This is a genomic window from Pseudomonas artemisiae, assembly GCF_057128685.1.
In genome coordinates this window covers 1-229,055 of sequence record NZ_JBSKHS010000001.1, presented here as the reverse complement: position 1 = coordinate 229,055, position 229,055 = coordinate 1, and the positions used below count along the sequence as shown (strand labels likewise).

The 229,055-nt window shown below is 59.6% G+C and carries 205 protein-coding genes, 1 tRNA gene, 1 other RNA gene and 5 pseudogenes (1 of these 212 running past the window's edge); 133 read left to right on the top strand and 79 right to left on the bottom strand.

Annotated features, from left to right (window positions below):
* Both ACWKV4_RS01060 and ACWKV4_RS01055 read left to right on the top strand, forming a co-directional pair.
* Positions 1–913 carry the 3' portion of a peptide chain release factor 3 gene (locus ACWKV4_RS01060; protein ID WP_483830278.1) on the top strand. It extends 671 nt beyond the left edge of the window, so only the last 913 of its 1,584 coding nucleotides appear in the window; its start codon lies off the left edge, out of view; its stop codon occupies positions 911–913.
* An 87-nt stretch (positions 914–1,000) separates the two neighbouring features.
* Positions 1,001–1,324, top strand: coding sequence for an EthD family reductase (locus ACWKV4_RS01055; protein ID WP_483830277.1), 324 nt, complete (start codon positions 1,001–1,003; stop codon positions 1,322–1,324).
* Positions 1,325–1,517: 193 nt separating this feature from the next.
* Here the strand turns inward: ACWKV4_RS01055 and ACWKV4_RS01050 are convergent, their stop codons facing one another.
* A complete protein-coding gene (locus ACWKV4_RS01050) occupies positions 1,518–2,519 on the bottom strand; it encodes an SDR family NAD(P)-dependent oxidoreductase (protein ID WP_483830276.1) in 1,002 nt (333 codons plus the stop codon).
* Between the two features lie 331 nt (positions 2,520–2,850).
* Between ACWKV4_RS01050 and ACWKV4_RS01045 the strand changes: the two genes are divergently transcribed.
* Complete coding sequence (locus tag ACWKV4_RS01045) at positions 2,851–3,795, top strand: hypothetical protein (RefSeq protein WP_483830275.1); 945 nt, start codon at positions 2,851–2,853, stop codon at positions 3,793–3,795.
* Positions 3,796–3,972: 177 nt separating this feature from the next.
* On the opposite strand, the gene ACWKV4_RS01040 is transcribed toward ACWKV4_RS01045, so the two are convergent.
* The 9 genes from ACWKV4_RS01040 to ACWKV4_RS01000 all read right to left on the bottom strand — a co-directional run bounded on the left by ACWKV4_RS01040 (position 3,973) and on the right by ACWKV4_RS01000 (position 14,975).
* Positions 3,973–4,797, bottom strand: coding sequence for an MBL fold metallo-hydrolase (locus tag ACWKV4_RS01040; protein ID WP_483830274.1), 825 nt, complete (start codon positions 4,795–4,797; stop codon positions 3,973–3,975).
* 173 nt (positions 4,798–4,970) lie between these two features.
* Positions 4,971–5,942 carry a peptide ABC transporter ATP-binding protein gene (locus tag ACWKV4_RS01035; RefSeq protein ID WP_483830273.1) on the bottom strand — a complete coding sequence of 324 codons (972 nt, stop codon included), beginning with the start codon at positions 5,940–5,942 and terminating at the stop codon, positions 4,971–4,973.
* Entirely contained in the window at positions 5,942–6,910 is a 969-nt protein-coding gene (locus ACWKV4_RS01030; protein WP_483830272.1) for an ABC transporter ATP-binding protein, read from the bottom strand. Before ACWKV4_RS01030 ends, ACWKV4_RS01035 begins: the two co-directional genes overlap by 1 nt.
* Positions 6,911–6,920: 10 nt before the next feature.
* Positions 6,921–7,832 (bottom strand): ABC transporter permease subunit, encoded by a 912-nt coding sequence (locus tag ACWKV4_RS01025; RefSeq protein ID WP_483830271.1) that lies wholly within the window; start codon positions 7,830–7,832, stop codon positions 6,921–6,923.
* 9 nt (positions 7,833–7,841) lie between these two features.
* On the bottom strand, positions 7,842–8,852 hold the full coding sequence (locus ACWKV4_RS01020; RefSeq protein ID WP_483830270.1) for an ABC transporter permease subunit: 1,011 nt from the start codon (positions 8,850–8,852) through the stop codon (positions 7,842–7,844).
* Between the two features lie 108 nt (positions 8,853–8,960).
* The gene (locus ACWKV4_RS01015) at positions 8,961–10,556 is read right to left on the bottom strand and encodes an ABC transporter substrate-binding protein (RefSeq protein ID WP_483830269.1); all 1,596 of its coding nucleotides are present in this window, start codon (positions 10,554–10,556) and stop codon (positions 8,961–8,963) included.
* Positions 10,557–10,627: 71 nt separating this feature from the next.
* Positions 10,628–12,046, bottom strand: coding sequence for an OprD family porin (locus ACWKV4_RS01010; RefSeq protein WP_483830268.1), 1,419 nt, complete (start codon positions 12,044–12,046; stop codon positions 10,628–10,630).
* 272 nt (positions 12,047–12,318) lie between these two features.
* A complete protein-coding gene (locus tag ACWKV4_RS01005; RefSeq protein ID WP_483830267.1) occupies positions 12,319–13,920 on the bottom strand; it encodes an ABC transporter substrate-binding protein in 1,602 nt (533 codons plus the stop codon).
* Between the two features lie 359 nt (positions 13,921–14,279).
* On the bottom strand, positions 14,280–14,975 hold the full coding sequence (locus tag ACWKV4_RS01000) for an SIMPL domain-containing protein (RefSeq protein ID WP_483830266.1): 696 nt from the start codon (positions 14,973–14,975) through the stop codon (positions 14,280–14,282).
* A gap of 153 nt (positions 14,976–15,128) precedes the next feature.
* On the opposite strand from ACWKV4_RS01000, the pseudogene ACWKV4_RS00995 reads away from it, so the two are divergent.
* Positions 15,129–15,893 (top strand): annotated as a pseudogene (locus tag ACWKV4_RS00995) (ActS/PrrB/RegB family redox-sensitive histidine kinase); the annotation flags it as partial.
* On the opposite strand, the gene ACWKV4_RS00990 reads toward ACWKV4_RS00995, so the two are convergent.
* Positions 15,861–16,079: a hypothetical protein gene (locus tag ACWKV4_RS00990; RefSeq protein WP_483830564.1), complete on the bottom strand. Its 219-nt coding sequence runs from the start codon at positions 16,077–16,079 to the stop codon at positions 15,861–15,863. The pseudogene ACWKV4_RS00995 and the gene ACWKV4_RS00990 sit on opposite strands and share 33 nt — an antisense overlap.
* On the opposite strand from ACWKV4_RS00990, the gene ACWKV4_RS00985 reads away from it, so the two are divergent.
* From ACWKV4_RS00985 to ACWKV4_RS00960, 6 genes are all read left to right on the top strand, one after another.
* A complete protein-coding gene (locus ACWKV4_RS00985; RefSeq protein WP_483830563.1) occupies positions 15,996–16,391 on the top strand; it encodes an ATP-binding protein in 396 nt (131 codons plus the stop codon). The genes ACWKV4_RS00990 and ACWKV4_RS00985 overlap by 84 nt on opposite strands.
* Entirely contained in the window at positions 16,384–16,947 is a 564-nt protein-coding gene (locus ACWKV4_RS00980) for a response regulator transcription factor (protein ID WP_483830265.1), read from the top strand. Before ACWKV4_RS00985 ends, ACWKV4_RS00980 begins: the two co-directional genes overlap by 8 nt.
* Positions 16,948–17,038: 91 nt before the next feature.
* Positions 17,039–18,778, top strand: a complete 1,740-nt coding sequence (locus tag ACWKV4_RS00975) for an ABC transporter ATP-binding protein/permease (protein WP_483830264.1) — start codon at positions 17,039–17,041, stop codon at positions 18,776–18,778.
* Positions 18,779–18,841: 63 nt separating this feature from the next.
* Positions 18,842–19,591 carry a FadR/GntR family transcriptional regulator gene (locus ACWKV4_RS00970; RefSeq protein ID WP_483830263.1) on the top strand — a complete coding sequence of 250 codons (750 nt, stop codon included), beginning with the start codon at positions 18,842–18,844 and terminating at the stop codon, positions 19,589–19,591.
* A 260-nt stretch (positions 19,592–19,851) separates the two neighbouring features.
* Positions 19,852–20,763: a 5-dehydro-4-deoxyglucarate dehydratase gene (gene kdgD / locus ACWKV4_RS00965; RefSeq protein ID WP_483830262.1), complete on the top strand. Its 912-nt coding sequence runs from the start codon at positions 19,852–19,854 to the stop codon at positions 20,761–20,763.
* A gap of 98 nt (positions 20,764–20,861) precedes the next feature.
* Positions 20,862–21,803 carry an AEC family transporter gene (locus tag ACWKV4_RS00960; protein ID WP_483830261.1) on the top strand — a complete coding sequence of 314 codons (942 nt, stop codon included), beginning with the start codon at positions 20,862–20,864 and terminating at the stop codon, positions 21,801–21,803.
* Here ACWKV4_RS00960 and ACWKV4_RS00955 read toward each other — a convergent pair.
* From ACWKV4_RS00955 to gatC, 4 genes are all read right to left on the bottom strand, one after another.
* The gene (locus ACWKV4_RS00955; protein ID WP_483830562.1) at positions 21,800–22,843 is read right to left on the bottom strand and encodes a calcium/sodium antiporter; all 1,044 of its coding nucleotides are present in this window, start codon (positions 22,841–22,843) and stop codon (positions 21,800–21,802) included. The genes ACWKV4_RS00960 and ACWKV4_RS00955 overlap by 4 nt on opposite strands.
* Positions 22,844–22,963: 120 nt before the next feature.
* Positions 22,964–24,409 carry an Asp-tRNA(Asn)/Glu-tRNA(Gln) amidotransferase subunit GatB gene (gatB, locus tag ACWKV4_RS00950; RefSeq protein ID WP_483830260.1) on the bottom strand — a complete coding sequence of 482 codons (1,446 nt, stop codon included), beginning with the start codon at positions 24,407–24,409 and terminating at the stop codon, positions 22,964–22,966.
* Positions 24,410–24,422: 13 nt separating this feature from the next.
* A complete protein-coding gene (gatA, locus tag ACWKV4_RS00945; RefSeq protein ID WP_483830259.1) occupies positions 24,423–25,874 on the bottom strand; it encodes an Asp-tRNA(Asn)/Glu-tRNA(Gln) amidotransferase subunit GatA in 1,452 nt (483 codons plus the stop codon).
* 16 nt (positions 25,875–25,890) lie between these two features.
* Positions 25,891–26,178, bottom strand: a complete 288-nt coding sequence (gene gatC, locus ACWKV4_RS00940) for an Asp-tRNA(Asn)/Glu-tRNA(Gln) amidotransferase subunit GatC (protein WP_483830258.1) — start codon at positions 26,176–26,178, stop codon at positions 25,891–25,893.
* A gap of 203 nt (positions 26,179–26,381) precedes the next feature.
* Between gatC and mreB the strand changes: the two genes are divergently transcribed.
* The 7 genes from mreB (at position 26,382) to tldD (ending at position 36,835) form a co-directional block, all read left to right on the top strand.
* A complete protein-coding gene (mreB, locus tag ACWKV4_RS00935; RefSeq protein WP_168083969.1) occupies positions 26,382–27,419 on the top strand; it encodes a rod shape-determining protein MreB in 1,038 nt (345 codons plus the stop codon).
* A gap of 171 nt (positions 27,420–27,590) precedes the next feature.
* Positions 27,591–28,673 carry a rod shape-determining protein MreC gene (gene mreC / locus ACWKV4_RS00930; RefSeq protein WP_483830257.1) on the top strand — a complete coding sequence of 361 codons (1,083 nt, stop codon included), beginning with the start codon at positions 27,591–27,593 and terminating at the stop codon, positions 28,671–28,673.
* On the top strand, positions 28,673–29,161 hold the full coding sequence (mreD, locus tag ACWKV4_RS00925) for a rod shape-determining protein MreD (protein ID WP_483830256.1): 489 nt from the start codon (positions 28,673–28,675) through the stop codon (positions 29,159–29,161). The genes mreC and mreD overlap by 1 nt, the downstream gene beginning before the upstream one ends.
* A gap of 33 nt (positions 29,162–29,194) precedes the next feature.
* Complete coding sequence (locus ACWKV4_RS00920) at positions 29,195–29,785, top strand: Maf family protein (protein WP_483830255.1); 591 nt, start codon at positions 29,195–29,197, stop codon at positions 29,783–29,785.
* A 70-nt stretch (positions 29,786–29,855) separates the two neighbouring features.
* Positions 29,856–31,313 carry a ribonuclease G gene (gene rng / locus ACWKV4_RS00915; protein ID WP_483830254.1) on the top strand — a complete coding sequence of 486 codons (1,458 nt, stop codon included), beginning with the start codon at positions 29,856–29,858 and terminating at the stop codon, positions 31,311–31,313.
* Between the two features lie 31 nt (positions 31,314–31,344).
* Entirely contained in the window at positions 31,345–35,190 is a 3,846-nt protein-coding gene (locus ACWKV4_RS00910; RefSeq protein ID WP_483830253.1) for a YhdP family protein, read from the top strand.
* A gap of 202 nt (positions 35,191–35,392) precedes the next feature.
* Positions 35,393–36,835 carry a metalloprotease TldD gene (tldD, locus tag ACWKV4_RS00905; protein WP_483830252.1) on the top strand — a complete coding sequence of 481 codons (1,443 nt, stop codon included), beginning with the start codon at positions 35,393–35,395 and terminating at the stop codon, positions 36,833–36,835.
* Positions 36,836–36,856: 21 nt separating this feature from the next.
* Here the strand turns inward: tldD and yjgA are convergent, their stop codons facing one another.
* Positions 36,857–37,378: a ribosome biogenesis factor YjgA gene (yjgA, locus tag ACWKV4_RS00900; RefSeq protein ID WP_483830251.1), complete on the bottom strand. Its 522-nt coding sequence runs from the start codon at positions 37,376–37,378 to the stop codon at positions 36,857–36,859.
* Positions 37,379–37,488: 110 nt separating this feature from the next.
* Between yjgA and pmbA the strand changes: the two genes are divergently transcribed.
* The 3 genes from pmbA (at position 37,489) to ACWKV4_RS00885 (ending at position 40,019) form a co-directional block, all read left to right on the top strand.
* Positions 37,489–38,835, top strand: coding sequence for a metalloprotease PmbA (gene pmbA, locus ACWKV4_RS00895; RefSeq protein ID WP_483830250.1), 1,347 nt, complete (start codon positions 37,489–37,491; stop codon positions 38,833–38,835).
* A 121-nt stretch (positions 38,836–38,956) separates the two neighbouring features.
* Positions 38,957–39,400 carry a DUF2753 family protein gene (locus ACWKV4_RS00890; RefSeq protein ID WP_483830249.1) on the top strand — a complete coding sequence of 148 codons (444 nt, stop codon included), beginning with the start codon at positions 38,957–38,959 and terminating at the stop codon, positions 39,398–39,400.
* Between the two features lies 1 nt (position 39,401).
* Complete coding sequence (locus ACWKV4_RS00885; protein ID WP_483830248.1) at positions 39,402–40,019, top strand: superoxide dismutase; 618 nt, start codon at positions 39,402–39,404, stop codon at positions 40,017–40,019.
* A 214-nt stretch (positions 40,020–40,233) separates the two neighbouring features.
* On the opposite strand, the gene ACWKV4_RS00880 is transcribed toward ACWKV4_RS00885, so the two are convergent.
* The 10 genes from ACWKV4_RS00880 to ACWKV4_RS00835 all read right to left on the bottom strand — a co-directional run bounded on the left by ACWKV4_RS00880 (position 40,234) and on the right by ACWKV4_RS00835 (position 47,260).
* The gene (locus tag ACWKV4_RS00880) at positions 40,234–40,506 is read right to left on the bottom strand and encodes an HPr family phosphocarrier protein (RefSeq protein ID WP_483830247.1); all 273 of its coding nucleotides are present in this window, start codon (positions 40,504–40,506) and stop codon (positions 40,234–40,236) included.
* A gap of 20 nt (positions 40,507–40,526) precedes the next feature.
* Entirely contained in the window at positions 40,527–41,384 is an 858-nt protein-coding gene (rapZ, locus tag ACWKV4_RS00875; RefSeq protein ID WP_483830246.1) for an RNase adapter RapZ, read from the bottom strand.
* Positions 41,385–41,386: 2 nt separating this feature from the next.
* Positions 41,387–41,851 carry a PTS IIA-like nitrogen regulatory protein PtsN gene (ptsN, locus tag ACWKV4_RS00870; RefSeq protein WP_483830245.1) on the bottom strand — a complete coding sequence of 155 codons (465 nt, stop codon included), beginning with the start codon at positions 41,849–41,851 and terminating at the stop codon, positions 41,387–41,389.
* A gap of 7 nt (positions 41,852–41,858) precedes the next feature.
* Positions 41,859–42,167 carry a ribosome hibernation-promoting factor, HPF/YfiA family gene (gene hpf / locus ACWKV4_RS00865; RefSeq protein ID WP_483830244.1) on the bottom strand — a complete coding sequence of 103 codons (309 nt, stop codon included), beginning with the start codon at positions 42,165–42,167 and terminating at the stop codon, positions 41,859–41,861.
* 120 nt (positions 42,168–42,287) lie between these two features.
* Positions 42,288–43,799 (bottom strand): RNA polymerase factor sigma-54, encoded by a 1,512-nt coding sequence (locus tag ACWKV4_RS00860; RefSeq protein ID WP_483830243.1) that lies wholly within the window; start codon positions 43,797–43,799, stop codon positions 42,288–42,290.
* Positions 43,800–43,923: 124 nt separating this feature from the next.
* Entirely contained in the window at positions 43,924–44,649 is a 726-nt protein-coding gene (gene lptB, locus ACWKV4_RS00855) for an LPS export ABC transporter ATP-binding protein (RefSeq protein WP_483830242.1), read from the bottom strand.
* A complete protein-coding gene (lptA, locus tag ACWKV4_RS00850) occupies positions 44,649–45,194 on the bottom strand; it encodes a lipopolysaccharide transport periplasmic protein LptA (protein ID WP_483830241.1) in 546 nt (181 codons plus the stop codon). The genes lptB and lptA overlap by 1 nt, the downstream gene beginning before the upstream one ends.
* A complete protein-coding gene (lptC, locus tag ACWKV4_RS00845) occupies positions 45,181–45,753 on the bottom strand; it encodes an LPS export ABC transporter periplasmic protein LptC (protein ID WP_483830240.1) in 573 nt (190 codons plus the stop codon). Before lptC ends, lptA begins: the two co-directional genes overlap by 14 nt.
* Before the next feature lie 8 nt (positions 45,754–45,761).
* A complete protein-coding gene (locus ACWKV4_RS00840) occupies positions 45,762–46,286 on the bottom strand; it encodes a KdsC family phosphatase (RefSeq protein ID WP_483830239.1) in 525 nt (174 codons plus the stop codon).
* Positions 46,286–47,260, bottom strand: a complete 975-nt coding sequence (locus ACWKV4_RS00835) for a KpsF/GutQ family sugar-phosphate isomerase (protein ID WP_483830238.1) — start codon at positions 47,258–47,260, stop codon at positions 46,286–46,288. The genes ACWKV4_RS00840 and ACWKV4_RS00835 overlap by 1 nt, the downstream gene beginning before the upstream one ends.
* A 218-nt stretch (positions 47,261–47,478) precedes the next feature.
* On the opposite strand from ACWKV4_RS00835, the gene ACWKV4_RS00830 reads away from it, so the two are divergent.
* The 10 genes from ACWKV4_RS00830 to hisC all read left to right on the top strand — a co-directional run bounded on the left by ACWKV4_RS00830 (position 47,479) and on the right by hisC (position 55,320).
* Positions 47,479–48,288, top strand: a complete 810-nt coding sequence (locus ACWKV4_RS00830) for an ABC transporter ATP-binding protein (RefSeq protein WP_483830237.1) — start codon at positions 47,479–47,481, stop codon at positions 48,286–48,288.
* Positions 48,288–49,085 carry a lipid asymmetry maintenance ABC transporter permease subunit MlaE gene (gene mlaE / locus ACWKV4_RS00825; protein WP_483830236.1) on the top strand — a complete coding sequence of 266 codons (798 nt, stop codon included), beginning with the start codon at positions 48,288–48,290 and terminating at the stop codon, positions 49,083–49,085. The genes ACWKV4_RS00830 and mlaE overlap by 1 nt, the downstream gene beginning before the upstream one ends.
* Positions 49,085–49,552, top strand: a complete 468-nt coding sequence (gene mlaD / locus ACWKV4_RS00820; protein WP_483830235.1) for an outer membrane lipid asymmetry maintenance protein MlaD — start codon at positions 49,085–49,087, stop codon at positions 49,550–49,552. The genes mlaE and mlaD overlap by 1 nt, the downstream gene beginning before the upstream one ends.
* Positions 49,553–49,561: 9 nt before the next feature.
* Positions 49,562–50,206: an MlaC/ttg2D family ABC transporter substrate-binding protein gene (locus tag ACWKV4_RS00815; protein ID WP_483830234.1), complete on the top strand. Its 645-nt coding sequence runs from the start codon at positions 49,562–49,564 to the stop codon at positions 50,204–50,206.
* Complete coding sequence (locus ACWKV4_RS00810; RefSeq protein ID WP_483830233.1) at positions 50,203–50,505, top strand: STAS domain-containing protein; 303 nt, start codon at positions 50,203–50,205, stop codon at positions 50,503–50,505. The genes ACWKV4_RS00815 and ACWKV4_RS00810 overlap by 4 nt, the downstream gene beginning before the upstream one ends.
* 102 nt (positions 50,506–50,607) lie before the next feature.
* The gene (locus ACWKV4_RS00805; RefSeq protein WP_483830232.1) at positions 50,608–50,847 is read left to right on the top strand and encodes a BolA family protein; all 240 of its coding nucleotides are present in this window, start codon (positions 50,608–50,610) and stop codon (positions 50,845–50,847) included.
* Positions 50,848–50,868: 21 nt separating this feature from the next.
* Positions 50,869–52,134 carry a UDP-N-acetylglucosamine 1-carboxyvinyltransferase gene (gene murA / locus ACWKV4_RS00800; RefSeq protein WP_483830231.1) on the top strand — a complete coding sequence of 422 codons (1,266 nt, stop codon included), beginning with the start codon at positions 50,869–50,871 and terminating at the stop codon, positions 52,132–52,134.
* A gap of 56 nt (positions 52,135–52,190) precedes the next feature.
* The gene (gene hisG / locus ACWKV4_RS00795) at positions 52,191–52,826 is read left to right on the top strand and encodes an ATP phosphoribosyltransferase (RefSeq protein ID WP_483830230.1); all 636 of its coding nucleotides are present in this window, start codon (positions 52,191–52,193) and stop codon (positions 52,824–52,826) included.
* A 131-nt stretch (positions 52,827–52,957) separates the two neighbouring features.
* Complete coding sequence (gene hisD / locus ACWKV4_RS00790; protein ID WP_483830229.1) at positions 52,958–54,274, top strand: histidinol dehydrogenase; 1,317 nt, start codon at positions 52,958–52,960, stop codon at positions 54,272–54,274.
* A gap of 2 nt (positions 54,275–54,276) precedes the next feature.
* The gene (gene hisC, locus ACWKV4_RS00785; protein ID WP_483830228.1) at positions 54,277–55,320 is read left to right on the top strand and encodes a histidinol-phosphate transaminase; all 1,044 of its coding nucleotides are present in this window, start codon (positions 54,277–54,279) and stop codon (positions 55,318–55,320) included.
* A 143-nt stretch (positions 55,321–55,463) separates the two neighbouring features.
* On the opposite strand, the gene algW is transcribed toward hisC, so the two are convergent.
* Positions 55,464–56,624 (bottom strand): Do family serine endopeptidase AlgW, encoded by a 1,161-nt coding sequence (gene algW / locus ACWKV4_RS00780; protein WP_483830227.1) that lies wholly within the window; start codon positions 56,622–56,624, stop codon positions 55,464–55,466.
* Positions 56,625–56,736: 112 nt separating this feature from the next.
* Between algW and ACWKV4_RS00775 the strand changes: the two genes are divergently transcribed.
* From ACWKV4_RS00775 to cysN, 3 genes are all read left to right on the top strand, one after another.
* Complete coding sequence (locus ACWKV4_RS00775; protein ID WP_483830226.1) at positions 56,737–57,495, top strand: Nif3-like dinuclear metal center hexameric protein; 759 nt, start codon at positions 56,737–56,739, stop codon at positions 57,493–57,495.
* Positions 57,496–57,629: 134 nt separating this feature from the next.
* Positions 57,630–58,547 carry a sulfate adenylyltransferase subunit CysD gene (cysD, locus tag ACWKV4_RS00770; protein WP_483830225.1) on the top strand — a complete coding sequence of 306 codons (918 nt, stop codon included), beginning with the start codon at positions 57,630–57,632 and terminating at the stop codon, positions 58,545–58,547.
* 177 nt (positions 58,548–58,724) lie between these two features.
* Positions 58,725–60,626 (top strand): sulfate adenylyltransferase subunit CysN, encoded by a 1,902-nt coding sequence (gene cysN / locus ACWKV4_RS00765; protein ID WP_483830224.1) that lies wholly within the window; start codon positions 58,725–58,727, stop codon positions 60,624–60,626.
* Positions 60,627–60,741: 115 nt separating this feature from the next.
* Here cysN and ACWKV4_RS00760 read toward each other — a convergent pair whose 3' ends face one another.
* Positions 60,742–61,179: a Z-ring associated ZapG family protein gene (locus ACWKV4_RS00760; RefSeq protein WP_483830223.1), complete on the bottom strand. Its 438-nt coding sequence runs from the start codon at positions 61,177–61,179 to the stop codon at positions 60,742–60,744.
* Positions 61,180–61,373: 194 nt separating this feature from the next.
* On the opposite strand from ACWKV4_RS00760, the gene ACWKV4_RS00755 reads away from it, so the two are divergent.
* The 5 genes from ACWKV4_RS00755 to rpsI all read left to right on the top strand — a co-directional run bounded on the left by ACWKV4_RS00755 (position 61,374) and on the right by rpsI (position 65,659).
* A complete protein-coding gene (locus ACWKV4_RS00755) occupies positions 61,374–61,985 on the top strand; it encodes an alpha/beta hydrolase (RefSeq protein ID WP_483830561.1) in 612 nt (203 codons plus the stop codon).
* Positions 61,986–62,009: 24 nt separating this feature from the next.
* Positions 62,010–63,356, top strand: coding sequence for a tryptophan--tRNA ligase (locus tag ACWKV4_RS00750; RefSeq protein ID WP_483830222.1), 1,347 nt, complete (start codon positions 62,010–62,012; stop codon positions 63,354–63,356).
* A 95-nt stretch (positions 63,357–63,451) separates the two neighbouring features.
* Positions 63,452–64,546 (top strand): cell division protein ZapE, encoded by a 1,095-nt coding sequence (gene zapE, locus ACWKV4_RS00745; RefSeq protein WP_483830221.1) that lies wholly within the window; start codon positions 63,452–63,454, stop codon positions 64,544–64,546.
* Positions 64,547–64,823: 277 nt separating this feature from the next.
* A complete protein-coding gene (gene rplM, locus ACWKV4_RS00740; protein WP_483830220.1) occupies positions 64,824–65,252 on the top strand; it encodes a 50S ribosomal protein L13 in 429 nt (142 codons plus the stop codon).
* Between the two features lie 14 nt (positions 65,253–65,266).
* Positions 65,267–65,659: a 30S ribosomal protein S9 gene (gene rpsI, locus ACWKV4_RS00735; RefSeq protein WP_263260446.1), complete on the top strand. Its 393-nt coding sequence runs from the start codon at positions 65,267–65,269 to the stop codon at positions 65,657–65,659.
* 14 nt (positions 65,660–65,673) lie between these two features.
* Here rpsI and ACWKV4_RS00730 read toward each other — a convergent pair whose 3' ends face one another.
* The gene (locus tag ACWKV4_RS00730; protein WP_483830219.1) at positions 65,674–65,853 is read right to left on the bottom strand and encodes a hypothetical protein; all 180 of its coding nucleotides are present in this window, start codon (positions 65,851–65,853) and stop codon (positions 65,674–65,676) included.
* Here ACWKV4_RS00730 and ACWKV4_RS00725 point away from each other — a divergent pair.
* Positions 65,852–66,469, top strand: coding sequence for a glutathione S-transferase N-terminal domain-containing protein (locus ACWKV4_RS00725; RefSeq protein ID WP_483830218.1), 618 nt, complete (start codon positions 65,852–65,854; stop codon positions 66,467–66,469). The genes ACWKV4_RS00730 and ACWKV4_RS00725 overlap by 2 nt on opposite strands.
* A gap of 17 nt (positions 66,470–66,486) precedes the next feature.
* Positions 66,487–66,918, top strand: coding sequence for a ClpXP protease specificity-enhancing factor (locus ACWKV4_RS00720; RefSeq protein ID WP_483830217.1), 432 nt, complete (start codon positions 66,487–66,489; stop codon positions 66,916–66,918).
* Between the two features lie 149 nt (positions 66,919–67,067).
* Here ACWKV4_RS00720 and ACWKV4_RS00715 read toward each other — a convergent pair whose 3' ends face one another.
* The 4 genes from ACWKV4_RS00715 to ACWKV4_RS00700 all read right to left on the bottom strand — a co-directional run bounded on the left by ACWKV4_RS00715 (position 67,068) and on the right by ACWKV4_RS00700 (position 70,479).
* The gene (locus tag ACWKV4_RS00715; protein WP_483830216.1) at positions 67,068–67,646 is read right to left on the bottom strand and encodes a BON domain-containing protein; all 579 of its coding nucleotides are present in this window, start codon (positions 67,644–67,646) and stop codon (positions 67,068–67,070) included.
* The gene (locus ACWKV4_RS00710; RefSeq protein WP_483830215.1) at positions 67,643–68,236 is read right to left on the bottom strand and encodes a phosphoheptose isomerase; all 594 of its coding nucleotides are present in this window, start codon (positions 68,234–68,236) and stop codon (positions 67,643–67,645) included. Before ACWKV4_RS00710 ends, ACWKV4_RS00715 begins: the two co-directional genes overlap by 4 nt.
* Positions 68,237–68,308: 72 nt before the next feature.
* Complete coding sequence (locus tag ACWKV4_RS00705; RefSeq protein WP_483830214.1) at positions 68,309–68,683, bottom strand: YraN family protein; 375 nt, start codon at positions 68,681–68,683, stop codon at positions 68,309–68,311.
* Positions 68,680–70,479, bottom strand: coding sequence for a penicillin-binding protein activator (locus ACWKV4_RS00700; RefSeq protein ID WP_483830213.1), 1,800 nt, complete (start codon positions 70,477–70,479; stop codon positions 68,680–68,682). The genes ACWKV4_RS00705 and ACWKV4_RS00700 overlap by 4 nt, the downstream gene beginning before the upstream one ends.
* A gap of 180 nt (positions 70,480–70,659) precedes the next feature.
* On the opposite strand from ACWKV4_RS00700, the gene rsmI reads away from it, so the two are divergent.
* The 18 genes from rsmI to lpxC all read left to right on the top strand — a co-directional run bounded on the left by rsmI (position 70,660) and on the right by lpxC (position 90,090).
* Positions 70,660–71,526: a 16S rRNA (cytidine(1402)-2'-O)-methyltransferase gene (gene rsmI / locus ACWKV4_RS00695; RefSeq protein WP_483830212.1), complete on the top strand. Its 867-nt coding sequence runs from the start codon at positions 70,660–70,662 to the stop codon at positions 71,524–71,526.
* A 91-nt stretch (positions 71,527–71,617) separates the two neighbouring features.
* An RNA gene (gene rnpB / locus ACWKV4_RS00690) (RNase P RNA component class A) lies at positions 71,618–71,975 on the top strand.
* Positions 71,976–72,310: 335 nt separating this feature from the next.
* Complete coding sequence (gene mraZ, locus ACWKV4_RS00685; RefSeq protein ID WP_483830211.1) at positions 72,311–72,766, top strand: division/cell wall cluster transcriptional repressor MraZ; 456 nt, start codon at positions 72,311–72,313, stop codon at positions 72,764–72,766.
* A complete protein-coding gene (rsmH, locus tag ACWKV4_RS00680) occupies positions 72,763–73,710 on the top strand; it encodes a 16S rRNA (cytosine(1402)-N(4))-methyltransferase RsmH (protein ID WP_483830210.1) in 948 nt (315 codons plus the stop codon). Before mraZ ends, rsmH begins: the two co-directional genes overlap by 4 nt.
* Positions 73,707–74,000, top strand: coding sequence for a cell division protein FtsL (gene ftsL / locus ACWKV4_RS00675; RefSeq protein WP_483830209.1), 294 nt, complete (start codon positions 73,707–73,709; stop codon positions 73,998–74,000). Before rsmH ends, ftsL begins: the two co-directional genes overlap by 4 nt.
* Positions 74,000–75,748: a peptidoglycan D,D-transpeptidase FtsI family protein gene (locus ACWKV4_RS00670; RefSeq protein WP_483830560.1), complete on the top strand. Its 1,749-nt coding sequence runs from the start codon at positions 74,000–74,002 to the stop codon at positions 75,746–75,748. The genes ftsL and ACWKV4_RS00670 overlap by 1 nt, the downstream gene beginning before the upstream one ends.
* Complete coding sequence (locus tag ACWKV4_RS00665; RefSeq protein ID WP_483830208.1) at positions 75,748–77,211, top strand: UDP-N-acetylmuramoyl-L-alanyl-D-glutamate--2,6-diaminopimelate ligase; 1,464 nt, start codon at positions 75,748–75,750, stop codon at positions 77,209–77,211. Before ACWKV4_RS00670 ends, ACWKV4_RS00665 begins: the two co-directional genes overlap by 1 nt.
* Entirely contained in the window at positions 77,204–78,568 is a 1,365-nt protein-coding gene (locus tag ACWKV4_RS00660; RefSeq protein ID WP_483830207.1) for a UDP-N-acetylmuramoyl-tripeptide--D-alanyl-D-alanine ligase, read from the top strand. The genes ACWKV4_RS00665 and ACWKV4_RS00660 overlap by 8 nt, the downstream gene beginning before the upstream one ends.
* A complete protein-coding gene (mraY, locus tag ACWKV4_RS00655) occupies positions 78,568–79,650 on the top strand; it encodes a phospho-N-acetylmuramoyl-pentapeptide-transferase (RefSeq protein WP_483830206.1) in 1,083 nt (360 codons plus the stop codon). The genes ACWKV4_RS00660 and mraY overlap by 1 nt, the downstream gene beginning before the upstream one ends.
* A gap of 4 nt (positions 79,651–79,654) precedes the next feature.
* Positions 79,655–81,001, top strand: coding sequence for a UDP-N-acetylmuramoyl-L-alanine--D-glutamate ligase (gene murD, locus ACWKV4_RS00650; protein WP_483830205.1), 1,347 nt, complete (start codon positions 79,655–79,657; stop codon positions 80,999–81,001).
* Complete coding sequence (gene ftsW / locus ACWKV4_RS00645; RefSeq protein WP_483830204.1) at positions 80,998–82,212, top strand: putative lipid II flippase FtsW; 1,215 nt, start codon at positions 80,998–81,000, stop codon at positions 82,210–82,212. The genes murD and ftsW overlap by 4 nt, the downstream gene beginning before the upstream one ends.
* On the top strand, positions 82,202–83,272 hold the full coding sequence (murG, locus tag ACWKV4_RS00640; RefSeq protein ID WP_483830203.1) for an undecaprenyldiphospho-muramoylpentapeptide beta-N-acetylglucosaminyltransferase: 1,071 nt from the start codon (positions 82,202–82,204) through the stop codon (positions 83,270–83,272). The genes ftsW and murG overlap by 11 nt, the downstream gene beginning before the upstream one ends.
* Positions 83,265–84,719, top strand: a complete 1,455-nt coding sequence (murC, locus tag ACWKV4_RS00635; RefSeq protein ID WP_483830202.1) for a UDP-N-acetylmuramate--L-alanine ligase — start codon at positions 83,265–83,267, stop codon at positions 84,717–84,719. Before murG ends, murC begins: the two co-directional genes overlap by 8 nt.
* Entirely contained in the window at positions 84,716–85,675 is a 960-nt protein-coding gene (locus ACWKV4_RS00630) for a D-alanine--D-alanine ligase (protein WP_483830201.1), read from the top strand. Before murC ends, ACWKV4_RS00630 begins: the two co-directional genes overlap by 4 nt.
* A 3-nt stretch (positions 85,676–85,678) precedes the next feature.
* A complete protein-coding gene (locus ACWKV4_RS00625; protein WP_483830200.1) occupies positions 85,679–86,545 on the top strand; it encodes a cell division protein FtsQ/DivIB in 867 nt (288 codons plus the stop codon).
* Positions 86,546–86,558: 13 nt separating this feature from the next.
* Positions 86,559–87,818, top strand: coding sequence for a cell division protein FtsA (gene ftsA / locus ACWKV4_RS00620; RefSeq protein WP_483830199.1), 1,260 nt, complete (start codon positions 86,559–86,561; stop codon positions 87,816–87,818).
* A 46-nt stretch (positions 87,819–87,864) separates the two neighbouring features.
* Entirely contained in the window at positions 87,865–89,067 is a 1,203-nt protein-coding gene (gene ftsZ, locus ACWKV4_RS00615; RefSeq protein WP_483830198.1) for a cell division protein FtsZ, read from the top strand.
* Positions 89,068–89,178: 111 nt separating this feature from the next.
* Positions 89,179–90,090: a UDP-3-O-acyl-N-acetylglucosamine deacetylase gene (gene lpxC / locus ACWKV4_RS00610; RefSeq protein WP_483830197.1), complete on the top strand. Its 912-nt coding sequence runs from the start codon at positions 89,179–89,181 to the stop codon at positions 90,088–90,090.
* Positions 90,091–90,236: 146 nt separating this feature from the next.
* On the opposite strand, the gene ACWKV4_RS00605 is transcribed toward lpxC, so the two are convergent.
* Complete coding sequence (locus ACWKV4_RS00605; protein ID WP_483830196.1) at positions 90,237–90,686, bottom strand: DUF721 domain-containing protein; 450 nt, start codon at positions 90,684–90,686, stop codon at positions 90,237–90,239.
* A 274-nt stretch (positions 90,687–90,960) separates the two neighbouring features.
* Between ACWKV4_RS00605 and secA the strand changes: the two genes are divergently transcribed.
* The 3 genes from secA to ACWKV4_RS00590 all read left to right on the top strand — a co-directional run bounded on the left by secA (position 90,961) and on the right by ACWKV4_RS00590 (position 96,054).
* Positions 90,961–93,702 (top strand): preprotein translocase subunit SecA, encoded by a 2,742-nt coding sequence (gene secA / locus ACWKV4_RS00600; RefSeq protein WP_483830195.1) that lies wholly within the window; start codon positions 90,961–90,963, stop codon positions 93,700–93,702.
* Positions 93,703–93,818: 116 nt separating this feature from the next.
* Complete coding sequence (gene argJ, locus ACWKV4_RS00595; protein ID WP_483830194.1) at positions 93,819–95,036, top strand: bifunctional glutamate N-acetyltransferase/amino-acid acetyltransferase ArgJ; 1,218 nt, start codon at positions 93,819–93,821, stop codon at positions 95,034–95,036.
* Positions 95,037–95,085: 49 nt separating this feature from the next.
* Positions 95,086–96,054 carry a Nudix family hydrolase gene (locus ACWKV4_RS00590; protein WP_483830193.1) on the top strand — a complete coding sequence of 323 codons (969 nt, stop codon included), beginning with the start codon at positions 95,086–95,088 and terminating at the stop codon, positions 96,052–96,054.
* A gap of 60 nt (positions 96,055–96,114) precedes the next feature.
* Here the strand turns inward: ACWKV4_RS00590 and ACWKV4_RS00585 are convergent, their stop codons facing one another.
* Genes ACWKV4_RS00585 through ACWKV4_RS00570 form a run of 4 tightly spaced genes read right to left on the bottom strand, consistent with a single transcriptional unit; the run spans position 96,115 to position 100,635 of the window.
* Positions 96,115–96,678: a cob(I)yrinic acid a,c-diamide adenosyltransferase gene (locus ACWKV4_RS00585; protein WP_483830192.1), complete on the bottom strand. Its 564-nt coding sequence runs from the start codon at positions 96,676–96,678 to the stop codon at positions 96,115–96,117.
* A 1-nt stretch (position 96,679) separates the two neighbouring features.
* Positions 96,680–98,710, bottom strand: coding sequence for a sensor histidine kinase (locus ACWKV4_RS00580; RefSeq protein ID WP_483830191.1), 2,031 nt, complete (start codon positions 98,708–98,710; stop codon positions 96,680–96,682).
* Between the two features lie 48 nt (positions 98,711–98,758).
* Positions 98,759–99,679 (bottom strand): putative 2-dehydropantoate 2-reductase, encoded by a 921-nt coding sequence (locus tag ACWKV4_RS00575; protein WP_483830190.1) that lies wholly within the window; start codon positions 99,677–99,679, stop codon positions 98,759–98,761.
* A 5-nt stretch (positions 99,680–99,684) separates the two neighbouring features.
* Positions 99,685–100,635 carry a GGDEF domain-containing protein gene (locus tag ACWKV4_RS00570; RefSeq protein WP_483830189.1) on the bottom strand — a complete coding sequence of 317 codons (951 nt, stop codon included), beginning with the start codon at positions 100,633–100,635 and terminating at the stop codon, positions 99,685–99,687.
* 212 nt (positions 100,636–100,847) lie between these two features.
* On the opposite strand from ACWKV4_RS00570, the gene ACWKV4_RS00565 reads away from it, so the two are divergent.
* Positions 100,848–101,333 carry a YajQ family cyclic di-GMP-binding protein gene (locus ACWKV4_RS00565; RefSeq protein WP_483830188.1) on the top strand — a complete coding sequence of 162 codons (486 nt, stop codon included), beginning with the start codon at positions 100,848–100,850 and terminating at the stop codon, positions 101,331–101,333.
* A 93-nt stretch (positions 101,334–101,426) separates the two neighbouring features.
* A complete protein-coding gene (locus tag ACWKV4_RS00560) occupies positions 101,427–102,311 on the top strand; it encodes a mechanosensitive ion channel family protein (RefSeq protein ID WP_483830187.1) in 885 nt (294 codons plus the stop codon).
* A gap of 130 nt (positions 102,312–102,441) precedes the next feature.
* Here ACWKV4_RS00560 and ACWKV4_RS00555 read toward each other — a convergent pair whose 3' ends face one another.
* Positions 102,442–103,968, bottom strand: coding sequence for an AmpG family muropeptide MFS transporter (locus ACWKV4_RS00555; protein ID WP_483830186.1), 1,527 nt, complete (start codon positions 103,966–103,968; stop codon positions 102,442–102,444).
* 43 nt (positions 103,969–104,011) lie between these two features.
* Positions 104,012–104,383: an MGMT family protein gene (locus ACWKV4_RS00550; RefSeq protein WP_483830185.1), complete on the bottom strand. Its 372-nt coding sequence runs from the start codon at positions 104,381–104,383 to the stop codon at positions 104,012–104,014.
* Between the two features lie 75 nt (positions 104,384–104,458).
* On the opposite strand from ACWKV4_RS00550, the gene ACWKV4_RS00545 reads away from it, so the two are divergent.
* The 9 genes from ACWKV4_RS00545 (at position 104,459) to ACWKV4_RS00505 (ending at position 112,328) form a co-directional block, all read left to right on the top strand.
* The gene (locus ACWKV4_RS00545; protein ID WP_483830184.1) at positions 104,459–105,469 is read left to right on the top strand and encodes a DUF481 domain-containing protein; all 1,011 of its coding nucleotides are present in this window, start codon (positions 104,459–104,461) and stop codon (positions 105,467–105,469) included.
* Between the two features lie 144 nt (positions 105,470–105,613).
* A complete protein-coding gene (locus ACWKV4_RS00540; RefSeq protein WP_483830183.1) occupies positions 105,614–106,105 on the top strand; it encodes an FxsA family protein in 492 nt (163 codons plus the stop codon).
* A gap of 248 nt (positions 106,106–106,353) precedes the next feature.
* A complete protein-coding gene (locus tag ACWKV4_RS00535; protein ID WP_040261854.1) occupies positions 106,354–106,647 on the top strand; it encodes a co-chaperone GroES in 294 nt (97 codons plus the stop codon).
* Between the two features lie 76 nt (positions 106,648–106,723).
* A complete protein-coding gene (groL, locus tag ACWKV4_RS00530) occupies positions 106,724–108,373 on the top strand; it encodes a chaperonin GroEL (RefSeq protein ID WP_483830182.1) in 1,650 nt (549 codons plus the stop codon).
* Positions 108,374–108,589: 216 nt separating this feature from the next.
* Positions 108,590–109,273 (top strand): two-component system response regulator ColR, encoded by a 684-nt coding sequence (gene colR / locus ACWKV4_RS00525; RefSeq protein WP_483830181.1) that lies wholly within the window; start codon positions 108,590–108,592, stop codon positions 109,271–109,273.
* Positions 109,263–110,552 (top strand): sensor histidine kinase, encoded by a 1,290-nt coding sequence (locus ACWKV4_RS00520; RefSeq protein WP_483830180.1) that lies wholly within the window; start codon positions 109,263–109,265, stop codon positions 110,550–110,552. The genes colR and ACWKV4_RS00520 overlap by 11 nt, the downstream gene beginning before the upstream one ends.
* Before the next feature lie 137 nt (positions 110,553–110,689).
* On the top strand, positions 110,690–111,370 hold the full coding sequence (locus tag ACWKV4_RS00515; protein WP_483830179.1) for a class I SAM-dependent methyltransferase: 681 nt from the start codon (positions 110,690–110,692) through the stop codon (positions 111,368–111,370).
* A 5-nt stretch (positions 111,371–111,375) separates the two neighbouring features.
* Positions 111,376–112,098, top strand: a complete 723-nt coding sequence (locus tag ACWKV4_RS00510; RefSeq protein ID WP_483830178.1) for a lipopolysaccharide kinase InaA family protein — start codon at positions 111,376–111,378, stop codon at positions 112,096–112,098.
* A complete protein-coding gene (locus ACWKV4_RS00505; protein ID WP_483830177.1) occupies positions 112,095–112,328 on the top strand; it encodes a hypothetical protein in 234 nt (77 codons plus the stop codon). Before ACWKV4_RS00510 ends, ACWKV4_RS00505 begins: the two co-directional genes overlap by 4 nt.
* 6 nt (positions 112,329–112,334) lie before the next feature.
* On the opposite strand, the gene ACWKV4_RS00500 is transcribed toward ACWKV4_RS00505, so the two are convergent.
* The 7 genes from ACWKV4_RS00500 to ACWKV4_RS00470 all read right to left on the bottom strand — a co-directional run bounded on the left by ACWKV4_RS00500 (position 112,335) and on the right by ACWKV4_RS00470 (position 121,405).
* Positions 112,335–113,456 carry a DUF1513 domain-containing protein gene (locus tag ACWKV4_RS00500; RefSeq protein ID WP_483830176.1) on the bottom strand — a complete coding sequence of 374 codons (1,122 nt, stop codon included), beginning with the start codon at positions 113,454–113,456 and terminating at the stop codon, positions 112,335–112,337.
* A gap of 1 nt (position 113,457) precedes the next feature.
* Entirely contained in the window at positions 113,458–114,522 is a 1,065-nt protein-coding gene (locus ACWKV4_RS00495; protein ID WP_483830175.1) for an imelysin family protein, read from the bottom strand.
* 30 nt (positions 114,523–114,552) lie between these two features.
* Positions 114,553–115,983, bottom strand: coding sequence for a di-heme oxidoreductase family protein (locus ACWKV4_RS00490; protein ID WP_483830174.1), 1,431 nt, complete (start codon positions 115,981–115,983; stop codon positions 114,553–114,555).
* 182 nt (positions 115,984–116,165) lie between these two features.
* Entirely contained in the window at positions 116,166–117,497 is a 1,332-nt protein-coding gene (locus tag ACWKV4_RS00485; RefSeq protein WP_483830173.1) for an imelysin family protein, read from the bottom strand.
* A 116-nt stretch (positions 117,498–117,613) separates the two neighbouring features.
* On the bottom strand, positions 117,614–119,671 hold the full coding sequence (locus ACWKV4_RS00480; RefSeq protein WP_483830172.1) for a putative bifunctional diguanylate cyclase/phosphodiesterase: 2,058 nt from the start codon (positions 119,669–119,671) through the stop codon (positions 117,614–117,616).
* Positions 119,672–120,039: 368 nt separating this feature from the next.
* Complete coding sequence (locus tag ACWKV4_RS00475) at positions 120,040–120,636, bottom strand: superoxide dismutase (protein ID WP_483830171.1); 597 nt, start codon at positions 120,634–120,636, stop codon at positions 120,040–120,042.
* Positions 120,637–120,808: 172 nt separating this feature from the next.
* Positions 120,809–121,405 carry a LysE/ArgO family amino acid transporter gene (locus ACWKV4_RS00470; RefSeq protein WP_483830170.1) on the bottom strand — a complete coding sequence of 199 codons (597 nt, stop codon included), beginning with the start codon at positions 121,403–121,405 and terminating at the stop codon, positions 120,809–120,811.
* An 87-nt stretch (positions 121,406–121,492) separates the two neighbouring features.
* Between ACWKV4_RS00470 and ACWKV4_RS00465 the strand changes: the two genes are divergently transcribed.
* The 3 genes from ACWKV4_RS00465 to ACWKV4_RS00455 all read left to right on the top strand — a co-directional run bounded on the left by ACWKV4_RS00465 (position 121,493) and on the right by ACWKV4_RS00455 (position 124,356).
* On the top strand, positions 121,493–122,416 hold the full coding sequence (locus tag ACWKV4_RS00465) for a LysR family transcriptional regulator ArgP (RefSeq protein WP_483830169.1): 924 nt from the start codon (positions 121,493–121,495) through the stop codon (positions 122,414–122,416).
* A 7-nt stretch (positions 122,417–122,423) separates the two neighbouring features.
* A complete protein-coding gene (locus tag ACWKV4_RS00460; protein WP_483830168.1) occupies positions 122,424–123,428 on the top strand; it encodes an NAD-dependent epimerase/dehydratase family protein in 1,005 nt (334 codons plus the stop codon).
* A gap of 82 nt (positions 123,429–123,510) precedes the next feature.
* Positions 123,511–124,356: an ATPase gene (locus ACWKV4_RS00455; RefSeq protein ID WP_483830167.1), complete on the top strand. Its 846-nt coding sequence runs from the start codon at positions 123,511–123,513 to the stop codon at positions 124,354–124,356.
* Between the two features lie 39 nt (positions 124,357–124,395).
* Here the strand turns inward: ACWKV4_RS00455 and ACWKV4_RS00450 are convergent, their stop codons facing one another.
* Genes ACWKV4_RS00450 through ACWKV4_RS00440 form a run of 3 tightly spaced genes read right to left on the bottom strand, consistent with a single transcriptional unit; the run spans position 124,396 to position 126,948 of the window.
* Positions 124,396–125,448 (bottom strand): alkene reductase, encoded by a 1,053-nt coding sequence (locus ACWKV4_RS00450; protein ID WP_483830166.1) that lies wholly within the window; start codon positions 125,446–125,448, stop codon positions 124,396–124,398.
* 17 nt (positions 125,449–125,465) lie between these two features.
* A complete protein-coding gene (locus tag ACWKV4_RS00445; protein WP_483830165.1) occupies positions 125,466–126,629 on the bottom strand; it encodes an MFS transporter in 1,164 nt (387 codons plus the stop codon).
* 16 nt (positions 126,630–126,645) lie between these two features.
* A complete protein-coding gene (locus tag ACWKV4_RS00440; protein WP_483830164.1) occupies positions 126,646–126,948 on the bottom strand; it encodes an ArsR/SmtB family transcription factor in 303 nt (100 codons plus the stop codon).
* A 282-nt stretch (positions 126,949–127,230) separates the two neighbouring features.
* On the opposite strand from ACWKV4_RS00440, the gene ACWKV4_RS00435 reads away from it, so the two are divergent.
* The 20 genes from ACWKV4_RS00435 (at position 127,231) to ACWKV4_RS00340 (ending at position 159,257) form a co-directional block, all read left to right on the top strand.
* Entirely contained in the window at positions 127,231–128,289 is a 1,059-nt protein-coding gene (locus ACWKV4_RS00435) for an LPS O-antigen chain length determinant protein WzzB (protein ID WP_483830163.1), read from the top strand.
* Between the two features lie 409 nt (positions 128,290–128,698).
* Positions 128,699–129,592 carry a glucose-1-phosphate thymidylyltransferase RfbA gene (gene rfbA, locus ACWKV4_RS00430; protein ID WP_483830162.1) on the top strand — a complete coding sequence of 298 codons (894 nt, stop codon included), beginning with the start codon at positions 128,699–128,701 and terminating at the stop codon, positions 129,590–129,592.
* A complete protein-coding gene (locus ACWKV4_RS00425; RefSeq protein ID WP_483830161.1) occupies positions 129,589–129,768 on the top strand; it encodes a hypothetical protein in 180 nt (59 codons plus the stop codon). Before rfbA ends, ACWKV4_RS00425 begins: the two co-directional genes overlap by 4 nt.
* On the top strand, positions 129,765–130,169 hold the full coding sequence (locus ACWKV4_RS00420) for a sugar 3,4-ketoisomerase (protein WP_483830160.1): 405 nt from the start codon (positions 129,765–129,767) through the stop codon (positions 130,167–130,169). Before ACWKV4_RS00425 ends, ACWKV4_RS00420 begins: the two co-directional genes overlap by 4 nt.
* Complete coding sequence (locus ACWKV4_RS00415; protein WP_483830159.1) at positions 130,162–130,626, top strand: acyltransferase; 465 nt, start codon at positions 130,162–130,164, stop codon at positions 130,624–130,626. The genes ACWKV4_RS00420 and ACWKV4_RS00415 overlap by 8 nt, the downstream gene beginning before the upstream one ends.
* Positions 130,623–131,750 carry a DegT/DnrJ/EryC1/StrS family aminotransferase gene (locus ACWKV4_RS00410; RefSeq protein ID WP_483830158.1) on the top strand — a complete coding sequence of 376 codons (1,128 nt, stop codon included), beginning with the start codon at positions 130,623–130,625 and terminating at the stop codon, positions 131,748–131,750. The genes ACWKV4_RS00415 and ACWKV4_RS00410 overlap by 4 nt, the downstream gene beginning before the upstream one ends.
* Positions 131,747–133,024, top strand: coding sequence for an O-antigen translocase (locus ACWKV4_RS00405; protein ID WP_483830157.1), 1,278 nt, complete (start codon positions 131,747–131,749; stop codon positions 133,022–133,024). The genes ACWKV4_RS00410 and ACWKV4_RS00405 overlap by 4 nt, the downstream gene beginning before the upstream one ends.
* Complete coding sequence (locus tag ACWKV4_RS00400) at positions 133,021–134,478, top strand: hypothetical protein (RefSeq protein ID WP_483830156.1); 1,458 nt, start codon at positions 133,021–133,023, stop codon at positions 134,476–134,478. Before ACWKV4_RS00405 ends, ACWKV4_RS00400 begins: the two co-directional genes overlap by 4 nt.
* A gap of 23 nt (positions 134,479–134,501) precedes the next feature.
* Positions 134,502–135,635, top strand: coding sequence for a hypothetical protein (locus tag ACWKV4_RS00395; RefSeq protein WP_483830155.1), 1,134 nt, complete (start codon positions 134,502–134,504; stop codon positions 135,633–135,635).
* Positions 135,632–136,537, top strand: a complete 906-nt coding sequence (locus ACWKV4_RS00390) for a glycosyltransferase family 2 protein (protein WP_483830154.1) — start codon at positions 135,632–135,634, stop codon at positions 136,535–136,537. Before ACWKV4_RS00395 ends, ACWKV4_RS00390 begins: the two co-directional genes overlap by 4 nt.
* Positions 136,538–136,584: 47 nt before the next feature.
* Positions 136,585–137,496, top strand: a complete 912-nt coding sequence (locus tag ACWKV4_RS00385) for a glycosyltransferase (RefSeq protein WP_483830153.1) — start codon at positions 136,585–136,587, stop codon at positions 137,494–137,496.
* Positions 137,493–138,461 carry a UDP-glucose 4-epimerase family protein gene (locus tag ACWKV4_RS00380; protein WP_483830559.1) on the top strand — a complete coding sequence of 323 codons (969 nt, stop codon included), beginning with the start codon at positions 137,493–137,495 and terminating at the stop codon, positions 138,459–138,461. The genes ACWKV4_RS00385 and ACWKV4_RS00380 overlap by 4 nt, the downstream gene beginning before the upstream one ends.
* Positions 138,458–139,477 (top strand): MraY family glycosyltransferase, encoded by a 1,020-nt coding sequence (locus ACWKV4_RS00375; RefSeq protein WP_483830152.1) that lies wholly within the window; start codon positions 138,458–138,460, stop codon positions 139,475–139,477. The genes ACWKV4_RS00380 and ACWKV4_RS00375 overlap by 4 nt, the downstream gene beginning before the upstream one ends.
* Positions 139,478–139,553: 76 nt before the next feature.
* The gene (locus ACWKV4_RS00370; protein ID WP_483830151.1) at positions 139,554–141,548 is read left to right on the top strand and encodes a polysaccharide biosynthesis protein; all 1,995 of its coding nucleotides are present in this window, start codon (positions 139,554–139,556) and stop codon (positions 141,546–141,548) included.
* 102 nt (positions 141,549–141,650) lie between these two features.
* Complete coding sequence (locus ACWKV4_RS00365) at positions 141,651–142,241, top strand: acyl carrier protein phosphodiesterase (protein WP_483830150.1); 591 nt, start codon at positions 141,651–141,653, stop codon at positions 142,239–142,241.
* A gap of 243 nt (positions 142,242–142,484) precedes the next feature.
* On the top strand, positions 142,485–143,642 hold the full coding sequence (locus tag ACWKV4_RS00360) for a phospholipase D-like domain-containing protein (protein ID WP_483830149.1): 1,158 nt from the start codon (positions 142,485–142,487) through the stop codon (positions 143,640–143,642).
* Positions 143,643–143,774: 132 nt separating this feature from the next.
* A complete protein-coding gene (locus ACWKV4_RS00355) occupies positions 143,775–145,475 on the top strand; it encodes a ShlB/FhaC/HecB family hemolysin secretion/activation protein (RefSeq protein ID WP_483830148.1) in 1,701 nt (566 codons plus the stop codon).
* A gap of 20 nt (positions 145,476–145,495) precedes the next feature.
* Complete coding sequence (locus ACWKV4_RS00350) at positions 145,496–157,702, top strand: two-partner secretion domain-containing protein (RefSeq protein ID WP_483839539.1); 12,207 nt, start codon at positions 145,496–145,498, stop codon at positions 157,700–157,702.
* The gene (locus ACWKV4_RS00345) at positions 157,699–158,175 is read left to right on the top strand and encodes an Imm42 family immunity protein (RefSeq protein ID WP_483830146.1); all 477 of its coding nucleotides are present in this window, start codon (positions 157,699–157,701) and stop codon (positions 158,173–158,175) included. The genes ACWKV4_RS00350 and ACWKV4_RS00345 overlap by 4 nt, the downstream gene beginning before the upstream one ends.
* 386 nt (positions 158,176–158,561) lie before the next feature.
* Positions 158,562–159,257 carry a hypothetical protein gene (locus ACWKV4_RS00340; protein WP_483830145.1) on the top strand — a complete coding sequence of 232 codons (696 nt, stop codon included), beginning with the start codon at positions 158,562–158,564 and terminating at the stop codon, positions 159,255–159,257.
* 79 nt (positions 159,258–159,336) lie between these two features.
* On the opposite strand, the gene ACWKV4_RS00335 is transcribed toward ACWKV4_RS00340, so the two are convergent.
* Positions 159,337–159,627, bottom strand: coding sequence for a DUF1484 family protein (locus tag ACWKV4_RS00335; RefSeq protein ID WP_483830144.1), 291 nt, complete (start codon positions 159,625–159,627; stop codon positions 159,337–159,339).
* Positions 159,628–160,072: 445 nt separating this feature from the next.
* Here ACWKV4_RS00335 and ACWKV4_RS00330 point away from each other — a divergent pair.
* From ACWKV4_RS00330 to ACWKV4_RS00315, 4 genes and pseudogenes are all read left to right on the top strand, one after another.
* Positions 160,073–162,740: pseudogene (locus ACWKV4_RS00330) on the top strand (DUF637 domain-containing protein); the annotation flags it as partial.
* Entirely contained in the window at positions 162,735–163,457 is a 723-nt protein-coding gene (locus ACWKV4_RS00325) for a polymorphic toxin type 50 domain-containing protein (RefSeq protein WP_483830558.1), read from the top strand. The pseudogene ACWKV4_RS00330 and the gene ACWKV4_RS00325, both read left to right, overlap by 6 nt.
* Before the next feature lies 1 nt (position 163,458).
* Entirely contained in the window at positions 163,459–163,779 is a 321-nt protein-coding gene (locus ACWKV4_RS00320) for a MafI2 family immunity protein (protein ID WP_483830143.1), read from the top strand.
* Between the two features lie 258 nt (positions 163,780–164,037).
* Positions 164,038–164,238, top strand: coding sequence for a hypothetical protein (locus tag ACWKV4_RS00315; RefSeq protein ID WP_483830142.1), 201 nt, complete (start codon positions 164,038–164,040; stop codon positions 164,236–164,238).
* Positions 164,239–164,349: 111 nt separating this feature from the next.
* On the opposite strand, the gene ACWKV4_RS00310 is transcribed toward ACWKV4_RS00315, so the two are convergent.
* Entirely contained in the window at positions 164,350–164,640 is a 291-nt protein-coding gene (locus tag ACWKV4_RS00310) for a hypothetical protein (RefSeq protein ID WP_483830141.1), read from the bottom strand.
* A 419-nt stretch (positions 164,641–165,059) separates the two neighbouring features.
* Between ACWKV4_RS00310 and ACWKV4_RS00305 the strand changes: the two are divergent.
* The 6 genes and pseudogenes from ACWKV4_RS00305 to ACWKV4_RS00280 form a co-directional block, all read left to right on the top strand.
* Positions 165,060–168,803: pseudogene (locus tag ACWKV4_RS00305) on the top strand (RNase A-like domain-containing protein); the annotation flags it as partial.
* A 2-nt stretch (positions 168,804–168,805) separates the two neighbouring features.
* On the top strand, positions 168,806–169,096 hold the full coding sequence (locus ACWKV4_RS00300) for a contact-dependent growth inhibition system immunity protein (protein ID WP_483833746.1): 291 nt from the start codon (positions 168,806–168,808) through the stop codon (positions 169,094–169,096).
* A gap of 147 nt (positions 169,097–169,243) precedes the next feature.
* A complete protein-coding gene (locus tag ACWKV4_RS00295) occupies positions 169,244–169,621 on the top strand; it encodes a hypothetical protein (protein ID WP_483833747.1) in 378 nt (125 codons plus the stop codon).
* Positions 169,622–169,623: 2 nt separating this feature from the next.
* Positions 169,624–170,013, top strand: a complete 390-nt coding sequence (locus ACWKV4_RS00290; RefSeq protein WP_483833748.1) for a hypothetical protein — start codon at positions 169,624–169,626, stop codon at positions 170,011–170,013.
* A gap of 152 nt (positions 170,014–170,165) precedes the next feature.
* Positions 170,166–170,543, top strand: a complete 378-nt coding sequence (locus ACWKV4_RS00285; protein ID WP_483833749.1) for a hypothetical protein — start codon at positions 170,166–170,168, stop codon at positions 170,541–170,543.
* Between the two features lie 929 nt (positions 170,544–171,472).
* Entirely contained in the window at positions 171,473–171,886 is a 414-nt protein-coding gene (locus ACWKV4_RS00280; protein WP_483833751.1) for a hypothetical protein, read from the top strand.
* 48 nt (positions 171,887–171,934) lie between these two features.
* Here ACWKV4_RS00280 and ACWKV4_RS00275 read toward each other — a convergent pair whose 3' ends face one another.
* From ACWKV4_RS00275 to ACWKV4_RS00265, 3 genes are all read right to left on the bottom strand, one after another.
* Positions 171,935–172,594: a hypothetical protein gene (locus ACWKV4_RS00275; RefSeq protein ID WP_483833752.1), complete on the bottom strand. Its 660-nt coding sequence runs from the start codon at positions 172,592–172,594 to the stop codon at positions 171,935–171,937.
* Positions 172,595–172,774: 180 nt separating this feature from the next.
* Positions 172,775–173,263, bottom strand: a complete 489-nt coding sequence (locus ACWKV4_RS00270; protein WP_483833753.1) for a CesT family type III secretion system chaperone — start codon at positions 173,261–173,263, stop codon at positions 172,775–172,777.
* A gap of 230 nt (positions 173,264–173,493) precedes the next feature.
* Positions 173,494–175,017 carry a fumarate hydratase gene (locus tag ACWKV4_RS00265; RefSeq protein WP_483833754.1) on the bottom strand — a complete coding sequence of 508 codons (1,524 nt, stop codon included), beginning with the start codon at positions 175,015–175,017 and terminating at the stop codon, positions 173,494–173,496.
* A 330-nt stretch (positions 175,018–175,347) separates the two neighbouring features.
* Here ACWKV4_RS00265 and ACWKV4_RS00260 point away from each other — a divergent pair, with 330 nt between their 5' ends.
* Both ACWKV4_RS00260 and ACWKV4_RS00255 read left to right on the top strand, forming a co-directional pair.
* Positions 175,348–176,454, top strand: coding sequence for a GGDEF domain-containing protein (locus ACWKV4_RS00260; protein ID WP_483833755.1), 1,107 nt, complete (start codon positions 175,348–175,350; stop codon positions 176,452–176,454).
* Entirely contained in the window at positions 176,447–177,382 is a 936-nt protein-coding gene (locus tag ACWKV4_RS00255) for an iron-sulfur-binding ferredoxin reductase (protein ID WP_483833756.1), read from the top strand. The genes ACWKV4_RS00260 and ACWKV4_RS00255 overlap by 8 nt, the downstream gene beginning before the upstream one ends.
* A 25-nt stretch (positions 177,383–177,407) precedes the next feature.
* On the opposite strand, the gene ACWKV4_RS00250 is transcribed toward ACWKV4_RS00255, so the two are convergent.
* The 3 genes from ACWKV4_RS00250 to ACWKV4_RS00240 form a co-directional block, all read right to left on the bottom strand.
* The gene (locus ACWKV4_RS00250; protein WP_483833757.1) at positions 177,408–178,235 is read right to left on the bottom strand and encodes an HDOD domain-containing protein; all 828 of its coding nucleotides are present in this window, start codon (positions 178,233–178,235) and stop codon (positions 177,408–177,410) included.
* Between the two features lie 88 nt (positions 178,236–178,323).
* On the bottom strand, positions 178,324–178,635 hold the full coding sequence (locus ACWKV4_RS00245) for an AzlD domain-containing protein (RefSeq protein WP_483833758.1): 312 nt from the start codon (positions 178,633–178,635) through the stop codon (positions 178,324–178,326).
* Entirely contained in the window at positions 178,632–179,330 is a 699-nt protein-coding gene (locus ACWKV4_RS00240; protein WP_483833759.1) for an AzlC family ABC transporter permease, read from the bottom strand. The genes ACWKV4_RS00245 and ACWKV4_RS00240 overlap by 4 nt, the downstream gene beginning before the upstream one ends.
* A gap of 180 nt (positions 179,331–179,510) precedes the next feature.
* On the opposite strand from ACWKV4_RS00240, the gene ACWKV4_RS00235 reads away from it, so the two are divergent.
* Together ACWKV4_RS00235 and ACWKV4_RS00230 are read left to right on the top strand one after the other, a co-directional pair.
* Positions 179,511–181,211, top strand: a complete 1,701-nt coding sequence (locus ACWKV4_RS00235; RefSeq protein ID WP_483833760.1) for a copper resistance system multicopper oxidase — start codon at positions 179,511–179,513, stop codon at positions 181,209–181,211.
* The gene (locus tag ACWKV4_RS00230; RefSeq protein ID WP_483833761.1) at positions 181,204–182,094 is read left to right on the top strand and encodes a copper resistance protein B; all 891 of its coding nucleotides are present in this window, start codon (positions 181,204–181,206) and stop codon (positions 182,092–182,094) included. The genes ACWKV4_RS00235 and ACWKV4_RS00230 overlap by 8 nt, the downstream gene beginning before the upstream one ends.
* Positions 182,095–182,283: 189 nt before the next feature.
* Here ACWKV4_RS00230 and ACWKV4_RS00225 read toward each other — a convergent pair whose 3' ends face one another.
* The 3 genes from ACWKV4_RS00225 to ACWKV4_RS00215 all read right to left on the bottom strand — a co-directional run bounded on the left by ACWKV4_RS00225 (position 182,284) and on the right by ACWKV4_RS00215 (position 185,374).
* Complete coding sequence (locus ACWKV4_RS00225; protein WP_483833762.1) at positions 182,284–182,937, bottom strand: polysaccharide lyase family 7 protein; 654 nt, start codon at positions 182,935–182,937, stop codon at positions 182,284–182,286.
* A gap of 298 nt (positions 182,938–183,235) precedes the next feature.
* Positions 183,236–184,948, bottom strand: a complete 1,713-nt coding sequence (locus ACWKV4_RS00220; protein ID WP_483833763.1) for a right-handed parallel beta-helix repeat-containing protein — start codon at positions 184,946–184,948, stop codon at positions 183,236–183,238.
* Positions 184,949–184,993: 45 nt separating this feature from the next.
* A complete protein-coding gene (locus tag ACWKV4_RS00215; RefSeq protein ID WP_483833764.1) occupies positions 184,994–185,374 on the bottom strand; it encodes a winged helix-turn-helix transcriptional regulator in 381 nt (126 codons plus the stop codon).
* Positions 185,375–185,459: 85 nt separating this feature from the next.
* Between ACWKV4_RS00215 and ACWKV4_RS00210 the strand changes: the two genes are divergently transcribed.
* The 4 genes from ACWKV4_RS00210 to ACWKV4_RS00195 all read left to right on the top strand — a co-directional run bounded on the left by ACWKV4_RS00210 (position 185,460) and on the right by ACWKV4_RS00195 (position 188,662).
* Complete coding sequence (locus ACWKV4_RS00210; RefSeq protein WP_483833765.1) at positions 185,460–186,521, top strand: SDR family oxidoreductase; 1,062 nt, start codon at positions 185,460–185,462, stop codon at positions 186,519–186,521.
* Between the two features lie 111 nt (positions 186,522–186,632).
* Positions 186,633–187,076 (top strand): hemerythrin domain-containing protein, encoded by a 444-nt coding sequence (locus ACWKV4_RS00205; protein WP_483833766.1) that lies wholly within the window; start codon positions 186,633–186,635, stop codon positions 187,074–187,076.
* A gap of 22 nt (positions 187,077–187,098) precedes the next feature.
* Positions 187,099–188,067, top strand: coding sequence for an alpha/beta hydrolase (locus ACWKV4_RS00200; protein ID WP_483833767.1), 969 nt, complete (start codon positions 187,099–187,101; stop codon positions 188,065–188,067).
* Positions 188,068–188,197: 130 nt separating this feature from the next.
* The gene (locus ACWKV4_RS00195; protein WP_483833803.1) at positions 188,198–188,662 is read left to right on the top strand and encodes a hypothetical protein; all 465 of its coding nucleotides are present in this window, start codon (positions 188,198–188,200) and stop codon (positions 188,660–188,662) included.
* A 21-nt stretch (positions 188,663–188,683) separates the two neighbouring features.
* On the opposite strand, the gene ACWKV4_RS00190 is transcribed toward ACWKV4_RS00195, so the two are convergent.
* Positions 188,684–189,832, bottom strand: coding sequence for a glycerate kinase (locus ACWKV4_RS00190; RefSeq protein ID WP_483833768.1), 1,149 nt, complete (start codon positions 189,830–189,832; stop codon positions 188,684–188,686).
* Between the two features lie 163 nt (positions 189,833–189,995).
* Here ACWKV4_RS00190 and ACWKV4_RS00185 point away from each other — a divergent pair, with 163 nt between their 5' ends.
* Positions 189,996–191,306: an MFS transporter gene (locus ACWKV4_RS00185; protein WP_483833769.1), complete on the top strand. Its 1,311-nt coding sequence runs from the start codon at positions 189,996–189,998 to the stop codon at positions 191,304–191,306.
* A 29-nt stretch (positions 191,307–191,335) separates the two neighbouring features.
* Here ACWKV4_RS00185 and ACWKV4_RS00180 read toward each other — a convergent pair.
* A pseudogene (locus tag ACWKV4_RS00180) lies at positions 191,336–191,437 on the bottom strand (hypothetical protein); the annotation flags it as partial.
* Between the two features lie 89 nt (positions 191,438–191,526).
* Positions 191,527–192,024, bottom strand: coding sequence for a GNAT family N-acetyltransferase (locus tag ACWKV4_RS00175; RefSeq protein WP_483833770.1), 498 nt, complete (start codon positions 192,022–192,024; stop codon positions 191,527–191,529).
* A gap of 321 nt (positions 192,025–192,345) precedes the next feature.
* Here ACWKV4_RS00175 and ACWKV4_RS00170 point away from each other — a divergent pair, with 321 nt between their 5' ends.
* The 5 genes from ACWKV4_RS00170 to ACWKV4_RS00150 all read left to right on the top strand — a co-directional run bounded on the left by ACWKV4_RS00170 (position 192,346) and on the right by ACWKV4_RS00150 (position 197,593).
* Complete coding sequence (locus tag ACWKV4_RS00170) at positions 192,346–194,508, top strand: PA5441 family protein (RefSeq protein ID WP_483833771.1); 2,163 nt, start codon at positions 192,346–192,348, stop codon at positions 194,506–194,508.
* Positions 194,505–195,230, top strand: a complete 726-nt coding sequence (locus ACWKV4_RS00165; protein WP_483833772.1) for a DUF3142 domain-containing protein — start codon at positions 194,505–194,507, stop codon at positions 195,228–195,230. The genes ACWKV4_RS00170 and ACWKV4_RS00165 overlap by 4 nt, the downstream gene beginning before the upstream one ends.
* A 79-nt stretch (positions 195,231–195,309) precedes the next feature.
* Positions 195,310–195,522 carry a ParD-like family protein gene (locus tag ACWKV4_RS00160; protein ID WP_483833773.1) on the top strand — a complete coding sequence of 71 codons (213 nt, stop codon included), beginning with the start codon at positions 195,310–195,312 and terminating at the stop codon, positions 195,520–195,522.
* Positions 195,519–196,313, top strand: coding sequence for a type I methionyl aminopeptidase (gene map / locus ACWKV4_RS00155; RefSeq protein WP_483833774.1), 795 nt, complete (start codon positions 195,519–195,521; stop codon positions 196,311–196,313). Before ACWKV4_RS00160 ends, map begins: the two co-directional genes overlap by 4 nt.
* A 482-nt stretch (positions 196,314–196,795) precedes the next feature.
* Positions 196,796–197,593 carry a hypothetical protein gene (locus tag ACWKV4_RS00150; protein ID WP_483833775.1) on the top strand — a complete coding sequence of 266 codons (798 nt, stop codon included), beginning with the start codon at positions 196,796–196,798 and terminating at the stop codon, positions 197,591–197,593.
* A gap of 1 nt (position 197,594) precedes the next feature.
* Here the strand turns inward: ACWKV4_RS00150 and ACWKV4_RS00145 are convergent, their stop codons facing one another.
* The 3 genes from ACWKV4_RS00145 to ACWKV4_RS00135 all read right to left on the bottom strand — a co-directional run bounded on the left by ACWKV4_RS00145 (position 197,595) and on the right by ACWKV4_RS00135 (position 201,045).
* On the bottom strand, positions 197,595–199,688 hold the full coding sequence (locus ACWKV4_RS00145) for an ATP-binding protein (protein ID WP_483833776.1): 2,094 nt from the start codon (positions 199,686–199,688) through the stop codon (positions 197,595–197,597).
* Between the two features lie 194 nt (positions 199,689–199,882).
* Positions 199,883–200,128 carry a hypothetical protein gene (locus ACWKV4_RS00140; RefSeq protein WP_483833777.1) on the bottom strand — a complete coding sequence of 82 codons (246 nt, stop codon included), beginning with the start codon at positions 200,126–200,128 and terminating at the stop codon, positions 199,883–199,885.
* Positions 200,125–201,045: an NmrA family NAD(P)-binding protein gene (locus ACWKV4_RS00135; protein ID WP_483833778.1), complete on the bottom strand. Its 921-nt coding sequence runs from the start codon at positions 201,043–201,045 to the stop codon at positions 200,125–200,127. The genes ACWKV4_RS00140 and ACWKV4_RS00135 overlap by 4 nt, the downstream gene beginning before the upstream one ends.
* A gap of 199 nt (positions 201,046–201,244) precedes the next feature.
* On the opposite strand from ACWKV4_RS00135, the gene ACWKV4_RS00130 reads away from it, so the two are divergent.
* From ACWKV4_RS00130 to ACWKV4_RS00115, 4 genes are all read left to right on the top strand, one after another.
* Positions 201,245–201,493 (top strand): hypothetical protein, encoded by a 249-nt coding sequence (locus ACWKV4_RS00130; RefSeq protein WP_483833779.1) that lies wholly within the window; start codon positions 201,245–201,247, stop codon positions 201,491–201,493.
* Between the two features lie 106 nt (positions 201,494–201,599).
* Positions 201,600–202,202: a TetR/AcrR family transcriptional regulator gene (locus tag ACWKV4_RS00125; protein ID WP_483833780.1), complete on the top strand. Its 603-nt coding sequence runs from the start codon at positions 201,600–201,602 to the stop codon at positions 202,200–202,202.
* Positions 202,203–202,328: 126 nt separating this feature from the next.
* Positions 202,329–203,483, top strand: a complete 1,155-nt coding sequence (locus ACWKV4_RS00120; RefSeq protein ID WP_483833781.1) for an alkene reductase — start codon at positions 202,329–202,331, stop codon at positions 203,481–203,483.
* Positions 203,480–204,220, top strand: coding sequence for an SDR family oxidoreductase (locus ACWKV4_RS00115; RefSeq protein ID WP_483833782.1), 741 nt, complete (start codon positions 203,480–203,482; stop codon positions 204,218–204,220). Before ACWKV4_RS00120 ends, ACWKV4_RS00115 begins: the two co-directional genes overlap by 4 nt.
* Before the next feature lie 134 nt (positions 204,221–204,354).
* Here the strand turns inward: ACWKV4_RS00115 and ACWKV4_RS00110 are convergent, their stop codons facing one another.
* The 4 genes from ACWKV4_RS00110 to ACWKV4_RS00095 form a co-directional block, all read right to left on the bottom strand.
* Entirely contained in the window at positions 204,355–205,440 is a 1,086-nt protein-coding gene (locus ACWKV4_RS00110; protein ID WP_483833783.1) for a lipocalin-like domain-containing protein, read from the bottom strand.
* Positions 205,430–207,910, bottom strand: coding sequence for an ABC transporter permease (locus ACWKV4_RS00105; protein ID WP_483833784.1), 2,481 nt, complete (start codon positions 207,908–207,910; stop codon positions 205,430–205,432). The genes ACWKV4_RS00110 and ACWKV4_RS00105 overlap by 11 nt, the downstream gene beginning before the upstream one ends.
* The gene (locus ACWKV4_RS00100; protein ID WP_483833785.1) at positions 207,910–208,578 is read right to left on the bottom strand and encodes an ABC transporter ATP-binding protein; all 669 of its coding nucleotides are present in this window, start codon (positions 208,576–208,578) and stop codon (positions 207,910–207,912) included. The genes ACWKV4_RS00105 and ACWKV4_RS00100 overlap by 1 nt, the downstream gene beginning before the upstream one ends.
* A gap of 126 nt (positions 208,579–208,704) precedes the next feature.
* On the bottom strand, positions 208,705–209,163 hold the full coding sequence (locus ACWKV4_RS00095; protein WP_483833786.1) for a GNAT family N-acetyltransferase: 459 nt from the start codon (positions 209,161–209,163) through the stop codon (positions 208,705–208,707).
* A gap of 117 nt (positions 209,164–209,280) precedes the next feature.
* Here ACWKV4_RS00095 and ACWKV4_RS00090 point away from each other — a divergent pair, with 117 nt between their 5' ends.
* The 4 genes and pseudogenes from ACWKV4_RS00090 to ACWKV4_RS00075 all read left to right on the top strand — a co-directional run bounded on the left by ACWKV4_RS00090 (position 209,281) and on the right by ACWKV4_RS00075 (position 215,417).
* Positions 209,281–210,363 carry a DUF1615 domain-containing protein gene (locus tag ACWKV4_RS00090; protein WP_483833787.1) on the top strand — a complete coding sequence of 361 codons (1,083 nt, stop codon included), beginning with the start codon at positions 209,281–209,283 and terminating at the stop codon, positions 210,361–210,363.
* Positions 210,364–210,442: 79 nt separating this feature from the next.
* A complete protein-coding gene (locus tag ACWKV4_RS00085) occupies positions 210,443–213,418 on the top strand; it encodes a hypothetical protein (protein ID WP_483833788.1) in 2,976 nt (991 codons plus the stop codon).
* Positions 213,419–213,695: 277 nt separating this feature from the next.
* Positions 213,696–214,286: pseudogene (locus ACWKV4_RS00080) on the top strand (MCP four helix bundle domain-containing protein); the annotation flags it as partial.
* A gap of 72 nt (positions 214,287–214,358) precedes the next feature.
* Complete coding sequence (locus tag ACWKV4_RS00075; RefSeq protein WP_483839540.1) at positions 214,359–215,417, top strand: methyl-accepting chemotaxis protein; 1,059 nt, start codon at positions 214,359–214,361, stop codon at positions 215,415–215,417.
* Positions 215,418–215,441: 24 nt separating this feature from the next.
* Here ACWKV4_RS00075 and ACWKV4_RS00070 read toward each other — a convergent pair whose 3' ends face one another.
* From ACWKV4_RS00070 to ACWKV4_RS00035, 8 genes are all read right to left on the bottom strand, one after another.
* Positions 215,442–216,137: a tRNA (adenine(22)-N(1))-methyltransferase gene (locus ACWKV4_RS00070; RefSeq protein WP_483833789.1), complete on the bottom strand. Its 696-nt coding sequence runs from the start codon at positions 216,135–216,137 to the stop codon at positions 215,442–215,444.
* Positions 216,138–216,150: 13 nt separating this feature from the next.
* Positions 216,151–217,890, bottom strand: a complete 1,740-nt coding sequence (locus ACWKV4_RS00065; RefSeq protein WP_483833790.1) for a dipeptidase — start codon at positions 217,888–217,890, stop codon at positions 216,151–216,153.
* 590 nt (positions 217,891–218,480) lie between these two features.
* On the bottom strand, positions 218,481–218,915 hold the full coding sequence (locus tag ACWKV4_RS00060; protein WP_483833791.1) for a GNAT family N-acetyltransferase: 435 nt from the start codon (positions 218,913–218,915) through the stop codon (positions 218,481–218,483).
* 91 nt (positions 218,916–219,006) lie between these two features.
* Positions 219,007–219,519 (bottom strand): P-loop nucleotide/nucleoside kinase family protein, encoded by a 513-nt coding sequence (locus ACWKV4_RS00055; RefSeq protein ID WP_483833792.1) that lies wholly within the window; start codon positions 219,517–219,519, stop codon positions 219,007–219,009.
* A gap of 218 nt (positions 219,520–219,737) precedes the next feature.
* Positions 219,738–220,061 (bottom strand): DUF3077 domain-containing protein, encoded by a 324-nt coding sequence (locus ACWKV4_RS00050; RefSeq protein WP_483833793.1) that lies wholly within the window; start codon positions 220,059–220,061, stop codon positions 219,738–219,740.
* Positions 220,062–220,370: 309 nt separating this feature from the next.
* Positions 220,371–220,637: a retron Se72 family effector protein gene (locus tag ACWKV4_RS00045; protein ID WP_483833794.1), complete on the bottom strand. Its 267-nt coding sequence runs from the start codon at positions 220,635–220,637 to the stop codon at positions 220,371–220,373.
* A 1-nt stretch (position 220,638) separates the two neighbouring features.
* On the bottom strand, positions 220,639–221,820 hold the full coding sequence (locus ACWKV4_RS00040) for a reverse transcriptase family protein (protein WP_483833795.1): 1,182 nt from the start codon (positions 221,818–221,820) through the stop codon (positions 220,639–220,641).
* Positions 221,821–222,647: 827 nt separating this feature from the next.
* Positions 222,648–222,732: transfer RNA gene (locus ACWKV4_RS00035), tRNA-Leu, on the bottom strand.
* A 111-nt stretch (positions 222,733–222,843) separates the two neighbouring features.
* On the opposite strand from ACWKV4_RS00035, the gene queA reads away from it, so the two are divergent.
* The 6 genes from queA (at position 222,844) to ACWKV4_RS00005 (ending at position 228,930) form a co-directional block, all read left to right on the top strand.
* Positions 222,844–223,908, top strand: coding sequence for a tRNA preQ1(34) S-adenosylmethionine ribosyltransferase-isomerase QueA (queA, locus tag ACWKV4_RS00030; protein ID WP_483833796.1), 1,065 nt, complete (start codon positions 222,844–222,846; stop codon positions 223,906–223,908).
* 14 nt (positions 223,909–223,922) lie between these two features.
* Positions 223,923–225,044, top strand: coding sequence for a tRNA guanosine(34) transglycosylase Tgt (tgt, locus tag ACWKV4_RS00025; RefSeq protein ID WP_483833802.1), 1,122 nt, complete (start codon positions 223,923–223,925; stop codon positions 225,042–225,044).
* Between the two features lie 32 nt (positions 225,045–225,076).
* Positions 225,077–225,406, top strand: coding sequence for a preprotein translocase subunit YajC (gene yajC, locus ACWKV4_RS00020; protein ID WP_483833797.1), 330 nt, complete (start codon positions 225,077–225,079; stop codon positions 225,404–225,406).
* A 59-nt stretch (positions 225,407–225,465) separates the two neighbouring features.
* On the top strand, positions 225,466–227,334 hold the full coding sequence (secD, locus tag ACWKV4_RS00015; RefSeq protein WP_483833798.1) for a protein translocase subunit SecD: 1,869 nt from the start codon (positions 225,466–225,468) through the stop codon (positions 227,332–227,334).
* 10 nt (positions 227,335–227,344) lie between these two features.
* Positions 227,345–228,256 carry a protein translocase subunit SecF gene (gene secF, locus ACWKV4_RS00010; RefSeq protein WP_483833799.1) on the top strand — a complete coding sequence of 304 codons (912 nt, stop codon included), beginning with the start codon at positions 227,345–227,347 and terminating at the stop codon, positions 228,254–228,256.
* 125 nt (positions 228,257–228,381) lie between these two features.
* On the top strand, positions 228,382–228,930 hold the full coding sequence (locus tag ACWKV4_RS00005; RefSeq protein WP_483833800.1) for a glycine zipper 2TM domain-containing protein: 549 nt from the start codon (positions 228,382–228,384) through the stop codon (positions 228,928–228,930).
* Positions 228,931–229,055 lie beyond the last annotated feature (125 nt).

Genomic DNA, 229,055 nt, shown 5'->3' with positions numbered 1-229,055 from the left:
TGTGGAACAGCTGGAGTTGGTCCAGGGTGCCTGCCACACCTTTGACCGCGATGAGTTCATCAATGGCCAGTTGACCCCGGTGTTCTTCGGCACGGCCCTGGGCAACTTCGGCGTGGACCACGTGTTGGACGCAGTCGTGAACTGGGCGCCGCTGCCCCTGCCACGGGTAGCGCACGAGCGTACCGTCGAGCCCATTGAAGAGAAGTTCTCCGGCTTCGTGTTCAAGATCCAGGCGAACATGGACCCTAAACACCGGGACCGTATCGCCTTTATGCGTATTTGCTCGGGCAAGTACGACCAAGGCATGAAGCTGCGCCATGTGCGTACTGGTAAGGACTTGCGCGTAGGCGATGCACTGACCTTCTTCTCGTCCGAGCGCGAGCAACTGGTCGAGGCCTTCGCCGGGGACATCATCGGCTTGCACAACCACGGCACCATCCAGATCGGCGACACCTTTACCGAAGGCGAAAGCCTGGGCTTCACCGGTATTCCGCACTTCGCGCCGGAATTGTTCCGCCGCGTACGGCTGAAAGACCCGCTCAAGTCCAAGCAGCTGCGTCAGGGTTTGCAGCAGCTGGCCGAGGAGGGCGCGACTCAGGTGTTCTTCCCGCTGCGCAGCAACGACATCATCCTCGGCGCCGTGGGTGTGCTGCAGTTTGACGTGGTCGCCAGCCGGCTCAAGGAAGAATACAAGGTGGAATGTGCCTACGAGCCGATCACGGTGTGGTCTGCGCGCTGGATCGCCTGTGGCGATAAGAAGAAGCTCGAAGAATTCGAAACCAAGGCGGTGGAAAACCTGGCTATGGACGGCGGTGGTCACCTGACCTACCTGGCGCCCACGCGGGTCAACCTCTCGGTGATGCAGGAGCGCTGGCCGGATGTGACCTTCCGCGCTACCCGCGAGCATCACTAGGCACGGCACTGTTTCATCTTAGGCCACTCCCCAGGGCGCTGCGGGTGGCCTATGCTGGGGCCCTTATTCCACTGTAAGGGCTTTCCCATGATCAAAGTGTCCGTGCTTTATCCCTATACCGAAGGCGCCACGTTCGACTACAAGTACTACCTTGAGAACCACATGGGGCTGGTCAAGGAACGGCTGGGCCCTAGCCTGTTGTCCTACTCGGTAGAGAAAGGCGTTAGTGGTAACGATGAAGGTGGTAACCCTCGCTATATCACCCAGTGCAACCTGTATTTCGCGTCCCTCGCCTCGCTGGCCACCGCCATGGGGCCTCATGGCAATGAGCTAAGCGCCGACGTGCCCAACTTCACCACCATTACGCCGGTACAGCAGGTAAGTGAAGTGCTGGTCGATACCCGCGGGTAATACCCCTTGCCCTTGTAGGAGCTGGCGCCAGCCAGCGAATTGGCGACAACGCAAGCCTATCTCTTGTAGGCGCGAGCGCCAGTTCGCGAAGAGACAGCGTAGGCAGCCAAAAGCCGCTGTTCGCCAGCTTTGCTGGCTCCTACAGTGAAACATTACTACGTTATAACCAGCGAAAATTGGCTAGGAGCCTGCATCAAATCCGATCGGCCTGCTCCTGGCGAAGGCGCTCCCTGATACCACCGTCCATGCGCTGGCCTGCCTCCACTGGCGTGTGGAAACTTCCAGAGGTGTCTGGCATAGCAGGGTTCATTTCTACTTCGGCCTTTTTGATGGCCAGGCCTGAAAGCCGCTCGTTAAGCCTCGGCGTTACACGGTGGCTGTAGTAGGCCAGCTTGGCCTTGTAGCCCACCGCGATTTCTTTGCGGGGGGTGAGTAACGTTTGGATAATCGCATCCACCACGTTCTGTGGGTCATCCATGGTAGGCATGCGCGCGGCATGGCCCGTGTAATTGGCAACGTGGTCCCACAGCGGCGTATCCAGTGCCCACGGCATTACGGTGGAGACGTGCACGTCTGGCTCGCGCTTGAGCCGTAGTTCTTCATTCAGCACCCGGCCCAGCATCAGTACGCCGGCTTTGGAAGCAGAGTAAGACGCCTGATAGGCATGGGGGATTTCGCTGTCCACTGAGCCGACGTTAACCAAAGTGCCATAGCCCTGGGCGCGGAACTGCCCCATGGCCAGGTAACTGCCGGTTACCACGCCTTTCAGGTTTACATCCAGCAAGCGCAAGTGGTCTTCCAAGGGCACGTCTTCAAAAAGGCCGATGGAAGCAATGCCAGCATTGTTCACCCAGCCATCGATTACGCCAAACCGCTCAAGGGTTTGCTCAATCAGGGCCTGCATCTGGGCAGCATCGCTAACGTCCGTGGTAACCACTAAAGGTAGGCCGCCCAACTCACGCATCTCTTGCGCCAGGTCTTCCAAGGCATCGGTGCGGCGTGCGGCAATAGCCACGTTAGCGCCAGCGCTGGCCAGTGCCAGGGCGGTACCTCGACCCACGCCGCTGGAGGCGCCGGTCACTACAAAGGTTTTGCCTGCCAGTGTGGCGCGCTGAGCCGTGCTAACCGGGCGAGTGTTGCGGGACAGCAATAAGGCTGCGGCGGGAACGAGCAGTAATAAGGGCCAGGCACGCATGAATAAGTCACTCTTCTATGAAAGGGGCTTTAAAGCTGACTGACCCCACGGGAGCGAGTTGTAGTGTGCTACCCGGCGCTGCGACCGGCGGCAAAAACGGTGCGCATAGTTAGCGTATGAGTTCCGAAATGTGTGAACTGGATCACGATTAGGGTATTGCATAAAACCATGGCCTTGATGAGGAGATCTGGCATTTTGCATGATGGCTTTTTTAACATGGCTTTGTAACCTGTTGTTTCATAAGGACCTACGCTTTTTTAGATAGAGTTGGCACGCCCACTGCAATACCCCCCGTGATGGACTAATTGCTAACTAAAAAAGGCCTCGCTAAATGATTACTTCTGCCGATTACTCATCCGCCGCCGCGGACGGCCCAAATCGCTCAGGTGTGTCCTGGGCTGCCATCTTCGCTGGTGCCGCCGCAGCCGCGGCCCTGACGTTGATACTCGTAGTGCTGGGGGCGGGGCTAGGTTTTGCCGCGTCTTCACCTTGGGCAAACGAAGGCGCGAGCGCGAAAGCGATCGGCGTCTCTAGCATCGTCTACCTGCTGGTCACCGCTATTCTTGCTTCCGGCTTGGGTGGCTACATTGCAGGCCGCCTGCGTGTACGTTGGGCCAACCTGCATGGCGATGAAGTGTATTTCCGTGACACCGCCCATGGCTTCCTGAGCTGGGCCGTAGCTACCTTGGTAACCACCGCGCTGATCGTAGGTACCGCGGGTAATGTCGCCGGTGCTGGCGCGCAAGCAGGTGCCAGCGTTGTCTCCGGTGCTGCGCAGGTGGCCGGTAGTGCTGCTGGCAGTGCTGCCGCCAACAGCGGTAAAGGCGGCGACCCAATGGGTTACTTCGTCGACAGCCTGTTCCGTAGCGAAGGCCCTGCCTCGGTTAGCGACGATGCCGTCAATGGCGTTGCCAACCGCATCTTCACCAAGGCCCTGGCCGGTGACGGCAAACTGAACGCCGATGACCGCGCATACCTGGCACAGATGGTCGCTCAGCGTACTCGCCTGACCCAGGCAGAAGCGGAAGCCCGTGTAGACCAAGTGTACGCCCAAGTGCTTAAAACCACTGAAGACGCCAAGGTAGCCGCCAAGCAAGCCGCGGACGCTGCCGCTAAAGCCGCTGCCTGGGCTTCGCTGTGGACCTTTATCGCCCTGCTGTGTGGTGCCTTCGCTGCTAGCTTCGCCGCTCTTGCAGGTGGCCGTCAGCGTGATAGCGCTCGCTGGTTGGACACTGACCGTCACGTGACCCAAACCACTACCGTACCGGTTCGCTGAGACCGTCTACGCCTACGATTGAACAAGGAGAAACATTATGCGTTCCTTACTGCTGTGGTTCCTGGGTATCCCAATCCCGATCATCATCCTGATCGCGCTGTTCATGCACTAAACAGCCGCTGATACCAAAACGCCGCGATCTGATCGCGGCGTTTTGCATTCAAGCGCTGACCCTCGCTAAACCATCCGCTCTAATTCCACGGCGTCATGGCTGCAGAACATACGAACGCCCGTGCCCTTGGCCAGGGACAGTGCCCTTAAGCGATTTTGGTTGGTCACCCGTTGGTCGTGGTCAAAGTCCATCATCCGTTGATAGAAGCGCAGCCCAGGCGGGCAATGGCGCTCAGGCTGACCCACCTCCCCACGGTAGAAATACGCATCCCCCGCGTGCAGCAGCCAGCCTTCCGAGGTACGCAATGCAACCCCTGCATGACCTGGGGTATGCCCTGCCAGGGGCACCAGCAAGATTTCTTCCTGAGCGTCCCCTAGCAGGGCCCGTACTGCTTCGAAACCATTCCAGCGGTCACCCTCCGGGTTGTAGAACGCCCACTCCTTTACCCCTTTCCATTGCTGAGCACGGAAGCGCCGTGTATCGCGCAAACCGGCCGCATGGCTGGCGGCAGTCATCTCGCTTTGCATCACATGCACCTTGGCGTTAGGGAAGTCCTCCAGGCCACCGGCATGGTCGAAGTCCAGGTGGGTCAGCACGATATGGCGCACATCGGCAGCGGAGAAGCCTAGCTGTTGAATCTGGGTCAGCGCGGTATAGCGGTGTTCAAGCTGGATATTGTTGAAGTACCGAAAGAATTGGCTCAGGCGCCGCTTGGGGTGGTTCACATCCTGGCTACCGAAGCCGGTATCCACCAGAACCAAGCCCTGGGTAGCGGTTTCGATCAACAGGCAATGGCACACCAGCCGCGCCGTTAGGCCATGGCTGTGACCGTCGAACAGTGCGCCGCCCACCGGGCACATGCAACCGCAATTAAGGTGATGAACACGCATGGTAGCCTCCGCTGATAGTCATACAACAGCGACTACCTGGCAGTGCGCGCCGATCCCTTGGGGCGATCGGCGGGAGGCAGGCGGCTGGCACTACCTTGTAGGAGCCGGCACAGCCGGCGCATCGCGTGACTCCCAGGCTTAGCCCGGCCCTACAAGGTAATCGCGCCCTTGAGTTACTTCAGGAACTGCTCGGCGTAGTGGCAAGCCACTTGGCGCGTGCCGACCGGGCGGAAGGCAGGCACATCGGTGACGCACTTCTCGGTGGCATAAGGGCAGCGCTTATGGAAAGGGCAGCCCGAGGGGGGATTGAGCGGGTTAGGCAATTCGCCGGCGATCTTGATCCTTGGCTTGTCCGGGTCGGGCTTGATGGTTGGGGTAGCCGATAGCAGCGCCTGGGTGTAGGGGTGCAGCGGGTTGTGGTAAAGGTCTTCCTTAGGCCCCATTTCCGCGGGCCGGCCCAGGTACATTACTAGCACGTCATCGGCCACATGGCGAACCACGGCCAGGTTGTGGGAGATGAACACATAGGCGGTGTGGTACTGCTGCTGCAAGTCCATGAACAGGTTCAGCACCTGGGCCTGGATAGACACGTCCAGCGCCGAGGTAGGCTCATCGGCCACCAGCACCTTAGGTTGCAGCATCATGGCTCGGGCCAGGGCAATACGCTGGCGCTGACCACCGGAGAACATATGCGGGTAGCGCTGGTAGTGCTCCGGTCGCAAACCCACTTGCTGCATCATCGCTTGTACTTTTTCCCGACGCTCAGCTTTGGACAAGTTGGTATTGATCAGCAAGGGTTCGCCCAGCTGGTCACCAATCTTCTGTCGAGGGTTAAGCGAGGCATAGGGGCTTTGGAACACCATCTGCACATCACGGCGCAGCTGTTTGCGTTCTTCCTTGCTGGCACCGGCCACTTCCTGGCCAGCGATTTTCAGCGAACCGGAGCTGGGCTCTTCGATCAGTGTGAGCTGCCGCGCCAGGGTGGACTTGCCACAGCCGGACTCACCCACCACGGCCAAGGTTTTGCCGGCTTCGAGTTCGAAGGACACACCATTGAGCGCCTGCACCGTAGCGTGGGGCTTGAACACACCCTGGGACACATCGTAATGGCGAGTCAGCTCGCGAGCGGTAAGTACGACGCTCATCACGCCACCTCCTGGTTACGCGGGAAGAAGCAGCGGGCCAGGCTCTGGGTTTTTGGGTCCAGGGCAGGGCGCTGCTGACGGCATTTTTCTTGTACATAGGGGCAGCGTGGCGATAGCAGGCAGCCATGAGGGCGGTCGTAGCGGCCTGGAACGATGCCCGGTAGCGTAGACAGCCGCTCGGCGCCTTCACTGTGTTCGGGAATCGCTGCCAACAACGCTTCACTGTAGGGGTGCGCCGGAGCATCGAACAGCTGCGGCACATGGCCCACTTCCACGGCCTGGCCGGCGTACATCACGCACACCCGCTGGGCGGTTTCAGCGACCACGGCCAGGTCGTGGGTAATCAGGATCAGGCCCATGTCCTGGTCCTTTTGCAGGGCCAGCAGAAGCTCCATGATCTGTGCCTGAATGGTCACGTCCAGCGCAGTGGTAGGTTCGTCGGCGATCAGCAGCTTAGGCTCGGCGGCGATGGCCATGGCAATGGCCACCCGTTGGCTCATGCCACCGGAAAGCTGGTGCGGGTAAGCATCCAGGCGGCTGGCGGCAGCCGGGATTTCCACTTTCTGCAAAAGCTCCAGGGCGCGGGCACGGGCGGCACGGCCAGAGAGGCCCAAGTGCGCGCGCAGCACTTCTTCGATCTGGAAACCCACGGTGTAGCTGGGGTTCAGGGCGGTCATTGGGTCCTGGAAGATCATCGCCAGGTCTTTACCGACTACCTGTCGACGCTGGCGCTTGCTCAGGGTGAGCATATCCTGGCCATCGAAGCGCAGGGCATCGGCGCTAACGATGCCAGGGGCTTCCACCAGGCCCATCAGGGCCATCATGGTCACGGATTTACCGGAGCCGGACTCACCCACGATGGCCAATACTTGGCCGCGATCCACGGTGAGGTCCAGGCCGTCTACCACTGGCACGGCATTGGCGTCGCCGAAGCGCACGCTTAGGTTTTTGATTTCGAGCAATGACATGGTGGCCTCCTCAGATCGCATTCTTGAGTTTCGGGTCCAGCGCATCGCGCAGGCCGTCGCCCATCAGGTTGATCGCCAGCACACTGAGCAGGATGGTCAGCCCAGGCAGGCTCACGACCCACCAGGCACGCTCAATGTAGTCGCGCGCCGAGGCCAGCATGGTGCCCCATTCCGGGGTGGGCGGCTGTACGCCCAGGCCCAGGAAGCCCAGGGCTGCGGCGTCGAGGATGGCGGAGGAGAAACTCAGGGTCGCCTGCACGATCAACGGTGCCAGGCAGTTGGGCAATACCGTGATGAACATCAACCGCGGCAGGGTCGCGCCCGCCAGCTTGGCGGCGGTGACGTAGTCACGGTTGAGCTCGCCCATCACTGCGGCACGGGTCAGGCGAACGTAGGACGGTAGCGAAACCACGGCAATGGCGATCACGGTGTTGATCAGGCCCGCGCCGAGAATGGCCACGATGGCCACGGCCAGCAGCAGCGACGGCAAGGCGAGCATGATGTCCATCAGGCGCATGATCGAGGGGCCAAGCACGCGGGGGAAGAACCCAGCCACCAGCCCCATCAGGATGCCAGGAATCAACGACATCACCACGGACGACAGGCCGATCAGCAGCGACAGGCGCGCGCCATGGATCAACCGCGAGAGCAGGTCACGGCCCAGTTCGTCAGTGCCCAGCAGGTATTGCAGCTGGCCACCTTCGGCCCAGGAGGGCGGGGTAAGCAAGGCGTCGCGGAACTGCTCGCTGGGGTCGAAAGGGGCGACCCAGGGCGCGAACAGGGCACAGAACACCACCAGGATCATGAATAGCAGGCCAGCCACCGCGCCTTTGTTACGGGCGAAGGCGGTCCAGAACTCCTTGTAAGGGGAGGGGTACAGCAGGCTTTGATCGGCTGCCGTGGTTTGAGCTTGGGTAGTCATGGCGGGATCTCAGCGCTGGTGACGAATACGTGGGTTGGCCAAGCCGTAGAGGATATCCACCACGAAGTTGACCATGATGATCAGGCAGGCAATCAACAGAATGCCGTTCTGTACCACGGGATAGTCACGGGCGCCGATGGCCTCGATCAGCCATTTACCCACGCCCGGCCAGGAGAAGATGGTCTCGGTCAAAACCGCACCGGCCAACAACGTGCCTACTTGCAGGCCAAATACGGTCAGTACCGGAATCAGCGCGTTGCGCAAGCCGTGTACGAACACTACGCGGGTAGGGGAGAGGCCCTTGGCGCGCGCGGTACGGATGTAGTCTTCACGCAGCACTTCAAGCATCGAAGACCGAGTCATGCGGGCGATGACTGCCAGCGGAATGGTGCCCAGCACGATGGCCGGCAGGATCAGGTGCCGCAGGGCATCGACCCAGGCGCCTTCGTCTTCGCTGAACAAGGTGTCGATCAGCATAAAGCCGGTTTTGGGCTGAATGTCATAGAGCAGGTCGATCCGCCCGGACACCGGGGTCCAGCCCAAGGTGACCGAGAAGAACATGATGAGGATCAGCCCCCACCAGAAAATCGGCATTGAATAACCCGCCAGGGAGATGCCCATCACCCCGTGGTCGAACAGTGAGCCTCGTCGCAAGGCCGCTATCACGCCCGCGAGCAGCCCGAGGATGCCGGCGAAGATCAGCGCGGCGATGGACAGCTCCATGGTGGCGGGGAACAGGGAGGTAAATTCGCTCCACACGCTTTCCCGGGTGCGCAGCGACTGGCCCAGGTCACCGTGGGCCAATTGCGCGATGTAGTTGCCGTATTGAACGTACAAGGGCTTGTTCAGGCCAAGGCGCTCCATGGCCTCGGCGTGCATTTGGGGATCGACCCGCCGCTCTCCCATCATCACTTCCACCGGGTCTCCGGGGATCAGGCGTATGAGCGCGAACGTCAGCAAGGTGATGCCGAAGAAGGTGGGAATCAACAGTCCCACTCGGCGGGCAATAAAGCTCAGCATTTTAAGGTCATACCTCATCGGCCAGTACGGCCGAGGCGGGGGACGGTTAAACCGGCCCCCGCCTCGGAGCCCGCCGCTGGCCCGGGTAGGGCCGCGGCAGGTCGGTTATTACTTCACCTGGGTTGTGGCGAAGTTGTTATAGGTCATGGGGCTTATATAGAAGCCCTCGACGTTTTTACGGGTTGCGACGAACAGCTTGGGGTAGGCCAGGCTGATCCAGGGTTGCTCCTTTTGGAAAATCGCTTGGGCCTGTTTGTACAGCTCAGCCCGCTTGGCCGTGTCCGTTTCGGCCCGTGCCTGCGCCAGCAGGCTGTCGTACGCCGGGTTACACCAGCGCGCGGCGTTCTCCCCGCTCTTGGCCGCGTCGCAGCTTAGGTTGGGGCTTACGAAGTTGTCCGGGTCGCCGTTGTCGCCGGCCCAGCCGTAGAACACCAGGTCGTGCTCGCCCATTTTGGCACGCTTGACCATTTCGCCCCATTCCATGATGCGGATATCCGCCTTCAGGCCTACCTTGGCCATGTCCGCCTGCAGCAACTGGGCGGCCAGCGGTGGGTTGGGGTTGGTCACGCCACCGCCGTTGCGGGTGAACACGGTAAAGCTTTGCCCCTCCGGTACCCCAGCCTCTTTGAGCAGGGCTCGGGCCTTCTCCGGATCATGGGGAAGGTCGGCAAGTGTAGAGTCGAAACCCAGCAACGTCGATGGGTAAGGGCCGGTACCTACGGTGGCGTTGCCAGCACCGAACAAGGTGTTGACCAGGTTTGGCTTGTCCAGCGCCATGGCGATGGCCTGACGCACCCGCACATCGCTGAGGTATTTGTGGGACGTGTTCATGGCCACATAGCTCACCACCAGCGCTTCGAGCTCATCCACGCGCAGGTTGGGGTCAGCCTTGAGGGACTTGATATCGTCCGGCTTCGGGTACAGCGCTACCTGGCATTCATTGGCCTTGAGCTTCTGCAAACGCACGTTGTTGTCCACGGTGATGGCGAACACCAAAGGGTCTGCGGGCGGCTTGCCTTTGAAATACTCAGGGTTGGCCTTATACCGGATTTGCGCGTCTTTGTTGTAGCGCGTCAGGATAAACGGTCCGGTGCCGATGGGCTTGGTGTTCATATCGCCGGTTTTGCCCGCCTTGAGCAGTTGGTCGGCGTACTCGGCGGAGTAGATCGACGCAAAGCCCATGGCCATGTCCCGCAGGAAGGGCGACTCTGGATGGTTCAGCTCGAACACCACGGTATAGTCATCGGTTTTGCTCACGTTCTTGAGCAAATCCTTAAAGCCCATGGCCTCGAAATACGGGAAGCCCATGGGGGACTTATCGTGCCAAGGGTGCTTAGGGTCCAGTTGGCGCTGGAAGGTCCACACCACGTCATCGGCAGTGAATTCGCGGGTGGGTTTGAAGTAATCGGTGGTGTGGAACTTCACACCTTTACGCAGGTGGAACGTATAGGTTTTGCCATCCTCGGAAATGTCCCAGCGCTCGGCGAGCTGAGGTTCGATGTCGGTGCCGCCGGGCGTGAAGTCCACCAAGCGGTTGAACACCGTTTGTGAGGACGCGTCCGCGGTGGTGGCCGCGGTGTACTGGACGATGTCGAAGCCTTCGGGGCTGGCCTCGGTGCACACGACCAGCGGCTTGGCCGCCGCCAGTGCGCTAAGGCTGAACAATGCCGCGCCTACAGCAGCGCGCAAGGAATGGCTTGTCATGGGAGTCTCTCGTTTTCAGAACCAACAGGCCGTGGCGACGGTTTTATCCACCCGCCACCACGACGGTGCGCTTACAGGATGTTGAATGGAACCGTGGTAACGATCCGCAGTTCATTTTCGCTGCCATCTGGCTGCGCATGAACGATGCCTTGAGCATCTTTGTCCTTGCTACCACGGTGAGTGGTGTAGGTCGCACGGATGGTGGTGGCTTTAAGCGGGCCGCTCTGTACGGCATAGGAGGTACCTACACCGTATTCCTGGTGGTGTTCGCCATCCAGGGTTTTTACGTCATAACCTTTGTTACGTACGTTATCGTAGTGGGTACCGTCGATATCCCAGCCACGCGCGCTGTAAATGCTGAACTTCAGGCCAGGCACGCCGAACTTGCTCATATCCAGGCCGTAAGCGATCTGGAAGGACTTCTCGTTAGGGGCGTTGAAGTCCGAGAGCAAGGAGTTGGCCAGGAAGATGCCGTTGGTTTCGTGTAGGTAGTCGAAGTACTCGTTACCGTCCACTTGCTGCCAGGCCAGGGTCAGGCTGTGAGCGCCATGGGTACCGGTGAGGCTAAAGCTGTAGGTGTTGTTGTCGATGCTGCCCAGTTTTTTGCTGCCTTCATCCTTGGTCTTGTAGTAGTTCAAGGAGGAGGTCAGTGCAAAGACGTCAGCATCACCCAGTTCGTGGGTCAAACCGAAGTAGTACTGGTTCCAGAGGTCTTCAGCCTGGGTGGCGTAGAAGCTGGTTTCCAGGCTCTTGAGTGGCTTATACACCAAGCCTGCGGTATGCACGTGATCGGCAGTCGCGCCGTTACCGTATTCTGTGGTGAAACGGGTCAAGCTTTGCTCGGTCCGTGGCGAAACACGGTCGAAGGTGCCGAGGTCGAAGGTCAGGTTATCGAATTCGGCGCTGTGCAAGGCGACCCCTTCGAAGCTCGAAGGCAAGGCGCGGTTACCGATGCTGGCGACCATCGGCGTGTTCAGGGTCTGACGGCCAGCGGTCAGGATGGTGTTGGAGTAGCGCAATTTGAGGTTTCCCAAACCCAACTTGCTCCACTGGTCTACAGCGTCGCCATCGCTGTCCGCCAATGTACGGTTGCTACCGCCCACGATACGACCGTTGCCACGTTCCAAGGCCACTTCGTTATAGAGAGCGCCTTCAACGGCCACCCCTATGGTGCCCTGGGTGAAGCCCGAGGTGTAGTTGAGGATGGTGCCTTGGGTCCAGGTTGTACGATCGTTGGTTCTTTCAGAAACGCCGTTCGTTTTGGGAACCTTAAAGCGGCCGCCGTCGGTGTTTTTGAATTTCTCCTTGGCGAAGAAGTTACGCGTGGTCCCCGACAACGATTGCCCTTCGATAAAACCCGTGGCTTCGTCCTGAGCGCTGGTGCTTTTCACGGTCAGCGGCACGAAGTCCTGGCTGGCAGGTTCAGCCAGGGCGAAGGTGCTGAAGCTGCCGACGGCAAGGGCCAGCAAGGTGCGTTGGGTGGTTCTCATGGGTGGTAGCTCCTGATGTCTTTTTTTTTGCCAACGCCTTTTTCTGGCGCCGATCTCTTCTTGGCCTTTCCCTAGGGAAAAGGGTCGCCCTTCTGTTTTGCGCGAACAGAGGGGCCAGCGGCCGACTTTAAGCCGTGCCACCAAAGCGTTGCATCCGTGATTTCTTTGAAGCTTGTGCGAAATTTCAGCGCGCTGCCTGAGCATCAGGCAGCAACCGCCGCTCCCGGGCCTTCCCTGGCCACGGTGAGCGAACGGTTACGCTGGTAAGGAGATCAGTCCTTGATGCCAACCCCGTAGAAGGAGTTGAGGCCAAACGGGCTGATACGGAAATCAGTTACGTTGGCACGCATCGGTTGGTACACCGTGGAGTGCGCGATGGGGGTCATCGCCACTTGTTGTTTAAGCAGTTGTTGCGCCTGCTTGTACAGCTCGGTGCGCTTGTCTTGATCCGGAATGGCCTTGGCGGCCTGGATCAGTTTTTCGTAGTCCTGGTTGCAGAACTTGCCAAAGTTGTTGCCGTTGAACGCGGCGCAGCTGAACAGGGTGCCCAGCCAGTTGTCCGGGTCACCGTTATCACCGCTCCAGCCAATAAGCATGGCACCGGTTTCGCCATTCTTGGCGCGCTTGATGTATTCGCCCCATTCGTAGCTGATGATTTTGGCCTTGATACCCACTTGAGCCCAGTCGTTCTGGAGCATCTCAGCCATTTGCTTGGCGTTGGGGTTGTAAGGGCGCTGGACGGGCATGGCCCATAGCTCGATCTCGGTGCCTTCAGGTACGCCCGCTTCTTTGAGCAGTTCCCGAGCTTTTTTCGGGTCGTAAGGGGCATCCTTGATGCTGGTGTCATACGACCACTGGGTAGGGGGCATGGCGTTCACGGCCAACTGCCCGGCACCTTGATAAACAGCGTTGAGGATTTCCGGCTTGTTGACTGCCATGTCCAGCGCCTGGCGAACCTTCAGATCCTTCAGCCAGGGTTTGGTAACGTTGTAAGAGATGTAGCCCAGGTTGAAGCCAGCCTGGTGAGGCATTTGCAGGTTTTTGTCTGCTTCCAGCGGCTTGAGGTCTGCCGGGCGAGGGTAAGCGGTGACCTGGCACTCGTTTTTCTTGAGCTTCTGCATGCGCACCGAGGCATCGGTGGTGATGGCGAAGATCAGGTTGTCCACCTTCACGTCGTCAGGCTTCCAGTAGTCCTTGTTGCCCTTGAAACGGATCTGGGCGTCTTTCTGGTAGCGGCTGAACACGAAAGGCCCAGTGCCGATAGGCTGCTGGTTGATGTTCTGTGGCTTGCCTTCCTTGAGCAGCTTGTCGGCGTACTCGGCGGATTGGACCGAAGCGAAGCTCATGGCCAGGTTCTGGATGAACGCTGCGTCTACTGTTTTGAGGGTAAAGCGTACCGTGGCGTCATCGAGCTTCTCGAGCTTGATGATGTTCTCGTTCATACCCATGTCGGTGAAGTACGGGAACTCGGTAGGGTAGGCCTTACGGAACGGCATGTCTTTGTCGATCATGCGGTTGAAGGTGAAGAGCACGTCATCGGCGTTGAAGTCACGGGTAGGCTTGAAATAGTCCGTGGTATGGAATTTCACGCCAGAGCGCAGGTGGAACGTGTAGGTCAGGTGGTCATCGGAGATGTCCCAACTGGTGGCGAGCCCTGGCTCGACCTGAGTACCGCCGCGCTGGAACTGTACCAAGCGGTTAAAAACGGTTTCAGCGGAAGCGTCGAAATCCGTGCCGGTGGTGTACTGACCGGGGTCGAAGCCAGCCGGGCTCCCTTCCGAACAGAACACCAGGTTGGCCGCGGCTTGGCTCAGCGGAGTAACAGCGAGCAGGCCGGCACCGACCAGGAACGGAATGACTGCGTGTTTGAGCATGGTGGCCTCATTGTTGGCTTTTGTTCGAAAAGAGGAAGGCCTTATGGGCCTCCCTGCCGATACTTATGCAGGGCTCATACCGAATGCAATGCAAAAGGCTCGGAAGGTTCCGAAAATGCAGTACGGACGTACTGGAATGTCGCATAAATATAAATTTAATGCGATTTAAACGTTTGCGTGGCCGTTTCGCTGGGTATTTCGGCGTTACGCAAGGCGCCTTGGGCGGGGTATGCACCTTTTTGGTGCTAAGGCCTGTGAATACTGGGCCAAATGGGTAAACAGGGGGAAATCAGCCCAGTATGTGGCTCAATCCTGCGCAAGACGTTATGTGACATCTACAGGGTAATTGTGTAGATCCTCTACATCTGCAATTCGATGGTGCCGTCGGCGCTGACGGTGACTTCCGTAGTGCCCGCTTCTACATCCGGGGCTATTGCTTCGGCCCTGGCGGCCTTGAGCATGGGCATACGCAGGTAAGGCTGGGGCACACCGCTGCTATTGATGGTCAGGTTGACCACCTTGTAGGTCTGGTTACCCATGGCTTGGGCGGCGATGTGGGCGCGGGCCTTGAACGCCTCGATAGCATCCTTGATCAGCGCGTCTTCGTTTTGTTGTCGAGTAGCAGTGGCAATGCTGAAATCCATGCCACCGAGCTTGAGGCTTTGTTGCAGTTGGCCGGTGAGGCTGGCCAGGGCAGCAAAGTCCTGGCTTTCCAGGCGCAGCTCGCCACGCTCGCGCCAGGCTGTGATGTTCTGGCCCTTGTCGTCGTAGACCGGGTTGCTGTTCCGGCTGCCTTGGCGCACCGTTACGCCCTTGGCCTGACGGGCCTTGCCCAAGGCTTCATTGAGGCTTTTGGTTACGGTTTCGGCCAGGCGAGCTGGGTCGGTGTCCTGGGCTTCGCTATACAGCGTTACGCTCATCAGGTCGCGCGCCACTTCGCGGCTGGCTTCGGCATGCAGGGTGATCTGGTTGTAACGCGGCTCGTCGGCCAGGGCAGGTAGCGCGGCGGTGGCCAGGCAGGCGGCGAGGGCCGATGCAGCTAGTTTGTAAGGCATGGGGGCTTCCTTGAGTAACATTCAAAACCTGGGACTTTGCCACCCTGTGGGCGGTTCCTAAAGCTATGGCGCTTTGATGTAGCGCTGCCAAGCATAGGGGTTAGGCCGTTATACTCCCGTGGCCCATTTCAGTGCACCCTTACGGGAGAGAAGATGCTCGCCGCCGCGCCGCCACTATCGGCCACCCGCCAAAACCTCTGGCACCTCACAGGGGTGCGTATCCTGGTGCTGGCAGCCCAGGCAGGCTCCGTGGGCTTTGCTTACCTTACTCACCTGCTGCCCCTCCCCTGGTGGCAGCTGAGCATTACCTTGTGTTGCTCGGCCGTGCTCTGCGCCCTGACCGCGCTACGCTTGCACACCAGCCTGCCGGTGACCGAGCAGGAAAACGCCGTACAACTGGCCTGCGATTTATTGATCCACAGTGCGTTGCTGTATTACTCCGGCGGTAGTACCAACCCCTTCGTGTCTTATTACCTGGTGCCGTTGACCATCGCCGCGGTCACACTGCCTTGGGTGTATTCCCTGATTCTGTCGGGTTTGGCCCTGGCCAGTTATACCTTGCTGCTGGTGCAGTTCTATCCGCTGGAAACCGGCGTGGTGGCTCGGGAAAACCTGCAAATCTACGGTATGTGGCTAAGCTTTGCCCTGGCCGCCGCGGTGATCACCTTCTTCGCCGCGCGCATGGCCGAAGAATTGCGCCGCCAGCACGAATGGCGTGCCCAGCGCCGGGAGGAAGGCCTGCGAGATCAGCAACTGCTGGCCGTTGCCACCCAGGCCGCCGGTGCTGCCCATGAATTGGGCACGCCCCTGGCCACTATGAGCGTGCTACTCAAAGAGATGCGCCAGGACCATGCCGACCCTGCGCTACAGGACGACCTTCAGGTGCTACAAGACCAGGTCCAGCTGTGCAAACAAACCCTTCAGCAACTGGTACGGGCAGCCGAGGCGAACCGGCGCCAGGATGTCAGCGAGCAGGAGGTTACCGCCTGGCTGGGCGAAGCCTTGGACCGTTGGCACCTGATGCGGCCAGAAGCAAGCTATAAGCTGCATCGCCTGGCCCAGAGCGTTGCGCCAAAACTGTCGCCGCCAGCCGACCTCACGCAGGCGTTGCTGAACCTGCTCAACAATGCCGCCGACGCCTGCCCGGATAACCTCGAAGTGCGCCTGGACTGGGACGATGAAAACATCTTCATCAGTATTCGCGACCATGGGCCGGGTGTACCCCTGGCCATTGCCGAGCAAATCGGTAAACCTTTCTTCACCACCAAGGGCAAGGGCTTCGGCCTTGGCCTGTTTTTGAGCAAAGCCAGCGTGACGCGCGCCGGCGGCTCGGTAAAACTCTATAGTCACGAGGATGGGGGCACGCTCACCGAGCTTCGCCTGCCCCGTAACGCCTCAGGAGAACCACATGACTGACGAAACCCAGGCGCCAGACGGCGAAGAACTGCCCCATTTGCTGCTGGTGGACGACGACGCAACCTTTACCCGGGTGATGGCGCGGGCCATGGGCCGCCGGGGCTTTCGCGTAAGTACCGCGGGCTCCGCCGAGAATGGCCTGGAACTGGCCCAACACGACCTTCCCGATTACGCGGTGCTGGATCTGAAAATGGAAGGCGACTCCGGTTTGGTGTTGCTGCCCAAGCTGTTGGAACTGGACCCGGAAATGCGGGTGGTGATCCTCACGGGCTATTCGAGCATTGCCACCGCGGTGGAAGCGATCAAGCGCGGCGCCTGCAACTACCTGTGCAAGCCCGCCGACGCCGATGACGTACTGGCGGCCTTGCTCTCCGAGCACGCAGACTTGGATACCCTGGTGCCGGATAACCCTATGTCGGTTGACCGCTTGCAGTGGGAGCATATCCAGCGGGTATTGGCCGAGCACGAAGGCAATATCTCCGCCACGGCCCGTGCCCTGGGCATGCATCGGCGTACCTTGCAGCGCAAGTTGCAGAAGCGGCCGGTGCGGCGCTAAGCGTCGTTCGTGATACGCCGATATTTTCGTTCCCTGCCCGCCACCGGCCCCGTTGTCGGCCAGGTGGGCGTCTGGATGCTTTGAGCAAACTATGAATGATAACGCTGAATACTCCGCGGTGAACGATGCCGTACGCGGGCAGTTCTTGCGCCGCGTGTGGGAAATGACCACGCCGTACTGGCGTAGCGAGGAGAAGGGCAAGGCCTGGTTGCTCCTTCTAGCCGTGATTGGACTTTCTCTCTTCAGTGTGGGGATCTCTGTGATCCTCAACAAATGGAACCGTGACTTCTATAACTCGCTGCAGGATAAAAACCTCGAAGCCTTCACTCACCTGATTCTGTATTTCTGCCCTATTGCGGTGATTGCCATCCTGAGCGCCGTCTACCGTCTTTATCTGACACAGATGCTAACTATTCAATGGCGGCGTTGGCTTACTGAGCAGCACCTAAGCCGCTGGCTGGGTAGCAAAAACTACTATCACCTTGAAGCTGGCGCCTATACGGACAACCCTGACCAGCGCATCAGCGAAGACATCAACAGCTTTACCAGCACTACCTTGAGCCTCGGCATGGGGTTGCTGCGTACAGTGGTCAGCCTCGTGTCCTTTTCCATCATCCTCTGGGGGGTTTCTGGAAGTATCGAGGTGTTCGGAGTGACTATCCCAGGCTACATGTTCTGGGTTGCGCTCTTGTACGCCGTAATAGGCAGTTGGCTTACCCACTTGATCGGGCGCCGCTTGATCCCGTTGAATAACCGCCAGCAGCGCTATGAGGCGGACATGCGCTTCTCTATGATCAGGGTGCGTGAAAACGCCGAGAGCATCGCGTTGTATAACGGCGAAACAAATGAGCGCTCGCGTCTGGGCGACCGCCTGGGTCGTGTAGTTAGTAACTTCTGGTCGCTCATGCAAGTGCAGAAACGTCTTACCTTTTTCACCAACGGCTACGCGCAGATCGCGGTCATCTTCCCATTCGTAGTGGCAGCGCCTAGATACTTCTCTGGCAAGATCCAGCTCGGCGAGCTGATGCAGATCAACTCTGCCTTCGGCAACGTGCAAGAGAACCTCAGCTGGTTCATCGAAGCCTACGCCTCCCTGGCCGAATGGCGCGCCACCTGTGACCGTCTGCTCAGTTTCCGGCAGGCCATGGATGAAAACGAAGCCCGTGGGCAGCCCATTAATGTGCAGCCTCAGGGCCATAGCCTGAATGTAACCGGGCTTGAGTTGGGCCTGGCCGACGGCCGCGCACTGCTGTCGAAGGCCAGCCTGGAGGTAGCACCGGGTGAGCGGGTAATGCTTAGCGGGCGTTCGGGCAGCGGCAAAAGTACGCTGTTGCGCGCACTGGGCGGGTTGTGGCCACGGGGTGAAGGCAAGATTGACCTGCCCACCGAGCGCACGCTATTCCTTCCGCAAAAGCCCTACTTGCCTATCGGCAGCCTGAGGGAGGCGCTGAGCTATCCGCTGGCGGGGGATGCCTACGCCACCGAGGCCTATCAGCAGGCGCTAGAGCAGTGCCGCTTGGGCCACCTGGTGGGCCGGCTGGACGAAAGCAATCACTGGCAGCGCTTGCTCTCGCCGGGTGAGCAGCAGCGCTTGTCATTCGCCCGCGCCCTGCTGTACCGCCCACAGTGGCTGTTCCTCGACGAGGCCACCTCAGCCATGGACGAAGAGGACGAAGCCGCGCTGTACGACGGCCTGATCAAGCAGTTGCCTGGCTTGAGCATTCTCAGCGTGGGCCATCGTAGTAGCCTGCGGCGTTTCCACCCTCGTCAGGTACGTATTGAAGGCGGCCAACTGCGCGCCGAGCAGGTGAATACATCGGGCGCGGTCTGAGGTGATGGCGCACAGCGCTTTTGCGCTATGATGGGCCGTGATCAATCCGAGACCGCGTTACCTATGGACAATCAGAGCGTCGCGCTACGCGCCCGCAAGAAACCCCGCAGCCTCGCTCAGGAATTGGTAGCAATACTGAGCGAGCGCATTCGTAACGGTGACCTCAAGCGTGGTGACAAGCTGCCCACTGAATCGGCCATCATGGAAGAGCAGGGCGTTAGCCGCACCGTGGTGCGCGAGGCGATCTCTCGGTTACAAGCCGCCGGCCAGGTGGAAACCCGCCACGGCATTGGCACCTTCGTGCTGGATACGCCAAGCCCCAGCGGTTTTCGCATCGACCCGGCCACCATCGTTACCCTGCGTGACGTGCTGGCCGTGTTGGAGTTGCGTATCAGCCTGGAGGTTGAATCCGCGGGCCTTGCCGCTCATCGCCGCTCGGATGAGCAACTGCTGGCCATGCGCGCGGCCCTGGATGCGCTGAACGAAAGCGCCGCCCATGCCACGGACGCGGTGGCCTCGGACTTCCAGTTTCACCTGAGCATTGCCCTGGCTACAGGCAACCGCTATTTCACCGATATCATGACTCACCTGGGCACCAGCATCATCCCCCGCACGCGTTTGAATTCAGCGCGGTTGGCCCATGACGATCAGCAGCATTATATGACCCGCCTAAGCCGCGAACACGAAGAGATCTTCGACGCCATCGCCCGCCAAGACGCCGACGCCGCTCGCGCGGCCATGCGCCTGCACCTTACCAACAGCCGCGAGCGCCTGCGCCAGGCCCACGAAGAAGCCGCCGCCAACCCGGCTTAAGGTAGCCCGGCGCGGCCCTTTCTGTAGCAGCTAGCGAATTGGCGGCTGCGGTCTTCACCTCCGTCTTGCCACCGTGTTGAACCGGTCGCAGGCCAAGGCCTGCTGCTACGGGCATTACTTTCCTCCGGTAGCAGCCTGGCTTGCTAGCGATCAGCCATGCCACGCATCGCGCTTGTATCTCCCTCAATGTAGTTGTACGATGACTTACAACACTGGCACTTGCCGGTTTTCGTTCTCAGCGCACCAGGGTGTTCACAACAATGACTCCACAAGAACTTAAGTCCATCCTTTCCGCCGGCCTGCTGTCTTTCCCGGTGACCGACTTCGACGCCAAGGGCGACTTCAATCGCGCCGGTTATATCAAGCGCCTGGAATGGCTCGCCCCCTATGGCGCCAGCGCGCTCTTCGCTGCCGGCGGCACCGGTGAGTTCTTCTCCCTGGCCGCTAGCGAATACTCAGAAGTCATCAAAACAGCAGTGGATACCTGTGCCACCAGCGTCCCAATTCTCGCGGGCGTAGGCGGCTCCACCCGCCAGGCTATCGAATATGCGCAAGAAGCCGAGCGCCTGGGCGCCAAAGGCCTGCTGTTGCTGCCGCACTACCTGACCGAGGCCTCTCAGGACGGCGTGGCCCTTCACGTGGAAGCGGTGTGCAAGGCTGTAAACATTGGCGTGATCGTTTACAACCGTAACGTCTGCCGCCTCAATGCCGTGCAGTTGGAGCAGTTGGCCGAGCGTTGCCCTAACCTGATCGGTTACAAGGATGGCCTGGGCGACATCGAACTGATGGTGAGCATTCGCCGTCGCTTGGGCGACCGCTTCAGCTATCTGGGTGGCCTGCCCACCGCCGAGGTGTACGCGGCGGCCTACAAGGCCCTGGGTGTGCCGGTCTATTCGTCGGCAGTATTCAACTTTGTGCCGAAGTTGGCCATGGACTTCTACCACGCTATCGCTGCCGACGACCACGTTGCCGTGGGCAAGATGATTGATGACTTCTTCCTGCCTTACCTGGACATCCGTAATCGCAAGGCCGGTTACGCCGTGAGTATCGTCAAGGCGGGCGCCAAGATCGCCGGCTACGATGCAGGCCCGGTCCGCACCCCGCTGACCGACCTCACCCGCGAAGAGTACGAAATGCTCGCCGCCCTGATGGACAAGCTTGGCCCGCAGTAACGCCTAGATTGAGCATTCAAGCGCGCCTTCGGGCGCGCTTTTTCGTTAGGCTGACTTATCATGCAAAGACCGATAACGGATAACGGACCGTCGCGCCCATGTTAGGGACTTTCCTGGAAACGCTGAACATCACCGCACCGGTGTTCGCGATGCTGTTCATGGGCCTGTTGCTCAAGCGGGTACGCTGGATCGACGACGGTTTTATCAAGGTGGCGTCGGAGTTGGTGTTCAACGTTACCATGCCCTGCCTGCTGTTTTTAGGGATCATCCACGCCAACCTCAACGAGGCCCTGCAACTGGGGGTGATGCTGTACTTCGGCGTGGCGACGGTGGTGAGCTTTGGTTTGATCTGGCAGTGGGCGCGCTGGCATTGCCCGGAGGCGGACCGGGGCGTCTACGTGCAGGGGTGCTTTCGCGGTAATAACGGCATTATTGGCTTAGCCCTTGCAGCCAGCATGTACGGGGATTACGGCATTGCCGTGGGGTCGATCCTGGCGGCGGTGATGATTGTGCTGTACAACAGTTTGTCGTCCGTGGTGCTGGCCTATTACAGCCCAACGATGAAATCGGACCCAGTCAGCCTGGCCTTGGGGGTATTGCGCAACCCGTTGATTCTTGGGGTGCTGGCGGCGGTGCCTTTTGTCATCTGGCAACTGCCCTTGCCGGGCTGGATTGACGCCTCTGCCCAGTACCTTGCCAACATGACGCTCCCCCTGGCGCTAATCTGCATTGGCGGCACGCTGTCGTTGTCGGCATTAAGGGCAGGTAGCCGCCTGGCCCTGAGCGCCAGCATGGTCAAGATGGTGGCCTTGCCCTTGGTCTCTACGCTAGGCGCGTGGCTATGCGGCTTTAGAGGGGCCGACTTAGGGATTCTTTTCTTGTATTTCGGGGCCCCTACGGCGTCGGTCAGCTATGTGATGGCCAGGGCCGCCAATGGTAATTACCGGCTGGCAGCGACCATCGTGGTGGTGACCACGCTCACAGCCATCGTTACCACTAACGTGGGTATCTTTCTATTGCATTGGGCCGGCTGGATCTAACGCCCAAGGGCGCTACGGTATTGGCGCCAGGCGGCGAGGCTCACCAGTACCGCCAACGTGGGCAGTACGTACTTTTCAAGCCAACGTTCCATGCGCACCGCCAACAGCATATCCGTACTGAAGGCGATCAGGTGCACGCCAAAGAGCGCATACAAGGCCAGCAGCAATAGCCCTTCCAGGCGGCTGAGGCGATAACCCAACCGGAACAGCACCCACGCCAGCACCGCTGCGCCTAGCAGCACGGGCAGTTCGAACACCAGGCTATTGGGGGATACCGATAGCCCGGCAGGGCTGGCTAATACCGTGATGGCCAGCACCACGGTAAGGTTGCACAGGCTGCTGCCGATCACGTTGCCCACCGCCAGCTCCCGCTCGCCGCGCCAGGTGGCCAACAGCGACAGCAATAACGCAGGCAAGGAGGCGCACACGGCCATTATCGTTAGCCCCATCACGCGCTCCGATAGCCCTAGCTCATTGGCGAAGACCACGGTGGCGCTGACCAGGCACTGCCCACCCAGAGCGAGCAGGGCTATACCCGCCACCACCCGCAGGGTGGCAGCCAGGGGCGAGCGCTGCCTACTGGGGCCAGAGGGCGCCGGGCGGCCTTTGCGGCGGAATTGCCAGGCCAGTATGCCCAGGTACAGCGCCCAGCTCGCCAGTAGCAAGGTTGCTTCCAGTGGGCTCAAGTGCTGGTCCAAGGTCAGCAGGTAGAGCAGGGCGGCTGCCCCTATCACCAGCGGAAGGTCCAGGCGCACTACCGGCAACGATACCCGTAAGGGCACGATCAGTGCGCATAACCCTAGAATGACCAACAGGTTGAACAGGCTGCCGCCGACCAGGCTTCCCACGGCTACATCCGGTGCCCCCGCGTTCACTGCCCCCAACCCGACCACCAGCTGTGGCGCGCTGCTGCCCAGGGCCATCAGTGATAAACCCGCCACCAATGGCCGCACCCTGGCGCGTTCGGCCAAGCGCAGCGCGTTACGCACCGTAAGTTCGGCGCCTAGCACCAGCAAAAGTAGGCCCAGTGCAAATTGCAGCAGGCTTAAGGGAGGTAATGAAGCAAGCTCGGCGATAGCGATACCCTTTCTGAATGCCGTTGAGCGTTGATTCGCCAGCTGTGCTGGCGCCTACGGGGGGAGCCAGCGGGTGAAGGTCGGTCAGCCTTCGAGCTTGCGCTTGAGTACTTCGTTCACCTGTTGCGGGTTGGCTTTGCCCTTGGAGGCTTTCATCGCCTGGCCCACGAAGAACCCGAACATCTTGCCGCGCTTGGCTTCGTCGGCGGCGCGGTATTGCTCCACCTGTTCGGCATTAGCCGCCAGCACGTCGTCGAGCACTTTTTCGATGGCGCCAGAGTCGGTGACCTGCTTCAGGCCGCGGGCTTCGATGATCTGGTCCGCGGTGCCTTCGCCATTGGCCATGGCTTCGAACACCACCTTTGCGATTTTCCCGGAAATGGTGTTATCGCGGATGCGCACCAGCATGCCGCCCAACTGCTCGGCGGTGACCGGGGCCTGGTCGATGTCTATGCCCAGCTTGTTGAGCAGGCTGCCCAATTCCACCATTACCCAGTTGGCCGCCAGTTTGGCGTCGCCGCCCAAGGCTGCGACCTGCTCGAAGTAATCGGCCTGTTCACGGCTGGACGCCAGCACCGTGGCGTCATAGGCAGAGAGCCCATACTGGCTCTGGAAACGCTCGCGCTTTTGCGGCGGCAACTCAGGCAAGGAAGCGCGCACCTGTTCAAGGAAGGCGCTTTCGATTACCACTGGCAGCAGGTCTGGGTCTGGGAAGTAACGGTAGTCGTTCGCCTCTTCCTTGCTGCGCATGGAGCGGGTTTCGTCTTTGTTGGGGTCGTACAGGCGGGTTTCCTGCACCACCTTGCCACCGTCTTCGATCAGCTCGATCTGGCGCTGGATCTCGGTATTGATGGCACGCTCGATAAAGCGGAACGAGTTGACGTTCTTGATCTCGCAGCGGGTGCCGAACTCAGCCTGGCCCTTGGGGCGAATGGACACGTTGCAATCGCAGCGCAACGAGCCTTCGGCCATGTTGCCATCGCAGATGCCCAGGTAGCGCACCAGGGCGTGAATGGCCTTGACGTAGGCTACCGCCTCCTTGGCACTGCGCATGTCCGGTTCCGAGACGATCTCCAGTAGCGGGGTACCCGCGCGGTTCAGGTCGATTCCCGAGGCGCCCTGGAAGTCTTCATGCAGGCTTTTGCCGGCGTCTTCCTCCAAGTGCGCGCGAGTCACGCCGATACGCTTGGTGGTGCCGTCTTCCAGGGTGATGTCCAGGTAGCCCTTGCCCACGATCGGGTGGTCCATCTGGCTGATCTGGTAGCCCTTGGGTAGATCGGGGTAGAAGTAGTTCTTGCGCGCGAACACGTTCTGCTGGCCGATTTCGGCGTCGATGGCCAGGCCGAACATCACTGCCATGCGTACCGCTTCCTCGTTGAGCACCGGCAGCACGCCAGGCATGCCCAGGTCGACGAGGCTGGCCTGGGTGTTGGGCTCGGAGCCGAATGTGGTGGCGCTGCCGGAGAAAATCTTCGATTGGGTGGCGAGCTGGGTATGAATCTCCAGCCCGATCACAACGTCCCATTGCATGCTGTATGTCTCCTCAGAACCCTTCCGGCGACTGGGTATGCCAATCGGTGACTTGCTGGTAGCGGTGCGCGATGTTCAGCAGCCGCCCTTCCTGGAAGTAGGGCGCGAGCAGTTGCGCGCCCACTGGCAGGCCGTCGGCAAAGCCTACCGGCATGGACAGCCCCGGCACACCGGCCAGGTTGGCGGTGATGGTGTACACGTCTTCCAGGTACGCGGCCACCGGGTCGTGGCCCTTGGCGCCAAGCTTCCAGGCCGGGTTAGGCGTGGTAGGGCCCAGAATCACGTCTACCTCCTGGAAAGCAGCCATGAAGTCGTTCTTGATCAGCCGGCGGATGCGCTGGGCCTTGAGGTAGTAGGCATCGTAGTAACCCGCTGACAAGGCATAGGCCCCGACCATGATGCGCCGTTGCACTTCGGGCCCGAAACCTTCGCCACGGGAGCGTTTGTACAGGTCGGTGAGGTCCACTGGGTTTTCGCAGCGGTAGCCGAAGCGCACGCCATCGAAGCGCGACAGGTTGGAGGAGGCCTCGGCTGGCGCGATCACGTAATACGCGGGGATCGCATGCTGCATGTTGGGCAGGCTGATGGGCTTGATTACCGCGCCGAGCTTTTCCAGTTCCCGCAGGCTGGCTTCCACTCGCTCGGCGATGCGTGGGTCCAGCCCCGCCCCGAAGTATTCCTTGGGTACGCCAATGCGCAGGCCTTCCAGGGAATCGTTCAGGGTGGCGCTGTAGTCAGGCACCGGCTCGTCGATGCTGGTGGAATCCTTCGGGTCGAAGCCGGCCATGCCTTGCAGCAGCAACGCGCAGTCTTCGGCGCTGCGGGCCATGGGGCCGGCTTGGTCGAGGCTGGAGGCGTAGGCGATCATGCCCCAGCGCGATACCCGGCCATAGGTAGGCTTGAGCCCGGTCAGATTGGTGAATGCAGCGGGCTGGCGAATGGAACCGCCGGTATCGGTGCCAGTGGTCACGGGCAACAGCCGCGCGGCCACGGCAGCGGCGGAACCGCCCGACGAGCCGCCAGGCACGTGTTCCAGCTGCCAGGGGTTTTTCACCGGCCCGTAGTAGCTGCTTTCGTTGGCCGAGCCCATGGCGAACTCGTCCATGTTGGTTTTGCCCAGTGTCACGGTCCCGGCGACGGCGAGCTTCTCTACCACGGTGGCATTGTAGGGGGCCTGGAAGTTATCCAGCATGCGCGAACCACAACTGGTGCGCACGCCTTGGGTGCAGAACAGGTCTTTATGGGCCAACGGGGCGCCAAGCAGTGGGTGGTTTTCACCCGCGGCACGACGGGCATCGGCGGCGCGCGCCTGCTCGAGGGCCAGGGTTTCGGTCACGGTGATGAAGGCATTGAGATGCGGATCGAGCGCCTGGATGCGGGCGAGCAGGGCGCGGGTAAGCTCTTCGCAAGAGAAGTGCTTGGCGGCGAGGGCGCGGGCGATCTCGGCCAGGGTCAAATGATGCATGGCAGGCTGTTTTCCCTTACTCGATGACTTTCGGTACCAGGTACAGGCCGCTCTCGACGGCCGGTGCGATGGCCTGGTAGGCGTCACGCTGGTTATGTTCGGTGACCTGATCGGGCCGCAAGCGTTGGTGGGCTTCCAGGGGGTGGGCCAGGGGCGAGACCGCTTGGGTGTCCACCGCCTGCATCTGGTCGGCCAGGCTCAAGATGCTATTGAGAGCCTCTAGGGTGTGGGGTAGATCGGCCTCGTTCAGCCCAAGGCGGGCCAAGTGGGCGATCTTTTCCACGTCGGAGCGTTCGAGCGCCATGGGGGATCTCCAGGAGAAAGCGGGCGGAAACGGTCCGCCCAGCGGGGCACTTGACCGCGAAAATACGACCACGACGCCGTGATCGTGTGGCGGTGTGCCCGGAAAAACAGCCAATTTAACATATTGGCGCCTTGCCCAAAATCCCTGCCGTTGTTAGAGTTTGCCGCACTTTTTTACCCACGCGTTGCCAGGGTCTCTTTTCCATGTTCAAGAAACTGCGTGGCATGTTTTCCAGCGATCTGTCCATCGACCTGGGAACAGCCAACACCCTTATTTACGTGCGTGAGCGCGGTATCGTCCTGAATGAGCCCTCTGTGGTTGCTATACGCACACACGGCAACCAGAAGAGCGTTGTGGCTGTCGGCACCGAGGCCAAACGCATGCTCGGCCGTACTCCGGGTAATATTGCAGCCATTCGTCCGATGAAAGACGGCGTGATCGCCGATTTCAGCGTGTGCGAAAAAATGCTCCAGTACTTCATCAACAAGGTCCACGAAAACAGCTTTCTGCAGCCCAGCCCTCGGGTGCTGATCTGCGTACCCTGCAAGTCCACCCAGGTAGAACGTCGCGCCATTCGTGAATCGGCCCTCGGTGCCGGTGCCCGCGAAGTATTCCTGATCGAGGAGCCCATGGCGGCCGCTATCGGCGCCGGCTTGCCGGTAGAGGAAGCACGCGGTTCGATGGTTGTGGATATCGGCGGTGGTACTACTGAAATCGCCCTGATTTCCCTCAACGGTGTGGTGTATGCCGAATCCGTTCGGGTCGGTGGCGATCGCTTCGATGAGGCCATCGTGACCTATGTGCGCCGCAACTACGGCAGCCTGATCGGTGAATCCACCGCCGAGCGCATCAAGCAAGAGATCGGTACCGCCTATCCAGGTGGTGAAGTGCGCGAAGTCGATGTGCGCGGCCGCAACCTGGCCGAGGGCGTACCTCGTGCCTTCACGCTTAATTCCAGCGAAGTGCTCGAAGCGCTACAGGAATCCTTGGCGACTATCGTGCAAGCGGTCAAGAGCGCGCTGGAGCAGTCCCCGCCAGAACTCGCTTCGGACATCGCCGAGCGCGGTCTGGTACTCACGGGCGGCGGCGCGCTGCTGCGTGACCTGGACAAACTTCTGGCTCAGGAAACCGGCTTGCCGGTGATCGTGGCCGAGGACCCGCTCACCTGTGTTGCCCGTGGCGGTGGCCGCGCGCTGGAAATGATGGACAAGCACACCATGGATTTGCTCTCCAGCGAATGATCCAGGGTGCCGCCCGGTCGGTTACAGTAGCGCCTCCCGGTGCTGATGTAGTGGCCGGGCGCTTGCGTTTTCCGTTATTGCCGCGGCGTCGATCCATGACTGACCTTCCGTTCCCCTTCCCAGGAGGAACAGCCCATTAAACCGCTGTTCGCCAAGGGCCCCTCACTGGGTGTGCACCTGTTGGTGTTGGCCGTGCTATCGGTCGCCCTGATGGTGGTCGACGCCCGTTTCACGTTGCTCAAGCCTGTGCGCAGCCAGATGTCGCTGGTACTGATGCAGTCTTACTGGATCACCGACCTGCCGCAACGTATGTGGCAGGGCGTAGCGAGCCAGTTTGGCAGCCGCACCGAGTTGATCGCCGAGAACGAAAAGCTCAAGACCGAGGCCCTGCTGCTGCAAGGCCGCCTGCAAAAACTGGCAGCCCTGACCGAGCAGAACGTGCGGCTGCGCGAGTTGCTCAACTCCTCCACCTTGGTGAACGAAAAGGTTGAGGTAGCCGAATTGATCGGCATGGACCCTAACCCCTTTACCCATCGCATCCTGATTAACAAGGGCGAGCGCGACGGGGTATTTTTGGGCCAGCCGGTGCTCGACGCGCGAGGTTTGATGGGCCAGGTGGTGGAGCTGATGCCCTATGCCGCCCGAGTGTTGCTGCTCACCGACAGCACCCATAGCATCCCGGTACAGGTAAACCGCAATGGCCTGCGCGCGATTGCCAGTGGCACTGGCAACCCCGAACGGCTCGAATTACGCCATGTGGCCGATACCGCTGACATCAAAGAAGGCGACCTGCTGGTCAGCTCCGGGCTGGGCCAACGGTTCCCGGCGGGTTACCCGGTAGCCACGGTCAAGGAGGTGATTCACGATTCCGGCCAGCCCTTCGCTATCGTAAGGGCGGTACCCACTGCGGCGCTTAACCGTAGCCGCTATGTTCTGTTGGTGTTCTCGGACAGCCGCACCCCTGAACAACGCACCTCCGATGCCCAGGCTGAAGAAGGCGCTACCCCGGCTACAACCCCTGGCGCCCCCGCGGGCAGTGCACCGGCCGCTACCTCCAGCCATGCGCCTGAAGCGGCGGCGGTACCGGGCGCGGCCTCCACGGCCCATCCCGCCACTCCGGCCACCGGGGCGCACTCCACCGCGCCTGCCAGTGCGCCGGCAGCTACCCCCGCGCCACAGGCCGCGCCCACTAAAACGCCAGCGGCCAGCCACCCGGCGCGTAGCGCACCGGCTAGCCCAGCAGGAGCGCATTGATGGTCAATACCCGGCGCAACCACGGCTGGATCATCTGGCTGACCTTCGCTATCGGCCTGCTACTGAGCGTATCGCCCCTACCGCAGTTCATGGAGGTGCTACGGCCTTTGTGGCTCGGCCTGCTGCTGGCGTTCTGGAGCCTGAACGTACCGAGCAAGGTAGGCATCACCACTGCGTGGGTGTTGGGGCTGGCCGAGGATGTACTCTATGGCACCTTGCTGGGCCAGAACGCGCTGATCCTCAGCCTGACCACCTTCCTGATTCTGTCCTTGCAGCAACGCATGCGGATGTTCCCCATGTGGCAGCAGAGCCTGGTGATCTTCGTGGTACTCGGGGTTACTCAGTTGGCGCAGCTGTGGCTCAGCGCGCTGACTGGTAACCGCCAGCCCACGTTGGCGCTGCTGCTGCCGGCCGTGGTCAGCGCGCTGCTATGGCCGTGGGTCAGCTACGGGCTGCGAGGCCTGCGCCGGCGTTTCAATATCAATTAGCGCGTTCTTGGCTGAGACAAAAGGAATTGCCCCATGAGGAGCCTCTACCTGGCTTCCGCTTCACCCCGGCGCCGTGAGCTGCTGACGCAGATTGGCATGGCCTTCACCCAAGTGGCCGCCAGCATCGACGAAACCCCACTGCCCGGGGAAGCGCCCGAAGCCTATGTACGGCGCCTGGCTGTGGGCAAAGCTGCCGCTGGGTTGCTAGCCAGCCCAGCTGGCGCAGTGGTGCTGGGTGCTGACACAGCCGTAATCCTGGATGAGCAGATCCTCGGCAAACCAACGGGCGCCAACGACGCCCGGCGCATGCTAACCGCCCTCGGCGGCCGCCAGCACCGCGTGCTCACCGCGGTGGCGGTATGCGCTACGGATGCGGTGGAGCAGTGTTGCGTCAGTAGCCAGGTACGCTTCAGGGCCATTTCTTCCGAGGAGATCGACGCCTACTGGGCCAGCGGCGAGCCTGCGGACAAAGCCGGGGCCTATGCCATTCAGGGCCTGGGCGCGGTGTTCGTGGAGGCCATCGAGGGCAGCTATTCTGCCGTGGTGGGCCTGCCCTTGTGCGAAACCGCCGCGTTGCTGGCCCGCTTCGGTATTGCCTGCTGGCAACCCGGCAATTGCTCATGAGGCTACGCTGGCGTCGCGCCGCGGCGCCAGTGCGGGCATCATGGGGCAACCATCCTGACGAGAGCCTGTCATGAGCGAAGAAATCCTCATCAACATCACGCCGATGGAATCCCGTGTAGCGGTGGTGGAAAACGGTGTATTGCAGGAAGTGCACGTGGAGCGCACTCAGCGCCGTGGCATCGTTGGGAATATCTACAAGGGCAAGGTGGTGCGGGTGTTGCCCGGCATGCAGGCCGCCTTTATCGACATCGGCCTGGAGCGCGCGGCCTTTATCCACGCCTCGGAGATCTCCCTGCGCGAAGGCTCGGCGGTGGAAACCATCAGCGCGCTGGTGCATGAAGGCCAGAGCCTGGTGGTGCAGGTGACCAAAGACCCTATTGGCTCCAAGGGCGCGCGGCTGACCACCCAGCTCTCGATCCCGTCCCGTTACCTGGTGTATATGCCCCGCACCAGCCATGTGGGCATTTCCTTGAAAATCGAGGAAGAGGCCGAGCGCGAACGCCTCAAACAGGTGGTGAGCGATTGTGTGGCCAAAGAGGCGATACAGGAGACTGGCGGGTTTATCTTGCGCACCGCCGCCGAGGGGGCCAGGGCCGAAGAAATCCTGATGGATATTCGCTACCTGCGAAGGCTTTGGGACCAGATTGCCGCGCAGATCAAAACCGTTGGCGCGCCCACGGTGATCTACGAAGACCTGGGCCTGGCCCTGCGCACCCTGCGCGACCTGGTGAACCCGAAAATCGAGAAAATCCGCATCGACTCCCGGGAAACCTTCCAGAAAACCACCCAGTTCGTGGGCGAGCTGATGCCGGAAATCGCCGACCGCCTGGAGCATTACCCTGGCGAGCGGCCCATCTTCGACCTGTACGCGGTGGAGGATGAAATCCAGCGGGCCCTGGAGCGCAAGGTGCCGCTTAAATCCGGCGGTTACCTGGTGGTGGACCTGGCCGAGGCCATGACCACCATCGACGTGAATACCGGCGCCTTCGTGGGCCATCGCAACCTTGAGGAAACCATCTTCAAGACTAACCTGGAAGCAGCCACCGCCATCGCTCGCCAGCTGCGGCTGCGCAATATCGGCGGCATCATCATTATCGACTTCATCGACATGGAAGACGAAGAGCACCAGCGCCAGGTATTACGTACCCTGGAAAAACAGCTGGAGCGAGATCACGCCAAGACCAACATCATCGGCATTACCGAGCTGGGGCTGGTGCAGATGACCCGCAAGCGTACCCGGGAAAGCCTGGAGCAGGTGCTGTGCGAGCCCTGCGCCTGCTGCCAGGGCCGAGGCAAGCTGAAAACCCCGGAAACCGTGTGCTATGAGATTTTCCGGGAAATCCTTCGCGAGGCGCGTGCTTACCAGGCAGAAGGGTATCGGGTGCTGGCTAACCAAAAAGTGGTCGACCGGCTGCTGGACGAAGAGTCAGGCAACGTAGCCGAGCTGGAAACCTTCATTGGCCGCACCATTCGCTTCCAGGTAGAGAGCATGTACTCCCAGGAACAATACGACGTGGTGCTGCTCTGAGTCAGTTGCGTAACGGTACAAGGGCCTGGGCATGGCGCGTTTGACACAGGTTGTAGGCGCGCTCGTTCGCTGGGGCCTTGGCGCCTGCGCGCTGTGCCTGGTTTTGCTCGCACTGTATGTCAGCCTGGGCCGGCAGCTGTTGCCCATGGTTAGCGAATACCGCCTGGCCCTGGCTACCAAGGCCAGCGAGGCGCTGGGCCTGCCGGTGGAAGTCGGCCGGCTCGAAGGGGCCTGGGCTGGGCTGGCGCCAGTATTGACCGTACGCGACGTTACCCTGGGAAGCGGGCAGGGCGCGGTTCACCTGGATCAAGTGCGGGTGGTGCCTGGCCTGTGGCGCAGCCTGGTCACCCTTACACCGCATATCGCCACCTTGCAGGTCGAAGGCTTGCAGCTGACCCTGGAACAAGCCAGCGACGGCCAATGGGCCTTGCAGGGCCTACCTCGGCATGAAGACAACAGCCCTCCAGACCCCGCCCAGGCGCTGCAGCGCCTGCGTCAGTTGGGTGAGCTGACCTTGCTGGACAGCCAGCTCACCCTCAAGCCCTGGCAGCAAGACCCTCTCGCCTTTACCTATTTGGGGCTGAGCCTACGGTCAGTGCTGGGTGAGGAACGCCTGGACCTGCGCCTGCATTTGCCCGACGGCAAGCCAGTAGCCGCGCAACTGCGCGCGCGTATCCCAGGCACGGACTGGCAGGCCGCCTCCGTACAGGGCTACCTGAGCGTGCCGCAAAGTGACTGGGCCAAGTGGTTACCCCCAAAGTTGACCGGCCAATGGCGCTTCGAAGCCCTGCAGGCCGGTGGCGAGTTGTGGGTGGACTGGAACGCCTGGCAGCTGAGCAGTGCTACCTTGCGGCTAAATGCGCCGCAGGTGCGTGGCAGTGTGACAGGCCGCCCAACCGCCAGCCTCGACGACCTGGCCTTAAGCGCCTGGGTACGCCGCGAAGGCGAGGGCTATACCCTCATGGCCCAGCCCTTGGCCATGACCCTTGGCAAACAGCGCTGGGCAAGTCGGCTCAACGCCACACAAACCGGGGATGACTGGCAGGTGCAGGCCGACCGTGTGGAGCTGGCGCCGCTCTTGCCGCTGCTCGACGCGTTTGCCCCCTGGCCGGACAAAGCCGCGCTGGCCGTGGACAGCCTCAAGCCTAGCGGCTCGCTGCGCAACCTGCAGCTCACACTTCGCCCCAAGGCCCAAGGCGACAGCCGCCTGGCCTTTGCCGCCAATCTGGATAATGTCGCCTTCCAGCCTTACCACAATGCCCCAGGCGCGGCCAACGTCAGTGGCAGCATCAGTGGCGACCTGGGCCAGGGTGAGCTGCTACTGGCCAGCGAACGATTCATGCTCCATCTATGGCCTATTTTCAAGCAGCCCTGGCATTACCAGGACGCCCACGCTCGCGTGGGCTGGCGGCTGAACAGCGACGGCTTCAGCCTGGTGGCGCCGGTGATCCAAGTGCGCGGCGAGGAAGGGCAGATAGCGGCGGACTTTATGATCCGCCTGCCCTTCGGCGAGGGGTTGGAGCCCTATATGGACCTGCGCGTGGGGCTGCATGATGGCGATGGCCGCTTTACCCCCAAATACCTGCCCGAGGTACTAAGCCCGCAAGTGGCAGACTGGCTGCGCACCGCCGTACAGCAGGGTAAGGTCAACGAAGGGTATTTCCAGTACCAAGGTAGCCTGGCCCATGGCGCGCCCGATCACGCGCGCAGTATTTCGCTGTACTTCGACGTGAGCGACGCCACCCTTGCATTCCAGCCGGGCTGGCCACTGCTGACCGGAGTAGAAGGCAAGGTGGCGATGCAGGATGGTGACGTGCGCATCGATGCCAACCGGGGCCGTTTGTTGGAAACCGCCCTGAGCGAGGTGCAGGTTCGCGTTCCGCCTGCGTCTGAGGGGCAGGCGGCTCACCTGAGCGTTCAAGGCGCCTTCGATGGCCCATTGGGTGATGGCATTAAACTGCTGCAAACGGCGCCTATCGGCACTGGTGAGATGTTCGCCGGCTGGCAAGGGGAAGGTCCGTTAAAAGGGCGGGTAGACCTGGACATCCCCTTGGCCCATGGTCAACTTCCCAAGGTAGGGGTGGACTTCAACACCAGCGGCGCGCGTTTGAAAATCGCCGAGCCTGCCTTGGAGCTGAGCCAACTCAAGGGTGCGTTCCGCTTCGATCTGGATAAAGGCTTGGCTGGCCAGGGCGTGAGCGGGCAAGCCCTGGGCAAGGCATTTACCGCCACCTTGGAAGCCAAAGGTAACGCCGACGCGCCGTTGACCGAAATCAATGTCAACAGCCGGGTCGAGGTAGCCACCTTGAGTGACTGGCTGGGTTACAAGCAGCCGGTGCCTGCCAGTGGCGAGTTCCCCTACCAACTCAAATTGAGTCTGGGGCAACACAGCCAGCTGAACATCGATTCAAACCTCAATGGCGTAACGGTGGACCTGCCGGCGCCTTATGGCAAAGCCCCGTCGGACGCGCGCCCCACCCACGTAACCCTGGACTTGCAAGGGCAGGCTCGGCAGTTGAAAGTGGATTACGCAAAGCTTGCCAGCTTCCTCTATCAACCCGCCAATGGCCAATTTTCCAGCCCTTTGGCAGCCGGTCGTGGTGAAGTGCTGTTAGGCGATAGCGCCGCGCAGTTGCCAGAGCGCACCGGCCTGCGCTTGCGTGGGACCCTGGACACCCTGGACTTCAAAGCCTGGCAAGGCGTGCGCGAGCGTTACTTGCCCAGCGCGCCCTTGGCAGCCACGGGCCCCTCGACGCCTGTAACGGGGGCGGCCAACCCAATGAACGCCGTGGACCTGACCATTGCCAACCTCAATGCCTTTGGCCAGTTGCTCACGCAAACTCGTCTACGCCTGGATCGTGCCGCCGCGGCCTGGCTGGTGCGGGTGGAGAGCGCGCAGCTTACCGGCCAAGCCACGCTCCCGGACAACCCCGCGCAGATCCTGAACATCGACCTTCAGGACGTGCGCCTGCCCGCGCCGGTCGAGAGCGTGCTCAGCGGCGAAGAGCCGCCCGAGGCGCCAGACCCCTTGGCCGATGTGGACCCTCGCGGCTTACCCGCGGTGAATGTGAAGGTCGCGCGCCTATGGCAAGGCAATGACTTGGTTGGCGCCTGGTCCCTGAAACTACGGCCCAACGCCCGTGGTTTGGCCCTCAACGACCTTGATTTGGGCCTCAAGGGCATGCAACTACAGGGCAATGGCAGTTGGGAAGGGGCGCCGGGCAGCACCAGCAGTTGGTTCAAAGGCAGCGTGAAGGGCGGCAACCTGGCCGATGTGCTTAAGGCCTGGCGTTTCGCGCCATCCGTGACCAGCAAGGATTTCGCCCTGGAGGTAGACGGGCGCTGGCCAGGTTCGCCGGCCTGGGCATCGCCCAAGCGCTATTCCGGTAGCCTGGAAGCAACCCTCAATCGCGGGCAGTTTGTGGAGGTAGAAGGCGGTGCACAGGCCTTGCGCGTGTTTGGACTACTGAACTTCAATGCGATTGGCCGTCGCTTGCGCCTGGACTTCTCCGACTTGCTGGGTCGTGGCCTGAGCTACGACAAGGTAACTGGCAAGTTGGCCGCCAGTGAGGGCGTGTATGTGACCCGCACCCCTATTACCATGACCGGCCCCTCCAGTAACCTTGAGCTGGACGGTACCCTGGACATGGCCGCCGACCGCGTTGACGCCCGCTTACGAGTCACGCTGCCGGTCAGTACCAACCTGCCCATGGCCGCGCTGATCGTGGGTGCGCCTGCCGTGGGTGGCGCGCTGTTCTTGGTCGACAAACTGCTAGGGGATCGCGTCTCCCGGTTGATCAGCGTGAAATACCGCGTGGAAGGGCCGCTCAAGGAGCCTAAACTGACCTTTGATCGGCCTTTCGATAAGGCCCATTGATCGGAGCGATAGGTGGCTCCATTACAGGGAGGTGGAGTAGGTTAGCGGTAAGCCGCGCCGCGCCTCTTAGCAGCACATCAATTGAGTCAAGCCCATGAAGCGCCGCCAACCGAGTGGCACTGCGTGGGCCTAGGCCGATGCAGACGCATCGGCGGTTTTCCTTGCAGGGCGCCACGCGGCCTGCCTCTTTCGCGGAGTGAACATGAGCGAGATGTTATCGACGGTCAGCGCACAGCTGTTGACCCCCGGCGAGTTGACCCTCGACAGCCTCAGCGGCGTGCTGGGTGAACTGGCAGGCCCAGGTATCGATGCGGCGGATTTGTATTTCCAGGCGCAGATTTCTGAGTCCTGGGCGCTGGAAGACGGGATCGTCAAAGAAGGCAGTTTCAACTTCGACCAAGGCGTGGGCGTACGGGCTCAGGCCGGCGAGAAAACCGGTTTCGCCTACAGCAATACCATTACTCGTGAAGCCTTGACCCTCGCCGCGCAGGCTGCCCGCTCCATCTCTCGCGCCGGCCAGCAAGGGCAGGTGCAGGCCTTCAAGGCGCCTGCGCTGGAGCCCCTTTATGCTGCGGACAATCCCCTGGACGTCATGTCCCGGGCGGAGAAAGTCGAACTGCTCAAGCGCATCGACGCCTATACCCGCACCCTGGACCCGCGAATTCAGCAGGTCACCGTAAGCATGGCGGGGGTATGGGAGCGCGTATTGGTCGCCGCGCTCGACGGTAGCCTGGCGGCGGACATTCGCCCGCTGGTGCGTTTCAACGTTAGCGTGATCGTAGAGCAGAACGGCCGTCGCGAGCGTGGTGGGCATGGCGGTGGGGCACGTACCGACTACCGTTATTTCGTCGATGAAGAGCGCGCCATGGGCTATGCCCGTGAAGCCCTGCGCCAGGCGCTGGTCAACCTGGAAGCCAAGCCGGCGCCCGCGGGTACCCTGCCGGTGGTATTAGGCTCGGGCTGGTCGGGCGTGTTGCTGCACGAAGCCGTGGGCCACGGCCTGGAAGGAGACTTCAACCGCAAGGGCAGTTCGGCTTATAGCGGCCGGATGGGCGAGCAGGTGGCCTCCACGTTATGCACTATCGTCGATGACGGTACCCTACAAGGCCGCAGGGGCTCGCTGAGCGTGGATGACGAAGGCACTCGCACCCAATGCACCACGTTGATCGAGAACGGCATCCTCACCGGCTATATGCAAGATAAGCTCAATGCTCGCCTGATGGGCGCTGCCGCCACCGGCAATGGCCGGCGTGAATCCTACGCGCACCTGCCGATGCCGCGCATGACCAACACGTACATGCTCGCCGGCGAACAACACCCTGAAGAGATCATCGCGTCGGTGAAAAAGGGCTTGTACTGCGCCAACCTTGGTGGCGGCCAGGTAGACATCACCAGCGGCAAGTTCGTGTTCTCCACCAGCGAGGCGTATTTGATCGAAGACGGCAAGATCACCACCCCGGTCAAAGGCGCTACCTTGATTGGTAACGGCCCTGAATGCATGGGCCGAGTGAGCATGGTCGGGAATGACCTGTCGCTGGACAGCGGCGTGGGCACTTGCGGCAAGGATGGTCAATCGGTACCGGTAGGCGTGGGTCAGCCCACGCTGAAGATCGACGCCATCACCGTGGGCGGCACAGGCGCGTGAGCCGGCCGCGCCACGAGTGGGCTATTTCAGGCCACGTTGAAGCTCGTCCAGCTCGCGTATGTATTTAAAAATCTTGCGGCTGGCGGTCGGTGGGCGGTTATGCGTGGCTTCATGCTGCGCATGGCGAACCAGCGAGCGTAATTGCTGGCGATCGGTGTCCGGGTACTGGGTGACGAAGCTGTCCAGCACGCTGTCGTCCCCTGCGATCAACCGGTCGCGCCAGCGCTCCAGGTTATGGAAGCGCTCGTTGTACTGGCGCGTGGAGGCATCCACTTGATCCAGCAGTTGCAAGATCGCATCGGTGTCTTGGTCACGCATCAGCTTGCCGATGAACTGCCGGTGCCGCTTGAGGGCGGCGTTGGCCGTGTGCTTGGGTGCTTCTTCCAAGGCGCGCCGCAATGGCTCCGTGAGGGGCAGCTTGGCGAGCAGGTCGGGCTTGAGCGTGGTAAGGCGCTCGCCGAGTTCGGTCAATGCGTGAAGCTCACGCTTGACCTGGGTCTTGCTTTTTCCCTCGCCGAGGGAATCGTCGTATGAATCAACCATGGGGGCCGTCCGCTTATAAACGCCGCCATGATAACCAGTCGGGGGCCGATTGTCCGGCCCGGCCAGCGCAGGCCCTTGCCGCGATCCATTTTTGAAGTGTGGAGAAACCCATGAAAGCAGTCGAAAGCGTTGGTCCAGAGGCTTTGCCGCTGCTTGAGCAGCAAGTTCGCGAGATCATTGCCGAAGCCAAGCGCCAGGGGGCCAGCGCCTGTGAAGTCGCGGTGTCCCTCGAGCAGGGGCTGTCCACGTCCATTCGCCAGCGCGAAGTTGAAACCGTTGAGTTCAACCGTGACCAAGGCTTTGGTATCACCCTTTACCTGGGCCAGCGCAAAGGCTCGGCCAGCACCTCGGCCAGTGGGCCTGAGGCTATTCGCGAAACCGTGGCAGCGGCGTTGGCCATTGCCAAGCATACCTCTGAAGACGAGGCCGCCGGGTTGGCGGACGCCGACCTGATGGCCCGTGAACTGCCCGCGCTGGACCTCTACCACCCTTGGGACATCAGCCCCGAGGCAAGCATCGAGCTAGCCCTGGCCTGCGAAGCCGCCGCCTTCGACGCCGACCCGCTGATCCGTAACGCCGATGGCAGCCAGGTGTCGACCCACCAAGGGTGCCGCGTGTACGGCAACAGCCATGGTTTCGTTGGCGGCTACGCCTCCACTCGGCATAGCCTGAGCTGTGTGATGATCGCCGAGAAAGACGGCCAGATGCAGCGCGACTACTGGTACGACGTGAACCGTGAAGGCCACCTGCTAGCCTCGCCCGAGTCCATAGGGCGTAAAGCCGCTGAACGGGCCGCCAGCCGCCTTGGCGCACGGCCGGTGCCTACCTGCGAGGTGCCGGTTCTGTTCGCGGCGGAACTGGCAGGTGGGCTGTTCGGTAGCTTCCTCTCGGCGGTATCCGGGGGCAACCTGTACCGCAAGTCATCCTTCCTCGAAGGGTCGATGGGGCAGCAGCTGTTCCCTGAGTGGCTTACCTTGGATGAACGCCCTCATTTGTCTCGAGCGCTGGGCAGCGCTGGTTTTGACAGCGATGGCCTGGCCACCCGGGCCAAGCCCTTCGTAGAGGGCGGGCGATTGGTGTCCTATGTGTTGAGCACTTATTCGGGCCGTAAGCTGGGCATGCCAAGCACCGCCAACGCCGGCGGGGTGCATAACCTGTTCGTGACCCATGGCAACGAGGACCAGGCAGCATTGATCCGCCGCATGGGGCGTGGCCTGCTGGTGACTGAACTCATGGGCAGCGGCTTGAACATGGTGACGGGGGATTATTCCCGTGGCGCGGCCGGGTATTGGGTGGAGAACGGCGAAATTCAGTTCCCGGTTCAGGAGGTGACCATTGCCGGGAACATGAAAGACATGTTCAAGCAGATCCTTGCAGTCGGTAACGATTTGGAACAGCGCAGCAACGTGCGTACCGGCTCGGTATTGATCGAGCGAATGACGGTCGCGGGTAGCTGACCGTCGGGCATGTTTCATTGATTTTTGCTCCGCTGCGTTTGCGTTGAGATTTATTATCAACTAATAGTCAATCTCATAAGCTGGGCGTTGCCGTCGCGCGCCCTTATATGCGGAGCGGGCCATGGACCATTGGAAACAAACCATTCAGCACGCCAATGCACTCTTTGCCCAAGGGCACTGGGTGGACGCACGGGAGTACTACCTCCAGGCATTGGCGTTGGCGCAAATCCTCTTCGAGCGTTGGGCCGACACTGACGAAGCAGTGTCAGCGTTGGTGGTCTCTCATCACAATCTGGCTGACCTTCACCTAAGGCTCCATCAGCCGGAGGAGAGCGCCGAGTACCTGTGCGCTGTTCACCAGTATTTGCTAACGGCCGCAGGCCGAACAAGCCTTCCTCAAGCCTTGCGTGACGCTGCGCTTCGTCACAGCAATCGCACCTATACGGAACTGCTGGGGTTCACTGCCGTCCATGGCCAATACCCCCGCGCTTCGAGCCTGCTCGCTGGCGCCATGGGCCTACAGTCGCGCCACACTGGCGCTCATCCGCGATACGGAGTCCACTGACATGCCCCATACCTTGCCTAGCCTGCCCTATGACTACAAAGCGCTCGAGCCTCATATCGACGCGCAAACCATGGAAATTCACCACACCAAGCACCACCAGACCTACATCAATAACCTCAACGCTGCCCTTGAAGGTACCGAGTACGCCGAGTGGCCCGTGGAAAAACTGATGGCGGCTTACAGCAGCCTTGACGATAAACTCAAAGGCCCAGTGGCTAACAATGGCGGCGGCCATGCCAACCACTCACTGTTTTGGACCGTAATGACCCCCCAGGGTGGTGGCATGCCTACGGGCACAGTACAGCAGGCAATCGAGAGCGATGTTGGCGGTTTCGAGGCCTTCAAGGACGCCTTCACCAAGGCTGCCGTCAGCCGCTTTGGCAGTGGCTGGGCTTGGCTCAGCGTGACCCCGGAGAAAAAACTGGTCGTTGAAAGCACGGCTAACCAGGACAGCCCCTTGATGAAAGGCAATACGCCTATTCTGGGCCTGGACGTGTGGGAACACGCTTATTACCTCAAGTACCAGAACCGCCGCCCTGAGTACATTGGCGCCTTCTTCAACGTAATCAATTGGGCGGAAGTCGAGAAACGCTACCAGGCGGCCTTGCAGGCAGCTTAAGCCGCAATCGGTGTAGGAGCGAGCAACGCTCGCGAACAGTCCGGCGCCCTACCTCAAGGCGTTTGAGGCCATTCGCCAGCCCTGCTGGCGCCTACACATGGCCTAGACCGACACACATCCTCGTAGGAGCGAGCAAGGCTCGCGAACGGCGTCCGAGGCCTTATCAAGGGTATGTGGGTGATGTTCGCCAGCTTGGCTGGCTCCTACAGGCCTGTTATTCGCCTTCGTCGAATTTGTTATTGATCAATTCCACAAGGGCGTTTAGGGCCTCTTGGGCGCTTTCACCTTCAGTGCTTAGGTAAATCTGCGTACCCTTGCCTGCGGCGAGCATCATCACTGCCATAATGCTCTTTCCGTCAACCAGGCTGGCTTCACTGCGGCCAACCCGGACCTGGCATGGGAAGCGCCCGGCAATGCCCACGAACTTAGCGGCAGCGCGTGCATGCAAGCCCAGCTTGTTGATGATGGTGATGTCGAGTGCGGGCATTGCGCGGTGAGTCCTTGGGTTCAGGTGAGGTCCCGGTGGCGAACCTGGACGTTGTCGATGGTGGGCCTGAGCAACTGGCCTAACCGTTCGGTCAAATAGACCGAGCGATGGTGCCCTCCCGTGCAACCGATGGCAACCGTCACGTAGGCGCGATTGCTGGCAGCGAAGCGGGGCAGCCATTTAAGCAGATAGGCAGCGAGGTCTTGGTACATCTCCTCGACTTCAGGCTGGGCAGCCAAATAATCGATTACCGGCTGGTCCAGCCCCGAATGTTCCCGCAGCTCGGGTTTCCAGTACGGGTTCGGCAGGCAACGTACGTCGAACATTAAGTCTGCGTCCATGGGCATGCCACGCTTGAAGCCAAAGGATTCAATCAAGAACGCGGTGCCCGCATCTGGCTTGTTCAGCAACCTGAGCTTGAGCGTGTCCCGCAGCTGGTACAGATTCAGGTTGGTGGTATTGATCTTCAGGTCGGCCAAGTCAGCGATGGAGCTAAGCAGATCGCTCTCTGCCCGAATGGCTTCGGCCAGCGAACGGTTGGCGCTGGTCAGGGGGTGGCGGCGACGGGTTTCGGAAAAGCGCTTCAACAGCGTTTCTTCGTCCGCGTCAAGAAACAGCACATCACATTGAATATGCTTCTGGCGAACCTCGTCGAGCAACTCGGGAAAGCGGGAGAGGTGGCTGGGCAGGTTACGTGCGTCGATGGACACCGCTACCAAAGGGCGAGCCAGCTCAGTGTGGAGGATCGCCCGCTCCGCTAATTCAGGCAGCAGCCCCGCCGGAAGGTTATCGATGCAGTAAAAGCCGTTGTCTTCAAGGACATCGAGGGCAGTGCTCTTACCGGAGCCAGAGCGGCCGCTGACGATGACCAAGCGCATAATCAGGCGCCAGCCTGGGCGTTCAGGACCACTTGGTACAGCGCGTCACTATCCGATGCTGAACGGAGGCGCTCACGTACGTCCTTGCGATCGAGCATGCTGGCGATCTGCCGAAGTAGCTCAAGGTGTGCGTCTGTAGCAGCTTTGGGCACCAGTAGCACGAAGATCAAATCTACGGGTGCGCCGTCAATGGCGTCAAAATCCACTGGGGTTTGTAAGTGCAGCAGGGCGCTCATCGGCGACTGGCAGTTTTCCAGGCGGCAGTGGGGAATGGCAATGCCGTTACCAAAGCCTGTGGAGCCAAGTTTTTCTCGGGCGATCAGGGCTTCGTACACGGTTTGTTGTGCCACGCCAGGAAGGTTTTCGGCAATCAACTTGGCGATCTGTTCGAGTACGCGTTTCTTACTGCCGCCCGGCACGTTCACAAGTGAGCGGCCGGGGGTCAGGATCTGTTCTAGTCGGATCATTGGGGGCTTAGCGAGCGGCCGCACCTTGCAGGTGGCTCTGCTGTTTTTCCTTGTACTTGAGCAATTGCCGATCAAGTTTATCAGTGAGAAGGTCGATTGCGGCGTACATGTCGTCGTGTTTGGCCTCGGCGACCACGTCGAATTTAGGGACTCTAAGGGTAGCTTCAACACGCTGCTGCTGTTTTTCCACTTCCATGATCACCTGCACGCTGGTGATCTTGTCGCAGTGCCGCTCGAGCTTGGCGAGTTTTTCGGTCATGTAATCCCGCATTGCGTCGGTCACATCCAGCTGGTGCCCACTGATGTTGACTTGCATACCGCTTCTCCTTATTGCCAGGGCATAAAGAGGCAGGTGTGAAACCTGCCACTGAAACGCTGGTGGCATCCCAGGCATGCGCCTTACCGTGCAACCGACAACTCGCAGGCCCGGGCCAGGCTACATCAACCGCTTGCGTTCGCTGGAAGGCGCGATCCCGAGGGACTCACGGTACTTGGCGACAGTGCGGCGTGCTACCTGAATGCCTTGTGCTTCCAGTAAACCAGCGATCTTGCTATCGCTCAATGGCTTTTTCTGATTTTCCGCCGCAACCAGTTTTTTGATGATCGCTCGGATGGCCGTGGACGAGCACTCACCGCCCTCCGAGGTGCTTACATGGCTGGAGAAAAAGTATTTCAGTTCGTATATGCCACGCGGCGTATGCATGTACTTTTGCGTGGTAACCCGGGAGATGGTCGATTCGTGCATGCCCACGGCCTCTGCAATGTCATGCAAAACCAGAGGCTTCATGGCCTCATCGCCGTAGTCAAGAAAGCCTCGTTGGTGTTCGACAATCTGCGTTGCCACCTTCATCAGGGTTTCGTTGCGGCTTTGCAGGCTCTTAATGAACCAGCGCGCCTCCTGCAGCTGGTTACGCATGAAGGTATTGTCCGCGCTGCTGTCAGCCCGGCGTACGAAACCTGCATATTGAGGGTTGACCCTCAACCGCGGCATGGACTCTTGGTTGAGTTCCACCAGCCAGCGATCGCTGTCCTTGCGCACAATAACATCAGGCACCACGTATTCCGGCTCGCTGGCTTCGATCTGCGAGCCTGGCCGTGGGTTGAGGCTTTGCACCAGCTCTATGACCTGACGAAGCTCATCCTCCTTGAGTTTCATACGCCGCATCAGTTGGCTATAGTCGCGGCTGCCAAGCAACTCTATGTACTCGGTCACCAGCCGCTGGGCTTCAGCCAGCCAGGGGGTTTTAGGTGGCAGCTGGCGCAGTTGCAAGGCCAGGCATTCGCCCAGGTTGCGCGCGGCTACCCCCGCGGGCTCGAACTGCTGGATACGGTGAAGCACGGCTTCTACCTCGTCCAGCTCGATGTCCAGCTCCGGGTCGAAGGATTGGCAGATTTCTTCCAGGCTTTCTTCCAGATAACCCTGGCCGTTGATGGAGTCGATCAACGTTACGGCAATCAACCGATCGTTATCGGACATGGGCGCCAGGTTCAGCTGCCACAGCAGGTGGCTTTGCAGGCTTTCACCCGCCGACGTGCGGGTAGTGAAATCCCACTCGTCGTCATCACCAGAAGGCAGGCTGCTGGTGCTGGTTTGATAGATGTCTTCCCAGGCGGTATCTACGGGAAGCTCGTCAGGAATCCGCTCGCTCCAGTCACCTTCCTCGCCGCTGGCCTCGGTAGTGGTAGGGCTTTCCTGGAAGTTGGCCTCCTGGAACGCGGGCTCGTGGTTTTCCACTGCGCCACTATGCTCTACCTTGTCGGCAAGGGGGTCTGTGTTATCGAAATCATCCCCGTCTTCCTGCCGTTCGAGCATAGGGTTGGACTCGAGCGCCTCCTGGATTTCTTGCTGAAGATCCAGGGTAGAAAGCTGGAGAAGGCGGATGGCCTGTTGCAACTGCGGCGTCATCGTCAGTTGCTGGCCCATTTTAAGGACAAGCGATGGTTTCATGGCGTGAGCTTGACACCTTGTTTGCCGGCGCTAAGCGCCATCCACAACGAGCGCCTAATAAGGCGCCCGACTTTAAGCAAATTATATGCCTGAAACCTGGGCATTTGCCTAGGGGGTTTTACATTTACAGCCGGAACTCGTGCCCCAGGTAAACGTCTTTCACCAATTCATTGGCCAGGATAGTGGCTGAATCGCCTTCTGCAATCAATTGGCCATCGTTGACAATGTAGGCGATTTCACAGATGTCCAGGGTCTCGCGCACATTGTGGTCAGTGATGAGCACGCCTATGCCCTTGGCTTTCAAGTGATGGATGATCTGCTTGATATCACCCACGGAAATAGGGTCCACGCCAGCGAAGGGTTCATCGAGTAGGATGAACTTGGGCGCCGTAGCCAAGGCGCGTGCGATCTCTACCCGGCGGCGTTCGCCACCGGACAGGCTCATGCCCAGGTTGTCGCGAATGTGGGTGATATGGAATTCCTGCAGTAGGCTTTCCAGTTCCTTGCGTCGCCCGGCGGCGTCAAGGTCCTTCCGGGTTTCCAGAATGGCCATGATGTTATTGGCCACCGACAACTTACGGAAAATCGATGCTTCCTGGGGCAGGTAGCCAATGCCGGCGCGGGCGCGACCGTGCATGGGCTGGTGGCTGACGTCCAGGTCGTCGATCAGCACGCGGCCCTGATCGGCCTGTACCAGCCCGACGATCATATAGAAACAGGTGGTCTTGCCCGCACCGTTGGGGCCGAGCAAGCCGACGATCTGCCCACTGTCGATGGACAGGCTGACGTCCCTTACCACTTGCCGGCTTTTGTAGCTTTTAGCCAGATGCTGGGCCTTCAACGTTGCCATTACTGCGCCTTCTGCGGCTGATCGGTTTTCTTTTTCGGCTGGATGACCATGTCGATCCGTGGGCGTGGCGCGGTGACCTTGCTGCCAGTAGCACGGCCAGCGTTAACCACCTGGCGCACGGTGTCGTATACGATTTTCTCGCCTTCGGACGTATTGCCGTCGTTGATGACCTTGGCTTTGTCCACCAATACGATGCGGTTCTGAGACGCAAAATACTGAATGGTCACTGCATAGGCCTGCACGATGGGTTTGTCCACGGCAGGCTTCTGCTCGTAGTACGCCAGGTTACCGACCGCCGTGAACACGTCTACGTCGCCATTGGAGGCGCGCGTCACCGTAACCTTGTTGCCGGTGATTTTCATCGAGCCCTGGGTGATGACCACGCCGCCGGTATACACGGCCACGCCCTGCTTGTCGTCAAGCTGCGCGTCGTCGGACTGGATGTGAATGGGTTGGTCCCTGTCGGTGGGCAGCGCCAAGGCGTTCACGCTTCCCAGTACCGCGCCCAGGCCAAGCAGGAAGGGGAGGGTTTTAACGAGCCTCATACTGTCCTCTTACAGTGGACAGCAAGTGGATCTTGCTGTCGTTCAAATACGCTTTCATTCCCTTGGCAGTCGTTACGCCACCGGCGCCGTCGATTCTAACGGTTTGATCGGTCTGCGCATATTGCTTCTGTGGGAAGACTGTCGCGCGGGACGTTGTAATGACGGTCGCTCGATTCTGCTGGTCGGTGCGGTTGAGCCTCACCGCGTCGATGAGTTCGACCTCGCTGCCATCCGGATTGACTTCGGCGCGATCGCTGACCACATGCCAGGGGAAGGTAGTGCCGCGGTAGATATCCATTACGGGCTTGGTCACATGAGTGATTTCACTCGCCTTGAGGTGCTCGACCTTGTCAGCGGTCATTTCATACTGCAGGGTCCCGTTTGGCAGGTATTGCACGGTATGGGCGTTGATCGCGTAGTAATCGATGGTATTCGCGTCCACGCTGGCCTTGGGGTTGTCCAGGAAGCGCTCGGGGCTCAGGTTCCAATAGCCCACAGCCACCAGCAATGCTGCGAACAGAGTGGCGGCGATCAGCGTAAGCAGCTTGCGGTTTGGCATCGAACGACCTACAGGTAATGGTTCAGCGCGGCGTCCAGATTACCCTGGGCCCGCAGTATGAGTTCGCAATACTCGCGGGCGGCGCCTTCGCCACCCTTGGCCTGAGTCACCCCGTGAGCATGGCGTTGTACGAACGCATTGGCATTGGCTACCGCCATGCCAAGGCCCACGCGGCGTATCACCGGCAGGTCGGGCAGGTCGTCACCCAGGTGGGCGACCTGCTCATACGACAGGTTCAATTGACCCAAGAGTTCATCAAGCACTACAAGTTTGTCTTCCCGGCCCTGATACACATGGCCGATGCCCAGATTGCGGGCGCGCTTCTCCGTGGCGGGGCTCTTGCGCCCACTGATGATCGCCGTTGCAACGCCGGAAGCCATCAGCATTTTAATGCCCTGGCCATCAAGCGTATTGAACGCCTTCATCTCGCTACCGTCTTCAAGAAAGTAGAGGCGGCCGTCGGTCAATACGCCGTCCACGTCGAAAATCGCGAGTTTGATGCGGCTGGCGCGTTCAAGGAGGGCGCTATCCATTACACGACCCCCGCACGGAGAAAGTCATGCATGTTCACCGCACCGATGGGTTGATTGCGTTCATCGACCACTACAAGGGCTCCTATTTTATGGTCTTCCATGATTTTCAAGGCCTGAGCCGCCAACATCTCGGGGGTCACCGAACGACCGTTGACGGTCATGACCTGTTCGATAGGCGTGACATGCACATCCAGATTGCGGTCCAGGGTACGACGCAAGTCCCCGTCGGTGAACACACCGGCCAGGCTACCGTTTTCTTCGAGAACCACGGTCATCCCAAGGCCCTTTCTGGACATTTCCAGAAGCGCTTCTTTAAGCAGGGTGCCGCGTCGCACGGCGGGCAAGGCGGCGCCACTGTGCATCAGTTGCTCCACCTTCAACAACAGACGCCGACCCAAGGCCCCGCCAGGGTGGGAGAAGGCGAAGTCCTCGGCGGTGAAGCCCCGAGCTTCGAGCAACGCCACGGCCAGGGCATCGCCCAGTACCAGCGCCGCGGTAGTGGAGGAGGTGGGTGCCAGGTTCAACGGGCAGGCCTCGTGCTTCACTCGTGCGTCCAGATTGGCCTCGGCAGCTCGCGCCAGGGTGGATTCAGGGTTGCCGGTGAGGCTGATCAAGCGGATGCCCGAGCGTTTGATCAGGGGGAGCAGGGTAAGGATTTCCGCGGTTGTGCCGGAGTTGCTCAGCGCCAGCACGATATCGCTGGGCGTGATCATGCCCATGTCGCCATGACTGGCCTCGGCCGGGTGCACAAAAAACGCAGGCGTGCCCGTGCTGGCCAAGGTGGCTGCGATCTTGCGAGCGATATGGCCCGACTTGCCCATGCCCATCACCACGACCCTACCGTTGCTGGCCAGGATCATCTCGCAGGCGTGGACGAAATCGGCATTGATATGCTCGAGCAACCCCTCCACGGCTTTGATTTCCAGGCCAATGGTGCGGTGCGCCGACTGAATGAGATCGCGGGTTTGGTTCATGTGTGGCAGGTTGGCTTTGATAAAAGGCCGGGATTATATCTGGATTGCCAGTGCCGCGCACGGGCCAGCACGGGCATTGGCAGTAGCCCCAAGGCAGGCGGTTCGCTCCATCACCCGGTACGCGGTGGTATAGTGCGCCGCTTGTCGACCACTCGGGGTGTGTGCCCTGGCCGCAGGCCCGCACGTCTGACTGGAGTGTCGCATCGTAAGGAGAACGAATGAGTGCCGAACACGCCTACGCTGTCGAGCTGAAGGGCGTTACCTTCAAGCGCGGCGCGCGCAGCATTTTCCAGAACGTGGATATCCGCATTCCACGTGGCAAGGTGACCGGCATCATGGGGCCGTCGGGGTCGGGTAAAACCACCCTGTTAAGGCTGATGGGCGCACAATTGCGCCCCTTCAGTGGCCAAGTGCTGGTCAATGGCCAAGATTTACCTCGGTTGTCGCGCAGTGATCTGTTCGACGCTCGCAAGCACATGGGCGTGCTCTTCCAGAGCGGCGCGCTGTTCACCGACCTGGACGTCTTCGAAAACGTAGCTTTTCCGCTGCGGGTGCATACCGACCTGCCTGAAGAAATGATCCGTGACATCGTTTTGATGAAACTCCAGGCCGTAGGCTTGCGCGGTGCTATCGAATTGATGCCCGATGAGCTGTCGGGGGGTATGAAACGTCGCGTTGCCTTGGCTCGCGCAATCGCCATGGACCCGCAGATCCTGATGTACGACGAGCCGTTCGTCGGGCAAGACCCTATCGCCATGGGCATGTTGGTGCGGCTGATCAGGTTGCTGAACGATGCCTTGGGCATTACCAGCATCGTGGTGTCCCACGACTTGGCCGAAACTGCCAGCATCGCCGATTACCTGTATGTGGTCGGGGATGGGCAAGTGTTGGGGCAGGGTACGCCGGCAGAGCTCATGGCTTCGGATAACCCGCGCATTCGCCAGTTCATGAAGGGCGAGGCAGATGGCCCCGTGCCTTTCCATTTTTCCGCGCCAGCCTTGGCCACCGACTTTCTGGGGAAGCGCTGATGCGCCACAGGTCATTATTGGAGCGTGTTCGCCTGCTGGGGCGAGCGGCCATCGATACCCTTGGCGGGCTAGGGCGCGCCACCCTGTTTTTAGGGCACGCACTGTTCAGCCGCGGCGGGCTGTCTGGCGGCTTTTCGCTACTGGTGCGACAGCTGTATTCCGTAGGGGTACTGTCGCTGGCCATCATCGTTGTGTCCGGTATTTTTATTGGTGGGGTGCTGTCGCTGCAAGGCTTCAGCATCCTGGCCAAGTATGGCTCCGAGCAGGCGGTAGGCCAGATGATCGCGCTGACCTTGCTGCGCGAACTAGGGCCGGTCGTCACCGCGCTGTTGTTCGCCGGGCGGGCGGGGTCGGCATTGGCCGCCGAAATCGGCAACATGAAGGCTACCGAGCAACTGTCGAGCCTTGAAATGATCGGGGTCGACCCGCTCAAGTACATCATCGCGCCGCGCTTGTGGGCCGGGTTTATCTCTCTGCCAGTGCTCGCGGCGCTGTTTAGCGTGGTGGGTATCTGGGGTGGCTCCTGGGTCGCGGTGGACTGGCTTGGCGTGTACGAAGGCTCGTTCTGGGCCAACATGCAAAACAGCGTAAGTTTTACCGAGGACGTGCTTAACGGCGTTATCAAGAGCGTTGCCTTCGCCTTTGTAGTGACCTGGATCGCGGTGTACCAGGGCTACGATTGCGACCCCACTTCCGAAGGGATCAGCCGCGCCACGACCCGTACCGTGGTGTATGCCTCGTTGGCCGTACTGGGGCTGGATTTCATTTTGACCGCTTTGATGTTTGGAGATTTCTGATGCAAAACCGCACCCTGGAAGTCGGTGTTGGCCTGTTTCTCCTGGCCGGGATCCTTGCCCTGTTGCTGCTGGCCCTGCGGGTCAGTGGGTTATCGCCGAGTTCGGCTCAGGACACTTATAAGCTGTACGCCTATTTTGACAATATCGCCGGCCTTACGGTCAGAGCGAAGGTGACCATGGCCGGGGTTACCATCGGCAAGGTCACCGCGATTGATCTGGACCGCGATACCTTCACCGGGCGCGTGACCATGCAACTGGACCAGAGCGTGGACAATTTGCCGGTGGACTCCACCGCGTCCATCCTCACCGCCGGGTTGCTGGGCGAGAAGTACATCGGTGTGAGCGTTGGCGGGGAGAGCACAGTGCTCAAGGAAGGCCAGACAATTCACGATACACAATCGTCCCTGGTACTCGAGGACCTAATCGGTAAATTCTTGCTCAATAACGTGAGCAAAGAGGCCAAATAAGGAGTTTCAATGATAGCCCTACTGCGTCAAGCCTTCCTGGCCATGCTGCTGACACTACCGCTGGTGGGCCATGCCGCCGCCGCTACCCCAGCGCATGATCTGGTGCAGAACACCACGCGCCAATTGCTGGCTGATCTGGACGCCAATCGCGAAACCTACCGTACCAACCCGTCCGCGTTCTACGACGCGCTGAACCGCATCGTCGGGCCGGTGGTGGATGCCAAGGGCATTTCCGAAAGCATCATGACGGTGAAGTATTCTCGCAGGGCCACGCCTGAGCAAATGGCGCGGTTCGAGGAAAACTTCCGCCGGGGCCTGTTCCAGTTCTACGGTAATGCCTTGTTGGAATACAACAACCAAGGCATCACGGTAAAACCGCCTAAGGATGAAAGCGGCGACCGTACCTCCGTCGATATGGACGTAAAGGGCGGCAATGGCGCGGTTTATCCTGTGTCCTACACCCTGGTGAAAATCGGCGGGGAATGGAAAGTGCGTAACGTTACGCTCAATGGCATCAACATCGGCAAGCTGTTCCGTGATCAGTTCGCCGACGCCATGCAGCGCAATGGCAACGACTTGAATAAAACCATCGATGGCTGGGCAGGTGAAGTGGCAAAAGCCAAGGACGCCGCGCCCGCGCAGGGCAAGCAATGAGCCTGGCGTCTGTAACCCTTGGCGCTGGCGAGTTGTGCCTGGCGGGCATCGTGGATTACCGAACCGGCGCTAGCCTGCTCAAGCAGGGGCGGGCGCTGGTTGCTCAGGTACCGGGCAGTGAGGTGGTGGTGGACTGCTCCGCGGTCGAGAAAGCCACTAGCGTTGGTGTATCCCTCCTGCTCGCCCTTACTCGAGAGGCAGCCACCGCTGGCAAGGCTCTCAAAGTGCGGGCCATGCCTCGGGAACTCTGCCAGATTGCCCAGGTATGCGGCATTTCGCAGCTTCTGGCCTCGGTCTAAACGGCACGGGCCCGCTACAGGCCCGTGACCGCCCTCGCAGCACCACCGCTTTTTTTGTATGATGGCCGACCCGTGCGCACAGGGCGCCGATCGAGGTTTAGCATGCAGGCCCTAGAAGTGAAAAGCTTCCTTGAAGCGAAGCTGCCCCAGGTTCAAGTCGAAGTCGAAGGCGAAGGCTGCAACTTCCAGCTCAATGTCATCAGCGACGAACTCGCCACGCTGAGCCCGGTCAAGCGGCAGCAGCAGATTTATACGCACCTGAACCCGTGGATCGCCGATGGCAGCATCCATGCCGTGACCATGAAATTTTTCACCCGCGCAGCCTGGGCTGAGCGCACCTGAGCCACAGGCTTCGAGAGTGATATGGACAAACTGATTATTACCGGTGGCGCCCGCCTTGATGGCGAAATCCGCATCTCCGGCGCAAAGAACGCAGCCCTGCCGATTCTCGCCGCGACCCTGTTGGCCGATGGCCCGGTCACGGTGGCAAACCTGCCACACCTGCACGACATCACCACCATGATCGAGCTGTTCGGGCGCATGGGCATCGAGCCTGTGATCAACGAAAAGCTGGCGGTGGAAATCGACCCCCGCACCATCAAAACCCTGATCGCGCCTTATGAGTTGGTGAAAACCATGCGGGCCTCGATCCTGGTACTGGGGCCGATGGTGGCTCGCTTCGGTGAAGCCGAGGTCGCGCTTCCTGGCGGCTGCGCCATCGGTTCACGCCCAGTGGACCTGCACATCCGTGGCCTGGAGGCCATGGGCGCGCACATCGACGTAGAAGGCGGCTATATCAAGGCCAAGGCGCCCGAGGGTGGCCTGCGCGGTGCCAACTTCTTCTTCGATACCGTGAGCGTAACCGGTACCGAAAACATCATGATGGCGGCGGCCCTGGCCAAGGGCCGCACCGTACTGCAGAACGCCGCGCGTGAGCCAGAAGTCGTGGACCTTGCTCACTTTATCAACGCCATGGGCGGCAATGTGCAGGGCGCCGGCACCGACACCATTACCATTGAAGGTGTAGAGCGCCTGCATTCGGCAACCTACAAGGTAATGCCAGATCGCATCGAGACCGGTACCTATCTGGTGGCGGCGGCGGTCACCGGCGGCCGTGTGAAGCTCAAGGATACCGACCCTACCATCCTCGAAGCGGTGTTGGACAAGCTGCGCGAAGCCGGCGCGGAAGTGACCACCGGGCCAGACTGGATCGAGCTGAACATGCACGGCAAGCGGGCGCGCGCGGTCAACCTGCGTACCGCGCCTTATCCGGCTTTCCCTACGGACATGCAGGCACAGTTCATTTCCCTGAACGTCGTGGCTGAGGGGGTGGGCGCGGTGATCGAAACCGTGTTCGAAAACCGCTTCATGCACGTTTATGAGCTGCTGCGCATGGGTGCCCACATCATGGTAGAGGGCAACACTGCCGTGGTGACTGGCGTGGACGGCCTCAAAGGCGCTCCGGTCATGGCCACCGACCTGCGGGCTTCGGCCAGCCTGGTATTGGCTGCCTTGGTCGCCGAAGGCGATACCTTGATCGACCGTATTTACCACATCGACCGTGGTTACGAATGCATTGAGGAAAAACTGCAAATGCTGGGCGCGAAGATTCGCCGCGTGCCGGGCTAATGTCCATGGCCGGGGTTTGCCCCGGCCGTTTCGTTGAATAGGGATTCGCTTCTCCCATGCTGACCATCGCGCTGTCCAAGGGCCGCATCCTCGACGACACCCTGCCATTGCTGGCAGATGCCGGTATCGTGCCTACCGAGAATCCGGACAAAAGCCGCAAGCTTATTATCCCCACCACCCAGCACGATGTGCGCCTGTTGATCGTGCGTGCCACTGATGTGCCCACTTACGTCGAACACGGTGCCGCGGACCTGGGCGTGGCAGGCAAAGACGTGCTGATGGAATACGGCGGCCAAGGGTTGTATGAGCCGTTGGATCTGAAAATCGCCTGTTGCAAGCTGATGACCGCTGGTGCCATCGGTGCGCCCGCGCCCAAGGGCCGGCTACGCATTGCCACCAAGTTTGTGAACGTTGCCAAGCGCTACTACGCAGAGCAAGGCCGGCAGGTGGATATCATCAAGCTGTACGGTTCCATGGAACTGGCCCCTTTGGTGGGCCTGGCCGACAAGATCATCGATGTGGTCGATACCGGCAACACGCTGCGCGCCAACGGCCTGGAACCTCAAGACCTGATCGCTCACGTCAGCTCTCGGCTGGTGGTGAACAAAGCGTCCATGAAAATGCAACACGGTCGCATCCAGGCGTTGATCGATACGCTGCGCCAGGCCGTAGAGTCGCGACACCCTGGCTAACCTTCCTGGCGTGCCCTGTCACGCTTCGCTATACGCGCCATAGGCCGCTTCAATCAAGAAGTCCCGCCATTGGCGCAATAGCCCTGATAAATTACCCGTTCTGTTCCATCGCCCACTCACCGAGGCCAGCCATGACTGCCGTACCTACCGCTATCCGCCGACTTGACGCCACAGCTCCGGACTTCGCGCGGCATCTGGACCATCTGCTGAGCTGGGAAAGCGTGTCGGACGACGCCGTCAATGGCCGCGTGCTGGAGATCATCCAGGCGGTACGTGAGCGGGGCGATGCCGCCGTGGTGGAATATACCCAGCGCTTCGACGGGTTGCAGGTCGCCAGCATGGTGGATTTGATCCTCCCACGCGCGCGCCTTGAACAGGCCCTTGAGCGCATCACCCCCGAGCAACGCGACGCTCTTGAAACCGCCGCGGCTCGAGTACGCGCTTATCACGAAAAACAAAAGCAGGATTCGTGGCGCTATACCGAAGCGGACGGCACGGTGTTGGGCCAACAGGTTACACCTTTGGACCGCGCTGGCCTCTATGTGCCAGGCGGCAAGGCGAGCTATCCGTCGTCGGTATTGATGAACGCCATTCCCGCCAAGGTCGCGGGGGTGCGTGAAGTGGTAATGGTGGTGCCTACGCCCCGTGGCGAAGTCAACGAATTGGTGTTGGCTGCCGCCTGCATTGCCGGCGTGGACCGTGTGTTCACTATCGGTGGCGCACAGGCCGTGGCCGCGCTGGCCTACGGTACCGAGAGCGTGCCGGGCGTGGATAAGATCGTCGGCCCTGGCAATATCTATGTGGCCACCGCCAAGCGCCATGTATTTGGCCAGGTAGGCATCGATATGATCGCCGGCCCCTCGGAAATTCTCGTGGTGTGCGACGGCGGTACCGACCCCGACTGGATCGCCATGGACCTGTTCTCCCAGGCCGAGCACGACGAGGACGCCCAAGCGATTCTGGTCAGCCCAGATCATGTCTTCCTGGACCGTGTAGCCCAGAGCATCGACAAACTGCTGCCTACCCTGGAGCGGGCCGAGATCATCCGCGCCTCTTTGAATAATCGGGGGGCGCTGATCAAGGTGGCGGATATGAACCAGGCTATCGAGGTGGCCAACCGCATCGCGCCTGAGCACCTGGAACTGTCGGTGGAAGACCCCCAGCAGTGGCTACCAGCCATTCGTCATGCGGGGGCGATCTTTATGGGGCGCCACACCAGCGAGGCCTTGGGCGACTACTGCGCGGGCCCTAACCATGTGCTGCCAACCTCGGGCACCGCGCGCTTCTCGTCGCCCTTGGGCGTGTATGACTTCCAGAAGCGTTCGTCGATCATTTTCTGTTCGGAGCAGGGCGCCTCGGTGCTGGGCCGCACCGCGTCCGTTCTGGCCCGTGGCGAGTCCCTGAGCGCCCACGCCCGCAGCGCTGAATACCGAATCAAGGAAGCGTGACTATGAGCAAGTTCTGGAGCCCTTTCGTCAAGCAACTGGTGCCTTACGTGCCAGGTGAGCAGCCGAAGTTGACCAACCTGGTCAAGCTTAATACCAACGAAAACCCTTATGGCCCATCCCCTCGGGCGTTGGAAGCCATGCGCGCAGAGGTAGGCGACAGCCTGCGACTGTACCCAGACCCCAACGGCGACCGGCTCAAGCAGGCTGTGGCGGCGTTCTACGGCGTGCAGCCTGCTCAAGTTTTCGTGGGCAACGGCTCGGATGAAGTGCTGGCCCATATCTTCCATGGCTTGTTCCAACAGCAGCAGCCCTTGCTATTCCCCGATATCAGCTACAGCTTTTATCCAGTGTATTGCGGCCTGTATGGCATTGCCTTCGAGCAGGTGCCCCTGGATGATGACTTCCAGATCGCCCCCAGCGATTACGCCAAGCCCAACGGCGGTATTATCTTCCCCAACCCGAACGCGCCTACCGGGTGCCTGCTGGCGCTGGACGCGATCGAGCAGATCCTCCAGAGCAGCCCGGACTCAGTCGTGGTAGTCGATGAAGCCTATATCGACTTCGGTGGGGCCACAGCCATCGCCCTGGTGGACCGATACCCGAACCTGCTGGTCACCCAAACCCTGTCCAAATCCCGCTCGTTGGCGGGGCTACGGGTAGGGCTGGCAGTAGGGCATCCGGACCTGATCGAGGCCTTGGAGCGGGTCAAGAACAGCTTTAATTCTTACCCAGTGGACCGCATCGCCCTGGCTGGCGCGGCCGCTGCCTTCGAGGACCGTGCCTGGTTCGACCAGACCCGCCATTTAGTAATGGCCAGTCGCGAACTCCTTATTGCCGAGCTGGAACTGCGAGGCTTCGAGGTGCTGCCTTCAGGCGCTAACTTTGTCTTCGCGCGCCATCCGGAACGAGACGCCGCGCAGATCGCTACCCAACTGCGCGAGCATGGCGTGATCGTGCGACACTTTACCCAGCCACGAATTTCGCAGTTCCTGCGCATTACTATCGGCACGTTAGAGCAGAATAAGGCGTTATTGGCGGCTTTGTAGCAACCGGCCTTGGCCGCGACCAGGTTCAACACGGTAGCGTGGCCCGGTCGCTGGCAAGCCAGGCTGCTACGGATCTCAACCGTAGCAACCAGCCTTGGCCGCGACCGAATTTGGCATGATGGCCCGGCCAGGCTGCTATAGGCTCAACCTTCCTTCACCGGCGCGGCTGGCGCCGGTGGTGGCCGTAGGCCCACCTCGGCGCTGAGCTTCAGGGTTTTGCCATTGCGCATCACTTCGATACCGATCTTATCCCCAGGCTTGGTTCTGGCCACTTGGTTCATGGACTTGCGCCCGTCCGCGGCCGGTTCATTGTTGATGCTGAGGATGACATCCCCCAGTTGCAACCCGGCCTTCTGCGCCGGCCCATCGCGGAAAATACCTGCAACCACGATGCCTGGGCGATCTTTCAAGCCAAAGGACTCAGCCAGGTCATCGGTCAAGGGTTGCACTTCAATGCCTAACCAGCCGCGAATGACTTGCCCGTGCTCAATGATCGACTTCATCACTTCCAGCGCCAGCTTGGTGGGGATGGCAAAGCCGATTCCCTGAGAGCCACCAGACTTGGAGAAAATGGCGGTGTTGATGCCGGTCAGGTTGCCGTCGGCATCCACCAGCGCGCCCCCTGAGTTACCTGGGTTGATGGCGGCGTCGGTTTGGATGAAATCCTCATAGGTGTTCAGGCCCAGCTGGTTGCGCCCGGTCGCGCTGATGATGCCCATGGTCACCGTTTGACCCACCCCGAACGGGTTGCCAATGGCCAGGGCGACGTCGCCGATGCGCAGGCTATCTGAGCTGCCGATGGTAATGGCAGGGAGGTTTTGCAGGTCGATCTTCAACACCGCCAGGTCTGTTTCCGGGTCGCTGCCGATCACCCGGGCGATGGTTTCACGACCATCCTTGAGCGCCACTACGATTTGGTCCGCTCCGGCAGTCACGTGGTTGTTAGTGAGCAGGTAGCCCTCGGGGCTCATGATCACCCCCGAGCCCAGGCTGGACTCCCAGCGCCGTTGGCGCGGTAGGTTATCCCCGAAAAATCGCCGAAACTGTGGGTCTTCGAACATGGCCTGGGAGGATTTGTTCACCACTTTGGTGGTGTACAGGTTGGCTACCGCAGGCGCGGCCAGGGTCACTGCGTCAGCATAGGAAATAGGCCCCCTGATCGCCATGGTGGCTTGAGGTGCTTGTTGCAGGTTTACGTCCTGACTGGGCAAGCCTACCCATTCGGGAAAGCGCTGGATTATCAACAGTGCGATAAGAATGCCAGTCAGCAATGGCCAGCTGAAATAACGCAAGGCAATCGACATTGAGGGTTCCTGAAGGGGAGGGTACGCGTTTGCACATGGCCAAGGCCGGCCCATAATGGGCGCCATTATACGAGCGCCTGGCCGCCCGCAAACCGCCTTGATGGAGACTTTTATGGCTGTAGCACTCAGTACCCTGGTCGCCGAAGCAGACCGTTACTTGGGCTGCGCGAAAATCGCCGATTATTGCCCCAATGGGCTGCAAGTGGAAGGCCGGCCGCAAGTGCGGCGTATCGTCAGCGGCGTTACCGCCAGCCAGGCGTTGCTAAATGCCGCGGTGGCGGCCGGTGCAGACCTGGTGCTGGTTCACCATGGTTACTTCTGGAAGGGTGAAAACCCCTGCGTGACCGGCATGCGCCAGCGTCGCCTGAAAACCTTGCTCAAGCACGACATCAGCCTGCTGGCCTATCATCTGCCTCTGGACGTGCACCCGGAGGTGGGCAATAACGCGCAGTTGGCAGTACGCCTGGGTATTACCGTAGAAGGCCCGCTGGACCCGGGCAACCCGAAGGTCGTGGGGCTGATAGGCTCGCTAAACCGGCCGCAAACGGCCCTGGAGTTTTCCCGCACGGTCAGCCAGGTGCTGCAGCGCGAGCCCTTGGTGGTCTGTAGCGGGCAGACTGTAAGGCGCGTGGGCTGGTGCAGCGGGGGCGGCCAAGGCTACATCGACACTGCCATCGCGGCGGGCGTAGATCTCTACCTAACCGGTGAAGCGTCTGAGCAAACCTTCCACAGTGCCTGCGAAAACGGCGTGTCCTTCATTGCGGCGGGGCACCACGCCACGGAACGTTTTGGCGTGCAGGCATTAGGGGAGTATCTGGCCCAGCGCTTTGCCGTGGAGCACCGGTTCATCGACTGCCCAAACCCAATTTGAATAAAACCCCTCGGCATATGCTAAGACCCTTTGGATCTAAGCACGCGGTCTTATATAGCAGACGCTGTGATAGAGTGATCGGCTCGAACACGGCCCGTTGGCCGTCCTACCTGCAACGCAATCCGTGAGTAGCTATGGTCGATAAACTGACGCACTTGAAACAGCTCGAAGCGGAGAGCATCCACATCATCCGTGAAGTGGCAGCCGAGTTCGACAACCCGGTGATGCTCTATTCCATCGGCAAAGATTCCGCCGTAATGCTGCACCTGGCACGCAAGGCCTTCTTTCCGGGCAAGCTGCCGTTTCCGGTGATGCACGTGGATACCCAGTGGAAGTTTCAGGAGATGTACAAATTCCGCGATCGCATGGTCGAGGAAATGGGCCTGGACCTGCTGGTACATGTGAACCCCGAAGGCGTGGCGCAGGGGATCAACCCCTTTACCCATGGCAGCTCCAAGCACACGGATATCATGAAAACCCAAGGGCTTAAGCAGGCCTTGGACAAGTACGGTTTCGATGCGGCCTTTGGCGGCGCGCGCCGGGACGAAGAGAAGTCCCGTGCCAAGGAGCGGGTGTATTCCTTCCGCGACAGCAAGCACCGGTGGGACCCAAAAAACCAACGCCCCGAACTGTGGAACCTGTACAACGGCAAGGTGAACAAAGGCGAGTCCATTCGCGTATTCCCGCTGTCGAACTGGACCGAACTGGACATCTGGCAGTACATCTACCTGGAGCAGATCCCCATCGTGCCGCTGTACTTCGCCGCCGAGCGCGACGTGATCGAAAAGAACGGCACGCTGATCATGATCGACGACGAGCGCATCCTCGAACATCTCACCGATGAAGAGAAGGCCCGTATCGTCAAGAAGAAGGTCCGCTTCCGTACCTTGGGTTGCTACCCGCTCACCGGCGCGGTGGAGTCTGGCGCCGAAAGCCTGACCGATATCATCCAAGAGATGCTTCTGACCCGCACGTCCGAGCGCCAGGGGCGCGTTATCGACCATGACGGCGCTGGCTCCATGGAAGATAAAAAACGTCAGGGGTATTTCTAAGCTTCAAGTTACAAGCGGCAAACTGCAAGGGAAAAGCGAAGTCAGTCTCTTCCCCTTAAAGCTTCGCTGCCTGCATTGCAGGTACATCGAGAAATGCCTGTGATGGATTTGAAAATTATTTCTAACTAGCCATAGGCCGCAAGCTTGCCGCTTGTAGCTGATGGCTTGGAGCTCAAGATGAGTCATCAATCCGAATTGATCAGCGAGGATATCCTTGCTTACCTGGCCCAGCACGAACGCAAAGAGCTGCTGCGCTTTCTGACCTGTGGGAACGTGGACGACGGCAAGAGCACGCTCATTGGCCGCTTGTTGCATGACTCCAAGATGATCTACGAAGACCACTTGGAAGCCATTACCCGGGATTCGAAAAAATCCGGCACCACCGGTGAAGAAGTGGACCTGGCATTGCTGGTCGACGGCCTGCAGGCCGAGCGCGAGCAAGGCATTACCATCGATGTGGCGTACCGCTATTTTTCCACCGCCAAGCGCAAGTTCATCATTGCCGACACCCCGGGCCACGAGCAGTACACCCGCAACATGGCCACCGGTGCGTCGACCTGCGACCTGGCGATCATCTTGGTCGATGCGCGCTACGGTGTGCAGACCCAAACCCGCAGGCACAGCTATATCGCGTCCTTGCTGGGTATCAAACACATTGTGGTCGCCATCAACAAGATGGACCTCAAAGGCTTTGACGAAGGCATATTCGAGCAGATCAAGGCCGATTACCTGAAGTTCGCCGAGGCCATTGGCCTGCAGCCGGCCACGCTAGCCTTCGTGCCCATGTCGGCGCTCAAGGGCGACAACGTGGTCAATCGCAGCGAGCGGTCACCCTGGTACGCCGGCCAAACCCTGATGGAAATCCTCGAAACCGTGGAGGTGGCCGCCGACCGTAACTTGACTGACCTGCGCTTCCCGGTGCAGTACGTCAACCGCCCGAACCTGAACTTCCGTGGCTTCGCCGGTACCCTGGCCAGTGGCGTGGTCCACAAGGGCGACGACGTAATGGTGCTGCCTTCGGGCAAAAGCAGCCGGGTCAAATCCATCGTGACCTACGAAGGTGAGCTGGAGCAGGCAGGCCCTGGCCAGGCGATCACCTTGACCATGGAAGACGAGATCGACATCTCCCGTGGCGACCTGCTGGTGCATGCGGACAATGTGCCGCCGGTGACCGACGAGTTCGAGGCGATGCTGGTCTGGATGGCGGAAGAGCCCATGCATCCGGGCAAGAAATACGACATTAAACGCGCTACCAGCTATGTGCCCGGCTCCATTGCCAGCATTGCCCATCGGGTGGATGTGAATACCTTGGAAGAAGGCCCTGCCAGTGCCTTGGCATTGAACGAAATCGGTAAGGTCAAGGTTGTACTGGATACCGCCATTGCCCTTGATGGTTACGTCAGCAACCGCACCACCGGCGCCTTTATCGTCGTCGACCGCCTTACCAACGGCACCGTTGGCGCGGGCATGATCATCGCGCCTCCAGCGGTAGGACAGGGTCACGCCGATGCCCATGGCGCCTTGGCCCACGTGAGCGTGCAAGAGCGCGTACGGCGCTTCGGTCAGCAGCCAGCTACCGTGTTGTTCACTGGCTTGTCAGGCGCGGGTAAAAGCACGCTTGCCTACGCGGTGGAGCGTAAGTTGTTCGATGCCGGTCGGGCCGTGTTCGTGCTCGATGGTCAAAACCTGCGCCACGACTTGAACAAGGGCTTGGCCCAGGACCGTGCTGGCCGTACCGAGAACTGGCGGCGAGCGGCTCACGTTGCACGGCAATTCAATGAGGCTGGTCTGTTGACCCTGGCTGCCTTCGTGGCGCCAGATGCGGAAGGCCGTGAACAGGCCCGCGATCTGATCGGTGCCGAACGGTTGCTGACGGTCTATGTGCAAGCATCCCCCCAAGCCTGTCAGGCGCGCGATCCACAAGGGCTGTATGCGGCAGGGGGCGACAATATCCCTGGCGAGTCCTTCCCCTACGATGTGCCGCTGAACGCGGATTTAGTCGTGGATACTCAGGCCGTGTCGGTGGAAGAGGGTGTCAAGCAGGTGATCGAGTTGCTGAGGGCCCATGGCGCGCTGTAATAGCGCGCTGTTTCCCTATAGGAGCGAGCGCAAGCTGGCGAAGATGCGGCACGGATAACCAATAACACATTGTGCGCCAGCTCTGCTGGCTCCTACAGCAAATGAGAAATCCGTATCACCTGCGGGTTAAACCATACTCTTCATCGAGCATTCCTGGCGTACCTGGGCCCTTGGGGGCGTAGTCCTTCGGTACTTCCTGATCCCTGGGCGGAGTAAGGCGGTCGCGGGAGGCGTGGCTCGGCTCGGCGTGCAAGGCAGCCAACAGGCGTTGGCGCGTCAGCTCGTCTGTGGCCAACTGATTGGCGCCTTCGGCTAAATGCTCCTGAACTTCCTGGTAGCTCTGGGTAAGCTTTTTCACCAAGATAGCGGTGCTATTGAAGTGAGTGACTACCTCATGTTGATAGTTATCGAATTTCTGCTGAAGGTCGTCCACTTGGCGTTGCGTGCCGCCTGGCACGGCATTGGGCATGAAGCGGGCAATAAGGAAGCCGACGACCACACCCACAACCAGCGCCAGGGTAGGCAGCAACCAAATCAAGAGCGAGTATTCCACGAGTCCTTCCTCTATAAACGGCTTTGCATTACGTTAACGGCTAGTGGTCACGCTGTATACACGCGAGACGCCTAAAGCGCAGCGCTGGGACATCGGGCAACGTTCACCCGCCCGGCACAAACCGATTGCTAGACGAATCGACCCTTGGCAGGGTCACGGAGTTCATACCCTTGCTGATTCGCGAAAACGCTTTAATGCTTGATGGCCCAGTTGGCCAACTTGAAGCACTTTACCTTGAAACGCCTGAGCCACGCGGGTTGGCGCTGCTTTGCCATCCCAACCCGGAGCAGGGTGGGACCATGCTCAACAAGGTCATGTCTACCTTGCAGCGCACCGCCCGGGAGGCAGGTTACATTACCTTACGCTTTAACTACCGAGGCACGGGCAATAGCGCCGGTGCCCACGACATGGGGTTGGGCGAGGTAGATGACGCCAACGCGGCGGCCAATTGGTTGCGCATTCGTCACCCCGGCATACCCCTGACCTTGCTGGGCTTTTCCTTTGGCGGTTTTGTGGCCGCGACCTTGGCCGGGCGGATGGAGCGCCAAGGGGCCGAAGTGCGGCACCTGTTCATGTGCGCGCCAGCGGTAATGCGCCTGCGAGACGAAGAGCCGCTACCCGAGCGCTGCGCCATCACGGTGATTCAGCCGGAAGCCGATGAGGTGGTGGACCCTGCTGCGGTCCATGAGTGGTCCGCGAGCCTGGCCCGGCCCCATGAGCTGTTGAAATTGGCAGAATGCGGCCACTTCTTTCATGGCAAACTTCCAGACCTCAAAGACCTGATTTCGCCGCGCCTTGCCCCTTGAATGTAGCCTCATAAGCGATCGCCCATGACCACCCGAGTTCTTACAGGTATCACCACCACCGGCACCCCTCACTTGGGTAACTACGCCGGCGCCATCCGCCCCGCCATTGTCGCCAGCCGTCAAAACGATGTGGACTCTTTCTATTTTCTCGCCGATTACCATGCCCTGATCAAGTGCGATGACCCGCTGCGCATCCAGCGTTCACGGCTGGAAATCGCCGCTACTTGGCTAGCGGGTGGCCTGGATGTAGAGCGTGCAACCTTCTATCGACAGTCCGACATCCCCGAGATCCCCGAACTCACCTGGCTGTTGACCTGTGTAGCGGCCAAGGGCCTGCTGAACAGGGCCCATGCCTACAAAGCATCGGTGGACAAGAACACGGAAACCGGCGAAGACCCCGACGCTGGCATCAGCATGGGGCTGTACAGCTATCCGGTACTGATGGCCGCGGACATTCTGCTGTTTAATGCCCATAAAGTGCCGGTGGGGCGCGACCAGATTCAGCATGTGGAAATGGCCCGAGACATAGGCCAGCGCTTCAACCACCTATTCGGCAACGGCCAGGAGCTGTTCGTCTTGCCCGAGGCGGTGATCGAAGAAAGCGTGGCCACCTTGCCTGGCCTCGATGGTCGCAAAATGTCCAAAAGCTACGACAACACCATCCCGCTGTTTAGTAGCCCCAAGCAACTCAAAGACGCCATCGCTCGAATCGTGACCGATTCCCGAGCCCCGGGTGAACCGAAGGACCCGGACAACAGCCACCTCTTTACCCTGTACAGCGCCTTCGCCACTCCCGCGCAAACCGAAGCCTTCCGTGGGCACCTGCTCGGCGGCCTGGGTTGGGGCGATGCCAAGCATCAGCTGTTTACCCTGCTCGATAACGAGTTGGGCGAGGCGCGCGAGCGTTATCACCAACTGATCGAGCGCCCGGCAGACCTGGAAGACATTCTTCTGGCAGGCGCGGCCAAGGCCCGTAAGGTCGCCACCCCCTTCCTGGAACAGTTGCGTGAGGCCGTAGGCCTGCGCTCGTTCCGGGCACAGGTCGGCAGCGCCAGTGAAGCCCGCAAGAAAGCCGACAAAGCCGCGCGTTTCGTAAGCTTCCGAGACACCGACGGCAGCTTCCGCTTCCGCCTGCTCAGTGCCGAAGGTGAGCAACTGGTACTGTCACGCGCCTTTGCCGATGGCAAGAGCGCGGGCGTTGCCACCAAGCGGCTGCAAGCAGGCGAGGCTGAGCTACGTGCTGATGGTAGCGGCTTCGGGGTGTGGCTGGGCGACGACTGCGTGGCGGACAGCCCCGTATTCACAGATGCCACCAGCCGCGACCAGGCGTTGGAAGCCGTGCGCCAGGCTTTGGCTAATCCGCCCGCCTAAGTGCCAACCATGCGGCGTTTGGCCGCGCCTTCGATTGCCATCCCAAAGGGCCGCCGTTAAAGTGGCGGCCCGGTTTTACAGCCTGTAGACGACTTATGACGCCCCTTGAACGATACCAAGCTGACCTTAAACGTCCTGATTTCTTTCACGATGCAGCGCAGGAAACCGCGGTTCGCCATCTACAGCGCCTATACGACGACCTGATCGCGGCCGACGGCGCCAAGCCGGGCTTGCTCAGCAAGTTGTTCGGTAAAAAAGACGTCACCCCTGTCAAGGGCCTGTATTTTTGGGGCGGGGTGGGCCGGGGCAAAACTTACCTGGTCGATACGTTCTTCGAGGCGCTGCCCTTCAAGGAAAAAACCCGCACGCACTTCCATCGTTTCATGAAGCGCGTGCACGAGGAAATGAAAAGCCTCAAAGGCGAGAAAAACCCGCTGACCTTGATCGCCAAGCGCTTTGCCGACGAGTCCCGGGTGATTTGCTTCGATGAATTCTTCGTGTCCGATATCACTGATGCCATGATTCTAGGCACCCTGATGGAAGAGTTGTTCAAGCACGGGGTTACGCTGGTTGCGACCTCGAACATCGTGCCAGATGGCTTGTATAAAGATGGCCTGCAGCGCGCGCGGTTTTTGCCAGCCATTGCCTTGATCAAGCAACACACCGAAATCGTGAACGTCGACAGCGGCGTGGACTACCGCTTGCGCCACCTGGAACAAGCCGAACTGTTCCACTTTCCCCTGAACGACGCCGCGGAAAAAAGCCTGCGCGACAGCTTCCGCGCGCTGACACCAGACTGCACGTCACCGGTGGAAAACGATGTGTTGATCATTGAGAACCGTGAGATTCGGGCGCTGCGCACGTGTGACGATGTGGCCTGGTTCGACTTCCGCGCATTGTGCGATGGCCCGCGCAGCCAGAACGACTACATTGAACTGGGCAAGATTTTCCACGCGGTGATTCTCAGTGGCGTGGAGCAGATGAGCGTGACGACCGACGATATCGCCCGCCGCTTCATCAATATGGTGGACGAATTCTACGACCGGAACGTAAAGCTGATCATCTCAGCGGAAGTTGAACTTAAAGACCTGTACTCAGGCGGGCGGCTAAACTTCGAATTCCAGCGTACCCTCAGCCGGTTGCTGGAGATGCAGTCCCATGAGTTCCTGTCACGCCCCCACAAGCCATAGGCAGTTACCGGCTGCCGTCCAGGGTGCCGCTTGGCGGGCGGGATCGATAAATGCAAAAGCTGCTTGAGTTTTTCTGCGTAATCCGGATAATTCGCCTGCTCTGCACGAGGAGGAAGTGATGCCCCTCCCCGAACAGAGGCCCCCTGGCCGACCCCGACGCGATGACCCGAGCCCCCAAAAGCGTCTGGATGCGGCTGTCTTTGGCCTTGTCAAAGAAAGCACTATTCAGTAAGCTCCGCCGTCTATTTTTGCTGGGCGGCCCCTGAGGCTATAAAGAATGAAAACTTTTACTGCTAAACCGGAAACAGTAAAGCGCGACTGGTTTGTCGTCGACGCCGCTGGCCAGACCCTGGGTCGTCTGGCTACTGAAATCGCGAGCCGTCTGCGTGGCAAGCACAAGCCTGAATTCACTCCTCACGTTGACACCGGCGACTACATCGTCGTTATCAACGCCGAGCAGGTTCGTGTAACCGGCGCCAAGTCTACGGACAAGGTGTACTATTCCCACTCCGGTTTCCCGGGCGGTATCAAATCGATCACTTTCGACAAGCTGATCGACAAGGCACCTGAGCGCGTGATCGAGACCGCGGTCAAAGGCATGCTGCCGAAGAACCCGCTGGGTCGTGACATGTACCGTAAGCTGAAAGTCTATGCGGGCGCTACTCACCCTCATACTGCTCAGCAGCCCCAAGAACTGAAGATTTAACGGAATAGTTCACTATGTCGGCGACTCAAAATTACGGCACTGGCCGTCGCAAGACCGCAACCGCTCGCGTATTCCTGCGGCCGGGCACTGGCAACATCTCTATCAACAACCGCGCTCTGGATACCTTCTTCGGTCGTGAAACCGCGCGCATGGTTGTTCGTCAGCCTCTGGAACTGACCGGCACCGTCGAGAAATTCGACGTGTTCGTGACCGTTTCCGGTGGTGGCGTAAGTGGCCAAGCTGGCGCTATCCGTCACGGTATCACCCGTGCGCTGATGGTGTACGACGAAACCCTGCGTGGCGACTTGCGCCGTGCTGGCTTCGTTACCCGCGACGCCCGTGAAGTTGAACGTAAGAAAGTGGGTCTGCGTAAAGCGCGTAAGCGTCCTCAGTACTCCAAGCGTTAATTCGCTGTTCAGCTTTACAAAAGCCCGGTTCGAAAGAGCCGGGCTTTTTTGTCGTGCTCGGGCATGAATCCCAGGCTTGGCTCAACGCTTAAGGCGCCCTCAAGCCCGCAGGCCACTGATTTGCTGTAAGATTGCCGGTTATCGCGCGCCTTGGGCGCGTTCGTTATATCCGCTTCCAGCGAGGAGATCGCCATGGGCGTAACCAACCGGTTGGCATGTTACTCCGACCCCGCCGACCATTATTCCCATCGCGTGCGAATCGTGTTGGCTGAAAAAGCCGTTACCGTGCAGATCATCGATATGGCGCCTGGCCGTCAGCCTGCCGCGCTTATGGATGTAAACCCCTATGGGTCATTGCCGACCCTGGTGGACCGAGACTTGGCGCTGTACGAGTCCACGGTGGTGATGGAGTACCTGGACGAGCGTTACCCTCACCCGCCATTGTTGCCTGCCTATCCCGTGGCTCGAGCCAACGCTCGGCTGCTGATGCACCGTATTCAACGAGACTGGTGCGGCCACGTAGATTTGTTGCTGGACCCGCGCAGCAAAGAGGCCGCCCGAATGGACGCGCGCAAGCACCTGCGTGAGAGCCTTACTGGCGTATCACCCTTGTTTGCCGAAATGTCCTGTTTCATGAGTGATGAGCAAAGCCTGGTGGATTGCTGTCTACTGCCCATACTGTGGCGCCTGCCGGTGATGGGTGTCGAATTGCCCCGTGGCGCCAAGCCCTTGTTGGACTACATGGAGCGGCAGTTCGCCCGTGAAGCTTTCCAGGCCAGCCTGTCGGCCGCCGAACGCGAAATGCGTTAGTTTTAGAGGAGCCCTTGATGAATTCCAGTCGTCCCTATCTCGTCCGCGCTTTGTATGAGTGGATTGTAGATAACGATTGCACGCCGCATATTCTGGTCAATGCCGAATACCGCGCGGTACAGGTCCCGAAAGGGTTCGCCACTGACGGCCAGATCGTGCTGAACGTCTCGCCCAATGCTGTGCGCCACCTGCATATGGATAACGAAGCGGTAAGCTTCGAAGGCCGCTTCGGCGGCGTGGCTCATACCTTGTATGTGCCTACCGGCGCCATTTTGGGAATCTACGCCAGGGAAAATGGCCAAGGCATGGTGTTCGATCCCGATGTGCCAAGCCTCGATGACGATGAGTTCGAGCTTGAGGATGAAAGCGCGTTGGACGATGACCAGCCGCCACCCAACGACCAACCCCCACGCCCCAGCGGCCGGCCGAGCTTGAAAGTTGTGAAATGAAAAAGGCGACCCCAGGGTCGCCTTTTCACTACTTGTTTCTCCGCGTGTAGGAGCCAGCAACGCTGGCGAAAAGTGGTGTGCTGGCCTACACCACTACCTAAGCCGCCCTCTGCCAACGTGGCTGGCGGCTACAGGGTGGGTGTCGATGTTCAATCGATATATTCGAACAGCTTCACGATCTTCTGCACCCCTGATACACCCTGCACCAAGTTAGTCGCGCGGGCTGCTTCTTGCTGGGTCACCAACCCCAACAAATACACAATGCCGTTCTCGGTCACGACTTTAATCCGCGATCCGGGAATGGCGTTGTCGGTGAACATCTGGGTTTTGATCTTGGTCGTCAGCACCGCATCGTTGCTACGGGCCAGCAGTGAGGAGGGCTGGATGACCTGAAGTTCGTTCTCGACTTTCTTCACCCGTTGCACCGAGGCTGCCGCCTGCTCGGCCATGGCCTTGAGGTCTGCCCGTGGGGTTTGCCCAGCTAGCAGCACTACGCCGTTGTAGCTGGTAACTACGATGTGGGAGCCTTGATCCAGGTCTGGGCTGGCCTTGGCCACGTTGACCGCCACTTTGGTTTCGATCAGCGAGTCATCGATCTTGCTGCCCAGGGTGCGTGTGCCCCGGTCATCGTCGATGGGTTTATCGCGAGTGGCGGTCAGTACGGAGCTGCAGCCAGATACCGCGAGGCAAAGGGTCAAGGCCGCGAGGCCTAGGCGGGTGGGGTTCATTCTTCACTCCCGAACAATTGGCTGTCGATCAAGTCGCAGAGGCAGTGGATCGCCAACAGGTGAACTTCCTGGATGCGTGCCGTGACGCTCGAGGGCACGCGGATTTCAACGTCTTCTGGCAGCAGCAGCGAAGCCATGCCACCACCGTCACGGCCTGTCAGCGCCACAACGATCATGTCGCGGTCGTGGGCCGCCTGGATGGCTTGTATCACATTGGCTGAGTTGCCACTGGTGGAAATGGCCAGCAGTACATCACCTGCCTGGCCCAGTGCGCGGATTTGCTTGGAAAAGATTTCGTTGTAGCTGTAGTCGTTGGCGATGGACGTAAGCGTGGAGGTGTCGGCCGTCAGCGTGATCGCCGGCAGGCCTGGCCGCTCACGCTCGAAACGGTTAAGCATCTCGGAAGAAAAATGCTGGGCATCGCCAGCCGAACCGCCATTGCCGCAGGCCAGTACCTTGCCCTCGCTGAGCATGGCATGAACCATGACCTGGCTTGCCTGCTCGATGTGCGGGGCTAGCACCTCCATCGATTGCTGCTTTGTATCGATGCTGGCTTGAAACAGCCGGCGAATCCGGGATTGCATGTCCATCGTGTACCTTAAAACCTGAACCCGCGGGCGGGTGGCGCTGAATGCTTGAATGAATGACTGGCCAGGGCGCGCCTAACTGGCAAATGCGTCCTGCAACCAGGTAAGGCCAGGGGAGAGGGGATCATGGCCTTCGATAGCGATAACGTCGAAGCGGCAGGGATGATTGCCCCAGGCTGGCGTCTGCAAAAGGTAACGTTCAGCGGCGCGGATGATCCGGGCCTGCTTGCGCTCATCGATGCTGCCCAACGCACCGCCCCATTGACTATGTAACCGGTAGCGAACTTCGACGAATACTACTGTATCGCTATCTAGCATGACCAGATCCAGTTCGCCCTCGCGGCAGCGCCAATTGCGCGCAAGCACCTCCAAACCCTGGTCACACAGGTGGCGCTCAGCCCAGGCTTCTGCCTGCTGACCCCTGGTGCCAGGGGCCGCCTTTGTATTCACTGGGTATTGGCTGGAAGAGCAGCTGGCAAAGTGGCTGGTAGGAGCTCTACCTTGGCGTTGTTAAATTGCGCCCAAGGTAGCTGGCGCTCGATGCGTTGCGCGTTATTCAGGCTCAAGCTACCGGACAACCCTTCGATGCGGTTGCCAGGCAGCGCCTTGAGCTGGCCCAGGCGTGGTGCCAGGGTATAGGCATCGGCGCCCATGGCATACAGGCGGCCCAGGCTGCCATTGGCTTGCGGCCATTGCCGGGCCACTTGCTGGCGCAGGGTATTGTTGGCATCGAGCAGCCACGGCGTTTCGCAGAAGCGCACACCGTTGAGGTCTGCGTACTGGGCCTGATCACCGCTGGCACTGAAGACGTGAGAGGTGGCATACACCGGTACATCGCCCGAGTACTGGTAGTTAAGCGTAGGTTTTACCTGTTGGGCCTGCTGGGGGGTGGCGGTGAGGAAGATAAAGTCCACGTCCTGGCGCCGGCTGCCTTGGCCGGTGGTTCCGTTAGGGTGAGCCTGCATCAGCTCGGCGATCTGCTGCGCCAAGGCCACGGGCTGGTCGATTTGAGTAGCAGCTACCAGGGCGCCGCCGTTGGCCTGCCACTCTTGGCGGAAGGCAGCTAGCACGCGGTCGCCAAACTCGCCCTTGGGCACGATAACGGCAGCGCGCTGATAGCCATCGGCACGCGCCCTGCGGGCTACTTCGTGGGCTTCGTCCTCGGCGGCCAGGCCAAACTGGAACAGCTGAGTGGGGCCGGGCTGAAGCGAGTCGCTGTAGTTCAGGGCCAGCGTGGTGATAGGCAGTTGCGGGCGGGTGCTCAACTGCTTCACCAGGTTCTTTTCCAGCGGGCCTACCACCAAGTCAACCCCGGAGGCCTGGGCCTGACGGTAGAAATCGTCCATCGAAGTGATCCGCGCGCTATCGAACAGCTCGACACGTGGCGCCTCTTGGCCGTTTTGAGTCGTTTGATAGTAGCTAGCCATGAAGCCATCTCGCAGCGCTCGCGCTACACCCGCCAGTGGCCCTTGTTGGGGCAGCAGCAAGGCGATGTGTTTCAGGGGTTGGCTGGTAACGGTCATCAGTTGTTCGAGCGGGGCTGGCAGCGTACGCGCCGCCGGGTGGCTGGCATGTTGCGCCCGCCAGGCTTCGATGGCGGCCTTTTGCTGCTCCAACGTGCCAGGCGTTTTTACGACTTGCGCCAGGCTCAGCCAGCCGGCGAGGTCGTCATTGCCCGCGGGCTGTACCTGGTCGGCTGGCAAGCTGGAAATCAGTTTCCAGATGTCCTCATGGTTGGCTGTGCTGGCGTCCCCTTGCAGCATAGGCGCCAGGAAGATCCGCTCACGCGCGGCGGCCAGTGTTTGCCCGTCAGCCTCCAGTGCCCTGGCGCGAACGGTTTGGGTGCGCGACTGTTGGTCCAGCGGCAACTCACTCAAGTGGGTAAGGCTTGGGTGGCTCAGCGCGGTAAGGGCAGCCTTGGGGTCGTTGCGGTTCATGGCCAGCTCCGCCAGCAGTGTGCTGGCGAACACTTGCTGAGCGGGCTTGAGCTGTGCCAGGTCAATGTCGCCGAAGATCTGCGTGGCGCGGGCATCCTGATGCTCTTGCATGGCCTTGTTGGCAGCAGTGAGCCGTAGCAGGGCGGCTTCGTCGGGCGCCTTGCTGTTCGCGGCCTGTTGCAACAGCTGTTCGACGCTGGCGTCACTGGTACGTGGCAACTCACCCAGCGTAGAGCCAGGCTGGCTGGCGCAGGCCGCGAGCAGGGCCGCCAGGATTAAGGCGATTAACGGGCGCAGGCAACCGGTCATGTACATCTTCCTGATACGAATCGTTGAACGGGCAATTGTACCCAAGCACGTACACCGGTGCGACGCTGGCCCAGGGCCGCGCCGCTTCGCCGCGGTTCGTGGGGTACGCGCAGGGCAATTCGGCAAAGGCAGTCAAGGCCGTTACAATGGTCGCTTTCCGGCGTTTCCAAGGTGTGTGCTGTGACCCTCCCAGGCGCGACTGATTCAACTTTAGGCACACTTTATGTGGTCGCCACCCCCATCGGTAATCTGGACGACATGACCCCTCGGGCGCTTCAAGTGCTTAAGGATGTGGCCCTTATCGCCGCTGAAGATACCCGGCACTCCCTTCGCTTGTTACAGCACTTCGGCATCCAGACGCCTCTGGCTGCCTGCCACGAGCACAATGAGCGCGAAGACGGCGGGCGCTTTCTGGGCAAGCTGCAGGCAGGCGAGTCCGTGGCGTTGATCTCCGATGCGGGTACGCCCTTGATTTCCGACCCTGGCTACCACTTGGTGCGCCAGGCGCGGGCCGCGGGTGTGCGGGTAGTGCCAGTGCCAGGGGCATGCGCGGTAATTGCCGCCCTGTCAGCGGCGGGGCTGCCTTCGGACCGCTTTATTTTCGAAGGTTTTCTCCCCGCCAAGGCAGCCGCGCGAGCTAGCCGCCTTGCGGCGCTGAGCGAAGAGCCGCGTACGCTAATCTTTTATGAGGCGCCGCACCGTATTCTTGAGTCGGTACAGGCCATGGAGGCGGCATTTGGGGCTGAGCGCCCGGCCGTTTTGGCACGAGAGCTGACCAAAACCTTCGAAACCCTCAAGGGCGCGCCCTTGGCCGGGCTGCGGGCATTTATCGAGGCTGACAGCAACCAGCAGCGGGGTGAGTGTGTAGTGCTGGTCGGCGGTTGGGTCGCCCCAATAGGGGAGGAGGCCATCAGTACTGAAGCCTTGCGTGTGCTTGATCTGCTGTTGGCCGAGCTGCCCCTGAAAAAGGCCGCGGCCTTGGCGGCGCAGATCACTGGTGTGCGCAAAAACCTGCTATACCAGGCTGCATTAGACCGCCAAGCCTGAGGTCTGGTAAGCCTCGGCGCGCCTCTGCGCAGCGGTTCGGCTGGCTTGCGCGCTTGTATCGGGCGGCCCCGCCCGGTAACCTTGTCGGCGGAGAGTCGGTTGGACAGTCGCTGCCGTTGCATGCTCGCATGCGCGGGGGAGGAAAGTCCGGGCTCCATAGGGCAGAGTGCCAGGTAATGCCTGGGAGGCGTGAGCCTACGGAAAGTGCCACAGAAAATAACCGCCTAAGCGCTTCGGCGCCGGTAAGGGTGAAAAGGTGCGGTAAGAGCGCACCGCGCGGCTGGCAACAGTTCGTGGTCAAGGTAAACCCCACTCGGAGCAAGACCAAATAGGGTTCCATAGGCGTGGCCCGCGCTGGAACCGGGTAGGTTGCTAAAGGTGTTCAGTGATGACCACCGTAGAGGAATGACTGTCCTCGACAGAACCCGGCTTACAGGCCGACTCTCCACCTTTCTTGCCCCATCTCCCCCCGCCGTTTCGCTTATCTCCTCCCCAGGGGTAATGCCGAAAAAATCTTAATCTTCATAATTTACTTTAACTATTTGACGCATTCCCCTGGCAGGGAAAGGTATTCCCAGGTGTTTTACTGCCCTTTTTGCGGTTTTCCCCTCGATCTGTGTTGTAAATCACCGATATGTAAAGGAATTCGCTGGCCGTGCGCCTTGACGGTGCGGTGGGGGGGTTCCTATAGTGTGCGCGAGTGGAGAGAAGTGGCAGGAAGTGGGGAATTAAGGCGCATAAGGAACAATAGCGCGGCGGGGTCTATTTTCGGGGAAGCTCAACTGTGTTTCGCGGAGCCAATGCCATCAGTCTTGACGCGAAGGGCCGTCTCGCTATGCCGAGCAGGTACCGTGACGAACTGAATTCGCGCAGTTCCGGCCAGTTGATCATCACCATCGATACCGTTGACCGTTGCCTTAATGTCTACCCTCTCGACGAGTGGGAAATCATCGAAACCAAACTCAAGGCGTTGCCTTCGTTGCGTGAAGAAGTCAAGCGCCTGCAGCGCTTGCTGATCGGTAACGCGGTAGACCTCGAGCTCGATGGCAGTGGCCGCTTTTTAGTACCCCCGCGTTTGCGTGAATACGCTCGGCTGGACAAGCGAGCGATGCTGGTAGGCCAGCTCAACAAGTTTCAACTCTGGGACGAGGACACTTGGAACGCGGTTTCCGCGGCGGACCTCGAAGCTATCCAACAACCGGGCGCTATGCCTGACGAATTGCGTGACCTGATCCTGTGACGACTGACAGCAGCTTTAACCACATCACCGTGTTGCTTGGCGAGGCCATCGAGGCTTTGGCCGTGCGCCCGGACGGCTGCTATATAGACGGTACCTTTGGGCGCGGCGGGCATAGCCGCTTGCTGTTGCAACAGCTAGGTGAAAAAGGTCGATTACTGGGTTTCGACAAAGACCCCCAAGCGATTGCCACGGGGCAAGCGCTGGCGGCCGAAGACGGCCGCTTTGTCATTGTGCAGCGCAGTTTTGCCGAAATGGCCGCCGAGGCCGAGCGCCTGGGCCTTGCCGGCAAGGTAAGCGGTATCCTGCTGGACCTGGGTGTGTCCTCCCCGCAGCTGGATGATCCCGCGCGTGGTTTCAGCTTTTTGAACGACGGCCCGCTGGACATGCGCATGGACCCGTCCCAGGGCATAAGCGCGGCTCAATTCATTGCCCAGGCTCCAGAAGAAGAGATCGCCCGAGTGTTCAAGGCGTATGGCGAAGAGCGCTTCGCCCGGCGCATGGCCCGTGCGGTGGTGGAGCGGCGCGAAGCCCAACCGTTCGATCGTACCGGCGACCTGGCCCACGTGCTCAAAGACGCCAACCCTGCCTGGGAAAAGAACAAGCACCCCGCTACCCGCGCCTTCCAAGGGCTGCGAATTCACGTCAACAGCGAACTGGCAGACCTCGAAGCTGGCCTGGAGGCCGCCCTGAGTCTGCTCGAAGTGGGTGGGCGGCTGGTGGTGATCAGCTTCCACTCCCTGGAAGATCGCATCGTCAAACTCTTTATGCGCCGCCTGGAAAAAGGCGAGGCCGATAAGCTGCCCCGCAACCTGCCGGTTCAGGTAGAGCGCTTCGAACCCATCATCCGCACGCTCGGCAAGGCGCGTTTCGCCTCAGAGGCCGAGCTCAAGGCCAACCCTCGCTCGCGCAGCGCGGTAATGCGCGTGGCGGAGAAGTTGCGATGAGCAAGCCTTTCTTCAAGCCCCTGCCCACCGGCAGCTTCATCATGCTGCTGATGTTCGTAGGCGTGCTGGTGTCGGCCATCGCCGTTGCCTATAGCGCGCACCTTAACCGCACGTTGCTCAATGCGCTGTACACCGAGCTCAACGAGCGCGATAAAGCCCAGGCGGAGTGGGGCCGGTTGATTTTGGAACAAAGCACCTGGACGGCCCATAGCCGTATCGAGGCACTGGCCACTGACCAACTCAAAATGCATGTGCCCGATGCCGCTGACGTGCGCATGGTAGCGCCATGATGAAACTGGACGGCGCGCTCTTTCCCTGGCGCTTTCGGCTGGTGCTGGGGCTGTTGGGCATCATGGTCGCCGCCATCAGTTGGCGGATCATCGACCTTCAGGTGGTCGACCGGGACTTTCTCAAGGGCCAGGGCGATGCCCGCAGCATGCGGCACATTCCCATCCCTGCGCACCGCGGGCTGATCACCGACCGCAACGGCGAGCCGTTGGCGGTCAGTACTCCCGTCAGTACGCTATGGGCCAACCCCAAGGAATTGCAACTGGCCAAAGATCGCTGGCCTGACCTCGCCCGTGCCCTGGGGCAGAACCCCGCGCAATTGAGCGAGCGCCTGGAAGCCAACGCCAGCAAGGAATTTCTGTACCTGGTGCGAGGGCTTACCCCTGAACAAGGCCAAGCCGTTCTGGACCTTAAGGTGCCTGGGGTGTATGGCCTGGAGGAATTCCGCCGCTTCTACCCCGCCGGCGATGTGACCGCTCATATGGTGGGCTTCACCGACCTGGACGACCACGGTCGCGAAGGGGTGGAACTGGCCTATGACGAATGGCTGGCCGGCGTGCCTGGCCGCCGTCAGGTGATCAAGGACCGTCGCGGCAAGTTGATCCGCGATGTGCAGGTGACCAAAAACGCCAAGGCTGGGAAAACCCTGTCGCTGTCCATCGACCTGCGCTTGCAGTACCTGGCCACCCGGGAGCTGCGCAAAGCCATCACCGATAACCAAGCCAAGGCCGGTAGCCTGGTGATCATGGATGTGAAAACCGGGGAAGTGTTAGCCATGGTCAACATGCCTACCTACAACCCCAACAACCGCCGCACCATGGTGCCTGCCACCATGCGTAACCGCGCGATCATCGACGTCTTCGAGCCAGGCTCGACGATGAAGCCGCTGTCCATGAGCGCCGCCCTGGAAACTGGCCGCTGGAAGCCTACCGATAAGGTCGAGGTATACCCCGGTTCCTTGCAGATCGGCCGCTATACCATCAAGGACGTGTCCAAGTCCGAAGGCCCGGTGCTGGACCTGACCGGCATCCTGATCAACTCCAGTAACGTGGGCATGAGCAAGGTGGCCTTCGACGTGGGCGGTGAGAACATCTACCGCGTTATGTCCTCCGTGGGCCTTGGCCAGTATTCGGGCCTAGGCTTCCCAGGCGAGCGCGTAGGCAACCTGCCGAACCATCGGGAATGGCGCAAGGCGGAAACCGCCACGCTGTCCTACGGCTACGGTTTGTCGGTCACCGCGCTGCAATTGGTACACGCCTACGCCACCTTGGCCAACGACGGCAAGTTGGTGCCCCTGTCCATCCTCAAGGTGGACAAAGAGCCCGATGGCGCTCAGGTAATCCCGGCCAACGTGGCGTCCACCATTCAAGGCATGCTGCAACAGGTGATCGAGGCCCCCCGTGGTGTTTACCGGGCACAGGTGCCTGGGTATCACGTAGCAGGCAAGAGCGGTACCGCGCGTAAGGCCACCATTGGCTCGCGCGGCTATACCGAAAACGCCTACCGCTCCCTGTTCGCAGGCTTCGGCCCGGTGGCCAACCCCCGCTACGCGGTAGTGGTAGTGATCGACGAGCCTGGCACCGGCGCTTACTTCGGCGGCCTGGTATCGGCGCCGGTGTTCAGCAAGGTGATGTCCGGTACGTTGCGGCTGATGAACGTGCCGCCAGACAACCTGCCCACCACCCCGCAACAACAGGCCAATGCAGCACCGCCCGCGGCCCCCGCGCCGGTCAAAGGGAGGCAAGGCTGATGAGCATGCCGCTGACCCACCTGTTCCCCGATGCCGGGCGCGACCCATTGATTCGTGAGCTGGCCCTGGACAGCCGCGATGTGCGCCCGGGCGACCTGTTTCTGGCGGTGCCGGGTACCCGTGTTGACGGCCGTCAGCACATTGCCGATGCCCTTGCCCGTGGTGCTGCTGCCGTGGCCTATGAAACCCATGGTTCAACGGTGCTGCCCTTGACTGACGTGCCATTGATCCCGGTACGTGGCCTGGCTGGCCAGCTGTCGCGGATCGCCGGGCGCTTTTATTCCGAGCCCGCGCGCCACCTGCGGTTAATCGGTGTAACCGGCACCAATGGCAAAACCAGCGTCACCCAGTTGATCGCCCAGGCCTTGGACCAGTTGGGTACGCGTTGTGGCCTGATCGGAACGTTGGGCACCGGGTTTCACGGTGAGCTCAAAAGCGGCCGCCTGACCACGCCCGATGCGGTACGCGTGCAGGCGGCCCTGGCAGACCTGCGCAAGGCCGGTGCCCGTGCCGTGGCCATGGAGGTCTCCTCCCATGCGCTGGAGCAAGGGCGTGTCGCCGCCGTGGATTTTGCCATTGCGGTGTTCACCAACCTGTCTCGCGACCACCTGGACTACCACGGCAGCATGCAGGCCTACGCCGAAGCCAAGGCGCAGTTGTTTGCCTGGCCCACATTGAAGGCTCGCGTACTCAACCTGGACGATTCCATGGGTGAGGACCTGGCCAATCGCCCAGGTGTGTCGAAGGTCATCAGTTACAGCCTGGATAACCCCAGCGCTACATTGTATTGCCGGGATGCCCGCTTCGACGATCATGGCGTAAGCGCGACCCTGGTGACTGCCCAGGGTACTTTCAGCCTGCGCAGCACCTTGTTGGGCAAATTCAACCTGAGCAACCTCCTGGCCGCCGTGGGCGCCTTGATGGCCATGGACTACCCCCTGGATGAAATCCTCAAGGCAGTGCCCACGCTGCAGGGGCCTGAGGGCCGCGTGCAGCGAGTGGGCGGGGGAAATAAACCCCTGGTGGTGGTGGATTACGCCCATACGCCCGATGCCCTGGAAAAGGTCCTTCAGGCCCTGCGGCCCCACGCCACTGGGCGCTTGGTGTGCGTCTTCGGCTGTGGGGGGGACCGCGACCGTGGCAAGCGCCCGCTGATGGCCGAAGTGGCCGAGGCGCTGGCCGACCATGTGCTGGTCACGGACGACAACCCGCGCAGCGAGGCCCCCAGCGCTATTTTCGACGACATTCGCCCAGGCTTCAGCCGCCCCGACCGCGCGCGGTTCGTGCCTGGCCGGGGTGCCGCCATCGCCGAAGCCATTGCCCAGGCCCAGGCCGGCGACGTAGTGGTACTGGCCGGTAAAGGCCATGAGGATTACCAAGAGATCCAAGGCGACCGTCAGCCATTTTCAGATATCGCGCAGGCGCAAGCAGCCCTTGCGGCCTGGGAGGCGGACCATGCTTGAACCCCTATCCCTCAGCCACGTCAGCCAGCCCTTGGGCGGCCGTCTGGTGGGCGAGGATTGCAGTTTTACCGGCGTCACCCTCGACAGCCGCGCCGTAGCGCCCGGGCAATTGTTCGTGGCCTTGACCGGCCCGCGTTTCGATGGTCATGACTACCTTGCCGAGGTGGCCGCCAAAGGCGCGGTCGCGGCCTTGGTTGAACGGGAAGTGCCTGGGGTCAGCCTGCCACAGCTGGTGGTTGCCGACTGCCGCGTGGCACTGGGCACCCTAGGGGCGCTCAACCGTAATGCCTTTGAGGGCCCAATAGCGGCCATTACCGGCTCCAGCGGTAAAACCACCGTAAAGGAAATGCTCGCGGCCATCTTGCGCGTGCGGGGGCCGGCCTTGGCCACCCGCGGCAACCTGAACAACGACCTTGGCGCGCCGCTGACCCTGCTGGAGCTGAGCCCCGAGCATTGGGCGGCAGTCATCGAGCTGGGCGCATCCCGCGTGGGTGAAATCGCCTACACCGTGGGCCTCACTCGCCCCCACGTGGCCCTGATCAACAACGCCGGTACCGCCCATGTGGGTGAGTTCGGTGGGCCGCACAAGATCGTCGAAGCCAAGGGGGAAATCCTTGAAGGCCTCGACGCGACCGGTGTGGCCGTGCTTAACCTCGATGACGTGGCTTTCCCCGTTTGGCGGGCAAGGGCGGGCGGGCGCCCGATACTGACCTTCTCGCTGGCCAACCCCGAGGCCAGTTTTCACGCTGGGCCGATCAGCCTCGATGCCCGCGGCTGCCCAGCCTTCGAGCTGCGCGGCGACGGTATAGAACCTATCCAGTTGAACCTGCTTGGCCAACATAACGTGCTCAATGCCCTGGCGGCCGCCGCCGCAGGCCGTGCCATGGGCGCTACCTTGCCGGAAATCGCCCGAGGCCTGAACAGCGTGCAGCCAGTCAAAGGCCGCGCGGTCGCCCAGGTCACTGCCGCGGGGGCGCGGGTGATCGATGACACTTATAATGCCAACCCCTCTTCGGTGGCCGCGGCCGTTGATATACTCGCCGGCTTTTCCGGCCGCGCCGTGCTGGTATTGGGCGATATCGGCGAGCTGGGGGCCTGGGCAATCGAAGGCCACCGTCAGGTAGGGGCCGATGCCCGTGGCAAGGTCGATGCACTGTACGCGGTAGGCCCGCTCATGGCCCATGCCGTCGAGGCCTTCGGCGAAAACGCCCACCACTTCACTACTCAGGCTGAACTGATCCAGGCCTTGGCCACGGAGCAGGTCGCCAACACAACCATTTTGATCAAAGGCTCGCGCAGCGCTGCGATGGAACACGTCGTAGCGGCCTTGTGCGGTGCCAGCGGGGAGAAACATTAATGCTGCTGCTGTTGGCCGAATTCCTGCAACAGTTCTACAAGGGCTTCGCGGTCTTCCAGTACCTCACCCTGCGTGGGATTTTGGGCGTACTGACCTCGTTGGTGCTTGCGCTGTGGCTGGGGCCGTGGATGATCCGTACCCTGCAAATGCGTCAGATCGGCCAGGCCGTTCGTAACGACGGCCCACAATCGCACCTGTCCAAATCCGGCACGCCCACCATGGGTGGCGCGCTCATTCTTTCGGCCATCGGCATCAGTACGCTACTGTGGGCCGACCTGAGCAACCGCTATGTATGGGTCGTGCTGGTGGTGACCTTTCTGTTCGGCGGCATTGGCTGGGTCGATGACTACCGTAAGGTGATCGAGAAAAACTCGCGCGGCCTGCCCAGCCGCTGGAAGTATTTCTGGCAGTCGGTGTTCGGAATTTGCGCAGCGGTGTTCCTGTACACCACGGCCAGTACTCCGGTGGAAACCACGCTGATCATCCCGATGTTCAAGGACGCCAGCATTGCCCTGGGCGCGGGCTTCATGGTCCTGGCGTATCTGGTGATCGTAGGTTCCAGCAACGCGGTCAACCTCACTGATGGGTTGGACGGCCTGGCCATCATGCCTACCGTCATGGTCGGCGGCGCGCTGGGTATCTTCTGCTACCTCTCCGGTAACGTGAAGTTCGCCGACTACCTGCTCATCCCTTATGTGCCCGGCGCGGGTGAGCTGATCGTATTCTGCGGCGCGCTGATTGGCGCGGGCCTGGGTTTCCTCTGGTTCAACACTTACCCGGCCCAGGTGTTCATGGGTGACGTAGGCGCATTGGCCCTGGGCGCCGCCTTGGGCACCATCGCCGTGATCGTGCGCCAGGAAATCGTGCTGTTCATCATGGGCGGTGTGTTCGTGATGGAAACCCTGTCGGTGGTGATTCAGGTGGCGTCTTTCAAACTCACTGGGCGGCGTGTCTTCCGCATGGCACCCATTCACCACCATTTCGAACTCAAAGGCTGGCCCGAACCTCGGGTGATCGTACGCTTCTGGATCATCACGGTGATTCTGGTGCTTATCGGCCTTGCCACGCTGAAGCTGAGGTGAGCCCGTGTCGCTGATCGCTTCCGACCAATTCCGCATCATTGTCGGCCTCGGCAAGAGCGGCATGTCCCTGGTTCGCTTTCTAGCGAAGCAGGGCATTGCCTTTGCCGTGGCCGACACGCGCGAGAATCCACCGGAGCTGGCGACACTGCAACGTGACTACCCTCAAGTGGACGTGCGTTGTGGTGCCTTGGACCCAGACTTCCTCTGCCGCGCCAGCGAGCTATACGTGAGCCCTGGCCTGGCTGTGGCTACGCCTGCGCTGGTCGAGGCTGCCGCTCGGGGCGTAAAGCTCTCGGGGGATATCGACCTGTTCGCCCGCCATGCCAAGGCACCCATCGTGGCCATCACCGGCTCCAACGCCAAGAGCACCGTCACCACCCTGGTCGGTGACATGGCCCTGGCGGCCGGCAAGCGGGTAGCAGTCGGCGGTAACCTGGGGACGCCGGCCCTGGACCTGCTTAGCGACGAAGTGGAGCTATACGTGCTGGAGCTGTCCAGCTTCCAGCTAGAAACCACCGATCAGCTCAACGCCGAAGTGGCCACCGTGCTTAACCTCAGCGAAGACCACATGGACCGCTATAGCGGCCTTCCGACGTACCACCAGGCAAAGCACCGGATTTTCCGAGGGGCGCGGCAGGTGGTAATCAACCGCCAGGATGCCTTGACCCGGCCACTGCCGCGCGGCGACATGCGGATAAGCTCTTTTGGTTTGGATGCGCCCGATTTCAACGCCTTCGGCTTGCGCCAGGAAGGCAATGTGAAGTACTTGGCCTTCGCGCAAACACTGTTGCTCCCGGTCAGCGAATTGAAAGTGCGTGGCGCCCATAATCAGGCTAATGCCTTGGCGGCGCTCGCCCTGGGGCATGCCGTAGGGCTGCCCATGGTACCGATGCTTGAAACACTGCGCGGCTTTACAGGGTTGGCCCACCGCTGCCAATGGTTGCGTGAGCATCATGGTGTCAGTTGGTATAACGACTCCAAAGCCACCAACGTAGGGGCGGCCTTGGCGGCGATCGAAGGCTTGGGTAGCGACATCAGCGGCAAGCTGGTGCTGGTGGCCGGTGGTGATGGCAAGGGCGCGAACTTCTCCGCCTTGCGCGCGCCGGTAAGCCGCTACTGCCGGGCAGTGGTACTTGTGGGGCGTGACGCGCAGCGGGTGGCCCAGGCGTTGGATGAAGGCGTGCCTAAGGTGCATGTGGCTGACCTGGGTGCGGCCGTGGCCCGTTGTGCCGAGCTGGCGTTGCCAGGAGACGCCGTACTGCTGTCCCCCGCCTGCGCGAGCTTGGATATGTTCCGTAATTATGAAGAGCGTGGGCGGTTGTTCGCCCAGGCCGTGGAGGCATTGGCATGATCTTCAACGCCATCAAGCCGTACCCGTCTCCGCTGATCAGCAACCGTGGGATCGACATTGACTTCCCTATGCTGGCGGGCTGCCTGGCGTTGCTAGGCCTTGGCCTGGTAATGATCACGTCGGCCTCCAGCGAAGTGGCGGCGGTACAAAGCGGCAACGCGCTGTACAACATGATTCGCCATCTGATTTACCTGGTGATCGGCCTGGGCGCCTGTGGTGTGACCCTGCTTGTCCCCATTGCTACCTGGCAGCGCCTGGGCGGGTGGTTGCTGGTCGGCGCCTTTGCCTTGCTGTTCATGGTGATCGTCCCAGGAATTGGGCGTGAAGTGAACGGCTCCATGCGCTGGATCGGCTTTGGCGCGTTCAACGTGCAGCCCTCGGAGCTGGCCAAGGTATTTGTGGTGATCTTCCTCTCTGGCTACCTGGTAAGGCGCCAGACCGAGGTGCGTGAAAGCTGGATGGGTTTCTTCAAGCCTTTTATCGTGCTGCTGCCCATGGCCGGTTTGCTGCTGATGGAACCAGACTTCGGCGCCACCGTCGTCATGATGGGCGCCGCGGCGGCCATGTTGTTCCTGGGTGGGGTAGGGCTGTTCCGGTTTGCCCTGATGGTGGCGTTGGCCGTGGCAGCCGTGTTCGTGCTGGTGCAAGCGCAGCCGTACCGTATGGCACGCCTGATTACCTTTACCGACCCCTGGTCGGATCAGTTCGGCTCGGGCTATCAGTTGACCCAGGCGCTGATTGCCTTCGGCCGTGGCGAATGGTTCGGCGTGGGCCTGGGCAACAGCGTGCAAAAGCAGTTCTACCTGCCAGAAGCGCATACCGACTTCGTGTTCTCGGTATTGGCCGAGGAGCTAGGGGTAGTAGGTTCGCTCTGCACCGTGGCCCTGTTCGTGTTCGTGTGTATTCGGGGCATGTACATTGGCCTTTGGGCAGAAAAAGCCAAGCAGTTCTTTGCTGCCTATATGGCCTATGGTTTGTCGTTCCTGTGGATCGGCCAGTTCCTGATCAACATCGGCGTGAACGTTGGCCTGTTGCCCACCAAAGGGTTAACCCTGCCGTTCCTGAGCTACGGGGGCAGCTCGCTGGTGATTTGCTGCGCCTGCCTGGGATTGTTATTGCGCATCGAGTGGGAAAGCCGCACGCACCTGGGCAGCGAAGAGGTGGAGTTCACCGAAAAAGACTTCGCCGAGGAGCCCTACCATGGCCGGTAACGTGCTGATCATGGCCGGTGGTACCGGCGGGCATGTGTTCCCGGCGCTGGCCTGCGCTCGGGAATTCCAGGCCCGCGGTTACAGCGTGCACTGGCTCGGTACGCCCCGTGGTATCGAGAACGACTTGGTGCCCGCGGCCGGCATCACGCTGCACACCATCAGTGCCAGTGGCTTACGGGGCAAGGGCCGCGCGGCCTTGCTCAAGGCACCGCTGATGCTGGCCAAGTCGGTGATGCAGGCCAGGGCGATCATTCGCGCCCTGCGGCCGATCTGCGTGGTGGGCTTCGGTGGTTACGTTACCGGCCCTGGCGGCCTGGCGGCCAAGTTGGCTGGGGTGCCGGTGGTAGTTCACGAGCAGAACGCGGTGGCGGGTACCGCCAACAGGTTACTGCTGCCCCTGGCCAGCCGTGTTTGTGAAGCCTTCCCAGGTACCTTTGCAGCCTCGGCTAAGTGCCTGACCACCGGCAACCCGGTGCGCAACGAGTTGTTCCTCAGCACGCCACGCCAGCCCTTGTCAGGGCGCCGCCCTCGGTTGCTGGTGATGGGAGGCAGCCTGGGCGCTGAACCTTTGAACAAACTGGTGCCCCAGGCGCTGGCCAGCCTTCCCCGGGCTGAGCGCCCCGAGGTGTTCCACCAAGCCGGTAAACAACACAGCGACGTGACCGCCGAGCGTTACACCGCCGCCGGTGTCGAGGCTCAGGTCGCGCCCTTTATCGCCGACATGGCCCAAGCCTATGCCTGGGCCGATTTGGTCATCTGCCGCGCCGGTGCCTTGACCGTCAGCGAGTTGGCCGCCGCCGGGTTGCCGTCCTTGCTGGTGCCTTTGCCCCACGCCATTGACGACCACCAGAGCCGCAATGCCGATTTTCTGGCCCGCGAAGGCGCTGCCTTCGTGATGCCACAAGCAACAACAGGTGCCGCAGAGCTTGCCGCGCGCCTTGAAGAGGTTTTGATGCAACCGCAGAAACTTGTAACCATGGCCGAGACCGCTCGCCGCCTGGCCAAACCCGACGCCACCCGCACCGTGGTCGATGCCTGCCTGGAGGTGGCCCATGGTTGAGAACCAACGCGCCATGCCTCAGCCAGAAATGCGCCGTATCCGCCGCATCCACTTTGTGGGTATCGGCGGGGTAGGTATGTGCGGTATCGCGGAGGTACTGCTTAACCTGGGTTATGAAGTGTCCGGCTCGGACCTAAAATCTTCAGGTGTGACCGAGCGCCTGCTGAGCTTCGGCGCCGAGGTGTTCATTGGTCACCGCGCCGAGAATGCCGCCCGCGCCGACGTGCTGGTGGTGTCCAGCGCGGTCAACGTTAGCAATCCGGAAGTGGCCACCGCCCTGGAGCGTCGCATTCCGGTGGTACGCCGTGCCGAAATGCTGGCTGAGCTGATGCGCTATCGCCACGGCATCGCAGTCGCCGGCACCCATGGCAAAACCACCACCACTAGCCTGCTGGCGTCGGTGTTCGCCGCTGCTGGGCTGGACCCGACCTTCGTGATCGGTGGCCGCCTTAACGCCGCGGGCACCAACGCCCAGTTGGGCAGCAGCCGCTACCTGATCGCCGAGGCGGACGAGAGCGACGCCAGCTTCCTGCACTTGCAGCCGCTGGTGGCCGTGGTCACCAACATCGATGCCGATCACATGGCAACCTATGAAGGGGACTTCAACAAGCTGAAGAAAACCTTCGTGGAGTTTCTCCATAACCTGCCGTTCTACGGGTTGGCCGTGGCCTGCCTGGACGACCCGGTAGTGCGCGAGATTCTGCCGCAGATCGCACGCCCCACTACCACCTACGGTGTACATGAGGCCGCGGACGTGCGGGCGATCAATATCCGCCAGGATGGCATGCAAACGTACTTCACCGTACTGCGTCGCGACCGCGAGCCGCTGGATGTGTCGGTGAACATGCCGGGCAATCACAACGTACTCAATGCCCTGGCTACCATTGCCATTGCCACCGATGAAGGCATCAGCAACGAGGCCATCGTGCATGGCCTGTCGGGCTTCCAGGGCGTGGGCCGACGTTTCCAGGTGTACGGTGAACTGCCGGTCGAAGGCGGCGAAGTCATGCTGGTGGACGACTACGGCCATCACCCGCGTGAAGTGGCCGCGGTGATCGAAGCCGTGCGTGGTGGCTGGCCGGAGCGCCGCCTGGTGATGCTCTATCAGCCCCACCGCTATAGCCGTACTCGTGACCTGTACGACGATTTCGTGCAGGTACTGGCCGACGCCAACGTGCTGCTGCTGATGGAAGTGTACCCGGCGGGCGAGGAGCCCATTCCGGGCGCGGACAGCCGCCAGTTGTGCCACAGTATTCGCCAGCGTGGCCAACTGGACCCGATTTACGTGGAGCGTGGCACGGACATCGCACCGGTGGTCAAGCCCTTGCTACGCCCAGGTGACATCCTGTTATGCCAGGGCGCCGGTGACGTCGGCTCCATCGCCCCTCAATTAATGAAAAGCCCACTCTTTGCCGGTGCAGTCGTCACTCCGGGGAAAAGCCAATGAACACCCGCGCTTATGAACGCTTGATGTCCACCATTACCCCCAGTGACTTTGGCCGTGTGGCGGTGCTCTACGGTGGCACCAGCGCCGAGCGCGAGGTATCGCTTAAGTCTGGCGCGCAAGTGCTGGGCGCTTTGCAGGCCGCCGGCGTGAATGCATTCGGTATCGATGTAGGCGAGGATTTCCTGCAGGTGCTGTTGCGGGAAAAAATCGACCGGGCATTCATCGTATTGCACGGTCGTGGTGGCGAAGACGGCAGCATGCAGGGCCTGCTAGAGTGCGTGGGTATTCCCTATACCGGTAGTGGCATTTTGGCTTCCGCGCTGGCCATGGATAAGCTGCGTACCAAGCAGCTTTGGCATACCCAAGGCATCCCAACCCCGCGTCATGCGGTATTGGCAAATAAAGAAGATTGTGTGACCGCCGTCACGGAACTGGGCCTCCCTTTAATCGTCAAACCCGCCCATGAAGGTTCAAGTATCGGCATGGCTAAGGTGACCAGCGAAAGCGAACTGGTCGAGGCTTGGCAAGCCGCCAGCGTTTATGACTCGCAAGTATTGGTCGAACAGTGGATCAATGGCCCGGAATTTACCGTGGCCATTCTGCGCGATCAGGTGCTGCCGGCCATTGCGCTGGGAACGCCCCATACCTTCTACGATTACGACGCCAAGTACCTGGCCAATGACACCCAGTACCGCATTCCTTGCGGCCTGAGCCCAGAGAAGGAAAACGAGTTGCTGGAGTTGAGCTTGCGCGCCTGCCAGGCCGTGGGCGTTACGGGCTGGGGCCGGGTCGATATCATGCAGGACGCCAAGGGCGCCTTCTGGTTGCTGGAAGTCAACACCGCGCCGGGCATGACCGACCATAGCTTGGTACCCATGGCCGCACGCGCAGCCGGGCTGGACTTCCAGCAACTGGTGATGTCCATCCTGGCCGACTCACTGCAGGCGCGAGGTTAACCCATGCGCGCCGCGACCCTTCGTCATCAGCAACCCATGCCCAGCCGCAAGGCACCGCCTCGTGGCGCGAGCCGTATGGTGGCAAAGGAGCCCCTGGGCTCCCGCACGCCCCGTACCGGCGGCGGGTTCTTCAAGAAGCTGTTGTGGCTGGTGGTATTGCTGGCCCTGGCTGCTGGTATCTACGAAGGCGCGGAGCGCGCCATGCCCTATCTGGACCGCCCGGTCTCGAAGATCAACGTGCAGGGTGACCTGAGCTATGTCAGCCAGCAGGCGGTGCAGCAGCGTATTGCGCCTTACGCCAATGCGCGCTTTTTCAGCATCGACCTTACGGGCATGCGTACCGAGCTGGAACAGATGCCATGGATTGCCCATGCCGAAGTGCGTCGGGTATGGCCTGATCAGGTCGTGATTCGCCTTGAAGAACAGCTGCCCGTGGCTCGTTGGGGCGAGGCGCAGCTGTTGAATAACCAAGGCCAGGCATTCGCCCCGCGCGAACTGGCCAACTATGAGCACTTGCCGCAGTTGTTCGGCCCGCAGCGTGCTCAGCAACAAGTCATGCAGCAGTATCAAGTGCTCAGCCAGATGCTTCGGCCTCTTGGTTTTTCCATAGCACGGCTTGAATTGCGTGAACGCGGTAGCTGGTTCCTGACCACGGGCGCGGGTAGCGCCGGGCCAGGCATCGATTTGCTGCTCGGGCGTGATCACCTGGTGGAAAAGCTACGCCGGTTTATCGCCATTTATGACAAGACCTTAAAAGACCAGATCACGAATATTGCCCGCATCGACCTGCGTTACGCCAACGGCCTGGCCGTTGGCTGGCGTGATCCGAGCGCGGCGGCGCCAGCGGTACCGACCGTGGCGAAGAATTGACAAGAGGCAGGACATGGCAAACGCGCATAGCGGCAAAATGATCGTCGGGTTGGATATCGGCACCTCCAAGGTGGTGGCGCTGGTAGGCGAAGTCGCAGCCGATGGCACCCTGGAAATCGTCGGCATTGGCACGCACCCTTCCCGTGGCCTGAAAAAAGGCGTGGTGGTGAATATCGAGTCCACTGTCCAGTCCATTCAGCGGGCTGTGGAAGAAGCTCAACTGATGGCGGGCTGCCGTATTCACTCGGCCTTCGTGGGCGTGGCGGGTAATCATATTCGCAGCCTGAATTCCCACGGCATCGTGGCGATTCGTGACCGCGAAGTAAGCACCGCAGACCTGGAGCGGGTACTGGACGCGGCCCAGGCCGTGGCGATCCCGGCAGACCAGCGCGTGCTGCACACCCTGCCACAGGATTACGTCATCGATAACCAAGAAGGCGTTCGCGAGCCGCTGGGCATGTCCGGCGTGCGGCTGGAGGCCAAGGTGCATGTGGTCACCTGCGCGGTGAACGCCGCTCAGAACATCGAAAAGTGCGTGCGCCGCTGCGGCCTGGAAATCGACGACATCATTCTTGAGCAATTGGCCTCGGCTTATTCTGTGCTCACCGATGATGAAAAAGAACTGGGTGTTTGCCTGGTAGACATCGGTGGTGGTACTACTGACATCGCGATCTTCACCGAAGGTGCCATCCGCCACACCGCGGTCATCCCGATCGCCGGTGACCAGGTCACCAATGACATTGCCATGGCCCTGCGTACACCGACTCAGTACGCCGAAGAAATCAAGATTCGTTATGCCTGCTGCCTGGCCAAGCTGGCTGGCGCGGGTGAAACCATCAAGGTCCCGAGCGTGGGTGACCGTCCACCCCGTGAGCTGTCTCGCCAGGCACTGGCCGAAGTGGTCGAGCCACGTTATGACGAGTTGTTCACGTTGATTCAGGCAGAATTGCGCCGTAGTGGCTATGAAGACCTGATTCCCGCCGGCATCGTACTGACCGGCGGTACCGCCAAGATGGAAGGGGCGGTGGAATTGGCCGAAGAAATATTCCATATGCCGGTGCGCCTGGGCGTGCCGCATACCGTCCGAGGGCTGGATGATGTCATTCGTAGCCCAATCTATTCGACAGCCGTAGGTTTGTTGACCTATGGCCTGCAGAAGCAATCCGAAGGCGTCACCCTGACCGGCCTGGCCGGTCGTGAAAGCAGCTATGGCGATGAGCCCAAGGCGCCGGTGCTGGAACGCCTCAAGCGGTGGGTTCAGGGCAATTTCTGATACGGCAGTAGGCGTAAAAAAACTAGAGAATTGAAGGAGAGGGAACATGTTCGAGCTGGTAGACAACATCCCGCAAAGCCCGGTCATCAAAGTGATCGGCGTAGGTGGCGGCGGCGGTAATGCCGTCAATCACATGGTTAAAAGCAATATCGAAGGCGTTGAATTCATCTGCGCCAACACCGACGCTCAGGCGTTGAAGAACATCGGCGCGCGTACCATTTTGCAACTGGGTACCGGCGTGACCAAAGGGCTGGGCGCTGGCGCCAACCCCGAAGTAGGCCGTCAGGCGGCCATGGAAGACCGTGAGCGCATCGCTGAAGTGCTGCAAGGTACCAACATGGTCTTCATTACCACCGGCATGGGCGGGGGCACGGGTACCGGGGCTGCGCCGATCATTGCCGAAGTGGCCAAGGAAATGGGCATCCTGACCGTTGCGGTCGTGACCCGCCCGTTCCCCTTCGAAGGCCGCAAGCGCATGCAGATCGCCGACGAAGGCATCCGCGCGCTGGCTGAAAGCGTTGACTCGTTGATCACCATCCCCAACGAGAAACTGCTCACGATTCTGGGCAAGGACGCCAGCCTGCTGTCCGCCTTCGCCAAGGCAGACGATGTATTGGCCGGTGCCGTTCGCGGTATCTCCGATATCATCAAGCGCCCAGGCATGATCAACGTCGACTTCGCCGACGTGCGCACCGTAATGAGCGAAATGGGCATGGCCATGATGGGTACCGGCTTTGCCAGCGGCCCGAACCGCGCTCGGGAAGCCACCGAAGCGGCCATTCGTAACCCGCTGCTCGAAGACGTGAACCTGCAAGGCGCGCGTGGCATTCTGGTGAACATCACCGCTGGCCCAGACCTGTCCCTGGGTGAGTACTCGGACGTCGGTAGCATCATCGAAGCCTTCGCCTCCGACCACGCGATGGTCAAGGTTGGCACCGTGATCGACCCTGACATGCGCGATGAGCTGCATGTTACCGTGGTTGCGACCGGCTTGGGCGCGAAGATCGAGAAACCAACCAAGGTCATCGACAACACCATGCAAGCGGCCGTACCGCAGCAGCAGCCACAGGCTCAGGCCCCGGCAGCCGCGCGTCAGGAGCAGCCTGCCGTCAACTACCGCGACCTGGAACGCCCAACCGTAATGCGCAACCAGGCACACGCCGGTGCTGCAGCCGCGGCCAAGCTCAACCCGAACGATGACCTGGACTACCTGGACATTCCAGCCTTCCTGCGTCGCCAAGCCGATTAATGCAATTTATCAGGGGTATAAAGGTGATTGGTGTTCAGCAAAGGCGGGGTCTGCTATGATCGCCTCCTTTGTTGATACCAGTTCGCAACTAGCGCTGAAGCGGCCACTGCCATGATTAAACAACGCACCCTGAAGAACATCATCCGTGCCACTGGCGTCGGTCTGCATTCCGGGGAAAAGGTTTACCTTACCCTCAAGCCCGCGCCGGTAGACACCGGTATCGTGTTCTGTCGTACCGATCTGAACCCTGTGGTCCAGATTCCCGCGCGTGCGGAAAACGTCGGCGAAACCACGATGTCCACCACCTTGTTCCAAGGTGACATCAAGGTAGACACCGTGGAGCACCTGCTTTCGGCCATGGCCGGCCTTGGGATCGATAACGCCTATGTCGAGCTCTCCGCCTCGGAAGTACCGATCATGGACGGTAGCGCTGGCCCCTTTGTATTTCTGATTCAATCGGCAGGCCTGGAAGAACAGGACTCGCCGAAGCGGTTCATCCGTATCCTTCGCGAAGTCGCGGTGGAGGACGGCGACAAGCGCGCCACCTTCCTGCCTTTCGAAGGATTCAAGGTGAGCTTCGAAATCGATTTCGATCACCCGGTTTTCAAGGATCGCACCCAGAGCGCCAGTGTGGACTTCTCCAGCACCTCTTTCGTCAAGGAAGTGAGCCGGGCCCGCACCTTTGGCTTTATGAGCGACATTGAATACCTGCGTAAACACAACCTGGCGCTCGGCGGCAGTGTGGAGAACGCGATCGTGGTAGACAAGGAAGGGGTGCTGAACGAAGACGGCCTTCGTTATGAAGACGAATTCGTCAAGCATAAGATCCTCGATGCCATTGGCGATCTGTACCTGCTGGGCAATAGCCTGATTGGCGAGTTCCGCGGCTTCAAATCCGGGCATGCCCTGAACAACCAGCTGCTGCGCAAGCTCATCGAGCAGAAGGATGCATGGGAAGTCGTGACGTTTGAAGACGCCAGTACGGCACCGATCTCCTACATGCGCCCGGTTGCAGCTGTTTAAGCTCGAACCTTCTCTCTAGATTCAAGGCCACCTTCGGGTGGCCTTTTTTTTGGCCTGGGTTATGCAACGCATCCACCCCGTAGGAGCCAACTTCAGTTGGCGAATATTATTCGCGAGCGTTGCTCGCTCCTACAGAATAGTGCCGTTTATTTACGCCGATGCTGGGCCAGCCGCTCCAGGGCGGCTTTGAGGTTAGGGTCGGTGATGCCTTCGGCGGTAGCCTGCAGGTTGTCCGCCGCGATATCGGATAAATCCAACACCGGCCCGGTACGGCGATGAGGCTCCACGCTGGGCTGCACCTTGAAGAGGATGCGCGTAAGCCCGGTGAACTCCGGCATACCCTGTAGGCCCTGTTGCAAGCGCCGTTGTTGATAGCGCAAGCGGGTAGCCCAATGGCCATCGGTGACCACTAGCAGCAGGCTGCCTTCGCGCCAGGAGGCTACATGGCAGTGTTCACGGGCCGCGGGCTGCAGCTGGGTGTCCAACAGCTTTTTAAGCAGGCCAAGGCGCTGTGCCTGGCTCAGCAATGCCTTGAGCGGCCTGGCCTCGCGCAACAATACGGCGGGCGGGCGCGCCGGGTGTGGACGAAATGCCATGTAACGTATCCTCGGTAGGGCGGCCATGGTACCAGAAGCCTGCAAGCACAAAAGCACCGGCGACTGCCATGACGTTTGCTTCAGGCGCTTGAAGTTCGGAAAAAAGGCCTTATTGTAAACCCGCCCCGTAAAAGCGCTGTGCCAGCATTGTGGCGTCGCCACTTTCCTCTCCATCGTTTCCGGGTAGAATGCTCGTTCGCATGCGGCCATGAGGGCTGCTCGGGCGACTCCTAGGGGCCGCCCTCCATCCCCAAGTGTGGAAGATCCAGCCGATATGTTTGCGCCTTTGTTGAAAAAACTTTTTGGAAGCAAGAACGAGCGTGAAGTAAAGCGCATGCTCAAGACGGTCGGAAACGTCAATGCCTTCGAAGAGAAGATGGTCGCGCTCTCGGACGAACAGCTGCGTGCCAAGACCGCTGAGTTCCAAGCGCGCGTCGCCAAAGGTGAAACCCTCGACGCCTTGCTGCCCGAAGCCTTCGCCGTCTGCCGCGAAGCCGGCAAGCGCGTGATGGGCATGCGCCATTTTGACGTTCAGTTGATTGGCGGCATGACCCTCCATGAAGGGCAGATCGCCGAAATGCGAACCGGCGAAGGTAAAACCCTGGTAGCCACCTTGGCGGTGTACCTCAATGCCTTGTCCGGCAAGGGCGTGCATGTGGTCACGGTCAACGACTACCTGGCCCGCCGCGACGCCAACTGGATGCGCCCGCTGTATGAATTCCTTGGCCTGAGCGTAGGCGTGGTCACGCCATTCCAGCCACCGGAAGACAAGCGTCTGGCCTATGCCGCCGACATCACTTACGGCACCAACAACGAATTTGGCTTCGATTACCTGCGCGACAACATGGCGTTCAGCCTGGAAGAGAAATTCCAGCGTGAACTGAATTTCGCCGTGATCGACGAAGTGGACTCCATTCTGATCGACGAGGCACGCACGCCACTGATCATCTCCGGCCAGGCCGAAGACAGCTCGCGCTTGTACACGGAAATCAACCGCCTGATCCCACGGCTTGAGCAGCACATCGAAGAAGTGGAAGGCGAAGTGACCAAGCAGGGTCACTACAGCATCGATGAGAAAAGCCGCCAGGTAGAGCTAAACGAATCCGGCCACCAGTTCATCGAAGAGCTGCTGACCCAGGCGGGCTTGCTGGCCGAGGGCGAAAGCCTGTACTCGGCCCATAACCTGGGCCTGCTGACCCACGTCTATGCTGGTTTGCGCGCCCATAAGCTGTTCCATCGCAATATCGAATACATCGTGCAGGATGGCAGCATCTTGCTTATCGACGAGCACACCGGCCGTACCATGCCGGGCCGTCGCTTGTCCGAGGGCCTGCACCAGGCCATCGAAGCCAAGGAAGGGCTGAAGATTCAGGCCGAAAGCCAAACCCTGGCGTCCACTACTTTCCAGAACTACTTCCGCCTGTACAACAAGCTGTCCGGCATGACCGGTACCGCCGATACCGAAGCCTTCGAATTCCAGCAGATCTACAGCCTGCCGGTGGTGGTGATTCCACCGAACCGCCCATTGGCGCGTAAAGACTTCAACGACCTGGTGTACCTCACCGCGCAAGAGAAGTACGTGGCGATCATCGCCGACATCAAGGAGTGCATGGCCAGCGGCCGGCCCGTGTTGGTAGGTACCGCTACCATCGAAACTTCCGAGCACATGTCCAACCTGCTTAAGCAGGAAGGCATCGATCACAAAGTGCTCAACGCCAAGTATCACGAAAAAGAAGCCGAGATCATCGCTCAGGCAGGCCGCCCTGGCGCGCTAACCATCGCCACCAACATGGCGGGTCGCGGTACGGACATCCTGCTCGGTGGTAACTGGGAAGTGGAAGTCGCTGCCCTGGAAAACCCTACCGAGGAGCAAGTGAAGCACATCAAGGCAGACTGGCAGAAGCGCCACCAACAGGTGCTTGAAGCCGGCGGCCTGCATGTGATTGCTTCGGAGCGTCACGAATCACGCCGTATCGACAACCAGTTGCGCGGCCGCGCCGGGCGCCAGGGTGACGCCGGTTCCAGCCGTTTCTACCTGTCGCTGGAAGACTCGCTGATGCGTATCTTCGCCTCCGACCGGGTGAAGAACTTCATGAAGGCCTTGGGCATGCAGTCCGGCGAGGCCATCGAACACCGCATGGTCACCAATGCCATCGAAAAAGCTCAACGCAAGGTAGAAGGCCGTAACTTCGATATCCGCAAGCAGTTGCTGGAATTCGACGACGTTGCCAACGAGCAGCGTAAAGTTATCTACCACATGCGCAACAGCCTGCTAGCCGCGGAAAACATCGGCGATACCATCGCTGAATTCCGCCAGGAAGTGCTGGACAGCACCGTGTCTCAGCATATTCCGCCACAGTCCCTGCCAGAGCAGTGGGATGTGCCAGGCCTGGAAGCGGCCCTGCAAGCCGGCTTTGGCGTGAGCCTGCCGATTCAGCAGTGGCTGGACGAGGACGAGCGGCTATACGAGGAAACCCTGCGTGAGCGCTTGCTGAGCGAAATCCTTGCCGCTTACAACGAAAAAGAAGACCAGGCCAGCGCCGAAGCCCTGCGTACCTTCGAGAAGCAAATACTGCTTCGCGTGGTGGACGACCTCTGGAAGGACCACCTGTCTACCATGGATCACTTGCGTCATGGTATTCACCTGCGGGGCTACGCCCAGAAAAACCCCAAGCAGGAATACAAGCGCGAGTCCTTTGCACTGTTCCAGGAGCTGTTGGATTCGATCAAGCGGGACACCATCCGTGTGCTTTCCCATGTTCAGGTCCGCCGCGAAGACCCAGCCGAGGAAGAGGCGCGCTTGCGTCGCGAGGCCGAAGAGCTGGCCGAGCGCATGGAGTTCCGCCATGCCGAAGCGCCGGGCCTGGATCAGCCCGAAGCCCTGGAAGAAGGCGCCGAGGTCGTTGTAGAGGCCGCGCTGGCGCCGTTGCGCAACGAGCAAAAGCTTGGCCGTAACGAGGTATGCTGGTGCGGGTCGGGCAAGAAGTTCAAGCACTGCCATGGGCGCATTGAATAAGCCCAGGCTGCCTGCTTTCTGTACAAAAGCACAGGTTTGTTGTTGAATCACGCCGCGTCGGCCTGGCCGCCGCGGCGTTTATATTTCTGGGTTAGCCCACTTTGAAGGAGTCATCCATGGCTGTCGGTCTCGGTCCTTTGCCTACATTGCACCCTGTCTCTGGTTTCGAACTGGGCATCGCTTCTGCGGGGATCAAACGACCAGGCCGCAAGGACGTGGTGGTGATGCGCTGCGCCGAAGGCTCGACCGTGGCCGGTGTGTTCACCCTCAATGCCTTCTGCGCAGCGCCAGTCATCCTGGCAAAGCAGCGAGCAGGCAGCGCGGTGCGCTACCTGCTTACCAACACCGGCAACGCCAATGCCGGCACGGGCCAATCCGGTTTACTCGCCGCTGAGCGTACCTGCGAAACCCTGGCCAAGCTGGCCGGTGTCAATGCCGAAGCCGTATTGCCATTCTCCACCGGAGTGATTGGCGAGCCACTGCCGGTGGACAAAATCGAAGGCGCGTTGCAGGCAGCGCTGGATAACCTTGCCTCAGACAACTGGGCTAGCGCGGCCACGGGCATCATGACCACCGATACCCTGCCCAAGGGCGCTAGCCGGCGGTTCAGCCATGAGGGCGTGACCATCACCGTCACCGGCATCAGCAAGGGCGCGGGCATGATCCGGCCGAACATGGCCACCATGCTTGGTTATATCGCTACCGACGCCAAGATTGCCCAGCCGGTGCTGCAAGACCTGATCCGTGACGCGGCCAATAAGTCGTTCAACCGCATCACCATCGACGGAGACACCTCCACCAACGATTGCTGCATGTTGATCGCCACCGGCCAAGCCAACCTGCCAGAAGTGACCGAAGCCAAGGGGCCTGTGTTTGCCGCCCTTAAAGCCGCGGTGTTCGAAGTATGCATGGACGTAGCCCAAGCGATCGTGCGGGACGGCGAGGGCGCTACCAAGTTCGTGACCGTGCAGGTCAACGGCGGTGGCAATCATCAGGAATGCCTGGATGTGGGGTACGCCGTGGCCCACTCCCCCCTGATCAAAACAGCGTTGTTCGCCTCGGACCCTAACTGGGGGCGTATCCTGGCGGCAGTGGGCCGCGCTGGCGTACCCGAACTGGACGTGAGCAAGATCGACGTATACCTGGGCGATGTGTGCATCGCCAGCCAGGGCGGGCGGGCGTCCACCTATACCGAAGAACAGGGTTCAGCGGTAATGGCCGAAGCGGAAATCACCATCCGTATCGAATTGGGCCGTGGCCAGTGCAGCGAGACGATCTGGACCACAGACCTGTCCCACGAATACGTAAAGATCAACGCTGAATACCGCACCTGACCTACCGGCGAACACTCAGGGCCCACGGGCCCATGAGGGAGGAAAAGCAATGAAACGGGTTCATGTAGCGGCGGCCGTTATCCGCCAGGCCGACGGCAAGGTGCTGATCGCCCGCCGGGGTGCCAGCCAGCATCAAGGCAACCTCTGGGAATTCCCAGGGGGTAAGGTGGAGGCGGGTGAGTCACCCCAGGCCGGCTTGGCCCGGGAGCTGGCCGAGGAGTTGGGCATTCAAGTGACGTCGGCGCGGCCTTTGATCAAAGTGGCTCACGACTACCCCGACAAGCAGGTACTGCTAGACGTGTGGGAAGTGACCGCGTTCAGCGGCGAACCCCAGGGCATCGAAGGGCAGCCGCTGGCCTGGGTCTCGCCCAGGGCGCTGGATCAATATGACTTTCCGGCCGCCAACCAGCCCATCGTGATCGCCGCGCGGTTGCCGTCGACCTACCTCATTACGCCAGACGACTTACCCCGCCCAGAGATCCTTGGCGGGCTGCGCACTGCCATCGCCCAGGGGGCAAAGCTTATACAGCTGCGCGCACCAGCCATGTATGACCCCCAGTACCGGGATCTGGCGGTTGATGCCGTGGGGCTGTGCGCGGGCAAGGCGCAGCTGATGCTCAAGGGGCCGCTGGAATGGCTGGGGGATTTCCCCGCGGCTGGCTGGCACCTGACGGCCGAGCAATTGCGCAAGTACGCGCCCAAGGGCCGGCCCTTTCCGCCTGAGCGCTTATTGGCGGCGTCCTGCCATAACGCCGAGGAGCTAGCCTTGGCGCAGGCCATGGGGGTGGACTTCGTGACGTTGTCACCCGTGCAACCTACCCAGACCCATCCCGACGCCTCACCCTTGGGTTGGAGCGCGGCCCAAGCATTGATCGCAGGCTTTAACAGCCCGGTGTACGTGATGGGCGGGGTAGGCCCGGGGGACTGCCAGCGCGCGTGGGAAGCAGGCGCACAGGGCGTAGCAGGGATTCGGGCATTCTGGCCTGCATTGCCCCCTGTAGGCGCTAGCGCAAGCTAGCGAACCGGCCACGCCATGGTGTTGAACCGGGGTGTAATAGTTCGCCAGCTCTGCTGGCTCCTACAGTGATCCCGCCTGTGCCCACAACACTTCATCCACACCTTGGCGCCGGGCGATAATTCTGGCAGCGACGAACAGCAGATCCGACAACCTGTTCAGATACGCCAGGGCCACACCGTCGAGCGGCTCTTCGCGATGCAACTGTTGGCAGCGGCGCTCCGCGGTACGGGCCTGGCTGCGGCATACATGGGCCTGGGCCACGCCCACCGAGCCACCGGGCAGAATAAAGTTACGCAAGGGGCCCAGTTCCGTGTTCCAGGTGTCAATGGACGCTTCAATTCTCGCAACCTCGGCGCTGTACAGCGCGCGGTGACCGGGCATGGCCAGCTCCCCGCCCAAATCGAACAGCCGGTGCTGACAAGGCGCCAATACCGTTGCCACTTCCTGAACCCGAGCATCGCCCGCCAGGTAGCCCAGTAGTACACCCAATTGGCTGTTCAAGGTGTCGACTTCGCCAATGGCCTCGATGCGTGGGTGGTCCTTGGGCACACGGCGGCCATCGCCAAGGCCGGTTTCGCCTGCGTCGCCGGTACGTGTGTAAATGGTGGACAGCCGGTTTTCCATTTCACCCTCCAAGGGTGGTATTGCCTGCAGGGGCAGGTTGCACCCGTGGCAGGCGCAGAGTGAAGCACGTCCCTACGCCCTCGGTGGACTGCACTTCCATCTGCCCCTTGTGGTTGTTGGTGATGATGAAGTAAGACACCGACAGCCCCAGCCCAGTGCCCTGGCCTACTTCCTTGGTGGTGAAAAAAGGCTCGAACATCCGTTTGCGTACGCTTTCCGGCATACCCACGCCGTTGTCTTCCACTTGGATCTCCGCCCAAGGGCCTTTGAGGCGCGTACGCAGCACGATACTGCCAGGCTGAGTAGGGTTTATCCGCTGCTGAATGGCCTGGGCGGCGTTTTTCAGCAGGTTGAGCAGGACCTGTTCGAGTTCGTTGGCCGTGCCAGGGACCGGCCCCAGGCGGGGGTCGAACTGCCGGACGATAGAGGGGCCACGGAAATCAAAACCGATGCTTAGGTCGAAGTCGCTGCTGGCGATCTCCACGGCCTGGTCGATCAACGCGGGTAGGTCGCAGGGGGCCATCTGGCGGGTACTGCGGCGGCTGAAACTCAGCATATGGGTCACGATCTTGGCCGCCCGCGCGCCTGCGCCCTGAATACCTGCAAGCAGCTGTGGTATTTCCCGCGCGTCCAGGTACTGGTTCACGTGCGCCAGAGCAATGCCAGCCGCTTCGGCCTGTTGCTGGTTCTTGGGCAGCTCTGGCGAGAGACGCCTGCGGATGTTCTGCACGTTGTGCAGGATCGCCCCCAAGGGATTATTGATTTCGTGGGCCATGCCCGCGGCCAGGCTGCCCACGGACAGCATTTTTTCTGACTGCACCATCATGTCCTCAAGGGACAAGCGCTGGGTGATGTCATCGATGCGAATCACCACCCCACGGCCCGCGCTACCGGCCAAGGGGTAACAGGTAAGGGCGTAATGATGAGGCAGGTCATCCTTGAGCCAGGTCACGCGTTCTACCTTGACCACCTCGTGTTTTTCCACCGTGCGCCTGAGCTGAGGCAGAAACGGCTTGATAGGCTTGAAGGCAAGGAAGATCGGCTGATTCAGGGCCTCGTCCAAGGGGGTGCCTGAAAGCGCGCTGGCTTCCTTGTTCCATTGAGTCACGTAAAGCCCCTCGTCCAAGGCAATCAAAGCCGAGGGCATCGAGTCGATGATGCTATTGAGGTAGTTCTGGAAGCCTGTGAGTTTTTTCTCGATCTTGCTGCGCACCTGCACTTCCAATTCCAGCTTGCGGTTGGTATGGCGGGTTTCCTCGGCCAGGCCTTGGGCAGCGTCATAGGCTGCCTGGGAGTCATCCCGGGCGCGCTTGAGTTGTTGTTCACGGGCTTGCATCCGCGCCAGCATGGTGTTGAACGCTTCTGCCAGGCTGCCAATTTCATCCTGGTTGCCGGGCGCGGCCCGCAGCGCATAGTTTTCTTCGCGGGTGACCTGCCGGGTCAATTCTTCGAGTTGATAGATAGGGCGAGTGATCAGCCGCTTGATCTGCCGGGCGATCACCATCCACAGCAACACACTGAATACCAGAATGCCCAGGCTGGCGGTAAAGGTACCGGTGTAGAAGGCCACGGGCAGCTCGCTGCTGGCGACCAGCAGCAAATGCCCGGGCGGGCCTTCAGCACTGGGCAACTCGGCCAGTTGAGTGCTGCGAAACTCCACCAGGCGCCACTCATCCAACTGGTCCACATGCTTTGGCAAAGACAAACGATTGCCATGCTGCAACTGCGCGATCCGCTGGCCATCCGGGCCGTACACTGCCGCCGCGCGCAGAGGTGAGTAACTGTCGAGCGTATCGAGCAACGCTTCGGCCGCGGCGGGGCCGGCGGTGGCGCGCCGACCCAGGTCGGGTTGGCTTACCAGTTTGCCGATGGTCTGCATGGCCTGGGGCGCCATGCTTTCATGGGATATCCAGTAGGCGGCGGTGATAAAGATCAGGTTGGCGACTACCAGCACAGTGACCATCAGCACCAAGAGGGCGGCGAGCAATTTTTGCCCGACGGGGAGGTTTTCAACACGCTGTCGCAGTGGCATCTCGCACCCGGCTTGCAAGGAACGGGGCGAGTGTAGCAAAGCAGGCGCTCAGGCCGTTGGCAGACCTTTGCTTTCCAGCGCAGCCAGCAGGGCCTGGTGCAGCTCAGTCAAGGCAGGCGCTGCCAGGCCTAGCCGTTGCGCCTGGGCACAGGCATAACCGAGCAGGTAGGTCACTTCCGTGCGGCGGCCGGCGGCCACATCCTGGTACATCGAAGAATAATTCGCCGCCGTGGCGTTGATCACCGCGTTTACGTCAGCCCTTAAGCCGTGGGCCGCGGTGGCGTGGCCGGCGGCGACCAAGAGCGCGCCGAGTTCCTCGCACAACTGGGTGATGCGGTCGGCATGGTTCAGCAACCCGCCGTTGGGGCATCGCAGCAGCACGGTCAGTGGATTGATGGCGCAGTTAATCGCAAGCTTACGCCAGAGCCGTGCCAGAATGTTTTCGGCCCACTGATGAGGAATCGCGGCCTGGGTCAGGTCCGCCAACCAGGAAGGTGCCATGCCACCAGTGGAGCTGCCTACCCAGGTGAAACCTTGCCCGGCGAATACCGTGGCGCCGTCCTCGCGCTGGTAAGCCCCCTCGGTGGTAGAGGCGAAGTATACCTGGGCGTGGGGCAGGGCATTGGCAACGGCCTGCTGACTGCCCAAGCCGTTCTGCAGCAGCAATACCTGGGCGCCTTGCGCTAGCCGATGCCTCACGCTGGCCACTGCCGCTTCGGCGTCGTATGCCTTACAGGCCACCAGCAGGCGCGCGATCACTTCGTTGCCCTGGGCTGTGCTCGCCGGGAGGTGGGCAGTGAACGCTGCCGAGCCCTGTATCAGCCGCAGCCCTGGCCCCTGTTCGTAATGGGCCAGGCGGGTGGCGCTACGCAGCACCAGACGCACCGGCCTGCCAGCCTGGCTCAAGCGGCAGGCCCAGAGCGTGCCCAGGCTGCCGGCGCCAAGCACATGCCAAGGTGTGGCCTTCATGGGGGTCAGGCGAGCACAGGTAGGCGGCGAGCGCTTACCAGGCCAGACGCGTAGCTTTCTTGCAGCAGCCGGCTGGCTTCGCCGAACAGGCTCACCGGCTCCACAGGCAGGCTTTTCTCGTCCAGCCCCACCAGGCTAATGCCCGCGCGCAGTTCTATCGCCCCGTTGCTGGTCATCAGCTCGTTGAGGTTAAGGCCATCATGCAGCCGCCTGAAGCTGCTTGGCGCGCACTCGTGCAGGCTGCGAGGCAGTGTTAGTAGCACGAAGTGCTGATTGTCTACCCGCGCCAGCACATCCAGTGGGCGCACCATATGTTGCAAGCGGCGGCCTACACCTTGTAGCAATTCATCGTAGAATCGCTCGCCGTGCTCGCGCTGCAAGGCGTCGGCGTTCTGCAGGCCGATCAACAGGTAGCACAGCGCCCCGCCCCGAGCCTGGATTTGCCGCAGGCTGTCTTCAAGGGCTTGGCGCAGGTAGCGGCTGTTGCCCAGGCCAGTAAGGGCGTCGATCAGGTTGCGTTGCTCAAGGCCTACTATATGGTCGCGTAGGCGGCGGTTCTCGCGCCCCATGTGCTGGAGCATGGCGTACAAGCGATTACCGGCGTGTACCCGAGCAAGCAGTTGGGTGTCGATCAACGCAGGCGGCAGCAGGTCGTCCACGCCCAGGTCGGCGGCGTCATCGAACAGTGGGGCACTGGCCCGGGCATCGAGCAGTAGTATCCAGGTATGGCTGCCGGTGGCTGCGTCTGCTAAGCGAACCCGCGAGGCCAATGCCAGGCCTTCGTCGCCTGCGGTCACCAGCAGGTTGGCTTCGCGCTGGTCGAGTTCAGCCAGTGTGTGTGTTACTTCGCAGGCGCGCACGTCGCTGTAACGGGCCTGGCGCAGCAACTGGCAGGCATGTTGACGCAGGCCTTCATCTTTGATGGCCACCAGGATACTTGGCGTGGAGTCTGACATCTAACGCTCGCAGTGAAGGAAATACCAACGTGTAACGGAAACCATGCTGTCCCTTGGGCTCTAACCGGGTTTGCGAGCAAAGCCTGTCGTTGTGCTGGCGCCCGTTATAATGATCCACGGTTTTAGTCGTCAAGCCGGGTAGTCCGGTTTATTAGGATTAGCCGACCAAGCACACTTATGTACGCCTATCTGTATCAAACTGGAGAATATTGATGCCCTCGTTCGACGTAGTGTCCGAGTTGGACAAACACGAAGTCACCAACGCCGTCGACAACGCAGTCAAAGAGCTGGACCGCCGTTACGATCTCAAAGGCAAGGCGCACATGGCGTTCAATGAGAAAGACAAAACGGTCAACCTCACCGCAGAAGCCGAATTCCAACTGGAAGCCACGCTGGAAATCCTGCGTCTGGCGCTAATCAAGCGCAAAATCGACGTGCAGTGCCTGGAAGTAAAAGATCCTTACGCTTCGGGCAAAGAAATGAAGCAAGACGTCGTGCTGCGCGAAGGCCTGGATAAAGAAATGGCCAAGAAAGTCGTGGCCCGTATCAAAGACGCCAAGCTCAAGGTGCAGGCCGCTATTCAAGGCGAACAGGTAAGGGTCACGGGCAAAAAGCGTGATGACTTGCAAGAAGCCATGGCCTTGCTACGGGGTGAAAGCCTTGGCATGCCGCTTCAGTTCAACAACTTCCGCGATTGAGGAGCGCGGAACCATCAGGGCGCCTGAGCGTCGGACGGCTGTTAGCGGCGACGAGTGGCTCGCTGCCTTGAATAGCTGAACAGGAGACGCCCTATGGATCTGAACGCCAAAGTGGACCACCTCATCCGCGCTTCCCAAGCGTGGATACCGATGATCATGGAGTACGGTAGCCGCGTGCTGTTGGCGGCCCTTACCCTGATCATCGGTTGGTGGCTGGTGAACAAGGTCACCCGTGAGATCGGTAAACTGCTGGCGCTACGTCATGCCGACCTGGCATTGCAAGGGTTTATCAGTACCCTGGCCAATATCATCCTTAAGATCCTGCTGATGGTCAGCGTGGCCTCGATGATTGGTATCGAGACCACTTCTTTCGTGGCGGCCATCGGTGCCGCGGGCCTGGCGGTGGGCCTGGCCCTGCAAGGAAGCCTGTCGAACTTCGCCGGCGGGGTGTTGATTTTGCTCTTCCGCCCGTTCCGCATCGGTGATTGGATCGAGGCTCAAGGTGTGTCCGGTACCGTAGACGCTATCCAGATTTTCCATACCGTACTGCGCACCGGTGATAACAAAACCGTGATCGTGCCCAACGGCAACCTGTCCAACGGTATCATCACCAACACCAACCGCCAGCCTACCCGCAAGATCACCTTGGACATTGGCGTGGACTACGACGCCGACCTGCAAAAGGGCCGCGAAGTGCTGCTTGGCCTGGCCAACGACCCCCGTGTATTGGAAAGCCCAGCCCCAGAGGCAGTGGTTGCGGCCTTGGGCGACAGTGCGATTACCTTGTCATTACGGTTGTGGGTCAATACTAGCGATTACGGCGGCGTGCTGAACATGCTCAACGCCGAAGTGCGCGACCGCCTGCGCGCCGCCGGTATCGACATTCCCTTCCCGCAGCGGGTCATTCGCCTGGTTCAGGAACAGCAGGAAGGTGGCGCGTCAGCACCGCAGATCCTCACCCACACTAAGGCCGAGTAGGCACTGGTTTCGTAGATACCGTCTTGGTCCTGAGGCTGCTGTAGGAGCCAGCACAGCTGGCGAACGGTTTACATTGGTTGTGCCGTCTCTTCGCGAGCTGCGCTCGCTCCTACCGGCCCATGACAAGCTGCTACGCGTGAGGGGTGTCCTCATCGCTGAGCTTGTAATACCGCCAGTTCAGCACGATGAGCACCAGCGTTGGCAGCCCTAGCAAGGCGGTAATCAGGAAGAACGTGTGGTAGCCGAATTTCTCCACCATCACGCCTGAATACCCACCAATCAGCCGCGGCAACAACAGCATGATAGAGCTGAGCAGCGCGTATTGGGTGGCCGAGAACTTGAGGTTGGTCAAACTCGAGAGGTAGGCCACGAAAGCAGAGGTCGCCAAGCCCGAGCTGAGGTTATCCAGAGAAATGGTCACCACCAGCATGCGAATATCAGGGCCCATGTCCGCTAGCATCAGAAACAAGATATTGGTCGCCGCCGAGGCCGCCCCGCCAATAAACAGAATCGGCATAATGCCAAAGCGTACGATCAACAACCCCCCGGCGCCAGCGCCGAGCAGGGTCATCACCAGGCCGAACAGCTTACTCACACTGGCGATCTGGTCCTTGGTAAAGCCCTGGTCGATATAAAAGACGTTCGCCATCACGCCCATCACCGTGTCCGACATCCGATAGGTAGCGATCAGCCCTAGCAACAGCAGCGCTTGCCAACGATAGCGCAGAATAAAATCGTTTACCGGTGTGAGCACAGGCGCCAGGCCTCGGCGGCCCACGGCGGACAGGCATAGCGCGGTGAGGAAGGTGTACAACAGCGCGCGCAGGAAGGCGCGGTCTTCCAGCAGCAGGTCCAAGGCGCTCATGTCGCCACTGATCACACTGGCGAAGTCCGTATTGTAGAGCTGGGTGAACATCGCTGGCACCGAGACCAGCAGAATGATCAACACCACCACCGATGCGATTTGATGAATAAACCCATAGCGGGCCGCGGACAGCTGGGTGCGCAAGGGCACTGGTGGCTCACGCATCAGCAGGGTAGTGATTAGCGCGGGCACCATCAGCACGCCAAACAGCAAGTAGGTGCCGGCCCATGCACGGTGCAGGTAAGCAAATCCGGTAGAGCCGAAGCCCTCCGCGAAGAACAGCGCGCCAGCAGTGGCCAGCAACGCTGCCACCCGATAACCCGCCATATAGCTGGCCGCCAGGGCAGCCTGGCGCTGGTCGCCGGCGATTTCCAGGCGATAGGCGTCTACCGCGATGTCCTGGGTGGCAGAGGCGAACGCCACCACCACGGCAATAGCGATCAACCAGGGCAGGTGCTTTTGAGGGTCGCAAAAGCTCATCCCGATCAAGCCTAGGATCACCAGGGCCTGCGCCAGTACCAGCCAGGAACGCCGTCGACCCAGGCGCGCCAGAACGGGCAGGCGCCATTGGTCCAGTAACGGCGACCATACCCATTTAAAGGCATAGGCCAGGCCGATCAAGCTGGCATAGCCAATGGTTTCCCGAGCTACCCCCGCTTCGCGTAACCACACCGAGAGCGTTGAGAACACCAGCATGTAAGGCAAGCCAGAGGCAAAGCCGAGAAGCAACAGCACCAACGTAGAGGGGCTGGCGTAGGCGGCCACGGCGGCGCGCCAGGTTTTACCGGGCATGGGCGAGAATGTGCCTCAAATCTGCAAAAACAAAGCGCGCACTCTAACCGCTGTGCTTGTCTGGGCGCCAGCCATGCCTCCGGATATCCACACGATTCCCGCTCACATTCACGCCTTCTTCACGTAAACGGGCCCGTTGCTCGTCACCGCTGGGGCTTCCTGCCAGCAGGCTAAGCCGCCCACCGGCTGCGATCACCCGATGCCAAGGCAAGTGCGAGCTTTCCGGGAGCTGGCTCAACTGTCGCCCCACCCAGCGCGCCGCCCGTCCCAGCCCTGCCAAGGCAGCCAACTGCCCATACGTCACCACGTGCCCAGAGGGAACGGCGGCCAGGGCTGCGTAGAGGGCTAGCTTGCGCGGCTCAGGTAACGAATCGGTTACATTATTCGAAGCGGTAGCGCGGAACTCATTTGGCATAATTCGGTCAGTCCTGGGTCCTTGGTTATCGCCGTGTAGCCTCGATCTTCCACGATAAAGAGTCTGTAGTCGCCTATGTTCCCCAAAACCCTGTTGTGTGTGGCTGTCACCTGCACCATGTCCTGCGCTTTCGCCGACACTGTCTGGCTGAAAAACGGCGACCGGATCACCGGTACCATCAAGGTATTCGACGGCGGCAAATTGATGGTTGATACCGCCTATGGCGGCTCCATCCCGGTGGATATGAAACAGGTCAAAACCCTGGAGACCACCCAGCCGTTGCTGGTGCGCCAGGACGAATACGACAGTGAAATCGCCAAGGCGTTGAAGCCTGCCGATGAAGGCAAGGTCATTCTGGCCAGTGGCGATGCTCCACAAACCGTGGAACTGGCCAGCATCCAGCAGTTGATGAAGCCCAAACCCCTGATACAAGACCTGAACTGGAAAGGTAACATTGACGCGGCCTTAGACTTCAAGCGCGCCGAAACCGACACCGACGATTACAACTTGGCCTTCAAGACCACGGCCCGGCACGGCCGCTGGCGCCACATCGCCGACGGCGAATACAACCGCGAATCCCAGGACGGCAACGTTGATACCGATAACTGGAGCCTGGAATACTCCCTGGACCGCTTCATTACTGACCAGTGGTTCTGGCAAGGCCGCCTTAACTATAAGCGCGATAAAATCGAAGACCTGCAGCGCCAGCGTACCGTGGGTACCGGCCCGGGTTATCAGTTCTGGGACAACGAGTTAGGCTCCTTCTCCTTGGGCAGCCTGCTCAACCGCACCGACTATGAATTCGCTGACGGCGGAAAGGAAAACTTCTACTCCGTAGCGATGAAGTGGGACTACAACCGTTACCTGATTGGCAAAACCGTGCAGTTGTTCTCCACCGGTGAGCTGGGCCGGCCGCTGAGCAACGTCGCCGACTACAGCCTGGATGCCGACATAGGCCTGCGTTACAAGGTCACCGAGTGGGCGTCGCTGAACCTCAAGTACGAGAAAGACATTGTCACCGGTACCTCCAATGGCAATAACCTCGATAGCAGCCGCTACACCGCAGGCTTCGGGGTGGCTTGGTAAACTCCTGCAATAAGCCGAAACACCTGCGCCGGCCCACGGCTGACGCGGGTTTGCCGCCAATCTAACGGTATTGTCACAAGCCGGTGCTTGAAATGGGGCGTATCGTCGGCACATATACAGGGGACTTTCGCCGAGGATAATTTGATGCGCGCTCTGCTGGTGTTGCTGCTCCTGTTTCCGGTTGTGGAGCTTTACGTATTTTTCCGGGTTGGCCTGGCCATTGGCTTCTTTGCGGCGCTGCTGCTGATTATTGCCGGGTCCGCCGTGGGGGTGTTGGTGCTACGTGTCGCAGGCCTCGCTACCGCCATGCGGGCTCGAGAAACCTTGCGCGGTGGCCAACTGCCTGGCGAGGACCTGCTCAATGGGGCCATGCTGGCCACTGGCGGCCTGTTGTTGGTAGTGCCGGGTTTCCTCAGTGACGTATTGGCTGCCCTTTGCCTGCTTCCCTTTACCCGCAACCTGATTGCCAACAAGGTGCGTGAACGTGCCCAGGCCCAAGCCATGCGCCACCGTGCCTTCGAAGATTCCGGGTACGTATCGCCCAGCGGTCCGCCACCTGGCTCGTCAAGTCGCTCGCGGTCTCATTTGCCTCGTCACCCCAATGTAATCGAAGGCGAGTTCGAACACCGCGATTGAGCCCTTCCGCGCCCCGCTTCCGGGGGCGCATTGCGTTCAGCTTACTGAAAAACCCACAAAATTTTTTTTCCCCGGGCTTGTAATCCCACGCCACGGCCTCATGTATGGGTCACCGCAAGATGTCGGCCCCGGTGGCCGGTCATCAGCCGCGTTGCGTTCACCGCGCAGCGCGACCGGCGAAAGCCGGATTGCATCAGTGGGCCAGCTAAGCCTGGCCGATGGACAACCATAATTAGGAGAGATCGACAATGAAGCTTCGTCCTCTGCATGACCGCGTCGTCATTCGCCGCAGTGAAGAAGAGTCCAAGACCGCCGGTGGCATCGTTCTGCCTGGCTCGGCCGCCGAGAAGCCTAACCGTGGCGAAGTCGTCGCCGTAGGCACCGGTCGCGTTCTGGACAGCGGTGAAGTGCGCGCGCTGGCCGTGAAGGTAGGCGACAAGGTTGTGTTTGGTCCCTACTCGGGCAGCAACACCGTCAAGGTTGATGGCGAAGACCTGCTGGTAATGAGCGAGAACGAAATCCTCGCTGTCGTCGAAGGCTGAGTGGCCCCTGGCCCTGTGCCCCGGCTAACGCCTCCGTTGATTTCCCGTCAAGACTTCTGATTCAAGGAAAACGATCATGGCTGCTAAAGAAGTAAAATTCGGCGACTCCGCCCGTAAGAAAATGCTGGTTGGCGTTAACGTTCTGGCTGATGCCGTTAAAGCCACCCTGGGCCCGAAAGGCCGTAACGTGGTGATCGCCAAGAGCTTCGGCGCTCCGACCATCACCAAGGACGGCGTTTCCGTCGCCAAGGAAATCGAACTCAAGTGTGCCTTTGAAAACATGGGCGCCCAGCTGCTGAAAGACGTTGCCTCCAAGGCCAACGACGAAGCAGGCGACGGTACCACTACCGCTACCGTATTGGCCCAGGCCATCGTGAGCGAAGGCCTGAAGTCGGTGGCCGCCGGCATGAACCCGATGGACCTCAAGCGTGGCATCGACAAGGCTACCATCGCTATCGTCGCCGAGCTCAAGTCTCTGTCCAAGCCATGTGCCGACAATAAGGCCATTGCCCAGGTAGGTACCATCTCCGCCAACTCCGATACCGACATTGGCAAGATCATTGCCGAAGCCATGGAAAAAGTCGGTAACGAAGGCGTGATCACTGTCGAAGAAGGCTCGGGCTTGGAAAACGACCTGTCCGTCGTCGAAGGTATGCAGTTCGACCGCGGCTACCTGTCTCCCTACTTCGTCAACAAGCCAGACACCATGGTTGCCGAGCTGGAAAGCCCGCTGCTGCTGCTGGTCGACAAGAAGATCTCCAACATCCGCGAGCTGCTGCCAGTTCTGGAAGCTGTCGCTAAGTCGGGCCGTCCGCTGGTGATCGTCGCAGAAGACGTTGAAGGCGAAGCGCTGGCTACGCTGGTAGTCAACAACATGCGTGGCATCGTCAAGGTCGCCGCGGTCAAGGCGCCTGGCTTCGGCGACCGTCGCAAGGCCATGCTGCAGGACATCGCTATCCTCACCGGCGGTACCGTCATCTCCGAAGAGATCGGCCTGACCCTGGAAACCACTACCCTGGAGCACCTGGGCACCGCCAAGCGCGTGACCATGACCAAGGAAAACACCACCATTGTTGATGGTGCCGGTTCCAAGGAAGACATCATGGCTCGCGTTTCCCAGATCCGCGCCCAGGTTGCCGACACTACGTCCGATTACGACCGTGAAAAACTGCAAGAGCGCCTGGCCAAGCTGTCCGGCGGTGTTGCACTGATCAAGGTCGGTGCTGGTACCGAAGTTGAGATGAAAGAGAAAAAAGCCCGCGTTGAAGACGCCCTGCACGCTACCCGCGCAGCCGTCGAAGAAGGCGTGGTGCCTGGCGGTGGCGTTGCCCTGGTGCGCGCGCTGCAGGCCATCTCCGAACTCAAGGGCGAGAACGAAGACCAGAACGTCGGTATCGCGCTGCTGCGTCGTGCGGTTGAAGCACCTCTGCGTCAGATCGTTGCCAACGCTGGCGACGAGCCAAGCGTTGTAGTCGACAAGGTCAAGCAGGGTTCAGGTAACTACGGTTACAACGCGGCCACCGGCGAATACGGCGACATGATCGAAATGGGTATCCTCGACCCTGCGAAAGTGACCCGTTCCGCGCTGCAGGCCGCAGCTTCCATTGCCTCGCTGATGATCACTACCGAGGCCATGATCGCTGACCTGCCAGACGACAAGGCCGGTGCTGGCATGCCTGATATGGGCGGCATGGGCGGGATGGGTGGCATGGGCGGCATGATGTAAGCCGCTAGCCCCTAGCTCTGGAAAACCCCACCTGCGAAGGTGGGGTTTTTTTATGGGCGATGTTTACAGCGTTTTCCAAGAAGTCACTATGCCGCCCGAGAGCCTGCCGGGCGTGGCTGTCATAGGCAAGGCCCTCGTTAGCGCTAGCCGAAAGCCGCAAACTCGGCGTAAGCTGCGCCGGCTTCGAGCCGTATACCGTAAAAAAGGAACCATTCCATGCGCATTCTCGTGGTCGAAGACAACCGCGATATCCTGGCCAACCTGGCCGATTACCTTGGGTTGAAGGGGTATACGGTCGATTGCGCCCAAGACGGCCTGTCAGGGCTGCATTTGGCCGCCACCGAGCACTACGACCTGATCGTACTGGACGTGATGCTGCCCGGTATCGATGGCTTTACCCTATGCAAACGGCTGCGCGAAGACGCCCGGCGGGACACGCCGGTGATCATGCTCACCGCCAGAGATCAACTCGACGACCGTTTGCAGGGCTTCCGCCATGGCGCCGACGACTACCTGGTCAAGCCTTTCGCGTTGTCGGAACTGGCCGCCCGGATCGAAGCCGTGATGCGCCGTGCTCAGGGTGGCGGCCGCCGTACCTTGCAGGTGGCGGATTTACAATATGACCTGGACACCCTGGAAGTGACCCGCGAGGGCAAGTTCCTCAAGTTGAACCCGGTAGGCCTTAAGCTGCTGGCGGTGCTGATGCAGAAAAGTCCCCACGTGTTGCGTCGCGAAGTGCTGGAAGAAGCGCTATGGGGCGATGATTGCCCCGACAGCGACAGCCTGCGCAGCCACGTACACCAGTTGCGCCAGGTGATCGACAAACCTTTCGCCAAGCCCTTGCTGCAAACGGTGCACGGTGTCGGCTATCGGCTCGCCGAGGGGCGTGATGGAGTTTAAGCAAAGCCTTGCCCAACGCATCATCATTGCCTTCGCGCTGATGAGCGCGCTGGTTGCTGGGGCCTTCGCCGTAGGCATCGTGGCAACGGTTCACCTGGTGGAAGAAAAACTCATTTCCTCGGGGCTGGGCGGCGACCTCCAACGCTTGCTGCTGATGGACACCGTGGACGATTGGAGCCACCGGCCTGAGCCCGACCAGCTGTTCTATTTCAGCAACGGCCGTGGCGACTTCGCCTTGCCCAACGACCTTCGGCACCTCTCGCCAGGGTTTCATGAAGTGTTCAGGGGTGACCTGTCCTACCACGCCATGGTCGAGATCGTAGACGGCCGCCACTATGTGCTGCTGCAAGACCAAAGTGACTTCGAAGAACGTGAACGCATTCTGTTCGCGGTCGTGGTGGTGGGCTTCGTACTTAGCCTGGTGCTGGCGGTGGTATTGGGTTGGCTATTGGCGCGCAGAGTAATGGCCCCAGTCATTCGCTTGGCCCGCCAGGTACGCCACCGGGACCAGCTCTTAGGCCTGGCGCCACCCCTGGCGCCGGACTATGCCGCTGACGAAGTAGGGCAGTTGGCCGTAGCCTTCGATGCCACGCTGGGCCGCTTGCGCCAGGCGTTGACCCGCGAACGCTTGTTCACCAGCGATGTAAGCCATGAACTGCGCACGCCATTGATGGTGCTGGCCACCTCCTGTGAGCTGCTGTTGGCCAACGACCGCCTGGATGACCGTGCCCGAGCCCAGGTGGAGCGTATTACCCGGGCCTGTGAGGAAATGCGGGAGCTGGTACAAACCTTCCTGATGCTGGCCCGTGCACAGCGCAATGACTCGCTGGCGGCTCAGGCAGTGTTGGGGCAGGTGGGCGATGACCTGATTGCCCAATGGCGCAAGCCCATCGAGCAAAAGGGTTTGGAGCTGATCTACGAGCGGGGCGAGCCCTCCGATACGCGTTACAACGCGACATTCCTGCAAACAGTGATGAGTAACCTGTTGCGCAATGCCCTGCACTACACCGATCAAGGCTTCATTCGCCTGACCCTGACCGCTCAAGGGTTCAGTGTCGAGGACTCAGGCGTCGGCATTCCGGAAGAGAAACGCGAGGCCATGTTCCAGCCTTTCGTGCGGGGCAATGAAAAGCGTGGGGAAGGCTTGGGGCTGGGCCTATCGCTGGTACAGCGTATCTGCGACGACCAGGCCTGGCTGGTTACCCTCACCACCAACGAGCCTCAAGGGTGTGCGTTCCACGTAACGCTTCACAACGGCAATACCCTGACAGCCAGGTGAACCAGCCTTGGAGGGGTGAAACATCTGGCAACACCGTTACCAGGCTGTTAACGTCGTATGACAGAATTTTCACACTTGCATGACCCCTTGATGACCGTGCTCTGATTACTGTCCAGGCCTGGTTCCAGGAGGTGCATATGAGCAGCCCGATCAAGCTTGAGTTTTCTGAAAAGTATGACCAGGCGCACGCGCGCCGCTATTTCCATAAGCATCAAAGTGGTATGTCGCGGCGGCTTTCTCATATGCGCGACGTGCAATTGGCACGCAAGGCATTGGAGCTGGCGGGTGATCCCGGCCTGGTGTTGGACTTGCCCTGTGGTGCCGGGCGGTTTTGGCCAATGCTGGCCGAGAAAGCCAACCGCGTGATCATAGGCGCGGATAACTCCGCCGACATGGTTGCCACGGCTTGCCAGATGCAGCCGCAAGAAGTAGTAGCGCGGGTCAGGCCCATGCAAACCTCAGCGTTTGACATTGACCTGCCCGACAACGCCGTGGACAGTATTTTTTCGATGCGGTTAATGCACCACGTTGGTGAGTCGGCCCACCGGTTGTCCATGCTTCGGGAGTTTCACCGGGTTTCTCGGGACTCGGTCATCCTCTCGCTGTGGGTCGATGGCAATTTTAAAGCCTGGAAGCGCCAGCGTTCTGAACAGCGCCGTATTCATCGGGGTGAAGCACCCAAGTACCAAAACCGTTTCTTGCTGCCAGTAAAGCAGGTAGAAGCTGAGTTCGCCCAGGCAGGGTTCCGTATCCAAGAGCGCCTGGATTTTCTGCCGTTGTATGCCATGTGGCGCGTTTATGTGTTGCGTAAGGAGTGAGGGTAATGACGGTAGAACGGGCGGTCGAAGCCAGCCTCTCGAGCGGGCAGCCTGGCTTTGAGCATTACTGGGGTAGTAAGGGCGAATGGGTAGAAGAGCCCAATCGTCGGCGTGGAGGTGAGAGCGGCGTGCAGCGGGTGTTGCTATCCGGTGACGGGATGATTTACGTCAAGCGCCAAGTGGGCCATATCTACCGCTCGCCCCTGCATCCTTTCGGCCGCCCCACCGTGTTGCGTGAACGAGATGCCTTACAGGGCTTGAGCAAACTGAACGTCAGGGTACCGCATATGCTGTTCTGCGGAGCCCGACGCGACCAGCAGTTTGGCTGGAAAGCATTGCTGGTGACCGCCTCTTTGGACGGTTTCCAGGAAATTACCCAGTGGTACGAGCAAGGGGGGCGCGAACGCTACGGCGAGGTCGTGCATGACCAGTTGCTCAAGGACCTGGCCGATAACCTGGCGAAGATGCACAGAGGCCGCTGGCAGCACAGTTGCCTGTATATCAAGCATGTGTTTGTACGGGTAGTGGAGAGCGAGGCAGGCCCACGTGGCGAAGTAGCCCTGCTGGACCTGGAGAAATGCCGGCGGCGATTGACCGCGACAGCGGCCTCCCAGCACGATATCAAACAATTACGCCGCCATTCGTCGTTCAACGATGCGGACTGGAAAAAACTGCTCTACTTTTACGACACAGCATTTGGCAGTGTCGTCAAAGGGTTAGAGCGATGAACTTACAATTTGCGCGAGGTTTGTTTTTCCTGGGTTCTTTAGCGTTGGCCACTGCGGCCGCTGCGGCCTGGAACGAACCTGGGCCAGGGGTGCTGCGGGCTGAGTATGGCCAAGGCATATGCCCCTTCCCCAAAGCCTTGAAAGACAGCACGGCAGCAGAGGCCCACCCGGACCATAACCTGCTGCTGCTGATGTTCGGGCTAACCCAGGGCTTGCGCTCAGGCGCCTGAATGCGCCTACCGCCCCAAGGCTGTGGCCTTCTGGATAACCTGCAAGTGGTTGTCCCACAGCCCGGAGGGCAGCTGTAAGGGCGTGCCCAGCCAGCTACCGGTAGCCGCGCTGTAATAGCGGCAGCGGCCTTGCCCAGAGGTCACCACAAACCCACCTTCTACCGCCGCCACGCCCGCGCAATCTGGCATGGGCGCGTCCACGATCACCTCGGCGGTATCCAAGCCCCATACGAAGAACCGATTCGCCCGTGGCGCGGTAAGGGCCACCAGCCGTAATGCGTGGTGAATGGCCACGCTTGCCGTGTAGTTGCCCATGGATAACAGCTGCTGGTCGCTGATGGGGAAGGGGGCAAAAGGCTCACCCGGGCGCTTGATGGCCAGCAGTTGCGCGACCTCATCCCCGCCGCCCATGAACTGCTGGCAGGCTGCGATGGTGCCGTCCTCGGCAACAGCCAAGTGGCGAATGCTGTTCATTGGCTGGGCCAGGGTTTCCTTGCTGATCAGGCGACCGTCGCGGCTCATCAGCACAAGGCTCGGCTCCATGGCTTCCAGGTTCATCTCAACCCGGCTTTCGGCCTCGGTACGAATACCGCCATTGGCCACGATCAGGGTTTCCCCGTCAGGCATCCATGCCAGCTCGTGCGGGCCTATGCCATGGGTAGAAAGCTCCGCGGTGCGCTCCAGGCGGTTGTCACTAAAGCGATACACGCCCAGCACGCCACGGCCTGGGTCACGGGTGTCGTTCTCCGTGGCATACAGCCATTCACCGTCGCGATGGATGACCGCATGGCCATAGAAGTGCCGGTCGCGCTCGGCGCGCAGCGTTTGCAGCAGGCGACCGTCGCGCAGGTCTACCAGGTAGCTTTCGGTACCGGGGCGGCGTGCCACGAACAAGGCCACTGGCTGGCTGGGGTGCTCGATGATGGCGTGGCAGCGCTGAGGTACCTGGGTACAGAAGGCCTCGCTGCCGTCCAGGCGATAGCCCACGGCATAGTGGCCGCCGTTGGTATCGTCTCGGGCTGACAGCAACAAGGCGCTTTGGCCGGGCTTGCGGCTGAGCCGCCAATCGCCCAGGCGTACATTACCTTTAAGTAGCCGGGTCAAGGCCGCAAGCGAGCGCTGCCACATATCAGTCACCGTCGTTGGCGTTGAAGCCTAGTTGGATATTGAGCGCCCGGGCCAGCTCCAGCTCGTGTAGCCGGTGCACGGTATTAAGGCGGTCGTAGATGTCGTTCAGCACGTGCTGGCCAGCGGGGTCGGCCAGCAGCTCGCCCAGGGTGCGGGTGTTGTCGTCCAGGCCCTTGGCAGCGGCGGCATAGGCGGCGTCGATCTTTTCGGCCAGGGGCTTTTGGTCGCTGGGCAGCAGGTTACGCAAGCCCTTGCCCTCCACGCCGTTCCATACCGCCTGGGCCGCGCTCAGGCTGGCACGCAGGCTCTTGAGGGACGATTGGCTGCGCCAGGCTTCGGCCTGGTAAGGCTGGGGCGCGCCCTTGCTCTGCCGGCCCATGGGAGCACCGAGTTTTTTCTTCAGGCTGTCCAGTGCGGTGACTTGGGCGCGCAGCAGGTCGGCGATGGCCTCGTGGGCATCGGCGTAACGCTGATTAGGGAATTTGCTCATTTGCGCCAGCATGCCGTCATTGCGTTTCCAGGCGTCGAGGATGTCCTCGGCCAGTGCCTTCTGACGGTCGGCAATGGCGGTCAACAAGGGGCAATAGCTGGCCTTGCTGGCATCGCTGGCAAGCTCTGGCTTGCTGTCGAACAGAATGTACTCATACGCCGACAGGCCTTGCACCACAACACTGGCCTTGGCCAGGCTGGCGCTATCGATGGTGCCGCCGCTGGCGATCAATTGCTCTACCTGGCGGCCCACAAGGTTTTTCTTGTCGGGCCAGAACTGCACCGACCAGGCGCGGTTGCCTTCGGCCAAGGGGCCGATCAGCAAGGGTTGGAGGGAAGCCCAGGCTTTTTGCGCAATGAGAAAGTCCGCACGGGCTTTTTCCAGGCTCTCCTGGCCCTGGCAGAAGGCAAGGGCGCTCTGGGCGAGCTGCCGGTCTGCATCCACCCACTGGCTATAGGTGGGCAACAGGACCTGGCTGGCCAGGGCGGCGCTGGTCACCGCTTGCGGGTCCTGGGGCGCGCAGGCGCCTAATGCAAGGGCGGCAAGGCTGGTAAAAAGCAACTTGGGACGGAACATGAACGGCTCCACGACAAAAGGTCTGGGATGTTATAGGGATTCGAGAAAGGCCAGCAATGCCGCGCGCTCGGCGGCGTTAAAACGAAGCACCCGGGCCTTGGCCGCGGCCGCCTCGCCGTCGTGCCACAACACCGCTTCCAACAGGTCCCGGGCACGGCCATCGTGCAAGAAGCGCCCTTGAGGATTGACGGTGGTCGACAACCCGATGCCCCACAAGGGTGGTGTACGCCAGTCCTGCCCACGGGCACTGAATACGCTGTGCTGGTCCGCTAGGCCTGGGCCCATGTCATGGAGCAACAGGTCGGTGTACGGGCGGATGACTTGATTCGCCAACTCCGGCTCGGCAGCATCTGCGCGGGTACGGTATTCAGGCACATGGCAGCGTTGGCAGCCGGCCTGGTGGAATAACCCCTTGCCTCGCAGCACCTGCGTGGCGCCCTCGTCACGGCGGGCCGGTACTGCGAGGTTGCGGCTGTAGAACAGCACCAGCCGGCGAATGTTATCACTCACTTCGAAGGGTTCTGCGGCGCTCTGGTTGCCATTGGCCGCATTCAGGCACGCGGCCTGCTCAGGGGTGCAGTCGGTAGTGGGGTGCAGAGAAGAGGTAATGCCCAGGTCACCGGCGAAGGCATGGGCGTTTTGTTGGTCCAGGCTAGGCTGCGATGCCTTCCAGCCAAAACGGCCCAGTACCTGTTGCCCGGTGATGTCATCGAACACCGGGTTGGCGCGCCCGCGTACGCCATCTTCGCCATCAGCCTGAGCCTTGACATTGGCAAGAATCGCCTGCTCCGGTATGGCCTCCAGCAGCCCCAGGCCGATCATGGGAGGCGCGATCAGCGCTGACGTGCGCACTTGCGAGTGCAACGGGCCGTAGCCCAGTTGGTCGATGCGCAAATGAGGCTGGCGCAGCGCTACGTGAAAGCCATCGGCGAACGTCACCGGCACGGGGGTGTACGCCACCCGTACGCGGCCCTCGGGGGGTACGCCCGGAACGGCCATGTCTTGCAACTGCTGGCCATAGACCGGCTCTGGGGCGAAGCCCAGCCGCCGCACTACGTCGCTGGCCTGCTCGGCGGCGGGAACGGACAACCGCACCAGCATCGATACCGCATGGGTGGCGCCCGGCTCCGGCGGCTGGCCCCGGCCATCGCGGATATGGCAATTCTGGCAGGCGTTGGTGTTGAATAAAGGGCCCAGGCCATCGCGCGCCGTGGTCGTGGACGGGGCGATCACCCAGGGGTTGCGGAAGAAGCTGTTGCCAACGCTGAAGTCCACCCGGCGGGCGGCACTCAGGTTGGCCGAGGGCAGGGCATAGGCATTGAGGTCGCTGCGCCATACCGTAGCGCTACCCGCGGAGAGGGCCTCCCCTGGCTCTGCCTCGGTAAAGCGAGGCCCCTGGTCGCACGCCGCCAGCCCCAGGCACAGAGCCAGCCATGGCAAACGAACCGGTGATAAGTACATCAAAATAACCTGTGTTACCTATGGGACCCAGGCCGCCCCCTACAGCGGCGCCTGTCACGTGTAGGAGCTAGCGTCAGCTAGCGAAGATACGGCACAGGTGGCCTATGGCGCACCGTTCGCCAGCTCTGCTGGCTCCTACAAGGGAAGCCATGACCGTAGCCGTTGACCCCGGCCAGTGTTGCTTAGAACTCGTGCTCGGCGTTATCCGGGTTCAGGTCCGTAATCCCTAACTTACCGGCCGCCTGTTCGATCCCACCGGTCTGCTTGACCAGCGCGCCAATGGCATCACGCACCACTTGGTTGCCAGCGGTATTGCCCGCGGCGATCAACTGATCGAAGTGTTCACCTTTGTTGGCGCGGTCCACGATCGCTTGCATCTTGGCTTCGGTATCGGCCAGGTCGGCCTTGAGCGCCTGATCGGTAGCCGGGTCGAGCTTGGCCACCAGCGAAGACAGGCTTGGGCCGGTCAGGCGGGTGCCGTCGGCGCGCAGGTATTCGCCCAGGTACACGTTGCGAATGCCTTTGGCGTTGAAGAAGGCCGAGTTATGAGTGTTGTCACTGAAGCAGTCGTGCTCGTCCTCCGGGGAGTTGGCCTCCAGGGCCACTTTCAGGCGCTCACCGGCCAGCTCGCCCAACGACAGGCTGCCCATGCCGAACAGCATCTTGCGCAGGCCGCTGTCCACGGGCTCGGCTTCCAGGCTGGCGCGGTAGTTGTCCGGTACGCCCGGCTTCCAGTTGGCGACCATTTCGGTGAGGTCGCTGACCAGCAGGTCTGTTACCGCTTTCAAGTAGGCGCGGCGGCGATCGTTGTGGCCGCCCGTGGCGCCTTTGCCTTCCAGGTAGTCGCTGGCCGGGCGGTTGCCGGCGCCAGGGCCGGTGCCGTTGAGGTCTTGGCCCCAGAGCAGGAACTCGATGGCGTGATAGCCGGTGGCAACGTTGGCTTCCGAACCACCCAGTTCGTTGAGGCTGGCGAGTTTCTCCGGGGTGATGTCTTTGATGTCTATCTTGTCTTCACCGACCTGGATTTCGGTATTGGCGATGATGTTCGCGCCACCGCCAGGGTTGCCCAACGCAGGCTCGTAGTCCTTGGCCACATAGTCGATCAGGCCTTCGTCCAAGGGCCAGGCGTTCACCTGGCCTTCCCAGTCGTCGATGATGGTGTTACCAAAGCGGAAGACTTCGCTCTGCAGGTAGCTCGGGCGCGCGGCTACCCAGGCTTCACGGGCGGCCTTGAGGGTATTGGCATCGGGTTTGGCCAGGAACGCATCTACCGCCTGCTGCAAGCCGGTGGCGGTGGTCAGCGCGTCGCTGAACACGGCATGGACCATGTCGGCGTAGTGCCCGACTACAGCCTTGGCCGCGGCCTGGTCGAGGGCTACCGCGGCGGGGGTGGCATTGGCTGCGGTAGGCGCGGGGGCCGGTGCGGCTGCTTTGTCTTTGTCGCTACTGTCCCCGCAACCGGCAAGCGAAATGGCGACGGCCAGCAAACTGGCAACCAATGGCGTACGGATCATGGCAAATTCCTGCGTAAAAAAGGGCGATAAGCGCTACGGGCGCCGAGCGAGCGGGCCACATGATGCGAAGGATTTGCATTTAATGTAAAGAGCCGGGTGAAAAATAATTCATCCGCTCATAGGCTTACCGGCGCGGCGCTTGCCTGCTCCCGCTGCCTCAGGAAGGCCAGTAGCTCCCGGGCAGGCAGCGGCTTGGCATAGTAGTAGCCCTGGCCCTCGTGGCAGCCTTCAGCCACGATGTAAGCCTCCTGCTCGGCCGTTTCCACGCCCTCGGCGATCACCTGCATGCCCAGGCTTTTGCCCAACTGAATGACCGCGCGCACGATAGTGGCGTCATCCTCGTCATCGAGCAGGTCTTTGACAAAGCTTTTGTCGATCTTGATTTTGTCCAGAGGCAGCGAACGCAGATAGCCCAGGGAGGAGTACCCGGTACCGAAGTCGTCGATGGCGATCAGCGCGCCGGAGTGGCGCAGGCTCAGCAAGTGCTGGGCGGCGGTGGTGATGTCTTCCATCAGGCCGGTTTCGGTCACTTCCAGCTCCAGGCTGCGCGGTGGCAAGCGGTACACCTGAAGAATATTGCTCACTACCCGCGGCAGTTCGCTGTGGTGCAGCTGTACGGTGGACAGGTTCACCGCCATGCGCAAATGGCTGAAGCCCTGATCGTGCCACTCGCGCAGTTGCTTGCAGGCCTGGTCCAGTACCCACTCGCCAATGGCCAGGATGGTGCCGTTTTGCTCGGCAAGGGGAATGAATTGATCCGGCGGGATCATGCCGTAGTCAGGGTGCTGCCAGCGCAGCAGCGCCTCCACCCCAACGATGCGGTTGTCCCGATAGCTGATCTGGGGCTGGTACACCAGGAACAGTTGGTCCTTGGCCTGTGCCTCGCGCAACGCTTCTTCCAGCTCACGGCGGCGGCGCATTTCGCTGTCCACGCTGGCCACATAGAACTGATAGCGGTTGCGCGACCGGCTTTTAGCCAGGGTCATGGTCTGTTCGGCCTTTTGCAGGAGTTTTTCCGTGCTGTCGCCGTCCTCGGGGAACAGCGTGATGCCAATGGTGGCGCGTAGGCGAATCTCCCGGGCATCCAGGGCAAAGGGCGCGGCCAGGTCATCGAGAATGTGCTGGGCCAGCTCCGCCGCCTGGTAGGGCTCTTGGATACTGGCCTGCACCAGGGCGAACTGGTCGCCCCCCAACCGGGCCAACGCACCCAGGCGGCCACTGTGGGCGCGCAGGCGGTCAGCGGTTGCCAGTAGCAGTTGGTCACCGGCCTGGTAGCTGTATTGCTCGTTGATGCCCTTGAAATCGTCCAGCCCCACGCACACCACGGCTACCCGTTGCTGCAGGCGCGCGGCGTTTTCCAGGATCTTATCCAGTTGCAGTTGAAGCAGCAGGCGGTTAGGCAGGCCGGTCAGGTAATCGTATTGGGACATGCGCAGCAGGCTGCTTTCTGCCTCGCGGCGCAGGCTGCTGTTACGTTCGATGGAGGCTAATAACTGGTTGGCGGTGCTGACCCATTGCCCTAGCTCATTATGTTCATGGCCCCGGGGCAAGGGCAGTTGGTGTTCGCCAGGGCGGTCAGGGTGAATTTCGCTGAGGTGGTGGAGCATCCGCGACAATGGCTTGGTAAGCAGCCAGTGGTACACCAGGAACAGCACCAACCCCATGAGCATGGCCCGCAACATGCCGGAGACAAACAACACGCCCGAGTTGCGCAGAAACTCTTCGCCATAGGTAGCGGTGTCCAGGGTAAGCGCCAGGTCGCCGTAGTATTCGTTATAGGGCGCGCGGCCCACCAGGCGGGTACTGAACGAGCGTTCCTGGCCTAGAATCAGGTCGGTGAGCCAGCGGGTAGGGGTATGCAGCAGGGGGCGTTCGCGTTCGGCCAGCATGGCTTCGCCAGAATGCCCAATGGACGCGGCGCGCACCGCGGCATCCTGGAACAGCCCTTCGATCACCTGCATGCCCATTTCTTTGTCCAGGCTATACACGGCCTGGGTGGACGGGTCTTGGAACATGTCCAGAATGCGCGCGGCATCCCGTGCGATGGTGTGACGGGTTTTATAGGCGTCGAGCACGATCTGCCCGCAACTGAGCAGCACACCGACGATAAGCGTAGACAGCAGCACGACGCGCAGGAGTTTCAGCGACAAACTGTGCTTGAGTTCCACCTTCAAAGGAAGATTCCTTGTTCCGAGCACGTGGCAACCACTTGCCCGAGTATTGGCAAAACCATGGATGACCGTCAAAGGGTTCGAGCAGATTCAGGGTTTTGCTGCTAGCTGGCAAGCCCACTTAGGGCGTTGGTAGGCTGAACGGCAAGCGTGCGTCCCTGTTGTATCGGTAGGTGAGCGGAAAACTTGAAGCGCAACAGCAAGGAAGCGTTGGGCGGGCGAGACAATGGCATGCGCCGTAGATACCGCCCTGACCACATCGCTCAAGCGGGGCGGCTGTAGGAGCCAGCAACGCTGGCGAACAGTCTCTTCGCGAGCTTGCGCTCGCTCCTACGAGCGATAGAGGCCACCGTAGCAGCTGTGCCTGGGCCTTACGCCTTGAAGGCGCTACCTTCGAACTGCTGGGCCACGAAGCCCCAGTTCACCAGGTTCCAGAAGGCCTCTACATACTTGGGCCGCACGTTGCGGTAGTCGATGTAGTAGGCGTGTTCCCACACGTCGCAGGTCAGCAGGGGAGTATCGCCACTGGTGAGGGGGTTGCCCGCGCCGATGGTGCTGGCCAAGGCCAGGGAACCGTCAGCTTTTTTCACCAGCCAGCCCCAGCCGGAACCGAAGGTACCGATGGAGGTTTTGCTGAATTCTTCTTTGAATTTCTCGAAAGAACCGAAGGCCTGGGTAATGGCTTCGGCCAGCTTGCCGGTAGGCTCGCCGCCGCCGTTGGGCGATAGGCAGTTCCAGTAGAAGGTGTGGTTCCAGACCTGAGCGGCGTTGTTGAAGATACCGCCGGAGGAGGCCTTGACGATGTCTTCGAGGGTTTTGCCTTCGAATTCAGTGCCCGGAATCAGGTTGTTCAGGTTCACCACGTAAGTGTTGTGGTGCTTGTCGTGGTGGAACTCCAGGGTTTCCTTGGAAATGTGCGGCTGCAGGGCATCGTGTGGGTAGGGCAGCGGCGGCAATTCAAAAGGCATGTGGTTCTCCTAATCAGGTCTGTTGCGAAGAGGCGCAAGGCCGATCACGGGCGGCCGTGGCTGCGCCCGCCAGCAGCGGGCACAAGCCAGGGATCATAGCACTCCACGGCAGGCCTTAACCACGCGGCAACTGTGTGGGATAGACCGCTTCCCGGGGGTAAGCGCAGCGGCCTCAGCCAGCGATCAACTGCGCGGCCACGGTAAACATCATTACCGCTACCGCGGCGTCCAGCAGCCGCCACGTGGCAGGGCGCGCCAGCCAGGGCGCGAGCCAGGCCGCGCCCAGGGCCAAGGTAAAGAACCATACCAGGGAAGCGCTGGCAGCCCCCGCCACATAGGCCCCCGGCACTGCCTGGCGGGCACCGATGCTACCGATCAGCAACACCGTATCTACATACACATGGGGGTTAAGCAAGGTAACCGCCAAGGCGCTGAGCAATACCGCCTGGCGTGAGCGTGGCGCCTGCCCTTCGGCGGCCAGGGCACTGGGAGAAAATGCTCGGCGCAAGGCCTTGCAGCCATACCACACCAGGAAGGCCGCGCCGCCCCAGCGCGCGATAGACAGCAGCGTGGGGCTTTGCGCCAATACCGTTGCCAGGCCGAATACCCCGGCGCTCACCAGCACTACATCGCACACCACGCAGAGGGCCGCCACGGGCAGGTGATGTTCACGGCGCAAGCTCTGCGCCAAGACAAAAGCGTTCTGCGCGCCGATGGCCATGATCAGGCCGATGGCGATCGCCAGCCCGTTGAAGTAGCTCTGCAACATAAAGGATCTCCCTGGAAACCCTGGCAGTGTGCGGCTCAAGGGTTTATAAGAAAAACGGATATTGCTCATGGGGCATTAGCAAAACTGATGTTTGACTACAAGCTGCTTTCGGCCTTGGCCATGGTAATCGAGCAGGGCGGCTTCGAGCGCGCGGCTCAGGTGCTGGGGCTGTCTCAATCTGCCGTGTCGCAGCGCATCAAGCTGCTTGAAGCCCGCCTGGGCGAACCGGTGCTGGTACGAGAAACGCCACCCACGCCCACGCCGGTGGGGCGCCAGTTGCTCAACCATGTGCAGCAGGTGCGCCTGCTGGAGCGCGATGTGCGCGAAGCGGTACCGCGCCTGGACGAAACCAGTACGCCGGAACGCCTGCGGGTGGCGATCAACGCCGACAGCCTGGCGACTTGGTGGCCCGCCGCGGTGGCGCGTTTCTGCCAGGAAAGGCACGTGCTGCTGGATCTAATCGTGGAGGATCAGGATGTAGGCCTACGCCGCATGCGCGCCGGTGAGGTGGCTGCCTGCCTCTGCGGGGCGCCGCGCCCGGTGGCCGGTGCGCGCAGTGAAGCCTTGGGTGCCATGCGCTACCGTGCGGTAGCCACCCAGGCGTTTATCGATCGGCACTTCCCTGAAGGCTTCAGCGCCATGGCCCTGGCCCGGGTGCCTGCACTGGTGTATGGCCCCGACGATCAGTTGCAACACCGCTTTATGGCTTCGCTGGGTTTAGATGGCAGCTTTGCTCACCACCTGGTGCCGTCCTCCGAAGGCTTTGTGCGCATGACCGAAGCCGGGCTGGGCTGGGGATTGGTGCCCGAGATGCAGGTAAAGGCTCAGCTTGCCAATGGCCAGTTGCTTGAATTACTGCCTGATCATTGCAGCGATGTGCCCCTGTACTGGCACCACTGGCGCAGCGGCGGCAAGCTGCTGGCTGACCTCACGACCGAGTTGGTTGCCCAAGCCGCGCGTGCCTTGGTGCCCCTGGCAAGCGTCGGCTCTGCGATGGCCTCTACAAAGTGAGTAACGCATGAACATACTGGTAACGGGGGCTACGGGGTTTATCGGCGCCAGCTTCGCCCGTTTTGCCCTCAGCCACAGCCTGAGCGTTCGCGCCAGCGGCCGCCGCGCTCAGCGCCTGGCGCCCCTGGCCCAGCTCGGGGCGCAGGTGATCGAGGGTGACCTGGCCGACCCTGATTTCGCCCGGCGGCTCTGCCATGGCATGGACATAGTCGTGCACTGCGTAGGCCTGGGCGGCCACTGGGGCAAGGCGGCCGCCTACGAGGCCGCTAACCTCACCACTACCGAGAACATCGTCGAAGGCTGCCTCAAGGAACAGGTACGGCGGCTGGTGTACCTCTCCAGCGCGCAGATCTACGAACGCCTGCGCAACCCTCAAGGTTTGCGTGAGGATCAACTGCCCCCGCGCAAGCGCTCGTTGCAGGCCTTGACCCGCCTGCGGGCCGAGCAGCGAGTATTTGGCGCCGAAGAATTCGGCCTGCAAGTGCTGGCGCTTCGGCCCATGCCGGTGGTGGGCGAAGGCGAGCCGGTGCTGTGGCCCGGGCTGTTCAACCTATGCGCCCGCCAGCGCCTGGCGATTTTAGGCAATGGCCTGAACCGCATGGACTTCACCACCCAAGCCAACCTCAACCAGGCCCTGCTGGCCGCCGTGCATGCCGATGAACACGCCCTGGGCCGGGTGTACAACATCGCCAATGGCACCCCGTTGCCCTTTTGGGACGTGCTCAATTACGCCCTGCGCCAGTTGCAATTGCCGCCGCTACGGGACTATCGCGCCATAGGGCCTGCGCGCTTTACAGCAGCGGTGTCGGCCTGCGTGCGGGAATACTGGCCCGGCCACCCACGCCCAGCGTTGCTTCCTGCGGATATTGCCTGGATGACAGAAGATTTCACCTTGGATATCAGCCGCGCGCGGCATTATCTGGGCTATCAGCCCCAGGCTTCGATCTGGGCGGGCATGGATGAGCTGTGCCGGGGCTGGCGCGTGCGGGATACCTCCGGCAAGTACCGCTAAGGGGCATGACCATCGCGCGGTATGGGATTGGGCGCAATGGTAGACTGCCCGCCATTGCCTTTTATGATTCAGGACGCCCGCCATGCGAAAAGACGCCCGTGACGATTTCGACGATAACCTGCCCAGCCTGACCGCCAACGACCGGGACGATGACGAGTCAGTACGCAGGCCGGCCACCGAGCCACGCGGGGAAGCGCTTTATTCGCGTACCGCGCCGGTAATCAAGGTCAAGGCGCCGGGCACAGGGGCGCTCTGGGCGCTGGTGGCGGCGCTGTTCATTGCCCTGGGTGGCTTGGGTTGGTGGAGCTTTCAGCAGATTTCCTTGATGGAGCAGCAACTGGTGGCGACCCAAGAGAGCTTTGCCAAGGTAAGTGAGGAAGCCGCAGGGCGCTTGCAGGCTATTAGCGGCAAGATGGCCGATGGCGAAACCAGCGCAAGCAGCGATACCGAGGCCCTGAAGGCACACGTGCGTCAGCTTCAGGCCCGGCTGGAAGACCAAAGCCGCCAGCAGCAAGGCGTAGCCGGCCAGCAGGAAGCCACGGATAAACGCGTGGAGCAACTGAACGGGCAGTTCAGCGCCCAGCAAACCGCCGCCGAGCAGCTGCAGAACCAACTCAAGGCTATAACCACTGACCTGGCCAGCCTTAAAGCCGGTCAGGCTAGCCAGGCAGCCTTGGACGCTCAGGTAAAAACCCTGGTGGGGGACGTGGCAGCCTTGAAGAAAGGGGACAACCTCGGCAACCGCCTGGAGCGGGTTGAGCAAGATTTGATCGTGTTCAAGAGCGAGCAGGACAACCGCGCGGCCCAGCCCAGTGGCCCGACCACCAGCGAGTTCGACGCCTTCCGTGGCCAGACCACCCGCAACATCAACGGGCTACAAGCGCAGATCCAAAGCCTTCAGCAGCAACTCCAGCGCAAGGCCCCTTGACGCCCAACCTGACCCCGCAGGGCCAGGCGGTGCCTGGAATCAACCCAGGCTGGGGTAATCCACATAACCCTGAGGGCCTTCGGCGTAGAAGGTCTCCGGGTGTGGCGTGTTGAGCGGGGCATCGGTTTCAAAGCGCGCGGGAAGGTCTGGGTTGGCGATAAAGGGCACGCCAAAGGCCACGGCATCCGCATCGCCACGGGCCAGGGCGGCGTTGGCGCTGGCCTTGGTGAACTGCTCGTTGACGATATACACGCCACCGAACGCCTTCTTGAGCTGCGGGGCCAGGCTGTCGCCCGCTTCTTTTTCCCGAGCGCAGATAAACGCAATGTTGCGCTTGCCCAGTTCAGTGGCCACGTAGGTGAAGGTTTCAGCGCGGTTGGCGTCGCTCAGGTCGTGCAAGTCGCTGCGTGGCGACAGGTGCATGCCTACGCGGCCGGCGCCCCACACACCAATCACCGCGTCGGTCACTTCCAGCATCAAGCGGGCACGGTTTTCCAGAGAACCACCGTATTGGTCGGTGCGCTGATTGGTGCTGCTGTGCAGGAACTGGTCCAGCAGGTAGCCGTTGGCGCCGTGTACTTCCACGCCGTCGAAGCCGGCTTTTTTAGCGTTCTCCGCGCCTAGGCGGTAAGCCTCGACGATACCGGGAATTTCTGCCGTTTCCAGCGCGCGAGGGGTTTCGAACGCGGTAATGGGCCGCACCAGGTTCACGTGGCCGCCAGGCTGCACCGCGCTCGGCGCCACTGGCAGCTCGCCGTTAAGGTAGCTGGAGTGGGAGATACGGCCCACATGCCACAGTTGCAGGAAAATACGCCCGCCCGCGTCGTGCACGGCCTTGGTGACATTGGCCCAACCAGCCACCTGCTCGTCGCTCCAGATGCCAGGCGTGTTGGGGTAGCCCACGCCCATGGCGTTTACCGAGGTGGCTTCGGAGAGGATCAGCCCAGCGCTGGCCCGTTGTACGTAATACTCGGCCATCAGCGCGTTGGGCACTCGGCCCTCGCTGGCGCGGCAGCGGGTCAGGGGGGCCATGATGATGCGGTTGGGCAGTGCTAGGTCGCCAATATGGATAGGGTCGAACAGGTTAGCCATCGGGTATGCCTCTGTACTTAGTGAGCGGGGGCCAGGTCGGCTTTGCCGCCCCGGTTGAAGGTAATCAGGGTAAGCACCAGGGCCAGCACGGCCAGTACCGCCGCGGCCAAGGGCACGCGGGTCAGGCCCATGCCGTGGTCGATCACCGCGCCGCCCACCCAGGCGCCCAGGGCGTTACCCACGTTGAAGGCGCTGATGTTCAGGGTAGACACCAGGTTTGGCGCGGCCTTGCCGAAGCTCACCACGTTCACTTGCAGGGCCGGTACCGCGGCAAAGGCGGCCATGGCCCAAATAAACAGCGTGATCTCAGTAGGTACTAGGGCAACGCTGGTCCACGCCAGGGCGGTGCACACCACGGCCATGGCGGTAAAGGCGCCTGCCAGGGTAGCGGCCAGTTGGCGGTCGGCCAGTTTGCCGCCGACGATATTGCCTAGGGTGAGGCCCACGCCGATCAACAGCAGGGTAAAGGTGATGCCACGGTCGGACACACCGGTTACCTCGCCCAGCAGCGGCGCGATATAGGTAAAGAGGGCGAACATGGACGCGGAAAACATTGCCGTCATGCTTAGCGACAGCCAGATGCCCCAGCCCTTGAGGCCCGCCAGTTCGGCAGCCATGTGCAGCGTTTGCTCGTCGTGGCGCTTGGGTAAAAACCGCAGCAGGCCCACGAAGGCAATCACACCGATAACCGTCACGCCCCAGAAAGTTGCGCGCCAGCCCGCGGCCTGGCCCAGGGCCGTACCCAAGGGCACGCCCAGCACATTAGCCAGGGTCAGCCCGGTGAACATCAGGGCCACCGCCGAGGCTCGGCGGTTGGGCTCCACCAAGTTGGCGGCCACCACCGAGCCAATCCCAAAGAAGGCGCCATGGCACAGGGCAGTGACCACCCGAGCGAACATCAGCACCTGATAGTCCGACGCCACCGCGCATAGCAGGTTGCCGACGATAAACACGCCCATCAGCACCACCAGCGCCAGCTTGCGCGGCAAGTGCGCGGTGGCCATGGCCATAAAGGGCGCGCCCAAGGCCACACCCAGGGCGTAACCGGTGACCAGCCAGCCCGCGCCGGGGATGGACACGCCAAGGTCTTGGGCCACGTTGGGCAGCAGGCCCATGATCACGAATTCCGTGGTGCCAATGGCGAACGAGCTGAGCGCCAGAATAAACAAGGGAAGGGGCATGCGAAGGGGTGTCCTGTCAGAGCTGTTCGCTCAGTTGCTTGAGAAAGGCCTGTAACCGTTCCTCGTTACGTTGAAAGTAATGCCATTGCCCCACCTTGCGGCTGCTGACCAGCCCGGCCCGCTGCAGGGTGGCCAGATGGGCCGACACCGTGGACTGGGACAGCCCGCAACGCTGATCGATCTGCCCGGCGCACACGCCGTAGTCAAGGTTATGGGCCTGGCCGGGGAATTCACTGGCCGGGTCCTTCAGCCACCGCAAGATGTCGCGGCGCACCGGGTGGGACAGCGCTTTGATAATGTTGTCGAGGTCTGGAGGCATACTGGCGGGGCTCGGTGGGCGTAACGGTCTATGGCGATGCAACGAACTATATATCGCTGTATCGCGATAGACAAATATCTGGTGGCGATAAGCAAGTGCCTAATGGCGATAAGCGAGTAGCTGGCTTTGCCCTGCGCTAGCCGTTGGCATCAGTTTGAAAGCTAGCAGTAGGCCTATCACATGCCGTTCGTCTGCCGCCACCGCTGGCTAGCCGAACTGTTTCAGTTAAGTCTTATTTGGTGTCAAACTCGTTGAATAAATTCTTACATAGGTCTTATCAGCATGGTGAATCACCCATCGACGACGCGCGAAGCAGATGAAATTGATCTGTTCGAGCTCGTCGCGGCAGTTTGGGCCCAGAAGGCTTTGATCATTGGCTTCATCGTGGTTGCAACGGGGGTCGCCGCTGCCTATGCCTTCTTGAGCAAGCCGATTTACGAAGCGAGGATGTACTTGCAGCCTCCCACCTTGAATGATATCGCCGACTTCAACTATGGCCGTATCCATGAAAACGAGCTAACGCCTTATACGATCGGTGACGTTTATGGCGTATTCACGCGTAACCTGCAGGGTGAGTCGCTACGGCGCGCCTTTTTCGCCGATGTTTATCTTCCATCATTAAGTGAAGATCAACGCCAGGGCTCTCAAGATGCGTTGTATTCGGATTTTCTCAATACCCTCACGATCGGTGGCCCAACCAAGGATTTGCCGGACCGATACTCGGTTGCGGTATTTGGCAGGGATCCGGCCCAGGCAACTGCCTGGGTGAAAGCCTTCGCGGAACGGGCCGGCGCACAAGCCAAGACTGAGATGATCACTAACGTGGAGCGCGAAGGGGAGGTGCGGGCACGTAATTTCGAGCAGCAAATCACTACCCTGCAGGAAACCGAAACTCGGGTCCGCAACGATGCGATTTCGCGGTTGCAGGAAGCATTGAACGTGGCTCAAGCCATTGGTCTTGAAAACCCCCCTATTATCGCCGGGAGCGTTGCCGCCGAGGTTTCAGCGGTCATGGATGGTCAACTGACCTATATGCGTGGTACCAAGGCGCTGAAGGCTGAAATCAGAAACCTGCAAGAGCGCACCTCTGATGATCCTTTTATCGCCAATCTGCGTGCACTGCAGATCAAGCGAAGTTTCTACCATACCTTGCAGGTAAGCCCAAGCACCGTTGCTGTCTTCCGTCAGGACGGGCCGATTAATGTACCTGATCGCCCGATTAAACCTAGAAAAGGGTTGATCCTCATCGGCGGATTTATCGCTGGCGGCATTCTTGGTGTGCTGTTTGCGCTAGGTCGTTTCTTCGTCGCCCAACGCAGAAAATCGCTTCACGGCCTCTAGCCTTTACTGACGAGCGTCTGTGATCAGACGCTTCCCTGCTCCAGTCTGAGCAAACATGGATTTTGTTGAATCGTTCACGCGCTTAATGCTCGCTTCGAGGTGAAATACGCGCGCTTTTTGGCCTATAAGTCGTGCGTCGCGTGACGAAAAAGCACCTGGCATCTATCATCGGCACGTTTCGGGCTTCGTTTCATGGAAATGCTGCTCAGCGCGCATAATGGACTGGCCTGGCTCAGGCCGCATTAGCACCCGCTGGCAGCGCATAGCGCCGATTTTCAAGAAAATACCGACACAAGCGTGCCGGTCGCTGAACTTGCGGCCCGATACAGATAAGCTAGGCAGGACCTTTTTCCCCCGTTTGCCAGACTGGCAGGGGAGTAACCCGGATGTTGAAGGAAATGTTAGTCAGATGACGGTCACCAAACGCAAAGGCATCATTCTCGCAGGCGGTTCAGGTACGCGCCTGCACCCCCTGACGCTCGGCGTATCCAAGCAAATGCTGCCGATCTTCGACAAACCGATGATTTTCTATCCGTTGTCCGTGCTGATGCTCGCTGGCATGCGCGAAGTGCTGATCATCTCCACGCCGGAAGATTTGCCCTCTTTCCGCAAGCTGCTGGGCGACGGCAGCCAGTATGGCATTGAGCTTAGCTATGCGGTCCAGCCTAGCCCTGATGGCCTGGCCCAGGCCTTTATCATCGGCGAAGAGTTCATAGGCGACGATGCCTGCTGCCTGATCCTGGGCGACAACATTTTTTATGGTCATCACTTCTCTGAGAACCTGAGCGCCGCCATGTCGCAGGGTTCAGGCGCGACTGTGTTCGGTTACCACGTATCCGACCCGGAGCGCTTTGGTGTAGTGGAATTCGATAAAAGTGGTCGGGCGCTGAGCATCGAAGAAAAACCTGCCGCACCGAAATCCAACTATGCAGTGACCGGTTTGTACTTTTACGACAACCGGGTGGTTGAGATCGCCAAGAACATCAAGCCCTCAGAGCGCGGCGAGCTTGAAATCACGGATGTGAATCGCGCTTACCTGGAAGATGGCTCACTCACCGTTGAAATGCTCGGGCGCGGGTTTGCCTGGCTGGATACAGGCACCCACGAATCGCTGCTGGAAGCCAGCCAGTTCGTGCACACCATCGAGCACCGCCAGGGTTTGAAAGTGGCGTGTCTTGAAGAGATTGCGTTTGCTCAAGGTTGGATCACGCCTTCGCAACTGAAGGAACAAGGCGAGAAGCTCAAGAAAACGGGTTATGGCCAGTATTTGTTGAAGCTGCTTAAAGAGAATAACGACGCATGAAGCTGGCTCAGGCATCTCTCCAGGCCGTTTTCATTAGCGAGACTGTGCTGCTGGGCGGTAAGCGCCGTTGGTGTTTGGAAAGTTTCAATAATGCTGGGCTGCGCGTCATGCTTTCGTTTGCTGAAACCACCTTGCAAGCGTCGATTTTGGAAGGTGCGCAAGGGGGGGCGCAATGAGTCTGGCAAAATGGATCGACTTTCAAGTGCTGGGCGATGATCGCGGCAGCATGGTTGCGCTAGAGCTTGGAGAACATGGGCCATTCGAAGTAAAGCGTGTTTATTATATTTACGGCACAAAAAAAGACGTTAGCCGTGGATTTCATGCACACCTTGATTTGAAACAGTTGGCCGTATGCCTCAGTGGCTCTTGCATTATGGTTTTGGATAACGGCCAAAGGCGCGAAGAAGTGCTGATGAGCTCGCCCGAAAAAGGATTATTGATAGAGGGACTGCTGTGGCGAGAAATGCACAACTTTAGCGCTGACTGCGTACTGCTAGTAATGGCGAGCGCTCATTATGATGAGCGAGACTATATTCGTGATTATGAGAAATTCATGGGGCTAGTGAACAATGCCTAAGATACATACCCTGGCGGATGTCAAATCTGACTGCATTGGCGAAGGTACCCGGGTATGGCAATATGCGGTTATCTTAAAGGGCGCTCGAATAGGCCGCGATTGCAACGTCTGCGCCCACACCCTTATCGAGAGCGACGTTGTTATTGGTGATAATGTCACGATCAAGTCGGGTGTTTTTATTTGGGACGGCTCTGTCATCGAAGATAACGTCTTTATTGGTCCAAACGCCACCTTTACCAATGATCCAATGCCTCGCTCAAAAGTATATCCAGATTCCTTCAGCGGAATCACAGTGAAATACGGAGCAAGTATCGGCGCCAACGCCACGATATTGCCCGGTGTGACCATTGGCAAAGGTGCCATGGTCGGCGCGGGTGCAGTAGTCGTCGATGATGTTCCAGAGCGTGCAGTTGTTGTGGGCAATCCCGCAAAAGTTATCAGGTATCTGAGCGAATGATCAGTTTTCTAGACTTGAAAGAAATCAACCAGTCTTGCCGTGACGAGTTAGTCGCCGCATGTGCGCGTGTTATTGATTCTGGTTGGTATATCGGCGGCACCGAACTGCAAGCATTTGAAAGCAGCTTCGCCGACTATTGCGGTACCAAGCACTGCATAGGCGTAGCCAACGGGCTTGACGCATTAGTGTTGGTTATCCGCGCCTGGAAAGAGCTGGGTTACCTTCAGCTTGGTGATGAAATCCTCGTACCGTCAAATACCTACATTGCCAGTATTCTCGCAATCTCTGAAAACGGCCTGGTGCCGGTGTTGGTAGAGCCTGATCCTGCGACCTTTAACATGTGCCCGGCAAACGTCGAGGCTGCGATTACTGCAAAAACAAAGGCTATCCTGCCGGTTCACCTGTATGGCCGTCTTGCCGCCATGCCCGCCATCATGGCGCTTGCAGAGCAGCACAAACTGTTGGTCCTGGAAGATTCCGCCCAGTCCCATGGCGCCAGCCTCGACGGTCGACGTGCCGGCAGTTGGGGTCACGCATCAGGCTTCAGCTTTTATCCGGGCAAGAACCTGGGTGCGCTGGGTGATGCGGGTGCAATTACCACGAACGATGATCTATTGGCGACGACCCTAAAGGCACTGCGCAATTATGGGTCCCACAAAAAGTACGAGAATCTGTACCGCGGTGTTAACAGCCGGCTCGATGAGCTGCAGGCTGCCTGTTTGTCAGTAAAGCTGAAATACTTGGATGAGCAGACAGTGCACCGTCGTGTGATAGCTGACCTTTACACCCGCACAATATCCAATCCAGCCATTCGAACCCCTGTTGTAACTGAGTTCAACGTTTCTAGTAACCTGAGCCACGTATGGCACGTCTACACCGTGCTTTGTAAGGATCGCGATGGATTACAGCGGCATCTGGCAGATCAGGGTGTGCAAACGCTGATTCACTACCCCATCCCCCCACACCATCAAAAAGCCTACGCCGAGTGGAGCGATGCTTCATTCCCGGTATCAGAGCAGATTCATCAGCAGATCCTAAGCTTACCAATAGGGCCTACGCTTTCGTTAGAAGACGCCGAAGCTGTAGTGATTGCATGTAATAGCTTCCAGTCAGGAACGCTATGAACCTGATCAAGACCAGCTTGCTGAATGGTATCGCTGTTGTTGTCAAGATGGTGACACTTCTAGGCCTTAACAAGATACTGGCCGTGTATATTGGCCCTGCAGGTTTTGCGGCAATTGGTCAGTTCCAAAATGCACTGCAGATGGTCACTACATTTACCGGTGGGGCGATTACTAACGGTGTAGTCAAATATACCGCTGAGTACGGTGAAAATGTAGAAAAGCAGAAGGAAATCTGGAAGGTGGCCGGAACGCTGACGGTTCTCGGTAGTTTAATAACCGCTGTGCTGCTAGCGATATTCAGTACCGAACTTGCTAGCTTTTTCCTGCGTAACGGGGACATGCGGGATATATTCCTATGGCTAGCTGGCGGAGTGGTATTTTTTTCGCTCAATACTTTGCTGCTGGCAATTTTGAATGGTAAGAAAGAAATTATTCTTTACGTCGCCTCTAATATCGCAGGAAGCTTATTATCGTTAGTGATGACGGTCGGCTTGACGATGCTTTATGGCCTCCATGGGGCACTAATATCACTGGTGCTGTATCAGTCAGTTAGTTTTTTTGTCACCGCTGCTTTTTGTATGCGCACCCCTTGGTTTCGACTAGCTTTTTTGTTTGGCTCCCTTGAAAAGCCGGCCATCAAAAAGTTATCTGCTTTTTTTTTCATGGCACTGGTAGCCGCGGTGGCTACTCCTATCGTTCAGACTTTAATCAGGCGCCACTTGGGTGCTGATTTTGGGTGGGAGGCTGCTGGGTATTGGGATGCAATAACACGCTTGAGTGGTGCCTATCTTCTCATCGTGACCACTACCCTGAGCGTATACTATTTGCCGAAGCTTTCTGAGCTTAAAACGGGCAAGGAAATCAGGTCCGAAGTTTTGCAGGGGTACAAGTTCATACTTCCTGTAGCCATGTTGGCAGGGTTAATGATGTATCTCCTGAGAGATTTGATCATCATGGTTTTATTTACCGATGCGTTCTCCCCAATGCGTATGCTTTTCGCCGGGCAGGTAGTGGGGGACAGTCTTAAAATAGTAAGCTGGATCATTGCTTACGTCATGCTTAGCAAGGCGATGGTTAAGGAGTTCATAATAACCGAGATCGCATCCTGTGTATGTCTTTATGTGCTCACGGTCGTGTTTACCGAGCAATGGGGCATAACGGCAGTAACTTGGGCCTACGCGGCGACCTACTTTTTTTATGGACTGATGATGTATTTCCTGGTCTATGCGAAGCTGCATACGTTTGACCGAAATTTAGGCAGTGACATGATTTGAAAAGCGTATTCGACGACTTCGCTCATACTATAGCAGAAGAGCCTGATCTCGACCGGGCCTTAAAGCTTGCGGAAATTTATGGCAATTTGCTGTGGTTTGCAGATGTAGGGATCTATGACGCAACCGCTGTGGAAGTCGATTTGATTGCGCACTGTAAAGCGAGAAATGTCTGGATACCTACCTATCCTGATTTGCACTCGGAATCGCGTATTTTACATGTGATTACTGAACCATTCCTTTCTGGAGGGCATACAAGGCTAATGGAGAAGCTGGCGGGCATGAGCGCTGGAAAGGTCGACTTGTTGATTACAGGTAAAGCTTCCGCCGCAGCGGTCCAACGGGTCTCAAACTACTTTGAAAATGTAATTCAGATAAACTCGATAAGGCCGGTTGAGAAGGTATCTGAAATCTCAGGTATTCTGGCTTCTTATCAGAAAGTGGTTCTTCATATTCACCCTGATGATATTTATGCAGTGGTAGCATGTGGTATGGTTATCCGGCATGCGGTGCCCGAAATTTACTTCGTAAACCATGCTGATCATGTTTTTTCCTACGGCTGCTCGGTAGCGGATTATTATTTTGAATTAAGCAGTTATGGTAAGCGTCTTGATAAATTGAAATGCATCAGGGGTAAAAAGAGCTTTCTCGGTATACCTATAGAAATTGCAACTTCCGCTGCGCAGCATGGGTTCACCCCTTCGGCGCAGGATAGCTTGCGTTTTATCACGGCAGGCAGCGATATCAAGTTCAAACCAGTTAAGGGCTTGAGCCCGACTCATTTGTTGGACAGGATTTTGTCGACCTATCCAAATTCGAGTGTGCTTGTTATTGGTTCTGATATCAAAAAAAGTTATTGGTGGTGGCTTTTGAAGTTGAAGTACAGGTCGCGTTTTTCCGTGACCAAAAGCTTGCCTTACTCAGAGTATGGCGAAAGAGTAAAAAGCGCTGACTTCTATATTGATAGTTATCCTATTCCCGGTGGCACCGCCTTTGCGGAGCAATATATTGCAGGTCGACGATGTGTTGGGCTGGTGTCTCCGCAGCAGGGCTATTCGCCGGCAGACTTACTGAAAAGGCACTCGGTAGACGAAGTTATGAACACCATTGCATGTTACCAACCATCATCCGATATTTTAGATAAAATCATCGATGTTCATGCTATTGATAACGTAAAAGCCCGATTTTTGGCATGTCTTGACGAGGGGCAAACGTGTAAAAATGTGTTGGATAGCTATTGTCGCTGGACTGGTAATATCGGTCTGTTTCGCAGTGAAGGAAGTACTGTTCCGATTGACGTCTCCGCTCAGTCATTTTCTGCGTTGCAAATACTTAGTCCGCAGCTTGCCTCTCGCCTCTATAGGGGTTTGAGCTTTTCAAAAAAACTGAAGCTGCGTATTAAACAAGCCGTTGCAGGCTATCGTCGCATTCGTGGCGCAGGCGTGGGAACAGTATGATGTCTAGAGTCATAAGGAATACAGTGCTGGGGTATTCTCTTGCCACTGTACTGGTTCCCGTTTTTTTTCTGAATAAGCTGCTGTTTGTCCCTCTTTTTTTAATATCGCTCTTTGTGCTTGTCATGAAGCCCATGAAGACCATGGCACCCTTCATTGTGTTTACCATTTTCGTATATGGCTTCGTGGTAGGCATGACTGGCGAATTCGATTTGGCTTTAGCAAGACAAATGCTACTAGGTGCGCTGTCGTTGTTTTTGATTTATGTAATCGTTCACTACCGGGTAGATATGGGCGCTGTCCTGAAGATTTCTGGGGTTACCCTGGCGCTGATTATGTGTGGTTTGTCATTCATGTTGATGGTCATGCCAGGGTTCTTTGTAGGCGACGCACTGTTAGATTACTATAATACCAATGAGCTGGGATTTTACGGTGTTCGAAACTTTGGTGGCTTGCAATTATTTATGCTTCACCATCGGTCTTCTCCATTCTTGCTTGTTCCATTGTCATTGCTTTTCCTGGATTTCCTACGTCATCATAGGCTAATTACGATTTTAGGTATTAGCGTCATCATAGCGGCGATCATCTGCTCGGCTTCACGGGCGCTTATGGCCATGACAGCCGTTTCTTTGTTTGTACTTTACCTGCATCATAAGGCCTGGCCTCAAAGAGTAATTATTCTTTCAGTGGTTATTCCGCTGTTTGTGGTTGGTATACTCTATCTACTGGATCAGACTAGTGTTCTGAGTTCAAGCGAGCAATCGAATAATATCAAGCTGGGACACATTGCTTCATTCTTTGATACTGTCGATTGGGCCCTCCTGTTCTTCGGTCGCGGTCTTGGTTCTTATTTTTACACAGAGGGCTACGGCGCTGTTGTTTCCCAAACAGAAATAACCTGGATGGATTCTGTCCGGTTCGTAGGGCTGCCGCTTTCCTTGGTGCTGCTGGGCAGCATCCTGTTTCCGGTTCGTCGAATCGTTGCCGTAAAGGAAACTATCCCTCAAATTATCATCGTTGGCCTTTACCTTATTATGTCATTGAGTAATCCGGTGTTGTTCAATTCATTCGGTTTTCTCGTTATTTTGTGGTACTGGTCAGTAGTTATGAATAGTCAGCCCAAAGAGCTGCTTATCTCGCAGTCAAGGAAGCTGGTATGAAAGATGTTGCAGCGGTTGTTGTTAGTTTTCACCCGGAAATGCCGGTATTAGACAGTCTGCTTGCTTCTTTGCTGACTCAAGTAGATTTGCTGGTGCTTGTCGATAATGGCGGGGGGGGGAATTACCTTGCCGCAGATGCCAACCTTCGTGAGCGAGTCTGCTACCTGCCCCTTGGCGAAAATAAAGGGCTGGGTTTCGCACTCAATGTCGGTTTCGCTGAGGCCGTGCAGAAGGGTAAGCGTTACATGGTTACCTTCGACCAAGACAGCCACGCTCAACCCGATCTTATCGAACGTCTGCATCAAGCGATGGATAACGCCAAGCGTCTTGATGACAAGGCTATTGCGGTAAGCCCGGCTTTTTTTGATCGTCGTGATGGCAAGGAGATTAATTTCCCTTTTTATACATCCATCGACGGTAGCATCAAACCGGTTTTTGAAAGCGACAATGCAGATGGGCTGGTGAAGGCCGATGCGCTTATCACTTCCGGTATGTTTGTTGATGTTCAGGCCTGGGAGCAGGGCATCAGGTATGACGAAGGTATGTTTGTCGACTTTACCGATACCGAGTGGTGTTTCCGGGTCCGTGATCGAGGCTACAGTTTATATGGTTGCCTGAACGTTCAAATGGGCCATGCCCTATCTGACGCGCCCCCGGTGAAAATCCTCGGGCTCAGTTTTTTCCGGTACTCCCCAGTGCGACGTTATTTTTTCTTCCGCAACACGGTGGCTGTCTGCCGCATGACGCACACGCCTGGGCTTTGGAAACGGCGCATGATCACTGCCTTAATGCTTCGCTTTGTAGTGAATCTTGTGATCGATACTGACCGCAAGAAGTCGCTCAGCATGATGATTCGCGGTGTACGCCATGGCATTAAGGCGAGCCTCGGTCCGGTCCACTGACACCCGTTTTTTATTGGGCCGAGAGGTCTCAGGATTAAGGTAGATTTATGCAACCGCGTTTTTTGGTGCTGCTGGCCGCTTACAACGGCATGCAATGGATTGAAGAGCAGGTCCAGTCGATTCTCTCTCAGCAAGAAGTGTCAGTGACTATTGCGATCAGCGTGGATAAGTGCACTGATGGAACCGAAGAGTGGGCCAAAGCGTTGGCTTCCCGTGAGCCACGGGTTGTTCTGTTGCCGGTGGGTGAGCGTTTTGGCGGCGCTGCGCGAAATTTTTTCCGTCTAGTGCACGATGCACCGCTGGCGGATTATGACTATTTCTCCCTCGCCGATCAGGACGATATCTGGCATCCCGACAAGCTCATTCGTGCCGTCAACGTTATAAACGCCAATCGAGTGGATGGTTATTCCAGCGACGTTCAAGCTTTTTGGCCGAACGGCATCGAGAAAACAGTGGTGAAATCCCAGCCGCAAACGACTTACGATTTTCTGTTTGAAGCGGCCGGCCCTGGGTGTACGTATGTTTTCACCCGAGACCTGTTTATTGCGCTGCAGCAGCATGTGACTGGCAAATTTGCCGAGGTGCAGGGTGTTACCCTGCACGACTGGTATTTCTATGCGTTCAGCCGGGCCAATGGTTATCGCTGGCACATTGATGATGTGCCGTCTATGCGTTATCGGCAGCACGCTAGCAATCAAGTGGGCGTCAACCAAGGCGCGAAGGCATTCAAAGCTCGGTTAGCCCAGGTATTTGATGGCTGGTATTTGAATCAGGCTGTGAAGATTGCAAGCCTGGTGGGCATGGCTGACAACCCATTTGTGCAAAGCTGGAGTGGCCTGGGCCGGTTTCAGCTATTGCGATTGGCGAAAAACAGTGCTAGATGCCGAAGAAGGCCGCGGGACAAGCATGTGTTCGGGGCATTGTGTCTGGCCCTTGCACTGGTGAGGCACAAGAAATGAATACACAACTATTGGTTACGGGCAGCACAGGGTTCGTCGGCAGGCGCTTGGTCGACTATCTATCGGCTGATTCGACCCTTGAGGTTCACACCCTGCTGCGTGCTGCTCCACCCAGCGCGTCAGCCAACGCTCATTACAGCGTACTGCCGGACTTCTCAACGATTGATGCCCAGCACCCGTCTTTGATCGGTACTCACGTTGTGGTTCATCTCGCCTCGCGTGTTCATATCATGAATGACACTGACCCTGACCCGCTTGCGGCCTTTCGGCGAGTGAATGTGGGTCACACGTTGCAGCTTGCGCGCAGTGCGGCTGCAGCTGGAGTGAAGCGGTTTGTGTTTGTGAGTTCGGTCAAGGTGAACGGTGAAGGTACCGCCCCGGGCCAGGTTTATCGTGAAACCGATACGCCAAACCCAGTGGACCCTTACGGCATTTCCAAATGGGAAGCAGAGCAGGGGCTCAAAGCCATCGCCGCCGAAACGGGGCTTGAAGTGGTGATCATTCGTCCTGTCCTGGTCTACGGCCCCGGCGTCAGGGCAAACTTTGCGAGCATGATGAAATGGCTACGCAAGGGCGTACCACTGCCGTTTGGCGCCCTTCACAACAAGCGCAGCCTTGTCGCCCTGGACAACCTAGTCAGTTTCATCCGCTTGTGCTCGGTTCATCCAGCGGCCGCCTCTGAAACCTTTCTGATCAGCGATGGGCATGATGTGTCCACTACCGAGTTGCTGCAAAAGCTTGGACAAGCGCTACACCAGCCTGCACGGCTGTTGCCCGTGCCAGCCTGGATGCTGACAAGCACAGCCAATCTGCTGGGGAAAAGATCCTTGTCACAGCGCTTGTGTGGTTCATTGCAGGTGAGTACTGACAAAGCACGCTTGTTATTGGGATGGGAGCCTGCGGTGACCGTTGACCAGGCCCTGTACGAAACGGCCCGGCACTTTTTGAACGGGCCTGTGAAATGAGTTTTTGGTATCTGCTCCCCCTGATCGCGTTGCTGTCATACGGGCTGACAGCGTTGTTACGCCTGTATGCGCTCAAGCGCAGCATCATCGACATCCCCAACGCCCGCAGTTCCCATTCCATCCCAACGCCACGGGGCGGGGGTGTGGCTATTGTGGTTGCGTTCGTTCTGGCGCTGGTGCTACTGGGCGTTTTCGGGATGGAAACCTGGCCTGTGCTTATGGGTTACCTGGGCGCGGGCGCGCTCATCGCCGTAATAGGCTTCATGGACGATCATGGCCATATCGCAGCGCGCTGGCGGCTGTTGGGCCATTTTCTGGCTGCGATTTGGGCGCTGTTCTGGCTCGGCGGGCTCGCGCCGCTGACACTGTTTGGTTATAGCCTCGACCTCGGCTGGCTGGGCGCGGTGGCCGCCGCCTTTTATCTGGTGTGGATGCTCAACCTGTACAACTTTATGGACGGCATCGACGGGATCGCCAGTTTCGAAGCTATATGTGCCTGCCTCGGGGCGTGTCTGATCTATTGGCTGACTGGGCATGCTCAGCTGCTCTACGCGCCGCTGTTACTGGCCATGGCAGTGGCGGGTTTCCTGTTCTGGAACTTTCCGCCGGCCAAGATCTTCATGGGGGATGCCGGCAGCGGTTTTCTAGGCATCATTCTGGGCTGCCTGTCGCTCCAGGCGGCCTGGGCGGGTACCGAGTTGTTGTTTGCGTGGCTGATCATGCTGGGCGTGTTCGTGGTCGATGCCACGTTTACCCTGATTCGCCGGCTGGTGCGCGGAGACAACGTGTATGAGGCTCATCGCAGCCACGGCTACCAGTTCGCGTCGCGCCTGCATGGCGCGCACAAGCCCGTCACCCTGGCGGTGGTGGCCATCAATATCCTTTGGTTGCTGCCGCTGGCCATCGGTGTAGGCTTGCAGTATATCGACAGCGCCGTAGGGCTTATGCTCGCTTATCTGCCCTTGACCGCCCTGGCCGTCAAATACAAGGCTGGGCAGCTGGAAGAGGCCACCTGATCGGTTGGCAATCAATGCAAAACAGGGCCGAGTGCGGGTCTGCCAGTAGGAATGGAATCAAAAGATGGGAAGTGTGATGAATCAGGTTCGGGCGCGTTTGCTGGCACTGCCGCGTAGTAAGAAGCGGCTTTTACAAGTAGCAGCGGATCTGCTCCTGGTGTGGCTGGCGATGTGGCTGGCGTTCGTTGTGCGTTTGGGGCTGGACGAAACAATCAACCCGATAGGCCATCATCTGTGGCTGTTTATCGCCGCGTCGGTCGTTGCCATCCCGTTATTCATCCGTTTCGGCATGTACCGGGCCGTGATGCGCTATTTCGGCAATGACGCACTGATCACCATCTTCAAGGCGGTGAGTCTTTCAACGCTCATTTTGGGGATGGTGGTTTACGCGTATAGCAACCATGAGGTGGTGATCCCGCGGTCCATTTTGTTCAACTACTGGTGGTTGAGCATGATCATGATCGGCGGCCTGCGCCTGGTCATGCGCCAGTATTTTCTGGGTGACTGGTTCACCGCCGCGCAGCACGTGCCCTTTACCCGGCGCGACAACGGCCTTCCTCGCGTCGCCATTTATGGCGCGGGTGCGGCAGGTAACCAGTTGGTCGCCGCGCTTCGTATGGGCCGGGCGATGAGGCCGGTTGCCTTCATCGATGATGATGCCGGTATTGCGGGGCGAGTGATTTCCGGCCTGCAGGTCTATAAGGCCAAGCACATTCAGAGGATGATCGACACAACGGGTGCCCAGGAGATTTTGCTGGCCATCCCTTCTTCGAGCCGCACGCGTCGGCGCGAAATACTGGAGCTGCTCGAAAAATACCCGCTTCATGTGCGCAGCGTTCCAGGCTTTATGGACCTGGCCAGTGGCCGGGTGAAAGTCGACGATATTCAAGAGGTGGACATCGCCGACCTATTGGGGCGCGACGCCGTACCGGCTCAGGAACACCTGCTGGAACGCTGCATCGCCGGGCAGTCGGTGCTGGTAACCGGTGCAGGCGGGTCAATTGGCTCGGAGCTGTGCCGCCAGATCCTGATGCTCAAGCCCAAGGCGCTGCTTCTGTTTGAACACAGTGAATTCAACCTTTACACGATTTTGTCCGAACTGGAGCAACGCGTGTCGCGCGAGTCGCTGCCAGTGCGCGTGCTGCCGATCCTGGGCTCGGTGCGCGACGAGGCCAAATTGCTCAACATCATGCAAACCTGGGATATCGACACCGTTTACCACGCAGCGGCGTACAAGCATGTGCCCATGGTGGAACACAATATTGCCGAGGGCGTCCTCAACAACGTGGTAGGCACCTTGAATACCGCGCAAGCGGCGATCAAGGCCGGTGTCGCGAATTTCGTGCTGATTTCCACGGACAAGGCAGTGCGGCCGACCAATGTCATGGGCAGCACCAAGCGGCTTGCGGAGCTGGTCTTGCAGGCGCTCAGCCGCGAGGTTGGCCCGGCTATGTTCAGGGATGACAGCAACGTACCCAGAGTCAACAAAACCCGGTTCACCATGGTGCGGTTCGGTAATGTTCTGGGCTCTTCGGGTTCGGTGATTCCGCTGTTCCACAAGCAGATCAAGTCGGGCGGGCCTATTACGGTTACCCACCCCAATATCACGCGCTACTTCATGACTATTCCGGAGGCTGCTCAGTTGGTTATCCAGGCGGGCTCCATGGGCCTGGGTGGTGACGTGTTTGTGCTGGATATGGGCGAGCCGGTGAAAATCGTCGAACTTGCAGAAAAAATGGTGCACTTGTCTGGGCTGAGCGTACGCTCGGACAAAAACCCACATGGGGATATCGCCATAGAGTTCACCGGCCTGCGGCCTGGTGAAAAGCTCTACGAGGAGTTGTTGATCGGCGAGAACGTGGCAACCACGGGCCATCCGATGATCATGAGTGCCCATGAAGATTACCTGCCGTGGGAGGCCCTCAAAGAGAAACTCGCGGAGTTGGTCAGCGCGGTGGGTAACGACGATTACGACAAGGTGCGCAAGTTGCTTCGCGAAACCGTCAGCGGCTACGCGCCCGATGGAGAAATCGTCGACTGGATGCATCAGCAGCGTAATCAGATGCCTTAACACCTGTCTGTATTCAGTGCGGGGCTACCAAACCCTATGCCGGAGAGCGCCGGTGAGCGGCCTGGGTTCCCAATAGCAGGTAGGCGGGCGTAAGCTGCGGCCATGAATTTTCTTGCACACCTGCATTTGGGCGGGCCGGCGCCGGAGCAACTGCTTGGCAGCCTCTACGGCGATTTCGTCAAAGGGCCCCTGGCGGGCCGCTTTGCTCCGCCGCTGGAAACCGCCATCCGCCTGCACCGGGCCATCGACGCTTACACCGACAGCCATCCCAGGGTGCTGGCGGCCCTGGCGCGCTTCTCGCCCGAGCGGCGGCGCTATGCCGGGATCATCCTGGACGTGTTTTTCGACCATTGCCTGGCGCGCCACTGGCAGGCGTACCACCCCGAGCCCTTGGCGCACTTTACCGCCCGAGTGTATGCCGTGCTGCAGCGCACGCCGGACCTTCCAGGCCGCCTGGCCGCCATCGCGCCCCATATGATCGCCGACGATTGGCTGGGCTCATATCAAACCTTCGATGTGCTAGGCCAGGTGCTGCATGGTATCTCCCGCCGCCTTACCCGGCCGGCAGGGCTGCAAGGCGCCATGCCCGAACTGCGAGTGCTATACCCCCTCTTATTAGAGGACTTCAAAGGGTTTTACCCCGAGTTGCAGGCCTTTACCCATGCCTGGCTTGAGCAGCACCCGGCTGTGTAGGAGCCAACATGGCCGGCGAACAGCTATCATTCATTGCCTGTGCCGTTTCTTCGCGAGCTGCGCTCGCCTACAGGCCATAGGTGTACACCTAGACCTTCCTGCGCATGGTCCTGCTCACCCCATCTTCTCTGTAGGAAAATTCCTTACATGCGAGTAATGTGGCCCGGTGTTTTCGGGAGGCGCTCCCTGCATGGCCCTTTGCGTATCGCGGCACCCCACCTCGCCTGATCGGGCGGCCTGACCATGGCCGGCGCGATCTTCCCGTGGCGTGATAACAACCAATTCGAGCTGCTGATTGACGGCCCTGCGTTTTTCCCGCGCATGTTGGCGGCCATCGATGCGGCCGACACCCAGGTCGACCTGGAGCTGTACCTGGTAGAGGCGGGCAGCTGCGCCGACGCGGTGGTGGCGGCCCTGGTGCGCGCCGCCGAGCGGGGCGTGCGAGTGCGCTGCTTGTTCGACGGTTACGGCAGCCTGGCCTTCGCTACGCCTTCCCGTGAACAACTGCAGGCCGCGGGCGTGGAACTACGGCTGTATAACCCGGTGTCGTGGCGCCGGGGTGGCCGCAACCTGTTCCGCGACCACCGCAAGCTGTTGCTGGTAGACCACCTCTACGCCGTGGTGGGCGGCACGGGCGTGACCGACCAGTTTTGGCAGCCTGGCCAGGCCCAAAGCGAGTGGCACGAGGTGATGGTCGAGATGCAAGGCCCGGTGGTAGCAGACTGGCAGATGCTGTTCGACCGCCAGTGGCGCGCCAATCTGCGGCGTACGGCCTGGCGCCCGGCCACCCACTTCGGCTTGCCCCGGCTACCGCGCCTGCCGCCCAGCGGTGACGGCTTGGCCAGGGTGGCCTACTGCGACGCCCACCAACACCGGGACATTCTACGTTCGCTGGTGCGGGCCATTCATTCCGGGCAGCGGCGTATCTGGCTGGCCACCCCTTACTTCTTGCCCACCTTCAGCGTGCGCCGCTCATTGCGCCGCGCCGCCCAGCGCGGAGTAGACGTGCGCCTGTTGCTCACTGGCCCGCGCACCGACCACCCTTCGGTGCGCTACGCCGGCCACCGCTATTACCCACGCCTGCTGCGCGCCGGGGTGAAAATCTTCGAGTACCAGCCGTGCTTCCTGCACTTGAAAATGGTGATCGTCGACGACTGGGTCAGCGTGGGGTCGTGCAACTTCGACCACTGGAACCTGCGCTTTAATCTCGAAGCCAACCTGGAGGCTCTAGACCCGTCATTCACCCAGGCAGTGGCAGCGAGTTTCGAAGCAGACTTCGCCCAAAGCGGTGAGATCACCCTGGACGCTTGGAAGGCCCGGCCACTATGGCGCCGGGCCCAGCAGCGGGTATGGGGTTGGCTGGATCGAATAGTGGCCAACCTACTGGACAGCCGAGACTAGAGCCTGCTTCAGCGCACGACAGTAAGAATCAGAAAAGATTCAAGAAGCTAAGCGAACCGCCGATAGGGTTTCCAATCGTTCATTGGATCCTTGGCGCCTTTGCAGGCGCCATACCTCTGTCAAGGACCGCTCGTGGCTTCTCGTGCTGTGCGTGTTGCGCTATTTACATTGCTGGGTGTTTTGCCCGTTGTTACTCAGGCCGCCCCTACGCCAGGCGAGCAAGACCTGCTTCGTGACCGGCAGGAGCAACTGCTGCAAGAGCAGCAACGGCGCCTGGAAGAGCTAAAAAACCTCCCTGGCAAAGAGGCCATGCCCGCGGCCCCGGCTGCCCCTGAGGACAGCCGCTGCTTCACCATCGCCACCATCGAGCTCAAGGGCGCCAACGCACTGTCCAACGCCGAGCGCACACGCCTCACCCAGCCCTACCTGGGCCAATGCCTGGGTGTGGCCCGCTTGAACGAGCTGCTCAAGGCCGTCACCAACCTCTATTTAGAGAAGGGCCTGGTCACCAGCCGCGCCTACTTGCCTCAGCAAGACCTGTCCACCGGCCATCTGCAAGTACTGGTGATCGAAGGCACCCTGGAAAACCTCAAGGGCGCAGATAACAGCGGCCTGAGCAAGCGTGAGCTGGCCATGGCGTTCCCGGGGCGCAAAGGCCAGTTGGTCAACCTGCGCCAGATCGAACAGATGGTGGACCAGCTCAACCGCTTGCCCTCCAACCAGGCGCAAATGGAGCTGACCCCTGGCCAAGCCGTGGGTGGCAGTGACGTGGTGGTGAAAAACACCCCGCAAAAGCCTTGGCGGGCGAACCTGGCCCGCACCAACGATGGCCAGCCCGGCACCGGGGAGCAGCAGTGGAACGCAGGCTTCGAGTGGGACAACCCCTTGGGCCTGGCAGACCAGCTCAGCCTGCGGGGTGGCCACGATGCTGTTAGCGACCACCAGCACACCTCACACAACAGCGGCCTGGCCTATAGCCTGCCGCTGGGCTGGTGGACCTTTAGCTACAACTACAGCCAAAGCGACTACCGTTCCCAAGCCATGGCCAATGGCTTTAACTTCAAGCAAACCGGCGACAGCCAAACCCACCAAGCCCGCGCCGAGCGGGTGATCCACCGGGACGCGGTGAGCAAAACCTCGCTCAGCCTGGGCCTGTCCAACCTGCGCTCCAACAACTACATCGAAGACAGCCGCCTGGCCCTGAGCAGCAACCGGATCAGCGAGGCCCAGTACGGCTTTAACCACGGCCGCCGGGTGGGGGCTGGGTTCCTCAACTTGGACCTTGGCATGCAGCAGGGCATAGGCGCGTTCGGCGCCCAGGCCAACCACCGCCCAGGCCCCGGCGAGCCCAACGCCCGCTACCGCAAATACACCGGCACCCTGAGTTACCTGCAGCCCTTCGAGCTGTGGGGCGAACGCCTGAGCTTCAGCAGCCTGGCCACCGGGCAGCGCAGCGAAGACGTACTGTTCAGCAGCCAGCGCACCAGCCTGGGCGGTGCCTCGTCCGTGCGCGGCTACAAGAACCAATTCCTCACCGGCGACAGCGGCGGCTACTGGCGCAACGAGTTGCGCTTGACCCGCCCGGTCAACCTCACTTGGTTGCGCCCAGCCTTCGCCGAGTACGGCGTGGCCGCCGGTTACGACCAGGGCGTGATCCGCAATGGCCGCTACAACGGCGCCGAGCATGGCCGCCTGAGTAGCAACGCTTTTGAGCTGTTCGCCCGTGGCCAGCATGTAGCCGCCAGCCTGACCTTTGCCCATTCCCTAGAGCGCCCCGCTGGCGTGATCGAGCATGAAGCGCCGATCTACTTCAGCCTCGGGCTGTTCCTCTAACGCGTTAACGAGGCCTTCACATGGACGTCCGTCATTTCGAATTTCTCGTACGTCAGCCCTCTGCCAGGCTGGTAACGCGTGAGCGTTTCTGGGGCATGCCCAAGCGGGGCATCGCGCTTATTTTGGTAAACGCGCTGTTCTGGCAGCCCATCTGGGCCCAGGCCGAAGGCATTGCCGTGAGCGGTGGTACCAACACCAGCCTGAACCAGGCTGGCAATGGCGTGCCTATCGTCAACATTGCCGCGCCTAACGCCACGGGCCTGTCTCACAACCAGTACCAGCAGTACAACGTGGGCAGCGAGGGGGTGATCCTCAACAACGCCACCGGCCGCACCCAGAACACCCAGTTGGGTGGCATCATCGTCGGTAACCCCAACCTCAACGGCAGCGCCGCCAGCACCATCCTTAACGAAGTGGTGGGCGCCAACCCCAGCCAGCTCAAGGGCTACACCGAAGTCGCCGGGCAGGGCGCGCGCGTGATCGTCGCCAACCCCTATGGCGTAACCTGCAACGGCTGTGGCTTTATCAACACCCCCCGAGCCACCCTGACCACCGGCACGCCGGTGCTGGACAACGGCCGCCTCGATCGCTTTCAAGTGGACGGTGGCCAAGTTACCGTCGAAGGCCAAGGCCTGGACGCAACCAGCGTCGATCAATTCGAGATCATCACCCGCGCCGCCCAGATCAACGCGCAGATCAACGCCAAGCAGCTCACGGTGATCGCCGGGCGCAATAACGTAGACGCGCAAAGCCTCAACGCCACCGCGCAAGCCGATGACGGCAGCAGCAAACCTACCCTGGCCATCGACAGCTCCGCTCTGGGCGGCATGTACGCCGGCGCCATCAAGCTGGTGGGCACCGAAGCCGGGGTAGGGGTAAAGCTGGCTGGTAACCTGGCCGCCAGCGCCGGGGATATTCAGATCGATGCCAATGGGCAACTGACAGTAGGGCAGGTGGCGGCCAGTGGCACGGCCCAGGTGAACGCCGCCAGCGCGGACCTGCAAGGCAAGGTGTACGCGGCCCAAGTGAACGTACACGCTCGCGGCCCGCTGAACGTGCAGCAGAACCTGGCGGCGCAGAACAGCCTCACGCTGACCAGCGACGGCCAACTGACCAACAACGCTATCGTGGAAGCAGGGGTTAACGCCGACAACAGCCGCAATGCGGCAGGCGATGTAACCCTCACCGCACAAAACCTGCGCAACACCGGCAGCCTCACCGCCAGCCGCAGCCTTACCGCGCGCGTTGGGCAAACCCTGGACAACCGGGGCGGTACGCTCAATGGCCAGGCCAGCACACAGCTCAATGCCGCCCGCCTGGACAACCGCGCTGGCCGCGTACTGGGCCAAGGCGAACTGACCCTTACCGCAGATGAGCTGGATAACAGCGAAGGCGGGCAGGTCACCAGCGCGGGCACTCTACGCCTGAACGCCGGCCGCCTGGATAACCAGGGTGGCAGCCTCACCAGCGCCAACAGCGCAACGATCACCGCCACTGGCGCCGTGACCAACCAAGGCGGCGAAGTGGTCGCGGGCAGCACCTTGGCGCTGACCAGCGCCAGCCTGAACAACAGCCAGAAGGGCCGCCTCGCGGGCACGGGCGTGACGCTTAACACCGGCGCCTTCGACAACCAGCAAGGCGGCAGCCTCACCAGTACTGGCGCGCTGACCCTCACCGCCGAGCAGGTGAACAACAGTGAAGCCGGCCGTATCGCCAGCGCCTTGGCCTTGACCGCCCGCGTAACCGGGCTGGACCAGCACAACGACGGCCGCCTGTACGGCAACGGCGATGTAGCCCTGGAGCTCAACGGCGGCACCCTGGATAACCGCGCGGGTTTGATCAACGCCCCCGGCCAGTTGCTGCTCAGCAACGTTGGGAATGTGAACAATGAAGGTGGCGAAATCTCCAGCGCCAAGGCCTTTACCCTGGCCGCTACCAGTCTGCAAAACACCGACGGCTCGGTGCTCAGCAACCAGGCCTTGACCCTGCGGGTGGCCGAGCAGTTGGCCAACGTGCGCGGGTTGGTCTCCGGCACCGGCCTGGACCTTAGCGCGGGCGAGCTGCTTAACGACAACGGCGCCGTGAGCAGCGACGGGGACCTGGCCCTGCGCACCACGGGCGCGGTACTCAACAACAATGGCGACATCTCCGCCGCCGGTAACGCCACCCTTAGCGCCGGGCGCCTAAGCAACCAGAATGGGCAGATTACCGCCGACCAGCGCTTGAGCCTGGTGGCCACCGGCGTGGTGGACAACCAAGCCGGTACCCTGGGCGCGGGCCAGGGCCTGGCGCTCGAAGCCGCTAGCCTGGATAACCGCCAGGCCGGTGTGGTGGTCACCGACGGTGACCTGGGCATAACCCTAAGCGGGGCCTTGGATAACCGTGAAGGTGGCAGCCTCCAGGCCAAGGGCCCGCTAACCCTGACCAGCCAACTGCTGGATAACCGTGGTGGGCGTGTATCGACCCAGAACCAACTGACCCTGCACGCGGGCACCACCGATAACCGTGGCGGCCTGCTGCGCGCCGACCAGGGCCTACAGCTGACCGCCGACCAGTTCGATAACAGCGAACAAGGGACCGTTAGCAGCAAGGCCGGCATCGAGCTGACCGGCCAGCAGCTGAACAACCAACAAGGTTTGATCAGTGCCTTCGGGCCGCTGAACCTGAACGTGGCCAAGGTGCTCAACGGCGCCGGCCGTATCGCCAGCCAAGGTGACCTCACCGCTTCGGTAACTAGCCTTGAGCAACAAGGTGGCCAGCTGGTTGCCCAGGGCAACCTCAACCTGAGCGGCACCTACCTGGATAACCGCGTGGGCGGTTTGGTGGGCGCCACAAAAGCGCTGACACTCAAGGTTACCGAGATCGACAACCGCGCGGGCGAGTTGTCCAGCCAGGTGGGCGTTAGCATCACCGGCAAGCAACTGGACAACAGCGACGGCGGCAAGGTACTGGCCGGCACCGCGTTGGCCTTGGTGGTTGAGCGCGTGATCAACCAGAACAAAGGCCTGTTGCACGGCGACACCCTCAGCCTCGATGGCCAGCAGCTCAACAACGGCCAAGGCACCCTGGCCAGCCAAAACGGCCTGGTGTTGAACCTCAGCGGCACGCTGGATAACACCACAGGCCTGGTCAGCAGCGAGGCCTTGCTGACGGTAAACGCCGGTGACCTGAACAACACTGGCGGTAGCTTCTCCAGCGCTGCGGCGATGATGTTGAACGCTACTGGCGCCTTGAATAACCAGGGCGGCTCAATCACCACCGACGCCGCACTGACCCTCACCAGCGCCAGCCTGGATAACCGCAACAACGGCCTTATCTCCGGCAAAGGCGCAACTCAGGTAACGACCGGCGCCCTGGACAACAGCCACGGCGGGCGGCTCACCAGCAGCGATGCGCTCACCCTCAACGCGGGGCAGGTGACCAACCAAGACGCCGGCCGCATCGCCAGCGCCCTAGCCCTGAACGCCAATGTCACCGGCCTGGATCAACAAGCCGGCCAGCTTTTCAGCAATACCGCGCTCACCCTTGACCTCAACAATGGCGTGCTCAACAACCAAGGCGGCCTGATCAACGCCCCCGGCGCGCTGCTACTCAAGCAGCTCGGCCAGGTGGATAACCAGAATGGGGAAATCTCCAGCGCCAACGCCTTCACCCTGGCGGCGCAAGGGCTGGACAACAGCGGTGGCAAGCTGCTGAGCAACCAGGGCCTTACCCTGCGTATCGCGCAACTGCTCAAAAACGTAAAAGGCGCCGTGGCCGCCTATGGCCTGGAGATCACCGCCGCCGACCTGAACAACACTGACGGCCTGCTCAGCAGCCGCGATGCCCTTAACCTGGTCGTGAGCAAGGGCCTGCTCAACCAACAGGGCGCAGTGATCGCCGACGGCAATCTGCTGCTGGGCGCCGCCACGCTGAACAACGACCTGGGGCAACTCTCCAGCAAGCGCAACCTCACCGCCGCGATCGGCAGCCTGCAACAGCAAGGCGGGCAAGTGATCGCCCAGGGCACCTTGAGCCTGACCGGCGATAGCCTCGTCAACCAAGCCAACGGCCTGATCGCCGCCACCGAAGGCGTAACCCTCGCCGTGACCCAGGTGGATAACCGCGGCGGCGAAGTGTCCAGCCAAGGCAGCATCAGCGTGACCGCCGAGGTGCTGGATAACAGCGACAGCGGCAAGGTACTGGCGCAGAACACGCTTACCCTCAAGGTGGCGCAGTTGACCAACCGCGCTAACGGGCTGTTGTCCGGCAAGGCCGGCCTTACCCTCACCGGCAACCAACTGGACAATAGCGGCGGCGCCTTGGCCAGCCTGGCTGCCTTGAACATCGACCTAGCCGATCTGCTAAACAACACCCGAGGCGTGATCAGCAGCGAAGGCACCCTTACGGCTAAAGCGGGCAGCTTGGTTAACGCCAAGGGCAGCCTCTCCAGTGCCGATGTGCTGACCCTCACCAGCGTGGGCACGGTGGATAACAGCGGCGGCGAAATTGTCACCGATGCCGCCCTGACCCTGCACAGCGCCAGCCTGAACAACAGCGCCAAGGGCAGCCTTAGCAGCAAGGGCGCCATGGCCCTTACCACCAGTGACTTCGACAACAGCCAAGGCCGCGTAAGCACCAGCGACCAGCTCACCCTTACCGCCACACAACTCACCAACCGCGACGGCGGCAGCATCGGCAGCGCCCAGGCCCTAGTGGCCAGCGTGACCGGACTGGACCAACGCAACGGTCAGCTCTTCAGCAACACCACGCTCAGCCTTGACCTCAACAACGGTGTGCTCAACAACCAGGGCGGCTTGATCAACGCGCCCGGCCAATTGCTATTGACCAACCTCGCCAGCGTCAACAACCAAGGCGGGGAGATTTCCAGCGCCCAAGCCTTTACCTTGGCTGCGCAACAGCTCACTAACGACGGCGGCAAGCTGCTGAGCAACCAGGGCCTGACCCTGCGCATTGCCCAGGCCCTGAATAACGTGAAGGGCATGATCGCGGCAGCCAGCGTAGACGCTAGCGCTGGCACCCTGGACAACAGCGCCGGCACCCTCACCAGCCGTGGCGGGCTGCAACTGGCCGTTAACGGCGTGCTCAGCAACCGTGACAACGGCCTGATCAACGCCGCCCAAGCGCTGGACATCACCGCAGGCAGCCTCGACAACCAAGCCGGCCAACTGCTAGGCGCCAGCGCCCTGACCCTCAACGCGGGTAGTGTGGAAACCACCGCCAAGGGCCTGATCAACAGCCAAGGCAGCCTGAACCTCACCGCCAACAGCCTGGACACCAGCACTGGCGGCGAAGTGTCCTCCAAAGGCGACATGACCCTGGCCCTGCACGGCCTTACCCAAGCCGGGGGCCGCCTGCTGGGCGACGCCGGGCTGAGCCTGGACCTCAACGGCGCCGACCTGAACAACCGCACCGGCCTGATCACCGCCAAGGGCCCGCTGCTGCTCAACCGCGTGGGCAACCTCAACAACCAGGGCGGCGAAGTGTCCAGCAGCCAAAGCTTCACCCTGGCCACCGGCACCCTGGACAACAGCAACGGCAAGCTGATCAGCAACAACCAGCTCACCCTCAACGCCGCGAATGTAATCAACCAGAACGGCCTGATCTCCGGCTGGCAGGGCCTGACCGTCACCGGCGGCACCCTGGACAACCGCAACAACGGCACGCTCTCTGCCCGCAACGGCAACCTGGCCGCCATCCTCAGCGGTGCGGTGCTCAACAGCAACGGCGGAGCGCTGGTCAGCCAGCAAAGCCTCACCCTTAACGCCGCCAACCTCGACAACCGGGGCGGCATTCTCTCCAGCGGCGCCGGGCAAAGCCTCACCACTCGCGGCCTGCTGGACAACAGCCAGAATGGCCTGATCGACAGCGGCGCCGGCCTTACCCTGGCCGCCGACACCCTGAACAACGCCGCCGGTAACCTCAGCGCCCAACAAGCCGTGAGCGTCACCGGCACCACGCTGGACAACAGCAGCGGCAACTTCAGCAGCCAAGGCGCCGTGACCCTGGACCTGCTCGGCGCCCTGACCAACACCCACGGCAAACTGACCAGCGCCGGCCCCTTGCAACTGGTGCGTAGCAGCCAGGTCAACAACCAAGGCGGGCAACTGGTCAGCCAGCGCCTGATGACCCTCAACACCGGCCGCCTGGACAACAGCAACCGGGGCACCGTCGCGGCCAACGAACGCCTGGTGATTACCGCCAGTGGCGAGGTGGTCAACAGCGCCGATGGCTTGATCTACAGCCAGAACGCAGACCTGCAACTGCAAGCCGCCAGCCTTTCCAACACCCAAGGCGCGGTACAAAGCCAAGGTGCCCTGGCTGTAAACGTGAGTGGGGATGTGGGCAACCTCGATGGCCGCCTGATCGCCCAGAACGGCGACCTGGCCATTACCGCCAATAACCTGGACAGCCGCGGTGGCGTGCTCTCCAGCCTGCAAGGCGCCTTCACCGCCCGGGTCACCGGCGTGCTGCAAAACGGCTACGACCTTAACCGCCAAGGCGGCGTGATCCAGGCCCAACGGCTAGACCTGCTCGCCTCGGCCGGCCTTAACAACTACGGTGGCCGCGTGTCTGCCCGCGCGGGGGATGCGCTGGTGTCCGCCAGCCACTTCGACAACCGCAACGGCGGCCTCTACGCCAAGGGGCTGGTGCGCTTTACCGGCAACAGCTTCGACAACAGCGGCGACAACGATGGCCAGATCGCCGGTAACCAGGTGGACCTCAACCTCAGCGGGGCCCTTAACAACCGCTTTGGCGTGATCGAAAGCGACACCACCCTGAACATCACCACCGCCAGCCTGGACAACCAGACCGGTAAAATCCGCGCCCTGGGCAATGCCGGCACCACCCAGTTCAACATCGGCGGCACCTTCGACAACCGCAGCGGCACCCTGGAAACCGCCAACAGCAACCTGGCGTTTAACGTAGGCAACTTCCTCAACGCGGGCGGTAGCCTGTTGCATGTAGGTACCGGCGAGTTCGGCATTTCCACCGCCAACATCACCAACGCCGGCGGCAGCATCGTTACCCGTGGCGGCCTTACCCTGAATGCCGACAGCTGGACCAACAGCAGCGTGATCCAGGCCGGGCGCCTGACGGTAAACGTGGGCAACTTCACCCAAACCGCCAGCGGCCAACTGCTCGCCGCCGACAGCCTGGTGGGCACCGGCGGAAACTGGACCAATGAGGGTTTGATCGCCAGCGACGGCAGCCTGAACCTCAACCTGAGTGGCGCCTATGGGGGGAATGGGCGGGTGAGCAGTTTGGGTAACCTGACCCTCAGCGCCGCACAGCTGGACCTGAGCACCGCCGCGAGTATCGCCGGCGGTGGCAGCACCGGCCTCAACGTAGGCGGGCAACTGACCAACCAAGGCCGCCTGACCTCCGCCGCCGACCTTTCGGTTAGCGCAGGTGCGCTGAACAACTACGGCACGCTGGGGGCAGGGCAGAGCCTCACGGTCAATACGCCAAGCCTGCTGAACGACCATGGGTTGGTGTTCAGTGGTGGGGATATACAGCTCAACGTGGGTAGCTTTACCAACCAGACCGGCGACCTTTACGGCCTGCGCAACGTCACCATCGGTGGCTACGGCGCCGCCCGGGCCAATCAGGTTTCGAATATCTCCGGCTCCATGGAGAGCGGCGGGCAGTTTTCCATTGCGGCTACGGCGTTTGAGAATCGGACTCAAGGTGGGGGGGAGGGGAGTAACGTTGCGTTTGAGAGGACCTTGATATCGGGTTCTATTGAAGACCAATGCGTTGAGTGTAGTGGTGGCCATGTCCGAGTTAATTATACTGCTCATGAAGTATTCTCGGGTGGCCTGGATACTGACACTACCGCCTCATCTTTGATAACAGCAGGAACCGATTTTTCTTTTGTTGGTAGTAGCTTTCTTAACAGTAAGAGCACTGTTAGCGCTACAGGCAATATCATAGTTCAGGCAGATAACTTAAAAAACTTAGGTGCGGCTGGCGGAATTATCGAGCGCACACGAGTATACTATACCGACAGGATAAAGCATTTAACATGGACGCGATTTAAGCCGACTGTGTCCCAGTATAATGCCCGTAATAACGTTGACGGCGCTCAATACGATCCTTCTAATTTGATGGAGCTGCCAGAAGTCTTTAAGCTTTATGCTTTAGTCAGTGATGTGGAAGTTACCAAGACCGGCTCCGGCAATGGAGGCCGCAGCGCAGTTATACAAGCAGGTGGTAAAGTCTCCATTACCGCCACTCAAGACCTGCAAAACAGCGTTATACATGAAGATTACGCCGTAGGCGGTGGCACTAATAAAGTCCAGGACACGCGTGCCTCGGGTTCGGGCGCCCCGTTCGTCATCAAGATCAACGCCCAGCTTCCCCCCAACCTAGCCCAACAACAAATCAACCCCCTAAGCCTCCCTGGCTTTAACCTGCCCACCGGCCAGAACGGTCTGTTCCGGTTAAGCGGGCAAGCCAGCAGCGCGCCTCAAGCCGCGCAGGCCAGCAGCGGACCCCAAAGCTGGACGATCGCAGGCGCCAGCGTGTCCCTGGCCCAGCGTGAACAGGGCGTGCCCGACGCGGTAGGGCGTAACGTTCAGTTCGGTAGCGCGGCGCAAATGGCGGCCAGCACTGGCCAACTGGCTGGGGTCACCCGCCAGAACGCAGGCATCACCGGCCAAGCCACAACGATCGGCCAGCCCGTTGACGGCGGTTTCGATAACGGCGGCTATCAAGTACCCGGCCACCAGGCCAACCCCGGCGGCATGACCGTTGGCGGCAACGTAGGCCCAGTGAGCGCCAATGGCCAGCCTGCCGCGCAAGCGTCTATGCCATCCAACGTGGCTGCGGCCATCGCCCAAACCGTTAGCAAAGTGCAGGGCTTGCCCAGTTCCGCCGCCCAGCCCAACACCAACAAATACCTGATCGAAACTAACCCCGTCCTCACCGACCTCAAGCAATTTATGAGCTCGGACTACCTGCTCTCAGGCCTCGGTTACGATCCCGACCAAAGCGCCAAGCGCCTGGGCGACGGCCTATACGAGCAACGCCTGGTGCAGCAAGCCGTGACCGCCCGCACCGGCCAGGCCTTTATCGACGGCCAAACCTCCAACGAGGCGCAGTTCAAGTACCTGATGAACAACGCCATCGCCAGCAAGCAGGCGCTCAACCTGAGCGTGGGCGTCGGCTTAACCAGTGAGCAAGTCGCCGCCCTGACCCACGACATCGTGTGGCTGGAAAGCCACGAGGTGAACGGCGAAAACGTGCTGGTGCCCGTGGTCTACCTGGCTCAAGCCAATGGTCGCCTCGGCCCAACCGGCGCGCTCATTGCTGGTAACGACGTAACCCTGATCGCAGGCCAGAACCTCGACAACGTCGGCACCCTCAAGGCCAACAACAACCTGTCCGCCACTGCCGGCAATGATCTGGTCAACAGCGGTTTGATACAGGCCGGCAACCGCCTGGACCTGCTCGCCGGTAATTCGGTGGTGAACAAAGCCGGCGGCATCATCGCCGGGCGGGATGTAAGCGTTACGGCACTCAAAGGCGACGTGATCAACGAGCGCACCGTGACCGCCGTGGACTCCACCGTGCGCGGCCAGGCCCATAAGGACTACGCCGACAACGCCGCCCGTATCGAAGCGGCCAACGACATGAGCCTGTCCGCAGGCCGCGATATCAACAACCTCGGCAGCGTGCTGCAAAGCGGCCGCGATCTGAGCCTCAACGCCGGCCGCGACATCAACCTCGCCGCCACCCAACTCACCAATAGCTTGGTACTGGACCGCAAGCACACCAGCAGCGACATCACCCAAGTCAGCTCCACCGTCACCGCCGGCCGCGACCTCAGCGCCCAGGCCGGGCGCGACATCAACGTGATCGCCAGCCAGCTGGACGCCAAGCGTGACGTGGCCATGGCGGCCACTGAAGACTTGACCATCAGTTCGGCGGCGGACGAGCAGCACTCGTACTCGAAGAGCAAAAAGGTCACCCGGCAGGAAGACCATGTTAGCCAAGTGGCAAGCACGCTTACCTCCGGCGGCAGCGTAGCCCTTAGCTCCGGCCAAGACCTAACCGTCACCTCCAGCCGCATCGAAGCCGCGAACGAAGCTTACCTGGTCGCCGGTGGCAACCTGGCCCTGCTCGCCGCCGAAGACAGTGACTACTCGCTGTACAGCAAGAAGAAAAAGGGCAGTTTCGGCGCCAAAAAAACCAAACGCGATGAAGTCACCAACGTCACCAACGTCGGCACCGAAATCAAAACCGGCGGCGACCTATTGCTGGTCAGCGGCAAGGACCAAACCTACCAAGCCGCCAAGCTCGACAGCGGCAACGACCTCACCCTCAACAGCGGCGGCGCCATCAATTTCGAAGGCGTAAAAGACCTGCACCAGGAGAGCCACGAAAAGAGCAACAGCAACCTCGCCTGGAACAGCGCCAAGGGCAAAGGCAACACCGACGAAACCCTGAAGCAAAGCGAGCTGGTTGCCCAGGGCGAAGTCGCCATTAACGCGGTTAACGGCTTGCACATCGATGTAAAGCAGGTGAACCAGCAAACGGTCAGCCAGGCCATTGATGCCATGGTCAAGGCTGATCCGCAATTGGCTTGGCTTAAAGATGCCGAGAAGCGTGGGGATGTGGATTGGCGGCAGGTGAGGGAGATTCATGACTCCTTTAAATATAGCCAGTCGGGACTGGGTGTGGCAGCGCAGTTGGCGTTGGCGATCGCGTTAACTGTCGTAACAGGCGGGGCTGGTGCGGCGGCGGTAGGAGCGACCTCTGGTACCTTCGCTGCAGGCTTCGCCAACGCAGTACTTATTTCAGCAGAAACGACTGCCGCGAACAGCGCTATTAGTAATAAAGGAGATTTAGGAGCGACATTAAAAGACTCGACGAGTGCGGCAAGCCTAAAGTCATATATGGTATCGGGCCTTACAGGCGGAATTGGAAATACGCTGGGCTACAATCCAACAGCCTTGGGATTTAACCTGAACAGTGCTGGCCAGGTTGTCTTGAAAGTTAGTGCAGATAGCCTGGTGCAAACAGCATTTAACGGCGGAAGCCTAAGTAAGCAATTCACAGATAATCTGATAGGCGCCGTTATCGACATTGGCGGTGCCATGGCTGCTAATAAGCTAGGTAATATAAAACTGGTCGATGGAAGTCCAACGAAAGTTGCCGCCCATGCCTTGTTGGGAGGACTTAAATCGCTAGCAATGGGCGGTGACTTCCAAACGGGGGCGCTTGCCGGCGGCGCCAACGAAGCTATGGTGCAATACCTGGCTAAACTGGCGCTCCCCGAAAATTATGATCCAACCGCTAAAGGCTCTCAGCAAGCTCAGGCTAATTTAGTTGCAATGTCGCAATTAGTGGGGGTGCTGTCAGCAGTTGTCACAGGCGGGGATCCTGCTATTGCAGCGAACATAGCCGCGAGCGCTACCCAGTATAACTATCTTAGCCATTCGGATCTTGATAGAGCTGCAAGAGAATTGCTTAACTGTGGTAATGATCAAGCCTGCGCTCAAAGCAGGTATGAAAGTTATCATGAGCTAAGTAGCAAGCAAACAGAACAGGCTTTTTCCAGTTGTGGTCAAGACCCGAACGCCTGTGCATCTGTATCTCAAATGGTCGCCAAGGCCCAAGCCGATACACAACTATTCCGTGCTCAGATGGATGACGCATCCCCTGCGACTCGGAATATGTTGAATCTTTTGATTGCTGAGAATGATGGCTTCCAGAATGCCCTTGCGCAGGTAACAGCGGGGCATCAGGCAGATACTGTGGCTGACTATCTCGTATCTGAATATGGTATGTCGCCAGAGCGTGCTGCTTTTTTGACCAAAGAAACAGTCACGCTAGCAGCCATGGGATTTGGGATGGTACGCCAGAAGGTGGTGCCAGGGACTGGCAGGGTACCAAGTCTTGAGCCGGTAATAGCATCAAATGGGTTGAGTTACAAATCTAACCCCAAACATACTATTGGTCAGCCGGGTAATAATCCGAATGCAGGGATAGAACCTCTGAATGCGGTTTCGCTATTCGAAAATTCTATTCCTAGTACTCAGGCTTATGCTAATAAGGACGTCAGATTCGCCGTTGACTCTAATGGCAATGTGCACCGTTTTGCAGGAACAAATGGCGAGTATCATTGGAACGGTAGCTCAGGCGACACAAAAAATCCATTGAAAGCTGTTCAAGTCCCGAACGCTATCCAAAAGGCTTTAGGAGTAAAAATAAAATGATTATTGGTGATCCAGTCAAGTTCGCAATTCAGTTTGACTTGGTTAATGAATGGAATTCTGACGATTTTTGGAGGAATGGTGCCTTTGCACTCTATATTAATGGAGTGCGCTTGCCTGATCTCCTTGATGTGATAGAGCTCAGGGTGACCTTGGCTTGCTATGTGAAGATAGAGAGGATTACTACTGTAAGTGGTAATGAAAAATTAAACGCAGAAAATATTTATAAGACTACTAATAGCTACTTGTTCGGAGATGGCTTAGATTACATTGAGGGGGTTTATGATCTAACATGTACTGCAATGTCTGACGTAGGATGTCATGCTTATTGGATGGGGCGCTCTGATTCGGAAATTTTTGTATGGAGCTTGAATGATGGTGAACGTATTGAAAGTGTTTCACTTCCTGGCGGAACATTTCATGCAGTAGCATCGAAATTAAGAAGAGTGCTCGAAGTGGATTTGGGTTGGTTGTAATTTAATTATGAAGCTATGAGGTTTGGGTAGCGAGGTTCAAGAGGATAGAAAAAATTACTGCTGTTGTCAGGGGTAGTGGACGACAGATTAATTAATCCTGTGGAGATCTGCTCGCCAAGCAGTACCGCTCTGAAAAATTGTATGGCAATTTAGATTAATATTATGATAGTCGTGAGTTCGCTATGGACAGATTGAGGGTAAAAATATAATTGGATTGTATTTTTTAGGTGAGTGCGAGCTATGTAAATTGGGCTAGTGCTTTCTTATTGACGGTTTGGTGATTTGAGCATTTGTCTTCATGTGTTGGTGTTAGTCCGTTGCCTGAACTAGTTGGCTTTAATTTTGATTTTTAGCCTTTTTGACCCGGGGAGTTGGAGTTAAATCTTATGAAGTTATTTTATTTATTACTAAGTTTCTTCGCCCTGTCAGCTTGCTCAAACAAACCGCTTCAGCCTGAAATCGGCTCACAAATACACACTATAAAAATACTTCCTGTCATTTGGTCTCCTAAAGAGTTCACCTACATAGGTCGAGAGCAAGCGTGGGGCATGGCAGTGGGCGCCGGGACCGGTACATTGGCCGGGGCTGCTACGGGCGCTTCGAAAATCGGGCAGGCAGCACTTGGTGGTGCTGGTCTTGCGGCAGGTATGAAGCTTGGTGATCTGGCATCTATGCCAACTTATCAAGCAATAATTTCCAACATGAGCATCAACCAAATTGATCTGGGGGAGATCGTAAAGTCTCAGTTTGAGAATCAATTGGCTACGTCAAATAGATTCAAACTAGTAGGCGTGGATGCTCAAGCCGATGCGGAGATTCAGCTGACAGTAGTCAACTGGGGATTTGGACTGACGCAGGGTTTTAGCAGTGTTATGTACCCCACCATGAAAATCTCAGCAGAAATGAAGCGAGGTGATGTCGTTGTTTGGCGATATGGAAACTACATTACGCCTTTTAATGGCGATAATACCTATGCCTTTACGCCACTTGAGTATCGTACCGATCCGGATAAGCTAAAGGCGGCGCTGAATGGAGTGGCCGATATTCTCAGCAAAAAACTGATTGAAAACTTAGGTATTTGATAAAAGCAGGCCTGAGGTTCCTGTGTCAGGCCTGCGCTTTTACTAACTAAGCAGCCGCTGGTTAAGCTTGTGCTAATAGCTATAATAAATCATCTAATTCGCTAGCGATCAAAAGCAGCTGCCTATGAAGTGGTGATAATAGGCAATGAAGTTTGCTACAGGCCATGGGCTTATTTTCAGCCGTGTCCAGTAACTCAAGCATGGTGCGCATGGCGTATTCCATCGCATTGAGTTGGTTTCTAATTTCATCCAACTCGGTTGCTGTCTTGTACAGGCTTCTGATCTCAGTGGTGATTTCTTCGGCCGACATAAAATCAGGCTGCTCGATTAAATTTGCAAGATGTCGTTGAATCTGAATGAGGCTGGTCATTTTGAACCGTCTCCATTCATCACCATGACGAAGGCTTTACTGTTCGTTAAATGTAGGAATGTTAGTGCAGTCCTCAAAACTGCTAGCTGCCTAGCAACCGATCCATGGACCCTTTGCGAGCAGGCTAAAAAATTAAAAATCCAAGACCTGATGTATATACCCATAGATAAAGCTCCTTTGCATGTGGGGGCTACCACAACTCGTCGCCAAACGAGCAGGGTGGCAGCTGTACGCAGGTTGGCGAACCGGGGCAAAGGAACCCGGCAGGCCCGAAGGCCTCCCGCGCACAGCCGCCATAACACATAACGCCAGGCACAAAAAGCGCCTAGAGCTATGGATGGTGGCGCTGGTGCGCCTTTGCATACACGGATCGCCAAACCCGGCCGCTGGATTGACAGCGACCCGCGAAGGTTACCGGTAACGAATTCCCCCCGCAACCGCCAACAAATACCTGATCGAAACCAACCCCGTCCTCACCGACCTCAAGCTCGGACTACCTGCTCGCCGGCCTCGGCTACAACCCCGACCTCAGCGCCAAGCGCCTGGGCGACGGCCTGTATGAGCAGCGCCTGGTGCAGCAAGCCGTGACCGCCCGCACTGGCCAGGCTTTTATCGACGGCCAAACCTCCAACGAGGCGCAGTTCAAGTACCTGATGAACAACGCTATCGCCAGCAAGCAGGCGCTCAACCTGAGTGTGGGCGTGGGCTTGACCAGTGAACAAGTCGCCGCCCTGACCCACGACATCGTGTGGCTGGAAACCCACGAGGTGAACGGCGAAAACGTGCTGGTGCCCGTGGTGTACCTAGCCCAAGCGAATGGCCGCCTCGGCCCGACCGGCGCGCTGATTGCCGGTAACGACGTAACGCTGATCGCAGGCCAAAACCTCGATAACGTCGGCACACTCAAGGCCACCAACAACCTCTCTGCCACCGCCGGCAACGACTTGGTCAACAGCGGTTTGATCCAGGCCGGTAACCGCCTGGACCTGCTGGCCGGTAATTCGGTGGTGAACAAAGCCGGCGGCATCATCGCCGGTCGGGATGTAAGCGTCACGGCACTTAAAGGCGATGTGATCAACGAGCGCACCGTGACCGCCGTGGACACCAACGTGCGCGGCCAGGCCCACAAGGACTACGCCGACAACGCCGCCCGCATCGAAGCCGCCAACGACATGAGCCTGTCCGCGGGACGCGACATCAACAACCTCGGCAGCGTGCTGCAAAGCGGCCGCGATCTCAGCCTCAACGCCGGGCGTGACGTCAACCTCGCCGCCACGCAGCTCACCAATAGCCTGGTACAGGACCGCAAGCACACCAGCAGCGACATCACCCAACTTGCCTCCACCGTCACCGCCGGCCGCGACCTCAGCGCCCAAGCCGGCCGCGACCTCAACGTGATCGCCAGTCAGTTGGATGCCAAGCGTGATTTGGCCATGGCAGCCACTGAAGACCTGACCATCAGCTCCGCGGCGGACGAGCAGCATTCGTATTCAAAGAGCAAGAAGGTCACTCGGCAGGAGGACCATGTTAGCCAGGTGGCCAGTACGCTCACCTCGGGTGGAAGCGTCGCGCTTAGCTCCGGCCAAGACCTAACCGTCACCTCCAGCCGCATCGAAGCCGCGAACGAAGCTTACCTGGTCGCCGGTGGCAACCTGGCCCTGCTCGCCGCCGAAGACAGTGACTACTCGCTGTACAGCAAGAAGAAAAAGGGCAGTTTCGGCGCCAAAAAAACCAAACGCGATGAAGTCACCAACGTCACCAACGTCGGCACCGAAATCAAAACCGGCGGCGACCTATTGCTGGTCAGCGGCAAGGACCAAACCTACCAAGCCGCCAAGCTCGACAGCGGCAACGACCTCACCCTCAACAGCGGCGGCGCCATCGCGTTCGAAGGCGTAAAAGACCTCCATCAAGAAAGCCACGAAAAGAGCAAAAGCAACCTCGCCTGGAACAGCGCCAAGGGCAAAGGCAACACCGACGAAACCCTGAAGCAAAGTGAGCTGGTTGCCCAGGGCGAAGTCGCCATTAACGCGGTTAACGGCTTGCACATCGATGTGAAGCAGGTGAACCAGCAAACGGTCAGTCAGGCCATCGATGCCATGGTGAAGGCTGATCCGCAGTTGGCTTGGATGAAGGATGCCGAGAAACGAGGAGATGTAGACTGGCAGCTTATTAAAGAGGTGCATGATTCCTATAAGTACAGTCACTCCGGGCTAGGCCAGGGAGCGATGTTGGCTATCATCATCGCGACTACGATTTTGACAGCAGGCTCAACAACGGCTGCTGCGATAGGCACATCCGCTGGGGCTACAGCTAGTGGTGCCGCAACAGCAGCAGGGTTTGCACAAGCAACGGCTGTTGCAATAGGAAACGCTGCAAATGCTGCCGCCATAGCGACTATGTCTGCAGCTGTTTCTCAAGCCGCGATCAGTACTGTAAATAATAAGGGCAAGCCTGGGGCAGTACTGAAGGATGTGACTTCTTCGGATAGCTTAAAAGGCTATGTCATCAGCGGGCTAGCTGCCGGTTTTGCTGCTAGTCTTCTTGATAAATTTTATGGCGTAGCGTCTGAAAATGCGGCCAAGGCTTCACATGGTTTTAATTTGGGAACTGTTGAAGGGTTTACTCAATATGCGACTTATACATTAGCCGAAGGCAGTTTCAGCGCCGCTACACGTACTGTGATAAGCGGAGGCAGTCTTAAAGATAACCTGGCTCAGGCAGCTATTAGCTCAGCAGCAGATGCGCTTACAGCAGGCATCTATAATAGGTTAGGTGAGCAGCTTAAGTTCTCAGGGCTTTCAGCAAAAGTTGGGGCTCATGCACTGGTTGGAGGGTTGATTGCAGAACTCGCCGGGGGCGACTTTAGAACGGGAGCATTAGCATCTGGGGCGAATGAAGCTTTTGTAGCTTCTGTCGGGGACAAAATCTTCAAAGACTTGCCGCGTGATCAATTGCTTGCAATGACGTCTCAGCTGATAGGGGTTACAGTGTCAGCTGCTGCTGGGGGATCTGATAAGGACCAAGAAATCGCTGGTTGGGTTGCTCAACAAGCAACTAGTTTCAACTATCTTGAGCACCCAGAAAAAGAAGCATTTGTGCAGGATATGGGTGGATGCGGCACTGACGATGAGTGTTCAAAAAGAAAGTGGGAGCAGGGTAAGTACAATGAGGACAGTCTGGGTAATGTTGAGTACGCAAATGATATAGCTGGCTCTAAGCGTGCTAGGGATACTAGGGATCAAGTGCTTTATTCTCTAGACGGTATTGTAGCGATGCAATGTGGGAACAGCACGTGCGAAGGGTATAAGCAACTGTTAATTAAGCGCTCATTGGATACGGTTAGTTATTTATCCGGCGTAATCAAAGATTGGGCGCCAACGTATGACCGCTTAGGGATGCTCAATGGAGCCGCAGTAGGAGCAGGGTCTACGGGAACGGCTTTACAAGCCGGAGAGGCTGCGGCTTTATCAAGAATCCAAAAGGCTGTAGACTATCTCTCAGCGGGTCCAAAGGGAATAAGTAAAATCCCTGTCCCTGACGATCTTCCAACAAATATCCATGCAGGGCAGCAGGGAAAACATATCAGAGGCCACAATAACTTTTTAGAAGGACGTAGCTATTTCAATAACGGCGTCGACCCGGCTGAGCTTTTAGGCGGAGTCCACAGCGGTAAATATCCGATTGTTGGTATTGGGTCTCGTGGTAACCCAATTGTGGATTTTGGCAGGCCCATTGGTGTTGACGGACGGACAGGGCAGTCTGTCACACGAGGCCAAATACATTATGGAAAAAATGGTGCCCACATTGTTCCAGATGCGAGGGATTGAGATGCTATTCGCTGCACAACTACCTGACTGGCTAGTGGCGTGTTTTCGCGTTGCACTGCTTGGCGAGATTTATCCTAATATTAGAGCTATCGCTGTCGGGTATCATAATAGTGGTTTTGTATTGATTCGATACTATATTGATCGTCAGCCAACGGACTTTGATTTAGAGAGTCTGGAAATTGTGGCTACAAATCTAGATGCATTGGGAGGGAAAGAGCAGGAAATCAATAAAATTGATATCCAGTGCGTATATGCAGCGGGCGTTAAGCGAGAATTAGAACCTCTTAGTGGGTTTATATACTTTAGGCGAGAGTGCGGATAAGTAGGTGCAAAAGGGTCTGGAAGTAAGGTTAATTCATTGCTGCCAAACCTCAATGCCCGATCTTAATTAAAATTTTCAGTAATAGTCACTACGCGGTGATGGGTTCTATAATAATTCGCCTGCTTAAGCTTATTGAATGATGTTGCGGCTGTTTATTGACGGTCTTGAATGTGGTGAAAGTAAATAATAGTTTTATAACTAAATAATTATATCGGTTAGTGATCTATTAAAAATTTAAGAGTTTCGCGGAGGGCTTTGATGAATGACCAAGCTATCTATAACGAAATTGGACAGCTTTTAGTTGGTGCTGGGCTAGGCGCCGCGAAAAAAATGATGGTTCACGCCGAGCTTTTTTCATGGCTAATAGTCTTGTTGCTGGTGGTCATGCGTGGAACAAGTGTACGGTTTCCTTGGATGTATATAAAATTAGTATTGAATTTTCGTACGATGGTACGATGAATAGCTATAGATAAATTTTTCGGTTGGCTCTGGCGCAAATTGTGAAGTATTATTTCTTGCCAGAGCCGTCAGGGTAATTTTTAAATTTTTAGTATTGTGTACTATTAATTTTTATAAGGTTTCGTCTATTTTAACCATGGCCCCTATTAGCCTATCATGTATAGGCATCAGCAAGCAGTGCAAATGAAAGCCAGCTAAATGCTTTCCATCAGCTTCGTAAAGAAGTTGAAGAAGAATCCTCATGCTGCATTCAATAATATTTAATTGCTGCCGCGTTCGCTCAACTGCATCTACAGTTAAACGCAAGGATTCAGTCTCGGCCTTCAAGACATCTGCTACTAAAGTTGGCGCGCCTTCAATCAACTTCAGCAGATTTCGCTCGATCTCTGAAAAGGCTTTCATTTCTGATCTCCGAACCTGCTATGAGGTCGATCGATAGCAATTTCTCTCTTTTTGAGTGTGGCATTAGCGGCATCAAAAAACCCGCATATTTGAATCAAATAAGCGAGGTCTTGGCCTAAAGGTGATTGAAGTAAGTGCATGAGAAACTCCTTTGCTGACTGGAGCTGCCACATGTCGTCGCCAAACGAGCAGGGTGGCAGCTGTACGCAGGTTGGCGAACCGGGGCAAAGGAACCCGGCAGGCCCGAAGGCCTCCCGCGCACAGCCGCCATAACACATAACGCCAGGCACAAAAAGCGCCTAGAGCTATGGATGGTGGCGCTGGTGCGCCTTTGCATACACGGATCGCCAAACCCGGCCGCTGGATTGACAGCGACCCGCGAAGGTTACCGGTAACGAATTCCCCCCGCAACCGCCAACAAATACCTGATCGAAACCAACCCCGTCCTCACCGACCTCAAGCAGTTCATGAGCTCGGACTACCTGCTCTCAGGCCTCGGTTACGACCCCGACCAAAGCGCCAAGCGCCTGGGCGATGGCCTGTACGAGCAGCGCCTCGTTCAACAAGCCATCACTGCCCGCACTGGCCAGGCCTTTATCGACGGCCAAACCTCTAACGAGGCGCAGTTCAAGTACCTGATGAACAACGCCATCGCCAGCAAGCAGGCGCTTAACCTAAGCGTAGGCGTGGGCTTGACCTCCGAACAAGTGGCCGCCCTGACCCACGACATCGTGTGGCTGGAAACCCACGAGGTGAACGGCGAGCAAGTGCTGGTACCCGTGGTCTACCTGGCCCAGGCCACTGGCCGCCTTGGCCCTACCGGCGCACTGATCGCGGGCAATGACGTAACCCTGATTGCAGGCCAAAACCTCGACAACGTCGGCACCCTCAAGGCCAACAACAACCTGTCCGCCACTGCCGGCAATGATCTGGTCAACAGCGGTTTGATACAGGCCGGCAACCGCCTGGACCTGCTCGCCGGTAATTCGGTGGTGAACAAAGCCGGCGGCATCATCGCCGGTCGGGATGTAAGCGTTACGGCGCTTAAAGGCGACGTGATCAACGAGCGCACCGTGACCGGCGTGGACTCCACCGTGCGTGGCCAGTCCCACAAAGACTACGCCGACAACGCCGCCCGCATCGAAGCCGCCAACGATATGAGTCTGTCCGCCGGCCGCGATATCAACAACCTCGGCAGCGTGCTGCAAAGCGGCCGCGATCTGAGCCTCAACGCCGGGCGCGACATTAACCTCGCCGCCACCCAACTCGCCAACAGCCTGGTACAGGACCGCAAGCACACCAGCAGCGACATCACCCAAGTGGCCTCCACCGTCACCGCCGGCCGCGACCTCAGCGCCCAAGCCGGCCGCGACATCAACGTGATCGCCAGCCAGCTGGACGCCAAGCGTGATGTGGCGATGGCGGCCACTGAAGACTTGACCATCAGCTCCGCGGCGGACGAGCAGCACTCCTACTCGAAGAGCAAGAAGGTCACCCGGCAGGAAGACCATGTTAGCCAAGTGGCAAGCACGCTTACCTCCGGCGGCAGCGTAGCCCTTAGCTCCGGCCAAGACCTAACCGTCACCTCCAGCCGCATCGAAGCCGCGAACGAAGCTTACCTGGTCGCCGGTGGCAACCTGGCCCTGCTCGCCGCCGAAGACAGTGACTACTCGCTGTACAGCAAGAAAAAAAAGGGCAGTTTCGGCGCCAAAAAAACCAAACGCGATGAAGTTACCAACGTCACCAATGTCGGCACCGAAATCAAAACCGGCGGCGACTTGCTGCTGGTCAGCGGCAAGGACCAAACCTACCAAGCCGCCAAGCTCCACAGCGGCAACGACCTCACCCTCAACAGCGGCGGCGCCATCAATTTCGAAGGCGTAAAAGACCTGCACCAAGAGAGCCACGAAAAGAGCAACAGCAACCTCGCCTGGAACAGCGCCAAGGGCAAAGGCAAAACCGACGAAACGCTGAAGCAAAGTGAGCTGGCTGCCCAGGGCGAAGTGGCTATTAACGCGGTTAACGGCTTGCACATCGATGTAAAGCAGGTGAACCAGCAAACCGTTAGCCAGGCCATCGATGCGATGGTCAAGGCTGATCCGCAGTTGGCTTGGTTGAAGGATGCCGAGAAGCGGGGGGATGTGGATTGGCGGCAGGTGAAGGAGATTCATGACTCCTTTAAATATAGCCAGTCGGGGTTGGGCGTCGCTGCACAGCTAGCTATTGCGATTGTAATTGCCTTCTTCACTGCTGGTGCGGCCAGTGGACTGGTAGCAAGTGCCGCCGGTGTTGGCGGAACGGCAGCGGGCGCAGCGGCGGGTGCGGCAACCGGCGCTGCAGTAGGAGGTGCAACCGGCGCCGCAACCACCGCTTCGATCTGGGCCGCGGCATCGACAGGCGTAACGGCAGGTTGGGCGAACGTTGCAGCTACGGCAGCACTAACGTCAGTCGCCAGCAACGCAGGCATTAGTGCAATCAATAACCGTGGGAACCTTGCGGCTGTATTCAGGGATACCACTTCCAAAGATGCCCTCAAAGGGTACGCAGCAGGAGCGATAACGGCGGGGTTGACTGCCGGGCTCTATGACAAGTGGGTAGGTACTCAAACAGGTGCAAGTACAGTCCCTGCTAACAGTACGGCCGGAGCGCTTGCCAACAGCGGCGCGGTAACAGGCGCACCATTGAACACCTGGGCTGGGATAGGAAAGTTTGCGGCCAATCAGGCACTGCAAAACACTACCTCTGTAGCCGTAGCAAAAGTCCTAGGGCAGGAAGGAAATTTAGGTGACGCCCTGCGCTCAAGCCTGGCCAGCACGTTCGCTGCGGCCGGTTTCAATTTAGTAGGTAATACCGGGTTTAAAAACCAGTATGCGCCGGGTAGCCCGCAAATGGTTGGCTTGCACGCGCTGATGGGTGGGCTGGCAGCAGTGGCAGCTGGTGGGGACTTTAAAGCAGGCGCGCTAGCCGGCGGTGCCAGTGAGGCGTTGGTTAAAACCCTTGATGACCAATTTAGCGGCCTTAGCCTGGAGAAGCGCAGCAATCTGTTGGTATTGACGACGCAACTGGTTGGGATAGCTGCTGCTGCTACGGTGGATAACGGCGATGGAAAAGCCGTGCAGACCGGCGCCTGGGTAGCCAAAACGGGTACGCAGTACAATTATCTTTCAGCCCATCAGGAACAGGTTAAACAAGAGGAAAAAGAGGCTTGCCCTGATAACTCTTGCCGTTTGGGTAAGGATGTAAAATGGGCAGTAATAAGCTTGCAGCAGGACGCTGGCCTTGCGCTTGGATTTGGCGGTAGTCTCGGTCTGTCGGTTGTAGAAACTGCTGAAGGTATAGCCGGCATATTTGATCACCTGGGACAGATTAAAGCTGCACTTAGCTCGCCTGCTCTATACCTCGAGTTGGTCAAAACCCTTGGCAAGGATTACCTGTCTGGGCTTCAGCAGCGGGTCGACCTGCTTGACAGAGCATATAACGACGCGGGTTGGGATGGTTCGGTTACAGCGGGCGTTGAAGCGGGTCGTCTGGCTATAGAGCTGGTAGGCGCAATGACAGCAACCAAAGGCGCGGTCACTGTTGTTGGGATGCTTCCTAAAACGGCAGAAAAGCTGGTCAATGCTGTAGCAAAAACATCGCCCGTTGGGAGAGCAGGAGAGGCTGGAAGGCTAGTCGACTTGGTTTCGGGAGAAACCTACAATACAGGCTTTGGTAAAGCTGCTGCTAATGATGGGATATTTGATGGTGCAAAAGAAGCTGGGAAGGCAGTCAGCCCAATTGTTCCAGGTGGTGGACTTGCAGCTCATGAAGCAGCTGGTGGGCACTTGCTTGCAAAGCACGTAGGGCAATCAGAGGAACAGTTGTTAAGCCGCCTTTCGGCGGAGCCTAAAATTACCGGCTCGTCATCTTTTTATGATCGAACATTTGCTGAAAAGGCCGTTTCACAAACCTTGGATATGAAGCAAACAGAAATTGCGAACTGGCTTTCTGGGAGCGCAAGCCGCTTGAGACTTGACAATACGCTATCAAGCCCTGTTGGAATATCTGTTGCTCGCGGTGCGTCCGGCGCAGTAGATGCAAATTCGGTCAGGGTAATACTTGTGCGTGACTCGAAAACTCCAACAGGATATAAAATTCTTACAGGATTCCCTACGGTGCCATGAGTATGAAAAATTACAGCGTTCTCGGTCAGTTATTAGGTTGCTATTTTCATCAGGACTGGCCTGAAGAGTTCAGTAATAGCAGTGAGGTGATTCATGAAATTACTAATAGTGAATCTAGTGATAGGCTGCTGGCGGGGGCGGGTGAGCTTGACCAGTTGATGGCTCTTAAACTTTCTGAAGATGCTTGTCGCGAGATTATGACTGCTAAAGTCGGATGTTTCTTTGAGCCCGAATCCGAAGGGCTGACATACGCAAATTGGTTGTTGATGGTGCGGGCTGCTTTCTTAGAGTAATAATACGTTGATGCAAAAGCGACAGCAGGTGCTTTCGTTGATGGTGCAGGCGGTATTGCTGTTGCGCCTAAAACGATCCCATATGAACCAAAGAGCTCGGTTGTTTTACAAGGTGACGCCCCTATATGCGGACCAGCCTGCGCAGCAATGACAATTACTGACAAAACGGGTGTGGCTATTAGCCTTGACAATGCAATTGGAAGCTTTTTAAGCGGGGTCAGGCCGACCGCCGTTAACACTCTGGAATTATCAGACGTGATATCTAAGGCGGGAGTTAAAAATACTGTAAACACTACAGTGTTACCTGAGCAGTTAAACGAAGCACTGCAAGAAGGAGCAAGTGTTATCGTTCAGGTTCCCGCTGGCCAAGGAAAGCACTTCATTATTGTTGATAGTGTTAAGTCTGTTGATGGCGTAAGTTACTATATGACACGAGACCCGTATGTTGGACCAAGGGGTGTTCAACAAGGGTTGTTAGATGGCGCAATGTCACCAGGCGTCAATGCCATTGTGATAGGGGAGTGATAATGAATGTCGGCGATATTGTTGAGCTAGAGGGGTGGCTGGTTGTTATTGATTATAAGCTTTTCCTCATGCCAGAGAACTATTCAGAAAGTTATGAGGATGGTGAAAAAATTGAGATGTCTAGCCCTGAAATAATGTTTTCTGTGATGGATGAAATACTTCCCTTTGGCGGAGGAAAGAGCTTTATATTTCATAAGTCTAAGGTTTCAGGGGTCTTGATAGATCTTTCGCCAATGAAGATTAAGCCAACAGCTTTATCTGTAGAGGAGAGAGGGCGTGGTTTTATTTCTATAGATATTGAGGGTGGTGTTGAAAAGCATAAAGCTCGGTACGAGGATTTCCTAAATAAGAGACTGAATGTTAAGTCCGGTGACTGGCTAGATTACTTGTAGATGCAAAAGGTAAAGGCTCCGAGGCTCCGTACAAACCGCAAACTACCAGGAATTAGCTAGATGCCAATTATGGGCGTGACAACGTTTTTTCTAATACAGTTCCGCCAACTCTTGATATTCAAAAACCTATTATTCAGCACAGCCGTTGTAATGTGATCGTCGGCACGCCAGGTTCAAATACTGGCACCTTGAATTTCTGCGTTTATGCAGTGACGCAGGACGCGTTACTTGTGTTTTCTTGGAATGCTTCTAACCTACGGTACATACCTATTGTACAGATTAAATGGTCGAGTATTTCATCTGTCAGCTTGAAAACATTTGGCCTTACCAAACAAGTTCAGTTTCTTGAGAGGCAGCGTCAAGCCGGTTTCAGTGCTATTGTCGATGGCGGTAGCTATGTTGATAGAGAAGCAACGGTAAAGGTTTTTGAATTCGCAAAAGCTAAAGGCGTTAAAGTTATGGATAGCGATGGTTTGATGAAGCCCCCTCAGCAAGGCACTGTATTTGTACCTATTATGATTAAGCGTTAACGCTTGCTTAAAAGGTTGCATGGTGGTAATTCGATTTTCACCTATTAATGGACCGGTGTTGGCCTGAGGCGCTGTGAGGCAGCGCCTAATATTTAGTGATTTTTGTTCATTATGTCCGCAGATGCCTATTTTCTAAAGAAAGTTCAGGCTTCGTCAAAATTATTAAAAATATTTAAGATTTTCATATGAAGGGGAGCGAGTAAGCAGTGCATATCGCTCGCCTTTAGTTGGGTAGTATCAGCTGCATCTAATAGTTCTAGTATCACCCGTATAGTGCATTCTACTGAACTCACGTCATTACGCGATTTTTCAATCCGATTAATTGCGTCACCCATTTTCAGTAGCTCTATTTCGAACTGCTTGTGTGCTGATGGGAATTTCTGAGCGAGTTCAATAAGCGCTGTGTGGGTGTTCGATAGGCCTATCATTTAGCACCCCCATGGAAATTGAGGGTGCTGTAATAAAAATTGTATGGAATGTATAAGATTTCTGCTAAAGCAGATTCCAACGCCGTGTTTAAAGCTGCTGTGAAATTTCTATGCTTTATATTCGAATGTAAGTCTTTCATAAAGATTCCTTGTACTTGAAGCCACCGTTCTCTGCCGCCAAGCAGAATGGGGTGGCGGGTTACACAGGATTGGCGGACCGGCGTACAAGGAAACCGGCGCACCCGAGGGTGCTCCCGCGTAACCCACCATAAAGCCGAGTCGCAGAGCTGACGAAGCAGCCTGTGATCAACCGGTGGCGCTATTGCGCCTTGTACTGTCAGGCCGCCAAGCCTGGCCGCTGAGTCTGCAGCGGCGTGCGAAGCGTATCCATAACGCTCTCCACAGGCAAGCCATCCGCCTAAAGGCTGCCCTGCGCCTAGTGGTCTGACCTCCGAACAAGTCGCTGCCCTGACACCTGGCCACCAGGCCAACCCCGGTGGCATGACCGTCGGCGGCAACGTAGGCTCGGTGAGCGCCAATGGCCAGCCTGCCGCGCAAGCGCCGATGCCCGCCAATGTGGCTGCGGCCATCGCCCAAACCGTCAGCAAAGTGCAAGGGTTGCCCAGTTCCGCAGCCCAGCCTAACACCAACAAATACCTGATCGAAACCAACCCCGTCCTCACCGACCTCAAGCAGACTTCGATGTTTTCAATGGCACCTCAGAGGAGTTGTCCAATCTGTCCCGATTTCGCCCTTCGCCATCCTCCAAAATACGATAAGCCCAGCGCTGCGCCGGTAGGCGATACCCCCTCGCATCGCGGGTATCGCCAGCGGCCGTTTGCTGTATGCCGGGCAACCGGCTGGCTTGCTGTATGGGCCACGCTCGCCCAAGTACGGTACGGATTAAAACACTAAGCCGAAAAACAAAGCGCGTTCCCTAGGGAAGGCGCTTTGTTTGCGTGTTTATTTTCCTTCGGGCTTAAACTCCACGGCGAAGTATTCCATCTCGTCATTGCGCAACGCATTGTCAGTAATGAGCGTTGTCTCTGCTTCTACGCCCGCCAATCGCCTTGGAGCAGGCGTGGGTCCCAGGCGGTATTCGTCCGCTGGATTTTCCCTACGGAAGGCTTCTACCGCCTTTGCATTACCCTGTATTTCCGCAGGCATAGCCTTGCTTTTCAGGTTCTTCGTGGGCGCACGGTAGAACGCTAGGATAATGCGCCTGGTGTCTAGCTCAAAAGCAAGCGGCTCGCCTAGGACTGCGCGGTGGGCGTAGTGGTCCGCTACTTTTACCGCAGCCGTTGCTTGCTCGGGAGAGGTCGCGTTGTTGGAGTTGGTGGTGTAGATACCTTTGCCGCCGCCTGACCTTCCACCGGTGTATTTGCCGGCCAAATCGGTGTCAATTCCATCTTTCCTCATGGCTTCGGCCGCAAACCCGGCAGTGCCATGCAAGCCAACGAATTCAAGCTTTCGGTGTTCCTTTAGTTGCATAAATGCGGCTGGTTCTACCATGGTGAACAGGCTGCGCTTTTGCCCGGCGCCCGAGCTTAATGCAGACGCCATGCTGGTGACGTGCTTTAAGTTAGCATGAGGTAAGCCCTCGGTACGGGTCATATGACCCATGCTGTGTACCTCCTTACTACTCAGCTGGCGCACGGGTGCCGGCTTGCTACTAATGCCTGATAACGTACGGGCGGTGTCGCTGCTAGCTCTTTTCACCACCGTGTCGAGCATCTGGGTAGTGATATTGGCTGAGGGCGGTCGAATGACTGGCATACATGTCTCCAAATGGCTATCAGCCGGTCAACCTCTTTCTAAAAAACGTGGCTGTTGCAATGAATTACCAGGCCGCCCTGACGGCGCCTGAGGCGCGCGGGGCGTTTTGGGTTTTAGCGCCACTTCAATCGCCTCCCGTACCTCGCCAGCAGCAGAAAAGAAGTTATCCACTGCGGTGCAGAAGCCACCTAGGTCGCAACCCTTGAGCGGCAGTGAATACGAAAGCACCAAGCTCCTGAACGGTGCGTCCAGCCCGAGGGTACAGCCCAGGGTTTTGATGCCCAGCAGGTTCAGGCCCAGCAGGGCTTCGTATTGGTCGGCGTTAACCTCGCCGCTTAGTTGCCAGATATGACTGTAGAGTACGACCGCTTCGCTGGTGTCAGCCGGTACGAGCAGCGTGCACATTTCATTGGGCTTACGGATCAACTGGCATTGGCCGTGAAGGTCCAGCACCAAGGAGCGGTCATTAGGGTTTATCTGAGACAGCCAGGTGTCGACAGTGCTTCTAGCATGCATAAAGAACGCGCTCTGGTCGTTTTTATAAGGTCGTTATAGCGCCATGCGAATAGCGTAGGCGGAGCAGGGCAGGCCAAGGCCCGCCCACGGTGCAGGTAGCACGCAATACACTCGGCGTTCTGGCCTGTTATTTCTGATTCAAGACGCTGAGTGGCCCGTTGGTGGAAGTGAGTTCCATGGCTGGCCATCGCTCAAAGACAAGCCCGGCATTGCACCGGGCTTTGGCGTGCTTAGCGTACTTCGACGGCCAAGCTTTCAGCGATACGGCCCTGCCACAGCGCAGGCCCGGTGATATGCACCGACTCCCCCTGGCTGTCCACGGCCACGGTCACGGGCATGTCTTTTACGTCGAACTCGTAGATGGCCTCCATCCCCAGCTCTTCGAAGGCCACCACGCGGGCGCCCTTGATGGCCTGGGCCACCAGGTAGGCCGCGCCGCCTACGGCCATCAGGTACACCGCCTTGTAGTCCTTGATCGCATCGATAGCGGTAGGGCCGCGCTCGGATTTGCCGATCATGCCCAGCAGGCCGGTTTGATCCAGGATCTGCCGGGTGAACTTGTCCATCCGGGTGGCGGTGGTAGGGCCGGCGGGGCCGACCACTTCTTCGCGCACCGGGTCCACCGGCCCCACGTAGTAAATAAAGCGGCCCTTTAGGTCCACCGGCAGGGTTTCGCCCTTGTTGAGCATGTCTACCATGCGCTTGTGCGCGGCGTCCCGGCCGGTGAGCATCTTGCCGTTAAGCAGCAAGGTTTCGCCTGGCTTCCAGCTTTGTACGTCTTCGGGGGTGACGGTGTTCAGGTCCACGCGGCGGGCCGAGGGGCCGGCTTCCCAGACGATCTCTGGGTAGGCGTCCAAGGGTGGCGCTTCCAGGGAGGCGGGGCCGGTGCCGTCGAGTACGAAGTGGGCATGGCGGGTGGCCGCGCAGTTGGGGATCATGCACACCGGCAGCGAGGCTGCGTGGGTGGGGTAGTCCATGATTTTGACGTCCAGCACCGTGGTCAGGCCGCCCAGGCCCTGGGCGCCGATGCCCAACTGGTTGACCTTCTCGAACAGCTCCAGGCGCATTTCTTCGAGGCGGTTCCGCGGGCCACGGGCCTTGAGTTCGTGGATGTCGATGGGGTCCATCAACACTTCCTTGGCCATCACCGCGGCTTTCTCGGCGGTGCCGCCAATACCGATACCCAGCATGCCCGGCGGGCACCAGCCAGCGCCCATGGTGGGCACGGTTTTGAGCACCCAGTCGACGATGGAATCCGAAGGGTTGAGCATGGCCATCTTGGACTTGTTTTCGGAGCCGCCACCCTTGGCGGCCACGTCCACTTCCACGGTATCGCCCGGCACGATGGCGTAGTGAATCACCGCCGGGGTGTTGTCCTTGGTGTTCTTGCGGCTGCCGGCCGGGTCGGCCAGGATGGACGCGCGCAGCACGTTGTCCGGCAGGTTGTAGGCGCGGCGCACGCCTTCGTTGATCATGTCGTCCACGCCCATGGTGGCGCCGTCCCAGCGCACGCCCATGCCCACGCGCACGAAGACCGTCACGATACCGGTGTCTTGGCAAATGGGGCGGTGCCCCGTGGCGCACATGCGCGAGTTGATCAGGATCTGGGCGATGGAGTCCCGTGCGGCAGGGGATTCCTCGCGCTGGTAGGCCTGGTGCATCGCTTCTATGAAATCTACGGGGTGGTAGTAGGAAATATACTGCAGGGCATCGGCGACACTCTGAATGAGGTCATCTTGCTTGATCACGGTCACGGGCGCGCTCCTCTTTGACACGGGAACATATCTCGGCCCGCGCAAGGCACGCGGGGCGGCCTCTCAGGCGCGGCCCAAAGGGTGGGCAACAGCCAGGGCAGGCGGGGGGCCGGCAAAAGGCGCGGCAGTATACCCCCGCCCGAGCAGGGCGCGCACCCGCCTTTGGCCGAAGCTGTGAGGTATTCGGCGGGCTAGGCTGTGAGCGTTGGCTAGGGTCGGTCATCGGTTGGTCAAAAATCCAATGGCCATTTTTGTGACAGGTCACTAAAGTGGCACCTTGCCATAATTGTGGTCGGGGATAGGATCCCCATCAGCGCGGTGAGTCAGCGAGTGACCGAGTTCAATCCTCAAAAGTTATTTATCAAGCGCTTTCTTTTAGGCCTCAGCAGTTACGTGATCATGCTGGTGCTAGTAGGCGTAACCTTTTTAGGCGGCTATTTCCATGGCAGCGCCCACGTTGTGCTGGGCGGTGGCGTGTTGGCCATGATCAGCCAAGCCGCGCTGGGGTGGACCTTTTTCAAAGGGTACAACCAGCGTTTTGCCGACCCCAGTTTGACCGAGCTACAGATTTGGCTAGGCATTGGTTGGCAAACCTGGCTATTGGCGCACCTGACCACTGCCCGTGGCGCGTTTTTGATCATCTACGTGGTGCCGCTGATGTTCGGGCTGTTTCATCTGCCCAGGGCGGTATTCCTGCGCTGCGCGGCCTTGGTGCTAACCAGCTTTGCCGTTCTTAACGTCTACGAATTCAGCCAGGGGCAGTTACATGAGGCCGGCCTGGTGGCCATTCAGGGCGCGGTGCTGTTTATCGTGTTGTTCTGGCTATGCCTGTACGCCAACTACGTTCAGGCCTCCCGCCATCGCATGCGTCGGCGGCGCTTTGCGTTGCAGGCTCACCAAGACACCCTGCGCGGGATGATGCGGCAACTGGAAGAACTGGTCGCCACCGATGAGCTTACCGGGCTGTTCAACCGCCGGCATTTCTTGCGCTTGGCCTCCCGAGAACTGCAAAGCCTGCGCCGCAGCCACACCCACGGCCTGGCATTGATTGACCTGGATCACTTCAAGCGCATTAACGACATGCATGGCCACGCCGCCGGGGATGCGGTGCTGCAAAGCTTCGCCCAGGTAGCCACCGCCTGCCTGCGTGAAGGGGATGTGCTGGCCCGCTACGGGGGCGAAGAGTTCGTGCTGCTGATGCTGGACACCGATGCCGAACGCCTGACGCTGTGTTGCGAGCGCCTGCGTTTGGCGTTCGCGGCCACCACACCGGCCGATAGCAAGGTGGGGGGGGTAAGCCTGAGCGCGGGCCTGACCTTGCTCAACGAAGGCGATGTGCTCGATGACGCCCTGCACCTGGCCGACAAAGCCCTGTACCAGGCCAAGCGCGAGGGCCGTAACCGCTGCGTGGCGGCCTGGGAATGGGCCGATGCCTGAGCTGAGCGTCAACGGCCGCACCTGGGAGGTGACCACTGGCGCTAACCTGCTGGATGCGCTCAGGGCTGGCGGCGTAGCCGTGCCTTCTAGCTGCCGCGCCGGGCATTGCCAGAGTTGCCGGGTGCGCTGCATCGAAGGCCAGCCTATGGATGTACAGCCGCAGGCCCTGCCTGCTGATGAGCGCGCCGAGGGCTGGCGCTTGGCGTGCCAGTGTCAGGTGATAGAGCACTTAGTGGTGGCACCCTACAACCCCGCCATGGACGGCGTGCCTGCGCGCGTTAGTGAGTTGACTTGGCTTAGCCCTGGTGTGCTGCGCTTGCGGGTGCTGCCACAACGCCCCTTGCGTTACCAGCCTGGGCAACATGTGGTGGTGTGGAGCCAGAGTGGGGTAGCGCGGCCGTACTCCCTGGCCGGCCAGCCCAACACAGCGCCTTGGTTGGAGTTTCATGTGCAGTGTGCCCGCCCAGGGGCGTTCGTAAGCGTAGCTCGGCAACTGCGGGTAGGTGACCCCTTGGTACTTGGGAAAGTCGCTGGCGGTGCCCTTTATTACGATCCAGCGTGGGCTGCGCGGCCGCTGTGGTTATTGGCCAGTGGAACGGGTCTGGCGCCACTGTGGGCCATCCTGCATCAGGCGTTGGCCGCGGGCCATGAGGGCGAAATACGCCTGGTGCATAGCGCACAAGAAGGCGAGCATTACCTGGCCGATGCCCTTGAGCAGTTGGCTAAGGCCTACCCCATACTGCAGATAGACCTTCGAGCACCTAGCGTAACCTTGGCCGACTTACGCCCAAGCCGCTCGACCCTGGCCTTGGCCTGCGGTAGCCCCAAAGCGGTAGAGGCGTTTGCCCGCCAGCTATTTATGGCAGGCGTGCCCCGTGGCCTGGTGCTGACCGAGGTATTCGAAACGGGCCTGGCGCCAGAGGCCTGAACCCGCGCTTTGGCCCCTGCCTGGGTTAGCGCAGTAGCTCTTCGAAGGCTTTGTCGGCCTCCAGCACCTGGGGCAGGGCGGCGAACAGCTGGGGCAGGTCCACGCCCTTCATCAGTTCATCCTCAAGCTCGGCCCGGGCCTGTTCGGTAGGGCCACCGTATTTCTGCAGCTGGTCGCTAACCTCGCAGGCCTGGGCGACCAACAGGGGCAGTGGGCCGTTGCCGGGTACTTGATGGGGCTTGGCCTGGTAGGCAATGCCATCCTGGATCTGCTTGGGCAGGTTCCAGCGCTTGGCCAGCTCCGCGCCTACCTCAGGGTAGCCAAAACCCAATTGCAGCGTTTCATCCGCCGCATGGGCCGGGGAGGAGGCGTTCGCGCGGCGCGCATTGAGCCGGTCGACCATGTCCGGGGCGCCGGTTTGAATCAGCAGCTCGCCAATGTTGTGCATCAGGCCACAGGTAAAGGCCACTTCCGGGTCTTTGCCATCTTGCTTGGCCAGCAGCCGGGCGATGCTCGCCACCTGAAAACTTTTAAGCCAAAAACCCTTGAGGTTGAATGACGGCGGCGCGCTAAAGGCCCCGGTCACCGCGCTGGCCAGCACCAGGGTACGCATGGTGTTGAAGCCCAGGCGCATGGCTGCGTCTTCGATGCTGGTGGATTCGCGTGCGCCACGAAAGCGCGCCGAGTTGGCCAGGCGCAGGATTTTCGCCGAGATGACGGGGTCTTTTTCGATATTGCGGGCGATGGCTTCAATGCCCGAGGTGGGGTTGTCGAACTGGGTGATCAGGTCTTGGGCGACCTTGGGAATACTGGGCAAATTGTGCAACTGGTTGAACAACTGGTTGATTTCCATGGCGCTCCCCTCTGTCTATGACGAATCCCACAACGATAGGCAATTATTGTTCGTTCGGCCTATTCATGTACGGCGCGGTTCAAACAAATTACAGCCAGGCGCGAAAGGCATAGAAGGCCCCCATGCTTAGCGCCACGCTTAGCAGCACGCCGCGGGTCAGCAGCATCAACCCCAGGGTACATAGACCCGCCCATAGATAAGGGTTGGCCAGGGACAGGTTAAGCTGGTGGCCGGGCATAAATACGATGGGCCCACAAATGGCGGTAAGCATCCCTGGCACGGCAAAGCCTAGAAAATCCTGCATGCGTTGGCCTAGGCGCACAGGCAAACGTGGCTCAAGGAACACATAGCGGTTGAAGAACAACACTACGGCCATGCCAACAATCAACACCCACATCATCGCCCAGTCTCCATCACGTGTTTACACAGGTAGCCGGCGCCCATGGCACAGAGCCCTGCCAGCACCAGGGCCGACTCCACATGCCAGTAGCTGAACAGTACAGAGCAGCACAGCGCCACCGCCACGCACACGGCAGTTGGTACCGACCGCACCACTGGGGTGATCAGGGCGATAAAGGTCGCGGCGATGGAGAAGTCCAGCCCCAGTTGCTCAAGCCCCGGAATGCTCTTGCCCAGCACAATGCCCGCCAGGGTGCAGAGGTTCCAGATGAAGTAGAGCGTGAGCCCCGCCCCGAGGGCATACCAGCGCTGGAAAGTCGCCGGGCTATGCTGGCTGGTGAGGGCGAACAGCTCATCGGTAAGCAAAAAGCCCAGCCCTAGCCGCCAGCGGGTGGCTAGCGGGGCGACTCGGCTGCGCAGGTGCATGCCATAGAGCAGGTGCTGGGAGGTGAGCAGCAGAGTGGTGAGCAAGATGGATAATACCCCGGCCCCGCCTTTGATCATGCCGATGGCCACCAACTGCGCGGCGCCAGCGAACACGATGGTGGACAACCCTTGGCTTTGCAGCGGGGTGAGGCCTGCGTCCACGGCCATGGAGCCTGCCAGCAACCCCCAGGGCATGCAGGCCAATGAAAGCGGCAAAGCGGCAACGGCGCCTCGGACGAAAGCAGGGCGATGGGCAGCAGGTAATGACATGGCGGCAGCCAAACGAACGATGGCCAGAAAGCATGGCAGTTAAGCGCAGCCTTGTCTTGACGTGCTGTGCACTTTGCGCGGCCCGGCTGGTAAGGTCAGCGGCCTGGCTTACGCAACCTTGGCAGCGTTTGGGGCTCTTATGATCGCTCTGCCGTTTGCCGCCCCCTACAGGACCCTTCAATGCCCTACCGTTCCGACCGAAGAACCTTTGTTAAGAGCCTGGCCGCCTTGGGTGCGGTGGGGTACACAGGCCTGTGGCGCAACCCGGCCTGGGCAGCGTCGACCGGCGCGGCGCCTGGCCTGCAAACCCTGAGCGGTGACAGCTTCGACCTGTTCGTTGAGCAGCGCCCGGTCAGCCTAGGCGGGCAAGCCCGCACCGCCCTGACCATCAACGGCGGTTTGCCGGGCCCCTTGCTGCGCTGGCGCGAGGGCAGCACGGTTACGCTGCGGGTGCATAACCGCCTGAGCGAACCCACCTCTCTGCACTGGCATGGCATTGTGCTGCCGGCCAATATGGACGGCGTGCCTGGGCTGAGTTTTCACGGCATCGCACCCGGGCAAACGTTCGAATACCGTTTCCCGGTGCGCCAGCATGGCACCTATTGGTACCACAGCCATTCCGGTTTCCAGGAGCAAACCGGGGTGTACGGCGCAGTGGTGATCGACCCGCGGGCGCCTGAGCCAAACCCCATGCACGAGCAGGTGCTGATGCTCACGGACTGGACGGACGAAAACCCCGAGCGGGTCTTCGACCGGCTGAAAAAAGAGCCCGGCTACTACAGCCAGAATTCCCGCACCCTGGGCACCTTTATCGAAGACGCCAGCCAGCACGGGCTGGGGGCCACGCTGCGTGACCGCTGGATGTGGGCTCGCATGCGCATGGACCCTACCGACTTGGCGGACGTCACCGGCCAAGCCTACACCTACCTGGTCAACGGGCGCGCCCCGGACGACAACTTCACCAGCCTGTTCACCCCTGGCGAGCCCGTGCGCCTGCGGTTTATCAACGGCTCTGCCATGACCTATTTCGACGTGCGCATTCCAGGCTTGAAGATGACGGTGGTGGCCGCCGATGGCCAACCAGTGCAGCCGGTGAGCGTGGACGAGTTCCGCCTGGCCGTGGCCGAAACCCTGGATGTGATCGTGCAGCCCGAAGGCAGCGCGGCCTATACAGTATTTGCCCAGGCCATGGACCGCAGCGGTTATGCCCGCGCCACGCTGGCCGTCGCCCCAGGCCTGGTAGCGCCGGTGCCGGCGCTGGACGCGCCGGTAGTCGTCAGCATGGCCGATATGGGCATGGCCCACGGCGAGCATTCTGGCATGGCAGGCATGAAGGGCATGGCCGGTATGGCGCCGCCGATTGAGCATAAAGCCAGCGAGCAGGGCAGCCCCCTGGTGGACATGCAAACCAACGCCCCGACCGCGCGCTTGAACGACCCTGGCATTGGCCTGCGGGATAACGGCCGCCACGTGCTGACCTACGCGGCCTTGCGCAGCACCTTCAGCGACCCGGACCCGCGAGAACCCAGCCGTACGCTGGAACTGCACTTGACCGGCCATATGGATAAGTTCGTGTGGGCCTTCGATGGCGTAAAGTTCGCCGATGCCGAGCCCATCCGCCTGCGTTATGGGGAGCGGGTGCGCCTGGTGTTGGTCAACGACACCATGATGGCGCACCCCATCCACCTGCATGGCATGTGGAGCGACCTGGAAGACGAACACGGGCAGTTCATGGTGCGCAAACACACCATTGACGTGCCGCCAGGCACCCGCCGCAGCTATCGGGTAAGCGCCGATGCCTTGGGCCGTTGGGCCTATCATTGCCACATGCTTTATCACATGGAAGCGGGCATGTTCCGCGAGGTACGCGTTGATGAATAAGCCTGGAATCTGCCTACTATTGAGCCTGTGCGCTGGGGGCGCCGTAGCGGCCGAGACGCCCATGGACCACAGCGCCATGCCGGGGATGCACCACGGCAGCGGCGAGGCTATGGACCACGCTGGCATGGAAGGCATGGTGCCCAGCGCGCCGAGCGCCGAGCCTGCACCGGCTACCGCCCAGCCCTTGCCAACGCCTACCGATGCCGACCGCGCCGCGGCCTTCCCCGACGTACCCGGCCATGCCTTGCACGACAGCGACCTGCGCGCCTACTGGCTGCTGGACCGGTTGGAGTACCAGAAAGCCGATGCGGGCACCGCGTTGGATTGGGACGTGGAAGGCTGGATAGGTGGGGATATCGACCGGCTATGGCTGCGCTCCGAAGGCGAACGCACCAACGGGCATACCGAGAGCGCCGAGGTGCAAGCGCTGTACGGTCATGCGGTCACCCCTTGGTGGACACTGCTCGGCGGTGTACGCCAGGATTTTAAGCCTGAGCGCCCGCAAACCTGGGCCACCTTCGGAGTACAGGGCGAGCCGTTGTCTGATCTGGACGTGGACGCAACCTTCTTCGTAGGGGAAAACCACCAGACCAGCCTGCGCCTGGAGGGCGAATACGATCTCTCGCTGACGTCATCGCTGATCCTGCAACCGCGCATGGAAGCAAACTTCTTCAGCCGTAACGACCCGGTCCGCCAGCAAGGCGCCGGGCTTTCCACCCTGGAAGCCGGCCTGCGCCTTCGTTACGAAATCATCCCCGAGGTGGCGCCCTATATCGGCGTGAACTGGACCAAGAACTACGGCCGCACCGCCGATTACGTTCGCGAAGAGGGCGATGATGTGGAAGAGGGGCGGTTAGTGGTGGGCGTGCGCCTGTGGTATTGAACCGACCGGAGCCACACTATCCTTCCCTGTAGGCGCCAGCAAAGCTGGCGAACCGTGCTATTGATTTTAAATTTAAATCACACCGCTTTAACTGGCGCTGCGCGTGACTTGTGGGCCTATTCGCCAGCTTGCTGGCTCCTACCGGATGAACTAGGCACCTGGCCAACCTTCGGGCGCAGTTCACACGGGTCAATGCTTGGTTTGCAGCTCGTAATAGGTTACCCGGCCGCCTTCGGTGGCATAGCCGCTGCGATCCAGGGTGTAGTTGCCGGCCTTGAAAAAGAACGAATAGGGCTTCCACTTGCTATCCAGCGACCGCTGCGTGGCCACCCCATTGATGGTGGCGGTCACCATGCCCGTGTTGGCCATTTCCACCTTGTAGGTGAAAGGCTGGCCCAGCGGCACGTTTTTGAAGGTGTACACGATCGGCGATTTGTCATCGCCCGGCTTGGTCCGCCAGGTGATGTCCACGTTGCCGCTACCTTTGGCAAAACGGTACTGCACCTTCAATAAGGGGGAGTCCGCATCCTTGGCGTGGATCTGCGCCACCACCACCTTGCCTTCGGACGGCACCTGAGTCACGGCCACTTTGCCACTGATCACGTTGGTGCCGCTGTTGTATTTCCAGTTGCGCTGGCTGCCGCTTTTGTTCACTTCCCGCAGCTCGCTGCGAGGGAAGTGGCTGCTACCCGAGTGCGCCCCGGTCACAGGTGCCCACAGCACCAGGCCATTGCCGGTCTTCTGGAAGTACGGGTTGGTGAAGCCGGTCAATCTGTTCGCCGCTACTTCCTGGGCAGGGGTGCCAACAGGAAGAATAAGGTCCCACACACTCAGGTCGATCATGATCAAGGCCCATATAAAGAGAATAGGGCTGGGCGGTATCCCAGGCCGATACCGGGCTATCTGCCGCCTCGCGCAAGGCTTGAACACCGTTCAGCGGCTAGGCCAAGTGCCAGTATTTATTGAGTAATGCCTTAACGATCAACGATAACGACTCACCCTATGGAAACCCCCGCCAACCTCCTGCCTTTATCGCCGGTGCCGCGCTGGTAGTGGCAGGTATCGTATTGGTGAGTGGGCATGAGTTTGTCGCGAGAATTGGGCGGGCGGCGCGGCGGTAGCGTCGAGCCGCCCTGGCGCTTCAGGTTGTCGAGCCGTCCGGGTGGGCGGCGGCCCCAAGCAGCTCGAGCGGCGCGCTGTGATCGGCGAACACAAAGGCCTTTTCAGTCAGGCGTGCGCCAAGGTCGCCGTCTAACGTCAGCTCGAACCGGTGGCCGTGTACGTCCGTGTCCAGGTGCTTTACGTAGGTGCGGGTATGTTCGGCATTGGTCACCACTTTCAAGGTGGAGCCATGGCCGTCGCCCAGCCCGGTAAAGCCCAGCCCAGCGAGGTTGATCTGGTCCTGCCCCAAGCCGAAGTCCACGATGCGGTCGGCATGGTTGGCCGTAGAGGTTCTGTAACTGTCGGTCAGCGAAGTGAACCAGAACACATCCGCCCCGGTGCCGCCAGCCAGCACATCGGCATTCCGCCCGCCGATCAGGCTGTCGTTCTGAGTGCCGCCTACTAGCCGGTCATGGCCCAGGCCACCCCATAGCAGGTCAGCGCCAGCCCCACCGAGCAAGGTGTCCGCGCCGGCTTTGCCGTTCAGAGAATCCGCCCCGGTGGTGCCTTGAAGGCGGTCGCCCCCAGCGCCGCCGTCGAGCATGGCGATCAGGTGGTTGGTGCCGATATGATCGCCACTGCCTTGCATTAGCGTGGTGCCCAGGCCCAGATGAGTGAACGTATTGCCGTACACCGAGTTATGGCCCTGCGCGCCATGCAGTTCCGCTACCCCGTAAGTACTCAGGGCGCTACCGGCGATGACATTGCCCGCGACGATGTTGTGGTCGGCCTGGTGCACTTTCCCCGAGGCGCCAAAGCGGTCGTCATAGGGCTGGATCTGCACCTCAGGTGATAGCCAGTGCTGGGCATTTTCGTGGATCAGGTTGTCTCGCACCGTCACGCTCGAGCCGCCATGCAGGCGCACGCCAGCGGTGCCGTTGTGGTGGATGTCCACGCCGGTGATATCCACGCCGGAGGCCAGCCGCACCATCACGCCTTCGGCGCCATTGGCGTAGGTTTCCCCGCCGCTGACAGTGATGTTGTGGGGGGAGGGGATGTTCTCGCTACCGCGCTGCACCATCACGCCAGCGCCGCCATTGTGGTGAGCCACGTTGTTGAGCAGCGCCATGTCATGAGTGGTGGTTACGATATTGAAGCCATGGCGGTCGTTGTCATAGGCCAGGTTGTTGCGGAACACACTGTCGACCAGGTAATCGGCCACAAAGCCATCCAGGCCATTGCCGTGGGCCACGCTGTTCTCGATCAGCATGTTGGCCGTGCGCTCGTGGGGGTCGAAGCCATAGCCGGAGCAATCGCGAATCTCCACGCCGCTGAGGGTCACATTGCTGTTTTGCCCTGGCTGGCCGGGCAAAAAGCCGTTGTACCAGCCGTCCACCTTGCCGGTGGTGTGGGCCCGGTTGCCGTCCAGGGTCAGGCCACTTACGCCAAAGTCGTGGGTAGCTTCCCCGCTGGCCGAGCGGATGATCCCGGTCAGTGCCTGATGAGAACCATCTGCCAGCTTGAGCACGGTGTCGCCCATGCCATCGCCCTTGATGAACACATTGCTTTTGATCATCAAGGCGCCGTGTGCGGGGCGGCCGTCGCCACTGACGATATAGGTGCCCGAAGGAATGTACACCTCGCCACCGCCAGCCTCTGCGGCCGCGTTGATGGCCGCCTGAATGGCGGCGGTGTCGATGGTTTTGCCGTTGCCGACCGCGCCGAAGTCTTTGACGTTGAATTGCCGTGCCATGTGAGTGATCCCTGTAGTTGTAGTTATGAAGTGAGCGGTTACCTGTTAGCGGCGCCGAGAGGTTGCCCGGGGCCGAAGGTCGTCCAGCGCGGGCGCGTTCTCGCGGGCCCAGGCATACACCAGTTCGATGGGTTCAACCAGCAATTGGCCAAGTGGCGTAAGGCGGTAGTCCACCGCTGGCGGGAGGGTGTCGTGTTCTTCACGCGTGACCAGGCCGCTGGCTTCCAGCTCTCGCAGGGTTTGAATCAACATCTTGCGCGAGATGCCCGGCAGGCTACGCTCCAGTACGCCACTGCGGGCTTGGCCATTGTGGCGGGCGTGCAAGCAGTGCAGCACCATGCTCGTCCATTTGGTCGCGAACAGCTCCAGCACGCGCCGTGGGGCGCAGTCTTCCAGCCATTGTTCTTCGTTGCTGCCAGCTTGCATGGGGGGTGGTTACCTTTTGGTGCCGACTTGGATCGACATCTTACCCCGGCTAAGGTGAGGGTTTCGTTATGGAGGGAAGTACACAATGACCCATCAAGCACTGGTTGTCGGCGCCAGCGGCATCGTCGGCAGCGCCATCAGCGACCTGCTCATCAGCCAAGGCTGGGAGGTTGCCGGGCTGGCGCGCAACCCACAACCCCGCGAAGGCTTTACACCTGTGGCCGCGGACCTGCAAAGCCCCGAGAGCCTGGCCCAGAGCTTGGCTGGCCATGCGCCTACCCATGTGTTCATCACCACTTGGGCACGCCAGGCCACCGAGGCAGAAAACATCAAGGTCAACGCCGCCATGGTGCGTAACGTACTCGACGCCCTGCGCGCTGCCGGCAGCGTGCGTCACGTGGCGTTGGTTACGGGCCTGAAGCATTACCTGGGCCCCTTCGAGGCCTATGGCAAGGGCAGCCTGCCACAAACCCCCTTCCGTGAAGAGCAGGGCCGGCTGGACGTGGACAACTTCTACTACGCCCAGGAAGACGAAGTGTTCGCCGCCGCCGAGCGCGATGGGTTCACCTGGAGCGTGCACCGCCCCCACACCGTTACCGGCGTGGCCGTGGGCAACGCGATGAACATGGCCACCACCCTGGCGGTGTACGCCAGCATCTGCCGCCACACGGGCCGGCCGTTCCGCTTCCCAGGTTCCGAAGCCCAGTGGAACAGCCTTACCGACATGACCGACGCGGGCCAACTGGCCAAGCAACTGCTATGGGCGGCCACCACCCCGGCCGCCGCGAACCAGGATTTCAACATCGTTAACGGGGATGTGTTCCGCTGGAAATGGATGTGGAGCCGCCTGGCTGAGTGGTTCGGCGTAGAAGCCGCCCCCTTCGATGGCAGCGTGGTGCCGCTGGAGCAACAGATGGCCAATGACGCCGAGGTGTGGAAAACCATGGCCGAGCAACATGGCTTGGCCGAAACCGACATTACCCGGCTGGTTTCGCCTTGGCACACCGACGCCGACTTGGGCCGCCCCATCGAAGTGGTTACCGACATGAGCAAAAGCCGCAAGCTGGGCTTCACGGCCTTCCAGGCCAGCGACGATGCCTTCTATGCGGTGTTTGAGCGGCTGCGTGGGTTGAAGTTGATTCCGTAAGCCTCGCCAGGGAGCGGTAGGGCATCAGGCCGTGCCGGAACGCGCTGGCCCCTTGTGGGTCTGAGTGCTGACTGTCGTGCGCCGCTCGATGTCCTGCCGAGGCCCTTACCCATGAATATTTTCGAAGCCCTGCGTGAGAGCCACGAGCGCCAGCGTAGCTATGCCGATGCCCTGGTCCAGACCCGGGGTGACAGCCCTGAACGCAAAGAGGCTTATCAGTTGCTCAAGGCCGAGCTTTACGCTCACGAAACCGCTGAAGAGCGGCACTTTTACATTCCTCTGATGGCCCACGACAACGGCCTGGACCTAAGCCGCCATGCCATCTCCGAACACCACGAGATGGACGAAATGGTCGAGGTGTTGGATGAAACCGACATGTCCAGCCCCGCCTGGCTCGCGGGCGCGAAGAAGCTCGCTGAAACCGTGCACCACCATTTAAGCGAGGAAGAGCACAAGTTCTTCCAGGCGGCGGGCAAGCTGTTAAGCGCAGAGCAGAAGCAGGCCCTGGCGGCCCAGTACCTGGCCGAATACGAGCAGCAACTGGCGCAAGCCTGAAGGCCTTAGCGGAGGGCACGCAATGACCTACGAACGCCCTTGGCCGACCGACCGGCGTACCCTGGCTCAAGCTCAGCGCTTTAATAAGAGGCTTGCCTGGCTGCCCAGGTTTCGCATGCGCAACCGCTTTGCACCCGTGGCAATCCAGGCACTGTTGAGGCTCGGGCAGCTCAGTGGCAACGTCAAGCTGGCCAAACACGGCTTGCGGGCCGAACACCGCAGGGTAGGCCCTGAGGGTGCTCAGGTACCCGTGCGCATCATCAGGCCCAAGGGCCCAGCCAAAGGCGTGGTGCTGGATATCCATGGCGGCGGTTGGGTGATCGGCAACGCGCAGATGAACGATGACCTCAACCTTGCCATGGTCGAAGCGTGCCAAGTGGCGGTGGTGTCGGTAGATTACCGGCTGGCCCCGGCTACCCCCCTCGAAGGCTTGATGGACGATTGCCTGCAGGCCGCGCGTTGGTTGCTCAGCGACGATTGCGATGTGTTCGCTGGGCTGCCCGTCATCCTTGTGGGGGAGTCGGCCGGCGGGCACCTGGCCGCCGCGACCTTGCTGCAGCTCAAGGCGTGGCCAGCACTGCTGGCGCGGGTTGCAGGCGCAGTGCTGTATTACGGCGTGTACGATTTTACCGGCAGCCCAAGCGTTCGCGCGGCGGGCCCGGATACTTTAGTGTTGGACGGCCCTGGCATGGTGAATGCCTTTCGCAGGTTGACTCCGAACCTGACGGAGGAAACACGCCAACACGCGCCGGTTTCACCTTTGTATGGCGACCTTACCGGCTTGCCGCCAGCGCTGATGTTCGCCGGTGACCTGGACCCTTTGCGCGATGACACTTTCCAGATGGCCGAGCGCTGGGGGCAGGGCGCTGAAGTGGAGGCCTACCGGGTCCCCTCGGCGCCCCACGGTTTTATTCACTTCCCGACCGCAATGGCCCAAGGCGTATTGGCCTACAGCCGGCAATGGATCCGCCAGCACATTAGCCAGTTGTGAAATGTTGTGAAATTTCTTCCCTGGCCGCGAATTGCTGTGAAAGCGCAGCGCTGAAGCGCGAAGGGCCGTGCTATCGTCGGGCCACTAACCTGCTTTACCCCACGCGCCTAACGTTCCAGGGAAGAGAGCCATGTCCAACACCGTAACGCCTACCGGTGGAAACGCCACCTCTGAGAAAAACAACACCGCGGTATTCGACGACAAGCTGAACATCGCCAAGTCCAGCAAGATCATCGCCGATTACATGAAGCAGACTGGCAAGGGCGCCATCACCGGCCAGGGCCTGGCCCAGCTGGCCAATGACACCTCGGGCAAGGTGCCTGCGGATGTATCGGCAGCGGCGGGCTATATGCAGCGCCACCCGGAGGTGTTCACCGCCATCGAAACCCATGACGTGGCGGGTAAAGACAACCTCTCTGGCAGCTGGAACTTCGACTGGGCGGCCAATGGCGGGCTTAACGGCACGCCTACCGATGCCATCGCCAAGATGCAGGACGTGTTCGACATGGCCATCGAAAAATCAGCGAAGATCACTGAAATCACCACTGGTAAAAAGGTGGAGCTGGACTCCAGCAAACAACGCCCCAGCAACTGACCCATCCGCGGGGCCCTGGCATTACAGAGGGCCTCGCTCACTGGCCACGCGCCACAGCCGAGCGATATCGGCCGCCCGCTCACGCAACAGCAGCGGGGCGTCCTTGCAGGCCTGCTCCAGGCTTATGGGCCCCGGCACCAAGGCAAAGGCCGCGCTTACCCCGTGGGCATACAGCTGCTCATAACCTTCGCCCAGGGTGCCGGCGATCACCAGCACGGGCAGGTTATAGCGCCGTGCCAGCTGGGCCACGCCAAACACTGTTTTGCCGCGCAGGGTTTGGGTATCGAAACGGCCCTCGCCGGTGATCATCAAGGCCGCGCCTGGCATGGCCCGTTCCAGGCCTGCCAGTTCGGCCACCACCTCCACCCCTGGGCGAAACCGTGCCTGCAAAAACGCTTTGGCGGCAAAGCCCAGGCCTCCGGCCGCGCCGCTGCCGGGCTCATCGCGCACGTCCCGGCCAAGGGCCAGGGCACAGTGGTGGGCATAGTGCGCCAGGGCGGCGTCCAACTGGGGTACCTGCTCGGCTGTGGCACCCTTTTGCGGGCCGAATACCGCCGATGCGCCCTGAGGGCCACACAGGGGGTTGTTTACGTCGGCGGCAATGTCCACGTGTACCTGAGCCAGGCGAGGGTCCAGTTGGGAGAGGTCGACCTTCGCCAGGCCCGCAAGCGCCAGGCCGCCGCGAGCCAGCGGCTGGCCTTGGGCATCCAGTAACCCAACACCCAAGGCCTGCAAGGCACCGGCCCCGCCGTCATTGGTGGCGCTGCCGCCAATGGCCAGGATGATGCGCTGGGCACCGGCATCAAGCGCGGCGCGGATCAACTCGCCGGTCCCAAAGGTACTGCTGGCGCAGGCATCCCGTTGCCCTGGGGGTACCAATTGCAGGCCGCTGGCTTCGGCCATTTCGATGATGGCGGTACGGCTGGCCGCCAGCCAACCCCAATGCGCCCGCACCTGGCCACCCAGCGGGCCCTGTACGCTATCGGTGCGCCACTCACCGCTACAGGCGGCCAGCACCGCTTCCACCGTGCCCTCGCCGCCGTCGGCCATGGGGCACATGACCAACTCAGCCTGGGGCCATACTTGCGCCAACCCCTGGGCAATGGCCTCGGCGGCGTCGGTCGCGCTGAGACTGTCCTTGAAGGAGTCCGGGGCGATGATGATTTTCATGGGTAGCGCGTATCCTTGACCAGGGTTGGGCTCAAGCCATTGCAGGCACGCACCGGCTTTAGCTGTGCGTACGTGGCCAGACACGGTAGGTTGTTCGTGTACAGCCTCAGGGTAAGCAACGTTACCCGTACCTTGCGAGAAAACATAATAAAGAGAGCACGCCATGTCACAGCACGCCGCACCGGCTTCTGCCAACGAGGATGCAAACAGCGCCGTCTATAAGCGCATCACCCTGCGTTTGATCCCTTTTATCTTCGTCTGTTACCTGTTCAACTACTTGGATCGGGTCAATGTGGGCTTTGCCAAGCTGCAAATGCTCGATGACTTGCACTTCAGTGAGGCCGTGTATGGCCTTGGCGCGGGGATTTTCTTCATCGGCTATGTGGCGTGCGGCGTGCCCAGCAACCTGGCGCTGACTCGGTTCGGGCCGCGGCGCTGGATCGCCTTGATGATGATCGTCTGGGGCGGGTTGTCCACCTGCTTGCTGTTCGTGACCACACCCACCCATTTCTATGCCTTGCGCCTGCTCACGGGGGCGGCTGAAGCCGGGTTCTTCCCAGGTGTGGTGCTGTACCTCTCGCAGTGGTTTCCCAGCTTTCGGCGTGGGCGGATCATGGCGCTGTTTATGTCGGCTATACCCGTTTCGGGCCTGCTGGGCAGCCCGTTGTCCGGTTGGATACTCAATCATTTTTCCGCGGGCCAAGGGGGCCTGGCGGGCTGGCAATGGATGTTTATGCTGCAAGGGTTGCCTACCGTGGTACTGGGCGGGCTGGCGTTTTTCCTGCTCAGCGATAGCTTCGCCAGTGCTCGCTGGCTCTCCCCGCAGGAGCGGGCGGTGCTGGAAACCGATCAAGCCTTGGACGCGCAGAGCAAACCGCCCACCGACCACAGCCCGCTGCAGGCAGTATTGAAAAACCCTCGGGTGTGGAGGTTTGGGCTGGTGTACTTCTGTATTCAGAGCGGTGTCTATGCCATTAATTTTTGGCTGCCCTCGATTATCAAGAGCCTGGGCTTCGGGGATAACCTGGTAATTGGCTGGCTCAGCGCCATTCCCTACTTGCTGGCCGCGGTGTTTATGCTGCTGGTGGGGCGCTCGGCCGACCTGCGCCACGAGCGGCGCTGGCACTTGGTGGTGCCTATGCTGATGGGCGCCGTGGGCTTGTTGATCGCGGTCAACTTTACCGCTACCCCGGTTATCGCCATCCTTGGGCTGACCCTGGCGACCATGGGCGCCTTGACCGGTTTGCCTATGTTCTGGCCTGTCCCTACCGCCATGCTCAGCGCCAGCGCGGCGGCGGGCGGCCTGGCCTTGATCAACTCCATGGGCCAGTTGGCGGGTTTCATCAGCCCGTACTGGGTAGGCCTGGTAAAAGACAGCACCGGTTCCACCGACCTTGCCCTGTACCTGCTCGCGGCGGTGATCGCGGCAGGTAGCGTGTTGGCGCTGCGGATGACACGAGCGTTGCGCCCCTGACCGCCTGGGTTACGGGCTGCACCCAGGCGCAAGAAGGGCTCGGTAACCCTAGGCAGGTCGGCCTCGCCGATGCCAGGGCCACGGTCTGCCACGCTGACACGCCACATCGTGCCGTGGCGGGTCAGGCTCACTTCGGCATGGCCGGCGTAACGGATGGCGTTTTCGATCAGGTTATGCAGGCAGCGGCTACGCCAGGGTAGTGGGGTCAGCGGCGCACGCTTCAAGCACTAGGTTTGATACGCGCCATGCAGAGGGCATCGGTAAATACACCGTCGCGTATGGCGTAGTCGCGCAACCGCCCTTCGGCCTCGAAACCGAACTTACGGTACAGGCCTTGGGCGTGTTCGTTGTCGGCGTATACGGTCAGTTCTACCCGGCGCAGGTTCATCCAGTTGTCCGCGATATCCAAAGCATGGGCCATCAACCGAGCGCCTATGCCTTTGCCTTGCCAGGCCGGCGCTACCCCCAGGTATACCGTGCCCACATGGCTTTGCCGGACGCGCGAATGTTGGTCCAGCCCAATATGGCCCACCACCTGGCCTTGGCCCATGGCCACAAGCTGAATCTGCCGCTCGCTGCCCGCCGCCAACCGCTTGCGCCACACCTCCACGGGTTGCCAAGGTAGTTGCAGCACCTGCCGGCAAACGGCCGGGGCGTTATACAGGTCGGCTACCCCTTCCACATGCCAATCGGAAAAACGCTCGACCTTAACGTCCATGCTCGAAGTCATCGCCTGGGTTTGGTAGCTGGATTCAACACAAGGCTGAGGTTGGTCGCGGCCAAGGCCGGCTGCTACGGTGCCTGCCTGTGCCCTGTAGCAGCCGAGCTTGCTCGCGACCGCCATACGACCGTGTTGGGCCTTTGAACGCTGAGTGGCCAGTATAGGGTAGTAGGAAGTTAAACGGCTATCCGGTGCGAGTATGTGCCGGGTTCAGTAGCAAGAGGCTTAAGGGCATTCAATAATGTCGAGTGCCTTGAACGATGCACGATACTCTAAGCCTCGCTGGACAAGCCTTAACGTATTCAACAAGGACCGTACATGCGTATCCGCTTTCTGCCCTCCTTTACATTGCTGATCGGCGCGCTGGGTTGTGCCCAGGCCCAGGCCAGTGGCGATGACACCTGTTACCCCGCCTGGTCGCCGCTCAAGCGTTCGCTGGATGTGTGCAACAACTTCGCCTTCCTGAGCCCGGGCAACGATAGCCGGGTAAACCTGCGCCTGCTGCTGGCGGACCGGGGCATAGCAGCCTTGGCACCCAATACAGTAAGCGCCCAAGACGTCTCGGCCGGGTATGGGCCGGTGCCATTCGAGGTGGCCAGGCTCAAGGGGGAGGGCGAAGAGGGGCCCAGTGATAACAGCGCCACCGCCCAGCTCAATGCCCGCCTGCAGTCGCTAGGCCTGAGCCGGAGCAACCTGGACACCGCAGGAGAGGCCTTTGTGCAAGGGGAGGGCAGCCGCTGCCGGAGCAATACCGATACCAGCGCAGATGCCTTTATCGCGCAACTACTGGCTACGCCCGAACTGACCGGCAGCGAGCGCCAAGGCCTGGCCCAGGCCCGTATGGCGTTACTGGCAGCCTGTGATTGGGCGCCGGAGCAATTGGCCGGCGTGCTGCCTGAAGGCTTGCAGACTATTCAAGGCAAAGCCTTCGCTACTTACCTGCGCGCGGTCGGGGATTTTTACAGCGGCCGCTTCGATGAGGCGCAGGCCGGGTTCCTGGCCTTAGGTAGCGCGCCACAGCCCTGGCTGAAGGAGGTTGGCACCTACATGCTGGCGCGCACCCGCCTCAACGCCGCGCAAAAGGATGCCTTCGATGAATACGGCGACCTTAAACCCACGCAGAACCCTGCGGCCTATGCCGGCGTGGCCCAGGCCCTGATCGATTACCTGCAAACCTACCCTAACGGCCAGTACGCCGCCTCGGCCAAAGGGCTGATGCGGCGCGTGCACTGGCTGGCCGGTGAGCAGGACCAACTGGCGGCGGACTATGCCTGGCAGTTGGAACACGCCAGTGACACGCAGCGCGGCGTACCGGTAGAGGCGTTGATTCAGGAGGTGGACAACAAATTGCTAAGTACCCCCGGAGCTACCTGGCCTACCGCCCTGCTCACAGCCGTGAGCGACCTGATGGCCATGCGTTCGGAGGGGCCACTGACGTTGACCCAGGCGCAGCTCAGTGCTCAGCAGAAGGTATTCGAGCAACAACCGGCGCTGTACGAGTACCTGCAGGCGGCCTATGGGTTTTATGTGAACAGCGACCCTGCCGCGGCCTTGGCACGGCTGCCTGGCGAAGTACCGGCCAGCCTGGACTACCTGGCGTTCAGCCAGCAAAGCCTGCGCGGTTTTGCTCTTCAAGCCCAGGGCGATTTTGCCGTCGCTCAAGCCTTGTGGCTGAGGTTATTGCCGTTGGCCCGCCAGCCTTTGCAGCAGGAGCAGCTCCAACTCAACCTGGCCATGAACTATGAGCGCGCGGGCGAGCTGGCAACAGTTTTTAGCGCGGACTCCCCTATTACAGCCGAGCAAGTGCGATTGATTTTACTGGGTAAGGTGGCCAGCGCCTCACTGTTGCGCCAGCAGGGCGCACAGGGCATCAGCGACCAAGAAAAAGCCACGGCATACTTCGCGCTGCTCTACAAAGCGCTCACCCGTGGCCAGTACGCCACCTTCGCCGACGACCTCAACGCGTTACCCACTGCCCTGGCGCAGGTAAAGCTCGACAGCAGCCTGGGCTACGTCTATGGCCCTGGGCAAAGCCTGCAACTGTTTCAGTGGTCTGGGGAACAGGCAGCGTCGGGCTACAGTTGCCCGAGCATTGGTGAAACCGCAGCCCTGTTGCAGGCTGATGCACAGTCCCCAAAAGGCCTGAATTGCCTGGGCGAATTTATTCTGCGTAACGGCTTGGACGGCATGCCGCTGGACCAACGCCCCAGCGCCGATCAACTGGGCGGCACAGAGCCTGCGTTCAAGGGCGCGGTATTTTCTCGCCTGGAGGGCTATCAGCAGGTCATTGGCAACCCTAAGGCTGAGCGTGACGATAAAGCCTACGCACTGTTCCGCGCGATCAACTGCTATGGGCCTTCCGGGTACAACAGCTGTGGCGGCGAGGATGTCGCTCCGGCGGTGCGCAAGGGCTGGTTCAAGCAGCTTAAGGGCACCTATGCCAACACCCCTTGGGCGAAGGCCCTGCAGTATTACTGGTGATCGGCAGAGCCTCATGGGCCTGGCTACTGTGCGGGCTTTTTGGGCTGTGCGCCGGCCCCGCCCTGGCTGCTGTAAAGGCTGAGGATTACAACGCCTTCTGGCTGTGGAGCGGCGTGCGCTCCCAGCCCGTGCTCCATGCGGCAAAAACCCTCTATGTGTTGCAAGGCCAGGTCAGCGCGCCGCGTAACGACGCCCAAGAGGCCAATCTGATTGCCCAGGGCATGAGTGTTGGGCGGCTGCCCCAGCCCGAGGTATGGATCGTGTACCGCGCCCACACCCTGTGCTGGCCCGAGCCGGTGTACCAACAGCTGTTAGGCCAGGTACGGCGCTGGCAGGCGGCGGGCAACGCAATCGTGGGCGTTCAACTCGACTTCGATGCCCGCACCCGTTACCTGCACGAGTATGTGGCCTTTTTGCAAAACTTTCGGCAGCGCCTGCCCGCCCAGTACAAGCTCAGCATCACGGGCCTGATGGACTGGGGCAGCCATGCAGACCCTCACACCTTGGCCGAACTCAAAGGCCTGGTGGACGAAGTAGTGGTGCAAACCTACCAGGGCCGTCACAGCATCGCGGGCTACGGCGCTTACCTGCCACGGCTGGGGCGTATGGCGCTGCCGTTCAAGATTGGCGTGATCCAGGGCGGCGAATGGCACCGGCCTTCCCCCTTGGAAGCCAGCCCCTGGTTTCGCGGCTATGTGGTGTTTTTGCAGAACAACCGCTAGTCGGTGCTGGTGACAGAAGGTTGTGTCTTTATATATGAAACATATAATCAAGCTATATGAATCGTATATGGATAAACCTATGGGCATCGTAAGCCTGGACGACGAACTTCACGATCAACTACGAAAGGCCACTAAAGTCTCCTGCCGCTCCATCAATGCCCAGGCTGCGTTCTGGATCAAGCTCGGCATGTTGTGCGAAACCAACCCCTCGCTGAGTTTCAACGAGATCATGCAGCGTGAACTCAGCAAGGCAGGGGTCAGCGCGCAGCCCTTGGCGGCGAACTGGTCATGATCAAACAACCTCAGGAATTGGCCTTGATGGCCGAGGCCGGTCGGCTATTGGCGCAGGTGTTCGAACTGCTGGATCGCACCCGCCTGATCGGCATGACCACGCTGCAGGTCGACCAGTTGGTCGAGCGTTATATCGTTGACGAACTCAACGCCCGCCCGGCCAGCAAAGGGCAATATGGGTATGGGTTTGTGCTCAATTGCTCAATCAACGAGGTGGTGTGCCACGGCGTGCCGTCAAGCACGCGGGTGCTTCAGGAAGGCGATATCGTCAACCTGGATATCACGCTGGAGAAGGATGGCTATATTGCCGACTCCAGCAAAACCTACCTGCTAGGAACGGTCAGCCCCGCCGCTGAACAGCTCGTACGGGTTACCTACGAAGCCTTATGGGAAGGCATCCGCACCGTTCGCCCTGGTGCCCGGCTTGGCGATATCGGCGCCGCCATCCAGCGGCATGCCAAGCACCACGGGTATTCGGTAGTGCGCGAGTACTGCGGCCACGGCATTGGCCGAGAGATGCACGAAGCCCCCCAGGTGCTTCACTACGGCAAAGCCGGCACCGGCCTGGTATTGCGCGAGGGCATGGTGTTCACCATCGAGCCGATGATCAACCAGGGCGAGCGCCACGTAAAAACCAGGGCTGACGGCTGGACGGTGGTCACCGAAGACGGTTCGCTCTCCGCGCAGTTCGAACACACCATCGCCGTTACAGCTGATGGGTATGCTGTGCTTACCCTACGGCCGGATGAACAGCCGCAGCTACATAAGGCGCTTATAGGCTTGACCCCGTAGGTACGGTCTTGGCCTCATCGCGAGATGGGTGAACTGCGCCGTATCTTCGCGAGCTGCGCTCGCTCCTACAATCGACAGACTCACCGTAGATGCCGTCTTGGCTCTCAACTCGCAAGTGGTGCCATACCTCTCGTAGCAGCAGGCCTTGGTGCAGTCGGGTCGCTGGCAAGCCAGGCTGCTACACGGATCCCAACCGCAGCCGGGCCACGCTAGCTTGGCGTCACGCGAGTACAAAAGCGGGCGGCCCCGTCCGTGGATCGGCAATTGGAAGCCGCCCTAAGGGCACTGGATAACGGTTTAACTTGGTCGGTAAAAACCAGGCACGCATACACCGGCGCAATAATGACAGGCCCTACACCTGTACTGCCGGGGCACCCCACATCAATCATTACGCACTCTTTACGCCTGAAGCCGCTCTACTACGCCGTTTTTAGGCTGATCTCGATAAAATGGCCACTCGTTTTTCAACATTTGGGTGCGCTATGAAACTTCCACTTGTCAGTACGTTGTCTTCGGTGGCTTTTACTCGCCCGGCCTTTGCCGAGCCCACCGGTGAGCACCCTAAGGTCGCAGATCAAACCCGCTCGGCTGGGTGGCATCGGCGTGAACAGCAAGGGCAGCAGAATCATGATTTACGCAGGGCGTTGGCCAAGGAAGCGCCCGACGCACAGCAAATAGCCGAGTTGCTCGCCGCGGGTGCCGACCCGGCTGCGGCATCCTTGAAACGCGGTGATACGGCGGCCCATGCATTGGCCCGGTCACCCAGCGTATCTAGCGAACAGGCAACTGCCATATTGGCGCAGTTGGTGGCTCATGGCATGAAGGATTTGCGTGCCAGCAACGCCCAAGGGAACACGCCCCTGCATGTGGCCCTCGACAGCCAAAGTGAAGTCGCCATGGCGCTTTTGGCCCAAGGGGGGTATTCCAACAAGCGCAACCTGCATGGCCAGGCCGTGAGCGACCTCGCCCAGGCTAAGTTGGCGGATGCACGTACTACCGCGCTGTTTAGCTACAAGGCGGCGCAGCTTAAAGAGGCTAACCCTGCTCAACCGGTACTACAAGCCTACCAGTTGGCCAAGCGCCTGGATGAGGCTGTGAAGCAGGCGGGGGTCAAAGACAGTACACGGCCCAGGGTACATTTTGCCCAAACGCCATCGTTAGGCGCGGCTGCCCGGGTGGTGGAACTGGAACGGCAGTTGGCCCGGGCGCAGCGGTTGATCGAAACGCAAAATGCCAAAATCGCCGAGCTGCAGCCCTATGCCCCAGGCCCCTCGCGTTGAGTTACAGCACCATTTCTTTGATCAACTCATCAAGCTTGGCCAATTCGAACGGCTTGCGCAGCATCATCGCGCCTGAGATGGCGTCCAGCGCCAGCGTATCGGAGTAGCCGCTGATAAAAATAATAGGCAGCGCAGGCACTATCAACCGGGCTTGGCGCGCCAGCTCCGCGCCATTCATCTCAGGCATCAGAAAGTCAACGATGGCCGCCGCACAAGGGGTGTTATGGAGCAAGCTCAAGGCCTTGCTGCCACGGTCCACCTCCAGCACCTCGTAACCTCTGGCGCGCAGGCCGTCCACTAATACGCTACGCACTGCATCGTCATCATCCACCACCAGCAGCGGGTGGGTGGGCCGTGCCATGGGCCCTTCGACCGGCTTGAGTTCTGGCAGAGTATGTACTTGCCGTGGCGCGGTTCCCGCAGGCAGTAACAGTTCGAAGGTCGAGCCCTGGCCTTGCTCGCTGGTGATCTTCAAGTCGCCACCACACTGGCGGCACAACCCATACACTTGGGCTAGCCCCAGGCCGGTACCACGGCTGGATTCCTTGGTTGTGAAGAAGGGTTCACAAGCTTTGGCCAACACCTCGGGAGCCATACCGGTGCCGGTGTCCGAAACCTTGATCGAAACCATCGGGCCTTTTTCCGATGCTGCCGCCGGGGCGCAGACCACAGTAAACCAGCCTCCTTCCGGCATGGCATCCCGGGCATTGAGGGCCAGGTTCAGAATGGCCATCTCCAGTTGCAACGGGTCGGTGCTTGCCAATAGCCCTGCTGGCGGCGGCCGCATCTCGATATTGATATGCGGCCCCAGGGCGTTACCCACCAGCTCAACCGCGGCGGACATGGTTTCTGAGAGGTCTACGTTGGAGATGTTCAACCGCTGGGTACGGGAGAACGCCAGCAACTGGCCAGTGAGGCGAATGCCTTTGTTGGTGGAGAGGCTAGCCCGGTCTACGTATTTGAGCGCCTTGGCATTGCCCTCAAGGTGGCGTTGCAACAGTTCCAGGTTTCCTGAAATGCCCATCAGCAGGTTATTGAAGTCATGGGCGATGCCCCCGGTGAGCTGCCCCACGGCCTCTAGCCGCTGGGCCCGATTCATGGCTTGTTCAGCAGCGATGCGTTGGGCGGATTCAAGCTCAAGCTCCGCCCGTTTTGCCTCTAGCTCCAGTTCAAGCCGCTGGCGGATCATGTTTTCCAGGCGGTGCTGCTCATGCCGCTGTCGATCTAGCCGCGCCGTAACCCGGCCCTCTCGAACCACCAATATCACCAAGGGCAGAAATACTGCGGCCACTACCAAGGCTAGTGCCGCGGGTGGGCCGATCAGGCTACGATCGACCGCCAACAACAACAGCCAGCCTATAAAGGGCAGCAAACCGGTGAGCAGCAGTTGGCGTCGCGTCAAGGCGCCCGCGCGATTGCTCATGGTCACGACGCTCAGCCAGCCGTGCTCGGCCTGGCGCAGCATCATCGAAAGGGCCAGGCAGATCAGCGCTAAGGCGGTATGGAGCGCCATGGTGTTGAAAACAGAGACGGTGTAATGGTCACGTACGCCATACGCATAGCCCAACAGGCCGATACCCGCGATGCATAACCCTATCAGCGCCAGTACATCACAGGCCTTATGGCGGTTTAGAAGGTGGGCGATACGTGCCAATGCCAGCAATGCCAGGCAGGTGGCCGTGGCAGGGGACATGCGCCCAGGCGGCACGGAAGAGCCAGGCTTCAGCCCCGCGGCAACGCTTACGCTCAATACGTCACCTCCGGCAGCGAAGTGCGCGGTTAATACCGCCGCCGCTATGCCACCGCAGAGCAAGGTCAGCGCCCATGCCATGCGCATATAACGCGAGGTCAGCGTTGAAAGCGCAAGGGCCAACAGCGCAATGGCGGTGAGAAAGGACATGCCCATCAGGCCTGGAAACAGCCGTTCGAGGAATTGCATGCCGAAAGCGTACTCACTCAAGGCAACTACACTCACGGCGATGGCCAGCCAGGACAACAGCGTGGCGAACCCTTTGGTCAATTCCTCGGGGTTCATCTGGTGCAACCAACCTGTGGCTACCACAGTGCGAGCATTATGTTCTCTGGGTTCGGGCATAGGCTCGGGCCTGGGCATTAAAGGCATACATGCCCGCGAGGCCGCCGGCAGTAAAAACGATTCACGCACCCCAGCAGGGTGAGCTGCCGGAGGCCACTGAATCTACCGCACTTTGAAACAATAAGCTGACTATTGGTTCAACCGCTCAAGTACGGTAGGCGTGCCAGCGGTATCAACGCAGCAGGCGAAAGGTCTCACGCACATGCCTGGTGAGCGTTGCCGGGCTTTCCATGGCGGCGAAATGGCCGCTGTGCTCGGCTTCGGCAAAAAATCGCGTCCTGGAACAGCGCATACACCCATGCCGCCAGGCCGGCGGGGGAGTCCGCGAGGGCAAAGCCTGCCGATTGGGGCCGGGCGCTCTGCGTCTTCATATAACCGGAAACCTCTCGCTCGTAGCGTTGAGCATTAACCAATATGCGCTGCTCGATACGGTCGGTCACAGGTTGATTCCTTGCACATGGGTACGGGCCAGTGTGTCGCGCACGGATGCCCATTCACGTTGGCCATAGCGGTCGTTATCCAGGTTGAGCAGCTTGCCGCGGCCACTCATCATGTCTCGCAAATATTGCATGCCCTGCCAGGCAGGGAAGGGCTTGTCACTGGCAGGCGTGAGCGCGCGCACCACGCCGATAAGGCTAGACAGCGCGCCGATATTCCCAGGGCGCAGCGTGCGGTAGGGCTGCCCGGTTAGCTCGGTGAGGGTGCTGGCGATCTGCGCCGGCGACACGCTATTACCGGCAATACGCAGAAAGCGCGGCGTGTAAGGGTCACGCGCGGCATCGGCGGTAAAGGCTGCTACGTCGTTCTTGGCGGTAAAATCCAACAGCTGTTGTGCATCACCGAAGTGCAGGACTCGGCGCCCGGGCAGCACAATAGGCGCGTCGCCTTCCAACAGTTCCAGGAACCCGCCATTGAGGATGGACGTCACGTTGATGTCCGCCGCATCAAGCTGGGTGGCAAAACGCCGGCGCAGGTCCATGTTGCGATTGTCGCCAGGGCGGGTGCGGGTGTAGTCCAGTGAGTAATCCGAAGGAATGAACCTGGGTACCCCAGCGGCCACCGCGGCCGCCAACAGCCTGCCCTGCTGCTCGATGATCACCTCTTCCAAACCGTTGAGGGTAGACACCACGCAACCGGCGCCAGCCACGGCGCGGCGTAGGCCCTGAGCATCCTCCAAGGAGACTGTTATGACCGTAGTGCTGGCGCTGCGCAGGCCGACTAGCCTTTTCGGGTCGGTGCCTGGCCGAACCAGCGCTACCACTCGGGCACCGCGCTCTGCCAGCGCTCGTACTAGGCGGTGGCCCAAATCCCCTGTAGCGCCAGCAACCACAATGGGTAAAGCGGTGGTCTGGTCCATGAAGCATCCTCTTCACTGGTAGGCTGATCGGCGGCAAACCTTGCCTGCGTTGACTGGTAAGACACTGTTAGCTGTGCACCGTGCCGGCTTCGTTTATACCTGCCAGGTCAACGCGGAGGCCGAAGCGCCTTACAGCGCTGCGTCTGAACTGTGGCGCCCTGGCGAGGCCTTAGTGTGATGACCCACTGAGGAGATTTACATGAGCACTGATTCGAACAACCACGAAGAGACTGATCGCTTCCAGGGTGAAGTCGCCGCGCAGCTGGGCATTACCCCGGAAGAGCTTAAAACCTGGATGATCAACGACATTGAGCGGGTGACCGAGGGCGGTAAAGACGTAGGCCATATGGTGGTGTTTCGCGAATCCACTCCAGATGAGGTGCTGGACAAACTCCAGAACAAGCAAAGCAAGTTCACCGCCATGACTGGCGTGATCCCTCACGAGTAAGGCGGGTGGGGCCTGCACGCGGCCAGTGGGCCCCTTAGCTAGCGAGCCAACCTAAGCTAGCATTAAATCTCTAGACGACTGGTCTAATCGCTGTTAAGGTAGCCGCATGAAAACACCTGCCACCCAATCCGATGTGCGCGAAAGCATACTTGCCCATGGCCAGCGGATCATGGCTGGGAAGGGGTTTTCCGCCGTGGGTATCAATGAAATCCTCACTGCGGCCAGTGTGCCTAAAGGCTCGTTCTACCATTATTTCGGTTCGAAGGACGCCTTCGGCGAAGCATTGTTAGAGGCCTATTTCGAGGATTACCTCGCGGAAATAGACGCTATCCTACAGGCCCCAGGGTTGGGCATGGCCGAGCGGGTGCTTAAGTATTTCGAGAACTGGCAGGTTAATCAGTCATTCCTGGAGTGCCAGGGCAAATGCCTGGTGGTGAAGCTGGCGGCAGAAGTCGCCGACCTGTCCGAAGCCATGCGCCTGTCGCTCAAGCGTGGTACCTCTGCCGTCAGCGACCGCCTGGGCCAGGCCATCGAGCGCGGTATGGCGGAGGGGGCTCTGCACTTGCCTGGGGAGCCCTATGCCGCTGCCCAGAGCTTGTATCAACTGTGGCTAGGGGCCAGCGTTATGGTAAAGGTTCACCGTAGTACTGTGCCTTTCGACACTGCCATGGCCATGACCCGACAGCTGTTGGGCCTGCCAACGTTATAAGCGCTACCCACGAGCACCTGACAGCAGGTGCTTTTTAAGGATCACGCTATAGACGACCGGTCTAATCAAGAGATCGGCACCAGTTAGCACCGACCACCTTACCGTTTTGCACACAGGACACTGTTCATGAACCACTCCCCACTCTTTACCCCCGTTACCCTGGGGCATCACACCCTTAAAAACCGCATCGTACTGCCACCGCTAACCCGTCAGCGCAGCCGCCAGCCGGGCGACGTGCCAACCGACCTGATGGCCCTTTACTATCGGCAGCGTGCAAGCGCTGGTTTCATGGTCAGTGAAGGCACCCAGATCGAACCTCGCGGCCAGGGTTATGCCTGGACGCCTGGCATCTACAGTGCCGAGCAAACCGAAGGCTGGCGCCACGTGACCCAAGCCGTACACGCCGAGGGTGGCGTGATCTTCGCGCAACTTTGGCATGTGGGCCGGGTTTCCCATACCGCCTTGCAGCCCGATGGCAAGGAGCCGGTGGCGCCTTCGGCGATACAAGCGCTGAATGTCAAAGCCTTTATCGAAACCAGCCCGGGGGCTGGTACGCTGGTAGAGCCTTCGCCACCCCGCGCCCTGACGCCTGATGATATCCGTGAACTGGTATGGCAATACGCTCAGGCAGCGCGTAATGCCATCGCCGCCGGCTTCGACGGTGTGGAAATTCATGCCGCCAACGGTTACTTGGTCAACCAGTTCATTTCGGCCCAGGCCAACCAGCGCACGGATGAATACGGGGGCTCGCTACAGAACCGGCTGCGCTTCTTGCGCGAAGTGGTTCAAGCCGTCACCGAAGCGGTAGGCGCCAAGCGCGTAGGTGTTCGGTTCAGCCCACTGTTCAGCAGCACCGACCAAGACCGCGTATACATCGGTTTCGTCGAGGACGACACTCATCACACTTACCTCGAAGCGATCAAGGTGTTGGAGGAGGCGGGTATCGCTTACCTGTCCATCGCCGAAGCAGACTGGGATAACGCCCCCGACCTGCCCTTGAGCTTCCGCCAGGACGTACGCAGCACCTTCAGCGGCCGGATCATCTACGCCGGGCGCTACACCGCCGAACGTGGCGAGCGCCTGTTGGAAGCGGGCCTGGCTGACCTGATCGCCTTCGGCCGCCCCTTTATCGCCAACCCTGACCTGCCTGCGCGCATCGCCAATGGCTGGCCACTCAATGACACCGACCCTACCACCATGTACGGCGGCACCGAGCAGGGCTACACGGACTACCCGGTGTACACGCCCGCCACGTCTACTGAACTGGAGAAAACCTCATGAGTACAGGTATCGAGAATAAAGTTGTATTGATCACTGGCGGCAGCACTGGCCTGGGTGCTGAAACCGCCCGCCTGCTGGCGGCCCGTGGCGCCAAGGTGGCCATCGCCGCCCGCCGCAAGAGCAAGCTTGATGACGTGGTTAGCCAGATTGAGCAAGACGGCGGCCAGGCCCGCGCCTATACCCTGGATGTGACCGACAAGCACCAGGTCGAAACCGTGGTAGCGGCCGTGGTCGCGGATTTTGGCCAGATCGACGTGCTGATCAACAACGCCGGGATCATGCCCATTCGGCCCATGGCCGAGGTCAATACCGATGAGTGGGACGCCATGATCGACGTTAACCTCAAGGGCACGCTCTATGGCATCGCGGCCGTACTGCCACGCTTCACCGCGCAGAACCACGGCCATATCATTAACCTGAGTTCCGTAGCGGGCATCAAGGTGTTCGCGCCCGGTGGCACTGTTTATTCAGGTACCAAGTTCGCCGTGCGGGCCATTTCCGAAGGCCTGCGGCAGGAAGTGGGCGAGCACATCCGCGTGACGTCCATCGAGCCCGGTGCCGTGGACAGCGATCTTAAACACAGCACCTCCGGTACCGCCAAAGAGACGGTACTGGACTTCTACAAGAGCGCCATTCCCGCCGCCTCCGTGGCACGGGCCATCGCCTTCGCCATTGAGCAACCGGCGGATGTCGATATCAACGAAATCGTGCTGCGGCCTACTCGACAGGCGTTTTAACCCAAGCACGGTGGCCTGTTCGGTTGCAGGCCATCCAGCTGTAGGAACGAGCAACGCTCGCGAATGCGTTGGTGCAGGCAGCTGTGATAGGGCTTTGAAAACCCATTCGCCAGCTAGCGCCAACGTTTAGTTAATCAATACCCCGTCATCTCCAGATAGCCCACACCCTTATGACTGCCTGCCAATGTAATAGGCCCTTCCCAATAGGGAATACGCAGGTTCATCCAGGCGTTGGGGTTCAGGGCCGCGGCGGTGATTTCTACGCCCTTGCTGGGGATTTTCACTGACCACTGGGTAGGCATGTCATGGCCCTGCACAGTGGTGGTAGCCGTGGGCGCCAGGGTGATATCTCCTGTTGCCAGGGCCTGGGTGCTGCCGTCGGCGTTGATCCAGGTGCCTGTTAGATAAGGCGCGCCTTGCTTTTGCCGCATGCGGTACAGCATCACCTGGGCGCCGCTGTCCAGGTGAATAGAGAACCAGTCCCAGCCGGTTTGGTTGGCCGTAAGCGGCTGGCTGCTCCACTCCCGATCCAGCCAGGCAGCCCCTGTCACCGCATAGGTTTTGCCTTCCAGCGTCACGCTCCCTTTGGCCTCGAAAAACGGCTGGCTGTAGTAGTACGAGGCCTGGCCTTCTTCGGATTTTTGGCTAAAGCCCCCGGTGCCCTGTAATACCAGCGGGCGGCTGGAGGTGAGGTGTAACTGATAGCTGAACGTGGGGTCTGCCGCGTGCAGCTGCATGTCGGCCAGGGGGTTGGCGGGGCCTGGCGCACTGCGCAGGCTCCAGTCGTCGATCCAGGCGGCAAAGGGGCCAAGCGTGACACCGGCTTGCTCGATGCCACCACGGGCGTAGCGTTCAGCGGCATAGTGCCGGTCGGCGGCGGTAACCGCGGCATGGCCCATCCACAGGTTACGGTTGTTCCAGCCTTGGTCGCTGCCCGTGAAGCCAGCGGCGCGGGGCAGGGCGTTGCGGAACAGCGTCCACTGCACGCCAAAGCGCTGGCCCTTGTCATCCACCAGGTTGGCGGTGATGTACCACCACTCAATGCGATAGCCAGCGTGGGGGCCGTGGTCTTGGGGGAACTCAAACACCTTGCCTGGGGTTACCTGGGCATACTGGCTGGCGTCATCGGCCAGGCCGGCGAAGCCCTTGCCTGTGTCGGGTGGGTTGTCGCAGCCAGCGACGCCCAGCATAAGGGCCAACAGCGCAAATTTAATCTTCATTGGCAAAGGTCCTGAGCAGGTCGGCGGGCTGGGTGCGGAACAGCCGGTACAGCGGCCAGGCCGAAGCCAGCAGCGTCGCCAACAGCGCCAAGGCCATCAGCTGAAGCAACTGCAATGGAAATACCGCCAGCGGCAAGCGCCAGCCGAAAGCCTGAACGTTGATTACCGCGTCCAGGCACCAGGCCAGCAACAGCCCCAGCGGCAGCGCCAGGATCAGCGTCAATACCGCCAGCAGCCAGGTTTGTGCCAGGTTCAGCAACATCAATTGCCTGCGCGTAACACCAAGCGCCCATAGCGGCGCGAGCTGGCCGAGGCGGCTCTGGCTCTGGGTCAGCAAGCTGATAAACAACGCCACCCCGGCCACGCCCAGGGTCAGGCTGTTAAGCGCGGCGGTGGCGGCGAAGGTACGTTCGAACACCTGAGTCGACCAGCCTTTGAGCTGGGTCTGGTCGATGATATGGCTGTCCTCCAGGGCGAAGCGTTCACGCAGCTCGCTCACCAATGCGGGCACTGCTTTAGGCGCAACGCGCAGGTTGAAGCGATTAGGCACCTGCTGTGGCCAATGCGCCAAAAAGTGCTGGGCATTGACCAAGATATGCCCCTTAGGGTTGCCGTAGTCCGCATAAATGCCCACCACCTGCACTGCCCAGGGGCCGCTTGGGGTAGGTACTTGGACTTCATCGCCTACTTTCACCTTGAGGCGACGGGCAAGCTGCTCGCTAAGCATCATGGCCTGATCGTTGGCCAGCCGTTGCCACGGGTCCGAAGGGGCCGCCTCTAGCAGTGGCCAATGCTCGCGGTAGTTCGGGTGGTCGATCACGCCATAGAGTTCGGCTGGCCAGCCTTGCAGTTGTACGGATACTTCCCAGTTGGGCAGCACTGCTGTGATCGCCGGTTGCTCGCTTAGCCAGTGTTGCAAGGGCACGGCTTGCTCTGGGTTGGCAGGGTTCACATACAGCTCCGCGGTAAGGCGTTGCTCCAGCCAGTGGGTGAAGGTTTGCCGAAACCCTGAGGTCATGCTGCCCGCCCCTATATTGGCGGCCATGGCCAGTAACAGCGCCATCAGCGCCAGGCTAAGCGCGGGCAATTGTTGCCGACAGTCTGCAAGAAACCATTGGCCCAACACGGAGCGGCGGCGCCCCAGCAAGCCGTTAAGCAGCCCATTGAGCAGCACGGGCAAGCCCAACGCAGCACCCAGCAGCAGGCCAGCCATCAATACAAAGCCCATGGTCAGGCTGTTGCCCCAGAGCGCGGCGGCTACTGCGATGACGATAAACATCAGCGCTACCAAGCCCTGGCGGCGCAGCCAGCGGGCGTGGGCCTCATGCCAGGCCTGTGCATTGCCCAGGGCCAACAGCGGCAGGCGAGCGGCCCGCAGTAAACTGTTGCCACCGGCCAATAGCGCCCCGAGCAAGCTCACACCCAAGCCGCTTAGCCACCACAGCGGGCTGAGGGTAAGCTGCCCGGCGACCTCCGCCCCGTATAAACCGCGAAGGCTCGCGGCCACGTCCGGCAGCAACGCGCTGGCCAGCCAGTAACCGCTAATGACCCCAGCGATCCCGCCCAGCAGTGCCAACGCGCCCAGCTCCACCGCCAGGCAAAGGATCAGCACCCGCGCACTCACGCCACACGCGCGCAGATTGCGCAACAGGCCGCGGCGTTGCTCCAGGGCCAGGCCAATCGCCGCATGGACGATAAACAAGCCCACCACGAAGGACAGAAACCCTAAGGCGTCCAGGTTGAGGTGGAAGCTTTCGGTCAGTTTGCCAAGGTCGTTGTCCTCGCCGGTTTTCTTCATTACCAACTGATGGGCCAAAGCCTCGGGTAGCGCAGGCGCGTTCTCCGCGAAGGCCTTAGGCAGCAACAGGTGGGATACCTGGCCCGGCATATTCAACAGCTGCTGGGCAAAGCCGATATCGACCAGCACCAAGCCGGGTGCCATGTCCGCCTTTGCCTGCAACGGTGGCAACGCTTGACCTGTTTCACTCAGGGGCTGGTCGCCCTCGTGCAAGCCCAAGGCCTGCAGGGTCTGCGGTGCGATCCAGGCGCGGCCTGGGGGGGTGAAGAATTCGACAATGCCCTCAGTATCCAAGGCGTGCCCGGCCAAGGCCGTGCCATTGGGCAAGGACACCGGTTCGATGCCCATCACCTGCAAACGCTGACCAGGCTGGTTTTTAAGGACCAAGCGCCCACGCACCACTGGCGACACCGGCCAGCCCGCACGCCGCAAGTCAATGAACAGCGTCTGAGAAAACGCACCTCCCGAGACCGAGGCCAGGCTGGTTTGCGGTTCGCCGCCAATCAATTGGCTGGCCTTGGCATAGCTATCCCGCGCTTGGCTATTAAGGGCTTGTACCCCCGTAAGCAAGCTGGTGGCCAACCATAGCCCGGTGAGCACGCTGAAAAACTGCACGGGGTGCCGCCGCCAGTGGCTGATCAACGCCCGCAGCGCCCAGTAGAAAACGGCCATCAGCGCACATCACCCGTGGCGAGCTGGCCTCGATACAGTACCACCTGCCGAGACAGCCGCTCGGCCACCCGTGGGCTGTGGGTGACCATCAGCAAACTGGTGGGGCTGTCCGCCAGTAGGTCGAGCAGCAGTTGCAGCACGTCGTCACTGGTGGCCTCGTCCAGGTTGCCGGTAGGTTCATCGGCCAGCAACAGGGCAGGGCGCGAAGCCAGGGCTCTACCAATGGCCACCCGCTGCTGCTGCCCGCCAGAGAGTTGCTCAGGGTAGCGCTTGAGCAGGCCGGCCAAACCTAGCCGCTCCACCAGTTGGGCTTGCCATTCGGGGCTCAGGCGGCCTGCGAGGCGGGCTTGAAACGCCAGGTTGTCCTCAACGGTTAAGCTGCCGATCAGGTTGAACTGCTGGAACACCAAACCGACTTGTGTACGCCGCCAGTTGGCCAGTTGGCGTTCGTTCATGCGGTCCAGGCGCTGGCCTGCAACCTCGATGCTGCCGCTGTCTACGTGGTCCAGGCCAGCCACCAAATGCAGCAAGGTGCTTTTGCCACTGCCTGATTCCCCCATCAAGGCCAGGCTTTCGCCCTGGGCCATCTGCAAGTCCGCCCCTCGCAATACAGCCAGCGAGCCTTGGGCCGTGGGGTAGCTTTTGAACACAGCTTGAACGTGCAGCATCGATACTCCGCCTGATAAGGGGTCGGGCCTGAAAAATGCCAGGCGGCTCCCTGGCTATGAGTATCAGCGCGCGCTCAAGTGCCCATGGATTTGGCGCCGTGCAGGGGTAAAGAACTGAACCGGTAGTCAAAGCTTGCGGGTCATCAACCAGTGGGTACGGCCCCACGCCTGGAACTGCTCTACCTCCTGCCATCCACGCTTGGCGTAGTAACGGTGTTTTTCCTGAGTATGCAGGTACAAAAGGGTGATACCGCTGGCCTTGGCGTGCTCACAAATGCCTTCAATCAGTTGCTCCGCCAGGCCCCGTTGCCTCGCCTGTGGCGCTACAAATACACAGGCCAGCCATGGGCCGAGGTCTGGCCGGGTTGGCAGGTCGTCGACCGCCAACGCCGAGCTCCCCAGCAATTGGCCGTTTTCAAGGGCGATCAGGCATTGCCATTGGCCATCGGTTTGGCCGTCCGCGAATACCCGCTGCCAGTCCGCCAGGGGCTGGTCCACGTATTCGTAGGCGAATTGCTCATGTATCCATTGTGCGAGGGTATCGCTGTAGTGCATATGGTCGCGTAGCCAAGCGAGCTGGAGCATCAGGCCGTCCTTTGGATGAAGGCCTTATTGATAGCACGGGTGCGGTACCCCTGCACTACGCGCTGGAAAAGCGGTACGGCCGCTGTATGCTGCCCTCATACGTGAAGAGGTGATTGCTTGAGTACATTGAAACAACTGGCGCTCTGGGCCACGGTGTTGCTGGTGGCCGCCTGTAGCCAGCAGCCCCAGGCCCCGGTACTGACGCCCGAGCAAGTGCGCGCTAACCTGGAGCGCCTTTTGCCACGCTCGGCCAGCAATCGGCAAGGCTGGGCCGCGGATATCCAGACCGCTTTCGAGGCGCAGGCACTTGAGCCCACCGCCGAGAACCTGTGTTCGGTGATTGCGATCATCGAGCAGGAGTCCAATTTCCAGGCAGACCCACCCGTGCCCGGCCTGGGCCGCATCGCCCGCCAGGAAATCAACAACCGCGCCGCGCGCATGCATGTGCCAGGGTTTTTAGTCAGCGCTGCGCTGAACATCACCTCGCCTACCGACAAAACCTACGCGCAGCGGATCGCCAGCGTGCGCTCAGAGCGTGAGCTGAGCGAAGTATTCGATGATTTCATCGGCATGGTGCCGCTGGGCCAACAGCTGTTTGGCCGGCTAAACCCGGTGCATACCGGTGGCCCCATGCAAGTGGCGGTGGCCTTCGCTGAACAGAACGCTCGCACGTACCCCTACCCACGGGAAGCAACGGTGCGCCAGGACGTATTCACCCGGCGCGGCGGCGTGTATTACGGCACCCTGCACTTATTGGGTTACCCCGCGCCCTATACCGCCTCGGTGTACCGTTTCGCGGACTTTAACGCCGGGCACTACGCCAGCCGCAACGCAGCCTTCCAGGCGGCCCTGAATCGGCTGGTCAAAGCCCGCCTGACCCTGGACGGGGACCTGATCAACTACGGCGGGTCCACCCCAGGGCAAACCGAACTGGCCGTGCGCTCATTGGGCTCACGTCTGGATATGAGCGACACCGACATTCACCGGGCGCTGGCCAAGGGCGACCAATTAGCCTTCGAAGACACCGGTCTTTATAAGCGGGTGTTTGACTTGGCAGACCAGGTCGCGGGCCAGCCCGTCCCACGCGCCATCTTGCCCGGCATTACCCTCGAAAGCCCGAAGATCACCCGCCACCTGACCACCGCCTGGTTTGCCAAACGGGTGGATGAACGTCGGGCGCGGTGCGTGGCGCGAGAGTGATCAAATGCATAGTCAGGCCCAAGGAACCCAACCGGCTCTACTGCCCACTTAAGAGACTCGATCCCTGAGCGAGCATGCCGTGAAAATCCAAGGCCAGGCCCCTAGCTATTCCGATGTCCAAGCCCTTCAAAAGCACGACATTGGAAAGAAGCTTCCAACTGCAACCTATGCCCGTGATGACTACGACTTATCACGGGAGACAAGGTTGTTTGAGCGCGTCAAGCGACTTGAGCAAACCTATAGCCCAGATGACATGGAGATGTCTAGGGTCGCTCCCGGCGCATTGGCCGAACAAGCCGGCATGCATCTAACTGCGCAGCGACGTTACAATGCCAACGTAGCTCTGGACCAGGTAGGTCTTCGGAACTTTACCCAGCGTCGTGGTGCGCAGCTCAATAGCATTCCTGGTGCTCAGGCAATCGCCGCACAGTATGGGCAGTCCTTTGCCGCAGACCAAACGGATGAAAAGCCTTTCTACCCGCGTCTGAATATCGCCAACGAAGCCGAGGTGACTTACCACCGCGGGTGGCCATGGGAAGGTCTCCAGGGGCGCCTGACGAACCTTTACATTCAAAAGCACGGCCCGCTTCCTAAAGACCATGACGTGGTGTTTGCTAACAGTGTTCGCGCGGTGGACTATTTCAAGGCTTTATTTCGAGCTATCCCCCTCTCTAATCAACCACCCCTACCACCGCCCCAAATGCTAGCTCCGGGAGCGTTTGCCGTTCCCTTTCACACTGATCATAGGGAGCAAGTAGAGGATTTGCAGACATTGATCGGGGCGCGCCCTTCATCGTATCAGGCCAAGCGGGTGTTATGCGGGCGTCTTCCGCCTGTCCAACCCTTCGAGAAGGTTGATAACTATCAAGCCTTAACGCCTTTGGTGCTTTCTCAGACAAATGCACCAAGCCACAGGCTACGCCTGGCGTCAACTAAAGAGGGCACAGGGGCATTGGCTCATGCCGCTGCTGACCTAGCAGACGGTGCGGTTGGGGTACTGGTAAACAGAAAGCTGCTGGCCCGACACCGCCAGGACCCTTTACTGCATCAAGGCATTATGGGCTTGCGTGAGCAGCTGGAGAACCTATGCACTCTGCATAACGATACGCCGCGCTTCGGTAATGCGTATCGGGCCATGATGGAGGAATTGCACGTAATACTCGCCCAAACAAAGCCCTATTCTTTACAGGACTTTAAAGATGGCGCATTGCGGCAATTGCATACCCGCATGGCCCCGGCACTGCTGGCTAAACTGAAAGCCCCTGATGTGCATTTAGCGACGTCAGGCATGAATGCTATTTTGCAAGGGCTTGAAGTGGCAAAAATAGCGACCGGTGATACCAGCTTTGCACCCCTGAGCACCGAGGCTCATGGTCAGACTCCGCTTTATTACGAGGTCGATGACTTACTCGCCTTTACGGGCCGGAAATCCTCCCCAAATAGCAAAACGCTATTGGCTACGCTCAACAATAGCGTGCCTGAGCCTCCTGGGCACCATCAACCCTGGGGGGTGCAGGCTGTTGTCGATGCAACCCGGGCCAAGGTAAGTACCCACGTAGCCGGTGAAGCGCCTTTCACGTTAGTACTGGATACAACCTTGGAGCACCGAGGAGACTTGAAAAAGCTTACCGATGAATTGCAGCACGAGTTGGTTGCTGGGAAGCTACAAATTGTGGTGTGCAAAAGTTACCAAAAGTTTGCGAACCTCTGCAGTGCGAAAGTCATGGCGGGCGGAGTCTTTATAATCGGTGCTGAAACTCCAACACGGGAGGCCGCCGATCTACACTTAAAGACGGTAGAAAAAGACCTGGACTGGATGTCTAATGACGAATCGCAGTTAATGACTCATTTAATACAGGCAGGCCACCAGGAATTCAACCTGTTAGACCGAGCGGTGGCCAACGCCAAGTTTGTCCATGACACCTGTTTTACAGGCCAGGGGGAGCATGCCGGCCTCGACGGTTATCATCCGGGCCTGCCATTCGCAATGCTCTCGGGGCACAAGGCTCATGATGGGTTCGATTACCCATCACTCATCCTTCGTGACGATCAAGGTGAGTCTGAAAGCTTCGAGTACGGGCCAACCAGAAATATAGACATAGACCGGGCTCGGTCACGGGCTTCCTTTGCTTTCAGTGAAACCACGGTGTCGGGTATACCCGATCTTCCGGGTTACGATCCGTATATGATACGAGTAGCCTTCGGACAAGAAAGTAAAGCTGAACTCACTGAAATGTTTTACATGACCAGCCGGATGATGCTCGATGATAGCCTAACTGGCCCAGATGATGTCGAGGCTCATATCAAGGAGCTGGTACAGGCCGCACTAACACCTGAGCAACAACAGGCAACAGCGAAAAAACCACTTGCTTATAAACTGGCAATGGTGGGTGCTAATGAGGCTGGCTCTTTGAGTGATAAGCTGCGTACGGACGGCAGCGTAAGTGAAATGCGCAAAGCGCTTGAGTCCCAGAATGGGCAACGCGGGTTCACACTCAATAAAGTGGTTTCGGTAATCAGCCATTTAGGCCATGTGACGCTCGATAACGGCTTAATGAGCATGCTAGCTGAAGGCCCAGATCGTTTGGTTGTCGATCAGCTGTTAGCGGGCTTGATCAGTTCCAATATGCCGGGTGTTTCTCGCGTGGGCCGGGAAGCGGTGGCACGCTTTCACGCTGCTTTATGTGAGGCCGATATGCAGTCCGACGACCCATCACGGCGCCAGCAGGGCGTTGATCGATTGATCGAAGGGCTGTCACGTATGCGATTGACGCACGTGCGTGGTACTTTCGTGGGGCTCGTGCCTGATGCCTTGTTCGAGGCCCAGCCCCCCAATACGCGAGAACGGTTACTCGACTTGCTCGTTCAGCCCGTGTTAGTGGAGGGGCGTCTTGCAATGATTCAGAACCAGATTGCCAAAAAGCAATTCAGCTTTGCTGAGGCTTGCTTGGATAGGCTAGAGCGACAAAACGCTGGCCGTAATCCAAGGGTAAACGCGTTCGTGCAACAACACCGCACAGTTTTGCAGCAATTCAATGCGCCTAAGCCACGTTAGGTCCTAATGCGCAATGGTAGGCGCCCCCTCCGTTGCCTGAAGCGGCCAAATGCCTAACCAAGGGGTGTGGGAGCACACCCCCTTTTTTGTAAAGTGCAGACTAACGTCTGCCTTGCGTCCGTTTGTCTACTCACCTCTACCGCGCGCATCCTCCATTCATCTAAACCCCGCAACCGCCGATAACAGCTCAATCGTGGCTGCGCACGGTTGTGCCTATAGCCCAGGCCTATGAAGGCCCTATGTTTTCTAAATTAGGCAAAAACAATGCCGGCCACGTATGGTCTGTTTCAATAAGAGTGATATCGCATTGATATCAGCCGTCCTTAAGCCTTTACCGGCACACCTGCGAGCTAAACGTATGAAAACCCCGGTTTCATTAGCCACACGCATAGGCCTTAGCTTCGCCGCTGTGCTGGCCCTCCTTGTTGTTATTACAGCCATCGGCATCCAGCGGGTGGGGTTTATCGACTCGACGCTTAGCGATGTGAGCCAGAATGCCGCCAAGGTACAGCGCTATGCCATTAACTTCCGAGGCAGCGTGCACAACCGTGCCATTGCCATTCGTGATGCGGTATTGGTGACTAACCCTCAAGACCTGGACGCTCATCTGGCGGAAGTGGCCACCCTCGAAAAAGACTACGTAGACTCGGCCCAGCCTATGGACCAACTCTTCGCCGGCACCCGCGTGACCACAGAGGAGCGTCAGCTGCTGAGCGCCATCAAGGACATTGAGCAGAAGACATTGAAGTCCACCCAGGCGCTGATCGCTATGCGTCGTGCCGGTGATATTCCTGGTTCCCAAGCCCTGTTGCTGCAACAAACCTCTGGGGATTACAGCGAGTGGCTCAAGCGCATCAACGCCCTGATCGACTACGAAGAGGCGTCCATCAAGGGCAAGCTAGGCGCTGTGCAAACCACTGCCGGCCAGTTCAGTACTTTGATGCTGGTGGCGACCGGCGTCGCGCTGCTGTTGAGCATTTTGTTGTCGGTCGTGATTATTCGGTTCGTTAAATCCACGCTGGGCGCCGAGCCTACCGAGGTTGCCCGGGCGATCGAGCGGCTGGCGGCGGGTGACCTGCACCAGAACATCACCACCCAGTACCCCAACAGCGTGATGGGCGTACTGAAAACCGCCCTCAGCCATTTGGCCGATACCATCAAGCAGGTGCGCCTGGCCGCTCAAGAGGTCAACCAGTCTTCCACTCAGCTGTCGGCGACCTCGTCCGCCAACAATGACCAGATCAGCCTGCAAACCCGTGAGGCCGAGCAGGTAGCCACGGCGATCACTCAGATGGCCGCCACGGTCAGTGAGGTGTCGGGTTATGCCGCTCAGGCGGCCGATGCCTCTCGCCTGGCGGATATCGAAGTGGAAAGCGGTAACCGCCTGGTGGCCAGCACCACCTCGGCGATCGAACAACTGGCGGTGACCTTGGAGCAAACCACCGGCACCGTGGACCAAGTGTCCAAGCACAGTGAGAAGATCGAGACGGTGATCGAAGTGATCAATTCCATCGCCTCCCAGACCAACCTGCTGGCCCTGAACGCGGCCATTGAAGCTGCCAGGGCAGGGGAGCACGGCCGTGGCTTTGCGGTGGTGGCCGATGAGGTGCGCTCGCTGGCCAACCGCACGCAGCAGTCGACCCAGGAGATACGCGACATGATCAGTACCCTGCAATCGGGTACCGAGGCCGCCGCGCAAACGATGCGTAACAGTTGCGACCTGGTAAGCCAGACCGTGACTAAAACCCGCAGCGCCCAAGACGCCTTGGCCAAGATCAGCGAACAGGTAGGGGCGATCAACCATATGAACGCGCAGATCGCCAGCGCCTCCGTGCAGCAAAACGCGGTAGCCGAGGACGTGGCCCAGAACATCAACCGCATTCACGGCTCTACGGTTGCATCGGCCAGTGGTTCGCGGCAAGTGGCAACGGCCAGCAAGGCCCTGACACAACTGGCCGACCGCTTGAACGAAAAAGTCGCCTTCTTCGGCGCGGCCTGAAGCTGCTGAGTACCAGGCCCAGGCTTAGCCTAGTAATTCGGTAATCCACCGAACCTGGGTGGTCAGGGCCTGCTCGATGGGCGCCGCCACAGGCTGCTCGGCCTGGGCAAAACCGGCCAGGGTTTTGCGCTTGAGGTGCAGAAGCCGTTGCCACTTGGCGAGAAAGAGCGGCGTGCGGGCCTGCAACTGCAAGGGGCCGAAGTACAGCTCCTGATCGGTATAACGCACGGGCGCTCCGTGCTCGGCCACGATGATTTCGTAGTAAAAGCGGTTTTCCCGTAACAGGTGCTCGTCGACAATGCGGTAACCCTGCGCCATCAACCAGTGGCGCAAGGGTTGCTCCCCGCCGTTGGGTTGCAACACCAGCCGCTCCTGGCCACTCAAGCGCGCCTTACCGGTGCTGAGAATGTCCCGAATCGTTTCGCCGCCCATGCCGCACAGGCTCACCGTGGTGACCCCATCCCCAGGCTTGATTGCCTCCAAGCCATTGGCCAGGCGCACGGTGATGCGCCCCTCCAAGCCGTTCTCACGCACCGTACGTTCGGCGGCCTGGAAAGGGGTGAGCGCCACTTCACCCGCGACGGCTGCCTCGATAGCGCCTCTGCGCACCAGCGCCACCGGCAAGTAGGCGTGGTCCGAACCGATGTCGGCCAGGCGCGCACCTGCTGGCACACGCGCCGCCACCTGCTCTAGCCGCAGGGATAACCTGTGCTCGTTCAACCGCAAGGTTCCCTTATAGCTTGGGTAACTGCCCGATACGCCCCATCATCTCCGTGACGATTTGCAGGTCCAGCAAAAATTGCGTTTGGGTCTTGAACTCGTTGTCGGTGTGCCCGGTGTATTTCTCATCAGGCTTGGCCAAACCAAATTGCACGCCGTTAGGCAGTTTGTGCACCGAGGTAGCGCCAGCGGAGGTGCCGAACGTGTGGGGCATGCTCAGGTTTTCAGTGGCCACGGCCAGCAAGGCCTTGACCCACTCACCCTCGGGGTTGCGGTACATCGGGTCGGAAATCGAGTACTCGAATCTCGGCGTGATATGGCTGGTTGTGCTCCAGGCGCTGAGCTTCTCGGCGATGTCCGCCTTGAGCGCGGCTGGGGCTTTGCCCTTGGGCACGCGCAGGTTTACCGCGAGCTTGAAGGTGTTGTCATCCCCACCCACCAAGGTCGGCGAAGCAGTCAGCGGGCCCATAAAATCATCGGCAAAACCAATCTTCAGCTGCTTGCCCAGGTAATCCAGGCCCCAGTTGGCCGTGGCGTATTGGGCCGCATCGGTGATGTGGTTGTGCTTAAGTGGCACTTGGCCTTCGAGGCTATGAATAAAGCCCAGCATCCGAGCCACGGGGTTAACGCCGCTTTCCGGTTCGGAAGAATGGGCGGATACGCCTGTTACCGTAAGTTTCACGCCCTTGCCATCCATAGCCGCGGCGATCTGGAAGTTACCACCATTGGCTTTGACATAGGCTTGGCCGGCCTTCTGCAAGGTGGCCGCCAGTTCAGCAGGGTTATCCGTAATCAGAGTTGCCACCGAAGCCGAAGGGATCTGGTTAGTGGCCTTGCCCCCGGTCATGGACGTGATTTCTGCCCCTTCACCTTCACCGGCGCGTTTAGCAAAGCTGGCCATTACCGTACCGCTGCCTTTTTCCGCGATCACCACGGGGTAACTGCCATCGAGCGCCAGGTTGTAGGCAGGCACAGGGTTACGTTCGAAGTAATACGCAATGGCGTCGCCAGAGGTTTCCTCGGTAGTGTCGATCAGCAGCTTGAGGTTACGTGCCAGCGGCAGGTGCTCCTCTTTGATCACCTTCATTGCGTACATCGCCACCACGATGCCGTTCTTGTCATCCTCGGTGCCACGGCCATACATCCGGTCACCCACCAGGGTTACCCTGAACGGGTCCAGCGCCGTACCGTCGGGCAGCTTCCAGTTTTCTGGAGTCACCGGCACAACGTCGGCGTGGGCATGAATACCCACTATTTCCTTGCCCGCGCCCTCCAGGCTGATTTCGTACACGCGGTTATCCACGTTGCGAAAATTCAGGTTGAAGGCCTTAGCCAACGCCTCAAGCGTGTTGCCAACCTTCACGAATTCCGGATTGTCATGCTGGGCCAGGCCCTCCACTTGGAAGGTGGGTATCTCCACTAGCTCACGCAGGGTTTCCAGCGCGGCAGTGCCGTACTTTGCCCGCGTATACAGGCCTAACAGGCGGTACACCTCATTATGCTGCTCGGCGGTCAACGGCTTATTGCCCAAGAAGTGGTCAATGGCCGGGCCAAGCTTCGCGGTTTTGGCAATGTCGGTGTTCGCCAGGTTACCGAGAAACTCACGGAAGTTAGCAGCAGGCGCGCCGTTGAGGCTTTTAAGCAGGGTGGTGCTTTGTTCTGCGGTGATGTTTGCCTGGGCGGTAGTGGTGAAAGAGGCGAGGGCAGCGAGCACCAACGTGGCGGCAGCCAGGCGCTTAAACGGGGCATTCATAAGGCAGGACAATCCTTGGCAAGTGGTTTGGAAGGCATCTTATTGAGCGTGGATCCGCGTCAGGCTAACACTGGCTGGGGATTATGCGAAACCGCCTACAGCCGTTGTAGGAGCGAGCGCCAGCTCGCGAACCGGGCCCCCACCAACAGATACGGCTAAGGTATTCGTATCGGCGGGGCAGGCCTCAGCCTCACCGTGCCACACTGTATTAAGTGTTGCAGGCAAGTTCTGCTGCAGGCGAAACGTTGTTGAAATCTTTAATCGGCCAAACTTAGTGCAGGTTTTCTTAAGTGTTTCAAGAAAATCTTGACTTCTGGCAGCTGCGCTCATTTTTTATTGAGCCATACGTACTCACATTGCGTTTACCTTCAAACAAATCTGCTACCTCTGCGTTCCAGGAGTCCAATACAGCTTCATTAAAGGTGCGCCCCTTTAAGCCACCTATTCGTGGCTTAGTGGGTGAGTGTTTATCCATAACCTCTACGAACGGCGGTGATTGCTTGTCGTTGGCTGTGAGCATATCGAGCCCTACAATACGGTCTTTATTTAGTTGTGCTGAACGAGTCTTGGCGGCATCGCTGCCTGGTGCCCTACGCATCCTCATTCCCCGAACGCGTAATGGAAAAGTGGTCGATATCATCGCGCAACCGCCACCCATGCTTCGCCCAGTAACCAGCGGCGGCCTGATTGGTTTTGAACACGTCCAAGTGGCACTTCTCGATACCCAGCGCTTCCAGGCTTTGCAAACACTGGTCCACCAGCTGCCCTGCGATGCCCTGGCGGCGATGATCCGGGCTGACGATCACATGCTGCAAATAGCCCCGGCGCCCGTCGTGGCCACACATGGCACAGCCCTGAATCATACCGTCGACTTCGGCTACAAAACTCAAGCCGGGGTTGCGTTCCAGGTACCTCAAGGTAGCAGCACGGGAATCGGCATCGCGCACGGACACGCCTGGCGTATTGGCCATTAAGTGCATCACGGCATCGTAATCAGCGATGGTCATAGGGCGGAGGGTGTGCATAGAGGCGTTTCTCGAGTGTGGCTTAAGTAGGCACGCTATCAGAAAGCAGGTGGTGGTGGCTTGAGTGCCAGGCAGCGGAGCAGGTGTATCGCTAGCGACCACAATTGCTATCTAGTAGCCCGATGATCAACTTCACGGCTTCTGCTACGGGCACTAACGCCGTATCGATACGAAAAGGAGCGCCCTCCCAGGGTTCATACTCATGGCCTAACACAGATGCCCAAGTAGGCGGCGTTAACCCAGAGATATCCGCCTGCCGGGTTTCTACCCGCCGCCGATGTTCCTGTGAGTCTGTGCAAACCACGTGGACGTTGAGCAATGCAACGCCCGCGCGCTCGGCGGTGGCCTGCCAGGCCTCCCGGCTTTCACGCACCGGGTTCACGCAATCGGCAATTACCCTGCTACCCAGCTGCAGGTTGCTAAGCGCAAGCTCATTGGCCACGCTATAACCGCTGCGGCCCACGTCGCCTTGGAGCACGCCCGAACCCCGAATGGCCTGTTCGATCGTATCGATCCGCAGGTACACCGCGCCGGTGCTCAAGGCGAGTTCGCGGGCAATGGTGGTTTTTCCGGTGCCGGGCAGGCCGCTGAAGACGATAAGCATTGGTGGGCCTTGGTTGGGGAGAGTCTTCAAGACGATGAACTGTAGGAAACGCCTTGTACCTTATTGCGCAAGCGGTGGTTACATAGCCATAGCAGCCGGTCTGGCTACTACGCTCGCCATTCTTCCATGTAAGCGCGAGCGCACGCTCGCGAAAATTCCGCGTTGGTCAGCAAAGACGCAATGTTCGCCAGCTCTGCTGGTCCCTACCGCACGCGTGCTTAAGTTCCAGCATGTGCCATAGCTGCAGCATCACCGTGAGTACCAATAGGGGGATACAACGCCTCATGGTGCAGCGCATCGACGATAGCTTTGGAGCTTTCCAAGGCATGCAACATCAGCCAGGCCTGTGCATCCTTTAGCGGCGCCCCTAGTGCAGCGTCGAGCAGCAGCTCACGGATTTCCGCAAGCAGGTCGGATGCCTTGCTGAGTGCCAGGGCTGCGTCAACATTCGGCGTGACATGGAAAAGATGGAGAGAGGCGTGGGCTGGGCCGATTGGACTGAAGGTTGAATGGCCGGTAACTAATCGATCTAAATCGGGCATGGGCGTAGCTCCTATTGTTGAAGCGGTCACGGATCGTCGCCAAACGATAGGGTGGCCGCTGTACGCAGGTTGGCGAACCGGGACAATAGGAACCCGGCAGACACGAATGTCTCCCGCGCACAGCCGCCATAACTCGGATCAGCAGCCACAAAAAAGCGCCTGCAATCGAAATGGGGGCGCTAGTGCGCCTATTGTGCTCGGGTCGCCAAACCCGGTCGCTGAATTGGCAGCGACTTAAGAAGAGTACTCGTGCAAACAAAAAACCGCAAGCGTTGCGTCTAGAAGTAGAAGATGGATGCTAAGGCTCTATTAAGCAATGCTATCCGGTAAAGAGGAGATGATGCGTTCTGCTGTAGATTCGCTCCTCGCAATTTCTCTCGCCCTGAGGCCTTTTGGTTGTTTTTCAATTATAAAAGAGACTTGATCTCCTATATTTATGTCCCTGTCAACATCACCAATGTCGTCATAAAAGAAGAATACGTCTTTCCCTTTTGCTCTTCTGATGAATCCGTAGCCTTTGAAAGGATCAAACGTAGTAACAAACCCTGTATGTATAGCGTGCTCGACGTTCGTCATGCTATCCCCACATATCAGCTTTAGTCGGTGCCTTTGAAAACCTCGCTCTCAAAGCTTTTTTATAACGGCGTGCAGTTTTTCTATCGGTTCTGGTTAGTATTCCAAGACAATACATCACTCTGTTGAAAGAGTTTAGTACCCCAATTCTATTATGTTGAATGATCGGTTTCCGCATTAGCTTCTGAGCTTCTATTAAAATGCTGGATTTTCTCTGATCATCGTAATTAGGCAGTATTTTGGAGAGGCGCGACCTAAGTAAGCTGGATTGAGGGTGCTCAAAGCGAGCCAGTTTTGCGACTTGCCCAGAAACCCTATTCCAGAGCGCGTGATACTCGTCAGAGGTATTGGACTTTATATATTCGTTTTCGCATATGTATACTAACTGACGGATGTGGCGTCTCTCTGTTTTTCTTAGTTTAGGTACCCCATGCCCTACCCATACTCCAGTTACCTTGTATTCAGCAGAAAGATCTGACGAAGATTCTTGTTTTGTTTTTTTATCATTTAGGCGTAGGTTGTGCTTTCTAAATACGGCGACAACTTCCCTTATTATTGCTGTGCTTGTCTCTGGGGTAAGCGAGCGTCTAGAACTAATGGTAACGTCATCGAGTAAACGGGTGTATGAAAGCCCTCGGCTTCTCATCTTGCTGACTAGCGTGTACTCAGAGTTAAAAAAAACTAGGTTGGCAATATAGCTGGATGTGCAGGCGCCCTGGGGGACTCTTCCAGTTCTAGTAACTAATTTTGTCAAAAGGGATGAGATGTCTTCCGGGAATTTAAATAAGTATAAAAATATCGGTTTTACACTGCTATCCCGAATATTGTTGTAAAAATCTTTTATATCTATACCAATAAGGTGTGAGGAGCCTGCATGAATATTGCTGTTTGCTACGTAATCCCTCGGCGATATTGCGTCTTTTATTCCTCCTTGTAGATAGCTAGGATAGACGACCTTTTCAAAAATTCTAGAGTTTATGCGTTTCTGCAAGCGCTTCAATTCGAATTTAGGGTCATAAACTATTCGCTCTTTTCCGGATTTGGAAAAGACTGTAAATTCCGTATAGGAATTAGCCGTGTCTTCGGAAATGTCTATCAGCAGTTGCGGAGGAACGCCTAGGCATTTTGCTAGTGCTTCAAGGTTTCCGATGGGTAGATGCGGATAGTACGGCTTGTCCTTCGCCATGATTTACTCAATTAGCAAAAAAGTTAAGAGTCAGTTAGCTATTGTCACTCCCAGTCAAGACCGAAAGTAAACCACGGATAACCCAACCTAAAACAGCTGAAACAGTCAGTTTTTTTACAGTTGCTCTTAAGTCAATTCCTTTCGTTACGAGCCTGTCTCCAGATTTCGTACGAATGCTCTTGTTTTTCTTAGTCACGTAAATTACTACATGCATTTTATACATGGTCTTTCTCCTTGAATGAACACCACGAAATTGTGGTGTTGGCCAGACCAAAGAGATAAACAGCAAGGAATAAATTTATTGACTTAAGAGGACTCTTAGCTTTTACGCCAGACAACCCTCGCAAGCGCAAATCGGGATCGCGCACCCGGTGCGCGGCGATTCGCGCAGGGCAACCGAGGGGCCGGTAATGATCTCTGACGAGATCGCCAAAAAGGCTTCGATTTCCTTGCATACGTGACTTTAAAGAGCGGAACAGGCGTGATTCACCTGCAGAGCCGACTCTAGGATAGGATCCTTTAATTGTCAACTATGTCAGTGCAAATTTTTGAGCTTACCTGTTGGTATACCTGCTGCAGAATAGGTGCTGACCATTCTCGTGGATGAGATCGTCTAGATATGACGGGTTCTGCAACCGCTGCCGTAGGATGCACATCTGTAGACTCGGCTACTGACCTGGGACGCAGCAAACAAAATATGAACGTTAGGGTAAAGCTGGCGTTTCAAAGGATGACATTTATGAGTCCGAACCCCAAACACAAAAAAACCGGCCCAACTGGCCGGTTTTTTTCGCGCTTCCGGTAGAAGGAACCGCGTTACTGCTATTTGGTGCCCCGAGGGAGACTCGAACTCCCACTCCTTTCGAAAACGGATTTTGAATCCGCCGCGTCTACCAATTCCGCCATCAGGGCTTGATGGGCGCGAAGTATAGAGAGGGTTTGACCGTTGGTCAATCAGCTTTCATGGTCAAATTTGCATATTTCGGCTAAGCTTCCTGGCCCTGCTGATCCCCCGTGCCCAAGATGCGTGTCGTTGATTTCTCCTTTGACCTCCCTGATGCCCTGATTGCCCGTCATCCCTTGACCGAGCGCCGTGCCAGCCGTTTGCTGGTGCTCGACGGCCCAACCGGTGAGCTGGCCCATCGGCAGTTTGCCGACGTGTTGGATTACCTGCGCCCAGGCGACCTGATGGTGTTCAACAACACCCGGGTGATTCCCGCGCGGCTGTTTGGTCAGAAGGCCAGCGGCGGCAAGCTGGAAATCCTGGTGGAACGGGTGGTGGGCAGCCATTCGGTGTTGGCCCATGTGCGCGCCAGCAAGGCGCCCAAGCCTGGCACCACGCTGTTGATCGACGGCGGTGGCCAAGCGCAGATGGTTGCACGGCACGATACCTTGTTCGAGCTGCGGTTCGACGAACCGGTATTGCCTTTGCTGGAGCGGGTGGGGCATATGCCGCTGCCTCCTTATATAGACCGGCCTGACGACAGCGCGGACCGCGAGCGTTATCAAACCGTCTATGCCCAGCACGCTGGCGCGGTGGCGGCACCAACCGCTGGGCTGCATTTCGATGAGCCCTTGTTGGAGGCCATTCGTGCCAAGGGTGTGGATACGGCCTTTGTAACGCTGCATGTAGGCGCGGGCACTTTCCAGCCGGTGCGGGTGGAGCGGATCGAAGACCACAGCATGCATAAAGAGTGGCTCGAAGTGAGCGCCGAGGTGGTAAGCGCAGTGGCGGCGTGCAAGGCCAGGGGAGGGCGGGTGATCGCCGTGGGCACCACCAGCGTGCGCTCTCTAGAAAGCGCGGCCCGCGATGGCGAGCTCAACCCCTTTAGTGGCGACACGGATATCTTCCTGTACCCCGGGCGGCCCTTCCATGTGGTCGATGCCCTGGTCACCAATTTCCATTTGCCCGAATCCACGCTGTTGATGCTGGTTTCGGCCTTTGCCGGTTACGCCCACACCATGGCGGCCTACGCGGCGGCCATTGCCGAACAGTACCGCTTCTTCAGTTACGGTGATGCCATGTTCATCACCCGCAATCCGGCGCCAGAAGGTCCACAGGGCAGCGCCGCCGAGGATCGAGCATGAGTCGTACCTGCCGTATGCAATTCGAGTTGCTGGCCACCGATGGCAAGGCCCGCCGTGGCCGCCTGACCTTCCCCCGTGGCACCGTGGAAACCCCGGCGTTCATGCCGGTTGGCACCTACGGCACGGTCAAGGGCATGCTGCCCCGGGACATCGAAGCCACGGGCGCGGAGATCATTCTGGGCAACACCTTCCACCTGTGGCTGCGCCCAGGCATGGAGGTGATCAAGGCCCACGGCGGTTTGCACGATTTCACCCAGTGGAAGGGCCCGATCCTCACTGACTCGGGCGGCTTTCAGGTGTTCAGCCTGGGCGCGATGCGCAAAATCAAAGAAGAGGGCGTGACCTTCGCCTCGCCGGTGGATGGCTCAAAGGTGTTCATGGGCCCGGAAGAGTCCATGCAGGTGCAGCGCGACCTGGGCTCGGACATCGTGATGATCTTCGATGAATGCACGCCGTACCCGGCCACCCATGATGTGGCCCGAGCGTCCATGGAGCTGTCCTTGCGCTGGGCGCAGCGTTCCAAAGAGGCCCATGGGGATAACACCGCGGCGCTGTTCGGGATCGTACAGGGCGGTATGCACGAAGACCTGCGCATGCGCTCTTTAGAGGGCCTGGACAAGATCGGCTTCGATGGCTTGGCCATCGGCGGATTGTCGGTGGGCGAGCCCAAGGACGAAATGATCAAGGTGCTGGATTACCTGCCTGGCCACTTGCCGGTAGACAAACCTCGTTACCTTATGGGAGTTGGCAAACCCGAAGACCTCGTTGAGGGTGTGCGCCGAGGCGTGGACATGTTCGACTGCGTGATGCCTACCCGCAACGCGCGTAACGGCCATTTGTTCATCGACACCGGCGTGCTGAAGATCCGTAACGCGGTTCATCGCCACGACAATTCCTCGCTGGACCCAACCTGCGATTGCTACACCTGCAAGAATTTCTCCCGCGCTTACCTCCATCACTTGGACAAGTGCGGCGAAATGCTCAGCAGCATGCTCAATACCATCCATAACTTGCGCCACTATCAGCGCCTGATGGCTGGTTTGCGCGAGGCAATCCAACAGGGTAAATTGGCCGCCTTTGTCGACGCCTTCTATGCCCGGCGCGGGTTGCCCGTGCCGCCTTTGCATCCCCTTTAATAATTGACGAAACACGTCGAATGGAGCGCTGAATGAGCTTTCTGATCCCCGCCGCCTACGCGGATGCTGCACCCGCTGGCCCTGCCGGTACCGGTTTCGAATGGATTTTCCTGGTCGGCTTCCTGGTGATCTTCTATTTCATGATCTGGCGCCCACAGGCCAAGCGCGCCAAGGAGCAGAAGAACCTGCTCGGCGGGCTGCAGAAGGGCGACGAAGTGGTCACCACCGGCGGTATCGTGGGCAAGATCACCAAGGTTAGTGATGACTTCCTGGTACTGGAAGTGTCCGATACCGTCGAACTGAAATTCCAGAAGGGTGCGATTGCCGCCACCCTGCCCAAGGGCACGCTCAAAGCGATCTGATCTAAGTCTTCTACCTCGGCGGGGCGCGCAACGCGCTCCGCGTTTGAACGGGCGGCGTGATGCTGAACAAATACCCTTTGTGGAAATACATCCTGATCGTGGCGGTACTCGCGGTCGGCTTTATCTATTCCGCACCCAACCTGTACCCGGACGATCCGGCCATCCAAGTGTCCGGTGCCAGCACCGCGCTGCAAGTAGGCCAGGGCGACTTGGACAAAGCCACCAAGGCCTTGAGCGACGCCGGCATTCAGGTGAAGGCCGCAAGCCTCACCGGTAATGGCAAGGGCGGCTTGCTGCGCCTAACCCGCCAGGAAGATCAACTCCCCGCCAAGGACGTGGTCCGCAAGGCCATGGGTGATGATTACGTGGTGGCGGTGAACCTGGCGCGGACCACGCCCCAGTGGCTGCGCAACCTCGGCGCGAGCCCCATGAAGCTGGGCCTGGACTTGTCTGGTGGTGTGCACTTCCTGCTGGAAGTGGACATGGACAAAGCCCTCGACGCCCGTATGAAAGTGTACGAAGGCGAAGTGAAGACCTTGCTGCGCAAGGAGAAAGTGCGCTACCGCAGCCTGCCTCAGCAGGAGGGCGGCATCATGCTGGGCTTTAGCGACGACGCGACCCGCGAGCAGGCCCGTGGCCTGATCCGCAAGAATTTCACCGACTTCGACCTGACCGATACCGCGCGTAACGAGCTGGCGGTGCTGCGCCTGGCGCTGACCCAGGCCAAGGTGTCGGAAATCCGCGACTACGCCATCAAGCAGAACCTCACCACTGTGCGTAACCGGGTGAACGAGCTGGGCGTGGCCGAGCCTCTGGTGCAGCGTCAGGGCGCCAACCGTATCGTGGTCGAGCTGCCCGGCGTGCAGGACACCGCCGAGGCCAAGCGTATTCTGGGTAAAACCGCGAACCTCGAATTCCGCTTGGCCGCGGGCCCCGATGACACTCGTGCTACCACCGAGCAATTCGAGTTCCGCGAAGGCAACCGCCCGCTGGCGGCGGTCGAGCGTGGCTTGATCATCACCGGTGACCAGGTGACCGACGCTCAGGCCAGCTACGACGAACACGGCCGGCCCCAGGTGAACATTCGCCTCGACGGCCATGGCGGCGACCTGATGAACCGCGCCACCCGCAGCAACGTGGGCCGTGGCATGGCGGTGATCTTCATCGAGCAAAAGCCCACCACCAAGTACGTGAAGCAGACGGTGGACGGTGTGGAAAAAGAGGTAGCGGTGCCTACCTTCACCGAAGAGAAGAAGATCATCAGCCTGGCGACCATTCAGTCGCCGCTGGGCAGCCAGTTCCGTATTACCGGCCTGGATGGCCAGGGTGAGTCCTCCGAACTGGCACTGCTGTTGCGTGCCGGTGGCCTGGCCGCCCCCATGTACTTCGCCGAAGAACGCACCATCGGCCCAAGCCTGGGTGCGGACAACATCACCAAAGGCATTCACGCGTCCTTATGGGGCATGCTGTTCGTGTCGTTGTTCATCATCGCCATCTACCGCTTCTTCGGCGTGATCGCCACGGTGGCCTTGGCCTTCAACATGGTGATGCTGCTGGCGCTGATGTCCCTGCTGGGCGCAACCCTTACCTTGCCAGGTATTGCCGGTATCGTGCTGACCATGGGCATGGCGGTGGACGCCAACGTCCTGATCTTCTCGCGTATCCGTGAGGAAATCGCCGCGGGCATGAGTGTGCAGCGGGCCATCCACGAGGGCTTCAACCGTGCCTACACCGCGATCATCGACGCCAACCTGACCAGCTTGCTGGTGGGCGCGATCCTGTTCGCCATGGGTACCGGCCCGGTGAAAGGCTTTGCCGTAACCATGTCCCTCGGGATCTTTACTTCGATGTTCACTGCCATCATGGTAACCCGCGCGATGATCAACCTGATCTACGGCGGCCGTGACGTCAAGAAGCTGTGGATTTGAGGCCACTGCCATGAAAAAGACCATCAACTTCATGGGCGTGCGCAATCTTGCGTTCGCTATCACGCTGTTCCTGACCTTGCTGGCGCTGTTCAGCTGGTTCTACAAAGGCCTTAACTTCGGCCTGGACTTCACCGGCGGTACGCTCATTGAGCTGACCTACGAAAAGCCCGTAGAGCTGGCGGGCCTGCGCCAGGAACTGGCAGGTGCTGGTTATCACGAAGCCATCGTGCAAAGCTTTGGGGCGGCTACCGATGTACTGGTGCGCATGCCTGGCGAAGACCCAAAGCTGGGTACCGAGGTGGCCAACGCCTTGCGCGAGGTGAGCGGGGATAACCCGGCCACCGTCAAGCGGGTCGAGTTCGTAGGGCCGCAAGTGGGCGAAGAGCTGCGCGACCAGGGCGGCCTGGGCATGCTGCTGGCGCTGGGCGGGGTGCTGCTATACCTGGCCTTCCGCTTCCAGTGGAAGTTCGCCGTAGGCGCTATCGTGTCGCTGATTCACGACGTGGTAGTGACCCTGGGCATCCTGTCGTTCTTCCAGATCACGTTCGACCTGACCGTGCTGGCCGCGGTACTGGCCATCATCGGTTACTCGCTCAACGACACCATCGTGGTGTTCGACCGGGTGCGTGAAAACTTCCGGGTCATGCGTAAGACCTCGTTGATTGAAAACATCAACGTGTCTACCACCCAAACCCTGCTGCGGACCATTGCTACCTCGGTGTCCACCTTGCTCGCCATTGGCGCGCTGCTGCTGTTCGGTGGCGACAATCTGTTCGGCTTCTCGCTAGCCTTGTTCATCGGTGTAATGGCAGGTACCTATTCCTCTATCTACATTGCCAACGTGGTGTTGATCTGGCTGAACCTGAGCAGCGAAGACCTGATCCCCCCGGTTACCAAGGATACGGTCGACGATCGCCCCTGAGTCACTCGCGCCCCAAGCGGTGCAAGCCCTTGAGAGCCGGTGAAAGGTTGAACTTTCACCGGCTTTTTTGCTCCAAGGCTGGGCATAGCGCGAGGCTCTGTACACCTCGCCATCAGGAGGTTCTCGTGAATAAATCGTTGCTGGTTGGTGCGGTGTTGGGTGCTGTCGGCGTAACCGCCGGGGGTGCTGTTGCTACCTACAGCCTCGTTAATAACAAGGCACCGGAATACGCTCAAGTATTGGCGGCCGAGCCTGTCAATCAACAGATCAAAACGCCTCGTGAAGTGTGCAAGGACGTCACCGTGACCCATCAGCGGCCGGTACAGGACCAGCACCAGATCGTAGGTAGCGTATTGGGCGCGGTGGCCGGTGGCCTGTTGGGTAACCAGGTCGGTGGTGGCCATGGCAAGAAGCTGGCCACCGTGGCGGGCGCGGTAGGCGGTGGTTATGCCGGCAACAAGGTGCAAGAGCACATGCAATCAGGCGATACCTACACCACGACTCAAACCCGTTGCAGCACGGTCAATGACGTCAGCGACAAGCTGGTGGGCTATAACGTGAAGTATCAGCTTAATGGCCAAGTTGGCCAGGTGCGCATGGACCACAACCCCGGCGCGCAAATCCCGCTGAACAAAGAAGGGCAATTGGTGCTGACCCAGGCACCGGCGCAATAATGATCCGTTTCGCCAGCTTTGCTGGCTCCTACATTCAACGTAACTTTTTGAACTGCGCCCCAAATGTTGGACACCTATCCAACCTTATGGGGCGTTTTTCATGGGTAAGTACTCAAAAGACTTCA

Bases quoted from the DNA above. Each gene is read 5' to 3' on its own strand.
- ACWKV4_RS00465 (WP_483830169.1), top strand. From the start codon at position 121,493: ATGTTTGACTACAAGCTGCTTTCGGCCTTGGCCATGGTAATCGAGCAG.
- ACWKV4_RS01040 (WP_483830274.1), bottom strand. From the start codon at position 4,797: ATGCGTGTTCATCACCTTAATTGCGGTTGCATGTGCCCGGTGGGCGGC.
- ACWKV4_RS00455 (WP_483830167.1), top strand. From the start codon at position 123,511: ATGCGAAAAGACGCCCGTGACGATTTCGACGATAACCTGCCCAGCCTG.
- ACWKV4_RS00630 (WP_483830201.1), top strand. From the start codon at position 84,716: ATGAACACCCGCGCTTATGAACGCTTGATGTCCACCATTACCCCCAGT.
- ACWKV4_RS00470 (WP_483830170.1), bottom strand. From the start codon at position 121,405: ATGTTGCAGAGCTACTTCAACGGGCTGGCGATCGCCATCGGCCTGATC.
- ACWKV4_RS01005 (WP_483830267.1), bottom strand. From the start codon at position 13,920: ATGCTCAAACACGCAGTCATTCCGTTCCTGGTCGGTGCCGGCCTGCTC.
- ACWKV4_RS00175 (WP_483833770.1), bottom strand. From the start codon at position 192,024: ATGGACGTTAAGGTCGAGCGTTTTTCCGATTGGCATGTGGAAGGGGTA.
- ACWKV4_RS00885 (WP_483830248.1), top strand. From the start codon at position 39,402: ATGCCCCATACCTTGCCTAGCCTGCCCTATGACTACAAAGCGCTCGAG.
- ACWKV4_RS00065 (WP_483833790.1), bottom strand. From the start codon at position 217,890: ATGAATGCCCCGTTTAAGCGCCTGGCTGCCGCCACGTTGGTGCTCGCT.
- rng (WP_483830254.1), top strand. From the start codon at position 29,856: ATGAGCGAAGAAATCCTCATCAACATCACGCCGATGGAATCCCGTGTA.
- ACWKV4_RS00585 (WP_483830192.1), bottom strand. From the start codon at position 96,678: ATGGAAAACCGGCTGTCCACCATTTACACACGTACCGGCGACGCAGGC.
- mlaE (WP_483830236.1), top strand. From the start codon at position 48,288: ATGCGCCACAGGTCATTATTGGAGCGTGTTCGCCTGCTGGGGCGAGCG.
- ACWKV4_RS00170 (WP_483833771.1), top strand. From the start codon at position 192,346: ATGCGTATCCGCTTTCTGCCCTCCTTTACATTGCTGATCGGCGCGCTG.
- ACWKV4_RS00380 (WP_483830559.1), top strand. From the start codon at position 137,493: ATGAATACACAACTATTGGTTACGGGCAGCACAGGGTTCGTCGGCAGG.
- mlaD (WP_483830235.1), top strand. From the start codon at position 49,085: ATGCAAAACCGCACCCTGGAAGTCGGTGTTGGCCTGTTTCTCCTGGCC.
- ACWKV4_RS00295 (WP_483833747.1), top strand. From the start codon at position 169,244: ATGACAATTACTGACAAAACGGGTGTGGCTATTAGCCTTGACAATGCA.
- ACWKV4_RS00665 (WP_483830208.1), top strand. From the start codon at position 75,748: ATGAGCATGCCGCTGACCCACCTGTTCCCCGATGCCGGGCGCGACCCA.
- ACWKV4_RS00370 (WP_483830151.1), top strand. From the start codon at position 139,554: ATGAATCAGGTTCGGGCGCGTTTGCTGGCACTGCCGCGTAGTAAGAAG.
- ACWKV4_RS00435 (WP_483830163.1), top strand. From the start codon at position 127,231: ATGGTGAATCACCCATCGACGACGCGCGAAGCAGATGAAATTGATCTG.
- ACWKV4_RS01000 (WP_483830266.1), bottom strand. From the start codon at position 14,975: ATGCCTTACAAACTAGCTGCATCGGCCCTCGCCGCCTGCCTGGCCACC.
- tldD (WP_483830252.1), top strand. From the start codon at position 35,393: ATGAGCGAGATGTTATCGACGGTCAGCGCACAGCTGTTGACCCCCGGC.
- ACWKV4_RS00390 (WP_483830154.1), top strand. From the start codon at position 135,632: ATGAAAGATGTTGCAGCGGTTGTTGTTAGTTTTCACCCGGAAATGCCG.
- ACWKV4_RS00775 (WP_483830226.1), top strand. From the start codon at position 56,737: ATGGCTGTAGCACTCAGTACCCTGGTCGCCGAAGCAGACCGTTACTTG.
- ACWKV4_RS00125 (WP_483833780.1), top strand. From the start codon at position 201,600: ATGAAAACACCTGCCACCCAATCCGATGTGCGCGAAAGCATACTTGCC.
- ACWKV4_RS00130 (WP_483833779.1), top strand. From the start codon at position 201,245: ATGAGCACTGATTCGAACAACCACGAAGAGACTGATCGCTTCCAGGGT.
- ACWKV4_RS00710 (WP_483830215.1), bottom strand. From the start codon at position 68,236: ATGGACATGCAATCCCGGATTCGCCGGCTGTTTCAAGCCAGCATCGAT.
- ACWKV4_RS00535 (WP_040261854.1), top strand. From the start codon at position 106,354: ATGAAGCTTCGTCCTCTGCATGACCGCGTCGTCATTCGCCGCAGTGAA.
- ACWKV4_RS00335 (WP_483830144.1), bottom strand. From the start codon at position 159,627: ATGACCAGCCTCATTCAGATTCAACGACATCTTGCAAATTTAATCGAG.
- ACWKV4_RS00195 (WP_483833803.1), top strand. From the start codon at position 188,198: ATGTCCAACACCGTAACGCCTACCGGTGGAAACGCCACCTCTGAGAAA.
- yajC (WP_483833797.1), top strand. From the start codon at position 225,077: ATGAGCTTTCTGATCCCCGCCGCCTACGCGGATGCTGCACCCGCTGGC.
- ACWKV4_RS00160 (WP_483833773.1), top strand. From the start codon at position 195,310: ATGGGCATCGTAAGCCTGGACGACGAACTTCACGATCAACTACGAAAG.
- ACWKV4_RS00605 (WP_483830196.1), bottom strand. From the start codon at position 90,686: ATGGCATTTCGTCCACACCCGGCGCGCCCGCCCGCCGTATTGTTGCGC.
- ACWKV4_RS00310 (WP_483830141.1), bottom strand. From the start codon at position 164,640: ATGAAAGCCTTTTCAGAGATCGAGCGAAATCTGCTGAAGTTGATTGAA.
- ACWKV4_RS00135 (WP_483833778.1), bottom strand. From the start codon at position 201,045: ATGGACCAGACCACCGCTTTACCCATTGTGGTTGCTGGCGCTACAGGG.
- ACWKV4_RS00280 (WP_483833751.1), top strand. From the start codon at position 171,473: ATGACCGTCGGCGGCAACGTAGGCTCGGTGAGCGCCAATGGCCAGCCT.
- hisC (WP_483830228.1), top strand. From the start codon at position 54,277: ATGAGCAAGTTCTGGAGCCCTTTCGTCAAGCAACTGGTGCCTTACGTG.
- ACWKV4_RS00150 (WP_483833775.1), top strand. From the start codon at position 196,796: ATGAAACTTCCACTTGTCAGTACGTTGTCTTCGGTGGCTTTTACTCGC.
- yjgA (WP_483830251.1), bottom strand. From the start codon at position 37,378: ATGGTTGATTCATACGACGATTCCCTCGGCGAGGGAAAAAGCAAGACC.
- queA (WP_483833796.1), top strand. From the start codon at position 222,844: ATGCGTGTCGTTGATTTCTCCTTTGACCTCCCTGATGCCCTGATTGCC.
- ACWKV4_RS00515 (WP_483830179.1), top strand. From the start codon at position 110,690: ATGAGCAGCCCGATCAAGCTTGAGTTTTCTGAAAAGTATGACCAGGCG.
- ACWKV4_RS00040 (WP_483833795.1), bottom strand. From the start codon at position 221,820: ATGGCGAAGGACAAGCCGTACTATCCGCATCTACCCATCGGAAACCTT.
- ACWKV4_RS00300 (WP_483833746.1), top strand. From the start codon at position 168,806: ATGAAAAATTACAGCGTTCTCGGTCAGTTATTAGGTTGCTATTTTCAT.
- ACWKV4_RS00880 (WP_483830247.1), bottom strand. From the start codon at position 40,506: ATGCCCGCACTCGACATCACCATCATCAACAAGCTGGGCTTGCATGCA.
- ACWKV4_RS01015 (WP_483830269.1), bottom strand. From the start codon at position 10,556: ATGACAAGCCATTCCTTGCGCGCTGCTGTAGGCGCGGCATTGTTCAGC.
- ACWKV4_RS00560 (WP_483830187.1), top strand. From the start codon at position 101,427: ATGGATCTGAACGCCAAAGTGGACCACCTCATCCGCGCTTCCCAAGCG.
- secD (WP_483833798.1), top strand. From the start codon at position 225,466: ATGCTGAACAAATACCCTTTGTGGAAATACATCCTGATCGTGGCGGTA.
- ftsW (WP_483830204.1), top strand. From the start codon at position 80,998: ATGATCTTCAACGCCATCAAGCCGTACCCGTCTCCGCTGATCAGCAAC.
- gatC (WP_483830258.1), bottom strand. From the start codon at position 26,178: ATGGCGCTCGAACGCTCCGACGTGGAAAAGATCGCCCACTTGGCCCGC.
- ACWKV4_RS00190 (WP_483833768.1), bottom strand. From the start codon at position 189,832: ATGAAAATCATCATCGCCCCGGACTCCTTCAAGGACAGTCTCAGCGCG.
- murG (WP_483830203.1), top strand. From the start codon at position 82,202: ATGGCCGGTAACGTGCTGATCATGGCCGGTGGTACCGGCGGGCATGTG.
- ACWKV4_RS00045 (WP_483833794.1), bottom strand. From the start codon at position 220,637: ATGACGAACGTCGAGCACGCTATACATACAGGGTTTGTTACTACGTTT.
- ACWKV4_RS00550 (WP_483830185.1), bottom strand. From the start codon at position 104,383: ATGCCAAATGAGTTCCGCGCTACCGCTTCGAATAATGTAACCGATTCG.
- gatB (WP_483830260.1), bottom strand. From the start codon at position 24,409: ATGCAATGGGACGTTGTGATCGGGCTGGAGATTCATACCCAGCTCGCC.
- ACWKV4_RS00490 (WP_483830174.1), bottom strand. From the start codon at position 115,983: ATGTACTTATCACCGGTTCGTTTGCCATGGCTGGCTCTGTGCCTGGGG.
- ACWKV4_RS00985 (WP_483830563.1), top strand. From the start codon at position 15,996: ATGCGGCCAGAAGCAAGCTATAAGCTGCATCGCCTGGCCCAGAGCGTT.
- ACWKV4_RS01050 (WP_483830276.1), bottom strand. From the start codon at position 2,519: ATGCGTGCCTGGCCCTTATTACTGCTCGTTCCCGCCGCAGCCTTATTG.
- ACWKV4_RS00540 (WP_483830183.1), top strand. From the start codon at position 105,614: ATGCGCGCTCTGCTGGTGTTGCTGCTCCTGTTTCCGGTTGTGGAGCTT.
- rapZ (WP_483830246.1), bottom strand. From the start codon at position 41,384: ATGCGCTTGGTCATCGTCAGCGGCCGCTCTGGCTCCGGTAAGAGCACT.
- ACWKV4_RS00460 (WP_483830168.1), top strand. From the start codon at position 122,424: ATGAACATACTGGTAACGGGGGCTACGGGGTTTATCGGCGCCAGCTTC.
- ACWKV4_RS00755 (WP_483830561.1), top strand. From the start codon at position 61,374: ATGCTTGATGGCCCAGTTGGCCAACTTGAAGCACTTTACCTTGAAACG.
- ACWKV4_RS01025 (WP_483830271.1), bottom strand. From the start codon at position 7,832: ATGACTACCCAAGCTCAAACCACGGCAGCCGATCAAAGCCTGCTGTAC.
- ACWKV4_RS00095 (WP_483833786.1), bottom strand. From the start codon at position 209,163: ATGCTCCAGCTCGCTTGGCTACGCGACCATATGCACTACAGCGATACC.
- ptsN (WP_483830245.1), bottom strand. From the start codon at position 41,851: ATGATCCGACTAGAACAGATCCTGACCCCCGGCCGCTCACTTGTGAAC.
- algW (WP_483830227.1), bottom strand. From the start codon at position 56,624: ATGTCGATTGCCTTGCGTTATTTCAGCTGGCCATTGCTGACTGGCATT.
- map (WP_483833774.1), top strand. From the start codon at position 195,519: ATGATCAAACAACCTCAGGAATTGGCCTTGATGGCCGAGGCCGGTCGG.
- groL (WP_483830182.1), top strand. From the start codon at position 106,724: ATGGCTGCTAAAGAAGTAAAATTCGGCGACTCCGCCCGTAAGAAAATG.
- hpf (WP_483830244.1), bottom strand. From the start codon at position 42,167: ATGCAAGTCAACATCAGTGGGCACCAGCTGGATGTGACCGACGCAATG.
- tgt (WP_483833802.1), top strand. From the start codon at position 223,923: ATGCAATTCGAGTTGCTGGCCACCGATGGCAAGGCCCGCCGTGGCCGC.
- ACWKV4_RS01035 (WP_483830273.1), bottom strand. From the start codon at position 5,942: ATGAGCGTCGTACTTACCGCTCGCGAGCTGACTCGCCATTACGATGTG.
- ACWKV4_RS00210 (WP_483833765.1), top strand. From the start codon at position 185,460: ATGACCCATCAAGCACTGGTTGTCGGCGCCAGCGGCATCGTCGGCAGC.
- ACWKV4_RS00670 (WP_483830560.1), top strand. From the start codon at position 74,000: ATGAAACTGGACGGCGCGCTCTTTCCCTGGCGCTTTCGGCTGGTGCTG.
- ACWKV4_RS00505 (WP_483830177.1), top strand. From the start codon at position 112,095: ATGAACTTACAATTTGCGCGAGGTTTGTTTTTCCTGGGTTCTTTAGCG.
- ACWKV4_RS00715 (WP_483830216.1), bottom strand. From the start codon at position 67,646: ATGAACCCCACCCGCCTAGGCCTCGCGGCCTTGACCCTTTGCCTCGCG.
- ACWKV4_RS00255 (WP_483833756.1), top strand. From the start codon at position 176,447: ATGCCTGAGCTGAGCGTCAACGGCCGCACCTGGGAGGTGACCACTGGC.
- secF (WP_483833799.1), top strand. From the start codon at position 227,345: ATGAAAAAGACCATCAACTTCATGGGCGTGCGCAATCTTGCGTTCGCT.
- rpsI (WP_263260446.1), top strand. From the start codon at position 65,267: ATGTCGGCGACTCAAAATTACGGCACTGGCCGTCGCAAGACCGCAACC.
- cysN (WP_483830224.1), top strand. From the start codon at position 58,725: ATGAGTCATCAATCCGAATTGATCAGCGAGGATATCCTTGCTTACCTG.
- ACWKV4_RS00275 (WP_483833752.1), bottom strand. From the start codon at position 172,594: ATGGGTCATATGACCCGTACCGAGGGCTTACCTCATGCTAACTTAAAG.
- mraY (WP_483830206.1), top strand. From the start codon at position 78,568: ATGCTGCTGCTGTTGGCCGAATTCCTGCAACAGTTCTACAAGGGCTTC.
- hisD (WP_483830229.1), top strand. From the start codon at position 52,958: ATGACTGCCGTACCTACCGCTATCCGCCGACTTGACGCCACAGCTCCG.
- ACWKV4_RS00590 (WP_483830193.1), top strand. From the start codon at position 95,086: ATGAAACGGGTTCATGTAGCGGCGGCCGTTATCCGCCAGGCCGACGGC.
- ACWKV4_RS00805 (WP_483830232.1), top strand. From the start codon at position 50,608: ATGCAGGCCCTAGAAGTGAAAAGCTTCCTTGAAGCGAAGCTGCCCCAG.
- ACWKV4_RS00410 (WP_483830158.1), top strand. From the start codon at position 130,623: ATGATCAGTTTTCTAGACTTGAAAGAAATCAACCAGTCTTGCCGTGAC.
- ACWKV4_RS00910 (WP_483830253.1), top strand. From the start codon at position 31,345: ATGGCGCGTTTGACACAGGTTGTAGGCGCGCTCGTTCGCTGGGGCCTT.
- argJ (WP_483830194.1), top strand. From the start codon at position 93,819: ATGGCTGTCGGTCTCGGTCCTTTGCCTACATTGCACCCTGTCTCTGGT.
- ACWKV4_RS00415 (WP_483830159.1), top strand. From the start codon at position 130,162: ATGCCTAAGATACATACCCTGGCGGATGTCAAATCTGACTGCATTGGC.
- murC (WP_483830202.1), top strand. From the start codon at position 83,265: ATGGTTGAGAACCAACGCGCCATGCCTCAGCCAGAAATGCGCCGTATC.
- ACWKV4_RS00375 (WP_483830152.1), top strand. From the start codon at position 138,458: ATGAGTTTTTGGTATCTGCTCCCCCTGATCGCGTTGCTGTCATACGGG.
- ACWKV4_RS00860 (WP_483830243.1), bottom strand. From the start codon at position 43,799: ATGAAACCATCGCTTGTCCTTAAAATGGGCCAGCAACTGACGATGACG.
- ACWKV4_RS00890 (WP_483830249.1), top strand. From the start codon at position 38,957: ATGGACCATTGGAAACAAACCATTCAGCACGCCAATGCACTCTTTGCC.
- ACWKV4_RS00815 (WP_483830234.1), top strand. From the start codon at position 49,562: ATGATAGCCCTACTGCGTCAAGCCTTCCTGGCCATGCTGCTGACACTA.
- ACWKV4_RS00660 (WP_483830207.1), top strand. From the start codon at position 77,204: ATGCTTGAACCCCTATCCCTCAGCCACGTCAGCCAGCCCTTGGGCGGC.
- ACWKV4_RS00385 (WP_483830153.1), top strand. From the start codon at position 136,585: ATGCAACCGCGTTTTTTGGTGCTGCTGGCCGCTTACAACGGCATGCAA.
- ACWKV4_RS00205 (WP_483833766.1), top strand. From the start codon at position 186,633: ATGAATATTTTCGAAGCCCTGCGTGAGAGCCACGAGCGCCAGCGTAGC.
- ACWKV4_RS00970 (WP_483830263.1), top strand. From the start codon at position 18,842: ATGGACAATCAGAGCGTCGCGCTACGCGCCCGCAAGAAACCCCGCAGC.
- ACWKV4_RS00420 (WP_483830160.1), top strand. From the start codon at position 129,765: ATGAGTCTGGCAAAATGGATCGACTTTCAAGTGCTGGGCGATGATCGC.
- ACWKV4_RS00365 (WP_483830150.1), top strand. From the start codon at position 141,651: ATGAATTTTCTTGCACACCTGCATTTGGGCGGGCCGGCGCCGGAGCAA.
- rplM (WP_483830220.1), top strand. From the start codon at position 64,824: ATGAAAACTTTTACTGCTAAACCGGAAACAGTAAAGCGCGACTGGTTT.
- ACWKV4_RS00700 (WP_483830213.1), bottom strand. From the start codon at position 70,479: ATGACCGGTTGCCTGCGCCCGTTAATCGCCTTAATCCTGGCGGCCCTG.
- ACWKV4_RS00555 (WP_483830186.1), bottom strand. From the start codon at position 103,968: ATGCCCGGTAAAACCTGGCGCGCCGCCGTGGCCGCCTACGCCAGCCCC.
- ACWKV4_RS00050 (WP_483833793.1), bottom strand. From the start codon at position 220,061: ATGCCCGATTTAGATCGATTAGTTACCGGCCATTCAACCTTCAGTCCA.
- secA (WP_483830195.1), top strand. From the start codon at position 90,961: ATGTTTGCGCCTTTGTTGAAAAAACTTTTTGGAAGCAAGAACGAGCGT.
- ACWKV4_RS00055 (WP_483833792.1), bottom strand. From the start codon at position 219,519: ATGCTTATCGTCTTCAGCGGCCTGCCCGGCACCGGAAAAACCACCATT.
- ACWKV4_RS00830 (WP_483830237.1), top strand. From the start codon at position 47,479: ATGAGTGCCGAACACGCCTACGCTGTCGAGCTGAAGGGCGTTACCTTC.
- ACWKV4_RS00725 (WP_483830218.1), top strand. From the start codon at position 65,852: ATGGGCGTAACCAACCGGTTGGCATGTTACTCCGACCCCGCCGACCAT.
- rfbA (WP_483830162.1), top strand. From the start codon at position 128,699: ATGACGGTCACCAAACGCAAAGGCATCATTCTCGCAGGCGGTTCAGGT.
- lpxC (WP_483830197.1), top strand. From the start codon at position 89,179: ATGATTAAACAACGCACCCTGAAGAACATCATCCGTGCCACTGGCGTC.
- ACWKV4_RS00475 (WP_483830171.1), bottom strand. From the start codon at position 120,636: ATGCCTTTTGAATTGCCGCCGCTGCCCTACCCACACGATGCCCTGCAG.
- ACWKV4_RS01055 (WP_483830277.1), top strand. From the start codon at position 1,001: ATGATCAAAGTGTCCGTGCTTTATCCCTATACCGAAGGCGCCACGTTC.
- ACWKV4_RS00485 (WP_483830173.1), bottom strand. From the start codon at position 117,497: ATGATCCGTACGCCATTGGTTGCCAGTTTGCTGGCCGTCGCCATTTCG.
- ACWKV4_RS00110 (WP_483833783.1), bottom strand. From the start codon at position 205,440: ATGAAGATTAAATTTGCGCTGTTGGCCCTTATGCTGGGCGTCGCTGGC.
- ACWKV4_RS00345 (WP_483830146.1), top strand. From the start codon at position 157,699: ATGATTATTGGTGATCCAGTCAAGTTCGCAATTCAGTTTGACTTGGTT.
- ACWKV4_RS00270 (WP_483833753.1), bottom strand. From the start codon at position 173,263: ATGCATGCTAGAAGCACTGTCGACACCTGGCTGTCTCAGATAAACCCT.
- ACWKV4_RS00230 (WP_483833761.1), top strand. From the start codon at position 181,204: ATGAATAAGCCTGGAATCTGCCTACTATTGAGCCTGTGCGCTGGGGGC.
- ACWKV4_RS00340 (WP_483830145.1), top strand. From the start codon at position 158,562: ATGAAGTTATTTTATTTATTACTAAGTTTCTTCGCCCTGTCAGCTTGC.
- ACWKV4_RS00980 (WP_483830265.1), top strand. From the start codon at position 16,384: ATGACTGACGAAACCCAGGCGCCAGACGGCGAAGAACTGCCCCATTTG.
- ftsA (WP_483830199.1), top strand. From the start codon at position 86,559: ATGGCAAACGCGCATAGCGGCAAAATGATCGTCGGGTTGGATATCGGC.
- ACWKV4_RS00975 (WP_483830264.1), top strand. From the start codon at position 17,039: ATGAATGATAACGCTGAATACTCCGCGGTGAACGATGCCGTACGCGGG.
- ACWKV4_RS00500 (WP_483830176.1), bottom strand. From the start codon at position 113,456: ATGTGGCAGCGCTCGCTTGCGGCCTTGACCCGGCTACTTAAAGGTAAT.
- lptB (WP_483830242.1), bottom strand. From the start codon at position 44,649: ATGGCAACGTTGAAGGCCCAGCATCTGGCTAAAAGCTACAAAAGCCGG.
- ACWKV4_RS00290 (WP_483833748.1), top strand. From the start codon at position 169,624: ATGAATGTCGGCGATATTGTTGAGCTAGAGGGGTGGCTGGTTGTTATT.
- ACWKV4_RS00200 (WP_483833767.1), top strand. From the start codon at position 187,099: ATGACCTACGAACGCCCTTGGCCGACCGACCGGCGTACCCTGGCTCAA.
- ACWKV4_RS00115 (WP_483833782.1), top strand. From the start codon at position 203,480: ATGAGTACAGGTATCGAGAATAAAGTTGTATTGATCACTGGCGGCAGC.
- ACWKV4_RS00570 (WP_483830189.1), bottom strand. From the start codon at position 100,635: ATGTCAGACTCCACGCCAAGTATCCTGGTGGCCATCAAAGATGAAGGC.
- ACWKV4_RS00185 (WP_483833769.1), top strand. From the start codon at position 189,996: ATGTCACAGCACGCCGCACCGGCTTCTGCCAACGAGGATGCAAACAGC.
- ACWKV4_RS00405 (WP_483830157.1), top strand. From the start codon at position 131,747: ATGAACCTGATCAAGACCAGCTTGCTGAATGGTATCGCTGTTGTTGTC.
- ACWKV4_RS00445 (WP_483830165.1), bottom strand. From the start codon at position 126,629: ATGCCCCTTCCCTTGTTTATTCTGGCGCTCAGCTCGTTCGCCATTGGC.
- ACWKV4_RS00320 (WP_483830143.1), top strand. From the start codon at position 163,459: ATGCTATTCGCTGCACAACTACCTGACTGGCTAGTGGCGTGTTTTCGC.
- ACWKV4_RS00235 (WP_483833760.1), top strand. From the start codon at position 179,511: ATGCCCTACCGTTCCGACCGAAGAACCTTTGTTAAGAGCCTGGCCGCC.
- ACWKV4_RS00575 (WP_483830190.1), bottom strand. From the start codon at position 99,679: ATGAAGGCCACACCTTGGCATGTGCTTGGCGCCGGCAGCCTGGGCACG.
- ACWKV4_RS00565 (WP_483830188.1), top strand. From the start codon at position 100,848: ATGCCCTCGTTCGACGTAGTGTCCGAGTTGGACAAACACGAAGTCACC.
- ACWKV4_RS00545 (WP_483830184.1), top strand. From the start codon at position 104,459: ATGTTCCCCAAAACCCTGTTGTGTGTGGCTGTCACCTGCACCATGTCC.
- hisG (WP_483830230.1), top strand. From the start codon at position 52,191: ATGCTGACCATCGCGCTGTCCAAGGGCCGCATCCTCGACGACACCCTG.
- ACWKV4_RS00145 (WP_483833776.1), bottom strand. From the start codon at position 199,688: ATGCCCGAACCCAGAGAACATAATGCTCGCACTGTGGTAGCCACAGGT.
- ACWKV4_RS00245 (WP_483833758.1), bottom strand. From the start codon at position 178,635: ATGATGTGGGTGTTGATTGTTGGCATGGCCGTAGTGTTGTTCTTCAAC.
- ACWKV4_RS00225 (WP_483833762.1), bottom strand. From the start codon at position 182,937: ATGATCGACCTGAGTGTGTGGGACCTTATTCTTCCTGTTGGCACCCCT.
- ftsL (WP_483830209.1), top strand. From the start codon at position 73,707: ATGAGCAAGCCTTTCTTCAAGCCCCTGCCCACCGGCAGCTTCATCATG.
- zapE (WP_483830221.1), top strand. From the start codon at position 63,452: ATGACGCCCCTTGAACGATACCAAGCTGACCTTAAACGTCCTGATTTC.
- ACWKV4_RS00215 (WP_483833764.1), bottom strand. From the start codon at position 185,374: ATGCAAGCTGGCAGCAACGAAGAACAATGGCTGGAAGACTGCGCCCCA.
- ACWKV4_RS00120 (WP_483833781.1), top strand. From the start codon at position 202,329: ATGAACCACTCCCCACTCTTTACCCCCGTTACCCTGGGGCATCACACC.
- ACWKV4_RS00315 (WP_483830142.1), top strand. From the start codon at position 164,038: ATGAATGACCAAGCTATCTATAACGAAATTGGACAGCTTTTAGTTGGT.
- ACWKV4_RS00350 (WP_483839539.1), top strand. From the start codon at position 145,496: ATGGACGTCCGTCATTTCGAATTTCTCGTACGTCAGCCCTCTGCCAGG.
- ACWKV4_RS00730 (WP_483830219.1), bottom strand. From the start codon at position 65,853: ATGGCGATCTCCTCGCTGGAAGCGGATATAACGAACGCGCCCAAGGCG.
- ACWKV4_RS00060 (WP_483833791.1), bottom strand. From the start codon at position 218,915: ATGCACACCCTCCGCCCTATGACCATCGCTGATTACGATGCCGTGATG.
- ACWKV4_RS00840 (WP_483830239.1), bottom strand. From the start codon at position 46,286: ATGGATAGCGCCCTCCTTGAACGCGCCAGCCGCATCAAACTCGCGATT.
- cysD (WP_483830225.1), top strand. From the start codon at position 57,630: ATGGTCGATAAACTGACGCACTTGAAACAGCTCGAAGCGGAGAGCATC.
- ACWKV4_RS00075 (WP_483839540.1), top strand. From the start codon at position 214,359: ATGCTGGTGGCGACCGGCGTCGCGCTGCTGTTGAGCATTTTGTTGTCG.
- ACWKV4_RS01020 (WP_483830270.1), bottom strand. From the start codon at position 8,852: ATGCTGAGCTTTATTGCCCGCCGAGTGGGACTGTTGATTCCCACCTTC.
- kdgD (WP_483830262.1), top strand. From the start codon at position 19,852: ATGACTCCACAAGAACTTAAGTCCATCCTTTCCGCCGGCCTGCTGTCT.
- ACWKV4_RS00720 (WP_483830217.1), top strand. From the start codon at position 66,487: ATGAATTCCAGTCGTCCCTATCTCGTCCGCGCTTTGTATGAGTGGATT.
- ACWKV4_RS00835 (WP_483830238.1), bottom strand. From the start codon at position 47,260: ATGAACCAAACCCGCGATCTCATTCAGTCGGCGCACCGCACCATTGGC.
- ACWKV4_RS00240 (WP_483833759.1), bottom strand. From the start codon at position 179,330: ATGTCATTACCTGCTGCCCATCGCCCTGCTTTCGTCCGAGGCGCCGTT.
- pmbA (WP_483830250.1), top strand. From the start codon at position 37,489: ATGAAAGCAGTCGAAAGCGTTGGTCCAGAGGCTTTGCCGCTGCTTGAG.
- ACWKV4_RS00810 (WP_483830233.1), top strand. From the start codon at position 50,203: ATGAGCCTGGCGTCTGTAACCCTTGGCGCTGGCGAGTTGTGCCTGGCG.
- ACWKV4_RS00920 (WP_483830255.1), top strand. From the start codon at position 29,195: ATGAGGAGCCTCTACCTGGCTTCCGCTTCACCCCGGCGCCGTGAGCTG.
- ACWKV4_RS00360 (WP_483830149.1), top strand. From the start codon at position 142,485: ATGGCCGGCGCGATCTTCCCGTGGCGTGATAACAACCAATTCGAGCTG.
- lptA (WP_483830241.1), bottom strand. From the start codon at position 45,194: ATGAGGCTCGTTAAAACCCTCCCCTTCCTGCTTGGCCTGGGCGCGGTA.
- mreB (WP_168083969.1), top strand. From the start codon at position 26,382: ATGTTCAAGAAACTGCGTGGCATGTTTTCCAGCGATCTGTCCATCGAC.
- colR (WP_483830181.1), top strand. From the start codon at position 108,590: ATGCGCATTCTCGTGGTCGAAGACAACCGCGATATCCTGGCCAACCTG.
- ftsZ (WP_483830198.1), top strand. From the start codon at position 87,865: ATGTTCGAGCTGGTAGACAACATCCCGCAAAGCCCGGTCATCAAAGTG.
- ACWKV4_RS00220 (WP_483833763.1), bottom strand. From the start codon at position 184,948: ATGGCACGGCAATTCAACGTCAAAGACTTCGGCGCGGTCGGCAACGGC.
- ACWKV4_RS00960 (WP_483830261.1), top strand. From the start codon at position 20,862: ATGTTAGGGACTTTCCTGGAAACGCTGAACATCACCGCACCGGTGTTC.
- ACWKV4_RS00520 (WP_483830180.1), top strand. From the start codon at position 109,263: ATGGAGTTTAAGCAAAGCCTTGCCCAACGCATCATCATTGCCTTCGCG.
- mreD (WP_483830256.1), top strand. From the start codon at position 28,673: ATGGTCAATACCCGGCGCAACCACGGCTGGATCATCTGGCTGACCTTC.
- ACWKV4_RS01045 (WP_483830275.1), top strand. From the start codon at position 2,851: ATGATTACTTCTGCCGATTACTCATCCGCCGCCGCGGACGGCCCAAAT.
- ACWKV4_RS00580 (WP_483830191.1), bottom strand. From the start codon at position 98,710: ATGCCACTGCGACAGCGTGTTGAAAACCTCCCCGTCGGGCAAAAATTG.
- ACWKV4_RS00450 (WP_483830166.1), bottom strand. From the start codon at position 125,448: ATGGCTAACCTGTTCGACCCTATCCATATTGGCGACCTAGCACTGCCC.
- ACWKV4_RS00105 (WP_483833784.1), bottom strand. From the start codon at position 207,910: ATGGCCGTTTTCTACTGGGCGCTGCGGGCGTTGATCAGCCACTGGCGG.
- murA (WP_483830231.1), top strand. From the start codon at position 50,869: ATGGACAAACTGATTATTACCGGTGGCGCCCGCCTTGATGGCGAAATC.
- ACWKV4_RS00750 (WP_483830222.1), top strand. From the start codon at position 62,010: ATGACCACCCGAGTTCTTACAGGTATCACCACCACCGGCACCCCTCAC.
- ACWKV4_RS00425 (WP_483830161.1), top strand. From the start codon at position 129,589: ATGAAGCTGGCTCAGGCATCTCTCCAGGCCGTTTTCATTAGCGAGACT.
- ACWKV4_RS00625 (WP_483830200.1), top strand. From the start codon at position 85,679: ATGCGCGCCGCGACCCTTCGTCATCAGCAACCCATGCCCAGCCGCAAG.
- ACWKV4_RS00250 (WP_483833757.1), bottom strand. From the start codon at position 178,235: ATGGAAATCAACCAGTTGTTCAACCAGTTGCACAATTTGCCCAGTATT.
- ACWKV4_RS00100 (WP_483833785.1), bottom strand. From the start codon at position 208,578: ATGCTGCACGTTCAAGCTGTGTTCAAAAGCTACCCCACGGCCCAAGGC.
- ACWKV4_RS01030 (WP_483830272.1), bottom strand. From the start codon at position 6,910: ATGTCATTGCTCGAAATCAAAAACCTAAGCGTGCGCTTCGGCGACGCC.
- ACWKV4_RS00495 (WP_483830175.1), bottom strand. From the start codon at position 114,522: ATGTTCCGTCCCAAGTTGCTTTTTACCAGCCTTGCCGCCCTTGCATTA.
- ACWKV4_RS00325 (WP_483830558.1), top strand. From the start codon at position 162,735: ATGGGTGGATGCGGCACTGACGATGAGTGTTCAAAAAGAAAGTGGGAG.
- gatA (WP_483830259.1), bottom strand. From the start codon at position 25,874: ATGCATCATTTGACCCTGGCCGAGATCGCCCGCGCCCTCGCCGCCAAG.
- ACWKV4_RS01010 (WP_483830268.1), bottom strand. From the start codon at position 12,046: ATGAGAACCACCCAACGCACCTTGCTGGCCCTTGCCGTCGGCAGCTTC.
- ACWKV4_RS00510 (WP_483830178.1), top strand. From the start codon at position 111,376: ATGACGGTAGAACGGGCGGTCGAAGCCAGCCTCTCGAGCGGGCAGCCT.
- ACWKV4_RS00440 (WP_483830164.1), bottom strand. From the start codon at position 126,948: ATGCCTCCAGACCTCGACAACATTATCAAAGCGCTGTCCCACCCGGTG.
- lptC (WP_483830240.1), bottom strand. From the start codon at position 45,753: ATGCCAAACCGCAAGCTGCTTACGCTGATCGCCGCCACTCTGTTCGCA.